Genomic DNA, 229006 nt, shown 5'->3' on the forward strand with positions numbered 1-229006 from the left:
TGCCGGTGATCTGCTCGGCGAGCTTGAAGACCTCGAGGTGCGAGGTGTTGGAGTGCCGGCCGCCGCCGAGGTTGTAGACCGCGGCCGAGCGGGGGTTGCGGAAGAACGCCTCGAAGGCGGCGACGACGTCGTGCGAGTGGATCGCGTCGCGGACCATCTTGCCCTTGTAGCCGAAGATCTTGTAGGTGCGGCGCTCCATGTTGCAGCGCATGACGTAGCCGAGGAAGCCGTGCAGCTCGGTGGCCGAGTGGGCGGGGCCGGTGAGGGTGCCGCCGCGGAAGCAGGCCGTCTTCATGTCGAAGTAGCGGCCGTACTCCTGGACCATGACGTCGGCCGCGACCTTCGACGCCCCGAAGACGGAGTGGAGGCACGCGTCGATCGACATGTCCTCCTTGATCCCGTTCTCGTAGGCGTGGCCGGCCTGGATCTCCCAGCGGGTCTCGAGCTCGTCGTAGGGCAGCGAGTTGGGCCGGTCGCCGTACACCTTGTTGGTGGAGCAGTGGATGAACGGCGCCTCGATGCAGTGCTCGCGGACGTTCTGGAGCAGGTTGAGGGTGCCGCCGGCGTTCACGTCGAAGTCGGTGAACGGGTCGCGGACCGCCCAGTCGTGGGAGGGCTGGGCCGCGGTGTGGATGACGACGGAGATGTCCTTGCCGTACCGCTTGAAGATGGAGGCGAGGGTGTCCCGGTCGCGGATGTCGACGTCGTGGTGGGTGTAGCTCTCGCCGAGGTCACTCGTCAGACGGACAACGTTCCAGGCCGTTGACGCTTCGGCGCCGAAGAACCGGGCCCGCATGTCGTTGTCGATCCCGACGACGTCCAGTCCGAGCGAGGCGAAGTGCCGAACCGCCTCGGACCCGATGAGCCCAGCTGACCCAGTTACCAGTGCAACACTCACGGAACGGCAGCATACCCGCGCCCGAGCGACGCCCGACCACAGGCGCGAGGAGTCAACAACCCGACGAAACCCAAACCCCGCAAGACCACCCAGTCAGGCACGCCAAGCCCAGCACAGCAGCAGCCCAGCGCCGACTGAGCCCAGCGCTGACAACCCCCGTTCAGGGCACGTCCTCCAGGCCCAGCGCCGACGATCCGCAACTGAGGAGTGCGATGGGGGGTGCGGGTGGCTACGCCCCCGCCGGGGAGCGAGCGCCTGCGCGAGCGCGGGAAATACCACCGCTACCGGGCGAAATGGTGACGGGGTCACCATGAGCATGGTGACCCCGTAGTGGTGGGGAAGGGGGGAGTTGAACCCCCACGCCCTTTCGGGCACACGGACCTGAACCGTGCGCGTCTGCCATTCCGCCACTTCCCCTGGCACCGTGAGAACTATAAGAGCTGTTCCCTCGGTCGGCGCGCTCAGAGCATAACCTCACTCCCACTCGGCAGAATCACCGGGTAGGCACTAGGCTTCCCTGGGCGCCACGGAAGAGTAGCACGGGCCGACCGGTCAGCTTGCATACGGGCGTGCGACGTCCGGATACCATCATGACCTCGGAACCCGAGGAGGAACCGGTGAGTGTGCTGCAGCGCTTCGAGAAGCGCCTAGAGGGCCTGGTCGAGGGGGCCTTCGCCAAGGTCTTCAAGGGGGTCGTCCACCCAGTGGAGATCCTCAACGCCATGCAACGGGAGGCGGAAGCCCACAAGGCGATTCTGGCCGGCGGGCGCACGCTCGTGCCGAATCGCTACGTGATCGACCTGTCTCCCTATGACCACAGCCGGCTGGCGCCGTATGCCGCCGCGCTCGCCCAGGAGCTGGCCCAGTCGCAGGCCGAATTCATCGGCGAGCAGGGCTGGACGGTCTACGGAGACGTCATCGTCGAGATCGAGCGCGGCGACGGGCTCGACACCGGCATGTTCCGGGTGACCGCCGAGGTCTACACGGGTGCCGACGTGGCGCCGCCGCCCGCGCCGGACCCGTATGGCGGCTACAACCAGCAGCAGGCCGGTGGCTACGGCCCGCCGCCCGGTGGGCCCGGTGGGCCGGCGCGCAACGTCCGACTGGTGTCCGGCGACGGGCGAAGCTACCCTCTGTCGATCGGCTCGACCGTGATCGGCCGAGGCGACCAGGCCAACATGCGGCTCCCCGACGTCGGGATCTCGCGCCGCCACGCGCGGCTCGACTTCGACGGGGCGCAGGTCGTGCTGACCGACCTCGGTTCCACGAACGGCACGATGGTCAACGGTCAACGCGTCTCCGCGGTCGCGTTGAACCCGGGTGACATGATCCAGCTCGGCACGACCACGCTGACCTACCGCGTGGATGGATGACCGTACTTCAAGTAGGCGGAATCTGAATGAGCGCGTCGTAGATGGAATTCGTCATCACGGTCGCCCGATACGGGCTGCTCGTGCTGCTGTGGATCTTCGTATTCACGGTGGTTGGAGTGATCCGCCGGGACCTGTTTGCAGGCTCACGTTCGAGCCGGATCGTCGCTGCACCCCGGGGGGTTGGTGCGGCGACGGCTCCTGGCCGTCCGGCGAAGGTCAAGCGGGGCAAGACGGCCAACCAGCTCTTCGTCACCGCCGGCTCGCTGGCGGGCACCCGAATCACCCTGGGTGAGGCTCCGATCACGATCGGGCGGGCCGAAGACTCGACGCTGGTGATCACGGACGACTACGCCTCGTCAAAGCACGCCCGGCTCGTTCCTCGCGCCGGCCAGTGGTACCTCGAGGACCTGGGCTCCACCAACGGGACCTACCTCGACAAGACCAAGGTCGGCGCGCCTACCCCCGTCCCCCTCGGCGTGCCGATTCGCATCGGCCGCACTTCTCTCGAGTTACGGCCATGACCCTCACCTTGCGCTATGCGGCCCGCAGCGACCGCGGTCTGATTCGGAGCGGTAACCAGGACTCCGTCTACGCCGGACCGCGGCTGCTGGCCGTGGCCGACGGCATGGGCGGTATGGCCGCCGGTGACGTCGCCAGCAACATCGTCATCGCCACCATGGCGCCGCTCGACGAGGACGTCGCAGGCAACGCCATGATCGACACCCTCCGGGGTGCTGTCGATCTGGCGAACCAGCAGATCCGCGACGCGGTCGAGGAGAACCCGGCAATGGAGGGCATGGGGACGACCCTGACCGCCATGCTGTTCTCCGGCTCGAAGATGGGCATGGTGCACATCGGCGACTCTCGCGCATACCTCGTGCGCGACGGGGAGTTCGCCCAGGTCACCAAGGACGACACATACGTCCAGATGCTCGTCGACGAGGGCCGCATCAGCCTCGAGGAAGCCAACAGCCACCCGCAGCGCTCACTGCTGACCCGGGCGCTCGACGGCCGCGACGCCGACCCCGAGTATTCGGTGCGCCAGGTGAAGCCGGGCGACCGCTACCTCCTGTGCAGCGACGGGCTCTCCGGCGTCGTGAGTGCGGAGACCATCGCGTCGACGCTGCGGGAGTACGTCGACCCCAACCAGTGCGCGGCCCGGCTCATCGAGCTGGCCCTGCGCGGCGGCGGGCCCGACAACATCACGGTGATCGTCGCCGACATCACCGACGAGGACATCGTCGAGGCGCGGCCGATCGTCGGCGGTGCCGCGGCCCAGGACCGGGGCATGGCGACGTCGGCCGACCAGTCGATGTCCTCCGCCCGCGGGGCCGCCCTGGCCGCGCCGCGCCCGCCGGTGCCCGAGGACGAGGCCCCGGCCCGCGCCGAGTCGCGCGACGACGAGGAGGGCCGGCGGCGCTCGCGCCACCCGGTGCGCACCACGATCCTCCTGGTGGTCCTGCTCGGCCTGCTCGGCGGCGCGCTCTGGTACGGCTGGTCCTACACCCAGTCGCGCTACTTCGTCGGTGTCACGGACGCCGGCCGGATCGCGATCTTCAAGGGCTCTCCCGGCAACATCGCCTGGCTGAAGCTGGGCGAGGTCTACATGGAGAGCCCGACGCTGACCATCGACGACCTGACCCCGGCCGCGCAGAGCACCGTGCGTCAGGGCATCACCGTCGACACCCTGCAGCAGGCCCAGGACAAGCTCACCCAGCTCGAGAACCCGGACAACCCGGCGCGCAAACAGGCCTGCCCGACGTCGCAACCTTCGGGCTCCCCCTCGGCGTCTCTCACCGTGTCGGCCTCGATAGACCCCACCGCCACTGCGACCACGCCACCGGTCGGGGACCCCGCCATCCCGCCTTCGCCCACCTCCGAGCCGGCGTCCACCGCGACCCCGACCCCGACCTCCGGCACCAGCTGCTGACGTGTTGAGGCGAAAAGGAAGCCGATCGTGACCGCCACCGCCATACCGGCTCCGCCCGCGGGCGGAGGGGGCGCTTCGGCGCCCGCCCGCATGCCCACGCGGCGCAACGTCGAGCTGGGCCTCCTGCTCTTCGTGATCGCCATCCTCACCATCTACGCGGCGGTCGTGGAGGGCAACGCGGTAGGCGAGGTCACCGGCGACTTCTGGGTCCAGCCGGCGATGATCGCGATCCTGTTCGGCGCGGCCCACCTGGCGATCCGGTTCCTCGCGCCGTACGCCGATCCGGTGATCCTGCCGGCGGTCGCGCTCATCAACGGCATCGGCGTCGGCTTCCTGCGCCGCCTCGACTACACGAGCCCGAAGCTGACCCCGGCCGCCCGGGCCGAGCTGAGCGTCTTCGGTGGCAACGGTTTCCAGCAGCTCGGCTGGACCGCCGTGGCGCTCGTCGGCGCGGTAGCGCTGCTGTTCATCGTGCGGGACCACCGATCGCTGTCGCGATACCCGTACGTGTTCGGCCTGGCCGGCATCGTGCTCGTGCTCATCCCGGCCGTGCTGCCGGCGCAATACTCGGCGATCCACGGTGCGAAGCTCTGGATCAAGTTCGCGGGCTTCACGATCCAGCCGGGCGAGTTCGCCAAGATCTTCCTGCTGGTCTTCTTCGCCGTCTACCTGGTCCGCAAGCGTGAGGTGCTCGGCCTGGCCGGCCCTCGCTTCCTCGGGCTGGAGTTCCCGCGCCCGCGCGACCTCGGGCCCGTCGTGGCCGTCTGGCTCATGTCGCTGATGGTCCTCGTGTTCGAGAAGGACCTCGGCACCTCGCTGATGTACTTCGGCCTCTTCGTCGTCACCCTCTACGTCGCCACCGAGCGGTCGAGCTGGCTGATCATCGGCCTCACGCTCTTCCTCGGCGGCGTGTTCCTCGCGTACTTCCTCGGCAAGGCGATCGGCGGGCCGTTCCTCAACTTCTCCGAGCGGGCGACCACCTGGCTCGACCCGTTCGGCGACGCCGACGACAAGGGCTACCAGCTGGTCCAGTCGCTGTTCGGGCTCGGCACCGGCGGCCTGACCGGCACCGGCCCGGGCGCCGGGCAGCCGACGAAGGTGCCCGAGGTCTGGACCGACTTCATCTTCTCCGGCCTCGGTGAGGAGATCGGGCTCTTCGGGCTGACCGCGCTGCTGGTGACCTACCTGCTGCTCGTTGAGCGGGGCCTGCGCAGCGCGATAAACGTCCGGGACCTCTTCGGCAAGGTGTTCGCCGGTGGCCTGTCGTTCACGCTCGGGTTGCAGGTGTTCGTCATTGTGGGTGGCATCAGCCAGCTCATCCCGCTGACCGGGCAGACCACGCCGTTCCTCTCGGCGGGTGGCTCGTCGCTGGTGGCCAACTGGCTGCTGATCGGCCTGTTGCTGCGCATCTCCGACGCCGCGCGCCGGCCGGCCGTCGGTACGCCGTCGACCGGGGGCAGCGGACCCGGCGGGGGCGGCGGCGCGCCGGTCCAGATCAAAGAGATGCCCACGGAGGTCGTGCGATGAACGCCCCGCTGCGCCGGGTCGGGGTTGCGGTCATGGTGCTGTTCGCCCTGCTGTTCCTGAACCTGAACTACCGCCAGGTGGTCAAGGCCGACGACTACCGCACCAACCCGCGCAACAACCGGGTGCAGGCCACCGAATACGAGCGGCCGCGCGGCAAGATCGTCGACAACAAGGGCAACGTGCTGGCCGACGCCCAGTCGACAGGCGACTCGCTGAAGTACCTGCGGACATACCCCGGGGGCCCGCAGTACGGCCCCGTGCTGGGCTACAAGCCGGTCAACCTGGCCTCCACCAAGCTCGAAAAACTGAACAACGACTTCCTCATCGGTACCTCCGACAAGCAGGCCGCTGACCGGATCGCCGGAATGTTCACGGGCAAGGAGCCGGCCGGCGGCAATGTGCTGCTGACGCTCTCCAAGGCCACCCAGGACGCCGCGTACAAGGAGCTCGGGAACAACAAGCTCGGCATCAAGAAGGGCGCGGCGATCGCGCTCGACCCGTCCACCGGCCAGATCCTGGCCGAGGTCTCGATGCCCAGCTACGACCCCAACCTGCTGAGCACGCACGACACCAAAGCGGCGCTGGCGAACTACAACACGCTGGACAAGGACCCCAACAAGCCGCTGCTCAACCGGGCGACCTCCGAGGTGTACCCGCCCGGCTCGACCTTCAAGATCATTACTTCGGCCGCGGCCATGACCGCCGACTCCTCCCTCACGCCGGACTCGAGCGTGCAGGGCGGCGAGTTCTACCAGCCGCCGGAGACCTCCTCGTTCCGCATCAAGAACTCGCACGAGGGCATCTGCCCGGACAGCATCACGCTGAAGCAGGCCCTGACCGTCTCCTGCAACACGGTCTTCGCCCGCATCGGCGTCGAGAAGGTGGGCGCCGACAAGCTCAAGTCGATGGCCCAGGCGTTCGGGTTCGAGCAGGAGCCCCGCCTGATCGAAGATCAGGAGCGCAACTACTGCGGCATCGTGGCCAGCCACACCGGCTCGATGACCGCCGGCACCGACAACCGCGTCGACCCGCCCGCCGTCGCTCAGTCGAGCATCGGACAGCGCGAGGTGAAGATGTCCCCGCTGCAAGGGGCCATGATTGCGGCGACGGTTGCCAACGGTGGAAAGCAGATGCGCCCCTACATTGTCGACCGTCTGCAGAACTCCGACCTGTCGATCGCCGACCACACCGAGCCCAAGCTGCTGCGCACGCCGATCAGTGACGGCGTCGCACAAGAGCTGCAGACCATGATGTTCAGCGTCGTGACGTCGAACGACGGCACCGGCCGCAGCGCTCGCATCTCGGGCTTGGACGTGGGTGGCAAGACCGGCACGGCGGAGAACGGCGAGGAGTCCGAGGACCACGGCTGGTTCATCGGCTTCGCGCTCAAGGACGGCAAGCCGATCGTCTCGGTCGCGGTCTTCCTCGAGAACGCTGGCAAGGGTGGCAGCGGCGAGGCGGCTCGGATTGCCGGCCTGATCATGAAGGCATACGCGGACGAAAAGGGCATTCGATAATGAGGTGCGCGACATGTTGAGCGCCGGCACCACCCTCGGCGGTCGCTACCGCCTGGACGAGCGCATCGCCGGCGGCGGTATGGGTGACGTGTGGCGGGGCACCGACGAGGTGCTCGGCCGCACGGTCGCGATCAAGGTGCTGCTCTCGGCCCTGATGGAGGAGCCCGGCTTCGCCGAGCGCTTCCGCGGCGAGGCCCGCACCATGGCCACCATCAACCACCCCGGTGTGGTCGACATCTACGACTACGGCAGCGAGAACGGCACCGCGTTCCTGATCATGGAGTACGTGGAGGGCGACGCGCTCTCCCGCACCCTGTCCCGGGTCGGCCGGCTCACCCCGGCCCGCGCGATGGCACTCATCGCGCAGGCCGCGGACGCGCTGCACGCCGCCCACGAGAAGGGCGTCATCCACCGCGACGTCAAGCCGGGCAACCTGCTCGTGCGCCCCAACGGCACGCTTGTGCTCACCGACTTCGGCATCGCCCGCTCCGCCGCCGTCGCCCAGCTCACCGCGGCCGGCTCGGTGCTCGGCACCGCCTCCTACATCTCCCCGGAGCAGGCGTCCGGCGCCCAGGCCACCCCGCTGTCCGACGTGTATGCGCTCGGCGTCGTGGCCTACCAGTGCCTGTCCGGCGCGCGGCCGTTCGAGGGCGACAACCCGCTCGAGATCGCGATGCGCCACGTCCGCGACATGCCGCCGCCGCTGCCGGCCGACATCCCGCCGCCGATCGCCCAGCTCGTCGAGCGGGCCATGGCCAAGGACCCGGCCGCCCGCTGGCCCAGCGCTGCGGCGATGGCCCAGGCCGCCCGGCGCGTCTCCGGCCAGATGTCCGGCGGCACGGCCACCGGCCCGGCGGTCCCGCCGATGGGTGCCCCCATGGGCCCTCCCGGCTCGCCGACCGGGCGCAACCCCGTCTCCGGCGGCCCGGTCTCGGCCTCGCCCGTCTCGCCCGGCTACGGCAACCAGCCGATGTCCGGCTCGCCGATGTCCGGCCCGCCCATCTCGGGCGCGGGCGGCACCCGGATCATGCCGGGCGCCGTGCCCGGTGCGGCCGGCGGCGCGGCCGCGGGCCTCGGCGGCCACCAGGCGCGCGGCGCGGCCGGCGTGCCCCCGCCGCCGTCCAACGACACCGCGACCTACCTGGGCCCCACCGGCGGCTATCAGCCGGAGCCCCAGATGTCCCGCTCCGGCCCGGGTGGCGGCGGCAGCGGCGGCAAGCGGAACAACAATCTGGTCCTCGTCGGGATCGCCGCCGTCGTCCTGTTGGTGCTCGTCGGCATCGGCGGCATCTACCTGGCGACGAAGGGCAAGGACGACACGCCGAGCACCGTCGGCGGCAACCCGACGTCGGCCGCGCCCTCGGTGGCCCCGACCACCGCCAAGGCCACGGGCAAGCCGGTAAACGTGCCGTGCAAGCCGGGCCTGGGCACCAACGGCGACATCTTCAAGCGCGAACTCGAGCGCAAGGGGCTGACGGTCAACCTCGTGCCGCTGCCGACCAAGGGCGCCTTCCCGAACGCGGTCGTCAAGGTCGAGCCGTGCGGTGAGACCGTCCCGCCGGGCAGCACGATCACCGTGTCGGTCAACCAGGGGCAGATCGACGACGAGCCGGCGCCGACCACCGCCGCGCCGACGACGGGTGCCCCGGCGTCCTCGGCTGCGCCGAAGCCGAGCGTGACCTGCGAGCCGCCGAAGATCATCGTCAATGGGCAGTGCCTCGGAGCGTGACGGGCGATACGCCGGAGCGAGCTGGAATGTGTTCGCGTCGCAAGACGTGGCAAGGTAGATAGTCGATGACCGAAGGACGACACGACATGACCGCCCAGCCACGCCTCCTCGGCGGCCGTTACCAGGTCGGGGAGTTGCTCGGCTATGGCGGCATGGCCGAGGTCCATCGGGGTCGTGACCTGCGGCTCGGCCGTGACGTTGCGATCAAGACGCTGCGGACCGACCTGGCTCGGGACGCCACATTCCAGCTCCGGTTCCGCCGGGAGGCGCAGAACGCCGCCTCCCTCAACCACCCCGCGATCGTCGCCGTCTACGACACCGGCGAGGAGCGGGGCCCGGCGGGCGAGGAGCTGCCGTACATCGTCATGGAGTTCGTCAACGGCCGCACCCTCAAAGAGGTGCTCGCGGCCGAGGGACGGCTCACGCCGCGCCGGGCGCTGGAGATCACCGCCGACATCTGCGCCGCACTGGAGTTCAGCCACCGGCACGGGATCATCCACCGGGACATCAAGCCGGGCAACGTGATGCTCACCCAGACCGGCCAGGTCAAGGTGATGGACTTCGGCATCGCCCGGGCCCTGGCCAGCGGGGCCACCACGATGACGCAGACCTCGGCGGTCATCGGCACGGCGCAGTACCTGTCGCCGGAGCAGGCCCGCGGCGAGCCGGTCGACGCCCGCAGCGACGTGTATGCGTCCGGCTGCGTGCTCTTCGAGCTGCTCTGCGGCCACCCGCCGTTCGTCGGTGACAACCCGGTGTCGGTGGCCTACCAGCACGTGCGGGAGGACCCGCGGCCGCCGAGCTCCAGCAACCGCGACGTCACGCCCGAGATCGACGCTGTGGTGCTCAAGGCGCTGGCCAAGAACCCGCTCAACCGCTACCAGTCGGCCGGCGAGATGCGCGCCGACGTCATGCGCGCCGCGGCCGGCCGGCCGGTCTCGGCGCCGCCGGTGATGACCGAGGACGAGATGGCCGCGGTCATGGCTCAGCAGCAGACCACCGCCTACCGCCCGCCGCCCGCCTCGCGCCAGCCGGCCCGGGCCAACCAGCGGCAGAAGAAGAGCTCCACCGGGATCATCGTGCTGATCACGGTGCTGAGCCTGTTCGCGGTGGCGGCGCTGTCCATCGGGCTGTACCTGGCCAACCAGGAGCCCCCGGTGCGGGTGCCGTCGCTGACCGGGCGCACCCAGAACGAGGCGGACAACACGCTGCGCCAGTTCGGCCTGACCGGCGACCCGCGGCAGGGCACCTCGGAAAACTGCCAGGTCGGCGTGGTCATCCAGCAGAACCCGACGCCCGGGGTCGAGGTCAAGAAGGGCTCGCAGGTCGACTACGAGCTCTGTGGCGCGCCCCAGCTCGTCGCCGTGCCGCCGCTGACCAACCTGAACAAGAACGACGCTGTCTCGCAGCTGCAGAAGCTCGGCCTCAACCCGGTGGTGCAGGAGAAGGACGGCACCGAGAACAAGGACTCCGTGCAGTCGACCGACCCGCCGGCCAACACCCAGGTCAAGCCGGCGTCGAACGTCACCGTCTACGTGTCCAAGTTCAACCAGGCCACCATGCCGGCGGTGGCCGACAAGAGCTTCGCCGAAGCCCAGGGGCTGCTCCAGGCGCTCGGCTTCACGAACATCAGCCAGCAGGCGGTGACCGTCACCGACGACGCGAAGGTCGGCCTGGTGGTCAGCTCAAAGCAGGTGGTCGGCAAGGTGTACTACAAGACCGAGAAGATCGTGCTGAACGTCGGGCAGCAGGACACGACGCCGTCGAACCAGCCCTCGGTCAACCCGAGCAAGAGCGCCGGCACCGGCGGCTGACGCTACTTTCCGTCGTCATATCCGTGCCCTGTGGATAACTCGGCAGTTATCCACAGGGTTGTGCACAAGCGTTTTAGGTAATGAAGCCGCTTTACGGGGCTTTTGGCGGTTTAGACCGTTTTTACCGCGGACGTCAAAGGGAGGCGCTCCGGCGCCGACCGGCGCTCGCGGGAGGAGCGGTCGCGCCCACCGCGGACCCGAGTCAGCCGCTTTTCGGCACTTTGCGGTTCGTTACGCAAAGGCGGCGATTCGCCGGGCCTCTACTTCGGCGACAAGCTCGGGCGCGCGCTCCAGGGCATCGCTCTGGCCACACACGGCGAGCCAGTTGGCAAGCATCTGGTGGCCGCCCTGCGTCAGCACCGACTCCGGGTGGAACTGGACACCCTCGATGGCCAGCTCGCGGTGGCGCATCGCCATCACGACGCCCGACTCCGTGGTGCGGCCGGTGACCTCGATCTCCGGCGGGAGGGTCGCCTCGATGACGGCGAGGGAGTGGTACCGCGTCGCGATGAACGGGTCCGGCAGCCCGGCGAGCACGCCCCGGCCCTCGTGGGTCACCAGCGACGTCTTGCCGTGCAGCAGCTCCGGCGCGCGCGTCACGGTCGCCCCGAAGACGGCGCCGAACGCCTGGTGGCCGAGGCACACGCCGAACATGGGCAGCTTCCCGGCGTAGCGCTCGATGACCGCCATGCAGATTCCGGCCCGCTCGGGGGTGCCCGGGCCCGGGGAGAGCAGCACGCCCGCGGGCGCGATGCGGCCGACCTCGTCGACGCTTATCTCGTCGTTGCGCCGCACGTCGCACTCCACGCCGAGCTGGCCCAGGTACTGCACGAGGTTGAAGACGAACGAGTCGTAATTGTCGATCACGAGTACGCGCACCGACACAGGCTACCCGGGGCCGCTAAAGCCGGACCAGCATCAACTCGGCAGGACCGCCGGCGGTTTGGTGCCGGTCGGGACGCTCGTGGCGGCCGGAGGCTTGGACGGAGCGGTCGACGGGCCCGGGCTCTCGACGGTGATGTCGGCACCTGGGTCGTTGGTCTCCACCTGCACGTCGTCGAACGGCAGGATCGGCTCGACGGCGGGGAAGACCTGATACCAGAGCAGGGCGCCGACGCCGAGGACGAGCACGCCGGAGACGAGGGCCTTGAGCTGCCACTGCTTGAACGGAATGCGCTGCCAGATCCACGAGTACACGCGCTCAGCCCTTCAGCTCGGCGGGGTCGCCGTCGGTGACGGGCTGCTGGCGGGTCATCTCGGCGTGCACGACGAGCCGCTGGTAGTTGTTGAACTTCGGGTTGCAGGTGGTCATGGTCAGCATGGCCTTGGTCGGCTGCTCGCCCGGCTTGTCCGGCACGGGCGCCACGACCTGCACGGCGGTGGGCAGCACGATCTCGTGACCGGTGACGCTGTAGACGTACCAGGTGTCGGCGGTCTTGATGACCACCGAGTCGCCGGCCTTGAGCTGATCGAGGTCCCACCAGATGGCGGGCGTGCGGTGCCCGGCCATCGAGAAGTTGCCGATCTGGCCCGGCAGCGCCGTGTCGGGGTAGTGGCCCGGGGCGTAGCGGATGTCGGCCGGCGTCACGCCCTGCACGACAGCCCACTTCTTGTTCAGCCGCGGGATGTGGACGGAGGCGATGACGTCGCCGTTGGCCGGCTTGACCACGGCCGGTGAGACGCCGGCGCTCGGCCCGACGGTGGGCTGGGCCCACTGCTGCTCGAGCTGGCGGTTGAGCTCGTCCTGGTGGGCGTCGACGATCGCCGACTTGCCCCAGACCTCGTAGCCCGCGAACAGCAGCACGATCAGGCCGAAGGTGATGAGCACCTCGCCCGTGCCGCGGCTGATCGCGCGCGCGACCGAGCCGAACGAGGTTCTCGTGTATTCGGAGTACACGCTCCGGTACCCTTCCTCGGTGCGGACCGGGCGCAGCGGTACCACGGTGACGCCTTTCGGCGCCCCGGGTACGGCCGGCTGGTCCTCGTCCTCGGGGGTGGGAGTCGGAGTCGGTGCTGGGGTCGTCGGCGGTGGAAGTTTCGCGGGTACTTCCGCGGTGGGGTCGGCCGCGGCGTCGCCGATTTTCGGAATATAGGCGGTCGCGTCGGAAATTTTCGGGATTACCGCCGTCGCGTCGTCCTTCGGGGGCAGCTTCGGGATGACGGTGGTCGCGATGTCGTCCTGATCGAGAGCCCGATGGCGGGGCGCGTGGTCCATCGTTCAGGACCCGGCCCGGGCGGCGCGCAGCGCGGTCGAGCCGTTGTAGGCCGGCGCGTGGATGTCGGCCTGGGTCTTGACCGCGTAGCCGAGCCCGAAGGAATCGGCGGCCTCGCTGAACAACCGGACCCCCTCGGAGGCGTTGAGTGCGCGCTGCATGGCTGCCTGGTCACCGATGGCGGCGATCTCGAACGGCGGCGAGTACACCTGACCATCGAGCAGCAGCGTGTTACCCACGCAGCGTACCGCGCTCGTCGAGATCACCCGGACACCCATCAGCGTCATCGCCTCGGCCCCGCCGGCCCACAGCGCGTTGACCACCGCCTGCACGTCCTGCTGGTGGACGACCAGGTCGTCGGGCGTGGCGCCGGCCGGGCGGGTGCCGTCGGCCCGGCGCGGGGCGTCGTTCAGCGCCACGGTCAGACCCGGCCCGTGCACGGCGGTCAGGCCGGCCGCCGCCTGCTCGGCATCGCCGCGTCGCCGTTGTTCATCGACTTTTCCATCGGTACCCGCCTGTGCCTTCTGCTGCCTGTCGATCGCGGCCCGCAGCCGCGCCGCGCGGTCCCGGGCATCGGCGATCTCCTTTTTTCTTTCCGTGAGCAGATTTGTCAGCTCGGGCCTTCGATCGTCGCGCAGATCGGTGCCTTTCGCGGTCGCGGCGCTCAGCGAGAACAGCATCCCGGCCACGACGAGGACCACCGGGGTGAGCCATGACCAGCCAAAACCCCACTTCGGGGCGCGGTGTGGCAGCATAGCGCGACCGAGTCGTCGCAGTGCGTGGGTCCACGAGGAGCCGCCGGATGTGTACTCCACCACGACCCCTCCCCGCGCACGCGTGCCGACTTGACTACGCTAGTCGGAGAACATTATTCAGGCCGACGCTGGCGGAGGTGGCGGCGTCACGTGGATAGTGTTGGCCAGACGACCCCTCCAGGAGAGCGCCGTGCCGAAGTCGACAGTTCGTAAGAAGAAGGTCTACACCGCCCCGGCGGAGCTGCGACCACAGGAGACTGTGTCCGCGAGGCGCCGCCCGAGCCCGGTGTGGGTGCCTGCGCTCGCCGTGGCGTTCGTGGTGATCGGGATCGCCTGGCTTGTCACCTACTACCTGACCCAGGGGTTCTTCGACGTCACCTGGCTCTCGACGCTGGCCGACATCAAGTACTGGAACCTGGCCATCGGCTTCGGTTTCCTGGTCGCCTCGCTGGCGGTCTTCTCCAAGTGGCGCTAATGCGTCACAACCTGCGGTGTCGCGGGAGCATTTGCTGAGCCGGTGTCCTAGCGTGGGCTGCAACGAACTTCACGTTACTCATGGGTAACATGGGGGACTAACGTCTTCCTGAAGTGGTTCCAGCACCGTTGGAGGCTCCGGCATGGGTGCAGTCCAGATCGTGACGACGTGTGTCGCCGCGGCGATCACGATCGTCGCGGCCGTCCTCGTCGTGCGTACCGTGCGGCGCATGCTGGCCGTGATCCGGCTGGGCCAGCCCGATCCGACGCGCAGCGACAACAGGGCTCTCCGCCTGCGCACGATGCTCAAGGAGACCCTCGGGCACACGCGCATGCTGCGCTGGACGGTCGTCGGCGCGGCGCACTGGTTCGTCATGATCGCGTTCATGGCGCTCTCGCTGCTGGTCCTCGAGGCGTACTTCGAGGTGGTCAAGCCGGGCCTCGGGCTGCCCCTGATCGGCGCCTGGAACATCTACGGCCTGGTCACCGAGTGGATCGGCGTGCTCGGGTTCGTCGGCATCCTCGTGCTGATGGGCATCCGGCTGCGCAACCGGCCGGGCAACGCCGAGCGGCGCTCCCGGTTCCAGGGCTCCACGATGTGGCAGGCGTACTACGTCGAGTACACCATCCTGGGCGTGCTGCTCTGCGGCTTCTTCATCCGCGGCTTCAAAGCCGCCAACGACGAGCTCGAGTGGCCCACCTGGGCCGCGCCCGTCAGCCATGCGCTCGGCTCGGTCCTGCCGGCCTGGCCGGCCGCGGTGAGCCTGGTCGCGATGGTCAAGATCATCATTTCGATGGCCTGGGTCATCGTCATCGCCAGCAACGTGACAATGGGCGTGGCCTGGCACCGCTTCCTGGCGTTCTTCAACATCTTCTTCAAGCGCACCCCGGGCCGCGCCGGCTCCGGCCTCGGCGCGCTGCGCCCGATGACCAGCCAGGGCAAGCCGCTGGACTTCGAGGAGGCCGACCCCGACAAGGACCAGTTCGGTGTCGCGACCGTCGAGCAGTTCAGCTGGAAGGGCATGCTCGACTTCACCACCTGCACCGAGTGCGGGCGGTGCCAGTCGCAGTGCCCGGCCTGGAACACCGGCAAGCCCCTGTCGCCGAAGCTGCTGATCCTCAACCTGCGCGACCACGCGTATGCGAAGGCGCCGTATCTGCTGGCTCCCACCGAGGACCTTTCCCACGTCGACGCGCTGGCGCTGGCGGAGAAGGAGCGGCCGCTCATCGGGACGGCCGAGGAGAACGGGATCATCGACCCCGACGTGCTGTGGTCGTGCACCACCTGCGGCGCGTGTGTCGAGCAGTGCCCGGTCGACATCGAGCACGTCGACCACATCGTGGACATGCGGCGTTACCAGGTCCTGATCGAGTCCAACTTCCCGACCGAGGCCGGCGTCATGCTGCGCAACCTCGAGAACAAGGGCAACCCCTGGGGCGCGGCGCAGTCGACCCGGGACGACTGGACCAAGGGGCTCGACTTCGAGGTGCCGAACGTCGCCTCCCTGGAGGAGGGCGACTTCGACTATCTGTTCTGGGTCGGCTGCGCGGGTGCCTTCGAGGACCGGGCCAAGAAGACCACCCGGGCCGTCGCCACGCTGCTCAACGAGGCCGGCGTGAAGTTCGCGATCCTCGGGCAGGGCGAGACCTGCACCGGCGACCCGGCCCGGCGCATCGGCAACGAGTTCGTGTTCCAGATGCTCGCCCAGCAGAACGTCGAGACTCTCAACGAGGCCGGCGTGAAGAAGATCGTGGCGACCTGCCCGCACTGCTTCAACACGCTGTCCAACGAATACGGCCAGCTCGGCGGGCACTACGAGGTCATACACCACACGCAGCTGCTGGCCCAGCTCGTCGCGGCCGGCAAGCTCACGCCGGTCCAGCCCCTCGACGGCGCCGTCACCTACCACGACCCCTGCTACCTCGGCCGGCACAACCGCGTGTTCGCCCCGCCCCGCGAGGTGCTCGGCGCCGTGGCCGGCCCGGCCGACGACAACAAGGGCCTGGTCGAGATGGACCGGTTCGCGGAGCGCTCCTTCTGCTGCGGCGCCGGTGGCGCGCGCATGTGGATGGAGGAGCGGATCGGCAAGCGGATCAACGTCGAGCGGGTCGAGGAGGCGCTGTCCACCGGGGCCAAGACCGTGGCCGTGGCCTGCCCGTTCTGCCTCACCATGCTCGGCGACGGGGTCACCGGGAAGAAGGCCGCCGGGGCCGCGCCCGAGGAGGTCGAGGTCGTGGACGTCGCCTCGGTGCTGCTGCGGGCGGTCCAGAAGTAGTTTCAGCGCTGGCCAATCACGTTCATGGCGAGTCCGAGCGCGATCAGGACGGCCGCGCAGGTGGCGATCACGCGCAGGCCCTTGAGGCCCTCCGCGATGGCGTTCTTGCGGGCGCCCGGGATCAGGGCCTTGGTCCGTACGTAGTCGAGCCGGGCCCGCTTCGCCTTCGCGCCGGCATTGCCCACCGCAATGCCGGCCGCGAGCGCGATGCACGCGCCGATGAGCGCCACTCCCATCAAGTCCCCCTCGATGCTTGCCGTGACCCCCGTGGCAACAGCATCGGTGTTGCTCAACTTCGGGCAAAGTCCCCGAAAGAGGGAAGGTGATCTACGAACCTCGATCTCCAGGTCGCTTCGGCGGAGTTTGGGTTCACGTGGAACAATTGGCGGACACTTGAAGGGACCGTCGCGCGAGCGTGTTGACCACACTGTTGCCCCTGCTGGCGTTCGTGCTGCTCACCGCCGCGAACGCGGGCTTCGTAGCCGCCGAGTTCTCACTCGTCACCGTCGACCGGGCGGAGATCGAGCAGAAGGCCAACGCCGGCGACAAGAAGGCCCGCACGGTCCGCCAGGCCCTCCGTGAGCTCTCCTTCCAGCTCTCCGGCGCCCAGCTCGGCATCACCCTCGCGGGTCTGCTCACCGGATACCTGGCCGAACCGGCGATCTCGAAGCTGTTCGAGCCGGTGCTGCACCCGATCTTCGGCTCGGTGACCGACACCGCGGCCCACGTCTGCGGCCTGATCGTCGCCACGCTCGTCTCGATGCTCTTCGGCGAGCTCGTGCCGAAGAACGCCGCCCTGGCCAAGCCGATGCCGCTGGCCCGCGCCACGGCCGGGCCGCAGCGCCGCTTCTCCAAGTTCTTCTCCTGGCTCATCACGCTACTCAACGGCACCGCCAACTGGGTCGTGCGCCGCCTCGGCATCGAGCCCCAGGAGGAGCTGGCCAGCGCCCGCTCGCCCGAGGAGCTGGGCCTGCTGGCCGCCATCTCGGCCCAGGCCGGCGCGCTGCCGAAGGAGACAGCGGTCCTGCTGCAGCGCACGATCCGCTTCGGCGACAAGCGGGCGGCCGAGGCGATGACCCCGCGGGTCGACGTGGTCTCACTGCGCGCCGACGCCACCGTGGCCGACCTGCTGGCGACGTCGGTGCAGACCGGCTACAGCCGGTTCCCGATCTACGAGCAGACCCTCGACCAGGTCACCGGCGTCGTGACGGTCACCGACGCGCTGGGTGTGCCGCCGGTACGCCGGCCGACCACCCGCGTCTCGGCGGTGGCCCGGGAGCCGATCTTCGTTCCGGAGAGCCTGGACCTCGACGGCGTGCTGGAGGCCCTGCGCAAGGGCAACTGCGACGTGGCGATCGTCGTGGACGAATACGGCGGCACCGACGGCGTCGTCTCGGTCGAGGACCTGGTCGAGGAGCTCGTCGGGGAGATCGCCGACGAGCACGACATCGAGGAAGAGCCGACAACCGCCCACGGCATGCCCGACCTCACAGTCCCCGGCTCCGAGCGCACCCACCTCGTCGACGGGGTGCTGCGCGAGGACGAGCTGGCCGAGGTCTCCGGGTTCCACCTGCCGGCGGGGCCGTACGAGACCCTCGCGGGCTTCCTGATGGCGCGCCTGGGGCACATCCCGGCCGTCGGCGAGACCTGGAACGAGGACGGCTGGGAGTTCACCGTGGTCGAGGTCGACCGCCGGCGCATCGAGCAGGTCCGCGTGGTCCGCCCGGAGGTGTCCGAGGATGATTGAGCTACTCGTCACCATCCTGCTGCTGCTCGGCAACGGCTTCTTCGTGGCCGGCGAGTTCTCCCTTATCGCTTCGCGCCGCACCGTCATCGAGCCGATGGCCGCGACCTCGCGGCGGGCCCGCATCGCGCTGCGGGCCATGAACGAGATCCCGCTGCTCATCGCCGGCGCCCAGCTCGGCGTCACGATCTGCACGCTGGGCCTGGGCGCCCTGGCCGAGCCGGCCCTCGCCCACGGCCTGCAGGCGCCCTTCCACGCGCTGCACCTGCCGGAAGACCTGGTCCATCCGGTCGCGTTCGCGCTGGCTCTGGCCATCGTGGTGTTCGCGCACACGGTCGCCGGTGAGATGGTCCCCAAGAACCTGACCCTGGCCAACCCGGAGCGGGCGGTGCTGTGGCTCGGCCCGCCGATGTACGCGTTCTGCATGGCCACCAAGCCGCTGCTCGTCGCCATGAAGTGGGCCTCGCGCACGATCCTGTCGCTGTGGCGGATCGAGGCCACCGGCTCGGTGAAGACCGTGTTCACCGCCGAGGAGCTGGCCGGCCTGGCCGCGCAGGCGACCACCGAGGGTCTGCTGGCCCCCGAGGAGCACGCCCGGATCACCGGCGCGCTGGCGCTGTCGCAGCGGACCGCCCGCGACGCGCTGCGGCCCTGGTCGGAGATCACCACCATCGCCGAGGACGTGTCGCCGGCGTCGCTGGAGGTCCTGGCCACCCGGACCAACCGCTCGCGCTTCCCGGTCGTGGAGCGGGCCAGCCGGCGGGTGCTGGGCTTCGTGCACGTCAAGGACGTGCTGGGCTTCGTGGGGCCGCAGCGGCGGGCACCCATTCCGGCCGACCTGATCCGGCCGCTGGGCATCGTGCCGCCGACGCGGACGCTCGCCGAGTTGCTGCTGGCCATGCGCCGGGAGCGTCAGCACATCGTGCTGGTCAGCGATGGGCGGGTGCCGCTGGGAGTCGTGACGCTCGACGACGTGCTCACCGCCGTCGTCGGTGCGCCGGTCGGGGGAATGCCACGCGAAACGGTCCCGGCCGCGCGCTAGTCCGGGGCATCATGTCCGGTTATGCGCCGGCCGTGGTGGTTGTTGCTGGTTCTCGTGCTCGCCGGTTGTTCACACGGCCGGGGAGTGCTCACCCCTGTGGTCGCCGAGCCCTCCGAGCCCGGCCCCGGCCCCGTTATGGGGGTGGCGCCCGGGTCGTCCGCCCCAGTCCACTCCGGCACATCGCCGGGCGTGCGGTTCACCTTCGACGGCGGGCTCGGCGAACCGGTGGGCGACGCGAGCGGCCGGCTCGGGCTGCGTTCGCGCAAGGCCGCCGGCGGGCAGCTCGCGGCGGTGCCGCACGAGGGCGGACTGGCGGTGCGTTTTCCCGGTCGATGTGAGCATTACGGTGCGGAGAGTTGCGAGCGCGCGATCCTGCAGAGCGGACCGGCCGAATTCCTCAATCCCCACCGTGGATCCTTTACGTTCGGGGCCAGCCTGCTGGTTCAACCAAATGAGACTTCCAAGGGCGCCAATGTCGTCCAAAAGGGGTTCTCGGTCGGTGACAGTCAGTTCAAGCTGCAGGTCGACGGCGAGGCCGGACAGCCCAGTTGTGTGATTGTCGGCACGTCTTCGGCGACCATTTATGTAGCCCTCGCATCGCGGTCCGTCGCTGACGGACGCTGGCACCGGGTGGCGTGTTCGCGCAGTAACTCCCTGCTCACGGTGTCTGTGGACGGTGCCGAGGCGGGGCGCGCGACCATTCCTTCGTCACTCTCCATATCCAACAGCGATCCGCTCTGTATCGGTGGCAAGGGAACGAGCGCCAACAACGACCAGTTCATCGGCGTAATTGATGACGTATTCGTCACTCGAACCGCGTGATGTTCGGGACAAAACGGACTTCGACTTGAACCTGTGCAGCGGTCCGCTTAACGTGAATTCTCGTCGGCTGGATGTCCGCGCCTAATCCACGGGTGCGCCAGGCGGCACCGCTGAGTCGAAATCTTTCGAGCCGGGGACCCACGTGTTCCATCGGGGTGAATCCGCGTGAACCAGCGCGGTAGGGCGACCTTCCCGCCCGAACCCGTCAGCTAACCCGGTAAGCGGCCATGGAAGAAGGAGCAACTCCTCGGTGGAGACCTCCCGTCTGGCCCGGCTCCTCGTAGCCGCCCTCGGCGGTCTGTCCCTCGCGCTCGGCGTCACCGGCTTCGCGCACGCGGACCCAACGCCGGGCGAGATCGAGAAGCAGATCGACGACAAGTGGAACACGATCGAGCCCCTGGTCGAGCAGCACAACCAGCTCAAGATCCAGCTGGCCTCCAACCAGGCCAAGGTCAAGCAGCTCAACGACCAGATCGCGCCGCTCAAGGCTCAGGTGGACGCCGCCTTCGACAAGGTCAGCGCGTTCGCCGTGATGCAGTACAAGACCGGCCGCGTCTCCAAGCTCGACGCGATGCTCACCACCGGTTCGCCCGACACGTTCGTCGACCAGATGCTGCTGCTCAACATGGTGGCCAAGGACGAGCAGTCCAAGATCAGGGACGTCATCACCGCCAAGCAGCAGTACGAGGAGCTCAAGGCGCCGATCGACAAGCTCGTCGCCGAGCAGGCCACGCAGGAGAAGGCGCTGGCGTCGCAGGAGACGCAGATCAACGCCGACATCAAGAACCTGCAGGACATGCGCATGCAGGCGTACGGCACCGGCGCCGGCACCGGGGCGCTGGCGCCTGTCGCGTGCCCGCAGCAGTACGACGGCAGCCCTGGAGCCAAGGCCGCGCAGTTCGCGTGCAAGCAGATCGGCAAGCGATACGTCTGGGCGACCGAGGGCCCCAACACCTTCGACTGCTCCGGCCTGACCATGTGGTCGTGGAAGCAGGTGGGCGTCACGTACCTGCGGCATTACACGATGTGGCAGTACGAGGACACCAAGCGCGTGTCCCGGTCCGACCTCAAGCCCGGTGACCTGGTCTTCTTCTACCCCGACAAGCACCACGTCGGCCTGTACGTCGGCAACGGCTGGATGGTGCACGCACCGAACCCCAGCAAACCGGTGCAGATGAAGAAGATCGACGAGGAGCCGATCTCGGGCTACGGCCGGGTCGCCTAGCCCCTCACTGGGTCGGCCACGTTCGCCAGTTCTGCCACGAACGGCTCGGCGTAGGTCCGCGTTGCCCCTGGTAGCGCGAGCCGTAGACCGCCGAGCCGTACGGGTGCTCCGAGGGCGACGACAGCCGGAAGATGCACAGCTGCCCGATCTTCATGCCCGGCCAGAGCCGGATCGGCAGGTTCGCCACATTGGACAGCTCCAGCGTGACGTGCCCGCTGAACCCGGGGTCGATGAAGCCGGCCGTGGAGTGCGTCAGCAGCCCCAGCCGCCCGAGGCTCGACTTGCCCTCCAGCCGCCCGGCCAGCTGATCCCCGAGCGTGATCACCTCGAGCGTCGACGCCAGCACGAACTCGCCGGGGTGCAGCACGAACGACTCCCCGTCGGCCACCTCCACCATGGACGTGAGATCGTCCTGCTGGATCGCCGGATCGATGTGGGTGTACAGGTGGTTGTTGAACACCCGGAACCACCGATCGAGCCGCACGTCGATACTCGACGGCTGCACCAGCGCCCTGTCGAACGGCTCCAGCCGCAGCTGGCCGTCGTCGAGCTCCTTGCTGAGGTCACGGTCGGAGAGCAGCACCCTCTGAGGTTACGGTGTGCGCTTCGTCGGCCGCCTTGGCGGTCGCATGGAGTGCCTTTTCCACGACGGCCGCGGCGGTCTCGAGCTCCGCGGCCGAGAAGTGCGAAAAAGCTTCCCTCATGTGTACTCCCAGAGGCACGAAAAACGCCGCCGCCAGCTCACGGGCCTTGGGCTGGATATCGAGCTGCGTACGCCGCCTGTCGTTCGGGTCCGGCCGCCGCTCGAGGTGCCCGTTCTGCTCGAGCCGCACCACCAGCGCCGTAGTGGCCGCCGGACTGAGCGACAACCGCCGCGCCAGCTCCCCCGGCGTGAGCGGCTGCTGCTCCTGAGCCGCCCGCCAGATGTGCGCAATCGCGTTCATGTCGGTCCGATGCAGCCCATGGGCCCGCGCAAACACCTCGACGAACCGGTCCGCCTCCACGTTGAAGCGCCGCAGGAGATCGATCAGGTGGTCCGTCACATGCTCAAGTCTGCACCTTTGGTGGAAACGGCGGAAAATCGTACAGGTGTACGAGTATGTTTGGGGGTATGGCGACGTGGGGCGACTTTGCGACTGCGGACGCTGCCCTGGCCGCAGCCATCCGCACCCTGCTGCACCAATACGGCCCCGGCCTGGCCTACCTGGCCACCATCCGCCCCGACGGCGGCCCCCGTCTCCACCCGATCTCCCCGGTCCTGACGTCGACGGGCCTGTACTGCTTCGTCCTGCCGTCCCCGAAGCGCCAGGACCTCGACCGAGACGGCCGCTACGCCCTGCACAGCTACCCCGCGGAGGACAACGACGACGAGGCCTACCTGGCCGGCCGCGCCCTCCCCGTCACCGACCCCTCCACCCTTACCCACCTGACCCTGCTGACCCGAGCCGCCCAGGGCGTCGACTGGAAGGCCTACGAACTGGCCATCGACGTGGCCATGCACGTCCACCACGACACCCCGACAACCTCGACGACCACCGTCTGGAAGCCCCACGCGCGCCCGGCCCCGAGGCCACGCGAGAATGGTCCGTGCACGAAGGCCGTGGATTCGGTACAGTAGGCGTCGCTCGCGGGTGTAGTTCAATGGCAGAACATCAGCTTCCCAAGCTGACAGTGAGGGTTCGATTCCCTTCACCCGCTCTCTTCCTGCCTGAGGCCCGAGCCTCAGACTCCACGATCGATGGTCGCCGTCCGCGTGGGCACTACCGCCGCCACACCGCTTCGACAGCGTTCTGGCTGGCGCGACGAACTACGGAGATCACCACATGCGCCGGGTGCGGCGTCTACTGGCTCGCGCTTGAATCGTCGAGCAGTTCTCGACGCCAGTCGGCGAAGCGTGCTCGTATGGCCGCGAGGGTTTCGGCATCGGCGCCGTAGAAAGCGAAGCGTTTGTCGGGATAGCGCTCCAGGATGCCGAACAGGTCGGCGAGGATGCGACGGTCGAAGCCGGCATCGGACCCGGCCGCAAGTTCGCACAGCCGTTGCCGGGTGTAGCGACCGGACACGATTGCGGCGTCTATGTCGAGAAAGTCCCGTGGCTCAGCTCTCGTAAAGAGGGCCGACATCTTGCCGGCGACCACGTCGTCGGCATGTAGCACTGATCCGATCTCCATCTGGACGGGTGGCTGAGCGCGCCAGTTGGCGGCCAGCTCGACCTTGTACAAATGTACGACGTCTCCGGGCACAGTGACTGCGAGACGGGCGAATGTCTCGTATCACCGGGTAATCGTGACGGTGTATCCGTGCTGCTCATAAGCAGTTGTGACAGCCGGCTACCTGAAGCCCGATTTTCGACCAGACGGAGATGGACGGGCTCCACTCAACCTGCCAGCGTCTTCGGCGGTGCTCCCAGCTCGGGGAACCGAGCCAGCCAGAGCGCCCGCAGGCGGCTCGGCAACCAAGGGCTCGACCAGATTTCCCGCAGTATGGTTTCGTTCAGCCACCGGCAGAGCTCGTCCGCGCTGGAGGCTTGGTTGAGCACCCTCTGGTAGAAAAGCTGCAGATCACCGGGATCGTCGAGGTCGTATCGGCCGTCACCGGACCAGTCGGGCTGCTGATCGAGCGTGACGAGACCAGTACGGGTCCACACAGGTCGGCGACGCGTGCAGGCACGACATAGTGTCGCTGCTCGGCATACGTCGACCCAGGCGGAGCGATCCTCCGGATCGTCATGCCTGTCCTCCTGTCGGTCTACAGGATCCTACGGCGGCCAACAGGGCATGTGCCATTAGCGTGCCATTTACTGAAGGCTCCATCAGGGCTCTCCAGGCCGCTCGGACTGCTCCCGCTGCGCGCTTGGCGTCGGTGTCGGCAGCCACGCTTGTCCAGTTCCCAAGCTGACAGTGAGGATTCGATTCCCTTCACCCGCTCCAAACGCTCAGGCCCTGGTCAGGACTGATCACGCCAGGGCTGTTCGCCGTCCGGGGAACACTCGGAATCTGTGCCGTGCCATTAACGAGCCATTGGAACACAGTCAGCTTGCCCCCGCCGTCTACGACCAGTCGGGACAACTACACCGAGGCCACGGTATAGCATCGATGCTATGGCCTGGGGTACCGTAGAGCTAGGGCCAGAAGTTCGACAGTGGTTGGAAGAGCTAGCAACGGCACAGTTCGCGCGGGTGGCCTTCTACATCGACCTTTTGGCCGAAGATGGACCACTACTGGGCGAGCCGTACACGAAGCAGCTCGATGGGAAGCTTCGTGAGCTGCGGTTTCATCTGGAGCGTGACGCTGTGCGGATCACGTACTGGATCGCCTCCGGGAGCGGATCATCCTCCTGACGGTCTTTCGGAAGACCCGTGACCGTGAGACCCGTGAGGTTGAGCGGGCTCGGCGAGCGATGGCACGGTGCATCGGCGAGATGCACACCGCCGAGGAAGGGATCGAGGCATGAGCGGTAGCAGCGATTGGAACGAACTCCGCAGCCGGCGCATGGCCGAGCCAGGTGCAGCCGAGGCCTACGAGTCGACCAGGCTCGCGTTCGAACTGGGTCGGGCGGTCCGGGAACTTCGTGAGCGGCGCGGCTGGAGCCAGACCGAACTGGCCGACGCAGCCTCGATGACACAGTCTGCCGTGGCCCGCTTTGAAGCCGGCGGCACCGTCCCGACCCTGCCGGTCCTTGAGCGCCTGGCGCGAGCACTCGACGTCGAACTGTCGGTCGGATTCCAGGCCAGGCGCGACGCGGCCTAACCTCCGACGCCTGCCATTAGCGTGCCATTACGCCAGGTGCTGTGAGGTCACTCGAGGCCGTCCGTCGTAGCCCGCGACCTAGAGAATCAGAATCCCGATGAGGGCCACCTGTCCAGTTCCCAAGCTGACAGAGAGGGTTCGATCCCTTCACCCGCTCTCTTCCTTCCTGAGGCCCGAGCCTCAGACTCCACGATCGATGGCTGGCCTTCGCGGCTGTGATCCGCCGCGAAACCGTCTCGACGATCTACGGCTGACGCGATGCTCTACCAGCACCGATTGTCGGCATTCGTTGGTGCTGGAGCGGACCGCGCATCGGCTTCGTAGCCCTTGGCGAACCTAGGCGGCGGCGTCGCGATGGGGCCTGAAGGTGATGTCGAGCTCCCGCGTCGAGTGCTGCTGCGAGCCGGGTCAGCAGGGGCACGGTGGGTGTGGCGCCACCCTACTCCAGGCGTGACAGCTGCGGCTGAGACATGCCGGCGCGCTCGGCCAGCTCACCCTGGGTAAGTCCGAGTTCGGTCCGTCGGTCGTAGACCATTTGGCCGAGTCTCAGACTTGCCGATCGTGGGGTGATCCCGCGGCTGTGCTTTGGGCTGCGCGATGTTCCGGGTGTCGCTGCGTTGGGGTTTGGGGAGGGTCAGGAGAAGCGGATTCGGATCGGGCTGGCGGTGGGGGAGGTTGGGGCGTAGGCGAAGGCGGCCAGGGCGTTCCTCACGGTGGTCAAGGTTTCGGGGCCTACCAGGTCGGTCCAGAGTTGTTCCGCGGCGGCGCCGGCGGCTCGCATTCGGGTTACTGCTTCGGCGCCTGCTGGGGTCAGAGCCAGGCGGCGGCTGCGGGCGTCGCCCTCGTTTGGCTGGCGTTCCAGGAGGCCCTCGGCGGACAGGGTGGCGCAGATCTTGCTGATGGCCTGGGTCGTCATGTTCAGGCGGTCGGCCAGCTGGGTGACCGTGTCCAGGCCGTCGCCTATGAAGAGGACCGCCAGGGACTGCGACGGCGTCAGGTGTGGGTAGCCGGCGGCGGCCAGCTCGCCCAGGATTTCGCGGACTATGCGTTCGCAGGCGGCGGCCAGGAGTACGCCCAGGTCCGGCTCGGCGGTCATGCCAGAACCCTACTCAATCCTTGACTAGGTAACTCGGTTACGTATCTAATGATGGTAACCGAGTTACCTATCTGGGGAGTGGTTGTGGACATCGACAGGTTGCGGAGAGACGGCAAGGGGCTGGTGCTGTACTTCGTGCGCGCTGCGAACTGCCCGATCTGCATGCGGCACGTCAGAACCCTCGCGGGGGAACGGTTGCGGGAGCGGGGAGTGGCGGCGGCCGTGGTGGTGCCCGGCGGGGCGGCCGAAGTCGAGCGGGTGCGGCGGGTCGCCGGCGATCTGCGCGTGGTGTCGTCCGACGGGGTGGCGGAGCATCGGGCGGCCGGGCTCGACCGGACACTCATCATGCAGCACAGCGGCACGCTGCTGTTCGATGGGCAAGGGCGGGAGGTCTACCGGCTGACCGCCACCATGCCGCAGGGCAGCTTCAACGCGGCGGCGCTGAGCAAGGCGATCGACAAGCTCTGAGCGGCGTCGGTTCTCCAGACGTCGTGAACGACCACGGATGCCAGCAGAATCGAGTCCGTGATCGTCCTTCTGCACGGATTCCCGCAGGACCGCCAGAGCTGGGCCGCCGTCGCCGACGAGCTGCGCCGGGCCGGCGAGGAGGTCCTGATCCCGGAGCTCCCCGGATACTGCGAAGGCCCGAACCCGCGTCGCCGTCGGGACTACACACTCGACGCGCTCGCGGCGGTCGTGATCGACCAGGTCGGCGACGAACGGTTCGACCTGGTCGGCCACGACTTGGGGGCGCTGCTGGCCTTCCACATCGCCGGCCTGCACCCCGAGCGGGTCCGCACCCTCACCGCGTTCTCGGTCCCGCACCGCGGCGCCTGGTCCCGCCCCGGCCTCGAGCAGCTGCGGCGCTCGGCCTACATCGGGCTCTTCCAGCTCCCGCTGCTGCCGGAGCTGCTCCTGACCCCGAGGCTCCTCGAGCGGCAGTTACGGCGCAGCGGCCTGGACCCGGACAGCGCCCGCCGTTACGCAAGAGCGAAGAACCGCAAGGCCCTGCACTGGTACCGCGCGCTCCCCCTCCAACGCCGCCAGTCCCCCCGCATCAGCGTCCCGACCCTCTTCGTCTGGAGCGACGGGGACGAGTACATCACCGAGGGCCTCGCGCGCCGCTGCGCAGCGTGGGTCGACGGGGAGTACACCTTCCGGATCCTGCGCGGCGTCAACCACTGGATCCCCGAGCTGCACCCCCGCCTAGCCGCGGAGCTGATCCTCAGCCGTTGCCGCTGATGGAGCGGACGTCCCAGAGGTACACGCCGTCGACCACCTGCGCGGGGGCGGCGTCCGGGGCGACGAGCTTGTCGATGGTCTCGCGCAGCACCTTCTCGTTGTAGTAGCCGACCGGCATGACCAGGTTCGTGGCCTTCCAGTGGCGGATGTCGGCGCGGATGGCGGCCCGGTCGGCCTCGGTCACGTTGGGCGACGTGCGCATCTGGATGACACGGTTCAGGAAGAGGACCGTGTCGCGGTAGCCGGGTCCGAAGTGGGCGAACTTGTCTTCCGGAACGGTGTCGTTGGGGCCCAGGAAGTAGCCGCCGGTCAGCTTGACCTCGAAGTTGGTCTCGGTGGACCAGCGCATCATCTTGATGTTGTCGTCCCAGCCGCCCGGAAGCGGCGCCAGGACCGGGTTGGCCGGCAGCTTCGTGCGCCAGTTGCCGTTGGTGAACAGGGCCGGGATCGGCGGGCGGCCGTCGGCCGGCTGCGGCGTCGGGAAAAGGGGGACCAGGGCCACGAGCAGAGCGACGCCCCAGATCAGGGCCGTGCGCGGGCTGCGGCGCGGCGCCGGCGGGCCGGCCGGCGGCCGAGCGTCGTCGCCGGCCCGGCGCGTGGGAGCGTCGTTCGACCCGGTCGCGGCCGCGTCGGCCGAGCCGCCGGAGGAGCCCAGGCCGGTCGCGGTGTCGGTGGAGCCGCCGACAAGCGCCGGCTCGGGCGTGCGGGCCGGGACCTCGGCCTTGACGGCGTCGACCGTGGAAGGACGCAGGCGGTCGACGATCAGCCGGTCGACCATCAGGGCCAGGCCGACGCCGATGCAGACCGTCGTGATCAGGGCGAGCCGGGTCGGGACCACCGAGTCGAACAGCGGCAGCTCGGCGATCCACTTCCACGGGCCGTGGAAGTTGGTGCGGTCGACGCCGTTGAAGCGGATGACGTCGCCGAGCGAGCAGATCGCGAAGACGACGCCGGTGATCGCCAGGGCGCGGGAGAGGCGGCTGCGCCAGAGGAAGATCGCGCCGGCCAGCATGACCAGGACGAGCGGCCAGCCGAAGAAGCTGTTCTCCTCGCTGGCGTTGCCCTTGTTGAGCAGGGACGCCTCGGCGACGTCGCCGGCGATCGAGTAACGGCCGAAGGTGACGTAGGACTTCGCGTCGAGGTTGATCGCGCGCACGCCCGCGTCGAGGCCGCTGTAGTGCTGCGGTCCGGCGAACTGGAAGTACAGCGGGTAGGCCAGCACGACCCCGGCCACCAGCAGCGTCACGCCGCACTTGGGCAGCATGACCCTGGCGTAGCCGGGCAGGTCGCGCCACGGCACGTAGGACAGGATGAACACGGCCAGGGCCATGGCCGTGAAGAACAGCATCTCCTCGTTGATGCCGGCCTGCAGTACCACCAGAACGGCCAGCCAGATGCCCTGCCGCCAGGTGTTGCCGGGCTCCTTCATCCGGAAGACCACGGCGATGATCAGCGGGATGAAGTACTGCCCCGCGATGTTCGGGTGCCCCGCGATGTGCGACATCATGGCCGGCGCGAAGCCCAGGAACGCCGCGCCGACGAACGCGGCGAGCTTCGAGCGGCCGAAGTGCCGGCTGAGCACGTAGTACCAGGCGGACGCGGTGCCGGCGAGGGCCAGCGTCGAGATGATCACGAAGGTGACGCCGGGGCCGAGCCACAGCGTCACCGGGGTCAGCGGCAGCGCCAGCGTGAGGATCGAGGTGTTGGCCATCAGGTTGACGCCCAGCGGGTAGTTGACGTCGTCCGAGAAGAACGGCGACTCACCCTTGGTGAACAGCTCGGTGGCGTGGGTCAGGATCCACTCGAAGTTGAAGCTGTCCTGGTAGTTGAGCGTCAGGTATCGCCCGTTTGGGTCCAGCCACAGGCGGCCCAGGATGTACACGGCGCCGAGGACAAAGCTCAGGTACACCAGCGCGTCGACGGTCCTGCCCCGAATCCTCACGCCGGGAAGTGTAGGCGAGCGGTGTGACAAGTCCAGAAAACCCCAGCTCAGCAGGCGGCTCGGAAGGCATCCAGGGCCATTTTCTTGCGGATGTTGCTGAACTTGAGCCCGGCCGCGGTGGGGCAGCGGGCGGCGCTGTACTCCACGTGGAAGACCGGTTTACCCGCCGTGATGAACGGTGCGAGCATGCCGCACTCCTTGTACTGCGCACACGACTCGTTCACCGCGAAGTCGAACGAGGGCTGCAGCGCCCGGACCTGCTCGAGATCGTTCTTGAGCCCGACCGCCAGGCCGAGGCCGTGCGCGAGGTCGGCCACCCGCCGGTTGAACGTCAGCTGGTCGGCCGCCGTCAGCGGGAAGCCGGAGTCGTTGGCGTACCCGTCCATGTTGTCCGGGTCGACGGCGTCGAAGCCCTTGGCCTTGCAGTCGCTGAAGCGGGCACTCAGGATCGGCTGCAGCACCGTCCAGTTGCGCACGTCCAGCCACTGCTCGCCCGGCCAGCCGTCGAGCGCCTTGCCGCGCACCGCGGCCGGGAACTTCGCGGCGTCGGCCCGCCAGTTCTCGTACGATCCGGCGTCCACGTAGCAGACGACCTTCCGTCCGGCTTTGTGCAGCGCCGCGACCTGCGTGCCGGCGGAGTCGGCGCCGTCGATGTCGTACACCTGCGCATTCACGCTCGTGTCGAGCTTCCCGGAGAACTGCATCTGCCAGCTCAGCCCGACCGCCGGCCGCCACCACCCGGCAGCGGCATCGGCCGGGGCGGCGGCGAGCAGGACGGCGGCGGTGGCGAGCACGCAGGCGAGGAGTCGGCGCATGGCCCCGACATCGGCGCGGCGGGCCGTCCGGCCGGGTGAAAGCCGGGAGCGGGATCAGTGCATTAAAAACACGGAAGACACGTTCGGTATCGTCCAACTTAACGGAAACGGCCATACGAAGGTGGACACAGATGGTCCTGAAGATGTCCTCGCTGTTCCTGCGAACACTGCGCGAGGATCCCGCGGACGCCGAGGTCACCAGCCACAAGCTGCTGGTTCGGGCCGGATACGTGCGCCGCGTCGCACCGGGCATCTTCACCATGCTGCCGATGGGTCTGCGCGTGCTGCGCAACGTCGAGCGCGTGATCCGCGAAGAGATGGACGCGATGGGCGGCCAGGAGCTCACGTTCCCGGCGCTGCTGCCGCGCGAGCCCTATGAGGCGACGGGGCGCTGGACGGAGTACGGCGCCAACCTGTTCCGCCTCAAGGACCGCCGCCAAAACGACTATCTGCTCGGCCCCACGCACGAGGAGATGTTCACCCTCACGGTGAAGGACCTGTGCTCCTCGTACAAGGACCTGCCGCTCACGCTGTACCAGATCCAGTCGAAGTTCCGGGACGAGGCCCGTCCGCGGGCCGGCATTCTGCGCGGCCGCGAGTTCGTCATGAAGGACTCGTACTCCTTCGACGTCGACGACGACGGCCTGCGCGCCGCCTACGGGCAGCACCGCGAGGCGTACATCAAGATCTTTGATCGGCTCGGCCTCGACTACGTCATCTGCTCCGCGATGAGCGGCGCGATGGGCGGCAGCGCGTCGGAGGAGTTCCTCGCCAACTGCGAGATCGGCGAGGACACGTTCGTGCGCTGCGTCAACGGCGACTACGCGGCGAACGTCGAGGCGGTCATCACCCCGCCGCCCGCGGCGATCGCGATCGAGGGGCAGCCCACGGCCCGGGTCGCCGACACGCCCGACACGCCGACCATCGACACGCTCGTCGACCTGTTCAACGGGCGGGCCGATCTCCAGCGCGCCGACCGGCAGTGGGTCGCCGCCGACACGCTCAAGAACGTCATGCTGATGCTGACCCTGCCCTCCGGCAAGCGCGAGCCCCTCGCCATCGGCGTCCCGGGCGACCGCGAGGTCGACCTGCGCCGCGTCGAGGCGGTCGTGTCGCCGGCCGAGGTGGCGCCCATGACGGAGGCGGAGTTCGCGCAGCACCCGGCGCTCGTGAAGGGGTACATCGGGCCCGGTGTCCTGGGCGAGAAGAACTCCTCGGGCATCCGGTACCTCGTCGACCCCCGCGTCGTCGCCGGCACCAGCTGGATCACCGGCGCCGACGAGCCCGGCAAGCACGTCCTGAACCTGGTCGCCGGCCGCGACTTCACGCCGGACGGCACCATTGAGGCGGTCAAGATCGTCGACGGTGACATCTGCCCGGTCGACGGCGGCCGGCTCGAGCAGGCCCGCGGCATCGAGATCGGGCACATCTTCCAGCTCGGCCGCAAGTACGCCAGCGCGCTCGGCCTCACCGTGCTCGACCAGAACGGCAAGGCGCAGGTCGTGACGATGGGCTCGTACGGCATCGGCGTGACCCGCGCGGTCGCCGTGGTCGCCGAGCAGACGGCCGACGCGCGCGGGCTGTGCTGGCCCCGCGAGCTCTCCCCGGCCGACGTGCACGTGGTCGCGGCCGGCAAGACCGACGAGATCAAGGCCGGCGCCGCGCAGCTCGCCGCCGACCTGGAGGCGGCCGGGCTGACCGTGCTGCTCGACGACCGCAAGGACGTCTCGCCGGGCGTGAAGTTCAACGACTCGGAGCTGATCGGCGTGCCCACGATCGTCGTGGTCGGCAAGCGGCTGGCCGATGGCGTCGTGGAGATCCGCGACCGCAAGTCGGGCGAAAAGTCGGAGATCGCGGCGGACGGGGCAGTTTCGCAGATCGTGGCGGCCGTTCGGGCGTAGCTTTCCAAGGGTCGGCCGAACGGCTTGATGACATATCAGCCGTTCGGCCGGAACTATGGGGGCAAATCCGTACAGGAGCCACGCTTCGGTTTGACTGACGGCCGGGAGGGGCCGCTACGTTCGGTCGCGGCCTTGCTGTCGACGAAGGGTGCAGACGTTGTCCGGCCGACATTCGATCGTCAGTCGCCGTCACCTCATCCCATTGATCGCCGGGTCCGTTGCCGTCGTGGTGCTCGTCGGCGGCGCGATTGCGACAATGAATATGGGCTCCGACGACCCCAAGACCGTCGCAGCGGTCGACGCCCCCCGCTCTCCGCAGGATCGGGCGGACCGCGGCGAGCGCCCGTCGCCCTCGGCCGAGCCGAGCTCGTCGCCGGCCCAGGTTTTGGAGTCCGTGCCGGTCACAGCCTCGCCGACGCCCTCCAGGACGCCGTCGAAGAGCCCCAGCAAGACACCCTCGAAGACGCCCACCACCAAGGCTCCGGCCGAGGTGACGAGCAGTGGCGAATGCGAGGTGTCGTACTACGCTGACGGGCAGAAGACCGCCAATGGCGAGAACTTCGACCCCAACGGGCTGACGGCGGCTCACAAGACGCTGAAGTTCAACACGATCGTCCGGGTCACGAACCTGGCCAACGGGAAATCCGTCGACGTGCGGATCAACGATCGGGGACCGTTCGTGGCCGGACGCTGTATTGATCTTGCCAAGGGCGCCTTCGTGAAGATCGCTTCGGTGAGCGCCGGAGTGATCGACGCGAAGTATGAGGTACTCAAGTAAGTCAGACCCGGCCGTTTGATGGAGCGGTCCGGCGGTCGGTTGGTGGCATGCTGTTGGCCGGACCTATGAAACGTCAGCTGCTTCCCGAAGCCCGCGCCGGAGTCGGCGCGGCCTTCGTGCTGCTCGCACTCGTCCTCACCGCAGAGCTCGCGGACGGGTTCCGGGCGGACTACGTCGGCCTGCTCGCGGCCGCGCCGTTCCTGGCCGCCGCGTTCGCCTCCTGGCCCGAGGTGCTCGCCGTGGGCGGTACCTCGACGCTGCTCGCCTTCGTGTTCACCGCGATCGAGCTGATGCACAGCCGCGACCGCCTGCTGGTCCTGATGATCAATCTGGGCGGCGTGATCGTGGCCGCCGCCATCGCCTGCGCCGTGGGGGCCATCCGGCAGCGGCAGATCGCGCGGTACGCCGAGCTCTCCCACCTGGCCCAGGTCGCCCAGGGCGCCGTGCTGCGGCCGCTGGGCCCCCAGGTCGGCCCGCTGACGGTCGCGGCCCGCTACATCTCGGCCAGCGCCGCCGCCGACATCGGAGGGGACCTCTACGAGGCTCTCGACACGCCATACGGCGTGCGCATGATCATCGGCGACGTCCGCGGCAAGGGCCTCGAGGCCGTCCGGCTGGCCAGCATCGTCCTGGGCTCCTACCGCCACGTCGCCTTCGAGCGGGCCGACCTGCGGGCGATCGTCGCCGACCTCGACCGGGCCGTGGCCCGTTCCCTCGGCGACGAGGACTTCGTGACCGCGGCGCTCATCGAGGAGCGCGGCGGCACCCTGACGATCGTCAACTGCGGCCACCCGGCCCCGCTGCTGATCCGCCGCGGCCGGGTGATCCCGCTGGAGCCGCCGTCCAACGCCCCGCCGCTCGGCTTCATGCCGGTGGTCAAGCCGCGGGTGGAGCGCCTGGAGCCGGGCGACCGCCTCCTGTTCTTCACCGACGGCCTGGCCGAGGCCCGCCGTGACGGCGAGTTCTTCCCGACCGCCGAGCGCGCCCAGCGCCTCCTGGGCCACGGCACGGTCGCCGACGGGCTTAAGTCGCTGGAGAGCGCCCTGGTCGAGTGGGTCCGCGGCCGGCTGGACGACGACATCGCGCTGGTGCTCGTCGAATACCAGGGCGTGAAGCCGCAGGCCCAGGTACCGAGCTGGGAGATCGGCGGCGCGGGCATCGCCTCGTCCTAGCCGATGGCCTGCGGTCAGGGAGCAGCCCCGCCGGCCGCCGGCGAATCGCGGCCATCCCGCGCGAGCCCCGCACTCCGTGCGCGACCGGGCGGCGCAGGATTACGCGGCGCGCTGGCGGGGAATGAGGCGGCGCATCGGGGCGCGGTGGCGGCCGGTGTAGAAGCGGGGGTACTTCGGGGCGAAGAGCGAGCCCATGAGGCGGACGATCATCGCACGGCCCTCCTTCTGACTGGGAGTAACCGGTCAACGACCGCATCACCCGGCGGTGACGGCGTGTCTGCTACTCAACTGCTCCGGAGCGGTACTCACCGGGCTCTGCTGTGGTCGGGTTCACTCGCAGGAGCGGGTTGTTCTTCGTTACTCGCGAGTAATAAGATGACTGTTACCGACTGGTAACCCTGGTCGGTCATGCTTCTCGAACTGCCGCGCTCCAACAGACGGGGGACCCTCCGCGATGACCCATTACAAGAGCAACCTGCGGGACCTCGAGTTCAACCTGTTCGAAGTGTTCGGCGTTGACCGGGTCCTCGGCCAGGGTCCCTACGGCGACATCGACACGGACACCGCCCGCAGCATCCTGGGCGAGGTCGACCGGTTGGCCCGCGAGGACCTGGCGGCCAGCTACGTCGACGGTGATCGCAACCCGCCCGTCTACGACCCGGCGACCTACTCGGTGCGGATGCCCGAGAAGTTCCGGCAGTCCTACGAGGCGTTCATGGCGGCCGAGTTCTGGCGGCTCGACCTGCCCGCCGAGCTCGACGGGACGGCGGCGCCGCGGGCCCTCTGGTGGGCGCTGGCCGAGCTCGTCCTGGGGTCGAACGCCCCGGTCTGGATGTACGCGTCCGGGCCCTCGTTCGCCAACACGCTGCGGATCGAAGGTACCGAAGAGCAGAAGAAGTGGGCGAAGCTCTTCGTCGACAAGCAGTGGGGCTCCACGATGGTGCTGACCGAGCCGGACGCCGGCTCCGACGTCGGTGCGGGGCGGACCAAGGCCATTCCGCAGCCCGACGGGTCCTGGCACATCGAGGGCGTCAAGCGGTTCATCACGAGCGCCGAGCACGACCTGAGCGAGAACATCGTGCACTACGTGCTGGCCCGGCCGGTGGACACGCCCGGCGCGGGCGGGCCCGGCACCAAGGGGCTGTCGCTGTTCGTCGTGCCGAAGTTCCACTTCGACGCCGAGACCGGCGAGCTCAAGGAGCGCAACGGCGCCTTCGTGACGAACGTCGAGCACAAGATGGGGATCAAGGTCTCCACCACGTGCGAGGTGACCTTCGGCGGGCACGGGGTGCCGGCCAAGGGTTGGCTGCTCGGCGACGTGCACGAGGGCATCCGGCAGATGTTCCTCATCATCGAATACGCCCGGATGATGGTCGGCACCAAGGCCATCGCGACGCTGTCGACGGGATACCTCAACGCGCTCGAATACGCCAAGAGCCGCGTCCAGGGCGCCGACCTGGTGTCGACGGACAAGGCGGCCCCGCGCGTCACGATCATCAACCACCCCGATGTCCGGCGCTCGCTGCTGATGCAGAAGTCGTACGCCGAGGGCCTGCGCGCGCTTGTGCTGTACACGGCGACGTGGCAGGACAGGGTGGCGCTCGCCGAGGCGGCCGGTGACGAGAAGGCGGCGAAGATCGCCAAGCGGGTCAACGACCTGCTGCTCCCGCTGGTCAAGGGCGTCGGCTCCGAGCGGGCCTACGAGATGCTGAGCCACGAGTCGCTGCAGACGTTCGGCGGGTCCGGGTTCCTGCAGGACTACCCGCTGGAGCAGTACGTCCGCGACTCCAAGATCGACACCCTGTACGAGGGCACCACCGCGATCCAGAGCCTCGACCTGGTGTTCCGCAAGATCGTGCGGGACCAGGGCAAGGCGCTGCTGACGGTGGCCGCGGAGATCCAGCAGTTCCTGGAGTCCGAGGGCGGCAACGGGCAGCTGAAGGTCGAGCGCGTCGCGCTTGGCAAGGCGCTTACCGAAGTACAGCAGATGCTGGGAATCTTCACCGGCTGGCTCGGCGAGGCGCAGGCCGGCGACCCGCAGGCCCTGTACAAGGTCGGGCTCAACACCCGGCGCTTCCTGCTCGGCCTCGGCGACGTCGTGGTCGGCTGGCTGCTGCAGCGCCAGGCCGAGGTGGCCCTGAAGGCGCTGGCCGGGGACGTGTCACCGGCCGACAAGGCGTTCTACGAGGGCAAGGTCGCGGCGGCGAAGTTCTTCGCGCACGAGGTGCTGCCGCGCATCGGCGCCGACCGCCGGGTCATCGAGTCGACGACGCTCGACGCGATGCAGGTGGGCGAGGACTCGTTCTAACGCTCCACTGAGCTAAGCGGGGAGGGCAATGGCGCCCTCCCCGCTTTCATGCCCGGGCGGTGTGTGCGGCCGCGAGCGGCGCCCGCGTCAGCGAAGCCCACGTGCCCTCGAAGCGGTGCACGGCCAGGCCCGAGGTGGACAGGCCGGTGCTGTCCAACGACGCGCTGTACAGCTCGTGGGACAGATCGGAAATCGTGGGATTGTGCCCCACCAACAACAGCGTCGCGACCGACGCGGCGGTCTGCTGGATCAGCTCGAGCGTGTCGAGGGCCGGCCCCGTGTAGATCCGGTGCTCGTACACCACCGGCGCCTCGAGCCCCAGCTCCTCAAGCGTCTGCCGGGTGCGCACGGCCGGCGAGCACAGCACCGTGTCGGGCCGCAGGTCCTGCTCCTTGAGCCAGGCCCCGGCCGCCGCGGCGTCCCGGCGGCCGCGTGGGGCGAGAGGCCGCTCGATGTCTGTCGCGTAGTCGTCCGGATCGGCCGCCTTGGCGTGCCGCAGAAGGATCAGCGTCCGCTCGGTCATCTTCCAAGCCTCCCCGATTGAAGAATGGCGCGTGTGGGTAACCCGGACCACAGACAGTTACCCACACATGCCTCGGGAGGCCATCGATGGGTATCGGCGGAAGTATCCTACTGATCGTTGTCGGCGCGATCATGACGTTCGGGCTCGACGACACGGACGTCGGACCGTTCAATCTCGACACGATCGGCTGGATTCTCCAGCTCGCCGGGCTCGTTGGCCTGGCGTTGACCCTGTACTTCTGGAACTCGCGCCGTCGCACGGTGGTCTCCGCGGCACCGCCGCCGCCTCCGGCCGCCGGCACCGTGATCCCGCCGTCCGCGGACGAGGTGATCGAGCGGCGCACGCGGCGCTACTGACGCTCACGCACCACACGCAGCAAAAGCGCGGCCCGGCGGGACTTCCCGCCGGGCCGCGCTCGTCGTGCCGGAGGCGGCTCAGCGGGCGTACAGCGCGAAGTAGATCGCGACGTGGTGGCAGATCGCCGCGACGATCGTGCAGGCGTGGAAGAACTCGTGGTGCCCGAAGACCGCCGGCCAGGGGTTGGGCTTGCGCAGGGCGTAGAACACCGCGCCCACGGTGTAGAAGGCGCCGCCCACGATCGTCAGGACGAGCGCCGTCACGCCGCCGGTGTGCAGCATGTCGGGCAGGACCGCCACCGCGACCCAGCCCAGCGCGATGTAGAGCGGCGCGGACAGCCAGCGGTGCCGGCTCATCGCGGTGATCTGCTTCATCGCCACGCCCAGGATCGCGCCGGCCCACACCGTCGTCAGGATCACGACCCGGGTGGTGCCGCTGAGGAGCAGGACGCTGAAGGGCGTGTAGGTGCCGGCGATGAACACGAAGATCATGGAGTGGTCGAGCCGCCGCATGATCTTGTAACCGCGATCGGACCAGACGCGCCGGTGATACAGGGCGCTCGTGCCGAACAGCGCGACGACCGTGAGGCTGTAGACGGCGCAGCTCACGAACGGGCCCCAGCCGGGGCGGGTCGCGGCCAGCGAGCACAGGACGATGCCGCAGATCACGGCGACGCCCGCCGCATACGCGTGCAGCCAGCCGCGCATCCGCGGCTTTCCCAGGTCGACCGGGCGGAGACGGGTTTCGGTCTTCACGGTCACCCCTCTAGGTTACGGTTCCGTAGGTTACTGGCAAGTAATCAGCGGGCGAAACGCATCACGCCCGGCCGTCACAGCCCCGTCTATCGTGGCGAGGTGCAACTTCGCCCCGTCGGCGCCGACGCGCTGCTTCTCGAGGTCGACCACCCGCTCGACTGGTTCGCCGCGCTGGCCGCCGAGCGGGCCGCGGGCCGGCTGCCGGTGACCGACATCGTGCCCGGTGCGCGCACGGTTCTGCTAGACGGGGTGTCCGACGCCACGAGCCTGGCCGCGCGGCTGGCCGACTGGTCGTTCGATCCGGCATCGGTACCCCCACAGCCGCCCCTGACCGTGCCCGTCCACTTCGACGGGGTCGACCTGCCGTTCGTGGCCGAGCTCGCCGGCGTGAGCGTCGATCGGGTCGTCGACGTGCTCATCGGCACCGACCTGCAGGTCGCGTTCTGTGGCTTCGCGCCCGGGTTCGCATACCTGCGCGGCCTGCCCTGGAGCGTGCCCCGCCTCGACACCCCGCGCACGAAGGTCCCGGCCGGCGCCGTGGCCCTGGCCGCCGAGTTCGCCGGCATCTACCCGACGGCGTCCCCGGGCGGCTGGCGCATCGTCGGCCACAGCGACGCCAAGCTCTTCGACGTCGACCGCACGCCGCCGGCCCTGATGACCCCGGGCCGTACCGTGCGCTTCGCCAAGGCATGAGCGCCGAGCTGCGGATCGAGGTCGCCGGCCCGCTGACGAGCGTGCAGGACCGCGGCCGCCCCGGGTACGCCCACCTCGGCGTCCCCCGCTCCGGCGCCCTCGACCGCCCCGCGCTCGACCTCGGCAACCGGCTCGTCGGCAACCCGCCCGACGCGGCCGGGCTGGAGATCACGCTGGGGCCGTTCACGGCCGTCGCGGAGCGGGCCGGGACGATCGCCGTGACCGGCGCCGCCGCCGCGCTGCGCGTCGGCGGCCGCCCGGCCCCGGTCAACGCCCCGGTGCCGGTGCGGGCCGGAGACCGCATCGAAGTCGGCCGGGCGGTCGCCGGTCTTCGCCTGTACCTCGCCATCAGCGGCGGCCTGACTCCTGATCCGGTCCTCGGCAGTCGCTCGACCGACATGCTGTCGCTGCTGGGACCGCCCGCGGTGCGCTCCGGCGACCGGCTCCCGGTCGGGCAACCGGCGGGCGATCCGGCGGCCGTCGACGTGGCGCCGCGCCCGGTCCTCGGCGGCCCGATCGTGCTGCGGGTCGCGTGGGGTCCGCGCGCCGACCTGTTCAGGGATGCGGGGCGGCTCGCCTCGGGGGAGTACACGATCCGCAGTGAAAGCAACCGAGTCGGTGCCCGGCTCGACGGACCGGCGCTCACCCGGGCCGACACCGCGGAGCTGCCGAGTGAGGGCATCGTGCTCGGGGCGGTCCAGGTGCCGGCGAGTGGGCAGCCACTGGTGTTTCTGGCCGACCATCCGACGACCGGCGGATATCCGGTGGTCGCGGTCGTGCACCCCGCCGATCTGCCGCTGCTCGCCCAGGCCCGGCCGGGGGATAGCGTTCGGTTCCGTGGACCTCAACAGTGACCTGGGAGAAGGGTTCGGCGTCTGGCGCCTCGGCGACGACGACGCCCTCCTGACCATCGTGACGAGCGCGAACGTCGCCTGCGGCTTCCACGCGGGCGACCCGGCGACCATGCGGCGGGTCAGCGACCTCGCGGCCGAGCGCGGGGTGCGGGTCGGCGCGCAGGTGAGCTACCGCGACCTGGCCGGCTTCGGACGGCGCCGGATCGAGGTGCCGCCGGACGAGCTGGCCGACGAGCTGCGGTACCAGATCGGCGCGCTCGCCGCGTTCGGCGCAGTCGCGTACGTCAAGCCGCACGGCGCCCTCTACAACACCGCGGCCGTCGACACCGGCCACGCGTCGGCGGTGGTGGCGGCGGCCGCGGCGGCGGGCGGGCAGCCGGTGCTGTGCCAGCCCGGATCGGTGCTCGCCAGGCTGGCCGCCGAGCGGGGGCTGCGGGTGGTGGGCGAGGGTTTCGTGGACCGCGGATACCTTCCCGACGGCCGGCTCGTGCCCCGTTCCCAGAGCGGTGCGCTCGTCACCGACGTCGCCGCGGTGGCCGCCCGCGCGGTGCGGATGGCGGTGGACGGCGTGGTGGAGGCGGTCGACGGGTCAGTCATCCCGATGCCCGTCGAGTCGCTGTGCGTGCACGGCGACAGCCCGGGCGCGGTGGACATGGCCCGGGCCGTGCGGGCGGCGCTCGTCGACGCCGGCGTTGCGGTGGCGGCGTTCACCGGTGCCGAACCGCCGCCTGGCCACGCGAACTGAGCTGGACACGGTGATCTGACCGGGGCTATTCGCCGTCGGTGGCCGCCTCGGCGTCCAGGCCGCGCAGGATCAGGGGCAGCCGGGCCGCGCCGTCGGAGGTGACGCGGATCGGGACGCCCCAGTCCTGGCGGGTCAGGTGACAGGCGGGAAACTCCGCGTCCATGTCGCAGGTCGCGGCCTGGGCCGTCACTTGCAGTACCCCCGCCGCGACGTCTTTGGAAATGACGAGTCGCCGCTGGAGGCTCTGCGTCACGCCCGCACCCTCCAGGAGCAGCTCCGGAGGGGACGCGGAGACCTCGAGGCGGGTGGCCGGGCCGAAGGACTCGTCGAGCTTCTGGCCCGGGGCCGGCGTGAAGATGAGGTCGAGCTCGACCGCGCCCGGGGCCAGCATCGTGGGCGGGCGCTCGGTGCGGTGGCGGACGCCGGTGACGTCGATGCCGGCCGCGGCCAGGGTGCCGGCGCCCAGGCGGACCAGGCGGTGGGCGCCCGACTCGACCACGACGATGTCGCCGTCGGCGGTCACCACCAGGTCGCTCGGCTCGGCCAGGCCGTCGACGACTGTCGAGACGCGCCCGTCGGCGATGCGGCGGACCGCGCCGTTGTACGTGTCGGCGACGAGCACGCTCCCGTCCGCCAGCGCCAGCACGCCCAGCGGGTGCTGCAGCAGCGCCTGGTCGGCCGGGCCGTCGACGTGGCCGAAGTCGAACAGGCCCTGCCCGGCGGCGGTGTGCATCTCGCCGTGCTCGATCCAGCGTACCGCCGACGACTCGCTGTCGGCGATCCACAGCCGCGCCCCGTCCGGCGACGCCGAGAGCCCGGACGGCTGGGCCATCCAGACCTCGGGCAGCGGGCCGTCCTTGAGCGCCTCGACGGTCGTACCCGCGTACATCCCGGCCGTGCGCTTGATCGGGTCGAACCACCACAGCTGGTGGATGCCGGCCATCGCGACCACGACCCGGCCGTCGTACCAGGCCACGTCCCACGGCGAGGACAGGTCCAGCACCAGCGAGTCGTGGGCCTCGAAGTCGACGGTGCCGCGCCACTGCCGCCCGCTGCCGGCCACGGTGCTCACCTCGCCGGTCTTCAGGTTCAGCCCGCGCAGCAGGTGGTTGACGGTGTCGGCGATGACGACGTCGTAGCCGGCGATCTCGGCCGTGTGCGGCGGCAGCAGACACAGGCCGCCCGGCTCGGAGAACTCCGGCTCGGTCCCGTCCTTGCGCCCCCGCTTGCCCGTCCCGAACCGCCGCACGGGCGTCTCGTTGTCGGCGTCGAGCTCCACAATGGACTGATGCGTCGAGTCCGACACCAGAAAATGCCCGTCGGGCAGCGCCAGCGCCTTGCCGGGAAACCGCAAAAGCGTCAGATCACTGTTTTGTACCGCGTGAAAGCCCGCGCTCGTCCGCAGCGTGCCCTTGGCCGTGTGGATCTGGACCAGCTCGTCGATGAGCCGGCCGAGCCCTTCGGCGTGGCCCTCGCCGGCCATGTTGGCCACGACGTAGCCCTCGGGGTCGACAACGGTGAGCGTCGGCCAGGCCTTCGCCGCGTACTGCTGCCACATGTTCAGCTCGGGGTCGTCGAGCACCGGATGGTCGACCCCGTAACGCTCGACCGCCTGGGCCAGCGCGACCGGGTCCTTCTCGTGCTCGAACTTCGGGCTGTGCACGCCGATCGTGACGAGCACGTCGGAGTACTTCTCCTCCAGCGGCCGCAGCTCGTCGAGGACGTGCAGGCAGTTGATGCAGCAGAACGTCCAGAAGTCGAGCAGCACGATCTTGCCGCGCAGCTCGGCCAGGCTCAGCTCCCGCCCGTCCGTGTTGAGCCAGCCGCGGCCTTTGAGCTGCGGTGCCCGGACCCTGGGGGTGCTCACTTCTCGGCGGCCGGGCGGAGGCACAGGACCTGGTCCTTCTCGCCCTTGTGCTGCAGGACGATGTACGGCTGGGCGGCGTCGGAGCAGCTCTCCGGCTTGTCCACCTTGGACACGATGCGGAACGCGTCCTTGCTGCCGCAGTCGACACCCGTCGCCGAGTCCCCGTCCTGCTTCACGCAGGAGTTGACCGCGAAGCTGGTGCCGCCGGCATTGCTGATCTTCACCACGATCGCCGTGCCGGCCACCGCCACCAGGAACACGGCGGCGACGATCAGCAGGCCGATGAGCAGCCCACGCTTGCTCTTGACCGGCGGCTCGGGGGTCGGGATCGGCTCACCCTCGACCGGCGGCATGTCCGGCTGGTGCTCACCCGGCAGGTTCACCAGGTCGCCGTACCGCGGGGTGCCCGCGGCCGGGAACTGCCCGGTCGCCGGCGGGGCCGACGTCTGATACGTCCCGCCGACGGTCGCCGGGGGCCCGCTGAACTGCTGGTTGTCACCGTACGGCGGCGCGCTCGACGGCGGCGCGCCGTACACCGAGGACGTGGCGGGCGGCGCGCTGGACGGGAACGGCGGCGCGCTGGCCGGTTGGTTGCCGTAGGGCGGGGCGCTCGCGGGCTGCGTTGCGCCGTAGGGCGGGGCGCTGGCGGGCTGGGCTGTTCCGTACGGCGAGGCGCTCGCGGGCGGGGCGGACGTGGGCGCGGCTCCACCGGCGGGTGGGACCGAGGCGCGGGCACCGTACGTGCGCGGGCCCGGGTCCGGTGGGATCTGGCCGAGGTTGACCGGGGCCGGGACCTCGGGGGCGGCGGCTGCGGGCGGGACCTGGGCGCTTCCCGAGGGGACCTGGGCCGAGCCGGAGGGGACGCGCGCGCTGCCGGTCGGGATGCGGGCCGAGCCGGAGGCGACCCCGGGCGCGCCGGCGCCGGAGGACGGGGCCGCTTGCTGGGGCGAGGACGGTGCCCACGGGTTCTGGTCCGGGTGCTCCGGCCCGCCCGGGTACTGATCGTCGCTGCCGGCTCCCTGGCTCGCGGGCCCGTGGTTCCCGGTGCCCTGGTTCCCGGGGCTCTGGTTTCCCGCGCTCTGGTTGGCCGGCGTGAAACCGGGGAAGCTGCCGACCGGGCCGCGGGTGTCGGCGGGCGGGGCGACGGCGGGCGGCGGCGGAGCGGCCTGGCCGTAGGTCGTCGGGACGCCGGCCGAGCCGTACGTGGTGCCGGGAGCGGCCGCGCCCGACGTCGGCGCCGACGTCGGGCCGGGCACGGAGGCCGAGCCGTAGGTGCCGGAGACGCTCGCCGAGCCGCTGGCACCCGGGACGCGGGCCGAGCCGGACGACGGGCCCGCGCCACCGGCCGCGCCGCCCTGGGCGCTCGGCACCACCCACTGCGGGCCGGAGCCTTCCGACGTGGCCGCACCGGGACCGCCGGGGACACTTGCCGAGCCGGACGCGCCCGGAACGCCGGCCGAGCCCGATGCGCCCGGCACGCCGGCGGACCCGGGGACGCTCGCGGAGCCGCTGGCGCCGGGGACGCCGGCCGAGCCCGAGGCGGACTGGTGGGGCGGCAGAGCCTGGGCCGGCATCGGGAACTGCGGCGGGACCGCGGCGGCCGGCGGCGGGTCATACGGTCCGGGCGGCGCCGACGTGGGCTGCCCGTAGTGGCCGGGCGGCGGGCTCGACGGCGGGTCGTATGCGTTGGGCGGCGGCGATACGGGCTGCCCGTACTGGCCGGGCGGTGCCGACGTGGGCTGTCCGTAGTGGCCGGGCGGGCTCGACTGCGGCGCGTACGGTCCGGCGGGCGGCGGGGAGCCCGGCGGCGGGTCGAAGGGGCCTGGGGGTGGAGACGTGGGCTGCCCGTACTGGCCGGAGGGCGGCGGGAACGAGCCCGCGGCCGGCGGCGGGTAGGAGGCTGCGGCGGGCGGGTAGGAGCCGGGCGGGGGCGGGTAGGCGCCGCCGGGTGGCGGACCGGCCGGGCCGGCGGGTGGGAACGGGCCGGGGCGGGCGGCGTCGTCCTGGTCGTTCGGGTGGGGCTGGGGCGGGACCTGAGGAGGCGAGGAGGGGACGGGGACCGACGCCTTCGCGCGCACGGCCGGGGCCCGGCCGGACGGCGGCGTGCTCGCCGCAGCCTCGTCCGGCTGATCGGACGGGTGCTGCTGGTCGGACGTCATGCGTGCCTCCTGTTGGTCAGACCCCGACCGTAGTCGACCGGTGAGTGACATCCCAGAGCCGGTACCGAGGTTCGTCGGTTCGGATGCCAAGCAAACCAGTACCGGACAACAGATCCATAACCACCCTGCTCCGTCCGGGTACACAGAACCGCCCCGGTCCGGGGAGGAAGCGGACCGGGGCGGTTCAGGGGGCGGCGCGCAACGTCGGCCTAGTTCCGATCGATCATGGCGTAGAGCTCGTCGCGGAGGGCGACGGACGGGTTCTTGGCGATCGCGCGCTCGATGGCGTTCACGCGGCGGGCGACGACGCGGCGGGCCTTGATGCGCTCGAACAGTGTGCTCATGACTGCTCCTCAGATGTGGTGTGTAAGGGCTGTTAATGCCTCACATCCATTACACGCCTCCAGGGAGATCAACTTCTACTGAATAAGGGGTGATGCGGCACACCCGCCGACGATTCGTAGGCAGATACCCAGCGCAAACACCCAGTTCGTCGGCCATATGACAGCTGGAGCGCTCCCAGGCCCGAGCCACTTCCCCTGGATTGGCCTGCCTCTGACCTGGCTCAGCACTCGGCGGGTGCGCTCGTCGCACCCCGGTTCTCCGGCGATAAGTCGGGCGCTCCGCACCGCGACTTATCAGATTTATACGTCGCCAGGGTATATGTCCGATATGTCGAGCGAAGCGTGGCGCGGAGCGCCCGACATATCGCGTGACGCCCCGCGTCGAGGTGGCTCGACATGGAGATGGCCCCGCGCTCACCGCGCGGGGCCATCTCTTGCAACGGGTTCGTCAGCTCCAGGCCAGCATGGCTGCCTCTGGATCTTCCAGGTATGCGCCTACGTCGCGGAGGAACTTGGAGCCCAGCTCGCCGTCGATGATGCGGTGGTCGAACGACAGGCCCAGGGTGGTCACCTGGCGGACCTTGATCTTGCCCTTGTGGACCCAGGGCTGGTCGCGCACTGCGCCGAAGACCAGGATGGCCGACTCGCCGGGAGGCAGGATCGGGGTGCCGGTGTCGACGCCGAAGACGCCCACGCTGGTGATGGTGAAGGTGCCCCCGGCCATGTCGGCCGGAGGGGTCTTGCCGTCGCGGGCCGTGTTGACCAGGGCGGTCATCGCGTCGGCCAGCTCTCGGGTGGTCAGGTCCTGGGCGTCCTTGATGTTCGGGACGATCAGGCCGCGCTGGGTGGCGGCCGCGATGCCCAGGTTGACGTAGTGCTTGACGACGATCTCGTCGCCGGCCCAGGTGGAGTTGACCATCGGGTAGCGGCGCAGGGCCAGCAGGCAGGCCTTGGCCACGATCAGCAACGGGGAGACCCGGGCGTCGGACCAGTCGCGCTTGGACTTCAGGCGGTCCAGGGCCTTCATCGACCTGGTCACGTCGACAGTCAGGAACTCGGTCACGTGCGGTGCGGTGAACGCGCTGGCCACCATGTTTTCGGCGGTCAGCTTGCGCACGCCCTTGACCGGGATGCGCTCCTCCCGCTCGCTCGGAGCGCGGGCCGGGCCGCGAGCCTGACCCTGAGACTGGGCCGGCGGTGCGGACTGGGCGCCGAGCACGTCGTCGCGGGTGATCGAGCCCTGCGGGCCGCTGCCCGTGAGCGTGGCCAGGTCGATGCCGAGGTCGCGGGCCAGTTTGCGGACCGGGGGCTTGGCCAGGACGGTGCCGTTGCGGTTGGCGACGCCTGCCGGTGCCGCGGGGACCGGCGGTGCCGGCTGGGGCTGTGGTGCCGGTGCGGGCTCTGGAGGTACAGATGCCGATGTTGCTTGTGTCGTGACCCTCGTGCGCCGCTTGGCCGCCGTCGTCCGGGGGCCGTAGCCCACCAGCACCGGCGTCCGGCCGCCCGCGACGGGGCCGCCGACCATGCCCGGCTCGACCGGAGCGTCACCGGCCACCTCGACCGCGGCCAGGGACGCGGCCGAGGGCTGGGGCAGCCCGGCCGGCAGGTCGCCGGCGCCGGGATCGGTGTCGATGGCGATGATCGGGTGACCGACCTCGACCATCGTGCCCTCGGGGTGGTGGATGCGAACGACCTTGCCGGCCCACTTCGCCGGGATCTCGACGGCGGCCTTGGCCGTCTCGACCTCGACGATCGGCTGGTTGAGCGCGATCGTGTCGCCCTCGGCCACCAGCCATTTGAGGATCTCGCCCTCGGTGAGCCCCTCGCCCAGGTCGGGCAGGTTGAACTCCTTGACCCTGCTCATGTGCGCGCGGCCCCCTAGAACCCGTACGAGCGGTCGACGGCGTCGAGCACCCGGTCGAGGTCCGGCAGGTACTCCTCTTCCACGCGCGCGGCGGGGTAGGGCGTGTCGAAGCCGGTGACGCGCAGGACGGGAGCCTCCAGGGAGTAGAAGCACTCCTCGGTGATCCGGGCCGCGACCTCGGAGCCGAGGCCGAGGTTGCCGGGTGCCTCGTGGACGACGACGGCGCGGCCGGTGCGGCGGACCGAGTCGTACACCGGGGCCATGTCCAGCGGGGACAGTGTGCGCAGGTCGATCACCTCGAGCGAGCGGCCGTCCTCCTCGGCCGCCGCGGCGGCGTCGAGGGCGGTGCGGACCATCGGGCCGTATGCGATCACGGTGGCGTCGGTGCCGGCCCGCACGACGCGGGAGGTGTGCAGCGGCAGTGCGGCCGCGTCGTAGTTGACCTCGCCCTTTTCCCAGTAGCGGCGCTTGGGCTCCATGAAGATGATCGGGTCGTCGGACTCGATCGACTGCTGGATCATCCAGTACGCGTCGTCGGGGTTGGCGCACGAGACGACCTTGAGGCCGGCGGTGTGCGCGAAGTACGCCTCGGGGGACTCCGAGTGGTGCTCGACCGCGCCGATGCCGCCGCCGAACGGGATGCGGATGACGATCGGCAGGCTCAGCTTCCCGCCCGAGCGGTAATGGATCTTCGCGACCTGGGAGACGATCTGGTCGTAGGCCGGGTAGACGAAGCCGTCGAACTGGATCTCGCAGACCGGGCGGTAGCCGCGGATGGCCAGGCCGACGGCGGTACCGATGATGCCGGACTCGGCCAGCGGCGTGTCGATGACCCGGTCCTCGCCGAAGTCCTTCTGCAGCCCGTCGGTGATCCGGAAGACGCCGCCCAGCTTGCCGACGTCCTCACCCATGATCAGGACCTTGTCGTCGTGCTCCATGGCGCGGCGCAGGCCGGTGTTGAGCGCCTTGCCCATCGTCAGCGTCTCGGCGGCGGCCATCAGTGCCCACTCCCCTCGAAGGACGCGAGGTACCTGGTGAACTGTTCCTTCTGCTGCGCGAGCTCGGGGGAGCCGTGCGGGTACACGTGGTCGAACATCGTCTTCGGGTCGGGGTCCGGCAGGGCCAGCACCCGCTCGCGCAGGTTGACGGCGGCCACCCGGGCCTCCTCGTCGACCGCGTCGAAGTAGTCGTCCTGGGCCAGGCCCTGCTTGGTCAGGAACGCCCGGAGCCGCTTGATCGGGTCCTTGGCCTGCCACGCCTCGACCTCGCTCGCGATGCGGTAGCGGGTCGGGTCGTCGGAGGTGGTGTGGGCGCCCATCCGGTACGTGTACGCCTCGATGAGCGAGGGCCCCTGCCCGTGCCGCGCGTCGTCGAGCGCTTTGCGGGTCACCGCGTAGCACGCGAGCACGTCGTTGCCGTCGACGCGCAGGCCCGGAAAGCCGAAACCGCTGGCTCGGTGGTACAGCGGGACGCGGGTCTGGCGCTCGAGAGGCTCACTGATGGCGTACTGGTTGTTCTGGCAGAAGAACACCAGCGGCGCATTGAACACCGACGCCCAGATGTAGGCCTCGTTCACGTCGCCCTGACTGGTGGCGCCGTCCCCGAAGTAGGCGATGACGGCCTCGCCGTCATCGGACCCGACCTTGCCGTCCTTGGTGATGCCCATGGCGTAGCCGGTCGCGTGGAGCGTCTGCGCACCGATGACGATCGTGTAGGTGTTGAACTTGAACTCGTTGGGGTCCCAGGCGCCCTGGTCGACCCCGCGGAACAGGCGCAACGGCATGATCGGGTCGACGCCGCGGGTGTAGAGGACGCCGTGCTCGCGGTACGTCGGGAAGGCCATGTCCTGCGCGCGCAGTGCCCGGCCCGAGCCGACCTGCGCCGCCTCCTGGCCCAGCAGGCTCGCCCAGATCCCCAGCTCACCCTGGCGCTGCAGCGCGGTGGCCTCGGCGTCGAGCTTCCGGACCACGACCAGGTCGTGGTAGAGCGAGCGGTACTCGTCATCGGTGAAGTCGACCGAGTAGTCGGGGTGTTCGACCCGGTCCCCTTCGGGGGTGAGCAGCTGCACGAACGCGGGTTCCGGCGCGGCCCGTGTCCCTGACGCCCGGGCCTTGACTTCGCCCTTCGCCATCCGTTTCTCCCTGTCGTCTCTCGCGTCGGCAGCGGGGTTGACCCTGCCGCGCGGCGGGGGGTGTCTGCCACGCGGCGACCCGGTGGGGTCGACACGTCGGCAGGGCATGACCGGGGTCATGCCCGTGACTCGGCCCCGGGCTCTGCCTCGCAGGGTATGCGGAGGCTACGGCGCCGTTGCCGGTGTGTGTCAAGCATCGCAGAAGGCGTGTGGATAGACACCATGGAGTCGCGCGTTCTCCGTGTCTTCGCCGGGTTGCGCCCAGTTAGTCCGAATGTCCCTGTGCGGCCGCTCGAGGTTTGGAGTTCAGGTGTCTTCGGACGTGCGCCATCACCGGCTGTTCTCGCCCAACCGGCGGCCGCTGCTGATCTCCGCGCTGCTGGTCCTGCTCACCTCGGTGCCGACCATGATCGTCGTGGTGGCCGGCAGTGCGACGCTGGAGACCGCCCCGCCGCCCCGCTCGCCGGTCATCGCCGACCCGCAGCCAGGACCGGTCATCGTCGGCTCGGGGCCGACGTCCGGGCTGCACGCCTCTGGGCCGGCCGGCCGCAACTCCGTCGGCGCCCCTCCGACCGCCCCGCAGCCGCCGCTGCGGCCGCGAGCGACTTCGCGACCATCGGAGGGCTCCGGAGGTACCGGCGGAGGAAGCGGTTCGATTGTCAAGAAGGCACCGACCCGCCACCCTTCGGTGGAATCCTCGCCACCGCCGGCTCCGGACCCGTCGCCGATTCAGGATCGGGCGTGGCCCGGGTGGGACGACAACATCAAAGAAAGCGGTATCCATCAGGGTCGGTCGATCGGACAATTCCGGTCGGCCGATTCGGCCGTCGGGGGACTACCGACCGGCCCGCGTGTTCGAGTTGCGCGTGACGACCGCCCATGCCGTGGAGAACGGTTTGCACGGCCACTGCGCGCACCCCGCCGTGCAGCCTTGGGCGTGCCGGCCGGTGACGGGCTGATGGCGCTCGACCCGGCGGCGGGCGTCGGTGACGGCGTGGTCGTAGATGACAGCCATTGATGCTCCTCAGACGCCCTGCGGCGTCGACGCGGCCCACAGCAGGCGCGCGTTGTAGAGCTGCTGGGCCGTGGCCAGCGCGGCCTCGGCGGAGCGGAAGACGGCGACCTCGGTCTTGCCGTTGCCGAGGCGCCACGTAAGCACCGCCTGATCGGGCAGCTCATGGCCCCAGGCAACGACTTCCGGGTGGTCGTCATCGAGTGGATCGGCGACAATGCCGAAGAGGCGTGGTGCGCCTTCGAGCAGGAGCATGTCATCCTCGAGCACCACTGATCTCCCTCCGGCAGAGGTGCGATCTGACGCGTCCAGAATGCACGTGCAGGTTTCGCGCGGCAATACGGACTTGCGAAGTTGAGTAGAGCAAGCCAATCGCTCACCCACCTCGCGCTTGCGCAGTACCCCGGTAACGGACACACTCGACCTGAGTAATGGAGGTGAGCGGTGTCCAGCGCCCACAGCCCCACGTTCCCCAGGTTCCAGTTGGGTAAGCAACTGCGTGAGCTGCGGGAGCATGCACGGCTCACCACGGAAGACGTCGGCCTGCAACTGGACTGCTCGCCGAGCACCATCAGCCGGATGGAAGGCGGCAAGGTCGGAATCCGGCGCAGCACCCTGGAGCGCCTGCTCGAGATTTACGAGGTCACCGACCAAGAGCAGATCGACACATTGGTGGTCCTCGCACGGCAGGGCAAAACTCGAGGTTGGTTCGCCCGTTACGGAGATCTGCCCGCGAGTTACTCAAGGTACATCGGCCTCGAGTCGAGTGCGGCGGAGATGCGCGACTACGAAGCGCTCGTCGTGCCCGGGATGCTCCAGACGGAGGAGTACACGCGGGCGCTGCTCGCCGCCTCCACCGGAGAGTCCGACGAGACCGTCGAGGCGCACGTGAAGGCGCGCCGCGAGCGCCAGAACCTGCTGACCCGCGAGGACCAGCCGCTGCAGCTGATCGCCGTGCTCGACGAGAGCGTCATTCGGCGCAGCATCGGCGGGGCCGACGTCATGCGGTCGCAGCTCAAGCACCTGGCCGACATGGGCCGGGCGAGAAACGTGACGGTCCAGATCCTGCCCTTCTCCGGAGGGGCATATGCCGGCATGGCTGGATCGTTCGCGATTCTCAAGTTCCAAGATGCACCAAGCGTCGTGTACGCCGAGGCCATGACCGGCGACATCTACCCGGCCGCCGATGATGTGCAGCGGTACGCCGACGTGTTCGAGAATCTGCGAGCCGCCGCGCTCAGCCCGTTGGAGTCGATCAAAATGATCGAGGATTCTTCGAACTGAGTTCGGCCCTTACCCGAAGGAGTGCGCAGAGATGGCTGCGCTGAACGAGCAGTGGCACAAGCCCACGCGGAGCGGTAACAACGGACAGTGCGTCGAAGCGCGGTTCGTCGACGGCGTCGTCGAGGTCCGCAACTCCAACTCCCCCGATGCGGGCTCGGTTCGCTTCACCCGCGCGGAATGGGACACCTTCATCGCCGCGGTCGACACGGACGGCGAGTTCCGCCTGCCGTAATCGATTCTTCCCCATCCACTTCACAAACGAAGGGACGACCCCCGACCGGGTCGTCCCTTCGTCTTCTGCGAGCCATTGTTGATGTTATCGCTCGGGTCGGGACCGGCGGTACTTCGCCGTCCTTGGCCGTACGGAGTCCGCGGAATGTAGCAAAACTGGCGAATCGGATCCGGTAGCAATCCTGCGATGTGGGTGTCGCGATCCGGTCCGGCGGAGTAACTATGAGTTATGAGCACTCAGGTGTCGCCGGCGTCGCAGGTGTCCGCGCTCACGATCCGGGCGTACCGGCCCACGGATCATCGAGAGTGCCGGCACCTCTGGGCGGAGATGACCGCGGCGGACGCGGGACTCTACGGGGTCGCGTCCGCGGATGATTCTGGTGCGGCTTTCGAGGAGTACCTGACCCGGCTGGACCTCTCCGGGATGTGGGTCGCCTCGAACGTCGGCGGCGGGGTGATCGGGATGGTCGGGCTGCTGCTCGGCGGTCAGGTGGAGCCGCTCGTCGTCACGGCGGCCAGCCGGGGCGAGGGGATCGGGCGGGCCCTGCTCGAGCATGTCGCCGATCAAGCGCGGCGGCGGGGGATCCGGCAGTTGAGCATCTCGCCGTCGGCCCGGAACCTGGACGCTATCCGGTGCTTGCATGCGGCGGGGTACGACGCCCTTGCTCGGGTGACGCTGGCTATCGATCTTTCACCGGGAGGGTCGGCGTTCGAGGACGGGATCGATCTTTACGATCTGCGATTCCGGGCCTGAGGTGGCTCGCTCCGGTTGCGGGGTGTGCGGTGACTGTGGGCGCTTTGTGCGTGGAGTCGTGCGCTCGTGCGGGCGGGGCGGGCGCTTGTGGCCGATAAGTCGGGCGCTTCGCGCCGCGACTTATCGGATTTTTCGTATTTTCACGGTGTCTGAGTTATTTGTCGGGTTTGCCGGGATAGGGCGGATGCTTTCGGCCCTCTAGTAGCGGAGTTCTGTCGCTTCCACCAGACCTGTGGACAGGGTTATCCACAGGAAAAAGTTTGTCTACCGGCGGTGTTGCGGCGGGGCGAGGCTCGACGCATGGATTCCCACTTGCGACTGCGTGGACCGGCCGAGCTCCTCTCGGCCCTGCCTTATCTGCTGGGGTTCCACCCCACCAACAGCCTCGTGGCGCTCGGCCTGCGCGGCCCCGGCCTGCACGTACAGCTGCGCGGTGACCTGCCCGGCGACGAGACCGACGCCGTGGTGCTGGCCGACCACTACGGGCAGGTGTTCGCGCGCAACGGCATGGACGGCGCCCTGCTCATAGGCTACGGACCACCCGAGCGGGCCGCCCCGTTCCTGAAGCTCGTGAACGCCGCGATGGTCGTCCGCGGGCTCCGGGTCTACGACCTGCTACGGACGCACGAGCGAAGATTCTGGTCGCTGTTCTGCTCCTCGCCCGACTGCTGCCCGCCGGAGGGCCGCCCCTTCGATCCGGAGACTTCGGTCGCCGCGGCCGAGGCGACGCTTGCCGGCCTGGTCGCGATGCCGTCGCGCGAGACGGTGGCCGAACTGTTCGAGGGCCCGGTGGGTCCGGCGCTCGCGGCCATCGAGGACGCCGGCGACCGGGCCAACCTGCGGGTGCTCCGCCTCGCCGCAGGCCGCGACCCGGCCGGCATACGCGCAGCCGTGGTCGCCGCCGGCCGGGTGGCGCTCGAGGCGGCGCTCACCCGCTACGCCGCCGACGAGGCGCTTGACGACGACGAGCTGGCCTGGCTGCAGGTCCTGCTCCACGTGCTCGACTTCCGCGACCGCGCCTGGGAACGACTCGACCGCGACACCCGCTGCACCGGCAACCCGGCCATCGAGACACACCGGCGGTTCTGGATGGACATGGTGCGCCGCTGCGAACCTTCGGCCGTCGCGCCTGCGGCAACACTTTTGTCGTACCTCTCGTGGCGCACCGGCAACGGCCTGCACGCCGCGTTGGCGCTGGACCGGGCGTTCGCGGCCGACCCCGGCTACACGGGCGCCGGCCTCATGGCCGAGATCCTGGGCCGCGGGCTGTCCCCGGCCGAGCTGCCCCCGATCGGCCGCCGTCAGCGCCGGACTTCGCGCGGACCGGCCCCGTCCGACCTGCCGAGATCGCTCCGGCTTCCCGCCTCGCCGCGAGGGAACGGGTCGTCGCGCGCGCCGGGGCCGCATTCGCGCCCTGATCCCGCTTCCGGACCTGGCTCGCGGCCTGACTCCGCTTCTGGACCTGCCTCGCGCCTCGACTCCGTTTCCGGACCTAGCTTGCGCCCTGGCTCCGTTTCTGGATCTGGCTCCGCTTCTGGACCTACCTCGCGGCGTGACACCGACGTCGGCCGGCGACCTGGGCCGGGTGCGCGACCGCGGCCTGGCGCGGCGGGGACGACGCTGTGTTCGGAGGCTGCGGTTGCTGCCGATCTGCGTGCCGCGGTCGATCCGGCTGCGGGCGGCAATGTGGGTTCCGAGGCGGCGTCGGGTGCGCACGCGGCAGCGATGCTGTGTTCCGAGGCCGCGGTTGCTGCCGAGTTGTGCGCGGTGGTCGATCCGGTTGTGGGTGGCGATGTGGGTGCCAGGGTTGCGTCGGGTGCCGAGGTGGCGTCGGGTGTCCAGGCAGCGTCGGGTGCGGCGGCGTTGGGTGTCGAAGCGGCGCCCAGTGCGGAGGTGGCGTCCCGGGTTGAGGCGGTCGTGTTGGGCGCGGTTGACGGCGAACCGCCGCAGCCCGGTCCGGTCGGGTCGCCCGGTGGGTCCGCTGAGGCTGTGGCCGACTCCGGCAGGTCTAGTGGGCCGGCTGGCGGGTCCGCGGCGGTGGGAGGGACGGGACGCCCTGCACGCGCTGCGCGGCGGCGTAGACGTTGAAGGTCGTGCCGCGCAGGAAGCCGACGAGGGTCAGTCCGGCCTCGGCGGCGAGGTCGACGGCGAGGGTGCTCGGTGCTGATACGGCGGCGAGCAGGGGGAGACCGGCCATCCAGGCCTTCTGGCACAGCTCGAAGCTGGCTCGTCCACTGACCATGAGGAGGTGTCCGGTGAGGGGGAGACGTTCTTGGCGTACCGCCCAGCCGACGACCTTGTCGACCGCGTTGTGCCGCCCCACGTCTTCCCGCAGGCAGACGAGTTCGCCATCGGGCGTGAACAGCCCCGCCGCGTGCAGGCCGCCGGTGGTGTCGAAGGCTCGCTGGCGCCGGCGAAGGGCACCGGGCAGGCCGGCCAGGACCGAGGGGGCGACGGTGACCGGATCGGCGCTCACGTCGAAGGCCGAGCGGGTGCGCACCGCGTCGATGCTTGCCTTCCCGCAGACCCCGCACGAGGAGGTGGTGTAGAAGTTGCGGGCCACCGACTGAGCGACCGGCGCCGCCACGTCGGCGCTCAGCCGGATGTCCACGACGTTGTACGAGTTCGGCTCCTCGTCCCCGGAGCACAACTTGGCCGTGAGCACGTCCGCGGCCCGCCGGATGACGCCCTCGGTCAACAAGAAACCGATGGCGAGGTCGATGTCGTCCCCCGGCGTACGCATGGTGACCGCCAAAGCCGCCCCGCCGACCCGGATCTCGAGCGGCTCCTCAGCCACCAACGTATCCGGCCCGACCCGCGCCTCGACCAGCCCAACCGACCCGTCGACCGTCCGATCCCGCTCCTCGGCCGACCTACCGCGCGCTTCGACTGTCCCGCTCGGCATCTCGACAGACTCGCTGCGCGGCTCGTTCGCCCAGTCCCGCGCCTCGGGCAGCACGCTCCGCGGCTCGTTCGTGCGGTCCCGCGCCTCGGCTGGGCCGCTGCGTGGTGCTGACGTCCGATGCGCCTCGATCGGGCCGCTGCTTGTCGCTGCCGTCCGAGTTTGGGTGTCGGTCGGGGCGGTCTGTGCTTCGGCTTGGCCGGCTTGCGGTTTGCCGGTGCTGTTTTGTGCTTTGGTTGGGGCGCCTTGCGGTTCTTGCGTCATGCCTGGTGCCGTGGCGGGTTCGGCCGGTGGTGGGGGGTGGGCGGGCAGGTGTACGCGGACTATGGTGCGGCGTTGGGTTGCGCGGCCCATGTGGGCGGCCCTTCGTAGGAGCTGTTGGTGGCGTTCGTGGTTCTTGTTTGACGGTAGGTTCTCGTTGTGGGTGATGGCCACCTGAGGGACTCGGGCGCTTCGGTTGCTGCGGTGATTTTGGCCGGGGGGCGGGCGGCTCGGCTCGGTGGGCTGGACAAGCCCATGGTGGCGGTTGGTGGGGTGCCCATGCTGCTGCGGGTGCTGGCGGCCGTTGAGGAGGTTGGGGCCTCGCCGGTTGTGGTTGTGGGGCCCCGTCGGGAGCAGGTGCCGGCCGGGGTTTTGGTCGTGCGGGAAGAGCCCCCTGGTGGAGGGCCCGTGGCTGCCGCTGCGGCTGGGCTCGGGGCGATTTTTGGGGATCGAAAAACGGGGAGTGGCCCGCAGGGAGTCTCGGCTGCTGTCGACGCTGCGGTTCCTGGTGAACAGCCCGGCGTTGATGGTCGACATGACACCGTTCGACCCGATGGTGCTGCGGCTGTTGCCAAAGGCGTGGTTCCTGGTGGACATGGCCGCGTTCGTGGTCGGTACGAGACCGTAGGACCCGATGGCGCTGCGGCTTCTCCGGCTGGATCGGGACGAAACGAAATCCTCGACGCTCGGGCGGTTGCGGGCGGCCCGGGTGGAGAGGAAGAGAGTCGGCCTGACGTGGTGTTGTTGCTGGCTGCAGATCTGCCCCATTTGTCAGGTCAGGCGCTTCGTGTACTCCTTGATGCTGTGCAAGGGCATGACGGGGCAGTGTTTGTGGATGGCAGCGGGCGGCGGCAGCTGCTCTGTGGAGCGTGGAGGAGCGGTGCGCTGCTCGGCGCCGTCCAGGGGTTCGGGGTCGTTGAAGGTGGGGCCATTCGGCGGTTGGTAAGCGGGCTCGAGGTAGCCGAAGTGCGCTGGGACGGGGAGCGGGCGCCCTACTTTGACTGTGATACCCAGGATGATCTGCGGGAGGCGGGGTCGTGAGCGAGAACGTGCTCGGGGAGTGGCTTGTCGAGGCGGCCGCGGCGCTGGGGGTTGAGGCGCCCGGGCGGGAGGTGCAGACGGCCGTGCTCGATCTCGCGCGGGACGTTGCGCACAACGTGGCTCGGCCGGGGGCGCCGCTCACCGCGTTCCTGCTCGGGATGGCGGTCGGGCAGGGGGCGGATGTGCAGGCCAGTGCGGCTGCGCTGAGTCGTCTGGCCACCCGTGCCGAGTGAGCGATCTCCTCTGGATAGGGTGAGGGCGCGGGCATAGGGAGGCGATCATGGCTGGTGAGCCTGGCGACGACAGCGCGGCGTTCGAGTCGGCGCTGTTTGACGACGAGGACCCGGTGGGCGGCAACCTGAAGGAAAAGGTGGCCGAGGCGTGGCGGGACTTTGCGCGGCAACTGGTGGACGGGCTGCGTGACCTGGAGCCCGGGACGACGCTCGATCTGACGCTCGATCCTACGGCGTCGGGCACCGGTGACGCGGTGTACTCCGTGCAGGTCACCGGCGAGGAGGACGACCAGCTCTCAGCCACCGCCGTGAGCAACGCCGACCTGCCGCCCGCGTATCGGCTCGACCGGACGGTCATCGCCGGGATCGTGGCGCTCGGCTGGTCGCCGCCCGGTGTCGTGGCGGGGTCGGGGGAGTCGTTCGGACTGCGGGTGAGCAAGGCCGAGGCGCCGCAGCTGAGCCGGCTCATCACGCGGACCATGCGGGACATCTACGGCACGCCGCACCCGGCGTTCCTGACCTACCTGGCGCATGACGCCGAGGGGCGGGTCGCCCCGGTGCCGGCACTCGGGGTGGCGCGGTCGCTCGCCTCGATCATGGACGCCGACGGTGACGGTGTCGTCGACGTCGTCCGGCCGGGGGCGGGGAGCCTGGCCGAGCTGACCGAGCAGACCGAGGACCTGCCGCTGTACGACAAGGTGACGACGGTCGTCGCGAAGCTCATGAAGACCACCCCCGAAGAGCTGCCGATCGACCCCGACGGTGACATCGGCATCCGGTCCGGGTCGGCGATGGTGTTCGTGCGCGTGCGCGACAACCCGCCGCTCGTCGACGTGTTTTCGCCGATCCTTACCGAGATCGAGCCCACCGAGCGGCTCTACGTGAAGCTGTCGGAGCTCACCAACCGGATGCCGATCGGGCGGCTGTACTGCACGAACGACACCGTGTGGGCAAGCGTCCCAGTGTTCGGGCGCGACTTCCAGGCGACCCATCTCATGCTCGCCGTCCAGGTGATGACCGGGCTCGCGGACGAGCTCGACGACCGCCTGCACGGCGAGTTCGGCGGGAAGCGCTTCTTCGGCGAGGGGGACAAGCCGAAGCAGGCGATCGCCGGGGACGGCGAGCGAACGGGCATGTACCTCTGACGGAAGCGCTCGACAGACTTACGCGAGCGACGGAAGCGCTCGACAACCTACGCGAGCTGCACCCAGGCCTGCCGGCCGAGCGTCGACAGGTCGTTGGCCTGCAGGCCCTGGGGTGACAGCGTCCACAGCGTCCCGCCGATCACGAGCGACCGGGTGATGTTCGCGTAGCGCCCCGGGTGCTCGATCGAGCCGGTCTTCGTGACCTGGTTGTCGTGGACCGACAGCACCAGGGCTCCGGAGTTCTCCCGGCCCATGACCGGAAGTACCAGCGCGCCGGATGCGGGCCAGTAGAGGAATGCGTGCGGGTCGAACTCCGCGGCCGACCCGGTCTGCGGCACCTGATACTGGGCCAGGCGGGCCGGCGCGGTCAGGTCGTGCACGTCGAACAGCGACACCTGCAGGCCCTGGACTCGGCCCTGGCTGCTGGCCTCCTGGCCGACGCCGATCAGGCGGCCGTCGCCGGCCGGGTGCAGATACGCGGAGTACCCCGTGATCTTGAGCTCGCCGACGGTGCGTGGGGCGGCCGGGCTCGACAGGTCGAGCGTGTACAGCGGGTCCGTCTGCTTGAACGTGACGACGTAGCCGACCGTGCCGATGAACCGCACCGAGTAGATCCGCTCACCCCGGCCCAGACCGCCGACGTGGCCGGCCTCGGCCAGGGTCCCGCCGCGCTGCTCGAGCACGTAGACGGTCGACGCGTCGTTCGCGGTCGTCGCGACCCGCAGCCGGCCGTCCCACTCCGACAGCGAGTACTGGTTGAGCAGCCACCCGGGCACCTCACCGGCCGCCTGATACGACGGCTTCCCCGAGCCGGCGATGACGAACTTGAAGATCTGCGTCCGCGGGTCCGGCGCCGGGCCGGACCGCTTGACCAGGGGCCCGCTCGTCCGCCAGCGCTTGTCGTTGGCGATGTACAGGCTCGGGCCGTTGGAGTAGACGACCCCGCCGTCGGCCGCGACCGCGACGGGCGCGCCGGTGCCGAGGGCGGCCGCGTTCAGGTCGAAGGTGAGGACGGTGAGCAGTGACGTGCCCGAATACGTTTCCGGCAGCTGTACCGCCCCACAGTCCACCCGCCCCGAAGTCTTCTGCCCCGCCGCATCCACCGACGTCCACCGGGGCAGCCAGTCCTCGACCGGCGCGGCGTTGACGGCCGAGCGGTTCGCGGCGATCCGGTCCTCGTCCGTCTTGAGCCCGTCGGTCTGCGGAAACTCGATGCGCGGCGCGGAGCGGATCACGACCCGGGCCACGCCGCCGACCTGGCGGGCGTCGAGCAGCGCGCCGTCGATGCGGAACGTGCTCACGACCTTCGGCGGGCCGGCCAGGTCGACGAGGGTCAGCAGCGGGCCGCCCCGCTCCGGGTCGGAGTAGTCGAAGCCGAGGATCAGCGCGCGGTCGCCGTCGAGCAGCAGCCGGTCGGCCCCGATGGCCTGCTTGTTCGCGTCGCTCGCCCCGTCCAGGGCCAGTGTGCCGCTGATCTGGCGGGAGGCGGCGTCCACGACCACGAGCCGGCCGTGCGAGAGCGTGACAATCCGCTTGCCGTCGGTCTTGATCTCGTCCGGCTCGTCGACGCCCGCCTCGTGATTGTTGGTGCCGGAGAAGGCCGCGTCGTCGGTGCCCTGGGCGGTCTTCGCCTCCGGCACCGCGCCGCCGCCGTTCAGCGTCCTGATGCCGCCGGGGTAGTTGCCGAATCCCCAGGGTCCGACGGCCTCGGCGGTGGCCTTGCGCAGGCGGCCGGCCAGGTCCTCGCAGGAGTCGTACGCGACGAGCTTGAGCGCCGCCTCCGGCTGCGGCGCGGAGGACGTCGCGGCCGGATTCGGCTTTCCGGCAGTACACCCGGAAAGGAGCAGGCCGATGGCGCTCAGCATTGCGGCGGCGCGTTTCATGGCTCTAGGACGCGGGTGAGCCCTTTGCGGTTCCCACGTCCTGGACGATTCGCGGCGCCAGCGTCTCGACCAGCCGGGACAGCACGATCATGCTGCGCGTCGAGGTGACGAACGGCTCGGCCCGCAGCTTCTCCAGCGCCTCCTCCAGGCCGGACATGTCCATCGCCCGCAGATGCACGAGCGCGTCGGCCTCGCCCGAGATCGTGTAGGCCCCCACGACCGCCGGATGCCGCAGCGCGGCCGCCTTCAGCTGGGCCGGCGAGGTGCGGCCGGTGCAGAAGAGCTCCACGAACGCCTCGGTGGTCCAGCCGACCGCGCCCGGGTCGACCAGGGCGGTATAGCCGCGTATCACTCCGCTGGATCGGAGGCGGTCGACGCGTCGCTTGACGGCCGGGGCCGACAGCGCCACCCGCTCGCCGATCTCCGCATACGATGACCTGGCATCTTCCTGCAGCAGCGCAATGATTCGCTGATCGATCGGGTCGAGACGCAATGAATGCCTCCTCGAAAGCAACTTTTCCCGCTACTTTGTGAAACATTGCGAATCTACCTTGATCTCGTGACGCGGTCTTACTTGATGTCGCCACCCGAACACTTTGTGGTGGAATACGCGATCAACCCGTGGATGGACACCAACGCCCCGGTGGACACCGAGCTGGCCGTCAAACAGTGGGAGGGCCTGCGCGAGACGCTTGTCCGCCTCGGCCACACGGTCCACGTACTACTGCCGGAGATCGGCCTGCCGGACATGGTCTACGCCGCCAACGGCGCCTTCTCCGTCGACGGCGTCGTGTACGGCGCCAAGTTCAAGTACCCGCAGCGTGCGGCCGAGGCGGCCGCGCACCGGCGGTTCTACGAGACGCTGGGCTGGCGCTATCACCTGGCCTCGGAGACGAACGAGGGCGAGGGCGACTTCACCTACCTGCCCGCCGCGCACGGCGGCCTGATCCTGGCCGGCCACGGCTTCCGCACCGAGGTGACCGCGCACGCGGAGGCCCAGGAGGTGCTCGGCCGGCCGGTGATCTCGCTGCGCCTGACCGATCCGCGCATCTACCACCTGGACGTGGCGCTGCAGCCGCTCGACGACGCGAACATCGCGTACTACCCGGGCGCGTTCTCCGAGTCGGCGCAGAAGGTGCTCGCCCAGCTGTTCCCGGACGCCGTCGTGGCGACCGAGGAGGACGCGCTCACGTTCGGCCTCAACCTCGTCTCCGACGGCCGCAACGTGGTGCTCAACAGCGAGGCGACCGGGCTGGCCGCCTCGCTGCGCTCGGCCGGGTACGTGCCGGTGCCGGTCGAGCTGAGTGAGCTCAAGAAGGGCGGCGGCAGCGTCAAGTGCTGCGTCGCCGAACTACGAGGCTGACCCGGAGCGGACCACCACGTGCTTGGCTGTCCACGACTTCTCGCCGCTCGCCGTACCGAAGACGCTGACCTCCGCGCCCGCCTGGAGCGACCCCTGCCGGCCATGCACCTTCATGTCCTTGGGCAGTTGCCAGGTGCGCGTGAAGCCGTCGGCCGAGCGGACGGTGAGCGCGGTGTCGGTGATCTTCGTGGCCTCGCCGTTCTGCACGGCCACGCGCACCGGTCCGGTCTTCGTCTTGACGATCCCTTCGCCGTGCAGGACGTCACCCATCCAATCGGAGTGGGCCGACGCCGACGGCGAAGGGGTCGGCTCGGCGAATGCCGCAGCTGGCGGGAGGGTGCCGGCCAGTGTCAGGAGCGCGGCACCGCAGAGAAGGCCGATCCGTTTCATGAGGCTCCTCCCCAACATCGAGGCGAAGGGGAGAGCTACCTCGGATCGTGCGCGGCAAACCTGACGTAGGGGGTGCCGAACGAGCGGTACCCGTCGCCGGGGCGCTCGTGGCCGTCGGTCGAGTGGCCGAGGGCGTCGGCCGGGTCCTGGCACATCAGCACGTGCGACGCCTGCCCGCCGAGCGCGGCCAAGGGCCAGAAGAGCAGGTGGACGAGCAGGCCGAGGATCTTGATGGCGACCACGTCGCCGACCGCGTGGCCGGTGTACTCCTGGCGGTACCACCGCAGCACCAGCCGCCAATAGGGCTCGTGCTCGACCTCCACGCCGTCACGGTCCCGGACGGGGCCCCGCTCATAGCGCACGCCGCGCAGGATCGTGGCGATCGCCTTCAGGTTGAGCAGCCGGCGCACCGGCATCGACAGGACGGTGACCAGGCCGCCGATCCACCAGCCGGGCTGGTCCAGCCGGGTCAGCAGCAGAAACAGCACCACGTGCAGCACCGCGAGCGGCAGGCCGACCCAGCGCAGCGCGACGCCCTGGGTGAAGATCCCGACCGGGTCGGTGCCCACCCGGCGCAGCCGCTGCCAGAACATCACCTGGACGAGCAGAATCCCCAGCGCCGCGCCGGCGCCGGCGAGCCCTAGGACCACCCACCAGGTGTGCATAGACGTACCATCATGGCACGGTGCGCAACGGTGTGGTGACCGTGAATTTCGCGCCGCCCTCGGGTGCGTGGCCGGCCTCGATCCGGGCACCCAGCCGCCGGGACAGCCGCGCGGCCAGCGCCAGGCCCAACCCGCTGCCGACCTTGCGCATCCCCTGGTAGCGCCGCGACAGTGCCCCGCGCTCGAACGCGACAGCCAGATCCTCGTCGGTGAAGCCGGGGCCGCCGTCGCGCACCTCGATGCGGGCCGACGTGGCATCGGTGAAGAGCGCCAAAACCAGAGGTGCCTGCTCTGGTACCACACGCAGCGCATTCTCCAGCAGCCCGTCGATGATCTGGCGTATCCGCCCCGGGTCGGTGAGCACCGGCACGGCGAACGGCGGCAGCTCCGTGCGCAGCAGCAGCCCGGCCTGCGCGGCCCGCCCGCCCCACGCCTCGGCCGCCGTGGCCAGCAGCTGTGTGAGGTCGACCTCGACCACCTCGATCGGCAGGTCGGCCGCCTCCAGCCGGGCCAGCACCAGCAGGTCGGCGATGAGCCGGTCCAGGCGCTCGGCCTCGTCGAGCACCGTCTGCCCGGCCCGCTGCGCGCCCTCCGCCCCGACCACTCCATCGGCGAGCGCCTCGGCGTAGCCGCGGATCGTGGTCAGCGGCGTGCGCAGCTCGTGCGAGACCGACAGCAGGAAGTCCCGCTCCCGCCCTTCGCTCGTGGCCAGCGCCGCGGTGAGCCCGTTGACGGCCTGCGCGAGCTCGGCGACCTCGGCCGGCCCGTCCGGGGACAGCGTCACCGACCGGTCGCCCGCGCTGAGCCGCTTCGCCGCCGTCGCCACGTTGCGGATCGGCCGCGCGATGCGCCGGGCCAGCAGCGGCCCCGCGATCAGCCCCGCGGCCAGCCCGGCCAGCAGCGCGATCCAGAGCTGGCTCGCGAACCGGGCGAGCGCCCCACCGGGCGGCGCCTCGGCCAGCACCACACCGTTGCCGTCCTTGCCGATCGCCCGCCCGGCCACCAGCTGCAGCTCCCCGTCGACCCGGGCCAGGCGCACCTCCACGTTCTGGCCCGCGGCGATCAGCTTCACCACCCCGGCCGGCAGTCCGGCTCGGTCCGGCTGTCCGGCGCGGATGAGGTACACCTGAATGCCCTGATCGGCTAATCGCTTGGCGACGCCGGCCTCGTCCGCCGGGTTTCGCGGCGTGTTGTTGAACCGCGGCCGCATCAGCTCGGCGGTCAGCTTCGTATCATCGGCGAGCCGCTGCCGGGCCGCCTTGTTGGTCTGCGTCGCCGTCAACGGGATGCCGACCGCGGCCGTCACGATCACCGAGAGCACCGCGACGATGCATGTGACAAGCGCGGTGCGGGCGGCCAGCGACTTAAGCATCAGCGGTGTACCCGACCCCGCGCACGGTCCGGATGACGTTCGCGGCCGTGCCGAGCTTGCCGCGGACCTGGGCCACGTGGACGTCGACGGTGCGGGTGCCGCTGTGTGCGGCGTACCCCCACACCGACCCCAGCAGCTCCTCGCGCGTGAAGACCCGCCCGGGCCGCCCCATGAGGTGGGCCAGCAGGGAGAACTCGGTGGAGGTGAGGCTGACCGGGGCGCCGTCGACCCGGCACTCCCGCCGCCCGGCGTCGATGCTGATCGGCCCGACCGACCGGATCTGCTGGGTGTCCGGGGGTCCCTGCGTGCGCCGCAGCACCGCCTTGACCCGCGACACGAGCTCGCGCGGGCTGAACGGCTTGGTGATGTAGTCGTCGCCGCCGAGCTCGAGCCCGAGAATCCGGTCGACCTCGTCGTCCCGGGCGGTCAGGAACAGCACGGGCGTCCAGTCCCCGGCCTCCCGCAGCCGCCGGCAGATCTCGGTCCCGTCCATTCCGGGCAGCGCGATGTCGAGGACACAGGCCACGGGCCGCAGCTTCCGCGCCGCCGCGAGCCCCGCGGGCCCGTCGTGCTCGACGTGCACCCCGAACCCGTCGCGCGTGAGGTACATCCGCAGCAGGTCGGCGATCGGCTTCTCGTCCTCGACGACAACCACGAGGCCCTTGCCCTGATCCACCGATTCATTCTGCCGCGTGAGCCGGACTTCGCACGCCTATCGAATGTTCGAGAGATGTTTGGGAGAGCGTGGTCACGGCAATCAGTTTTACGAGATCGGCCCACCCGAAACGGCAGCCAGCGCCCGTGACGGATGGGCCGATCACTATGAGGTCCATCGATATGTGGGGGCGCTGGGCGGTCCCGCGACATGTCGGGCGCTTCGCGCCACGCTGCGCTCGACATATCGGACTTATCGCCCGACGGGGTATTCGCCGGAGTTTGCGTCAGGCGAGACGGAGCTCGGGGCGGGCGCTGACGGCGACGGTGGTGCGGACCGCGGCGGGCTTCGAGGTCGCCGCGCGGGCCGGTTCGATCGTGCCGAGCGGAGTGCGGAACGCCTGCTTGAGGGCCTCGTCCAGGCGCCACATCTCGGCCTCGGAGCCCAGGCGGATCCAGAAGTTCTCGCGTACGCCGTCGATCGCGGTGACGCCGAGCTGAATGCCGGCCCGGCCCGGCTCCGGGGTCCAGGTGACGTCGGCCAGCTGGTGCAGGTCGGCGTTGAGGTGGAGGGAGACGCGGCGCAGTACCGCGGACTCGCTCGTCACGACCAGGCGGTTGCGGGTCAGCATCAGCACGTTGCGGCGGCCCCGGGCGGTGGTGCACCGCGCGACCACGGCGACCGCGTCGCGGTCTCCGGCGCAGCGGCGCAGCACCTGGACATGGCGGGTGACGGTGCCGCCCGGCAGCTTCGCCAGCGCCGTGGCCGGCAGGAACGTCCGTGAGAAGGTGTCCAGCGCTTCCATACCGTGCGCAACGACCCGCCACCCGCACCGACTCGCGTTGTGGGCGCCGATCTCGCGGCCCCGGCGTCCGTACACTCCCACGATGTCCGGGTTTGCCGATTTGTGGCCGCGAGACCGGCGCACAGCGGGTGCGATGCCGACGCACCCCGGAGTGAAGTTCTCGGGCGGGACCCCCTGACCCGCTCGGCTGGGCGCCGGGCGCAGTGACTCAGCGGCACAGGGGCCGCCGAGTCCGGCGTCCAACCGAGCGGGTGCTTCAGGATGCGCGCGGGCTCGGCTTGAGCGGGGCGCAGGCGGTGATCGCGGCGGCTACTTTCGCGTCTGTGGTGTCGAGCTGGTCGGTGGGGCCGGTGACAGTGACGCCGTGCTCGGTGAGGCAGTTGCGGTAGGCGGCGTCGCGACCGTTGCCGCCCTGGCCGCCGTTGCCGTTGAAGCCTCCGCCGCCGGGGAACCCGCTGGGGCGCAGGGACGCGCACGCCTTCTGCGCCTTCTCCCAGACGTCCTGGGGCACGCCGCTGGGGGCTGCGGTGCCGAAGAAGCCACCGCCGCCACCGCGGAAGCCGCCGCTGCCGGACGGGCGCGGCTCGCCGGACGGCCGGCCCTGGCCGGAGGGGCGGGGCTGGCCCGAGGGGCGCGCGGTGGGCCGGCCGGACGCGTTGAACTGCGGGAGGTCGACGCCGTTGTTGCGCAGACAGGACGCGTAGTCCGAGCCGCTCGAGGCGGCGGCGGCCGGCGTCTTGTCGTCGGAGGAGCCGCAGGCGGCGGCGAAGAGCGCCACCGCGGCGAGCGCCAGGACGGCCCCGCCGATCCGCTTGTTCATCACCCGTGTGATGGAACGTCGTGAAGCTCGATGGGAAGTCGGCCGAACCTCAAAATTCCCTCACAACTCGAAGCCGCGCAAACGCGGCGTGAGTCGTCGAATCGCGCGGATACCCCGACGGGCGATAAGTCGGATATGTCAAGGCGCGCCAGCGCCCGACATATCGGCGGCCGGCCACGTCGGCGCTCTCAGGGAACTTTGAGGTCGGGCCGAGGTAGCCGGGAGGAGAACCCGCTGAACTACCTTTTCATGAAGGTCTGGTGGCTGGCCGGAGGCATCGCCGTGCTCGCGGCGGCGGCGGTTACGGCGGTTGTGGTCACGCACGGCGATAAGCCGGCTCCGGTGGCGGTGAGCACGTCGAAGGTGGGGCGGGGTCCGGTCAGCAGCACCGTGTCGGCCTCCGGGACCATCCAGGCGCAGGCCACGCGGACCCTGGGGTTCTCCGGGAGCGGGACGCTCACCGAGCTCAACGTCAAGGCCGGCGACGTGGTGGCGCCGGGGGCGGTGCTCGCGAAGATCGACGACACCGACGCCCAGGCCGCGGTCGACCAGGCCTCGGAGAGCGTCTCCAACGCCCAGGACGCTCTGGACAAGGCCGAGGACGCGCACGACGCCGCGCTGGCCACGCCCACCGCGAATCCCACGACGGCCGCTCCCAACCCGTCGTCGTCGCGGGCGGGCGGCTCGCAAACCGGACAGAACGCCGGTCAGGGCCAGAACGTTCAGCAGAACACCCAGCAGAACTCGCAGAACACCGCCCAGAACCGGGCCAACCAGATCCAGCAGACGAGCGACAACCTCATGAGCGCCCAGCAGCGGCTCAACAACGCCAAGCTGAGCCTCACGCAGGCCAGCACCAAGCTCGCCGGAACGGTCATCACCGCCCCGGTCGGGGGCAAGATCCTCGCGGTGAGCGGATCGGTCGGCAGCCAGGCCGGGGCCGGCGTCGTGACGCTCGCCGGGACCGGGGACGCCGTGGTGAAGGCCCAGTTCACCGAGGCCGAAGTCGCGGCGCTGAAGGTCGGGCAGGCGGCGACCATCACGCTGCCGGACAACGCGGCGGACAAGTACACGGGCAAGGTCCTGCAGATCGACCCGGCCGGCACGCTGACGAACCGGCTGGTGCGATACGCGGCGCTCATCTCGTTCGACAAGGTGCCCGACACGCTGCTTTACGGTCAGAGCGCTACTGTCGCTGTAGTCACCGCGTCCGTGGATGACGTCCTGAACGTCCCGGCGACGGCCGTGCACGACGGGTACGTCACCGTGCGGATCAACGGCAAGGACGAGCGCAAGAAGGTCGAGACCGGCCTGCGCGGCGACGTCAACACCGAGATCAAGAGCGGACTTGCCCAAGGCGACGAGATCCTGACGGCGGGTCAGTGACGATGGAGCCGATGCCGATCAGCCCGATTCAGGCGGCCGAGCGCCAGCCGAAGGTCCTCGTCGTCGACGACGAGGCGAGCATCCGCGCGCTGCTGTCGGCCACGCTGCGCCTCACCGGCTTCGAGGTCCGGGTCGCCGCGGGGGGCCACGAGGCCCTGGCCGCCGCCGCCGAGTATGGGCCGGACCTGGTCGTGCTCGACGTCATGATGCCCGACCTCGACGGGTTCGAGGTGGCCCAGCGGCTGCGCAACTCCGGGCGGCCGGTGCCAGTGCTGTTCCTGACCGCGCGGGACTCCGTCGAGGACCGCATCTCCGGGCTGACGGTGGGCGCCGACGACTACGTGGCCAAGCCGTTCAGCCTCGAGGAAGTCGTCCTGCGGATCCGGGCGATCCTGCGCCGCAGCCTGGGCGAGCAGCAGCAGCTCGTCGACGGCGGGGTGCTGCGCTACGCCGACCTGGAGATGGACGAGGACGCGCACGAGGTGCGCCGCGGCGGCCGCCGGGTCGATCTCTCGCCGACCGAGTTCAACCTGCTGCGCTACCTGCTCACGAACGCCGGCCGGGTGGTCAGCAAGGCGCAGATCCTCGACCGGGTCTGGAACTACGACTTCGGCGGCGACGGGCGGATCGTGGAGAGCTACGTCTACTACCTCCGCCGCAAGATCGACAAGTGGGACCCGCCGCTCATCCACACGGTCCGCGGGGTCGGCTACGCGCTGAGACTGCCGAGAACCGAGGGGTGAAACGGCTGCGGCCCTGGCGGCACTGGACGGTCCGGACCCGGATCGTCGTCTCGGTCGTGTCAATCTCGGCGGTGGCCCTGATCGCGGCGAACTTCATCGCGGTGCTGTTCCTCAACTGGTACCTCATCCAGCGCGTCGACCAGCAGCTCGCCCCTCGGGGCCGCACGCCCTCGGAAGCGCCGTCGGGCCGGCGCCCCAACAGCGGATTCTCACCCGGCCCCGACTTCCAGGTCTTCCACTTCAACGCCGACGGCCGGCTCGACGCGAGCACCGAGACGCCGCTCGTCGACCCGAAGCTCTTCGGCGACATCAAGCGGCGCGCGGCCGCCGAGGAGTTCTTCACCGTCGACGGGCCGACCGCACAGTGGCGGGTGCGGGTGCAGCAGTTCAACAACGGCGACTACGCGGCCTTCGCGATCTCCCTCAAGGACGTCGCGGCGACCCGCGACCAGATGGTGCAGTACACCTCGGGAGTCAGCCTTCTGCTCCTGATCCTGGTCGGCGTGGCCACCTGGGCGCTCGTGCGGGTGGGCCTGGCCCCGCTCACGCGGATGGAGGAGGCGGCGGCCGAGATCGCCGCGGGGAACCTGTCCCGCCGGATCGACGATGCCGACCCCCACACCGAGTCGGGCCGGCTCGGCCGCGCGCTCAACACCATGATGACCCGCATCGAGGGCGCGGTCGACGAGAGCGCCGCGTCCGAGCGCCGGCTCCGGCAGTTCCTGGCCGACGCCGCACACGAACTGCGCACGCCGCTGACAAGCGTCCAAGGCTTTGCTGAGCTGTACCGTCGTGGCGGCGCCCCGCCCGGCCCGGCCCTCGACGAGGCCATGGAGTGCATCGAGCTCGAGGTCGGCCGGATGCGCCTGCTCGTCAACGACCTCCTCACGCTGGCCCGCCTCGATGAGGAGCGCCCGCTGCAGCAGCACCCCGTCGACCTGCTCGCCGTCGCGGCCGACACGGTCCGCGACGCGCACGTGCGGGTGCCGACCCGGTTCGTGCAGCTGGCCGCGCTCGACGAGCGCTCGGCGACCTTCGAGCCGGTGACCGTCGAGGGCGACGAGGCCCGGCTGCGGCAGGTGGTGGCCAACCTGGTCAGCAACGCGCTGCAGCACACGCCCGAGGACACCCGGATCGTGGTGAAGGTCGGCCGGGCCGGGCCGCCCACCATGCTGCCGATCGCCACGATCGGGGGCGCGCTGCCCGAGGGCGTGCCGCTCGGCTGCATCGAGGTCAGCGACACCGGCCCGGGCATGAAGCCGGAGGACGCGACGAGGGTGTTCGAGCGGCTGTACCGCGCCGAGGGATCCCGGTCGCGCCGTTACGGTGGCGCCGGTCTGGGGCTGTCGATCGTCGCGTCGATCGTCCAGGCGCACGAGGGCCGGGTGGAGCTGTGGACGGCTCCGGGGCAGGGCGCGACATTCCGGGTACTGCTGCCGGCTCTGGACCTTGATTTTCTGGAGGATCTGGAGCCCGACGAACCGGAGGAAATGCGGGCAACCGGATTCCGAGGCAACTCCGAGGTTCGCTGAGGTTTGCTCTGAGCGACAACCTCCACGATTCCCCTCATGCGTTTGTCGCTGCCTTCAATGGGCAAGCCACGGCTCAACTCCGTGACCCTCGTGAACACCGTGCTCGTGCTGGCCGCTGTGGGCGGGGCGTTCTGGGCGTACCAGATCGTGCACGGGCCGGCCGCGGCCGCCAACACCGGCGCCAGCACGTCGCGCACCCGTCTGGTGGCGGTCACGCAGGGCACGGTGGCGCAGACGGTCACGGCGACCGGCTCGGTGGCCAGCGCCGCGACGGCGAACGCGAACTTCACCACCTCCGGCACGGTCACCGAGGTCGACGTGAAGGTCGGCGACGTGGTCACCAAGGGCCAGACCCTCGCCAAGGTCGACCCGACGGCCGCGAACGCGTCGCTGTCCACGGCGAAAGCCAACCTCACCGCGGCCCAGGCGGCCCTGACCCGGGACCGGAACAACTCCGCCGACGACGCCACGATCGCCTCCGCCCAGGCCCAGGTCGCGACCGCGCAGGCCAACGTGACATCGGCCCAGACCACGGTGAACGGCACGGTGCTCGCGGCCCCGATCGCCGGCACCGTCACCGCGGTCAGCGGCGCGGTCGGGTCGTCCTCCGGCGGCTCTTCGTCTTCTGCGCAAGGGACGGGGGCGTCCTCGTCTTCTTCCTCGTCCTCCTCGTCTTCGGGCGCAAGCGGCTTCGTCCAGCTGGCCGATCTCACGAAGCTGCAGATCAACGCCAGCTTCGCCGAGGCCGACGCGACGAAGCTCAAGGCCGGGCAGACTGCCGGCATCACCTGGAGCGCGCTGTCCGGCACGCGGGCCACGGGCAAGGTGGCGACCATCTCGCCGACGGCGACCACCAGCAACAACGTGAACTCCTACGCGGTGACGATCTCCCTGGACAGCCTTCCCGAGGGGGTACGGCTGGGTCAGAGCACGACAGCGGTGGTGACGATCGCCGAGGCCGCGAACGTGCTGCGGATTCCCAGCACGGCCCTGCGCACCGCCGGTGGCCAGCGCACGGTGCAGGTGTCGGTGAACGGCGTGACCGAGGAGCGCCAGGTCGAGGTCGGCATCACCGGCGGCGGGTTCGTCGAGGTCAAGTCCGGCCTCCAGGCCGGTGAGCAGGTCGTGATCACCACGACGACCACCAACTCCACGACCGGCACCAACAACCAGTTCCCGGGCGGCGGAGGCGGCTTCACCGGCGGGGGCGGCGGCTTCACGGGCGGCGGGGGCGGGTTCAACGGCGGGGGCGGCGGCGGCCGTGGGGGGAACTGACATGAGCGTCGCTGAGCTGGTGGTCACGAAGCCCGTCCTCGACATCCAGAACGTCAAGAAGATCTACGGGCAGGGCGAGACCGAGGTGCATGCGCTGCGCGGCGTGACGCTCAACGTCGAGCGCGGCGACTACGTGGCGATCATGGGCTCGTCGGGCTCGGGCAAGTCGACGCTCATGAACATCCTGGGCTGTCTCGACATTCCGACGAGCGGGCAGTATCGGCTGGACGGCGTCGACGTCAGCCGCCTCAACGACCGCCAGCTGGCTTTGGTGCGCAACCGGCGGATCGGCTTCGTGTTCCAGTCGTTCAACCTGATCGCCCGGACCAGTGCGCTGGCGAATGTCGAGCTGCCGCTCGCCTACGCCGGGGTCAAGGCGGTCGAGCGCCGCCGCCGGGCCCGCGCCGCGCTGGCGATGGTCGGCCTGGCCGAGCGCGAGGACCACGAGCCCAACCAGCTCTCCGGCGGCCAGCAGCAGCGCGTCGCCGTCGCCCGCGCCCTGGTCACCGCGCCCGCGCTGGTGCTTGCCGACGAGCCGACAGGCAACCTCGACACCCAGTCCACAAACGACGTGCTCGCCGTGTTCGACCGGCTCAACCGGTCCGGGCGCACGATCGTGCTGATCACCCACGAGCCGGACGTCGCCGAGCACGCGAAGCGGCTGATCCGGCTGGTCGACGGACGCATCGTCCAGGATGAGCGGCTGAAGTGAACATCTTCGAGACGATCCGCTTCGCGCTGCGCGCGATCTCTGCGAACAAACTGCGCTCCAGCCTCACCGTGCTGGGAATCCTCATCGGCGTGGCCGCCGTGATCCTGCTGGTCGCCGTCGGTAACGGGTCGGCTCAGGCGGTACAGAAGCAGATTGAATCGCTTGGAACCAACACCTTGACTGTCACCGCCGGGGCCGGTGGCGGCGCCCGCGGGGCCGCGTCGACGCAGAACACGGCGCTCACCATGGACCTGGTGCCGGCGCTGTCGGACAAGGACGAAGCGCCGCACGTGAAGAGCGTTTCACCGGTGGTCACGGGTTCGCAGACGGCGACCTACGAGGGCACGGATCACAGCATCACCCAATTCGTGGGTACCTATCCAGGCTATGTGAGTGCCTCGAACTTCAAACTCGCCAAGGGCTCGCTGTTCACCGACGACGACGTGGCGGACTCCCGCAAGGTGGTGGTGATCGGCTCGACGGTCGCCGAGGAGCTGTTCGGCAGCGTCGATCCGCTCTCCAAGCAGATCACCGTCTCGGGCAAGCTGTTCACGGTCATCGGGGTGCTCGCGGTCAAGGGCGGCAGCGGCTTCAACGACCCGAACGACGTGGCGATGGCGCCGGTCTCCGCGGTGCAGGAGTCGCTCACCGGATACGGCTCGCTGAACCAGCTCCTCGTCCAGGCCACCTCGCCGGACCAGGTGAGCGCGGCGCAGTCCGAGATCACCGCGATTCTGAACGCGAAGCTGAACATCGGCGGGTCGTCGACGACTTCGGCGTACCGCATCCTCAACCAGTCGCAGCTCCTGGAGACCCGGGCCAACACCGCTGAGACGTTCACCCTGCTCCTGGGGGCGGTCGCCGGCATCAGTCTCCTGGTCGGCGGCATCGGCATCACGAACATCATGATGGTGACGGTCACCGAGCGGACCCGGGAGATCGGCATTCGCAAGGCGCTCGGCGCACCGAAGCGCACCATCCTGACCCAGTTCCTGGTCGAGGCGACGGTGCTGTCGCTCATCGGCGGCCTGCTGGGCGTGGCCGCGGCGGTCATCGGCAGCCAGTTCACCATCGTGAGCATCAAGCCGGTAATCGTGCCGAGCTCGGTCGCGCTGGCCCTGGGCTTCTCGGTGGCGATCGGGCTGTTCTTCGGCAGCTACCCGGCCTCCCGGGCGGCGGGTCTGCGTCCGATCGAAGCACTCAGATACGAGTAGCCCGGTCTCGTGCGGGCGGGTCCTGGTTGCGATGTCAAACCCCCCGCGGACATCGCAACCCGGTCCCATCCGCACGGCCTTTGATTTGCACGGCTTTCTGACGAGGAGTTTTTCCGTGAGCCACGCCGCTTCGCCCTTCCGCCGTCCGAAGGCCAACCCTTACGAGCGCCCCGACGCGGACTCTCCGGCAACTTCTGCTTCCGCCTCGGCCTCGACTGCGGACTCGGCTTCGGCTTCGGCTGATGACACCGAGGTCCTTCCGGTCATCGCTGACGAGGAGCCGGACCTCCTGGCGGAGCCGCCGCTCGACGACGATCTGAACGAGCGCATCGCCAAGGCCGCACCGCGCCGCCTGGCCAACCGCGCAACGTACGTGCTGGCCGGCCTGGCGCTGCTCGTGGTCGGCTTCGTGGGCGGCGCCCAGGTCCAGAAGAGCTACGGCACCGCTCCCGCCGCCACCGGCCCGGGCGGCGCCAACCCGGCCGCCCTGGCCAGCGCCTTCGCCGGCCGCAACGGCGGTGGCGCGGGCCAGTTCGGCGGCGGCGGCCAGGGCGGCCCCGGTACCGGCACCCGCGGCGGCGTGACGGGCACTGTCAAGCTGGTGGACGGCACCACGGTGTACGTCGAGACCGCCGACGGTCAGACGGTCATCGTGAAGACCAGCGACAAGACCACCGTCGCCCTGCCCGGCGCCCTGAAGGACCTCGCCGCCGGCTCCACCGTCACCGTCCAGGGCCAGCAGGCCGACGGCTCCGTCACCGCAACCTCGATCACCAAGACGAAGTAGCCGGACCGCGTACGCCGGCACCCGCTCAGCCGCCGCGTCGAGGCCTCAGGTTTCCGCGGCACCGCGTTGGGCGGGGGTCTCCTCGGCGCCACGCTGCTGCATCGGCCTCCGCAGTGTGTTCGCCGGTGTCGTGGCGGTGGACGGCGCCGCCGAGGGGCCGCATCGCGACCGGATCGCTGACGCGAACGGGTCGCTGACAGCCGGACCGCAATCTGCGACACAGCAGATTCCCGTGGCAGGTTCGTGCCGATTCCGCGATATGCGTTCGGCTGGTTGCGGATTCCTGCCTGGTGGAGGCCCTCGGCGACGAAATCCGGTATTGCCATACGTCAAAATGAAGTATGGCGATCTCGCGAAGCGTGGCCGATACTTTGGCTAGCGACCATTTGTCGCTTCAACGAGAGCAGCGCCCGGCGGCCACCGAGCGCTGCTGTCGGTCTCCCCACTGCGAGGAGGGAGGACCACTTACGTGACTCCCATACTGCTCCCGCCGCCCTCCTCCAGGCAATGGCTCGCCAGGAGGGGTGCGCGATGCCTACCTTCTACCGCGGACCGGGCGTCCGCATCACCGATGAGCGGTTCTGGGTGCTCGGCCCGGATCCCCGCTCCTACGCGATAGCCGACCTGCAGCACATCGGCATCGTGCACACCGAGAACGGCCGCGCGATGGCGGTGCTCCGCACCTCATGCGCCGGCACAGCGGCCGCCGTCGCCGCGATAACCTTCGCCGAGACCGACCTGAGCCAGCCCGTGGGTTGGGTATGCGTCCTGCTGGCCGTGGGCATAGGCGTCCTGCAGATCAACGCCACGGTCGAGGCACCGGCTCGGCGCTCGGAGCTGTGGGCCTTCGACAGCTCCCATGAGCAGGACGTCTGCCTCTACACAACGAGGGATCTCCGTGAGTTCGGCCGCGTCCGCCGCGCCCTGGTCCGCGCCAAGGAGTGGAACACCGCCGGCGCGAGTTGACACGGTCCGACTAGTCGGGCATGCGTCCTTGTATTGATGTCGTGGTCCTGGGACGCTGATGGCGGTACAGCAATCTGCGGTATAGCAATTTGCGAAACGCCACTTCTCGGAGGTCAGCGGCGACCATGGCAACGAGCGACTCGCCGGCGGGCGCGCAGAGGCGCCTCCGGCTCGCGCTTCGTCGAGCCCGCGACGCCGCCGGCCTCACCCAAAGCCAGGTCGGCGAGCCGCTCGGCTGGTCGCTGTCGAAGGTGCAGCGGATCGAGAGCGGCGATTCAAGAATCTCGATCACGGACCTGGACTCGCTGCTGCGCCTCCTGGGTGTCACCGAACCGGACCGGATCGCCAGCCTGACCGCCGACGCGAAACTGGCCCGCAAGCGCGGCTGGTGGGACGAGGCCAGGTACCGGACCCACTTGACGCCGGGCGTACTGAAGATTGCGCAATACGAGCAGACCGCCAACGTTATCCGGGTGTTCCAGCACGCATTCTTCCCTGGCCTGTTGCAGGATGAGAAATACGCGGAAGCCATCCTGCAGTCCATGCTCAACGATCTACCTGAGGAAACATGGAAGATCCGCTTGGAAGCCCGAATGCGGCGCCAGGAGGATGTCTGGAGCAGGACGGATCCACTCCAATACTTGCTGATCCTCGATGAGCTCCTGCTTCAGCGCGTGATCGGGAACGCGACCATCATGGTCCGCCAGTTGAAAGTGGTGCTGGATGCCTTGAAGCGGCCGGGGTTGACCATCCGGCTACTCCCGAAGGAAGAGGCGCTGTCGGTCCTGACCGGTCAGTTCAACATCTACTCGTTCGAAGACGAAGAGAATGCTGTGCTCTACCGAGAGCTCAGCATGACCGACGAGGTCGTATACGATGCGGCCGAGGTTGGTCGGTACAGGCAACGGTTTGAGCGGATGTGGGAGCTTTCCCTCACGCGGGAAGCTACCGTTAACGCAATTGAAGCACAGTACGCCAGTCTTCGGGCCTTACTGAGTCGCAACCGCGGCTAGCCCGTCAACTGGAAATGTTAACGGCGTTCACCTAAAGAGAAGAGTGTTTTAAGTGCGTGTTGGGTCGACCCCGGCGTTTGTCAAAAGTTCCAAGTGCGAAAGTGCCGGATGTGTTGAGGTGGCTGATACCGGATCGGATGTGTTGATCCGCAACTCGGTGTTTCCGGACAGCGGAACTCTTAGTGTTGGTCGGCGTGACTGGATGACGTTTCTGTCTGGCGTGGTAAGTGGTCAATTGTCGGCCTCGGAGCAGGGGTAGCCGACGCGCCGCTTTGGAACGGCCCGACCTCGGTATGTGCCACTCCTCAGGTTGATCTCCGCACTTCGATGCCGGTGTCCTACGCTTGAAGCTTGGCGCCGACACGTTGGAGGCGATCGATGGTTGGCGTGGTTCGACCGGGCGGCTGGCGACGAAGTAGCAAGTGCGATTCGGCCGGCTGCGTAGACGTATGGCTCGACGCTTCCAGCGTTCAAGTGCGCAACAGCACCGACGAGGACGGCCCAGTGCTGCGGTTTGATGTCGCAGCCTGGGCCGTTTTTGTGCGGGGCGTTGCAGCGTTGAGCGCAGAGCGTCAGACGCCGGCGTAGCTGTGCAGGCCGTTGGCCACCAGGTTGACGCCGAAGAGGTTCACGAGCATCGTGCACCAGCCGATGATGGCGATCCAGGACGTGATGCGGCGGCTCACGCTCGGGGTTGAGCGGGCGTGCAGGTAGCAGGCGTAGACGACCCAGGCGATGAAGGACCAAATCTCCTTCGGGTCCCAGTTCCAGTAGCGGCCCCACGCGGCCTCGGCCCAGATGGCGCCGGAGATGACGCCGAAGGTCCAGATCGGGAAGGCGAAGGCGTGGACCCGGAACGTCACGCGCTCCAGGACGTCGGGGTTGGGGAGGCGCTCGCCCAGGGAGTACGGGAAGCGGGTCTTGCCCGCGTCGTAGCCCAGACGGATCACGTGCATCGCCGCCGCCACGAAGCCGACCAGGAAGATGCCTGACGCGGTCGAGGCGGCGCCCACGTGGATGACAAGCCAGTACGAGTGCAGCGCGGGCACCAGGGGGCCCACGGGCACGTACAGGCTCATGCCGGCGATCGACAGCAGGATCGCGGCCACCAGCGTGACGAAGAGGCCCAGGTGGCGCAGGTGGGGCAGGCGCGAGGCGGTGATCAGCCAGGCCGTCATGCCGACCGCGGTGGCCATCATGACGAACTCGTACATGTTGCCCCACGGGGCGCGCTCGGCGGCGATGCCCCGGGTGACCAGGGCGCCCACGTGGGCCAGGTAGCCCAGCACCATCAGGATGACGGCGGCCAGACCGGCACGCCGGGCGCCCGGCGAGGGCGCGGACGCCGGAGCGGAGGAGTCGGGGATGTCCGGGATGTCGGCCGAGCCGCCGCTACCGACCAGGACGGCGGCCGGGGAGGGCACCGCCAGGCGGGCGACTGCGCCGCGGCCGCCGAATGCGTACTCGATTGCGTATGCCATCATCGCCAGCACGTAGCTGAAGATCGTGACGACCAACAGCTGATTCGACAGCGCGCCCATTACACAACCTCCTCGACATCCTCAGTCTGCGCCACCTGTTCGGGCACGGCCGCAGCGGGGGCGGCCGCGTGCGTCAGGGACCGGAACTCCTCGGCGAAGCCGGGGTAGTCGCTGCGCGGCAGGCCGCCGGCTGTGATGCCGGTCGGGGCGATGCGGAAGAAGATCCGGCGGCGCTTGCCCGACAGCGAGCCGAGCAGGCCGGCCAGCAGCGCGATCGCGCCGCCCAGCACGATCGGCTGGCCGGGGTCGTGGCGGACCGAGATGCTTATCCACTGCTGGGTGCCGACGAACTGGATCTTCGTGCCGTCCGGGAGGGTGGCCGTCTGGCCGGGCTTGAGCATGAGCGGGTCGCCGAACTTCGTCAGGCGGCCGGCCTCGATCTGGCGCGTGTCGAGCGTGTAGACGGACAGCGGTGCGCCCGCGTCGAAGCCCAGGACTCCGCGGTACGGCTGCAGCATCAATCGCGGGTCGCGCTCGGCGGGAAAGGCCGAGGAGTTCACCGACGGGTCGGCCGGAATCGTCGGCAGGTAGATGCCGGAGAAGCCGATCTGGGACTTCTGGTCGCGGGAGCCGGTCTGCGGGTTGATGTTCACGTCCGGGAACGTGGCCACGCCGGTGCTCGTCAAGAGCCCGTCGCTGGGCAGGAACGGCGAGACGTTGTCCGAGGTTTTTCCGTACTTGTCGGTGTAGCGAAGAATCGGGGCGTACCCATGACCGAGCAGTGAGACATTGGCGCCGTCGAGCCGCAGCGGGCTGTTCACCTGGAGCAGCTGCTCGGAGGAAGTGCCGTGCTCGGTGACGTCGACCGACGCCTTGTAGGTGACCGGCTGCCCGTTGTCCAGATAGGTGGCGTTGAACCGGTCCAGGCGCAGGCAGAAGCGGGGCAGGTCGTTCTCGCCGACCTGGGCGCCCAGCGCGTGCTCGTCATAGTTGAGCAGCGTGTTGCAGAACGCGAAGTCGTTGCCCTCGACCAGGACGCGGTTGCCGTGCCAGCCGTACCAGGACCCGAATGCGACGCCGAACAGCAGCGACAGCAGGGCGAAGTGGAAGACCAGGTTGCCGGTCTCCTTCAGGTAGCCCTTCTCGGCCGAGATCTCGACCACGTCGCCCTCTTCGCGCACGGCGGTGCGGAATCGGCGCTTGCGCAGCATCGCCCGGATTCGCGCGGCGTCCTCGGCCGTCCCGGACTCGGCCACGGTGGTGTGCTCGGGCAGCCGATCAAACCGCAGAGGCGCTTTCGGGGGTACCTTCACAAGCGCCGCAAAATGCAGCCGGAACCGCGGCACCAGGCAGCCGACGAGCGAGATGAACAGCAGCAGATAGATGGCCGAGAACCAGGGCGAGCCGTAGACGTCGAAGAACGACAGCCGGTCGAGCGTCGGCCCCCACTGCGTGTGCGCGTCGAGATAGGTGTCGACCTTTTCCGGCGACACGTTGCGCTGCGGCAGCACCGAGCCCGGGATCGCGGCCACGGCGAGCAGGAACAGCAGCACCAGGGCGGTGCGCATGCTCGTGAGCTGCCGCCAGGCGCGGCGGCTCACGGAGACGACTGTGTGATAGAGCCAGCGCATCAGATCGGCACCGTTCCGGCCGGGCCGATGTTCGCCTGCAGGGCGGTCATGAGGGAGCTCCAGACGCCGGTGACCAGGGCCAGTCCGATCAGCACGAGCAGGGCGCCGCCGATGCGGGTGACCCACCGGCTGTTGCGGCGGATGAACTGCACCACACCGATGAGCCGCTGGAAGCCCAGCCCCATGGCGATGAACGGGATGCCGATGCCCAGGGAGTACGCGACGGCGAGCGTCACCGCCCGGGCCTGCGAGCCGCTCGTCGAGCCGAGCGCGATCATGGCGCCGAGCGTGGGGCCGGTGCACGGGGCCCAGGAGAGTGCGAAGACGACCCCGAGGACCGGTGCGCCGATCAGGCCCGCGGACGGCAGCCGCTGGATGCGCCACTGCCGCTCCAGGCCCGGGACCAGGCCGATGAAGGCCAGGCCGAGCACGATGACGGCGACGCCGGCGATCACCTCGATCAGCCGGCGGTGCACCAGCAGCGTCATCGCCGCCCGGGTGGCCAGGATGATCAGGCCGATGAACACGGCGGAGAAGCCGGCGATGAACAGCCCGACCCCGGCCAGCACCCGGCCCCGGCGCCGGCCCGAGTCCAGGTCGGCTCCGGCGAGCCCGGTGACGTACGACAGGTAGCCCGGCACGAGCGGCAGGATGCACGGCGACAGGAAGCTGACAAGCCCCGCGAGGGCGGCCACGCCGATCGCCAGCAGGAGGGGCCCGCTCTCGGCGACCGTCCCGACGTCCATGTCAGCCCTGCTCGGCCAGCAGGTCGCGAACGATCGGCTCGAGCAGCTTCTCGTCGACCGCGGAGCGCATCACGGCGGCGATCCGCCCGGCCTTGTCAATCACCAGCGTGGCCGGGATCGAGTTCGGCGGGACGTCGAAGTTCAGGGCGAGCGAGCCGGAGGGGTCGAAGATGCTGCCGTACGTCGGCTTGATGTCGGCCAGGTAGTTCTCGGCCGGGCTCTTCTGGTCCCGGATGTTGACGCCAATGAACGTGACACCGTCGGCCTTTGTCGCCGCGAGCACCTTTTCCAGCTCGGGCGCCTCGGTCCGGCAGGGCGGGCAGTACGAGGCCCAGAAGTTCACGACGACGACCTCGCCTTTGTGCTGCGCGAGCTCGAACCGCCCTGCGCCGTTCATGAGATCACCGCTCATCGCCGGCGCCGCCACCCGCTCGTTCACCGCGATCTTCCGGCTGCCGAGCGCGTTCTTGGGAGTGCTGCTGCCACAGGCCGCCAGAGCCAGGACCAGGAGGAGGACGAGCGCGCGGCGCATGTCAGGCGCCCTTGGCATCGCGGGCCGAGGCGGAGAGCGCGACAAGGGCCGCGGCCGGCTCGGAGTAGGCGATCCCGACGATCTTCGTGTCCTCGAAGTGGAAGCTCGTGAGGCTCGCCAGCTGGCACTCCCGTTTGCGCGGGTCGTGCCACAGCCGCTTCTTCTCGACGTGCCGGCGCAGGGTCCAGATCGGCAGCTGGTGCGAGACGCAGACGGCCTCGTGGCCCTCGGCGGCCACGCGGGCGGCCATGAGGGCCTGGTACATCCGCGCCGCGATCACGTTGTACGGCTCGCCCCAGGACGGGGTGACCGGGTCGCGGAGCACCCACCAGTTGCGCGGGTCCTTCAGCGAGCCGTCGCCGACGCCTACCTGCTTGCCCTCGAAGAAGTTGGCGCTCTCGATGAGCCGCTCGTCGACTGCGATCGGCAGCCCGAGCTGCTCGGCGAAGGGCTCGGCGGTCTGCTGGGCCCGTTCGAGGGGGCTGGCCACGAGGTGGGTGATGTCGCGCCCGGCCAGCGACTCGGCGGCCGCCTTGGCCATCTGCACACCGAGCTCGGACAGGCGGTATCCGGGAAGGCGCCCGTACAGGACCTTGTTCGGGTTGTAGACCTCACCATGGCGCAGGACGTGCACGATCGTCTTCATGCTCCGCTCGCCTCCGCCGCGGCCCGGGCGGCGTGCGGCAGGGCCGCCGCGAGCAGGCTCAGGGCCTCGTCGTCGATCGCTGTCGAGACGAACCACGCCTCGTAGGCGCTCGGCGGCAGGTAGACGCCCCGGTCGAGCAGGGCGTGGAAGAAGGCCCGGAACGCGCCGACGTCCTGCGTCTGCGCGTCGGCGAACGAGAACACGGTGCGGTCGGTGAAGAAGATCGAGAACATGCTGCCCGCCGTCGACAGCACATGCGGTACACCCGCTGCGGTCAATGCGTCTGTGGCAAGCTTCGCGACGGTCGCCGCTGTGGCGTCCAGCCGCGCGTAGACCTCCGGCGTCGCCAGGCGCAGCGAGGCCAGCCCGGCGGCGCAGGCGAGCGGGTTGCCGGAGAGCGTTCCGGCCTGGTAGACCGGGCCCGCCGGAGCCAGCCGGGCCATGATCTCGGTCCGGCCGCCGAACGCCGCGGCCGGCAGGCCACCGCCCATGACCTTGCCGAACGTGTAGAGGTCGGCGTCCACCGGCTCCAGCCCGGCCCAGCCGCCGCGGCTGACCCGGAAGCCGGTCATGACCTCGTCGAGGATGAGCAGCGCACCGTGGCGGTGCGCGATCTCGGCGAGCTTCGCGTTGAACCCGTCGCGCGGCGCGACCACGCCCATGTTGCCGGCCGCGGCCTCGGTGATGATCGCCGCGATCTGGTCGCCGTGGGCCGCGAAGGCCGCCTCGAGCGCGGGCACGTCGTTGTACGGCAGCACAAGCGTGTCGCTCGCGGACGCACCGGTGACGCCCGGGGAGTCCGGCAGGGCCAGCGTGGCCACCCCGGACCCGGCCGCCACGAGCAGCGCGTCGACGTGGCCGTGGTAGCAGCCGGAAAACTTGACGACCTTGGGCCGCCCGGTGAAGCCCCGGGCCAGGCGCAGGGCGCTCATCGTCGCCTCGGTGCCGGAGTTGACCAGGCGCACCTGGTCGACGGCGGTCCGGGCGACGATCTCCGCGGCCAGGTCGACCTCGCCGGGGGTCGGGGTGCCGAAGCTGGTACCGCGAGCGGCGGCCGCGGTGATCGCGGCGACGACCTCGGGGTGGGCGTGGCCGTGGATCAGCGGCCCCCACGAGCAGACGAGGTCGAGATAGCGCCGGCCGTCGGCGTCGGTGAGCCAGCAGCCGGAGCCGCTGACCATGAAGCGCGGGGTGCCCCCGACTGCCCGGAAGGCCCGGACAGGTGAATTCACCCCACCCGGCACGATGGCCCGGGCACGGTCGAACAGGGCCTGGGAGGCCGGCGCGTCGCCCGAATACGGGACGGGACCGGCGATGTCAATATCGGTCACAGCCTGCCCATTCTGACAGCCGTTCCCGGGCCGTGCCGAGCGGCCCTGCACGCCGTGTGCCCGACACCACTGGGAGCGCTGATCAGATATACGCTGGTGCCGTGGATCGACCCGATCTTTCCGTCTCCGTGCGCCGAGCACCGAGCGAGACCGTCGTGTCGCTGACCGGGGAGATCGACATGTCGACCGTTCCGCGGCTGGCGGCAGCCGTCGACGACGTCCTCAACGAGCCGCCCGCCCGGGTGGTGCTCGACATGGCCGGCGTGACGTTCTGCGACTCGCAGGGTCTCGGCACGCTGGTGGTCCTGAGCCGCAAAGCGACGCTCGCGCAGAGCTACCTGGTGCTGGTGAACGTCGGCGCCTTCCTGATCCGCGTCCTCGACATCACAGGCCTCCGCAACGCCCTCATGATCCAGGAGGTCTAGATCTTGGACCGCGCCTTCGTGAGCGCGGTGATGGCCTTCTCGACCTGCTCGCGGCCCAGCTCGCCGTCCGCGGCCAGGGCGCCCTTGAGCAGGGCGGTCGCCTCGTCGACGGCGACGCCCGCGTGGCGCAGCTCGGCGTCGCGGGCGCGGATCAGCTCGGTGGAGGCCGCGAGCTGCTGCGTCATCGTCCACAGCTCGACGAAGACCGAGACCTTTGCGCGGAGTACCCACGGATCGAACGGCTTTGTCAGGTAGTCCACGGCTCCCGCCGCGTAACCACGCAGGGCCAGGTGCGAGTCCCGGTCAGCGGCCGTCAGGAAGATGATCGGCACGTGCCGGGTCTTCTCGCGGCGCTTGATGTGCCGGGCCGTCTCGAAGCCGTCCATCGTCGGCATCTGGGCGTCGAGCAGGATCAGCGCGAAGTCGTCGACGAGCAGCCGCTTGAGGGCGTCCTCGCCGCTGTCCGCGCTGACCGTCTGCACCGGCAGGCCCTGCAGGATCGCCTCCAGGGCCAGCAGGTTGTCCCGCCGGTCGTCGACGAGCAGCACCTTTGCGGGTCGATCCGGACCGGTCAACGGTGCCGCTCCCTTCGGTGCGCCGGGACGCAGACCCGGCGCAGACTCGAAACAACCTACACCGCGCGACCCTCCCCGTTCACCCAGGCGGCCATGACGTCGAGCAGCTCGTCCAGGTCCACCGGTTTGGTGATGTAGTCGCTCGCCCCGGCCTCCAGCGACGACTCGCGGTCGCCGGGCATCGCCTTGGCGGTCAGGAACACCACCGGCAGCTCGGCGAAGCGGCGGTTGCGGCGGATCGCCCGGGTCGTCTCGTTGCCGTCCTGGTCGGGCATCATCGCGTCCATCAGGACGATGTCCACGTCCGGGTGCTCCGAGAGGATGCGCACGCCGTCGGCGCCGTTGTCGGCGTAGAGCACTGTCATGCCGTGCAGCTCCAGCGCACTGGTCAGGGCGAAGACGTTGCGCACGTCGTCGTCGACGATCAGCACGGTGGCGCCGTCGAGCTGGCGGTCGCCGGTCGCCGCGTGGCGTTCGGCCGCCGGCAGCGAGCGCAGCATCGGCGGGGCGGCCGGCAGCGGGCGGGGGGTCACCGGCGGCAGCTCGTGGTGCGGGGCCGGCAGGGAGTGGTGCAGCTGCTGGTGCAGCGACGAGCCGACCTCGGTGGCGATGACGTCCGGGAGGTACAGCGTGAACGTCGCACCGTGCCCGACCTCGGACGTGACACCGATGCCGCCGCCGAGCAGGCGGGAGAGCTCCCGGCTGATCGACAGGCCGAGGCCGGTGCCGCCGAACTTCCGGCTGGTCGTCCCGTCCGCCTGCTGGAACGCCTCGAAGATGAGGTCCACCTTGTCGTCGGAGATGCCGATGCCGGTGTCGGAGACCGCGAACTGGATCACCCGCCGCGCCCCGGCCAGGGTCGGCGCCGAGAACTCCACGTCGGCCGGCGCCACCCCGATCGCCAGCGTCACCTGGCCGTGGTCGGTGAACTTGACCGCGTTGGAGACCAGGTTGCGCAGGATCTGCTGGAGCCGCTGCGGGTCGGTGACGATCGCCGCGGGCAGCGCATCGTCGGTCGTCACGACGAACTCGAGGCCCTTGTCCTCGGCCTGCGGGGCGAACGCCTGCTCGACGTACGCCCGGATCTCGTCGAAGGAGACCTCGCCCGGCTCGACGTCCATCCGGCCCGCCTCGATCTTGGACAGGTCGAGGATGTCGTCGATGAGTGCGAGCAGGTCGGAGCCGGCGTTGTGGATCGTCGCCGCGAACTCGATCTGCCGGGCCGTGAGGTTGCTGTCCGGGTTGTCGGCCAGCAGGCGCGACAGCAGCAGCATCGAGTTGAGCGGGGTCCGCAGCTCGTGGCTCATGTTGGCCAGGAACTCGGACTTGTACTGCGAGGCCTGGGCCAGCTGCTGCGCCTTCTCCTCCAGGCCGAGCCGGGCCATCTCGATCTCGCGGTTCTGCTTCTCGATGTTGCCCTTCTGCTCGGACAGCAGCGTCGCCTTCTCCTCCAGCTCGGCGTTGGTCCGCTGCAGCTCGGCCGACTGGTCCTGCAGCTCCTCGGTGAGCCGCTGCGACTGCGACAGCAGCTCCTCGGTGCGCCGGTTGGCCAGGATCGTCTTGAGCGCCACGCCGATGGTGACCACGAGCCGGTCGAGGAACGACAGGTGCAGGTCGCTGAACGGGGAGACGGAGCCGAACTCGATCACGCCGAGCGGCTCGCCCTCGAAGAGCACCGGCAGCACGACCAGGTCGGCCGGGGCGGTCTCGGTGACGCCGGAGCGCACCTGCAGCCGGGCCTCCGGGGCGGCCTGCACGCGGATGGCCCGGCGGGACAGCGACGCCTGGCCGATCAGGCCCTCGCCGGGCGCGAAGCTGATGTCGACGCCGGGGGCCACGTAGCCGTACGACGCCTCCAGCCGCAGGCGCAGGCCGGTCTCGGCGTCCGCGCGGGACAGGAAGAACGCGCCGATCTGGGCGTCGACGAGCGGCGTCACCTCGGCCATGATCATGCGGCAGACCTCGACGAGGTCGCGCTGGCCCTGCAGCAGGCCGCCGACCCGGGCCAGGTTGGAGTCCAGCCAGCCCTGCTCGGCGTTCTTCTTCGTCGTCTCGCGCAGGGTGACGATCATCTGGTTGATGTTGTCCTTGAGCTCGGCCACCTCGCCGAGCGCCTCGACCGCGATCCGCTGGGTCAGGTCGCCGCGGGTCACCGCCGTGGACACCTGCGAGATCGCCCGCAGCTGGGTGGTGAGCGTGGAGGCCAGCTGGTTCACGTTCTCGGTCAGGTCGCGCCAGGTGCCCGAGACGCCCTTCACCTGGGCCTGACCGCCGAGCTTGCCCTCCGAGCCGACCTCGCGGGCCACGCGGGTGACCTCGTCGGCGAACGAGGAGAGCTGGTCGACCATCGTGTTGACGGTGCTCTTGAGCTCCAGGATCTCGCCGTGCGCGTCGACGGTGATCTTCTGCGACAGGTCGCCCTTCGCCACGGCCGTGGTCACCTGGGCGATGTTGCGGACCTGGCTGGTCAGGTTGGACGCCATGGAGTTCACGTTGTCGGTCAGGTCGCGCCAGGTGCCCGAGACGCCCTTCACCTGGGCCTGGCCGCCGAGCTTGCCTTCGGTGCCGACCTCGCGGGCCACGCGGGTGACCTCGTCGGCGAACGACGACAGCTGCTCCACCATCGTGTTGACGGTGGACTTCAGGGCCAGGATCTCGCCCTGGGCGTCGACAGTGATCTTCTGCGACAGGTCACCGCGGGCCACCGCCGTCGCGACCTGGGAGATGTTGCGGACCTGGGCCGTGAGGTTCGAGGCCATGAAGTTGACGTTGTCGGTCAGGTCGCGCCAGGTGCCCGCGACCCCGCGGACCTGGGCCTGGCCGCCGAGCTTGCCCTCGGTGCCGACCTCGCGGGCCACGCGGGTGACCTCGTCGGCGAACGACGAGAGCTGGTCGACCATCGTGTTGACCGTCGACTTCAGCTCCAGGATCTCGCCGCGGGCGTCGACGGTGATCTTCTGCGACAGGTCACCGCGGGCCACGGCGGTCGCGACCGAGGCGATGTTGCGGACCTGGCTGGTGAGGTTGGAGGCCATGAAGTTGACGTTGTCGGTGAGGTCGCGCCAGGTGCCGGCGACGCCTGTGACCTGGGCCTGGCCGCCGAGCTTGCCCTCGGTGCCGACCTCGCGGGCCACGCGGGTGACCTCGTCGGCGAACGACGAGAGCTGGTCGACCATCGTGTTGACCGTCGACTTCAGCTCCAGGATCTCGCCGCGGGCGTCGACGGTGATCTTCTGCGACAGGTCGCCCTTCGCCACGGCCGTCGACACCTGGGCGATGTTGCGGACCTGGCTGGTGAGGTTGGAGGCCATGAAGTTGACGTTGTCGGTGAGGTCGCGCCAGGTGCCGGCGACGCCTGTGACCTGGGCCTGGCCGCCGAGCTTGCCCTCGGTGCCGACCTCGCGGGCCACGCGGGTGACCTCGTCGGCGAACGAGGAGAGCTGGTCGACCATCGTGTTGACGGTGTCCTTCAGCTCCAGGATTTCGCCCTGCGCGGCCACCGTGATCTTCTGCGACAGGTCGCCGCGGGCCACCGCGGTCGCCACCTGGGCGATGTTGCGCACCTGGCTGGTCAGGTTGAACGCCATCGAGTTGACGTTGTCGGTGAGGTCCTTCCAGGTGCCGGCCACGCCCGGCACGTCGGCCTGGCCGCCCAGCTTGCCCTCGGTGCCCACCTCGCGGGCCACCCGGGTCACCTGCTCAGCGAAGATCCGCAGCGTGTCGACGAGCGAGTTGATGGTCTCCGACAGCTCGGCGATCTCGCCCTTGGCGCTCACCGTGATCTTCTGCGACAGGTCGCCGCGGGCCACCGCCGTCGCCGCCGTCGAGATCGACCGCACCTGCCCGGTCAGGTTGGCCGCCATCGAGTTCACCGAGTCGGTGAGGTCACGCCAGGTGCCGGCCACCCCGGCCACCTGGGCCTGGCCGCCGAGCTTGCCCTCGGTGCCGACCTCGCGGGCCACGCGGGTGACCTCGTCGGCGAACGACGAGAGCTGGTCCACCATCGTGTTCACGGTGCGGCCGATGGTGAGGAACTCGCCCCGCAGCGGCCGCCCGTCGATCTCCAGGGCCAGCTTCTGCGACAGGTCGCCCTCGGCCACCGCCACGATCACCCGGGCGATCTCCGTGGTCGGGCGCCCGAGGTCGTCGATGAGCGAGTTCACCGCGTGGACGCGGTCGAGCCAGGCGCCCTCGAAGCCCTCCTCGTCGAGCCGCTCCGTCATCCGCCCCTCGCGGCCGACGACCCGGCTGATCCGCAGCAGCTCCCGGGTGTGGTGCAGGTTGCTCTCGGTGAGCCGGTTGAACCGCTCGACCACTTCTCCCGGCAGGCCGTCGCGGCGGCTCAACCTGGTCTTCAGGTCGCCGGCGAGCAGGCTGTCCAGCGCGTCGGAGAGCTCCTCCAGCAGCACTGTCTCCGGACTCTTCTGGGTGACTTCGTCGACTGTGGTCATGGCGTCTCCACCGGTCTCGGGGGCAGGCGGTGTCCACCCATCGTCGTCCTTCAGGTTGGATTGTTACCACCGTTCAGTGGAGACTGCGATATGTGACAACCCAGACCGTCCGGAGGATCAGGCTCCCGGCCGACCATAGCTCTCCCGGTCTGGCCCGTGATGCGATCCGGACGATCGCGCACGAACGGGACCTCGGCTCGGTCCTGGACGAGGCACTGCTCCTCGTCACCGAGCTCACCACCAACAGCGTGGTGCATGCCGGGACCGAAGTCGACCTCGAAATCACGGCGACCGACGGCTCACTCACCGTCACGGTGCTCGACTTCAGCCCGGGTGCCGTCACACCCGTCAACGCCGAGCCCAACGGTGAGCTGCCCGAGCGCGGCCGCGGCCTGCTCCTCGTCGAGCAGCTTGCCACGGCTTGGGGAACTCTGCACTTCAGCGGCGGGAAGGGCGTGTGGTTCCGGCTCGACATCTCGCCTTCCGACAAAACGGATGTTCCGCTCTTCGACCTCCCGGCGGCGGTCGACTCCCTCATCTGGTCCGGCCGCGGCACGTCCCTGGAGGAGCTGGCCGAGGAGCTGCTGCAGCGGCTGTGCCGGGCGATCGGCGCCCAGGGCGCGGCGCTCACCGTCGACGAGGGCGAGGGCCCGCACACCGTCACCACTCACGGCCGCATCGTCGCCGGCGTCGACCCCGGCAGCCGGCTGCCGCTGCGGGTCGCCCGTCCGTGGCGGGCCGAGCTGCTCGTGGCCGGCGGCGGTGCCCACCCCGGCGCCCGCTCGCTGATCTCCCTGGCCGCCGACCGGCTGACGCTGCTCGTCGAGAACCACCGCCTGCGCCGGGCCGACGCCGAGCGCCGGACCTGGCTGACGTTCCTCGCCGACGTCTCCGAGCTGCTGGCCCAGTCCCTTGACGTCGAGCTCACGCTGGCGCTGATCCCGCGGCTGGTGGTGCCGCGCCTGGGCCAGTGGTGCGCGATCCACTCCGCCGACGCCGGGGGTGAGCTCCGGCTGGCCGCCACCGCGCACGCCGACGAGTCGAAGGTCGGCGACCTCCTCGACGCGCTCGCCCAGGCCACGCCCCAGCTCAAAGAGGCGATGCGAACCGATGCGGTGGTACCGCTGGGAGCCCCCCTGGAGGGCTACATCGTCGCGCTCATCGCCCGCAACCAGCACCTCGGCACGCTGACGGTCGGCGGCAACCGCGACACGTGGCAGCGCTCCGAGGAGGTCGCGGTCGTCGAGGACGTGGCCCGCCGGGCCGCCCTGGCCATCGACAACGCCAACATCCACGCCGAGCGCCGCCGGGTCGCCCAGACCCTGCAGCGCTCGCTGCTGCCACCCCAGCTGCCGAAGGCCGAGGGCGTGGACTTCGGCGCCGAGTACGTCCCCACCGGCGAGGGTGTCGAGGTCGGCGGCGACTTCTACGACGTCGTGCCCCTCTCGGGCCGGCGCTGGCTGGTCGTGGTGGGCGACGTCTCCGGCAAGGGCGTCCAGGCCGCGACCGTCACGGGCCTGGTCCGCGACGTGACACGGGTGCTCGTGCGGGACGGTCGGCCGCTGCCCGAGGTACTGCTGCGCCTGAACGAAACGCTGCTGGAGCGCGGCGGCGGCCGGTTCTGCACGCTGTGCCTGGCCCAGGTGCTGCGGCGCCAGGACGGCCGGCTCGACGTCACACTCCACCTGGCCGGCCACGACCAGCCGGTGCTGCTGCGGGCCGACGGCTCGACCGAGCTCGTCGGCGCCTGTGGCACCGCCCTGGGCCTGCTCGACACCATCAACACCCCGCGCACCCAGATCTCCCTCGACCCCGGCGACACCCTGATCTTCTTCACCGACGGGGTGACGGAGCGGCGCCGCGGCATCGACCTGTTCGGCGTCGACCGCCTCCGCGACGAGGCGGCCAACCTCGCCGGCTTCACCGCCGACGTGGTGGTCGCCCGGCTGCGCGCCCGGACCCTGAGCTTCTCGCCGGAGGCCCCGCGCGACGACATCGCCATCTTCGCGGTGCGCAACGACTCCGCCTAGGCCACCCAGCCTCTGCGCAGGAAGTGCGCGGCCAGGATGCCCTGCGTGGTCACGAACACCGTGACGACCGCGCGATCGACCCATGGCCGCCGGCCGAGCGCACCGAGGACCATGAACGCCGGGAACGCCTCCAGCCCGATCCGTGACGCCGAGTACAGCGGGTACGGGATATCGGCGGTGTACCGGCTGGGAAAGCTCACCGCGAACGTCAGCAGGGCCAGGCCGAGCAGGTTGCTCCTCGACCTCGTCACCAGCAGCGCGCCCAGGCCGAGCACGGTGCCGAGCTCCAGGACGTTGTGGGTCCAGATCTCGGTGAACGGCGCGCCGGTCCCCGTCAGCGCGTCGAGCGGCGCCTGCCAGGGCCAGGCGAGGTGGCGCCCCCAGTGCCGAGCCTGGGCGTGCGAGAAGGCGAGCGCGTCGCCGTACGCGATGTGGTCGACGAGCATCACCACCCCCAGCCCCGCGGGAATGCCGATTAATGCCGATAATTTGGACAGCTTCACTACTTGGCGGGTGTACTCGACCACGAACGCCAGCACCAGCAGGATGCCCGCGGACCGGGTCATGACCGCCAGCCCGCCCAGCAGCCCGCCGGTCCACCAGAGCCCACGCCGCAGGCAGTACACGGTCCCGACGGCGAGCGCGATGAACAGGCTCTCGTTGTACGCGGCCCCGAGGAAGAATCCGGTCGGGAACGCCACCAGGTAGAACACCGCCCGCCCGGCCGCTTCGCGCCCCAACTCGAGCTCGGTCAGCCGGTACAGCAGGATCAGCGCGGCGGCCAGCGCGAGGTTGGCCACCAGCAGCGCCGCGACCCAGCTCCGGCCCAGGCCCAGCGGGGTCATGATCCGGATCAGCAGCGGGTACAGCGGGAAGAACGCGGCCGGAGCGTTGTCGGGCGTGCGCTGGTAACCGTGCTCGGCAATGGCGATGAACCACGGCGAATCCCACTGGCCGGCCCAGAGCCAGGCGACGTGGGTCGGCGACTTCCGCGGCCCCGGCTCTCCGACCCAGGCGAACACCGAGACGGCCACAACCCCGGCCCGGCTGACCGCGAACACCCCGAGCCCGACCTTCGCCGCCCGCCACCACGGTCGATCCGCTGCGCCGTCCCGGTCGGTCGCGGCCCGGTCAGCGAGGGCTACCACTGATGGCCTGGATTCGGGCCAGGTCGGCGGCGACGTCGGCCGGGCGGGCGTTGAGGTCGTAGGTGCTGAGCAGGTGCAGCGTGTCGCCGGTGTCGATTTCGAGGAGCTCGCTGCGCAGGCCGGCGCGGGTGCGGGACTCCAGCCGGACGCGCTCGATCTCGTCCCAGCCCAGCCGCCGGTGCCCCGCGAAGCCGGTGACGACAGTGATGCCGGCCGGGTCGGCGGCGAGGCGGACGGGGGCCAGCACGTCGCGCAGCGCGTAGCCTCCGGCGACGAGCGCGGCCACCACGAGCGCGGTCAGGGCCCGACGGTCGTCGGCGAGGAACACGGCCGCCAGCACCAGCACCGCCGTGACCCCGCACTTCAGCGCCGCGAAGCCCGTCGACACCCGCCACCGCAGCTGCGTCGGCAGCTCCGCGGGCACCTCGTCGGGCTCGCGCTCGGAGGCGGCCGAAGGCTCCTCGGAGAAGGCACCACTGCGCATCTGCACACCCCTACGATGACGCGACCCGGCCGCCCCGGACGTGGGAAGCCGCCGATATCGCCCGCAGCATGAAGGAGCGGGCTACCACTACCCGATCGACCCGCACCCGCGTTCGCGGTCGGCGGACCGGTCTCGTGGGCGCCGCGGCGGTCATGCGACCCAGCCGCCGCGGACGAAGTAGGCGGCGAGGACCGCCTGCAGCATGAAGAACAGGGCGATCACGATCCGATCGACCCACTGCCGCGCGCCGATGCGGGCCAGGATCATGAACGCGGGGAAGATCTCGAGGCCGAACCGCGACGCGGAGTACAGCGGATACGGCTGGTGGGACGACGGGAAGCTGATCATGAGCAGCGTCAGCCCGATGCCGATCAGTGGCATCACCCACTGATCGCGCCGGACCTTCCACGGCCCGACGAAGTTCAGCACCAGCAGCGCGATGCACATCAGGGCCGTCGCCAGCTCGAGCAGGTTGTGCACCCAGACGTCGCTGAACCCGTACTTCAGCCCCAGCCCGCTGTGCAGCGACTGAACCCCGCGCCAGACCGGCATCCAGGGCCAGTCCAGGTGCCGGCCCCAGTACTGCTGCGCCTTCAAGAACGCGAACGGCTCCCCGTACGCGTTGAGCGAGAACACCGCCACGCCGGCCACCCCGACCGGCACGAGCAGCACGGCCAGCGCGCTGGTGCGCAGTGTGAACCGGTGTACGCGCACGTACTCCCACACGAACGCCCCGGCCAGCAGCACCCCCGCCGACCGCGTGAACACCGCGAGCCCGCTGAACGCGCCGGCCCACCACCAGTGCTGCCGGCGCAGGCAGTAGACGGCCGCGACCATGAGCCCGATGAACAGCCCCTCGTTGTACGCGGCCGTCAGGAAGAACGCGGTGGGGAACGCCACCAGGTAGAACACCGTGCGCCCGGCCACGACCCGGCCGAACTCGCGCTCGGTGAGCCGGTAGAGCACCACCAGCGCCCCGAACGAGGCCACGTTGGCCACCAGCAGCGCGGCGACCCACGGCTTGCCGAGGCACAGCGGCGTCAGTATCCGGATGAGCATCGGATACATCGGGAAGAACGCCGCCGGCGCCTTCTCCGGCTCGGGGTAGTACCCCCGCTGCGCGATGTCGATGAACCACTTGGAGTCCCACTGCGAAGCCCACTGCGCCGCAATGTACGCCGCTGTCACGTTGGGCCGCTTCTCCCCGATCCACGAGAACGCGGTGACAGCGGCCAGCGCGACCTTGCCGGCCACAAAGATCCAAAACCCGGCGATGAGCGCCCGCCGCCAGGGCCGATCCCCGACCGCCTCGCCGTCGGGCCCCTCGTCCTCGGCCCCGACCCGCTCCGAGCCCGCGACCTTGCGGACGTCCACCGCATCGGGCGCCGCACGGTCGCGCACCCCGGCGATCTGCGTGGAGCCGCTCTCCACCGAGCCACCCGGCGCGGCCGCCGTGCGCACCTCGCCCGCCGCCCGCCCATTCGCCCGCGCCCTCGCGTCAGCGCCGGGCGCGGCGGCCTCGGTGGCGGGCGCAGCGGCGGCGGCGGTGTCGGGCGCGGCGGCGGTCGTTTGGCGGTCGGCCTGCGTGTCGAGGGGTGTGGAGGGGGTCGGCGGGCCGACGGGCGTGGATGGGGCGTCCACGGGTCGCTCGTCGAAGGGCGCGGCGGCTCCCGCCGTCCGGTCGGGCGGCGGGGGCGAGGCGGCCACGGGGGTGGTGGCGGGGCCGGAGTCGTCGGCGTCCATCTGCGGCATCGTAGATGCGGGCATCGCTACGGGCGTAGTCCGCCGCGGATCACCAGGTCGAGCAGGGCGAATACGAACAGGGCGATCCCCACGAAGCCGTTGGCGGTGAAGAAGGCGCGGTTCACGCGGGACAGGTCGGTGGGGCGGACGATCGAGTGCTCGTAGGCGAAGGCGGCGGCGGTCACGGCCAGGCCGATCCACCACAGCCAGCCCAGGTCCACCAGGTAGCCGAACCAGACGAACAGGGCGAACGTGATGACGTGGGCGACGGTCGACGCGCGCAGGGCGAACGGGACGCCGTAGCGGGCCGGGACCGAGTGGACGCCGATCTCGCGGTCGACCTCGGTGTCCTGGCAGGCGTAGATGAGGTCGAAGCCGCCGATCCACAGGCCGACGGCGAGCCCGAGGACCCAGGCCGGGCCGGAGCCGCGCAGGTCGCCGGTGACCGCGAGCCAGGCGCCGACGGGGCCGACCAGCTGGGCGATGCCCAGGATGGCGTGGGGCCAGTTGGTGAAGCGCTTGCCGTACGGGTACACGATCAGGGGCACGACGGCCAGCGGGGCCAGCGCGAGGCAGAGCGGGTTGAGCAGGGCGGCGGCACCGAGGAAGACGACGAGCGCGACAACGGCGCCGGTCCAGGCGGTGCGCACGCTCACGGCGCCGGTCACCAGCTCGCGCTTGGACGTGCGCGGGTTACGGGCGTCGATGCGGCGGTCGATGATCCGGTTGGCGGCCATGGCGAACGTCCGGGCGCCGACCATGGCGATCGTCACCAGCAGCAGGTCGAGCCAGCCGACGTGCGGGTGCTCGCCGCCGGTGGTGGTCATCACGGTCAGGGCGGCCAGGTAGGCGAACGGCAGCGCGAACACCGAGTGCTCGATCGCGACAAGCCGCAGGAACGCCTTGACCCGGCTCGGAGGTGCCTCAGCAAGCGTCATGTCGAAGTCTTCCGCGTCCGGCGGTCGCCCAGGGCGTTGTCATGGAACCCGTACTCTCTCCAGCGCTTGTCGACCCGCGCCACGACCTCGGGCGACATGACCATCTCTTCCGGCCAGCCGCGATGGTAGCCCTCGGCCGGCGTCTTGCGCGTGGCGTCGAGCCCCGCCTTGCCGCCCCAGAACTGCTGGTAGGACGAGTGGTCGAGGTGGTCGACCGGACCCTGGGTGATCAGCAGGTCGTGCGAGTAGTCGACGTTGCCGAACGCCCGGAACGCGACCTCGGCGTAGTCGTGCACGTCACAGTCCTCGTCGACGACCACGATGAGCTTGGCCAGCGAGAGCAGGTGGGCACCCCAGACGGCGCTCATCACCTTCTGCGCGTGCTTGGGGTATCGCTTGCGGATGGACACGATCACGCAGTTGTGGAAGACGCCGGCGGCCGGCAGGTCGTAGTCCACGATGTCCGGGATGAGCAGCTTGAGCAGCGGCAGGAAGATGCGCTCGGTGGCCTTGCCGAGACCGTGGTCCTCCTGGGGCGGCTTCGACGTGATGATCGAGTGGTAGATCGGCTGCTTCCGCGTGGTCATGCACTGCACGTGGAGCACGGGAAAGTCCTCGACGGGCGTGTAGAAACCCGTGTGGTCGCCGAACGGGCCCTCCGGGAGGCGCTCGCCCGGCTCCAGGTAGCCCTCCAGGACGATCTGGGCGTTGGCCGGCACCTGCAGCGGGACCGTCAGGCAGTCGACCATCTCGACGCGCTCGCCGCGCAGGAACCCGGCGAAGAGGTACTCGTCGATGTCGGACGGCAGCGGCGCGCTGGCCGTGTAGCAGACCACCGGGTCGGCCCCGATCGCCACCGCCACCGGCAGCCGCTGCCCGAGCCGCTCCGCGACCGCGTGGTGGGCCGTCGAGTCCTTGTGGATCTGCCAGTGCATGCCGATCGTGTTGTGGCTGTGCTGCTGGAGGCGGTAGAGGCCCAGGTTGCGCTTGCCGGTCTCCGGGTGCCTGGTGTGGGTCAGGCCGAAGTTGTGGTAGATCCCGCCGTCGTCGGGCCAGACCTGCAGGCCGGGGAGCTTGTTGAGGTCGACCTGGTCGTCCTTGTAGACGACCTCCTGGCAGGGCGCGGTCTTGACGTGCTTGGGCGGCACCGACTTGAGCTGCATGAGCTTGCCGATGCCGTCGCGGATGCCGGCCCAGCCGACCGGCAGCTCGGGCTTGAGCAGGCCGCCGATCCGGGCCCCGACCTCGTCGAGGTGCTCGACGCCGAGGGCAATGGCGGTGCGCCGCTCGGTGCCGAAGAGGTTGATGGCGACCGGCATGTCACCGCGGGTCGGCCGGTCGAAGACCAGCGCGGGTCCGCCGGCCCGCACGGTGCGGGTGACGATCTCGCTGATCTCCAGGTGCGGGTCGACCGGAGCGGTGACCCGATGCAGCTCCCCCGCCTTCTGCAGGGCGGCCAGGAACTCGTTGAGGTCTGCATAGGGAAATCCGCGAGCCATACCTGCATCCTGCCAACCGGGTACGACATTTTCTGCAGCGCCCTGGCCGACTGTGACCGCGACCGTCGGCGCGGGCCCCGCGCGCCGGCCTGGCGACGCGCCGCTCCGGCGCACCGATGGCGCGGTGGCGCGCTGTGACCGTGGCAGAGTTGTGGCGTGGATCAGCGCAGGCCGTGGGTCGTGGGAGTTTCCGGTGCGTCGGGCACGCCGTATGCGGCGGCGGTGATCCGGGCGCTGTTCGACGCCGGCGAGGCCGTTGACCTCGTCGTCTCCCGCGCGGCGCGGCTGACGATCCTCGACGAGACAGCAGTGTCCTTCCGCGATGCCCACTGGAAGGACGACCTCGCCGCTTGGATCGGCCGCCCACTGGACGGTGCCGACGTCGCCTACTGGCCGGCCGGTGATCTCGCGGCCGGGCCGAGCAGCGGTTCATACCCGGTGAAGGGCATGCTGGTGGTGCCGGCGAGCACGGCCGCGTGTGCCGGCATCGCCATCGGTCTGTCCAAGGACCTCCTTCAGCGCGCCGCCGAGGTGAACCTCAAGGAGCGCCGCCCGGTCGTGGTCGTGCCACGAGAAACCCCGGTGACCCGCAGTCACCTGGAGCACCTCATCGCACTACACGACGCGGGTGCGGTGATCCTGCCCGCGAGCCCCGGCTTCTATGCCTCCGGTGCCGCGGCCACGGCCGCTCAACTGGTCGATTTCGTCGCCGGCAAAGTGCTTGACGCCGCCGCCGTATCGCACAGCCTGTTCACTCGTTGGTCGGGTGAGCTCGGCCATTCCCACTAGAGGTGTCATCAAGCGCGTCATCTCCTTCGAGCAACGCCCTCACCTCGGATTCCCGGAACCGCCGGTGTCCACCCGGGGTTCGGATGCTGCTGATCCGGCCGGCCGCGGCCCAGCGTGTCACCGTCTTCGGATCGACGCGAAACAAGGCAGCAACTTCACCGGGCGTCAGCAGACGATCTCCCGTCTCCACGGCCCCTCCTTTACCCTGGGTGGCTCGCCGGGCTCGCGCACCCCCATGCGGCGAAGCTGAAAGCGCGAGTCATCCTGGGATGTACGCCCATTACAGCACCGCTCACGTGCCGTGTCCGGGAAACGAGGAAAACGCACTTCTGGGTAATTAGTTGTGTTAAAACCCGGACCGCTAGGCTTGTCTCGATGGACGCGATCGACCGCCAACTCATCGACCTTCTCCGCGACAACGCCCGGCTTCCATATGCCGAGCTCGCCCGGAAGGTCGGCCTGTCCGCCCCGGCCGTGCACGAGCGCGTCGGCAAGCTTGAATCCGCCGGGGTCATCCGCGGCTACCGGGCCGAGATCGAGCCCGAGACCCTCGGCCTTCCGCTGACCGCCGTCATCGGCATCGTGCAGGACAGCAGCGGCGACACCGACGCCGTCCTCGAGGCCCTGAAGGAGCGCCCGGAGATCGAGTCCTGCTACTTCATGGCCGGCGAGGAATCGTTTCTGTGCAAGGCCCGGGTGCGCACCATCGGTGACCTGGAACGGCTCATTGTCGACCTGAACCGGGTGCGCGGCGTGGCCCGGACCCGCACCACCATTGCGCTTTCGACGAAATGGGAAGGGCGAATACAGTCGCTCGGATAGACCGTTCACGCCAGGGTCGCCAAGCCTGAATATTCGGTCACATAACCGTCGTCGGTGATGTCGAGCTCGGCGGAGAAGTTCTCGGAGCGGTACAGAATCCGCTGCCTTGGAAGCACTTCATAACTCTGCGCATAGGGCAGCACGGCGAGGCTCGGGAACAGCACCCAGGCCGCCTCGATGTCGACTTTCGTCCCCGGCTCGGCGCGGTGCAGGCCGAGGCGGCGGATCGGCAGCGTGTTGGTCAGCGGGGAGTTGTAGAGGTCGATGTCGAGGACCGCGTGCAGCCGGTCGGGCTCCTCGATGCCGGACATCGGCGCCGTCGGCAGCACCCGCTCCAGGTCGCCCTGCTCTGCGGTGGTGACCCGCCAGCGTCCGGCGGCCCGCTCCATGCGCAGGGTCCGCCGCCACCCGGCGCCGTCGACCGCCACCTCCAGCCGGGTGCTCGTCCACGACTCGTCGGTCTGCAGTTCATAGCGGCAGGTGTACAGCGCATTGTCGGCGGCGAACGCGACGCCCTTGGCGCGCAGACCCCGCCGGTCGTCGAGTGTGACGAACTCGCCGCCGACGGTGTCGGTCCGCTGCCAGGCGAACGCCCGGGGTAGCACGGTCATCCCCGGACCGTACTCGAACCCGGGCGCTTGTGCGGGGTACGTTACCCAGCGTTATCGATGGCGGGGCGGCCGACGGTCGTTGGCCCGCTTCACGTGCTGGTCGTTGGCCTTCTTGGCGTAGGCCGCGGCCCGGACCGGCACACCGCTCGGCTGCCGGGCCCCGGTGACCTCGGCCAGCGCCGGGTCGCCCGCGCGGACGCGCAGCTCATTGGGTGTGACACCGGCCTTGGCCAGCAGCGCCGCCGCCATCCGCCGCTGCCGGGGCAGCACCAGCGAGACGACCGTGCCGGCGGCCCCGGCGCGCGCGGTGCGGCCGGCCCGGTGCAGGTAGTCCTTCTGGTCGCGCGGGAGGTCGACGTGTACGACGAGCGAGACATCGTCGATGTGGATTCCGCGGGCGGCCACGTCGGTCGCGACGAGCACGTCGACGGTGCCCTCCCGGAACTCGGCAAGCGTGCGGGTGCGCACCCGCTGCGTCTTGCCGCCGTGCAGCGCGCCCGCGCGGACGCCGACCCGCGCGAACTGATCGACGAGCTCGTCGACGGCCAGCTGCGTCTTCACGAACAGGATCGTGCGGCCCTTGCGAGCGGCGATCGACGCGGCAATGGCGAACTTGTCGTGCGGCGGCACCAGCAGCACGTGGTGGTCCATCGACGTGACCGACGCCGTGGCCGGCTCGATCGAGTGCGTGACCGGGTCGACCAGGAACTGCTTGACCAGGGCGTCGACGTCCTTGTCAAGGGTCGCGGAGAACAGCAGCCGCTGCCCCGCCGCGGGCGTCTGGCCCAGAATCTCGGTGACCTCGGGCAGGAAGCCCATGTCGGCCATCTGGTCGGCCTCGTCCAGGACGGTGATCTCGACCGCGTCGAGCCGGCACGCGCCCCGCTTGATCAGGTCACCCAGCCGGCCGGGCGTGGCCACCAGCACATCGACGCCCCGCTCCAAGGACCAGATCTGGCGGTCGTACGGCACTCCGCCCACGGCCGTCTTGGAGTAGAGCCCCAGCGACTTCGCCAGCGGGGTCAACGCGTCGTTGACCTGCATGGCCAGCTCCCGGGTCGGCACCAGGACCAGCGCCTTCGGGGCGTGCGGCTTCGACCGGCCGGAGGCGGCCAGACGGGCCAGCAGCGGCAGCCCGAAGGCCAGCGTCTTGCCTGAACCGGTACGGCCACGCCCGAGCACGTCGCGCCCGGCGAGTGCGTCCGGGACGGTCGCCGACTGGATCGGGAACGGTTCGGTGATGCCCTCGTTCGCCAGGGCCCGGACGAGCTTGCCGGGCAGGCCGAGACCGGCGAAGCCGGGCTCTACGTGTTGGGGCGTTTCGAAGACTGAGGGGTACGTGCTCGGGTCAGCGAGGAGCAAGGGAGCCGGGACCTTCCGATTGGAGAACGGTTAAGAGTATCCGATCGCAAAGGGAAGGTCCCAATCCGTTATTTCGCGCCTGGGATGTTACCGAAAACACTGTCGATGAAGCTGTGCGCGAGCGTGACGGCGAAGTAGCCGCCGACCAGCAGTACCACCACCATCACCGAGATGATGATCATCACCCGGCGAGGGCCGTTCCGGCGAGGCGCCTCGTCGTCGTCATCCGACTCCACGGCGCCCTGACTCAGGATGTGCCCGGTGAGGGACCCGGAGTTCTCGAGCGGACTGCCTCCGTCGGTGGCCGGAAGGGGCGTGGGGGGCACGCCGTCCTTCCCGCCGTACACGGTGCCGACGGAGGGCCGCTCGTTGCGGGCCCACTTTCCGTAGCTGCTCTCAGGCTCGGCCTTGTCCTCGGGTTCGGTGCTCTCCGGGGACTCGGCCGGTTCTTCCTCGGCTAGTTCGCCCTCCTCGGGCGGCGGGTTGGCCGGGGGCTGCTGGTGCTCCGGCCCGTGCTGCGGGGGGTTGCCGCTTGACGGATACACGTTGCCCGGCCCGCGATTCGCCGGCGGGGGGTAACCGGGCGGATTCGGCCAATGCTGCGGTGGTACCTCATGTTCGTCGCTCTCCGTTCCAGGAGCACCCGGCGGCGCGGGCGGCGGCTGCCACGCGGGCGGCTGCCCCCAGCCCTGCGGCGGCTGTGGCGGTGCGGGCGGTGCGGACTGCGGCGCGTTCCAGCCCTGCTGGTATCCGGGCTGCTGCGGCGGCTGCCCGTACTGGGGCGGCTGCCACCCCGGCTGCTGCGGCGCGGGCGGCCCCGACTGCGGCGGGTTCCACCCCGGCTGCTGCGACGCGGGCGGTGCGGACTGCGGTGCGTTCCAGGCCGGCGGCTGCGGCGCGGGCGGTGCGGACTGGGGTGCGTTCCAGGCCGGCGGCTGCGGCGCGGGCGGTGCGGACTGGGGCGCGTTCCAGGCCGGCGGCTGCGGCGCCGGCGGTGCGGACTGCGGTGCGTTCCAGCCCGGCTGCTGCCAGCCCTGGGGCGGCGGCTGCGGGGGACGCCAGCCCGGCTGGCCCGGCTGCGGGGGCTGGCCCGGGTAGCCCGGCTGCCCGGGCGGCGGCTGCCAGCCCTGGACGGGCGGCTGCTGCGGCTGGCCGGGCGGGTTCCAGCCGCCGGGCTGCTGCGGAGGCTGGGGTGGCTGCGGAGGCTGCCAGCCGGGCTGCCCGGGCTGGGGCGGCGGCCCACCCTGCCACGACTGCGGCTGGTTGGGCGGGGGCCCCCAGCTCTGCTGGCCCGGAGGCGGGGCGACGTAGCCGGGCCGGTTCCAGCCCTGCTGCACGTGCGGCGGCGGCCCCGACTGGTCGCCGGGGTTGTCGTTGTGGCCCCACGGGTGCTCCGCGGACGGCGTCGTGTACGACGGCGCCTGGGGCGAGTCGGACCGCGGCTCGTCGGCGGGCTTGTCATCGGCGGGGAGCGGCGGGGGCTCCTCGGCGGCCAGGAACGGCGAGCTCGAGACCGGCGGCGGCGCGGCGCGGTACTGATCACTGCCGCCGAACGGAGCGCCCGGGCTGGAGTCCGGGACACCGTACGCCGGTGCGCCGCCCGAGCCCGGCCCGAACGACGACGCCGGCTGCGAGTCGGGGATGCCGTAGGCCGGAGCCGCCGAGGCGGGCGCGTTGCTGCTGTCGCCGAACGAGGGCCCAGGCTGTGCGCTCGGCACGCCGTATGCGGGTGCTCCGGACGCCGGGGCGTCAGTGCCGCCGAACGACGGGCCGGGCTGTGCGCTCGGGACGCCGTATGCGGGTGCTCCGGACGCCGGGGCGTCGGTGGCGCCGAACGACGGGCCGGGCTGTGCACTTGGAATGCCGTACGCCGGGGGTTCCGGAAGGGGCGGCGGGCCGAAGGTCGGGGGCGCGGGCGGTTCCGGAGGAGTCGGGAGGCCCGGGGCGCCCGGGTAGCCCTGCGCGCCGGGGTAGCCCTGAGCACCCGGGTAGCCCTGGGCACCCGGATATCCCTGCGCGCCCGGGTAGCCGGGTGCGCAGGGGAAGCCGGGTGCGCTCGGAGCGCCGGGGCTGCCCGGGATCGGCGGAGGGGTCGCGTAGCTCGGCGCGCCCGGCTCGCTCGGGAGGGGCGGAGGGGTCGCGTAGCTCGGAGCGCCGGGCTCGCTCGGGAGGGGCGGAGGGGTCGCGTAGCTCGGAGCGCCGGGCTCGCCCGGGAGGGGCGGAGGGGTCGGGTAGCTCGGGGCCTGCGGCTCGTCCGGGGCGCCCGGGGCGTGGAACGGGCCGGGCTGGAACGGGGCCGGGTTCGGGAACGGGGGCTGCGGGAACGGGCCCGGCTGGGGCGTGGGCTCCGGCTGGGGGATGGGGGCCGGCTCGGGCGCGGGTGGGTACGGCGTGGGGATGGGCTCCGGGGTCGGCGCCGGCGGGAACGGGGTGGGCTCCGGCTGCGGGACCGGCTCCGGGCTCGGGAACGGCGACGGGGCCGGGCCGGGGATCGGCTCGGCCGGCTCACCCTCGTCCGGGGCGTCGTGCTGGGGGGCCTCGGTGGCGGCACCGCCGCGGTACACGGTGGGGGTCGCGGACGCGCGGGCGGCCTGGGCGGCCTCCTCCGCGCTCACCGTGTGCAGGCCGGGCACGGACGCGCTGGCCCGAGCCCCGGCCACGGCGGCGCCGGCAACAGCTGCGCCACCCATCGCCGCCCCAGCCGCCGCCGCTCCAGCCGATCCGGCACCGGCGAACGGTGAGCCGAACTCGCCACTGCCGGAACCGGCCGCTGCGGCACCCGACGCTCCAGCTCCGGCGAACGGCGAACCGAACTCGCCGCTACCGCCGCCGCTCCCGGAGTTGGCCGGGCCGGCTTCGGCGAACGGCGAACCGAACTCGCCGCTGCCACTGCCGGAGTTGGCTGCTCCAGCACCCGACGCTCCGGCTTCGGCGAACGGTGAGCCGAACTCGCCGCTGCCGCCGCCGTTGCCGGAGTTGGCCGGGCCGGCGTCGGCGAAGGGGGAGTCGGTGGACGGGCGGTCGGGAGTGCCGAGGCCGTCACTCGCCGGATCGCTGCCGTAGCCGGGGCGGTCGTCGGAGGCGCCGTCGGTGAACGGTGCACCGCCGGGCCGGTCGGCCGATGCGGCGGCCGGCTCCGGAACGGCGGGGACCTGCGGCGGGCGCTGGGCCGCGAACGGGTGGACGGCGGCCGGTGGCTCGCTCGTCGGGCCGAATGCGGGTGCCGGTGCCGGCTCGGCGGGCTGGCCCCAGGAGGAGGGCGCGGCCTGGCCGAATGCGGGGGCCGGGTCGCCGGGCGGGCTGTAGGCGGGTGGCTCGTAAGCCGCTGGTTCGAAAGCCGGCGGTTCGTACGCCGGCGGAGCGCTGCTGGGCTGGCCGGAGACCGGTGCCGGGTCGCTCGGCCGGCCGTAGGACGGCGCCGGTTCGGCGGGCCGGCCCCACGGCGGTGCGGCGTCCCGGGCCGGGGCCGGGTCGCTGAGGGGGTCGTAGGAGGGGGCCGGGTCGCTCGACGGCGGCTGGTCGGCCTGGGCGCCGAAGGGGGAGTACGGCGGGGGCTCCGGCGCGGCCGGCGGCTCCGGTGCCTTCCACGGCTTGGCGAAGGCGTCCCACGAGCTCTCCACCGGGGGCCGTGGGGCGCGCAGGCGGCTCGGCAGTGGCGGGGGCTCGTCGGCCGGCGGCGGGGTGGGGTCGGCGGCGGCGCTCGACGGCTGGTACGCCGGCGGCTCGTCCGAGGCGGCCGGCTGGCTGTAGGGCGACGACTGGAGCGGTGCCGGCGCGTCGAGCTCGGACGGCCGGTAGGGCGCCGGCTCGTCGGATGCGGGCCGGCCGTACGACTGCGGCTGGAACAAGGGCGCGGGGGCGTCCAGCTCGGACGGCCGGTACGGCGCCGGCTCGTCGGCCGCGGCCGGCTGGCCATAGGTCGACGGTGGCGAGTACGGCGCGGGGGCGTCCAGTTCGGAGGGGGTGCTCGCGGCCGGCGCGTCCGAAGTGGACGACGGCCGGTCGATCGGGCCCGAGTCCGGGTCGTCGGCGGCCGAGGAGTACGTGCCCGCCCGGTAGACGCCCGCCTGGTATGTGCCGGCCCCGTGGCTCACCTCGCCGGCGTTCGGCTCGGGGGCGGCGATGCCGGCGACGGTTGCGCGGCCCCGCACCGGAGAGGCCGCGGAGGCCGGAGAGACCGGGTCGTCCGAGTGTGCGGCCGGGGGTGCCGTGACGGGCGCGGCCGCCAGCGAGGACGACGCCGGCGGGAACGGGGACTCCGCCGCGGCCGAGGCCGGGGAGTCCGAGATGTCGGAAGAGTCGAACTCGTGCGCGGGCGGGCCGAAGCCCTCCAGCGGCGCCGGGCTGAAAGGAGCGGCCAGGCCGTCCGAAGGCTCGTCGGCGGCCCGCGGCGGCGCGGGCGGCGGCGGGGTGGGGTCGGTCGGCGGCGGGCCGTAGACGCCGGGGGAGGGGTTGAGGTTCGGGAGCTGGAACGCCGGCGACTCGTCCACCGCCGACGCGATGATCTCGGAGTCGGGCTCCCGCGCGGGCGGGGTGAAGGCCGAGGAGAAAGGCGTGGAGGGCGGGGCCGGCGGCGCCACCGAGGCGACAGGCGACGGCGACGGCGGCGGAGCGGCGTCGGACGTGTCGGCGAACGCGGCCATCATCGCGGCCAGCTCCGGGTCGTCCTCGTCCTGGGCGGAGGAGGGCGCGGCGGCGTCGAAGGGGTTGCCACCCGGCCACAGCGCCCCGTCCACCGGCGTCGGCGGCAGCTCGAACGCCTGGTCCGGCAGCTGCTCGTCGGACGGTTCCGGCGGCAGCTCGGCGCCGACCGGGGGTGGTGGGGGCAGCGGCGGCAGGTCGGCGCCGTCCGCGTCGGTGTCCGGAGCCGAGGCCGGAGCCTGGGCGGCCGACGGTGCGCCGGTGGTGCTCGGCGCGGGTGGCGGATAGCCGTACGACGGGCCGCCGCCTGGCGCCTCGCCGCGTGTGCCGTCCCGCGTGTCCCGATCGTCCATCGCTGCCTCCATGAACCGGTGCCCTCGACAGGCGTCATTGCGTGCCCGACGGGCTCCCCCGTCCGTCAGTCAACGCGTCCACGGTGCCACATCGAGTCACGCAGTGCTGGATCGGAGTCGGTCAGGTTTTGGATCACGGGGCGCAGTGAAGTGGTCACCGAACCGCGGCCCGGCCCGTCATCCGGTCAGCGCCCGATCGATCGCAGAAACCCGAACGAGCCGATCAGTTCCCCGCGGCGCTCGACGAGGTGCTGGCCTTCGTGCTGGCCCCCGACGACGAGGTCTTCACCGCGGCCGGCGCCGACGACGCCGCCTTCGACGCGCTCTTCGACGGCGACGGTGAGGTCGAGGTCACGGGCGGCGTGGAGGCCGACGGTGAGGCGCTCTTCGACGGCGACGGCGAGGTGGAGGTCGAAGGAGACGTCGAGGTCGAGGGTGAGGTCGAGGTGGACGGCGAGGTCGAGGTCGAGGCCGACGGGGAGGTGCTCGTCGGCGGCCTCGTGGTCGTGGTGGTGCCGCCCCCGCCCCCGGGGTTGACGATCGGCGGCAGCGCTGTCGCCCCGCCCGGACCCGGGATGGCGTCGAAGATCCGGGTCGCGCCGAAGAGCCGCGACCAGCGGACCTCGGCGATCTTGACCTTCTGGCCGCTCGTCGGCGCGTTGACCATCTTGCCGCCGCCGATGTAGATGCCCATGTGGTAGATCGTGCGCCAGTCGCTCATGTCGGTGGCGAAGTACACGAGGTCACCGGGCAGGAGCTGGTCGCCGGGGCTGTTGACGCTCGGGCGGATGGCGTGGGTGCCGTGGTACATGTCGGCGGCGACGCGCGGGACCCGGACGCCGACCTTGCCGTAGGCCCAGTAGGCCAGGCCGGAGCAGTCGAACGTGTCGGGGCCCTCGTCGCCCCAGACGTACCAGGAGACGTTGACCTTGCTCAGCGCGTAGTTGAGCGCCTGGATGGCCCGCGGGTCGGCCTTCATCCCGTTGATCGTCGGGTTGTCGGCCAGGTTGGGGCTCAGGGACTGCTCGGCCGCGTCCTGCTCGGCCTCCATCTGCAGGACCAGGGCGTCGTTCTCCCAGCGCAGCTTGACGTAGGCCGCGTTCTGCGTCTGGAACTCGGTGTCGACGGGGGTGTACGCGTCCTGCGCCGACTGCATCGCCTGCTGCGCGGCCTGGAGCTCCTGCCGCGCGGCCGACTCGGCCTGCTGGGCCTTGAGCAGGTCGCGGGCCGCCTCCTCGCCGTTGGGCTGGCCGCCGAAGCCGGGCGCGAGCAGGCCGAAGCCGTGCAGGTCGTTGGCGTAACCGTCGAGCGGGCCGAGGCCCGTCGCGCGCTTGTACGCCTCGGCCGCGGCGTCGTCGGCCTTCTGCTTCTGCTCCTGGACCCGCTGCGTCGCCTCGCCGAGCTTGATCTCGGCGTCGGCTAGGGCGTTGCGGGCGGTGTCGACCTCGGTCGAGGCCTTGTTGCGTTTCTCACCGAGCTGGGCGACGGTCAGCTCGAGCGCTGTCAGCTCGGCCGCCTTGGGCCCGCGCTGGGTGGTGGTCGTGGCCGGCGGGGCGGTCGTCGCGCCGGAGTTCGGCAGTGTCAGCTCGCCCGAGGCGACCGGGCGGGAGCCGGTGTCGGGGATGTCACTGCTCGGGTCGGCGTAGGCGGGCCGGGCGACGAGCGAGCACAGCAGGGTGCACACCACGAGGGCGGTGCCGACCGGCCCGCGCCGCAGACTGATCCGCGGCCGTCGCTGGACGGGAGCCGGAGCCGGCTCCACCGCTGCCACAAAACCCGAGCTCTCGCCCGGGTACGCCGCCCTCAACACCAGGCCGCTCATCGCCACCGTCCCCAGTCGGTTAGCCATGCCAATGGTCGATCGCTGCCGATCGATCAGTCGGTCTGCCGCCCGACCGTGTTTCCTGACACTTTTTCTTACCGCACGAAGGCAAGGTGCGTCGAGGGCTGATCAATGTCACGTTCCTCGTTCGCAGGTGAATGCGGAGGGAACGACGGGGCCGACGTAGGCTGGCGGCGTGGACGCAGGGTTGAAGCGGGAACTCGAGGCAAAGGTCGCCGCCGGTGAGCGGTTGAGCCGTGAGGACGGGGTCGCTCTCTACGAGAGTGACGACCTGGTCTGGCTCGGTGGGCTGGCCCACCAGGTGCGCACCGAGAAGAACGGCGACCGAGTGATGTTCAACGTCAACCGGCACCTGAACCTGACGAACGTCTGCTCGGCCAGCTGCGCGTACTGCTCGTTCCAGCGCAAACCGGGCGAGAAGGACGCATACACCATGCGCATCCACGAGGCGGTCGCCAAGGCCAAGGAGATGGAGGACGAGCAGCTCACCGAGCTGCACATCGTCAACGGCCTGCACCCGACGCTGCCGTGGAAGTACTACCCGAAGGTCCTGCGCGAGCTGAAGGGTGCTCTGCCGAACGTCAAGCTCAAGGCGTTCACGGCGACCGAGATCCAGTGGTTCGAGAAGATCTCCGGCCTCCCCGCCGACGAGATCTTCGACGAGCTGATCGACGCCGGCCTGGAGTCGCTGACCGGCGGCGGCGCGGAGATCTTCGACTGGGAGGTCCGCCAGCACATCGTCGACCACGACACCCACTGGGAGGACTGGTCGCGCATCCACCGGCTGGCCCACAGCAAGGGCCTGCGCACGCCCTCGACGATGCTCTACGGGCACATCGAGGAGCCGCGCCACCGGGTCGACCACGTCATGCGCCTGCGCGAGCTGCAGGACGAGACCGGCGGCTTCACGGTCTTCATCCCGCTGCGCTACCAGCACGACTTCGTCGACTCGGCCGACGGCAAGATCCGCAACCGGCTGCAGGCCCGCACCAAGATGGCCTCGCCGGCCGAGAGCCTCAAGGTCTTCGCCGTGTCCCGGCTGATGTTCGACAACGTGCCGCACGTGAAGTGCTTCTGGGTGATGCACGGCCTGTCGGTGGCCCAGCTCTCGCTCAACTTCGGCGTCGACGACCTGGACGGCTCGGTGGTCGAGTACAAGATCACGCACGACGCCGACAGCTACGGCACGCCCAACACCATGCACCGCGAGGACCTGCTGCACCTCATCTGGGACGCGGGCTTCCAGCCGGTCGAGCGCAACACGAGGTACGAGGTCGTCCGGGAGTACGACAAGCCGACCCCGCTGGCCGAGCGCCGCTCGGTGCCGCAGCAGGTGTGGGCCTGACCGGTGCCGGCCCGCCGCGGGTCTAGGCTGGACTCACCATGTCACCGTTTCTGAAGTACACGCTGGCCCGGCTGGGACTGTTCGGGCTGGCCGCGCTCATCATGCTCTCGCTGCCGATCGCCATCAGCGTGCTGCTCAAGCTCATGATCGCGGTCCTGATCTCCGCTGTGCTCGCGTTCTTCCTGCTCAAAGGCTTGCGGGACGAGGCGTCCGTGTCGGCTGTCGGCATGGCCGAGCGCCGTGCGGAAAAGAAGGAACGGCTGCGTGCCGCCCTCAACGGGGATGATGATGGGGGTGAGGGCGCCACCAAATCGGACTAAAGCCCATTAACACCTTGGATGGCGCTCAACCGCTCCAGGGGGAACCAATGGGACGCAAGTTCAGGCCGATGGTGGCGTTCGCGGTAGTCGGCGTGGTGGCGCTGGGCACGATGACGCAGGCCTCGGCCAGCCCGACCAGTCCGATTTATCAGCAAAAATCGGCAAACTACATCGTGGACGGCGCGTCCACGCAGGCCGATCGCAATCGCGTGGGCCAGACCGGCGCCAGCATCGACGCCGTCGAAGGGGATCGGCTCGACATCACCGCCACGCCTGTCGAGGCCCTGAAGATCGGGAGGCTCGGGTACCGGATCACGCGCACCGAGACCGAGGGCTTCCCCGCCGCCGACTCCGGCTACCACGACTACGCCGAGATGCAGGCCGAGCTGGACAAGGCGGCCAAGGCATACCCGAAGATCCTGCAGAAGCTCAGCCTCGGCAAGTCGTACGAGGGCCGGGACATGCCGCTGATCAAGATCTCGGACAACGTGGCGAAGGACGAGAACGAGCCCGAGATCCTCTACGACGCCCACCAGCACGCGCGTGAGCACCTCACCGTCGAGATGGCGCTCTACCTGGTGAAGATGTTCACGGAGGGCTACGGCAAGGACCCGCGGATCACCAGGGTCGTCGACACCCGCGAGATCTGGATCGTGCCGGACATGAACCCGGACGGCGGCGAGTACGACATCAGCGGCGGCAAGTACCGCAGCTGGCGCAAGAACCGGCAGCCCGTCGGCAACGGCGGCTACAAGGGCGTCGACCTGAACCGCAACTGGGGCTACAAGTTCGCCTGCTGCGACGGGTCCTCGCCGGTCGTGTCGTCCGAGACCTACCACGGCCCGTCGGCGTTCTTCGCGCCCGAGACCCAGCACCTGCGCGACTTCGTGCTGAGCCGGCGGGTCAACGGCGTCCAGCAGATCAAGGCCGGCATCGACTTCCACACGTACTCCGAGCTGATCCTCTGGCCGTACGGGTACACGACCCAGACCACGGCCGCGGGCCTCAACGGCGACCAGCAGAAGACGTTCGCCACGCTCGGCAAGGCGTTCGCCAAGAGCAACGGCTACACGCCGGAGCAGTCGAGCAGCCTGTACATCACCGACGGCTCGATCATCGACTGGCTCTGGGCCAACCAGGGCATCTGGGCGTTCACCTTCGAGATGTACCCGACGACCCCGGGCAAGGGCGGCTTCTACCCGCCCGCGGGCGTCATCAACCGCGAGACCGCGCGCAACCAGGACGCCAGCCTCACGCTTGCCGAGTACGCCGACTGCGCCTACCGGGCCATCAAGAAGGAGCAGCAGTACTGCACTACAGCGCCCAGTCCTCGGTGAACTCGATGACCGCGAAGTGGCCGCCGGTGGGGTCGGCCAGCCGCGCGTAATACCCGGCCGACGCCGGTTGTGGACCACGGGCCACCGAGCCGCCCAGCTCGGTGGCCCGTTCGCAGGCCGCGGTGATGTCCTCGACCATGAACGCGACGGTCCAGTGGTCGGGCACCCCGGGCGGGAAGCGCTCGTCGATCGGCACCAGCCCGCCGACGGTGTCGTGGTGGTGGTGGAACTCGAAGTACGGCTGGCCCTCGCTGTCCGCCTCGACCGTGTGCCAGCCGAAGACCTCCTTGTAGAAGGCGCCGGTGCGGTCCAGGTCGTGGGTGGCCAGCTCATACCAGCAGATGGCGCCCGGCTCGTAGGACACCTGCGCGCCCACGAACCGGCTGCGCAGCCAGATGCCGAAGAGCGCGCCTCCGGCGTCGGAGAAGACGGCGGTGGTACCGAGGTCGCGCACGCTCGCCGGCGCGACGCGCACGGCACCGCCGGAGCGCTCGACAGTCGCCGCGGCGGCCGCCGGATCATCGGTGCTGACCGAGATCAGCCAGGCTCCTGAGCTGCCGGCCCGCCCCTCGCGCAGCCCGGCCGCGGCCCGCCCGCCGAGCGTGAAGTGCCCGTCGGCGTTGCGGCCCCAGCCGAACAGGGCGCCGTAGAAGCGCTCGGCCGCGGCCACATCAGGGCTGACCAGCTCCGCCCAGCACGGCGTGCCCGGTGCGTAACCCCGCACTCGCATTTCGTGTACCTCCGGTAATCCGCGCAGACGGCGATCCTGCCACCTTCCCGGGGGCTCACGACAGTCCCTGGAGCGCGTCTGGCAGAGGGTGCGAATGCAGGACGTCGAGCCGGGAAACGGCGCGGGTCAGCACCACGAACAGCCGGTTGAGGCCGCGGGGCTCGGCGGCCACGATCTCACTCGGCTCGACCGCGATCACGTGGTCGTACTCAAGGCCCTTGGCCAGGCTCGCCGGCAGCACGACGATGCGTTCGGGGTCCTCGAGCCCGGCCTCCCGCAGCGCATCGGTGAGGCGACCGACGGCCGCGTCGGCGGCGATCACGCCGATCGAGCCCGGATGGTGCAACGCGGCGCGAGTTTTTTCGACAACTGCCGAAGCGATATCCGCGACTGTACTGACAGTGAGCGCGCCGTCGGTCCGAAGTGAACGAGCCTCGGGGACATCCACCCCCAGCGCCGGCAGCAGGCGGTTGGCCAGCGCCACGACCGCCGCGGGCACCCGGAAGCCGGTGGTCAGCGGCACCACCCGGGCACCGGGCTTGCCGAGGTGGGCCAGCAGCACCCGCCAGTCCCGGGCCGCCCACGGCGCCGTGCCCTGTGCGAGGTCGCCGAGCAGCGTGATCGATCCGTGCTCGCTGCGCCGGGCGATGACCCGGGCCTGCATCGGCGAGAGGTCCTGGGCCTCGTCGACGACCACGTGCCCGAACGACGGCACCCGGTCGATGAGCCCGGCGGCCTCGTCGATGAGCACCGCGTCGGCCGCGCTCCACTTCGCCGACTTGGCGGTCTTGGGCGGCTTGGCCCAGGCGATGGCCGCCCGCTCCGCCTCGTCGAGGAGGTCGGTCGCGGGGTCGCTGAGGACCTCGAAGACCAGCTGCTCGGGGGTCACCGCGGGCCAGACCCGGTCCAGGACCTCCAGCACCGGCGCCGCCTTGCCCATCCGCCGCTGCCAGCCCTCGCTCGGCGAGTCGCCGCGGCGAGCCTCGGACTGGAGCATGAGCATCGAGACGATCCGGGCCCGCACGCGCTCGCGGCCGATCCCGTACGGCGGCGCCTCCCGCCGCACGTCGTCGACGATCCGCCGCAGCGCCTCGACCGAGATCCTCCAGCGGTAGGAGCCGTCGGACACCTGCAGCGGCGCCTCTGGTCGCGCGATTTTCGCCAGCAGCCGCTCTTGCAGTACCACCGCCAGCTTCTCCTGATTTTTGACAGCCGCCGCGGCTTCACTGTCGACGCTGCGGATCGGGGTGCTGAGCAGCCCTTCGACCGTCGACTGGCGCACCTCGAGCTCGCCGAGGGTCGGCAGGACGCTGGCGATGTACTGCAGGAACGCCGAGTTGGGCCCGACGATCAGCACGCCGGCCCGGCGCAGCCGCTCGCGGTGCAGATACAGCAGGTAGGCGGCCCGGTGCAGGCCGACCGCGGTCTTGCCGGTCCCGGGTGCGCCCTGGACGCAGATGGACTCGTCGAGCTCGGCCCGCACGAGCGCGTCCTGCTCGGGTTGGATCGTGGCGACGATGTCGCGCATCGGCCCGACGCGCGGCCGCTCGATCTCGTCGAGCAGGATCTGGCTGGTCCCCTGCTCCTCGCCCCGGCTCAGGTGCTCGTCCTCGAAGCTGGTGAGCTCTCCCTTGACGAACCCGAACCGCCGCCGCACCTCGACGTCCTGCGGGTCCACCGCGCTGGCCTGGTAGAACTTGCGGCTGAGCGGCGCTCGCCAGTCGAGCACCATCGGCTCGCCGACCGCATCGGTGACGTGGCGGCGCCCGACGTGGTACCGGTGCTCGTCGATGTCCAGCCGCCCGAAGAACAGCGGCGTGTCGGGGTTGTCGGCCAGGTCGGCGATCCGCCGGGCGAGGTGCCGGCCGAGCGTCTCCGCCGCGAACGGGTCGCCGGCCACCTGATCGCCGCTGGCGAAGAGGTCCTCGGCGTGCTCCCGCATGCGCTTGAGCGCCAGCCGTGACGCGGTGAGGTGCGCTCGCTCGGCGGCGAGCTCGGTTTCGAGTGCGGGCACGGGTGATCCTTAGATCGCATTCGGCTCGCTCGCGTATCCAGGCCCAGCTCTCGGGCCGGCCTGGCGCGTGGGACGTCCGCTGCGGTGGCTACCTCACCGCGGCCGTCAAGCGGCCATTCACGTTACCCGCCGCTCGCCGGGTGGCTCCACCGAATATCAGCAGTCGCATGCGTGCGCCGCTACAGCTCCAGGTGCAGTCGGAGTGCCTGGTCCAGTTGGCGCATCAACGTCGGCGGGAGTGTGCCGAGCCGTTGGCTCATGCGTGCGACGTCGATCGAGCGGACCTGTTCGGCTTGGCCCTTGGACTCGACGTTCAGGCCGATCGCCGGATCCGCCGGCAGTCTTACCTGGAAGGGATACACGCGGGCGGTGTTGCTGGTAACGGGGACGATGGTGACGACACCCTGTCCTCGCGACACGGCGCTGCGGTTGGCGGCGTTGTTGCTCACGACAATCACAGGCCGGCGTTTGGCTGCCTCCGATCCGATCACGGGGTTGAGGTCGGCGAGGAATACGTCACCCCGCCTCACCGCAGGCCGTCACCGGTGACGGCGTTCCAGATCTCGGCCTCGCCGCTGGACACCCATTCGTCGTTGGCCGCCTCGTAGTCCATGGCGAGGTCGCGGCGGCGAAGCATCTGGACGGCCTCGTGCATGACGGCTGAGCGGGTCGTGCCGCGCTCGCGGGCGTAGTGGTCCACGAAGTCGATGTCATCCGCGGGGAGGCTCACACTCACCTTCATACCGCGTATCCTACCGTCTTCCTACCATGCTTGCTACCAGCCGAGGCATATGGCCAGGGGCTGTTCAAGCGCCGACGAGCTGCTCGATCCGGCTCCGGGAAGTGTGCCGATTTCCGGGGTCCGGGAAGCCCTTCCCCGGCGCCCCTTGCAGGCAGATGGACTCGTCGAGCTCGGCCCGCACGAGTGCGTCCTGCTCGGGCTGGATGGTGGCGACGATGTCACGCATCGGCCCGGACGCGAGCCTGCTCGTGAGCCCGGCACCGACCACTGCGCCTCGACGGCCAGCATTACGTCGAGCACGCGGTCGCGAAGGACGGCGAGACGCTGAGCGCCGACCGTCCTTTCTCGATCGAAGTCGACACTCGCGCCCTGCTCCGCCGCCGATAGGGCGCCGGCCCCAGTATTTCGGGAGTGTGTCAGTTCCGGGGTTGGGGGACGCGGTGAGGTGCGCTCGCTCGGCGGGAGCTCGGTTTCGAGTGCGGGGCCATCAAGCGGCAGACCACATTACGCTGCCCCGCCCGCCCTCGCGACGCACTCCGCGCTGCCGATCAGGGGCGCAGCTCGGGGATCACGTCGATGGCCATGACCGGGCCGCCGGTGGGGTCGACGATCTGGCACGCCTGGCCGATGCCGGCGTCGACCGGCCCGGCCAGGACGCGGCCGCCGAGCTCGCCGGCGCGGGCCATGAAGCCGGAGCAGTCGTCGATCGAGAAGACCGTGCGTCAGTGGTGCGGCGTGCCGGCCGGATAGCGCTCGTCCATGACGCTCAGGCCGCCGACCACGCGGTTGTGGGAGACCCACTCGTGGTATTCCATCGTCACGCCCGGCGCCGCACCCTCCTGGTCGGTCCAGCCGAAGATCTGGCCGTAGAACTCGGCCGAGGCGGGGACGTCCCGCGTCACGGTCTCGCTCCAACAGACGGCGCCCAGCTCGGGGCGCCGGCGAATCGGACCTTCTGCCAGGCGCCGAAGACCGCGCCGGCCGGGTCCGCGTAGAGGGCCGCCCGCCCGCGCGGGGTTGCGTGCCGCTGCTCAGTGCCGGGTCAGCAGCTGCTTCGTCACCTCGCGGCACGTCTTCACGCCGTAGTCCTTGCCCAGCGAGCTCGGGTAGTGGGCCATGATGCCCAGGCTCCAGCCGTCGCCCAGGGCCATGCACGCGATGTGCCACTGGCCGTCGTCGCGGGCCAGCCAGCCGTTCTTGATCGCCGTCGACTTCTGCAGGTCGGCCGGTAGGACCTCGATGGGGCCGAAGCGGCCAGGGCCGCGGACGTTGCGCATCTCGTTGAGCAGCCAGTTCGTCCACTTCGGGCCGGCCGCGCGGCCGTCGCCTATGCACTTGGCCAGGCGGGCCACGTCGCGGGCCGACATCTGGGTAAGGCTCCAGGAGTTCTGGGTGCCCTTTGTCTCGGTCAGGCCGCAGGTCGAGATCATGCGCTTGATCGAGGTCAGATTGCCGTTCTCGACGTGGTACTTGAACGTGTTCTCCGTCTCCGAATCGCGGATCATGCGGCTGAGCTCGTTGAGCGCGGTGCTGCTGGGCTGCTTGTTCGCATCGCCCTGGCGGCGCAGCCAGTCGGCCGCGACCCACGCCTTGGCCATCGAGGCCGTGTCGCTCGTGACGTTGGGCGTGGAGCCGTACAACTGATCGGCTTTCAGGTCGTAGAAGGCCCACGACCAGAAACCTTTGACGCTCATCGCCACCGGCTGGGTCGGCGTGAACAGCGGGCCGCTCGGCACCGGGCTCGGCGCCTCGCTGCTCGACGGTTGGTCCGACGGGGCGGCCGCGACGGCACCCTGGCTGCTGACCGTCTCGGGTGGGTCCTCCGAGGCGGAGCAGGCGGTCGTCGCGAGCACGGCGACGAGTGTGAGCACGGCGAGTGGGCGGCGCACCGCACGAGAGTATCCGCTGTGACAATCACCGCCCTGCCCGTGCGGCGCCGTCACTGTGGGGCACCATGGGCTGTGTGCCAGCACTGCAACGGCCCCGCGTCGGTCATATCCAGTTCCTGAACTGTCTGCCCATCTACTGGGGCCTGATGCGGTCGGGTGCGCTTATCGACGTGGATCTGTTCAAGGACTCCCCGGAGCGCCTGAACACCGCGCTCGTGGCCGGTGACCTGGACATCGGGCCGATCTCGCTCGTCGAGTACCTCCGCCACGCCGACGAGCTCCTCCTGCTCCCCGACCTCGCGGTGGGCAGCGACGGCCCGGTTCTGTCGGTCAACCTGGTGTCCACGAGCCCGCTGTCGTCGCTTGACGGCCGCCGGGTGGCTCTCGGCGCCACGTCGCGCACCGGTGTCCTGCTGGCCCAGATGTACCTCGAGTCCGCCGTCGGTGTCCGCCCGGAGTACTTCAACAGCCCGCCCGACCTGCCCCGCATGCTCGACGAGGCCGACGCCGCCGTGATCATCGGTGACGTCGCCCTGCGCGCGATGCACGACGCCCCGCAGCAGCCCTGGGACGTCACCGACCTCGGCGAGGCCTGGCGCACCTGGACCGGCCTGCCGATGGTCTTCGCCGCCTGGGCCGTGCGCCGCGACTTCGCCGCCGCCCACCCGGGCCTGGTCAAGGACGTGCACGAGGCGTTCCTGCGGTCGAAGGAGCTGTGCCTCACCGAGCTGGACGAGGTCGCGGCGGCCGCGGCCCGCTGGGAGGAGACCCTGTCGGCCGAATCCCTGGCCACGTACTTCCGCGCGCTCGACTTCTCGCTCGGCGCCCGCCAGGTCGAGGGCCTGCGCGAGTTCGCCCGCCGCGCCGCCGAGCGCGGCACCGTCCCGCCCCTCCCGCCCGGCGGGCCGGCCTTCTTCGAGGGCTGATCCCCTCGCCGTGACCGCCCGGCCGTGCTCCATCACGCCTGCAGCTGCTTCGTGACGCTGGAGCAGATGTCCTCGCCGTAGCCCTGGCCCTTCGCGGCCGGGTAGACGGTCAGGACGCTCAGGACCCAGTCGGCGCCGATGGCCAGGCAGTTGACGTGCCACTTGCCGTCGCTGCGGGCGATCCACCCGTTCTTCACCGCGGTCCCGGCCTGTTCGGCGGCGGGGAGGGCGGGGGTGATGCCGAACTTCTGGTCGGCGGCGACGTTGCGCATCTCGTTGAGCAGCCACTCCGTCCACTTCGGGCCGGCCGCGCGGCCGTCGCCTATGCACGCGCCCATCCGGGCGGCGTCGCGGGCGGAGACAAGGGTGGACGCCCAGTCGATGTACGCCTTGGAGTCCGTCAGCCCGCACGTCTGGATGAGCCGGGCAATGCTCGCCGTCTTGCCGTCCAGGCCCCAGAAGTACGATGCCCCGTCGTTGTCGCTGTTGCGAATCATCTCGCTCAGCTCGGCGAGGTTCGACCGGCTCGGGCTGGGGTTGCGGCGCAGGTAGTCGGAGGCCAGCCACGCCTTGATCATGGAGGCGGTGCGCTGGGCGGTGCCGGCGTTGTCGGAGCCCGCGGCCACGCCGGTGCGGCGGTCGATGACCGTCCAGGACCAGAAGCCCGTGGCGTCGACCGTGACCTGGGCCGGATGCACCAGGGCCGGCGGGAGGGCCGGGGCGGTCGGGGCCGCGGGGGCCGCCTTGCGCGTTGGTGCCTCGCTGGCCGCCGGGCTCTCGACCGCGGGTGCGGGCGCGGCGGGTGCGGCGGCGTCCGCGCCGGCCCCGAGCAGGTCGCTGCCCCACACGAACGGCACGCCGATCAGGAGGGCGGCGACGAGCAGGACGAACGCGCTCAGTCCGGCACGCTTACGCATCAGTCGGCGATCCCTCCCTTGCGGTCGATACGAGCGATTCCATCGACCGCCGGTCATGGACGGGTATTCCCCGTGTTAACAGCACGTAAGCGAACCGGCAGCTCACCCGGCGTGTGCGGTTACCCGATCAGTCTTTCCTTCAACCGCACCGGCCGCAGCCGGGACGCGCTCAAAGATCCCTGGTAGTTGGCTCGATGCGATGTGACACCTTCTTGCCGGACGTGTCGGCAGCTGTAACACTGAGGGGGTGTACGGCAACGACTTCGCCCCGCTTCTCGAGCAGGTCGACAGCGCTGAGCGGGACATGCAGACAAGCGCTGAGCGGCGCCTCGACCATCAGACCGAGGCGCCGGACCACTTCGACGCGATAGTGGCGGCCGACCAGAAGGTCGAGCCGCGGGACTGGATGCCGGAGGCCTACCGCAAGACGCTTATCCGGCAGATCGCCCAGCACGCGCACTCCGAGATCATCGGCATGCAGCCGGAGGGCAACTGGATCTCGCGCGCGCCGACCCTCAAGCGCAAGGCGATCCTGCTGGCCAAGGTGCAGGACGAGGCCGGGCACGGGCTCTACCTCTACGCGGCCGCCGAAACGCTCGGCGTCGACCGCGAGGAGCTCGTCGAGATGCTCGTCGACGGGCGCCAGAAGTACAGCTCGATCTTCAACTACCCGACCCTGACCTGGGCCGACATCGGCGCGATCGGCTGGCTCGTGGACGGCGCGGCGATCGTCAACCAGGTGCCGCTGTGCCGCTGCTCCTACGGGCCCTACGCGCGGGCCATGATCCGCATCTGCAAAGAGGAGTCGTTCCACCAGCGGCAGGGGTACGAGATCCTGCACACGCTGTCGCACGGCACCCCGGAGCAGAAGGCGATGGCCCAGGACGCGGTGAACCGCTGGTGGTATCCGTCGCTGGCGATGTTCGGCCCGCCCGACGGCGACTCCACCCACTCGGAGCGCTCGATGGCCTGGAAGATCAAGCGGTTCTCCAACGACGAGCTGCGGCAGCGGTTCGTGGACATGTGCGTCCAGCAGGCCGGAGTGCTCGGCCTGCGGCTGCCCGACCCGGATCTCAGGTGGAACGAGGAGCGCCGGGCGCACGACTACACCCAGCCCGACTACGACGAGCTCATGCGCGTCATCAAGGGCGAGGGTCCCTGCAACCGGCAGCGCATGGCCCACCGCCGCCGCGCCCACGAGGACGGCGCCTGGGTCAGGGAAGCGGCCCGGGCCTACGCGGAGAAGCAACATGTCTGAGCCGCTCTGGGAAGTGTTCGTGCGACCGCGCCGCGGGCTGGCCCACGCCCACGTCGGCTCCCTGCACGCGCCCGACGCCGCCATGGCGCTGCGCAACGCCCGCGACGTCTACACGCGCCGCCAGGAGGGGGTCTCGATCTGGGTCGTCCCGGCGGCCGAGATCACCGCGAGCAGCCCCGACGAGAAGGACGCATTCTTCGAGCCGGCCGCCGACAAGGTGTACCGCCACCCGACCTTCTACACGGTCCCGGAAGGCGCGGAGCACATATGAGCGACACGGCAGCGCTCGCGCTCCAGTTGGGCGACGACGCGCTCATCGCGGCCCAGCGCCTGGCCGAATGGTGCTCGCGCGCGCCGGAGATGGAGGAGGACATCGCGCTGGCCAACATCGCCCTCGACCAGCTCGGCGCGGCCCGCCTCTTCCTGACCTACGCCGGCGAAGCGGCGAACCGCACCGAGGACGACCTGGCCTACCTGCGCGACGACCGCGAGTTTCGCAACGCGCTGCTCGTCGAGCTGGACAACGGCGACTTCGCGGTGACCATCGGCAAGCTGCTCTTCCTGGCCGTCTTCCAGCGGCTGCGCTACGAGAGCCTGGCCAAGGGCCCGGACCGGCGGCTGGCCGAGATCGCGGCCAAGGCCCGCACCGAGTCCGCCTACCACGCCGAGCACGCGGCCCTGTGGACCGTCCGCCTCGGCGACGGCACTGACGAGTCGCACCGGCGGATGCAGGCGGCGGTCGACGCCCTGTGGCCCTATACGCACGAGCTTTTCGAGGGCGACGCGGCCGACCTGCGCCGGCCCTGGCTGGCCGAGATCGAGCGAACGCTCGGCGAGGCGACGCTCACCCGGCCGGCCGACGGCTGGGCGCCCTCCGGCGGGCGGGTGGGAGTACACACGGAAGAGCTCTCGAAACTGCTCGCCGAAATGCAGGTGCTGCACCGGGCCCACCCCGGAGCGACCTGGTGAGCGCCCGGGCCACGGCGGCCGCGGTGCGCGACCCGGAGCTGCCGGTCGTCACCATCGAGGAGCTCGGCATCCTCCGCGACGTCACGGAGCGGGACGGGCGGGTGACGGTGACGATCACACCGACGTACTCCGGCTGCCCGGCCATGGACGTCATCCGGGCCGACATCACCGCCGCGCTGCACGCCGACGGCTACCGCGACGTCGAGGTCGCCACCAGCCTGGCCGAGCCGTGGACCACCGACTGGATCACCCCCGCGGGCCAGGCCAAGCTGCAGCGGGCCGGGATCGCTCCACCGGCGAAGAAGACGGTGCTCACGCTCACGGTGCGCTGTCCCCGCTGCGGCTCGCCGGACACGCAGGAGCTGTCCCGCTTCGGCGCCACCGCCTGCAAGGCGCTCTGGCGCTGCCGGGCCTGCCGCGAACCCTTCGAGCGCGTGAAGGCGATATGACCGTCTCCGAGATCCGCCGCCCGGTGAAGCGGCGGCCGCAGTTCCACCGCCTCGCCGTCGTCGACGTGGAGCGGCTCACCGACGATGCCGTAGCGGTGACCCTCGACGTGCCACGGGAGCTGCGGGAACTGTTCATGTTCCAGGCCGGGCAGCACCTGACGGTCCGGCGGTTCGCCGAGACCGGCGAGGAGATCCGGCGGTCGTACTCGATCAGCTCCACCCCCAGCCGACTGCGCAACGACGGCGAGCTGCGGATCGGCATCAAGCGGGTCACCGGCGGGCTGTTCTCCACCTACGCCCTGTCCGGGCTGGCCCCGGGCGACGAGGTCGACGTGCTGCCGCCGCTCGGGCACTTCACCACCGCGTTCGACCCGGGCCGGGAGCGGCACTATGCGGCAATTGCGGCCGGGTCGGGGATCACGCCGGTGCTGTCGCTGGCCGCCACGGCGCTGGAGACCGAGCCCGGGAGCCGGGTGACGCTCGTGTACGGCAACCGCGCCGCCGCCTCCGTGATGTTCGCCGAGGAGCTGGCCGACCTCAAGGACCGCCATCGCGAGCGGCTGCACGTGGTCCACGTCCTGTCCCGGGAGGCGCAGGAGTCGGCGCTGCTGTCCGGCCGGCTCGACGAGGCCCGCATCGGCGCCGTCCTCGACGCGCTGCTGCCGGCCGGGACCGTCGACGAGTGGTTCCTCTGCGGACCGCACGGCATGGTGCTGGACGCGAAGATCGCGCTGTCCGCGCGGGACGTCCCGGACGGCGCGGTACACACGGAGCTGTTCCATGTCGATGACGCGCCCCCCGTTGCGCGGGCGGACGCGGTGGACGCCGGCCCGGAGGGGAAGGCCGAGGTCGGCATCGTGCTCGACGGGCGCGCGACGACCTTCACGATGGCCCACGACGAGCGGGTGCTCGACGCGGCGCTGCGGGCCCGGCCGGAGCTGCCCTACGCGTGCAAGGGCGGCGTCTGCTCGACCTGCCGGGCCAAGGTCGTCGAGGGCCGGGTCGAGATGGCCCGCAACTTCGCGCTGGAGCCCGACGAGCTCGCCGCCGGGTATGTCCTGACCTGTCAGGCAATGCCGATCACCGACCGTGTGGTGGTTGACTTCGACGCATGACGCGTGTCAAAGCCGAGGTCGGACCCATCCGGAGCCGGGGGCGCTCCGAATGAGCGACATGAGACCGGAACAGGAGCGGCCCACGCAGCGGCTCGTCGCGGTGCCGTCACCCCAGGTGCTGCCGCCCGACGCCAACCAGCTGCTGGCCGCGGTGGCCCGGGGCGACGAGCGGGCTTTCGCCACGCTGTACGACCAGGTGTCGGCCCGGGTGTTCGGGCTGATCCGCCGCGTCCTGCGCGACCCCGCCCAGGCGGAGGAGGTCGCCCAGGAGGTGATGGTCGAGGTCTGGCGCACGGCCGGCCGCTTCGACCCGGCCCGCGGGTCGGCCACGTCCTGGGTCTTCACGATCGCCCATCGCCGGGCCGTCGACCGGGTCCGCTCCGAGCAGGCCGGCGTCGAGCGGGTCCGCCGGGCCGCCGCGGCCGGTGTCGAGACGCCGTACGACGACGTGGTCGAGGCCGCGACCGCCCACATCGAGCAGCAGCAGGTCCGCCGCTGCCTCGGCACCCTGACCGACCTCCAGCGCGAGGCGATCAAGCTGGCCTACTACGGCGGCCACAGCTACCGGGAGGTCGCCGACCTCCTGAGTACGCCGCTGCCCACGATCAAGACCCGCATGCGCGACGGGCTCATCCGCATGCGCGACTGCCTGGGGGTGAGCATCTGATGGCCGCGACAGTGGACATTCACGCCCTCGTCGGCGCCTATGCGCTCGACGCCGTCGACGACATCGAGCGGGCCGCGTTCGAGCGGCACCTGCGCGACTGCGAGTCGTGCACCACCGAGGTGGCCGAGCTGCGGGAGACCACGGCCTGGCTGGCCCAGCCGGTGGCCGAGGCGCCGCCGCCGCGGATGCGCGACGCGGTGCTGGCCCGGGTGCACAGCACCCCGCAGGAGCGCCCGAAGGCCGCGGCCGCCTCGGGCCGGTCGGGCCGGCGCAGCCTGGTGCGGACCTGGATCGTGGGTGTCGCCGCCTCCGTCGTCTTCGCCGGTGCGGCAAGCGCCGGGACCTACGCGATCACGCAGCAGCAGTACGCCGCCCAGAGCGCCAGCATCGACGCCGTCCTCGCGGCGGCCGACGCCCGACTGGTCAGCACGCAGGTGGAGGGCGGCGTGGTCACCATGGTCGTCTCACCGTCACACGACGCCGGGGTGGCGGTGCTCAACGGCTTGAAGAAGCCCGAGGGCTCGTACCAGCTCTGGATGATCTCCACGAGCTCCTCGGGGGACAAGAGCTACCGCCCGCTCGACGTGACCGACTCCGGAAGCGGCCGCTTCTATGTCAAGGGTCTGGCGCCAGAGTTCGGCGTGAGCAAGGAGCCGAGGGGCGGGTCCAAGACCGGCCACCCGGCGGAGGTCGTCGGGGGGCTAACGCTTCGCTAGTTCGGCCAGGTCGTCCGCGGTGGGCTGCCAGGCCGCCGCGGCGACGTTGGCCGCCACCTGCTCCGGCCTCGTGGCCCCGGCGATCACGCTGGCCACCGCGGGCTGCGCGGCCAGGCCGCCGATCGCGACGGTCAGCTGATCGAGGCCGCGCTCGGAGGAGTACTCCCGCAGCCTCTCGATGCGGTCCCAGGGTGCGTCGGCGAGCACGCGCTCCATGCCCTCCCGGGCCAGCCGGGTGCCCGCGGGCGGGGCGTCGCCGCGGCGGTACTTCCCGGTCAGCAGCCCCATCTCGAGGGGGAAGAACGGCAGCAGGCCCAGCCCGTAGTGCTCCAGGGCCGGCACAAGCTCGGCCTCCACCCCGCGGTTGAGCAGCGAGTAGCGGTTCTGGGCGCTCACGAACGGGGTCAGGTGCCGGGTCTGCGCCACCCAGGCGGCGTCCGCGGCCTGCCAGCCGCTGAAGTTCGAGTGCCCGATGTACCGCACCTTGCCCGACCGCACCAGATCGTCGAGAGCGGCCAGCGTCTCGTCGATCGGGGTGGCCGGGTCCGGCTCGTGCATCTGGTAGAGGTCGATGTAGTCGGTGCCGAGCCGGCGCAGCGAGGACTCGGCGGCCCGGACGATGTACCGCCGGCTGCCGCGCGCGCCCCAGTCGGCGCCGTGCAGCCCACGGGCGTTCATGCCGAACTTGGTGGCGACCACGACCTCGTCGCGGCGCGCGCCGAGGGCCGCGCCGAGCGCCTCCTCGGACGCGCCGGGGGTGGCACCGTAGATGTCGGCGGTGTCGAAAAGCGTGACACCGTTGTCGAAGGCGGCGTCGACGACCGCCTGGGTCGCGGCGGCGTCGATCCGGCCGAACTGGTTGCAGCCGATGCCGACCACGGAGACGGTGAGGCCCGAGCGCCCGAGGCGCCGGTAGCGCATATCAGTCACCTCAGTGATCCTAGGCACGGGCGCTCGACGGCCGCGCCGGCCTGGGTAGGCTCTTGGGTGTGACTGCTCCGGTGATCAGCGAGATTCTGCAGCGTGCGGCCGACGGCGGGCGAATCACGCCCGACGAGGCGCTGCTGCTTTACACGGAAGCGCCGTTCCACGCGCTTGGCGAGGCCGCCGACACCGTGCGCCGCCGCCGCTACCCGGACAACATCGTCACCTACATCATCGACCGCAACATCAACTACACGAACGTCTGCGTCACGGCCTGCAAGTTCTGCGCCTTCTACCGGGCGCCGAAGCACGCCGAGGGCTGGACGCACGGCACCGAGGAGATCCTGCGCCGCTGCGCGGAGGCGGTCGACCTCGGCGCCACGCAGGTGATGCTGCAGGGCGGCCACCACCCCGACTACGGCGTGGAGTACTACGAGGAGCTCTTCTCGGCCGTCCGCGACAACTACCCCGGGCTGGTCATCCACTCGATCGGCCCGTCCGAGGTCCTGCACATGGCCAAGGTCTCCGGCACCTCGATCGAGGAGGCGATCACCCGCATCAAGGCCGCCGGGCTGGCCTCGATCGCCGGCGCCGGCGCGGAGATGCTGCCCGACCGGCCGCGCAAGGCGATCGCCCCGCTCAAGGAGTCAGGCGCCCGCTGGCTGGAGGTCATGACCGTCGCGCACCGGCTGGGGATCTCCTCGACCGCGACCATGATGATGGGCACCGGCGAGACGAACGCGGAGCGCATCGAGCACCTGCGGCTCATCCGCGACGTCCAGGACAAGGCGGTCGCCAACGGCTACTCGGTCGAGGCCGACCTGGCCGGCACGGTGGGCGGGTTCCGCTCCTTCATCCCGTGGACCTACCAGCCGGAGAACAACCACCTCAAGGGGCGGACGCAGGCGACGAGCCTGGAGTACCTGCGCCTGGTCGCGGTGGCCCGCCTGTTCTTCGACAACATCCCGCACCTGCAGTCGTCCTGGCTGACGACGGGCAAGGACGTGGGCCAGGTCTCACTGCACCTGGGCGTCGACGACCTGGGTTCGATCATGCTCGAGGAAAACGTCATCTCTTCCGCGGGCGCCCGCCACCGCTCCCGCCTCACGGAGCTGATCGAGATCATCCGCGGCGCCGACCGCATCCCGGCGCAGCGCGACACCCAGTACCGCCACCTGAAGGTCCACTGGACCGAGGCCGACGACCCCACCGACGACCGCGTCCAGTCCCACTTCTCCTCGATCGCCATCCCCGGCGGCGGCACGGGCCGCAGCCTGCCCCTGACCCCGGCTCCGGTGAACTCGTGACCCGCGCGAACCTCGACAAGGAGCCGCACGAGGTCGCGGCGATGTTCGACGGCGTGGCCCGGCGCTACGACCTGACGAACACCGTCATCTCGGGCGGCCGTGACCGCGTGTGGCGCAAGGAGACCCGCCTCGCCCTCGACTCGAAGCCGGGCGAGGTCGTCCTCGACCTCGGCGCCGGCACCGGAGTGTCGACGCTGGAGCTGGCCCGCTCGGGGGCTTACGCGGTGGGCGCCGACATCTCGGTCGGCATGCTCCAGGCGGGCCGGGCCAAGCGCCCCGACGTCCCGCTGCTGGCCGCCGACGCCCTGCACCTGCCGTTCGCGGACGCCACGTTCGACGCGGTGACCATCTCCTTCGCCCTGCGCAACATCGCCGACACGACGGGCGCCCTGGCCGAGATGGCGCGCGTCACAAAGCCGGGCGGCCGCCTGGTCATCTGCGAGTTCTCCACCCCGACCTGGCGCCCCTTCCGCACCGTCTACCAGGGCTACCTGGTCGGCGCGATCCCCCCGATCGCCAAGCGCGTCTCCAGCAACCCCGACGCCTACGTCTACCTGGCCGAATCCATCCGCGCGTGGCCCAACCAGGAGGGCCTGGCCGCGAAGATCGCCGAGAACGGCTGGCGCAAGGTGGCCTGGCGCAACCTCACCGGCGGCGTCGTCGCCCTCCACCGCGGCTTCCGCATCTGACCCGACCCGCTGAGCCCGCCCGACGCACGCACCGGGCGGGCTTTTCGGCGTCCGGGGTCGGTGATCCGCCCAATTGTTACTGCCAATCACCGTGCGATCACTACCTGTTGGCATACAAGCTAGGGCAGTGGGTCATGAATCGCGCGTCGGGCGGAGCGGTCGAGGGTCAGCCCGGACGGGTGAAAAATTAGGGTCGCCTTACCGACAGCGGTGCACTTCACGGTTCTAGACTGCTCAACGGACGACTTTGTGAAGACTTTCACGAACGCAGAAACGACTGCGAAGTAACACGAACCGAGCGCGAAACTGAACGGGCAGGAGGTGTGACGGCTGTGACCGACACCGGGAAAGACGCGGATGTCATCGTCGTCGGCGCCGGGCCGGGCGGATCGTCCGCGGCGTTCCACCTTGCGCGGCACGGGCTGAAGGTTCTGCTGCTGGAGAAGACCGAGTTCCCGCGCGAGAAGGTGTGCGGCGACGGGCTCACGCCGCGCGCGCTGAAGCAGCTGATCAACATGGGCATCGACACCACCGAGGAGAAGGGCTGGCTGCGCAACCGCGGCCTGCGCGTCATCGGTGGGGGTGTGCGGCTGGAGCTGGACTGGCCGGAGCTCGCGAGCTTCCCGGACTACGGCCTGACCCGCACCCGCATGGACTTCGACCACATGCTGGCCACCGCCGCGACCGACGCCGGCGCCGAGCTGCGGGTCGGGACCAACGTCACCGGCCCCGTGCTCGACCGGACCGGGCGCGTGGTCGGCGTGAGCGCCATCGGGCCCGACCGGGAGCCGCGGGAGTACCGCGCACCTTTGGTCATCGCGGCCGACGGCGTGTCCGGGCGGCTCGCGCTCGCGCTGGGCATCGCCAAGCGCGACGACCGGCCGATGGGCGTGGCCGTCCGGCAGTACTTCCGCAGTGAGTCGCGCCACGACGACGACTACCTCGAGTCCTGGCTGGAACTGCGCAGCCGCGAGTCCGGCGACAAGCTGCTGCCGGGCTACGGCTGGATCTTCGGCCTCGGCGACGGCCGCGTGAACGTCGGGCTGGGCGTGCTCAACAGCAGCTCCGCCTTCGGCAAGACGAACTACCGGACGCTGCTGTCCGACTGGCTCGACAACACGCCGGCCGAGTGGGGCCTCAACGACCCCGCCAACGCCGACGGCAAGTCGCAGGGTGCCGCCCTTCCGATGGGGTTCAACCGGGTGCCGCACTACACCCGGGGCGTGCTCCTGGTGGGCGACACCGGCGGCATGGTCAACCCCTTCAACGGCGAGGGGATCGCCTACGCCATGGAGTCCGGCGAGCTGGCGGCGGAGATCGCCGTCCACGCGCTGGCCCGCCCCTCGGGCACCGCGCGAGAGCGCGTGCTCGCCAACTACCCGACCGAGCTCAAGGCCCGCTACGGCGGGTACTACCGGCTCGGGAACGTGTTCGTGAAGCTCATCGGCAACCCGCAGGTCATGCGGATCGCCACCAAGCACGGCATGCCCCACCCGACCCTCATGCGGTTCGTGCTGAAGCTCCTCGCCAACCTCACCGACCCGCGGGGCGGCGACGCGATGGACCGCGTGATCAACGCTATGACCCGGCTGGCCCCTGCAGCCTGAGCAAAACCTGTGCAAAACGCAACGAGGCAAGTCGCCCTACCCAGAGATCCACACCCCAAACATGCTGGCCAAGGCCATATTTGGGGTGCCCCGGACGAAGCCGTCCAGCCATCACCGAATAGTGTGAAACCGCATACAGCTTGAGTGGTCCCCAGGGCTACTGCCCCGCGGGCTCGCCGAAAGGACGGAGCAGCACGATGTCGCTCGCGCCGTACGTTCCAATTCTCGGGCTCTTCGCCCTCGCGTTCCTCTTCGCGTTCTTCTCGGTTGCCGTCGCGCCCTTCGTGGGCCCGCGCCGGTTCAACCGCGCGAAGCTCGACGCATACGAGTGCGGCATCGAGCCGACCCCGCAGCCCGTCGGCGGCGGCCGCTTCCCGGTCAAGTTCTACCTGACCGCGATGCTCTTCATCGTCTTCGACATCGAGATCATCTTCCTGTACCCGTGGGCCGTGAACTTCGACGCGCTCGGCCTCTTCGGGTTCGTGGAGATGGTCCTGTTCATCGTCACCGTGTTCGTCGCCTTCGCCTACGTGTGGCGCCGCGGCGGGCTGGATTGGGACTGAGCCAATGGACAGCGAGGAATAGACGCCATGGGCATCGAGGAAAAGGTTCCGACAGGCGTCCTGCTGACGACCGTCGAGAAGCTTGTCAACTGGTCTCGTAAGGCGAGCTTCTGGCCGGCCACCTTCGGCCTGGCCTGCTGCGCCATCGAGATGATGGCCACCGGCGCGGCGCGCTACGACCTGGCCCGCTTCGGCATGGAGGTCTTCCGGGCCAGCCCCCGCCAGGCCGATCTGATGATCGTGGCCGGCCGGGTGAGCCAGAAGATGGCCCCGGTGCTGCGCCAGATCTACGACCAGATGCCCGAGCCCAAGTGGGTGCTCTCCATGGGTGTCTGCGCGTCGAGCGGCGGCATGTTCAACAACTACGCGATCGTCCAGGGCGTGGACCACATCGTGCCCGTGGACATGTACCTGCCCGGCTGCCCGCCGCGGCCGGAGATGCTCATCGACGCCATCCTGCGCCTGCACGACAAGGTCATGGCCGAGCCGCTGGGCGACCGGCGCCGCCGCATGATCGAGGCCCGGGTCGAGCGCGAGGGCGCGCCGGTGGTGGCCCCGGGCGCGATGCCGTCGAGCTACCGCTTCGACAAGGCCAAGCGCGCCGAGTGGACAAAGGCCGTGGCCCAGGGCAACGAGGAGCAGCTGCGCATCCAGAAGTGGATGGAAGAGCGGGCCAGCCTCCTGGCCGACCCCAAGGGTGGTGGCAAGTGACTGAGGCGAATGTAGAGCCGGTCGGCGCCCAACTCGGCGCCACGGCGCAGACGCCGCCGTCGACGGCGGCCGGGCGCGGCATGTTCGGCGTCCAGGGCTCCGGCGACACGTCGGGCTTCGGTGGCCTGCGCCGCCGCCGCGCGGTCGAGCTGGACTCGCCGCGGCCCTACGGCGGCGACTTCGACGAGATCGTCGACGCGCTGGAGGAGGCCTACCCCGGCTTCCACGACGCGATCGAGCGGATCGTCGTCGACCGCGGCGAGCTGACGCTGCACATCGTGCCGGAGCGCATCGCCGAGGTCGCCCAGTCGCTGCGGGACGACCCCGCGCTGCGCTTCGAGCTGCTCTCCTCGGTCTCGGGCGTCGACTACCTGGGCCAGGACGGCCGCCGCCTGCACGCGGTCTACCACCTGACGTCGATGACGTTCCGCCGGCGGATCCGCCTCGAGGCGGCCGTCACCGCGGAGGACCCGCACCTGCCGAGCGTCACCCAGGTCTACCCGACCGCCGACTGGCAGGAGCGCGAGACCTACGACATGTTCGGCATCGTCTTCGACGGCCACCCGAACCTGACCCGAATCTTGATGCCGGACGACTGGGAGGGCTTCCCGCAGCGGAAGGACTACCCGCTCGGCGGCGTGCCGGTCGAGTACAAGGGTGCGGAGATCCCGCCGCCGGACCAGCGGAGGAGTTACCTGTGAGCACCGACTACGCCGCCGCCCGCGAGACCACCGAGGGCAAGGTCTTCACCGTCACCGGCGGGGACTGGGACTCGGTCGTCAACGAGGCCGGATCCGAAGAGCGCATCGTCGTCAACATGGGCCCCCAGCACCCGTCCACGCACGGCGTGCTGCGGCTGGTGCTGGAGCTCGAGGGCGAGACCGTCACGGAGGCGCGCACCGTCATCGGGTACCTCCACACGGGCATCGAAAAGAACCTGGAGTTCCGCAACTGGACCCAGGGCACCACCTTCGTGACCCGTATGGACTACCTCGCGCCGATGTTCAACGAGGCGGGTTACTGCTTCGCGGTCGAGAAGCTCCTCGGCATCGAGGACCAGATCACCCAGCGGGCGCAGACGATCCGCATCCTGATGATGGAGCTCAACCGGATCTCCTCCCACCTGGTCTGGCTCGCCACGACCGGCATGGAGCTCGGCGCCCTGTCGATGATGATCTACGGCTTCCGCGAGCGTGAGTACATCCTCGACATCTTCGAGCTGGTCTCCGGCCTGCGGATGAACCACGCGTACATCCGCCCCGGCGGCCTGGCCCAGGACCTGAACGACGAGGCCGCGGCGAAGATCCGCGAGATGCTCGGCTGGATGCCGGACCGCATCGACATGTACGAGGACCTGCTCTCCGGCAACACGATCTGGCGCGAGCGCACCCAGGGCGTCGCCGTGCTCGACGTGACCGGCTGCGTGGCGCTCGGCATCACCGGCCCGGTGCTCCGCTCGGCCGGCCTCGGCTGGGACATCCGCAAGCAGCAGCCCTACGGCGGCTACGAGACCTACGACTTCGAGGTCCCGACCGAGTCGACGGCCGACGCCTGGGGCCGCTACAAGGTGCGGCTCAACGAGATGCGCCAGTCGCTGCGGATCGTGCAGCAGGCGATGGACCGGCTGGAGCCGGGCCCGATCATGATCGCCGACAAGAAGATCTCGTGGCCCTCCCAGCTGGCGATCGGCGGCGACGGCCTGGGCAACTCTCTCGAGCACGTCGCGAAGATCATGGGCCAGTCGATGGAGGCCCTGATCCACCACTTCAAGCTGGTGACCGAGGGCTTCCGGGTGCCGCCCGGCCAGGTGTACGTGCCGATCGAGGCGCCTCGCGGCGAGCTCGGCGTGCACGCGGTGTCCGACGGTGGCACGCGCCCGTTCCGGGTGCACTACCGCGAGCCCAGCTTCGTCAACCTGCAGGCGATCCCGGCGATGGCGGAGGGCGGCCTGCTGGCCGACGTCATCGTGGGCGGCGCCTCGCTCGACCCCGTCATGGGTGGGTGTGATCGTTAATGGTGTTCAGTGAGCTCACGCGCGAGCGCGCGCGTCAGATCATCGCGCGCTACCCCGAGGGCCGCTCGCGCTCGGCGCTGCTGCCCCTGCTGCACCTCGTGCAGTCGGAGGAGGGCTACGTCTCCCCGGACGGCGTCGCGTTCTGCGCCGAGGTCCTCGGGATCACGAAGGCCCAGGTCGGCGCGGTTGCGACGTTCTACACCATGTACAAGCGCAAGCCGACCGGCGACTGGCTGGTGAGCGTCTGCACCAACACGATGTGCGGCGTGCTCGGCGGCGACCAGGCATATCAGGCTTTGAGCGACTACCTGGGTGTCGGGCACGACGAGACCACCGCCGACGGCAAGATCACGCTGGAGCACGCCGAGTGCCTCGCGGCCTGTGACTACGCGCCGGTGATGACCGTCAACTACGAGTTCTTCGACCAGGTGAACGACGACACCGCGCTGAAGCTGGTCAAGCAGCTGCAGGCCGGCGAGCGCCCGCAGCCCTCCCGCGGGACCCGGCTCTGCACGCTCAAGGAGATGGCGGTGCAGCTGGCGGGCTTCGCCGACGACCGCGGCGACGACGTCATCGCCGACGGTCCGGCCGGGGCGCCGACGCTGGCGGGCAACCGCCTCGCCGAGCGCTTCGGCATCTCGGTGCCGGGCTTCGACCCGGAGACGCCGATCGCCTCGAAAGAAGATGCTGCAAAGCAGAACGATGCGGCCAAGAAGAGCGACGCGCCGCCCGCGTCCGCGCCGAAGCCGGCGTCGGACGGGAAGCCGGCCGGCGACGGGCCGATGCCGCAGAAGGAGGCCAAAGCCTGATGGCCATCAACACTGCCGACTACCAGCCCTCGCGGGAGTCGCTCGCGGCTCTCACGCCGGTGCTCACCAAGCGCTGGCTGTCGCCGGACGCCTGGAAGATCGACGTCTACGAGCGGCTCGACGGCTACACCGGGCTGCGCAAGGCGCTCAAGTCCCACCCGGACGACCTGATCCAGCTGGTCAAGGACTCGGGCCTGCGCGGCCGGGGCGGCGCCGGCTTCCCGACCGGCATGAAGTGGGGCTTCATCCCGCAGAACGACGGCAAGCCGCACTACCTCGTGGTCAACGCCGACGAGGGCGAGCCGGGCACCTGCAAGGACCTGCCGCTGATGATGGCCGACCCGCACGCGCTGGTCGAGGGCGTCATCATCGCCTCCTACGCGATCCGGGCCAACTTCGCCGCCATCTACATCCGCGGCGAGGCGGTCCACGCGGCCCGGCGGCTGCGCGCAGCGGTCGAGCAGGCCTACGCCAAGGGCTACCTCGGCGCGAACATCCTCGGCAGCGGCTTCTCGCTCGATGTGGTCGTGCACAGCGGTGCCGGGGCCTACATCTGCGGTGAGGAGACGGCGCTGCTGGACTCCCTGGAGGGGTACCGCGGCCAGCCCCGGCTGCGTCCGCCCTTCCCGGCGACCCACGGCCTGTACGCCTCCCCGACCGTCGTGAACAACGTCGAGACGATCGCCAGCGTGCCGTACATCGTGCTCGGCGGCGCGGCGTGGTTCCGCAGCATGGGCACCGAGAAGTCGCCCGGCCCGAAGATCTACTCGATCTCGGGGCGGGTCAACCACCCGGGCCAGTTCGAGTGCGGCCTCGGCGTCACGCTGCGCCAGCTCATCGACCTCGCCGGCGGCATGCAGCCCGGGCACTCGCTGAAGTTCTGGACGCCGGGCGGCTCCTCGACGCCGATGCTCACCGACGAGCACCTCGACACGCCGATGGACTTCGAGGGCATGATGAGCGTCGGCACGATGCTCGGCACCACCGCGGTCCAGGTGTTCTCGGACCAGGACGACATCGTCTACGCGACGTACCGCTGGATCGCCTTCTACCACCACGAGTCCTGCGGCAAGTGCACGCCCTGCCGCGAGGGCAACTACTGGATGGTCCGCATCCTGCACCGCATCCTGGCCGGCCAGGGCACCCACCAGGACCTCGACACCCTGCTGGACGCCTGCGACAACCTGCTGGGCCGCTCGTTCTGCGCGCTCGGCGACGGCGCGACGAGCCCGGTGACGTCCTCGATCAAGTACTTCAAGCAGGACTACCTGGACTACATCGAGGGCCGCAAGGCGCCGATGTTCCATGGCGAGCTGGTAGGAGCTCACTGATATGACGGACGTCGTTCCAAAGGTTGAAACAGTCAAGCTGACGATCGACGGCATCGAGGTCGAGGCGCCGAAGGGCGCGCTCGTCATCCGGGCCGCCGAGCAGATCGGCATCTCGATCCCGCGCTTCTGCGACCACCCGCTGCTCGCCCCGGCCGGCGCCTGCCGCCAGTGCCTGGTCGACATCGAGGGCCAGCGCAAGCCGGTCGCCTCGTGCACCCAGCCGGTGGCCGAGGGCATGGTCGTGAAGACCCAGATGACCTCCGAGGTGGCCAAGAAGGCCCAGGAGGGAATCATGGAGTTCCTCCTGATCAACCACCCGCTCGACTGCCCGGTCTGCGACAAGGGCGGCGAGTGCCCGCTGCAGAACCAGGCGATGAGCAACGGCCAGTCCGAGACCCGGTTCGTCGAGCACAAGCGGGAGTACCCCAAGCCCCTGCCGATCAGCACCCAGGTGCTGCTCGACCGGGAGCGGTGCGTGCTCTGCCAGCGCTGCACCCGGTTCTCCGACGAGATCGCCGGTGACAAGTTCATCGACCTGATGGAGCGCTCGTCCAACGAGCAGATCGGCGTCTTCCGCGGCAACCCGGAGTCGCCCGAGGACGACGCGCCGTTCAACAGCTACTTCTCCGGCAACACGATCCAGATCTGCCCGGTCGGCGCGCTCACCAGCTCGCAGTACCGATTCCGGGCCCGCCCCTTCGACCTGGTGTCGACGCCCAACGCGTGCGAGCACTGCGCGGCGGGCTGCGACCAGCGGGCCGACCACCGCCGCGGCAAGGTCATGCGGCGCCTGGCCGGCGACGACCCGGCGGTCAACGAGGAGTGGAACTGCGACAAGGGCCGGTTCGCGTTCCAGTACGTCACCGCGACCGACCGCCTCACCACCCCGATGGTCCGCGACAGCAAGACCGGTGAGCTGCGCACGGCCAGCTGGCCCGAGGCGCTCAGCGTCGCCGCCGCCGGTCTGGCCGCGGCGAAGGACAACGGCGGGGTCGGCGTGCTGGCCGGCGGCCGGCTGACGGTCGAGGACGCCTACGCCTACGCCAAGTTCGCCCGCGTCGCCCTCGGCACCAACGACCTGGACTTCCGGGCCCGGCCGCTGTCGGCGGAGGAGACCGAGTTCCTCGGCTCCCACGTCGTCGGCCGGGCCGACGTCACCTACGCCGACATCGAGCGGGCCCCCGCTGTCGCCTTCGTCGGGCTGGAGCCCGAGGAGGAGTGCCCGATCATCTTCCTGCGGGCGCGCAAGACCTACCTCAAGCGCGGCCTGGCCAGCTACGCGGTCGCGCCGTTCGTCAGCCGCGGCTACGCGAAGCTGGGCTCGACGGTCATCCTCACGGCCCCCGGCGCCGAGGCGGAGGTGCTCGACCAGTCCGAGCAGCTGCGCACCGCGCTGTCGGCCGAGGGCGCGATCCTGTTCGTCGGCGAGCGCCTGGCGAGTGTCCCCGGCGGCCTGTCCGCCGCGGCCCGCCTGGCCGAGTCCACCGGCGCCCGCCTCGCCTGGGTCCCGCGCCGCGCGGGCGACCGGGGCGCGGTCGAGGCCGGCGTGCTGCCGACCCTGCTGCCCGGCGGCCGTCAGGTGTTCGACCCGGCGGCCCGGGCCGAGGTGGCCACCGCATGGGGCCTCGACTCCGGTGTGCTGCCGAGTGCCTCCGGCCGCGACACCGACGGCATCATCGCCGCCGCCCGCGAAGGCCGGCTCGGTGCGCTGCTCGTCGGTGGCGTCGACCCGTCCGACCTGGCCGACCCGATCGCCGCCGAGGAGGCCCTGGACCGGGTCGGCTTCGTGGTGAGCCTCGAGCTGCGGATGAGCGCGGTGGCCAAGCGGGCCGACGTCGTCCTCCCGATCGCCCCGGCGGCCGAGAAGTCCGGCTCCTACGTCAACTGGGAGGGCCGGGTCCGCCCGTTCGGCACCGTCCTCAAGACGCAGGCCATGAGCGACGCCCGCGTGCTCGACACGCTGGGCCGCGAGTTCGGCGTGCAGCTCGGCGTCGGCGACGTCGAGTCGGTCCGCGCCCAGCTGGCCGCCCTGGCTCAGCTGCCGCTGCCGGGCACTGTCTCCGTCGGCACCGTCGGCGGGGTTGCCGGGGACGGCAACCCGAGCCTGGTCCGCGGCACCGCCCCGGACGTGGCGGCGGGCGCGCCGGCCAAGCCGAGCAGTGGCCAGGCGATCCTCGCCTCCTGGCACCACCTGATCGACAGCGGCTCGTTGCAGGACGGGGACGGCCACCTGGCCGGCACCGCCCGCCCCGCCGTGGTCCGGATCTCCAAGAGCACCGCGGCCGACCTGGCCGTGGTCGACGGGGACGCGGTGACGGTCGGCACCGACCGGGGTGCGATCACCCTGCCGGCGCTCGTCACCGACATGGTCGACGGGGTCGTGTGGATCCCGACGAACTCACCGGGCTCGACCCTGCGCCGCACGCTCGGCGTGACGGAAGGCGCGCTCGTCGAGATCAGCACTGGGGGTAGCGCAAAGTGACACTCGCTGCAGGCAACCTCGACGAGTTCGGCAAAGACACCTGGTGGCTGGTGCTCGCGAAGGTCATCGTGATCTTCGCGTTCCTGGTCGTCATGACGCTCTTCGCCATCTGGTACGAGCGCCGCGTCGTCGCCCGCATGCAGGTGCGGCCGGGCCCGAACCGCAACGGCCCGTTCGGCCTGCTCCAGTCGCTCGCCGACGGTCTGAAGCTGGCGTTCAAGGAAGACATCATGCCGCGCCTGGCGGACAAGGTGGTCTTCTTCTTCGCGCCGGTGATCTCGACCGTCTGCGCGTTCACCGCGTTCTCGGTAATCCCGTTCGGCCCGGTGGTCTCGGTCTTCGGTGAGAAGACGCCGCTGCAGCTGACCGACATTCCGGTGGCTGTACTGCTGGTCCTCGCCTGCTCCTCGATGGGGATCTACGGCATCGTGCTCGGCGGGTGGGCCTCCGGCTCCACGTACCCGCTGCTCGGCGGCCTGCGCTCGAGTGCCCAGATGATCTCGTACGAGGTCGCGATGGGCCTGTCGATCGTCTCGGTCTTCCTGGTCTCGGGCTCGATGTCGACCTCGGAGATCGTCGCGGCCCAGGCCGGCAACGGCACCGCCGACGTTTTCGGCATGACCTGGCACCTGCCGGCCTGGTACGCCATCCTGCTCATCCCGAGCTTCCTGATCTACTTCACCGCCGCGGTCGGCGAGACCAACCGGGCGCCGTTCGACCTCCCCGAGGCCGAGTCGGAGCTGGTGGGCGGCTTCCACACCGAGTACTCGTCGCTGAAGTTCGCGCTGTTCTTCCTGGCCGAGTACATCAACATGGTCACCGTCTCCGGGCTGTGCACGACGCTGTTCCTCGGCGGCTGGCGCGCACCGTGGCCGATCTCGATCTGGGACGGCGCAAACCACGGCTGGTGGCCGGTGCTGTGGTTCACCATCAAGGTGCTGCTGCTGCTGTTCGTCTTCGTGTGGCTGCGCGGCACGCTGCCCCGGCTGCGCTACGACCAGTTCATGCGGTTCGGCTGGAAGGTGCTCATCCCGGCCAACCTGGTCTGGATCCTGGCCCTGTCCGGCATCCGCGTGCTGCAGAACGGCGGCCTGAGCACCGGCGCCCGCACGGGCGTGATCATCGGCCTCGTGGCCCTGGTGGTGCTGGTCCTGGCCCTGGTGGCGCTGCAGCGCTCCCGCCGGGGCAGCGGGGTCGAGCTGCCGAAGGCCCACCCGGGCGGCCGCGTCGGCGGAGCCCAGGGCTTCCCGCTGCCGCCGCTGAACCTCGAGGTGCCGCCCAGCCCGCGGGCCAAGCGCGTGATCGTCGAGCGGGAAACCGTCCCGACCGGCAAGGAGAGCTGATCATGAGTGAGCGAAGCGATCGAATCATGTTGCAGCCTGGGGCTCGGGCCGGCGCGGAGCGAAGCGGAGTGGCGGCATGAGTATCGGTGGAACCCTCAAGGGCTTCGGGGTCACCTTCTCGCACATGTTCAAGAAGGTCGTCACCGAGGAGTACCCGGAGCAGCGCAAGCCGCCGGCGCCGCGGTACCACGGCCGGCACATCCTGAACCGCTGGCCGGACGGTCTCGAGAAGTGCATCGGCTGTGAGCTGTGCGCGTGGGCGTGCCCGGCGGACGCGATCTTCGTCGAGGGCGCGGACAACACCGAGGACGAGCGCTTCTCGCCCGGTGAGCGCTACGCCCAGACGTACCAGATCAACTACGCCCGCTGCATCTTCTGCGGGCTCTGCATCGAGGCCTGCCCGACCCGTTCGCTGACCATGAGCAACGAGTACGAGCTGGCCCGCGACAACCGCCGCGACCTGATCTTCACCAAGGAGCAGCTGCTCGCGCCGCTGCTGCCGGGGATGGAGCGCCCGCCGCACGACATGCGCCTGGGCGACACCGACAAGGACTACTACGTCGGCGCGCTGGAGAACCCGGGCACCTCCGCCGGTGCCGAGCAGTACAAGGGGGTTCACTCGTGACCGCTGATTTGGCACTGCACACGCTGGCCGCGGCCGGGGACGTGAAGGGCGGCGAGGCCGTCACCTTCTGGATCCTCGGGCCCATCGCGGTGCTCGGCGCGTTCGGCATGGTGCTGGCCCGCAACGCCGTGCACTCGGCGCTGTCGCTCGTCATCACGATGCTCTGCCTGGGTGTCTTCTACATCCTGCAGTCCGGCCCGTTCATCGGCATGGTGCAGATCATCGTCTACACCGGCGCCATCATGATGCTGTTCCTGTTCGTGCTGATGCTCGTCGGCCGCGACTCCTCGGACTCGCTCATCGAGACACTGCGCGGGCAGCGGATGGCGGCCAGCATCCTGGGTCTCGGCCTGGCGCTGCTGCTCGGCATCGGGCTGTACCGCGCGCTCGGCGACCCGAACCCGCAGGGCCTGACCGAGGCCAACTCGGCCGGCAACGTGATCGGGATCTCCCGGCTGCTCTTCACCAAGTACGTCTGGGTCTTCGAAGTCACGTCCGCGCTGCTGATCACCGCCGCGGTGGGCGCCATGATCCTGGCGCACATCGAGAAGCGCAAGGAAGACAAGATCAGCCAGCCGGAGCGCATGGCGGCCCGCTTCCGCCCGGGCAACTACCCGGCGCCGAAGCCCGGCCCCGGCGTCTTCGCCAGCTCCGACTCGGTGGCGACCCCGGCGCGGCTGCCCGACGGCACGCCTTCGGAACGCAGCATCTCCAAGATCCTCCCGACCCGGGAGTTGACGTCCGCCGACGTCGCACCTAAGGGGACCGAGAAGTGACTCCGACGTACTACATCGTCCTCGCGACGATCCTGTTCACGATCGGCGCGGTGGGCGTGCTCATCCGCCGGAACGCGATCGTGCTGTTCATGTGCATCGAGTTGATGCTGAACGCGGCAAACCTCGCGCTTGTCACGTTCAGCCGGATCAACGGCACGCTCGACGGGCAGATCATGGCGTTCTTCGTCATGGTCGTGGCGGCGGCCGAGGTCGTCGTCGGCTTGGCGATCATCATGTCGATCTTCCGGACTCGACGCTCGGCAAGCGTCGACGACGCGAACCTGCTGAAGTACTAAGGAGCGGGTGGTGGAACAAATCGCCTACTCGGCGGCGTCCGGGTGGCTGGGCTCGTTCTGGCTGCTTCCGACGATTCCGCTGGCCAGCGCGGCAGTGCTGCTGCTGCTCGGCAAGCGGGCCGACCGCTGGGGCCACTGGCTCGGCGTGTTGAGCGTCGCGGCCTCGTTCGTGCTCGGCCTGACGTACTTCTTCACCCTGCGCGGGCTGGAGAACCGATCCGGCGTCGAGATCAAGCTGTGGGACTACATCGGCGTCGGGAGCTTCCACGTCGACATGGGTCTGCTGTTCGATCCGCTGTCGGCGATGTTCGTCCTGCTCATCACCGGCGTCGGCTCCCTGATCCACCTCTACGCGGTGGGGTACATGGAGCACGACCCGGGGCGCCGGAAGTTCTTCGGCTACTTCAACCTCTTCATCGCGGCGATGCTGCTGCTGGTCCTCGGCAACAACTACGTGATGCTGTACTTCGGCTGGGAGGGCGTGGGTCTCGCCTCCTATCTGCTGATCTCCTTCTGGTACCTGCGCCCGAGCGCGGCGACCGCCGGTAAGAAGGCGTTCCTGATGAACCGCGTCGGTGACGCGGGCTTCGCGATCGCGATCTTCCTGATGTTCGCCTACTTCGGCACCGTGGACTACGACAAGGTCTTCAACAGCGCCGGCAGCCTGGGCCACAACGCGATCCTGTGGATCTGCCTGCTGCTCCTGCTCGGCGCGGCCGGCAAGTCCGGCCAGTTCCCGCTGCAGGCCTGGCTCCCCGACGCGATGGAGGGCCCGACCCCGGTCTCGGCCCTGATCCACGCGGCCACGATGGTGACCGCGGGCGTCTACCTGATCGCCCGCTCGCACCCGCTGTTCAACGCCTCGCCCGACGCCCAGACCGTGGTCGTCGCGGTCGGCGCGCTGACGCTGCTGATCGGCTGCATCATCGGCTGCGCCAAGGACGACATCAAGCGGGTCCTGGCCTGGTCGACCGTCTCGCAGATCGGCTACATGTTCCTGGGTGTCGGCCTGGGCGGGGCGGCCTACGGGCTGGCCCTGATCCACCTGCTCGCCCACGGCTTCTTCAAGGCCGGCATGTTCCTCGGGGCCGGGTCGGTCATGCACGGGATGCACGACCAGACGGACATCCGGCGCTTCGGCAACCTGCGCAAGTACATGCCGATCACCTGGATCACGTTCGGCCTCGGCTGGCTGGCGATCATCGGCTTCCCCGGCCTGTCCGGCTTCTTCTCCAAGGAGCCGATCATCGTCGCGGCCTTCGAGCGCGAAGGCTGGACGGCCTGGCTCTTCGGCGGGGCGGCGCTGCTGGGCGCGGGCCTGACCGCCTTCTACATGACCCGGCTGTTCTGGCTGACCTTCCACGGCCCGGAGCGCTGGACCGAGGACATCAAGAAGCCGCACGAGTCGCCGGCGGTCATGACGATCCCGCTGATCCTGCTGGCGGTCGGCTCGGTCTTCGCCGGTTGGCTGCTGTCGACATCGGTCCCCGACTGGCTCAACCCGACGTTCGGGACCGAGCAGGCCGAGGCCGAGCCGGTGCTCTCGCACAGCGTGATCACGATCCTGTCGCTCGTCTTCACCTTCGTCGGTGCGGGCCTGGCGATCGCGCTGTTCAACCGGGGCACGGCCCTGGCGGAGCAGCCGGCCAACCCGCTTGTCACCGCCGCCCGCCGCAACCTCTACACCGACTCGTTCAACGAGATCGTGTTCGAGGCGCCCGGTCGCTACCTGACCCGCGCCCTGGTCTACCTCGACAACCGTGGCATCGACGGGCTGGTCAACGGCCTCGCCGCGGGCGTCGGCGGTGGATCGGGCCGATTGCGCCGGGCCCAGACCGGGTTCGTGCGCTCCTACGCCCTTTCCATCCTCGGAGGTGCGGTGCTCGTGGTGGCCGCCACGCTTGCGGTGAGGTTCGGATGAGCCACTTTCCCTACCTGACCGTCCTCACGGCCGCGCCGCTCGTCGGCGCGGTGGGGGTCGCGCTGCTGCCCAAGGACAAGCCGGACCTGGCCAAGCGCGTTGCGCTCGCCTGGTCGGTCGTGGTCTTCGCGCTCGGCGTCGGCATGTGGACGAAGTTCGACAGCGGCCCCAACGCCGAGCGGTTCCAGATGAAGGACTCCTGGACCTGGATCCCGCAGTGGGGAGCCAAGTTCACCTTCGCCGTGGACGGCATCGCGCTCGTCATGATCGCGCTGATCGTCCTGATGGTGCCGCTCGTCATCCTGGCCTCCTGGCACGACGCGGAGAGCAGCAAGCGGTCGGTGCCGGCGTACTTCGCGCTGCTGCTCTCGCTCGAATGCACGATGATCGGCGTCTTCGCCGCCCAGGACGTGTTCCTGTTCTACGTGTTCTTCGAGGTCATGCTCGTGCCGATGTACTTCCTCATCGGCTCCTACGGCGGGCAGCACAAGCAGTACGCGGCGGTGAAGTTCTTCCTCTACTCGCTGCTCGGCGGTCTGTTCATGCTGGCCGCGCTTGTCGGCCTGTGGGTGCTGGGCGGCCAGACGTTCGACTGGCAGACGCTCGTCAACGCCGACTTCTCCACCAACACCGAGCGGTGGCTGTTCCTCGGGTTCTTCGTCGCCTTCGCTATCAAGGCGCCGTTCTTCCCGTTCCACACCTGGCTGCCGGACGCCGGTGGCGCCGCCCCCGCGGGATCGGCCGCCCTGCTTGTCGGCGTCCTGGACAAGGTCGGAACCTTCGGGATTCTGCGGTACTGCCTTCCGCTCTTCCCGAACGCGTCGAAGGACTTCGCCTGGCTCGGGCTCACGCTCGCGCTCGTCGGGATCATCTACGGCGCTCTGGTGGCGATCGGGCAGAAGGACCTGAAGCGCCTGGTCTCGTACACCTCGATCGCGCACTTCGGCTTCATCGGCATCGGCATCTTCGCCTTCACGACGCAGGCGGGCACCGGTGCGGTCCTCTACATGGTCAACCACGGCCTCGCGACCGGCCTGCTGTTCCTGGTCGTCGGCATGCTGGTGGCCCGCCGGGGCAGCGCCCTGGTGACCGACTTCGGCGGTGCCGGCAAGCTCATGCCGGTGCTGGCCGGAGTGTTCTTCATCGCCGGTCTCGCCTCGCTGGCGCTGCCCGGCACCTCGCCCTTCGTCTCCGAGTTCCTGGTGCTCATCGGCACGTTCACGGTGAACAAGCCGGTCGCGATCATCGCCACGGCCGGCATCATCCTGGCCGCCGGTTACGTGCTCTGGATGATCCAGCGCACCACCCAGGGCACTCCGAACCCGAAGCTGGCCGAGATCAAGGCCATGGGGAAGGACCTGTCCGTCCGTGAGGCCGTCGTCGTCGCGCCGCTTGTCGCGTTGATCCTGCTGCTGGGCTTCTACCCCAAGCCGGTGATCGACGTCATCAACCCGGCGGTGAAGGCGACGATGCAGGACGTCGGCAAGACCGACCCGAAAGCCACCGTGGGTACCGTGGAGGCCGGCAAGTGAACGACAAACTCCAACTGCCGCATCTGGATTACGCGGCGCTCTCGCCGATGCTGATCCTCTTCGGTGTCGCCTGCGTCGGGGTGCTCGTCGAGGGCTTCGTGCCCCGGCGCATCCGGCACGTGGTGCAGGTCACCCTGTCGCTGGCCGGCCTCGTCGCCGCGCTGGTGATGGTGATCCGCCAGGGCAAGACCGAGGTCATCACCGCCTCCACCGCGGTGGCCATGGACCGGCCGGGCCTGTTCCTCTCCGGCGCGATCATCGTGCTGGGCATCGTCGCGGTCCTGCTGATCGGCGAGCGGTCGCTGGAGTCGGGCGGCGCGTTCGTCGCCCAGGCCGCGGTCACCGCCAACACCGACCGTGACCGCGATCAGTCCGTGCGGATGAGCGGGGCGACCGAGGTCTTCCCGCTCACCATGTTCGCGCTGGGCGGCATGATCCTGTTCACCACCGCGAACGACCTGCTGACGATGTTCGTCGCGCTCGAGGTCTTCTCGCTGCCGCTATACCTGCTCTGCGCGCTGGCCCGTCGCCGGCGTCTGCTGTCGCAGGAGGCCGCGATGAAGTACTTCCTGCTCGGCTCGTTCGCCTCGGCGTTCTTCCTGTTCGGCATCGCCCTCGTCTACGGCTACGCGGGTCAGATCGACTTCAAGGCGATCGACGGTGCCATCCAGGCCGGCGGCAGGGACAACATCCTGCTGTACATCGGGCTGGCCATGCTCGCGATCGGCCTGCTGTTCAAGGCGGCCGCGGTGCCGTTCCACGTGTGGACGCCCGACGTCTACCAGGGCGCTCCGACGCCGATCACCGCGCTCATGGCGGCCTGCACCAAGGTCGCCGCGTTCGGCGGGCTGCTGCGCCTGGTCTACGTGGGCTTCCACCGCACCGAGTGGACGATCCAGCCGGTCCTGGGCACGATCGCCGTGCTGACCATGATCCTGGGCGCGGTCCTGGCCGTGACCCAGACCGACATCAAGCGCCTGCTCGCCTACTCGTCGATCGCCAACGCGGGCTACGTCCTCATCGGCGTGATCTCGCTCAACGACAAGGGCCTGTCGAGCTCGCTGTTCTACCTGGTGGCGTACGGCTTCACCGTGCTCGCCGCGTTCGGCGTGGTCACCCTGGTGCGCGACGCCGACGGCGAGGCCACGCACCTGTCGCGCTGGGCCGGGCTGGGGCGGCGCTCGCCGCTGTACGCCTCGCTGTTCACCTTCATCCTGCTGGCCTTCGCCGGCCTGCCGCTGACCAGCGGTTTCACCGCCAAGGTCGGTATCTTCGCGGCCGGCGTCGACGGTGACCAGACCTGGCTGGTGATCGCGGGTGTGGTGAGTTCCGCCATCCTCGCCTTCCCCTACCTGCGTGTGGTCGTCATGATGTGGCTGTCCGAGCCGGGCGAGACCACGCCGGCCGTGTCCATCCCGGGCGCCATGACGGCGGCCGCGCTGGTCATCGGGACCGTCGCCACGCTCGTCCTGGGTGTGGCGCCGGGGGCACTGCTCGAGGTCACCCAAAGCGCCGGAAAATTCCTCGGCTAGCTGGCCGGTCCATGAGCAACACCGACGGTGACGTCCCCCGTGGCCTGCCACGTGGGGACGTCCCTGTATCGGGAGTCGGGAGTTCGTATGGCATCGTTGGAGCTGTGGTGAGTACGGGAACCGTGCAGTCGAGTGCCGCGGTCGGCTTGACCCTTGCCGATCCGGAGCTGGAGCGCAACGTATCGGCGATCCTGAGGGACGTCGAGGCGGTGCTGATCGACACCGTGCACAGCGCCAACCCGCTGGTCACCGAGGCGTCCCGGCACCTGCTGGCGGCCGGCGGCAAGCGGGTGCGCCCGCTGCTCGTCGGTCTGGCCGCCCAGTTCGGCGATCCGACGTCCCGCGACGTCGTCACGGCGGGCGCGGTGGTCGAGCTGACCCACCTGGCCACGCTGTATCACGACGACGTGATGGACGAGGCCCCGGTCCGCCGGGGTGCGCCGAGCGCCAACTCGCGCTGGGGCAACGCGCTGGCCATCCTGGTCGGCGACTACCTCTTCTCGCGCGCCGCCGACCTGGCCGCCGAGCTGGGCGTCGACGCCGTGAAGATCCAGGCGAGCACGTTCTCGCGCCTGGTCCACGGTCAGATCGACGAGACCGCCGGCCCGCTCGACGGCGAGGACGCGATCCGCCACTATCTTCGGGTCCTCGAGCACAAGACGGGCTCCCTGATCTCGACGAGCGCCCGGTTCGGCGCGATGTTCGGCGGCTGCCCGCCGGAGCAGGTCGAGGCGCTGGCCCGGTTCGCCGAGACCTTCGGCATCGCCTTCCAGCTCTCCGACGACCTCCTCGACATCGCCAGCGACGCCGCCGAGTCGGGCAAGACCCCGGGCACCGACCTGCGCGAGGGCGTCCGCACGCTGCCCGTCCTCTACGCCCTGGCGTCCGCTGACGACGACGCGTCATCGGTGCGCCTGCGGACGATCCTCGCGGCCGGCCCGGTGACCGACGACGCGCTGCACGCCGAGGCGCTGGGCCTGCTGCGCGACTCCGCCGCGCTGAAGCAGGCGCGGGAGACGGTCCGGGGTTACTCGGACGCGGCCCGCGAGGCGCTGTCCGTGCTGCCGGACGTGCCCGCCCGGGCCGCCCTGGAGTCCCTCTGCGACGTCATCGCGGACCGGACCAACTAGATCAGGGCCGAGAGGCTTACGGAGCACTGTAGGCCGCGCTGACGCGTTCGCCCCGCTCTTCGTTTTTTGGCTCGCGTTCGCCTTGAGACCGATGCCGGTCAATGTGATTTTCACCGGCGTCGGTCTTTTTACTTTGCGCGTGTACTGCGAAAACGCCCGTCACGGCAGCAAGTTGCACGTTGCTCAATGCCACCTGGCGCGGTACCCCTGCCGACGACAAGTCGCAGCGGCTCGATGACACGGTGGAGTGACGCATGCGCAGTAGTGCTCCAAATACTCATCAGCACCGCCCTTACTTACTCAGGCTCGTTATGGCCCTATCAAGGTGTTACTCATGTCAACCGGCGTGTCGCAGGGTGAGTAACACGATCGCCATGTCCAAAATGGTCCGTTCATCGCTATGTGTAGCCCTACAATTTCCCCTGACCTCGCGCCATAAATGATCAGATTGTTCCCTCGACCCTCTCCGATTTCATATGGTGTGACTCCAGTTACTGCTGCGGCTGGGGAGGGCGGCGGTGCGGGATCCACAAGCCGAACCCTCGGATCTCATCCGAAGCGTTTCGAGGGCCCTACGAGTCTTGGAGGCGGTAGGTCAGTCGCCCCGTGGTCTGACCGTGAAGCAGATCGCGCGTCGATGTGACTTCACCGTCGCCACCACGTATCACCTGGTCCGGACCCTTGCCTATGAGGGCTACGTGATCCGCCGGGAGAACGGCACATATGTGGTCGGGCTGGAGATCGCCGACCGCTACCGCGAGCTGGTGCTGGCCTTCCGGGGCCCGGGCGCCGTCATCGACCGGCTGCGCCGCGCGGCCGCCGAGACCGGGTACTCGCACTACCTGGGCCGCTTCGTCGGCGGCCGGGTCGCCGTGACGGCCATGGCCGAGGGTCCGCGGACCCCGCCCATGGACGACCTGGTGCCCGGCTACGACGACGCCGCGCACGCGACAGCGCTGGGCAAGGCGCTCCTGGCGACCATGAGCGCGGACCAGCGGTGGCGGTTCCTGAAGGAGTACGGCATGAAGGCGTACACCTCGGCCACCCTCACCTCGCCCGAGGCCCTGGACTCCGACCTTTCCGCCGGCGATCGCCGCGGCATGCAGATCGAGATCGGCCAGTTCCGCCAGGGCCTCGCCTGCGCCGCCGTCATGGTCGTCAACGACCGCGACCAGGACCGCCGCGTCGTGCTGGCCTGTGCGCTGCCACCGGCCGAGCTGATGTCCTCGGCGAAGGTGGTCCGCACCCGCCTCCTGGCCACCGCGCACCACCTGGCGACGGTGCTGGCCGAGTAACGGTTGGGTCTCGCCCTCGCGCTCACCGTCCATTTTGATCCGATAAGTCGGGCACTGCGTGCCGCGACTTATCGGATTTTTCGTATATGCCGGAGTTGGACCGGGCTCTAGGGCGTGTCGTGTGCGCGACAACTGCCGGACCCGTGAACCTCTGTGCGTATTAGTGCGTAGAAGCTGGTGGAAGGAATCGGAAACATAACGAAGCGTGAGTAGAGACGATGCTGACCTGCTGAAGGCGCTCCACGCGGAGCACGGCGACGCGCTGTTCGCGCACACCCTGCGACTGACCGGTGGCGACCGCCAACGGGCCGAGGACCTCGTACAGGAAACTCTGCTGCGGGCCTGGCAACACCCGGAGGCGCTCGACCCGGCCCGTGGCTCGGTCCGTGCCTGGCTCTTCACCACTGCCCGGAACCTCGCCATCGACGCATGGCGAAGACGGTCCGCGCGGGTGGGGGAGGTGTTCACCGATCAGATGCCGGAGACTCCGGTGGTGGTCGATGAAACGGAGCGAGCCGTGGAGTCATGGGTGATCGCGGAGGCGCTGACGAGGCTCTCGCGCCCGCACCGGGAGGTGCTGGTGGAGTGCTTCTACGCCGGACGCTCGGTCGCCGAGGCGGCAGAGCGGCTCGGCGTGCCTGCGGGCACAGTCAAGTCGCGCACATACTACGCACTGCGTTCGCTGAAGGTCGTCCTAGAGGAGTTGGGGGTGACGCAATGAGGTGTGAGCACCTCCATGACTCGGCCGTCTACGTGCTGGGGGCGTTGTCGCCGCCCGAGCGCGAGGCATACGAGCGGCATCTCGCCGACTGTGCGCAGTGCCGTGCGGAGGTGGCGGAGTTCTCCGACCTGCCGGGCCTGCTGGGTCGGCTCGACCCGGAGATCGCCGCGCAGATCGCCCTGGCGTCAGATGACGAACTCGATGCGGACGGCCCGCCTTTTTTGGCCGATGTGCCGCTCGGCCGCACCTCCGGTGGCCCCACGGCCGCAACGGGCGCGCGCTGGGCCGGTCCTACCGTCACGCCCGATGACGGCCCCACCGTCAGCCCGACCGACTCCCGCTGGGCCGGCCCGACCGCCGTTCCGCCGACCCCCAGGGTCAACGGCAGCCCGGTCGACCCCCTGCTGCCCCGAGTCCTCGACCGGGCCCAGAGCGCCCGCCGCCACGCCCGCCGCCGCAGCCGTCTCCAGACCGTCGGCACCGCACTGGTAGCCGCGTTCCTGGGCGTCCTGGCGGTCATCGGCGTGCGCGCGGCCGGTGTGGGCCAGCCCGACTGGGAGTCGATGCGGGAGGTCGCCTCGACGGTACCCGTCTCCGCCTCGCTGGCCCTCTCCGACGACTCCGGCGGCACCGAGCTGCGGATGCGCTGCGGCTACAAGGCCGGCGAGAACGGCAATGAGTACTCCAAGTGGACGTACACCCTCGTCGTCGTCCCCAAGACCGGCCAGCCCCAGGAGATCAGCACCTGGAGCGCGCGCCCGGGCGACCAGATGGAGCTGTCGGCGCACAGCGACATCCCGCAGTCGAACATCGCCCGCGTCGAGATCCGCAAGGGCGACGGCACGCCTCTGCTGTCCCTCGGGACCTGACGCTTCGTCCTCTACTCACTCACACAGGCGCGGCGGACGTTCCCTTAGCCACGGAACGTCCGCCGCGCCACTTTGCCGCCCCGGCCCGTCGTGCGGCCCGTAGTAGGGCGTGTGGTCCGGGGTGCTTCTACTCGGTGGCGCCGACGGCGGCAGGCTCGTTCGCGGTGGAGGCGGCCCGGCTGCGGTCGGCCCGGTTGCGCCGGGCGGTTCGGAACGCGTCCCAGCTGAACAGGGCCAGCGCGCACCACACGATGACGAAGCCGGCCAGCCGGACCGGTGGGAGCGGCTCGCTGAAGACGGCCACGCCGATAATGAGCTGCAGGGTCGGCGTCAGATACTGCAAAATCCCGAGCCCGGAGAGCGGCACGCGGTTGGCGGCCTCCGCAAACAGCAGCAGTGGTACCGCAGTCAGCACACCGCTCCCCGCCAGCATCACCGAGTGCCAGGCGGATACCGTGCCGAACGTGGACTGGTGGTTGGTGGTCAGCCACAGCAGGTACAGCAGGGCGGGCAGCATCAAGACACCCGACTCCAGGAAGAGCCCCTCGGCCGCGGGCAGCCCGAGGCGCTTCTTGACCAGCCCGTAGCACCCGAAGGACGCGGCAAGCGTGAGTGCGATCCACGGCAGCCGGCCGTAGTCGACGCTCAGGATCACCACCGCGACAGCCCCGATGCCGAGCGCGACCCACTGCAGCGTGCGGAGGCGCTCGCGCAGGATGAGCACGCCGAGCAGGATGACGAAGAGGGGGTTGATGAAGTACCCCAGCGACGCCTCCACCACCCGGTCCGTGTTCACGGCGAAGATGTAGACGCCCCAGTTGACGGCGATGAGCACGGCGGCGGCCGCCAGCCCGGCCATACGCTTGCGCTGCCGCAGGAGGTCCCGCACGCTCCGCCAGCGCCGGATGACCATCAGCACGAGCACCATGCTCAGCAGCGACCAGACCACCCGATGCGCGAGCACCTCGACCGCGCCGGCCGGCCGCAGCGCGTGGAAGTACAGCGGGAACACGCCCCACAGCACGTTGGCGGTGAGGGCGGAGAGATAGCCACGGCGCAGGGGGTCCACGGCCTCCACCGTATGCCCTTCGCGGTAAGGAGTGGGCGCTGTCCCACTCCTCACGCGATGTCATTCGTCACCCGCCGCCACCTCGGATCGGCGCAGGTCGCCCGCCGCGGCAGACCCCCGCCCGCCGCACCGACTCCAGCCTCCGCACCCGCCGATCAGTACACCGGCCCGCGTCAACCACCATTCACCGCCGCGCCCAGCCAACGCGCCGCGCCGCGCCCAGCTACGACGGCGTGGCCGACCTGCCCCGCAAGGACGGCACCGGCTTCGTCCAGTACGGCGGCTTCGCCACGGAAAAGGGCGGCGACCCGCCACCGCGCCACGCTGCGCCCAGCCACCGCGCCACGCCGCGCCGAGCCAGTGCGCCGCGCCCAGCCACCGCGCCACGCCGCGCCGAGCCAGTGCGCCGCGCCCAGCCAACGCGCTGCGCCGAGCCAGTGCGCCGCGACTGGCCAATGCGCTGCGCCGAGCCAGTGCGCCGCGACTGGCCAGTGCGCCGCGGCCGGCCGCACGAACGCAATCGGGCATTTGGCGCGGGCGAGCCGCACGGCGCGATGCGCTGGACGGACGCGACCAGGCACTGGAGCGCGCACGAATCGCACGGCGCGATCAGCCCCGCGTATGCGCCCGGCCGCGGGTGGGTTCGACCCGGCGGTCGTTTTGAGCGGGAAGGTTCGTTTCGTCCCAGGGTTGTCAGTTCGGTCCGGATGGGCTGTCGCAGGCCGGGGCGTTGCGGCTGGCCGTCCGCAAGTGCGCAGCCAGCCGCAGCGTTATGTCGACGGCGGTTGTCTCAGCACTGACGGAGCACGGAGCACGGGAGACGCTCGCCGGTTCAGCCGCCGGTTGCCGTCAGCGGTAGTCGCCGTAGCCCTGGTCGCGGTTGCCGTAACCCTGCTGGCCGCCACCGCGGTTCCCGTAGCCCCGGTCGCCGCCGTAGCCCTGCTGCCCGCCGCCGTAGCCCTGCTGGCCGCCGCGGTCGTAGCCCTGCTGGTAGCCGCCGTACTGCTGCTGTTGCGGGCGCTGCGGAGGGCGCCGGTCGTAGTCGTCGCGGCGGCGCTTCTTGTCCTTGCCGTCGGGCACGAAGAAGTTGAGCAGCCAGCTCACGATGCCGATGAAGAGGGCCCCCAGGACGGCCGTGGGCCAGAACTTGTCGACGTGGAACGGCAGGTCGAGCGTCTCGGCAATCTTGCTCGTGAGCAGCAGCAGCGCGCCGTTGACGACGAGCGAGATCAGTCCCAGGGTGAGGACGTACGCAAAGCACCCGATCGTCTTGATGATCGGCCGCAGCACCGCGTTGACGACCCCGAAGATCGCCGCCACCGCGATGAGCGTGAGGACCTTCTTCCCGGTGTCGCCAGAAACCGTGATTCCCGAGATCACGAACGTCGCCAGCCAGACCGTGAACGCACTCACGGCGAGCCGGATCAGGATTCCCATGCCGGTGATCGTGCCACGCCCGAGCCAGCCCGGAACACCCCGCTATCACCCCATCTCCCCCTGAGATCGGCGTGGACGGCGGGTGCGGGGACGGGCGCGGGCGGGGCCGCCGATGAGTTGGTGCTCGAGCGGGGTCGTCGCGAGGTGGGTCCAGCGGACGGTCTGGCGGTTGGCGATCACGGCGACCATCGCGGTCTCGATGTGGATGAGCCACTCCCGGGACTCGCCCAGGCCCAGGGTGTCGGCGGCCAGGGTGGCCACGGGCGGGGTCAGGGGCTGCAGCACGGTGAGGTCGGCGCGGGTCAGCAGGTCGGTGTCGGTCGGCGTCAGCTCGTCGCGCAGGAACAGCAGCGTCCGCCAGGGCGACTCCGGGACCGGGGCGACGCGGCCCGGCACCGGCCCGACGTCGACCACCAGCAGCTGCGGCGACATGGCCGTGGCCGGTGGAGGCTCGGGCACTCGCCCCGCCGGGATGAGGCCGAGCGACTCCACGCTGCCGAGAGCCCGCAGCAACGGTTCCCACGCATATGGCCGCGACGACTGCACCAGAACCCGCCCACCGACGGCCAGGGCCCGCAGCACGACCATCTGTGCGCACCGCAGCCCCCCGATCACGGCGACCCGCGTCGGCTCCGGCCGGAACAGCCGGACGACGAGCGGCTGGCCGTGCCGATTGACCCCCAGCATGACGCCGTCGCCACCCACCACCGGTGTCGCCGCCGCCAACCGGTCGCCGCCGACGGACGGCCCATCGCGCCCGGCGACGAGCCCGGCCAGCACCGCGGCATCCCGGGGCGCGCCGCCACCCAGGGGCAACGTCGCCGCCAGCCCGTCGAGCCGCGGGCCCTCGAACGGCACCACCTGAGCGCCGGCCGCCTCCGCCAGCCGCTGCAGGGCCGTGACGCTCTGCGCGAGGGTCGCCTCGTCCACCGCCGCAAGCCGTACCGTCAGCTCGGCCCGGACGGGAGGCCGCTCCACCACCGCAGTCGACCCGCCGCCCGCCGAACCTGACAGATCGGACGCCACGGTCCCTCCCGCGCTCGCGGAGGCGAGCCCGAGATCGGCTTCAGCGAATGCGGGAGGTGCGGCCGAACGGACTCGATGCGCATCTTTTGTGCGGCCGGCGAACTGCGCGGTGAGCGAGACGGTGCTCGCCGCCGCCGGCAGCATCGGCAGCCACTCGAACAGCTGACCCAGCTCGGGCCCCACCTGTATTCGGAACACTGCCTGGCGCCGCCCGCCGACCTCCAGCCCGGACCCCGTCGCCCGGACCGGATGGTCGGGATCGTGCTGCGCCGCCTCGCCCAGGGCGGTCAGCGCCGGCTGCGCCGCGAGCGGCCGAGCCGCAAGCCCGGCCCCGATGACCAGCCGGCTGATCCGGCGCACGGCCAGCAGCAGCGTCTCGGCCAGGTCGGCCCGCCGAAATCCGCCGGCCCGCCGCACCCGCACGGCGATGTGCACCCGCTGGTGCGCGAAGAGCCGGCCGTTGGTGAGTTGGCGATAGGACTCGGCCGAAGGCGCCGTCGCCGGTGTCGTGGGGGCCGCGGCCGTGCTGATCAGCAGCTGGACGCAAACCTCGGGTAAGTCGGGAGCCGGTGGCGGCAGCAGCGCACGCAGTGGCGGCAGGGGCGCCGGGGCGGCGCCGAGCAGCGCCGATACGTCTCCCACGCGTATGAGTGCGACGAGGCCGTCGGCGTCCTCGAGTGTTCCCATGTCCGCCTCGTCCACGGCGATGGCCGAAACCGACACATCGGGCCGCACGAGGGCGAGCAGCTGCCCGTTTCCGGTGCCGGTCGGCAGGCTCGCTGTGGATCGTGGGCCGGGTCGCAGTACCCCCGAAATAAGCATCACCAGCGCCAACGGCAGGCCGGCGTAGGGCCACAGTCCACCGGCGGCCCAGGCTATGGCCGCAAGGGCGAGCGCCGCCTGGGCGAGCACTATTCGCATGGCCGCCGACATATCGCCCCCCGCCGATGAAGTGGACGGGCTTATCGTATGGCGCCGGTACGACATTTTTGGGGGGCCGATGGCGTCGCGGCAGGACCAACTGCAGTCGTACCAGTTCGTGGTCCAGCGGGTGATCTCCGCGCTCGTCGTAAGGGAGCCCGACCCTGTTCAGCGGCCATTTCGGCGGGTACTCGGCGCCGTGCTGGTCGGGGTGCTGCTCTCCGCGCTCGGCGTGGGCGGGGCGGCCGCGCTGGCGGTGCTGCGGCCTGGGAGTTCTGGCAAATGGCGAAATGACAAGGCTGTCATTGTCGAGGCGGAGTCGGGTGCATTGTTCGTGTACCGCGACGACGTCCTGCACCCCGTCCTCAATCAGGCATCGGCGCTGCTCATCCTCAATACGGCCGGGGCGGCGACGGTTGTCGTGCCGCGTTCGGCGCTGGCCGCGGCGCCGCGCGGGGAGAGCCTCGGCATCCCGGGCGCGCCGGCCTCACTTCCGCCGGCGGCCGCCCTGCGTAAAGATGCGTGGACGGTGTGCTCGACGCCTGACGGATCAGTGCTCTTCGTCGGCGGCGGCCCTTCAGGGGGTACCCCCGCCAAAGAAAAGGGAATTTTGGTGAACGGGCCGGACCGGCAGGCGTATCTGCTCTGGCGCGGGTTCAAGCACCTCATTCGCCAGCCTGGCGCGGTATTGCCGGCGCTGGTGTGGTCTTCCCGGCCGGTGGTCGAGGTGGCGCAGGCATTGCTGCACGCGATACCGAGCGGTACCGACCTCGCGATCCCCACCATTGTGGACCGGGGCCGGACGGTCGCAGCCGGCAAAGTCGGCCAGGTATTTGCCGTAACCACCGGAGACCGCCAGGAAGCATTCGTCGTCACCGCGGACGGCTTGGCGTCGATCACACCGCTGCAGGCCCAATTACTGCTCGCGGCGCCGGAAACGCAGAGCGTCCAGCCCGGCGGCCGATCCCTGTCGCTGACGCCGGCGGATCTGACCAAAATGGTCCCGAACGGTCAGGTCAAACCATTCGCCGTGGATCCGGGAGGCGAAGGAGCGCTACCGGCGGCACCGCCAGAACTGCTTGAAAGCCACTTCCGATTTATTTGTACCGCCAGTGCCCTCACAATCGACCCGGAGCTCCCCGACCTCACCCACGCCCTGCGGACTCCCTCGGCCACAGCCGCCGGCGCGGTGCTGGCCGATCGCGTCGTGGTGCCGGCGGGAAGCGGTGCCCTCGTGCGCACGGACACCGGCGTGCTCACCCTGGTCACCGACCTCGGAAAGCGTCACGCAATACCGTCACCCGACGTGCTGGGCGCCCTCGGATACGCCGGCGTGCAGCCGGCCACGATACCTGCCGCAATTGTCGCACTCCTGCCCTCGGGCCCCGCGCTCGACCCGGCCGCGGCCAACGCGGTTGTTCAATAGTTCGTGAGCACCAGGTCAAAGCTCGCCCGGGCGGCCGCGCGCAGATTGATGTCGCGGCGAGTCGCCATCCGGGTCGTGCGGAATCCGGCGTAAATTGCGCGGGTGGCGTCGGTGTCGCTGTTGGTCATGGTGAGCAGTACGCCGCGGGCCGAAGCCGCATGCATCTCCGCCGCCAGCCGCTCGTGATCGTCGTTTCGGAACTGGCCTGAGGTGTACCTTTTGAAATCCGCGAACCCGCCCTCCGGCAGATACGGCGGGTCCAGAAACACCCAGTCGCCGGCCTCCGCCTCGCGCAATGCATCGGCGAAGTCGCACAGGCGCACGTCGACTCCGGTGAGGGCTCGCGACGCTTCCAGAAGCGTTTCCCGCCGATAGTACGGCCGATCGTAAGCACCGTAAGGCGTGTTGAACAGGCCGCGCCGATTGACCCGCCACAGCCCCCGAAACGCCGTCTTGTTGAGATATATCACGCGGGCCGCCCGCTCGACCGCGCCCAGTTCGGCGGGGTTTTGCCGGCGCACCAGGGCGAAGTTCTCGGGCGTATTCGCCATCGCGTCGAGGCGCGCCATCACGGCCTCCGGCTGGGCGGCGACGGCCCGGAAACAGGCGACGAGTTCGGGGTTGGCGTCGGAGAGCACCGCCTTGGCCGGGTTCAGCTCGAAGAAGACGGCGGCGCTGCCCATGAACGGTTCCCAGTAGCGGCCGGTGAACGGCGGGGCGGCCGCCACCAGCTGAGCGGCATAGCGCGTCTTGCCGCCGGCCCACTTGATGAACGACCGGACGTCCCCGCGTGAAGATCGCCCCGGCGCAGCCATGCCGGACATCATAAAGGCGAAATGCCGGAAGTTATCCACAGGCTGGCATTGGGTCTGGTGGGGGGTCGTGGGGGGCGGATAGCGTCGGGGGCGTTCCGAGTTGGCCACGGGATTGTGCGGCGCCCGGTTGTTGATAACTGGTTCTTGAGATCAAGTGTGTCCGCTTCGAGAAACGGGGTGATCGCCGATGGCGCAGACGACCCAGGCGCAGCAGGCCGAACTCAACTCGGCCGCGCAGCGGTTCGAACAGGTGAATGGCGAACTGCAAAGCATGCTCAACACGCTGATGCGCGAGCTCGAGGTGACCCGCGCGGGCTGGCAGGGCGCCGGCGGCCGGACGTTCGAGCAGGTGAAGATCGCGTTCCGCAACGACCAGGACGTCCTCAACCGCAACCTCCTGGAGACCTCCGAGGGCCTGCGCACCGCCGGCCGCAACTACGACGCCACCGACACCGAGGCCGCGACCAACATCCGCCGCGCCGGCACCACCGACCTGTCCGCTCTCGGCGGCTGAACCCGGAGGCTCACATGGACGACACGCTGGTAGTCGACTTCGGCGCCCTGGAGCACGCCGGCCAATCCATCCAGGCCGCGCTGAACACCCTCCACGCCCGCCTGGACGAGGTATCCGACCTGGGCAAACGCCTCACCGCCAACTGGCACGGCGACGCCAAGGACGCGTACGCCCTGCGCCAGGCCAATTGGGAACGCGCCGGCGCTGACCTGGCCCAGATGCTCCGCGACGTGAAGGCCGGGGTCGAGGAGTCGATGCAGCGATACCAGGAGACGGAGGCCCGCAACACCCGCCTCTTCCCCGGCCAGGGCTGACCTCCGCGCGCCCGGGCGAGGGCGGGGAGCGGACCGACGCGTCTACAGGCTGGCACAGCGCCTGCAGGGCCGGTCAACGCCTGGCGTGTCGCACGAAGTGCGGGAGGGCTGGCGCACCACAGGGGACTTCAGGCTGGCGGTCCTCGGAGGCTTCAGGGCGGGCGCGGCGGCCGATCTGAGCGGCGCTCCCCTCCGGGGGCGCCGTGGTGCGTGCTGGGCGTGGTGCGTGCTGGGCGTGGTGCGTGCTGGGCGTGGTGCGTGCTGGGCGTGGTGCGTGCTGGGCGTGGTGCGTGCTGGGCGTGGTGCGTGCTGGGGTCGGGCGACGCGGGGCCGGCAGGCGGTTACGGCGGCGCGCTGTGTCAGAGATGAGCCAGAGCTGATGGTGCGCTGCCTTGCGCTGCGCTGGGGCGGGCTGCCTTGCGCTGCGCTGGCTCGGGCTGCTGAGTTGGCGAGGCCCGGCGGCGGCTGCGGGCTGGGGCTGGTCGGTGGTCCGCGGCGGCGCGTCAGGCTCGCGATGGGTGGGAGATGGTGAACGTCTGCCTGGGCCGGATCACGTAGCGCGTCTCCGAGCGCTGTGCCTCGGTGGCGGCGTTGAAGGTGGCAGGTATCTGCACTGTGGGTGCGGTTAAGGCTTTGGGTTGAGTAGGCCGGGGCGCCAGTTGCGGCGGCGGGCTCTTGGGATCACCGCGGCGAGTAGGGCGGACGCCGCGATCGCCGTCAGTCCCGTGAGTGCCCAGGTCAGGGTTCGGCGGGTTGCTGCTGACTCGGCGGTTGGGTTTGGCCTGGTGGGGGGCTGGTGCAGGGATTGGGGGGCCGGTTTGGGAGAGGCGTCTGTCCATTCGGTCAGGGCACGGTACGGGTTCAGTAGGCCCGCGCCGTAGCCGTCGCCGGACTGGCCGCCGTCGGCTGTGGCTTTCAGGTGGGCGGTTATCTGGGTGGCGGTCAGGTCGGGGCGGTACTGGCGGAGCAGGGCGGCTGTGGCTGAGACGAAGGGGGCGGCGAAGCTGGTGCCCTCCATCGTGGTCAGGCCGTCTGGCGTGGCCGTCGTCAGGATCTGGGTGCCCGGGGCCACCAGGTCGACGTACGAGCCCGTCTGGGAAGTGGCGGCCCGCTGGCCCTCCGGGGTGATCGAGCCGACGCCCAGGACGCCGTCGTACGCGGCTGGGTACGGGGTTTTGTTGCCCAGCTCCTTGTTGTTGCCAACGGCGGCTACCAGCACGACGTCGTTGTCCACGGCGTACTGCACGGCCTCGCGGATGGCTGGGTCGTCCGTGTACGAGACCAGGCTCAGGTTGATGACCTGCGCATGCCTGGTCACCGCGTCGCGGATGGCGTTGGCCAGAGCTGTGGGAGTACCACGGCGGCCGGTTGTTGTGCCGTTCTCGGCTTCGGTCTGCTCGGTCACGCGGAGGGCCAGGATGGTGGCGGCCGGGGCGAGGCCGTAGAACTTCGTGGCCGGCGTCGGGCGGGCGGCGATGATGCCGGCCACTGCCGTGCCGTGGCCTACGCAGTCGAGCGTGGAGCTGCCGCCGTCCAGCTGGTCGGGGCCGGGCTGGACGGCGTCCCTGAGCTGGGGGTTGCGGGCGTCCACGCCGGAGTCGATCACCGCCACCACAATGCCGTGGCCGTCGGCCAAGGCGTGCAGACGCGATTGGTCGTACCGCTGGGAAGCCCACGGCACCGCCGACGCCGACGGGGCCGGCTGCTTTGGCGGGCTCGGGCACGTCGCCGGGGCTCGGGCGGCCGGGGCGAAAAGCGGTGCGCTTCCGCGAGCGGGTGGGGCATTGGCCGGGGCCCATGCGGTACCGGATGCCGTCCAAACGGTTTTTGTTGCCGACGGTGATTCTGTGATTACTGTTCGGCTCATAGTGGAAAAACCCGCAATGGCCGACAAAACCGTCAAAATGGACAGCGTTCGCCGGCGGCTTCGCATGGGGTGATGGTAGGGGTTTGGGCGTCGTTGAGCGGTCCCGGGCCAGGTCGCTGTCGTCCATCCTGACTGGTTCGGGCGTCGAACGGCCCGTATGGGTGCCGCTATTGAGACAGCGCTGTGAGCGGTCGGCCTTCGATCGCTATGCTGGCCGGAGCGCTTGCCCGCGTCGCACCCCTCGAATTGCCGTGGCCATATAGGTTAGGTTTCGGCGACGCGGCGGTTTCCGAGCCCGAAGAGGGGGTGGCCGTTGAGCGAGTGGGAACCGGCCACCGAGGCCGAGGTCGCCATGCGTGACGCGCTGCGCGCAAACGACCAGGAGCAGTACTTCCGCATCCTGGCGCGCACCGACGTCCTGCTGCCGATCGCGCCTGACGGGTCGTCGGGCGGCGAGGGCGGCTGGGGCACCTGGACCACCGAGGGTCGCACGCACGTGCTGGCCTTCACTTCACCGTCCGCGCTGCAGGAGTGCCTGGCGGGACACCCGGGCACGCATCGGCGGGTGCCGTTCCGGGACCTGGCCGGGATCTGGCCGAACGTCGAGTGGTGGCTCGCGGTCAACCCCGGGCTGCCCGTCGAGGGGTACCTCCCCTCCTGGTTCGTCACCCAGATCAGCCGCGGCGACGTCAGGCTGCCCGGCCGCACCCTCGGCGCGCGGGCGCGCATGGAGCAGGCTTCCTCCCGGACCCGGGCAACCGCCCAGGTCCCGCTGCGCACCGTGCCGAACCAGCCCGCCCCCACGCCCATCGAGCGCCAGCGCATGAAGGCGGACCAGGGACTCCCCTCGGTCCCGCCGTCGTCGACGGTGCCGCCCCGGCGTGAGGTACCGCCGCCGGACGTCGCTCCTCCGGGGGCTTTCCTGCCCACGCGGGCCGACCGGCCAATCCACTTCGAGCGGTCCGCCGGCCGGCCCTTCACGCCGCCGCCCGCCGCTCCCGCTCGTCCCGCACCGCCGGCCGTACCCCCGCCGCCTCCGATCCCACCGGCCGTGCCGGCCGCGCCGCTCGACAACGGGCCCACCTCGCCCGCGCCCACGTCCGGGGCCGGGTCGATTCGCGGGCGGGCGTCGTTCCCCGGGCCCGGCCCGCGGGGGCTGTTCGACGATTCCGACCGCAAGTCGCTTGACGTACCGGGGGAGCGGGAACTCTTCACAGGCCTGGACCGGCGCTCCGAGCGGCCGCAGAACGGGGCGCCCTCCTCGGGGCTACCGGCGCGGCCCTCGAGCGTGCTGCCGTCGTCGCGGCCGGTCGGCAGTGACCCCGGCCTTCCGCCCCGGCCGATCGGAGACCCCGCCCTTCCACCTCGGCCGACCGGGCGCGACCCCGGGCTGGCACCGCGTCCGCTGAGCGACCCCGGGCTGCCGCCGCGGCCGTTGCGGGAGCCTCGGCCGTTCGGTGACGGCACCCCGCCCCTGCGGCCCGCGGGTGGCGGCGGCTCCGACCTGCCCGCGCGTCCGGGCGGCTCCGGCCTGCCTCAGCGTCCTATGGGCGGTGAGCCCGGCCTCCCTCAGCGTCCTATGGGCGGTGAGCCCGGTCTGCCCCAGCGGCCCCTGGGCGGCGAGCCGGGTCTGCCCCAGCGGCCACTCGGTGGCGAGCCGGGCCTGCCCCAGCGGCCACTTGGTGGGGAGCCCGGCCTCCCGCAGCGGCCGCCGCCCGGGGACGAGGGGCGGGATCCGCGGTACTGGCCGCGGCGCGAGCCTGCGCGCAGCATCGGTGAGGTCTACACGGAGCACGCCGCGCCCGTCATCCCGGCCGCCTGGTCGCCGCCGCCGGACCTGCCGGTGGTTTCCGGCCCGCCGCTGCCGACCCGGCAGCCGCAGGCCACGCGGCCCGAGGACATGGCGCCGACGTTCCAGCCCGGTGGCACCCTGCCGCCGCGGCCCGGTCCCGGCCGAGACCGGCCCGGACTCGGTGGCGAGCGCCCCGGCCCCGGCGGAGAACGGCCCGGGCCCGGTGGCGAGCGCTCCGGAGCCCCGGGCGAGCGCGGCGGGTTCGGTGGGCCATCGGCGTACCGGTCCGCTGAGCCGCTGCCCCAGCGTCCCCAGCCCGGCGAGTCGTCGGCGCTGCGGTCCGGTGAGCCGCTGCCGTCGCGCCCCGGAGCCGGCGAGCCCTTCGGAGCCGGTGAGCCGCTGCCGTCGCGTCCGCTGTCGGGCGAGGTGTTCCGGCCCGGCGACCCGTTGCCGACGCGGCCGGGTGCGGGAGAGCCGTACCGCGCGGGCGATGCACTGCCCTCGCGCCCCGAAGTCGGTGAGCCTTTCCGGGCCGGCGATCCGCTGCCGTCGCGGCCGGGGGCTGGGCAGCCCTCGGCGTACCGGTCGGGTGAGAGTGCACCGCCCGGGGAAGAGACGCAGCCGATTCCTCCGGGCTGGACCGGTTCGGCCGGGGCGCGCGCGTCCTCGCCGCCGGGGGACTCCCTGTTCGAGCGGCCCGGGTTCGGGCGCCGCGATGTCGAGCCGCCCGCGGCCGACGAGTCCGTGCGGCCGTTCGGTGACCTCTCGACCGGTGCGCGCAGTGCCGGGTTCGGGCGGGCCGACCTCGACGAGCACCCGTTCTTCGCCGACGATGCCGCACCCGCCGGCCCGCCGCCGCGTGGGCTGTTCGACCCGGCGCCGTCGAAGTCGGGCCGGTCCGATCAGGCCGAACCCGGGCAGCCGGGGCCGTCGGGCCAGTGGACGGAGCCGTTCGCGGAGCCGGCCGCGCCCCCCGCCTGGGCCGCCGCGTCCGCGCCTCCGTCCAGCGCCTCCGCGCCGCCGTCGAACCCGTCTGCGCCGTCGTGGGACGAGCCGCGCCCGGAGTCCGGCGCGCCCGCCGCGTGGTCGAGCGCCTCGGCGCCGCCTTCGAGCGCGCCCGCGCCGCCGTGGGACGAGCCGCGGTCGAGTGCGCCCGGCGCGGCGTGGGATGAGCAGCGGTCCGGCTCGTGGGACGGGCCGAGCGAGCCTGAGTCGCGGACCGAGGCCGGCACCGAGCAGCCGGGCGGGTTCTTCAGCGGGCGGGCGGAAGTACAGTCGCCGTTTTTCCAGGCGGAGCCGCAGCCGTCCTTGTTCGGCGAGCCGCCGGCGTCCGAGCCGAGCCAGGCTGAGCAGCGGGCCTTCTTCGACGATGAGCCGGAGCCGCGGCCGTTCAGCGCGTTCGGTGAGGCGCGGGAGGACGACCCGCCGATTCGGGACCCGTACGCCGCTCTCGCCGACCTCCGGTCCGAGCCCGACACCGATGACGAGCCGGTGCAGCTGTCGTTCGCGTCCGGGGCCCAGGACCTGGTCGAGCACCCGCCGGTCGAGCCGCTTCGCGATGAGCCGCTCCCGAAGGAGCCGATCCGCGAGGAGCCCCAGGAGCCCCCGGCCCCGGTCAGCTGGGCCGAGTCGGCCTGGTCGGCGTCGACGCCCTCGGAGTCGAGCTGGTCGACGTCGATCGAGACCGGGCCGGAGAAGGACAACACCGGGTCGTTCTTCCTTGTCGCGCCGGCCCGGGAGAGCGACGAGCGGGCACCCGAGGAGCCGTCGCCCTCGCTGCGCACGTTCTTCGAGGACGGCGCGGCCGAGCGGCCGGACTTCCAGCAGGAGACGGTGCACGACTTCCGGCCGGTGAACGAGCCCGCGCCGGCGTACGAGGCCGCGCCGGTTCCCGAGCCGGAGTCACAGGCCGAGCCGGTGGCCGCCGTCGAGCCGGAGCCGGTCATCGAGCCGGAAGCCGCGCCCACCAGCGGTGGCGGCGCGACGACGCAGGGGTTCCGGCCCACGCTCGAGGATTCGCTGCCGTCGACCGGGCCCGGGTATCAGGCCGGGCTCGAAGCAACGCCCGAATCCGGTGTCGCGTGGGGGTACCAGAGCGACGAGCCGCTCGCCATCGAGCCGGTCTACGAGCCGGAGATCGTGGAGGACGCGCCGCCGGTCCGCCTGCACGACGAGATCGTCGATGCCGAGGTCGTGACGACCGAGCAGGACGCGCCGGCCGCCGGGGAGACGGTGCCGCCGGAGGCGGAGGAGCCGCGGCCCAAGGTGATCTCGGCCGCCGATTTTCGGCCGGCCAACACGGTCGAGAAGGACCTGTTCGAGGCGGTCCAGGCCAACAGCACCGACCGGTTCCTGTCGACGCTGCTGCTGGCCAAGGTGATGATCCCGTTCTGGACCGGCGACGGGCCGATCGAGCCTGCGCGGTGGCGCACCGAGCACATGAACGGCCTGCCGCACCTCGTCGTGTTCACGTCGCAGGAGCGGATGACCGAGCGTCTCGGCGAGGACGCGCGCGGTAGCTGGATCAAGTTCACCCGGATGATCCGGCACTGGCCGCCCGGTGACCAGCTGGCGTTCGCGATCAACCCGGAGACCCCGGCCGGCGCGGTGCTGCCCGGCACCGAGGTCGTGCAGCTCGCGAGCTGGGCCACCGAGATGGGGCTCGGCGTCGACGACCCGGAGGACGAGCAGCCGGTGGCCGCCGCGGCGAAGCCGGAGCCGGTGGCCGAGAAGCGTCAGGCGTACGAGCCGCCGGGCTCCGGTCGCGAGCAGGTCATGCAGAAGCCGATCTCGCCCGAGCAGCTCTCGTACTATCTGGAGCGCAACTACGACCGCGTCTCCGGCTTCGTGCACCGGGCCGGCGAGGTCGCGCACCTGGAGACGCCCGAGCAGCTGTACAACGCGCTCGGGCTCAGCTACGCCGGGTCATCGTTCAAGCCCGACGCCGAGGAGGCGTACGTCCTGCGCTGGATCGCCTACCGCGGCGACCTGTACCGCATCCCCTACGGCGGGCAATCGCAGGAGGCCATGCGGGCCATGGAGGGCTGGGTCATCGAGCGCGGACCGTTCCGCGGCAACGGCTTCGCCCCGAGCGAGACCGGCGACGTGATCGCCGAGTTCAAGGTCGACAGCGCCCGCCTGCCGCACAACGCCGAGCTCTGGCGCCTGCGCCGGGACGGCCGCCAGGACCTGATCGCCCGCCTCGACGCCGACGGACCGGCGTGGCGGAAGGGGCCGTAGTGACCCGAGAGGCGACGCTGTGATCCGCGACGGCTACGCGGCGCGCTGGCACGGCGCCGAGTACGAGGCCAGCCCCGACGGCGACGACGTGCGCCTGTACCGCCCCGACCCGAGCGCCGGCTTCGACGAGGTGCGCCCGGGCCGCTACCGCCGCATCGTCCCGCGCGGCGAGGTCGACGAGCTGGTCTACGTCCGCACCACCTGCTTCTGGCGGGCCGAGCCGTTCATCGTGCTGGGCGAGCACGAGGGCTGGCTGCGCGTGGAGTACACGGGCGGCCGCGCCCCCGCCGCCGCCGAACTCGGCCTCGAAGAGTTTGATTACGGCGTATACCAAGGCTGGGCCCCGCGCGCCGAAGTCAGCGAGCTGCGCGAATACCGCGTATAGAAAAAAATACAGCGTAGAAAAACCATGACTCGGGTCCGCGGTGCCTGCGGTCCGCTCCTCCCGCGAGACACCGGTCGGCGCCAGGGCGCCTCCCTTCGGCGTCCGCGGTGCCTGCGGTGCGAAAAACAGGGGCGCCGGGCGGCGCCGGCCACGTGAATGTGGCAGGCGGCTCAGGCCGCCTTGGCCCAGCGGATCAGCTCGCCGTTCACCAGGTCGGGCTGCTCCAGGTGCGGGAAGTGGGCGGCGTTCGGCAGGAGGCGCCACTCGTACTCGGCCAGCACGTAGCGGCCCGAGCCCTGGGCGGTGCGCGGCAGCACGGCCGGGTCCATCGCCCCGTGCAGCTGCAAGGTCGGAGCCGTGATCGGCTGCTGGAGCAGCTTCACGAACCGGTAGCCCTGCAGCTTCAACGCCGAGCGCACGGCCCACCGGTACGTCTCCAGCGCACAGAACGCCGCCTGCGGGATCTGCATCGCGGAGCGGCACACGGCCTCGTACTCGCGGTACGACTCCCGGGCCGTCCAATCCGGCGCGCCCCAGCGCCGCAGATAGTCGCCGACGAGCGCCGCATTGCGGCGGGTCAGGACGTGTTCGAAGCGTGGCACCTGGAAGCGCAGCACCGGCCCAGCCGCGGCCAGCTGGCCCCGGGGATCGGTGACAAGCCCGGCGCGCAGCCGCAGCGGGTGGGCGGCGCCGAGGACGACCAGGCGGCGGACCATCTTCGGGTGGAAGGCGGCGGTGGCCCAGCCGATCATGCCGCCGTACCCGGCCCCGACCAGGATCGCGCTGCGCTCTCCGAGGGCGCGGATGAGCCCGGCCACGTCGCCGGCCATCGTGTAGCCGTCGTAGCCGCGCGGGGGCTTGTCGCTCGCCCCGTAGCCGCGCAGGTCGACGGCGACCGCGCGGAAGCCGGCGTCGGCCAGGGCGGTCAGCTGGTTGTGCCAGGCGTACCAGAACTCGGGGAAGCCGTGCAGGAGCAGCACCAGCGGTCCGGTGCCCGCCTCCACCACGTGGAATCGGTTGCCGTTGGCGCTGACGAATCGGTGCGACCATGGCCCGTCGATCATGACGCTGGAGTCGTCAACCGATAAGTTCATGCCGCTCAGCGTAGGGCTAAGCGGTACCGAATCACGTCAGGCGACCGACTAGGGTTACTGCATATGCAGTCGCCGTTGCCGCTTATCACCACTTCGGGTACACCCCGTAAGTGCGGCAACACGTATGGTTCTCTGGCCGCCTCGGCAATTGCCGCGAACACCGCAAACTACATGGCCCGGTTCGCCGACGCCGGGATCGGCGCCGAGCGGGTGCGCGAATACGGAGCGTTATTCCGAGCAGCCTCTCATCGGTATGCTCCACGGGTCGCGGAAATGCTCGACGGCGTCGCCGAAGGTGCCCGGATCGACGTCGACGAGATATACGCGCTCAATGGCCGCACCGAGCTGATCTACAGCGTGGACCCGGGTGTCACGCCGACCCGGGAGCCCGCCGAATGCACCGCGATCGCCGTGCTCGGCGAGCGCAGCGCCACCGGCCACACCCTGCTGGCCCAGAACTGGGACTGGCACCCCGATCAGCGCCCCTACGCCCTGCTCCTCGACACCACCGACGATCAGGGCCGCCGCGTGCTGGCGCTCACCGAGGCCGGCATGCTCGCCAAGGCCGGCCTCAACAATGCGGGCCTCGGCGTCGGGGTCAACATGCTCGGCACCGTCCGTGACCGCCGCGACGGCGGTGTCCCGTATCACGTGCTGCTCCGCGCCGCGCTCGAGGCGCCGCACCTCGGCGGTGCGATAAAGGCCGTCTGCGCGACCCCGCGCGGGGCGAGCATCAACCTGCTCCTGGCCCAGGCGTACCCCGACGGCACGCCCGGCGAGGCGATCGACGTCGAGGTGGGGCCGGACGGTGTCGGCTTCCTCCACCCCGTCGAGGGCGTGATCACGCACGCCAACCACTTCGAGAGCTCCCTGGCGGCCGGCGACACCCTGCAGTACATCGGCGGCTCATCGTTCTTTCGCGCGGCGCGGGCCCGGCGCCTCCTCGGGACCGGCCGCATCGAGGAGGACCGGATCAAGGGGGTGCTGCGCGACCATGGCGGCTTTCCGCAGTCCATCTGCCGGCACGACGAGCCGGACGCCGCCGACGCGGATCGAACCGAGTCGCTGTTCTCGCTCGTGCTCGACCTCGACGAACTGCGTATGTCGATTACCGACGGGCCGCCGTGCCGCGCTGTGGAGTATCACCACATACGCCTGGGCGAATCCGGCTGAATCGGACAACCGAAAGAGTTGCAGCGCCACCTTAAATGTATCTGTGTAAACCTGGCCCTTACAACGTTGTTGTGACGAGCGTTTCGGCAGCTCAGGGCCGCAACGGAGCCGACCGTCACATAGCCCGTGACCATCGGTCACCGCGGTTGTCTTAAGTCTTGATCAGTGCGCTTCAAGCGTGGGTTGTTTGCCATCTGACCAGCAACTACCTTCCGCTAACGACATACGCGCCCCAATTCGTCTGATCGGGACCTGTAGATGAACGAGCGTTACGACCCGTACGCGGACTCGTACTACGAGGCCGGCTACGAGGACCAGACCGGTCGCTCCGGCCGGGCAGGTTACGGCGGTGGCCCCCGCGGCGCCGGGCCGCGCGGCAACGGCTCGATGCCCGCCGATCGCGGCGGCTCCGGACCGCACTTCTACGACCCGAACGCGATGCCCCCCGGCCGGGGCGACCTGCCCGACATCGACGACGAGGACTTCGACGAGGAGCCCTCACCCTGGCGCCGGCGGGCCGCGATGCTGGCGATCGGCGGCGGCGCGGCCGCGCTGATCGGCGGCGGCGCCTATGCGGTGACGCAGTTCTTCGGCAAGGGCGCGCACCCGGCCACCGACCCGGCCGCGGCCGACGCGCCGGCGGACACCACCGGGCCCGCGTACGTCGACCAGAACCAGAGCCTCATGAACGGCGAGGCCGGCCTGGGCATCCGCAAGAACACGCCGACCACCGGCTCCTCGTTCGGCACCCCGAACGACGCCGCCAAGGCCGCCGTGGTCAAGGCCAACACCGTGCTGCCGAAGAAGGACCCGGTCCGCCACCTGGCCAGCCGGCTCACGTTCGGGCCCAACACCAAGGTCATCAGCGACATCAACAAGCTCGGCATCAACGGCTGGATCGACAAGCAGATGAAGCCGGAGACGATCGCGCTGACCCGCGGCGAGCAGAAGGCCGACACCGAGCTCGTCACCTACTCGATGTCCTACACCCAGCTCAAGGCCCAGCGCGACGACCTGGACAAGAAGGGCATCCACGCGGATGACCAGAACGTCCGGTACGCGATCGCCAAGCAGATCTTCTCCGACCGCCAGCTCTTCGAGATGATGGTCGACTTCTTCAACGACTATCTGCACGTCGCTGCATTCCACGACGGCAACGAGCTGACCCGCGCCTCGTTCGACCGCGACGTCATCCGCAAGTACGCGATGGGCGACTACGTCGACATGTTCGTCGCGGCGAACAAGCACCCGGCGCTTCTGGTGTACCTCGACCAGCAGGACTCGACGAAAGACAAAATCAACGAGAACCTGGCCCGGGAAAACCTCGAGCTCTACACCGTCGGCGCGTTCAACGGCTACAACGAAACCGACGTGCGCCAGGCCGCCATGCTGCAGACCGGCCGTGGGGTGCGCGACAACCAGTACGTGTACCGGCCGGAGCAGCACTACGTCGGGCCCGTGAAAATCATGGGCTTTTCGCACCCGAACGGTGATGCCGCCGGTGGCGAGGCCGTGCAGGAGGCCTACTTCCGGTACCTCGCGCTGCACCCCAACACCGCGAGGTATATGGCCCAGAACCTGGCCACCAGGTTCGTGTCCGACGTCCCGCCGAAGACGCTCGTCGACGCCATGGCCAAAACGTACGTCGACAAGAAGAGCAACATTCCGGCAGTACTGATGACGATGCTTTCCCGCACCGAATTCTGGGAGTCCGTCGGTCAGAAGGTGCGCCGGCCCGGTGAGTATCTGACCGCGACCTATCGCGCGCTCGACATCGGCGCGGACGCTCCCGCCACGTTCACGTCGAGCAACACGACCATGAGCCCGATGGTGCAGGGTCTCGGCGACATCATGCGCAAGCTCGAGGAGTTCGGCCACGCGCCGATGGAGCTGCCGACGCCGAACGGCTACGCGGACGTGTACGTCGCCTGGACCTCGGCCGGGACCATGGTCAACCAGTGGAACGACGCGTACACCGCGATCACCGGCGGCCGCCGCCAGTTCACCTGGGCCAAGCCGGAGACGCTCATCGCCAACCCGCCGGCCACCGCGGGCGCCTACCTGGATGCGCTCACCAAGAAGCTCATCAACGTGACGCTCGACAACGACCGCAAGACCGCGATCCTGCACATCGTCAGCCCGACGATGACGGCGGCCACGCCGGTCGACGCCACGTTCAACGGCGGCATCGCGGCGGTCGTGCGCGCGATCTTCGCCACTCCCCACCACCACCTGCGGTAGGCGGCACACGATGGAGAAGCCAGTGAACTCGCTCCACCCGCAGGTCCCGGACCTGCTGCGGCTCGGCCCCAACCGCTTCGAGGCAGCCCTGCGCGCCGAGGCCATGGTGGTCAAGGAAGAGCAGAAAGCGGTCCGCGACCGCTACCTCGAGCTCTCCCGGCAGGAAGACGAACAGGAGGAGGGCCGGGGCGTCACCCGCCGCCGCTTCTTCGTCGGCGCCGCGGCGACCACGACCGCGCTGGCCACGAGCCAGTTCATCACCACCCAGGCGTCGTTCGCGGCCACGCCGACGGGCACGCTCATCCACGTGTTCCTGTACGGCGGGGCCGACGCCCTCTCGCTGTTCGCCCCGATGGACGACGCGACACTGAACCGGGTGCGGCCCAGCTTCACCCTGGCCACCAACACCTCGATCCCGCTGGACCGGGGCTTCGGGCTCAACGAGTCGTTCGCGCCGCTGAAGAAGTACCTGGACGCGGGGCAGCTCGCGTTCATCCCGGGTGTGAGCGACCGCCGGCTCGACCGCAGCCACTTCGCCGCCCAGGACACCTGCCAGCTCGGCGGCCTGCCCGCGGAGACCGGTGGCATGGGCTGGCTCACCAACCTGGCCGACAAGCTCGGGCCCGGCACCGCGTTCCGCGCGGTCGGCATCGGCTCGACACTGCCCCGCTCGCTCGTCGGCGGGGGCGGCGCGCTGGCCCTGAACAGCGTGGCCTCCCTGAACGTGAACGGCGACGGGAAGTACAAGCAGCCGACGGTCGATGCGATCAAGACGCTCTTCACCGGCGTCGACCACCCGATCGCCACCCCGGTCAAGGCCGGCATCGACGCGCTGACGCTCGCGAGCAAGCTGGCGACGGAGGGCTACACGCCCGCGAACTCCGTGAAGTACACAGGTGTCGGCAACGCCTTCAAGGAGCTCGCCCAGCTGATCAAGGGCGGCGCCAACGTCCGCATCGCGACGATCGGCATGGGCGGCTGGGACACCCACGAGAACCAGGGCACCCGCGGCGGCTACGTCGCCCAGCACTTCGGCGAGCTCGCCGCCGGCATGGCCGCGTTCTTCGACGACCTCGGCCCCGACCTCGCCACCAACGTGACGGTCATGGTCTCCAGCGAGTTCGGCCGCCGGGTCGCCCAGAACGGCACCGGCACCGACCACGGCCACGGCGGCGGCGTCATCTGCCTGTCCGGCAAGAAGCTGGCCGGCAAGCTCCTCGGCAACTGGACCGGCTTCGACACCCTGGTCAACGGCGACGTGCCCGAGATGAACAACATGTTCTCGGTCTTCGGCTCCATCGCCCAGGGCCGCTTCGGCCTCACCGACGCCGAGGTCGGCCAGATCTTCCCGCGCCAGACCTACACCCCGGTCAAGATCTACGCGTAGCTTCCACCTGCGCGTTTCTGGGGCGGCCCCGGCCCGGGGGTCGCCCCTGTGCGGTTGTGGTGTCGCAACGGCCGGGGCCGACGCCCTCGCCAAGACCTCGGCCCCGCCGTGCGTTCGTCAGCTTCCGCTCATCCGCCTCCCCGATCTCCTTCGGCCAGGTCCACGGCTTCTCCAGGGCCGCCGCGGACGCTCCGCACCGGCCCGGCCCGGGCGCCGGCCGCCGCCTTGAGCCCGTTGCCGGCCAGCACCTCGACGGTCACGGTGACGACCGGCCCGGCGAGGCGGCACCCGGTCAGCCGCCCGCCGTTCGCGGCCGCCAGCCGGCCGGCCGCCGCACACGCGGCCGCCGACCCGCGCCAGGCCGCCATCGCCCCGGCCAGGGCCCCGGCGTCGGCCGCATTGCGCGCCCGGTGGCGGGCCACGATCAGCCCACCCGCGGTCGCGAACCCGAAGGCCAGCGCGGCCAGCGCCAGCCCGACGCCCAGGCAGAGGAGCGACGCCGACCCCCGCTCCCGCGACCTCACCGCGGCTCGGCCATCGCCACCGCCGTCTCCTCTACGTGCAGGTCGGCCCCGATCGGATTGACCACCGGCCGCCGCACCGTCACCCGGACCAGGTCACCGTCGCGCGTGACCGTCACGTCGGAGCTCGCCGACAGTGCCGGCAGCGGCTCCCCGCGCGCCGCCGCCCGGGCCGCCGCACCCGCACCGTCCGCGGCCACGATCTTCGCCCCGAGCGCGCCGAGCAGCAGGATCCCGGAGACCAGGAACAGCAGGATCACGGGCAGCGCGATCGCCACCTCGAGCGCCGCCGACCCCCGGTCGCGGCCAGTTCTCTCCCGCCGGTGCCGGGCTCCGGTCTGCCGCCGCCGGACCTTCACGGGCCGGCCGGCGGCCCCGGCCGCACCGGCGGGGCCCGCAGCCGGCCGCTCGGGCGGCACCGGCACCGGCATGGTGGTCGGCGAGTCGGGCGGGACGAACCACGGCCACCGCACGGCGGCCCTACCTCGGGCGGTCACGACAGCTCCTTCAGGATCAGGTTGTTCAGATGGGTGTGCACGGCCTCGGACCGCGCGATGAGCAGCAGTGCGCCGACGAAGACGAGACCGACGAGCACCAGCACGGAGTACTCGGACGACAGGACCCCGTCGTCCCGGCGCAGCCGCGCGAGCAGCCGGGCTTTCGTGATGGACATTGATGCCTTCCTTCTGGGTTCCTATGTGGGTTCCGACAGGCCTGTGGATTCCTACAGAGCGGTGAACACGTCCCGGACCACCGCGACGACCACCGGCACGACGCCGGCCAGGACGAAGGCGGGCAGGAAGCAGGCCGCGACGGGCACCATGGCCAGCACCCCGACCCGCCGGACGGCCGCCGTGGCCGCCGCGGCCTGAGCCGCCCGCAGGTCCGACGCCTGCCGCTGCAGCGTCCGGGTGAGCGCCAGCCCGTGCTCGGCGCTGCGCGCGGCGGCCCGGCCCAGCCGCGCCCCGCCCGGCAGGTCGTCGAGGTGCGCCCAGGCCGCCTCCGGCGCCGCCCCGCGCCGCAGCGCCCGCCCGGCCTGCAGCAGCCGCCGTCCGACCGGCCCGCCCAGCACCTCGCCGACCGCGAGCACGGCGCGATCCGGCGGAGAGCCGGCCCGCAGCGCCGCGGCCAGCAGATCGGCGGCGAAGGGCAGGTCCGACCGGGCGACGGCCCGCTCCCGCCGCACCCGGCCCGGCTCGACCCGCCCGAGCACCACGAAGAGCCCGGCGGCTACGACGGCTCCGACCGCGATCCCGGGGCGCCCGCCGACGCCGAGCCCCACCGCGGCGCCCGCGAGCAGCGCGGCCGGCCAGCGCCGCCACCCCCTCATCACCGCACCTCCGCCGTGGCCGCCCGGACCATCCGGCCCGTCCACAGGAAGCCCGCGCACTGCAACAGGACCGCAGTCACCGCACACGCCGCTCCGAGCCGCGTGTGGAGCAGCTGCTGCGCCGGGTCGGCCCCGAGCGCCGAGCCCACCCACAGCCCGGCGACGGGCAGCGGCAGCAGGACCGCCGTCGACGTCTGGGCGCCGGCCAGCTGCGCCGCCATCTCCCCGCGCAGCATCTGCCCGGCCCGCAGGTCGGCCTCGACCCGCTCCAGGAGCTCGACGAGCGGGATGCCGAGGTGCTCGCTCAGGCGGTACGCGGCGGAGAGCCGGCCCCGGGCCACCGCCAGCGCCCGGTGGTCGCCCCGGGCCAGGGCCGGCACCCCGGCCCCGTTGGGCAGGGCACCGGCGCGCAGGCCCTCGGCGGCCGCGTCCACGGCGTCGATGAGCCCGGCGACGAGCCGCTCGGACTCCCGCCGATGCAAGCGGGTGCGCACGGCGAGGAGCGCCATGAAGCAGTACACCCCGAGGATCACGGCCGCGACCGGACCCGCGGCATAGTACGAGCCGCCCACCGCCGCGGTGGTCAGAGCCGCGCCGATGAGCATCGGCCGCCGGGCGTTCATGTCCACCCCCGGCCGGGCGTGTACTTCCAGTTGGCCCGCGGTCGCGGCGGCTCGACGCCGCGCCGGGCGAGCAGCTCGTCGAGCTCGGCCGCGCCCGGACCGGGGCCGCTGCCGCGCCGCCACGCGGTGACCACGACGGCGGTGTGCCGGTCGGGGTGCGGGGTGAGCAGGCAGATCTCGGTGAGTTCGCGCCGGCCGCCCGGATCTCGCCGCAGGTGCACGACGATCCGCAGCGCCGAGACGATCATGGCGTGCAGGGCGGCCCGGGGCACGTGACCGAGCAGCCCGAGCGCCTCCAGCCGGGTCGGCACGTCGGCCGGAGAGTTGGCGTGCAGGGTGGCCGCGCCGCCCTCGTGGCCGGTGTTCAGCGCGCCCAGCAGGTCGACGATCTCGGCTCCCCGGCACTCGCCGACGATGAGCCGGTCGGGGCGCATCCGCAGGGCCTGACGCACCAGCTCGCGCAGCGACACCGCTCCCGCGCCCTCGACGTTGGCCAGGCGGGTCTGGAGCGCCACCACGTGCGGATGGGCCGGGCGCAGCTCCGCGGAGTCCTCGACGATCACGAGGCGCTCGTCCACCGGTACCGCCGACAGCAGCGTCGCCAGGACCGTGGTCTTGCCGCTGCCCGTCCCGCCGGTCACCAGGTAGGGCAGCCGGGCCGCCACCACCGCCCGCAGCAGCCCGGCCGCGCCCGGGTCGATGGTCCCGCAGGCGATCAGGTCCTGGATCGTGAACGCCTGCCGGCGGAAGGTCCGCAGGGACAGGTACGGCCCGTGCAGCGCGACCGGCGGCAGGACCGCGTGCATGCGGGTGCCGTCGGGCAGGCGCACGTCCACGAACGGGCTCGCGTCGTCGAGGCGCCGGCCGGCGTCGGAGGCCAGCCGCTGGGCGAGCTTGCGCACGCCATGTTCGTTGTTCAGCTGGTCGGCCAGCCGGCGCAGGCCGCCGGTGCCGCGGTCGACCCACACGTCGACGCCGTTGATGAGCACGTCTGTCACGTCGGGCTCGGCGAGCAGCCGGGCCAGCCCCATCTCGGCCAGCTCGTCAAGTGCGGCGCTCCTCATGCGGCCGCCCCCGCCTCGGGTCTGACCGGGCCGAGGCCGAGGCCGTCGAGGATCTGCTGGCACAGGCCGTCCAGGTGGCCGTAGCGCGTCCGCAGCCCGCCCCCGCGCTCCAGCTGGGCCGGCAGCTCCCGTTCGGAGCGCAGGAGCCCGGCGACCGGCAGGCGCAGGCCCGCGCCGACCCCCTGCGGCTGCAGCGGGCCCGGGTCGCGCACGACGACCTGCACCGCCCCGGTGTGCGGGGCGATCGTCGCCGCGACGCGGGCGGCGGCCATGCACGCGCGCTGCTCGGCGGGGACGACGAGCAGCACCCGGTCGGCCGCCCGCAGCGCCAGGGTCGCGGCGCCGTCGAGGTGCCGGGGGAGGTCGGCCACGATCAGGTCGCAGCCCTCGGCGCCGGCCTTCAGTGCACCGGCCATCGTCTCCGGCGGCAGGCCCGCCTGCGCGCCGCACGACAGCAGCGCCACGTTGTCGTTGCTGGGCAGCGTGGCGAGGTCGACGGGGCCGCGGGCGCCGCGGACCGGTGCCCAGCCGAGGGCGAGATCGGCGCCTCCGCCCAGCGGGTCGGCGTCGACGAGCAACGTCTTGCGCCCCGACCGGCCGGCGGTGAGGGCCAGACCGGCGGCGAGCAGCGTCGCGCCGGCGCCGCCACAGCCGCCGATGACGGCCAGGACGCGGCCGCGGACGGCGGTGGTGAGGCGGCGCAGCTCCTCGGCGAAGCTCTCCGCGCTCTCTGGGGCGGGCGCCACGTCGAGCTCGAGGGCGTGCAGTGCGGAATCGGCGGAGACGAGCAGAGGTCGGTGCACAGGTGGCTCCACGGTCGTGAACGGTCGGCTTGACGCGCCCACCTTGACGCCGTCTGTGGCCCGTCCGCTCGGTGCCGGAGCCGGATCTGTGGATAACCTGTCGCTTGTGGATAACCCTCGTACTTGTAGTTGATCTGCTATGAGAACTGCGACAAATCGGGCTAGGTCGGGCGCCGAGTTGTGCCAGTGCCGAATGAAAAAAGTTGGGGTCTGCGCACCGAACTTGTGAACGCTCAACAAAGCTTCGAACGTCAATGCTGGCCTAAGGCCACAAAGTTAGGCAGCCATCATCCAAAAGGCCATGTGGCCGAAATCCGGCAACCGGGTCGAACCGCCTGTGCAGCCCAAAAGGGCCGGAGAAGGGGACGACCCCCGCCGGGGGGTGACGGGGGTCGCCGGGGGTTCGGCTCCGGGGGGGTCGAGCCGAACCCGCTCAGCGGTTACGGGGGGTGCAACCGCCGAGGGTCAATAACAAGGTCTCCGCCATGCTGACGTGAAACCTCGTCGCAAACATAAGCATGCCTGAGTGGACCGCCATACGTCGAGTAGGACTGGCCCGCAACACGCGTCGGACACCAATCAATATTTCACTCTGAGGTAACTCTGGTGTGATCGCATGAGAGCCGAGCGTGATCCAGTCGGTCTTTGGACTGGCTTTCGTCAAGTCCGGACACCGCGGATCGCCCCGCGAGGCTACACTTGCCCGCCGTGGGGCGTAGCGCCGCGTTTTTCGATCTGGACAAGACGGTCATCGCCAAGTCGAGTGCCTTGGCCTTCGGTCGACCGTTCTATCGCGACGGGCTCATCAGCCGCCGCGACGTCATCAAAGGCGCCTACGCGCAGCTGATTTTCCGGGTCGGCGGCGGCTCCGACGAGCAGACGATGGCGCGCACCCGCGACTATCTGGCCGCGCTCGTCAAGGGCTGGCGGGCCGAGCAGGTGCGCCAGATCGTGCGGGAGACGCTCGAGGAGCTGATCAGCCCGTACATCTACGCCGAGGCCGTTTTGCTGATCGAGGAGCACCGGGCGGCCGGCCGTGACGTGGTGCTCGTCTCGACCTCCGGCGACGAGATGGTCCGCCCGATCGGCGAACAGCTCGGCATCACCGACATCGTCGCCACGCGGATGAACGTGGGCGAGGACGGCTGCTACACCGGCGAGATCGACTTCTACGCGGCCGGGCCCAACAAGGTGGTCGCGGTCAAGGAGCTGGCCGCCGAGCGGGAGTACGACCTGTCGGCGTGTTACGCGTACTCCGACTCCGTCACCGATGCGGGCCTGCTGAGCCTGGTCGGGCACCCGACGGCCGTCAACCCCGACCGCGGGCTGCGCAAGACCGCTGTGGATCGGGGCTGGCCGATGCTGGAGTTCAAGCACCCGATCCCGCTGAGCCGGCGCCTGCGCGAGCGGCCGGCGGTGCCAGTTGCGGCGGCGGCGATCGGCCTCGGTGCCGTGGTCGCCATCGGGCTCGCGGTCTACAGCAGGTACAGGAAAACCCGCGCTCTTCGCCTTGACGCCGCCACCACCTGAGCCTCAGCAGTCACAATCTGCGGTCCGGGGGTTCCGATCGTGGTGAGGGCGGCGTAGAAAAGGAAGTGCGAGGTCACGGCCTCGTGCACGGCCGCCGGGCACCCACGAGCGACCAGCCGCGGTAGGCGCGTTACAGCGGATCCGCGAGGACCGCTGCAAACGGACTTGAGGTGCACGCCTGGTAACCCGGTCGGACGTGTGTGACGGCGCCTCCATGCGAGGCGCCGTCCACTGTGTCCGGGCCGTAGCCGACGGGTGGCAGGCCGCCGCGCGGGCGCTACTCGGTGGCCTTCTCGCAGACGTCCACCAGCTCCTCGGCGGCGCGCTCGGTGGCCGCCGCGAAGTGCCGGAGCCAAGATCGAATGCCGTCGGGGGTACCGGTGGCGAAGGCATTGGCCGACCCGACGTACTCCGGCTCGCGGCTGCGGTGCCCGATATCCATCGCCAGCAGCCCTCGGGGGTCCAGGCCGCCGGCGATCAGCGTCAACCGGGCCGCGGCCCGCGCGACCACACCGTTGGGACCGGCAAAAGCCTTGAGAGCCAGGATTTCCGCGTGTACCACAGCCGCCTGCAGCAACACCGGGGCGCTCGTGGCCCCGGCGACGAGCGCGGCCAGGGCGTCGAGGCGCGGTACCACCGACGGATCCTGAGGCCGGCCCAGCTCGGCGGGCCCGACGACGTCCCGGGCGGCAAGCGTGTGCAGCTTGGCCAGCACCTGCCGCGGCGCCTTCGGCCAGGTGCCGGTAAGCCCGTCGAGCGCGGCGGTGACCCGCAGCGCGCCCTGCACCACGGGATCGGTGACCACGCCGGCCCGCACGCCCTCCAGGTCGAAGCCGTGGGTCTCGAGCGCGGCGCTGGCCACGGAGGTGCGCAGGGCGATCTCCGCCGCGACCGGCCCGCCCGAGCGGCGCAGCGCGCGGTGGCGCATGGCCGCGTCGGTCGCGGCCCGGGCGCCGTCCAGCGCGGCCCGGACGTCGGTGAGCTCAAGCAGCGGTGCGAGTGGGTCGGTCGGCACCCGTTGACGGTATCGTGCGCTTACTGTCAACAAAGTTAAGAGAAGCCCCCGCTGTTTTCTGTCACACCCCACGTCTAGCCTCAGTTCGAGAGCTGGGACCACGTCGAGGAGCCGTCACCGATGAGCGAAACCTTGGAAAACCTTCTCAACGAGACACGGCAGTTCCCGCCGCCTGCCGAGTTCGCGGCCGCCGCCAACCTCACCGAGAGTGCCTACGCCGAGGCCCGGGCCGACCGCCTCGCGTTCTGGGAGCGTCAGGCGCACCGGCTGAGCTGGGCCAAGGAGTGGGACCAGGTCCTTGACTGGTCCAACCCGCCGTTCGCGAAGTGGTTCGTGGGCGGGCAGCTCAACGTGGCCTACAACTGCCTCGACCGCCACATCGAGGCCGGCCGCGGCGACAAGGTCGCCATCCACTTCGAGGGCGAGCCGGGTGACACCCGCACCATCACCTACGCCGACCTGCACCGCTCGGTCTGCCAGGCCGCCAACGCCCTCACCGATCTCGGCGTCGTCGCCGGCGACCGGGTCGCGATCTACCTGCCGATGATCCCCGAGGCCGCCGTCGCCATGCTGGCCTGCGCGCGGATCGGCGCCACGCACTCGGTCGTCTTCGGCGGCTTCTCGGCCGACGCCCTGGCCGGCCGCATCGACGACGCCAGCGCGAAGATCGTCATCACGGCCGACGGCGGCTTCCGCCGCGGCAAGCCCAGCGGCCTCAAGTCGATCGTCGACGAGGCGGTCGCCCGCACGCCCAGCATCGAGAAGGTGCTCGTGGTGCGGCGGACCGGCCAGGACATCGAGTGGAACTCGACGCTCGACCTGTGGTGGCACGAGACGGTGGAGACGGCCCCGGCCGAGCACGAGGCGCAGGCGTTCGACGCCGAGCAGCCGCTGTTCATCCTCTACACCTCCGGCACCACGGCCAAGCCGAAGGGCATCCTGCACACCTCGGGCGGATACCTCACCCAGGCCAGCTTCACCCACCACGCCGTCTTCGACCTCAAGCCCGACAGCGACGTCTACTGGTGCACCGCCGACATCGGCTGGGTCACCGGGCACAGCTACATCGTCTACGGCCCGCTCTCCAACGGCGCCACCCAGGTCATGTACGAGGGCACGCCCGACACCCCGCACCGCGGCCGGTTCTGGGAGATCGTGCAGAAATACGGGGTGACGATCCTCTACACCGCCCCCACCGCCATCCGCACGTTCATGAAGTGGGGCGACGACATCCCGGCGCAGTTCGACCTGTCGTCGCTGCGGCTGCTGGGCTCGGTCGGCGAGCCGATCAACCCCGAGGCCTGGATGTGGTACCGCGAGAAGATCGGCGGCGGCACCACCCCCGTCGTCGACACCTGGTGGCAGACCGAGACCGGCGCCATCATGATCTCCCCGCTGCCCGGCGTCACGGCCGCGAAGCCCGGCAGCGCCATGCGCCCCCTGCCCGGCATCACCGCCGACGTCGTCGACGACCAGGCCAACTCGGTCCCCAACGGCGGCGGTGGCTACCTGGTCCTCCGCGAGCCGTGGCCGTCGATGCTGCGCACCATCTGGGGCGACGACAACCGCTTCAAGGAGACCTACTGGTCCCGCTTCGAAGGCATGTACTTCGCGGGCGACGGCGCCAAGAAGGACAGCGACGGCGACCTGTGGCTCCTGGGCCGCGTCGACGACGTCATGCTCGTCTCGGGCCACAACATCTCCACCACCGAGGTCGAGTCGGCCCTGGTCAGCCACCCGAAGGTGGCCGAGGCCGCGGTGGTCGGCGCTACCGACCCGACAACGGGCCAGGCGATCGTCGCCTTCACCATCCCCCGCGGCGGCGTGGAGACCGAGGGCGAGGCCGGCGAGGCCCTCATCCAGGAGCTGCGCAACCACGTGGCGAAGACCCTCGGCCCCATCGCCAAGCCCCGCCAGATCATGCTCGTCGCCGAGCTCCCGAAGACCCGCTCGGGCAAGATCATGCGCCGCCTGCTCCGCGACGTGGCCGAGAACCGCAGCCTGGGCGACGTCACCACCCTCCAGGACTCCACGGTGATGGACCTGATCTCCAGCGGCCTCAACTCCGGCAAGTCGGAGGACTGACCGCCAACGCCGACGGCCGCTGGACCTGAGCCCTCAGCCCAAGTCCAGCGGCCACCTCGCCCGTCCACCTCCTCGACCACCCTCAGGCCGCTCCTCCCTCAGCCCGTCCACGCTCGTCCCATCCACCTCGCCCAACCGTCGGGTCCACCACTCGGGCCGGCGGCCACCACTCGGGCCGGCGGCCACCACTCGGGCCGGCGGCCACCACTCGGGCCGGCGGCCACCACTCGGGCCGGCGGCCACCACTCGGGCCGGCGGCCACCACTCGGGCCGGCGGCCACCACTCGGGCCGGCGGCCACCACTCGGCCGGCGGCCACCACTCGGGCCGGCGGCCACCACTCGAGCGGGCGGCCCATCCGTGGCCGCCGCCCTGCCCGTGGGATGCCGCCCGCCACACGTAGTCGGCCGTCCGCGTCTGCCGGTTGCCGGTCGCCCGCGTCTGACGGTCTGGCGGCGTCTGTATGTGCGCCGGCGTCTGGATGCGCGCCTGCGCTTGCCTGTGCGCCACGAGCCTTCCGCGTGGCTGCCGTGCGCTTCTCCGTGCGTCTGGCGCCTGGCCTGTCATGCGCCGCCGCGTCACCCCTGCGCGCTGCTTGTTCTGCCCGCGCTGCTTGTTCTGCCCGCGCTGCTTGTCCTGCCTGCGCCGCTTGTTCTGCCCGCGCCGCTTGTCTTGCCCGCGCCGCTTGTTCTGCCCGCGCTGCTTGTCCCGCCTGCCAGCTTGTCCCGGCTGCCCGCTTGGGCCGCCTATACGGCACTGCGCCGCCCCTATACGGCCCCGTGCTGCCCTGCGCCGCCTTATGCCCCTGCGCCGCCCTGCTCATCGCTTTGTGTCCGCGCGTGCGCCGAGAAGGTCGCGTCTGTGATTTGCGCGGTGGCATGGGGCGGCCGTGTCGGGAGTCCTCTGCGTGGCATTGATAACGCTCGTTTTGAGCTGGCCGTCGGCCGTGAGCGTGGTGCTGCTCCGTCGGTCCTCGTATGGCGATGCCGGTTGGGGGGTGCGGCGCATTGTGGTTCTTTCAGGGGGCGGGGGTGATTCGGGTAGGGGTGCGGTCGGCCGGCGGGGGTTGGCTGCGCCGTGGTTGTCAACGGTGTTGATTTTTAGATGTGGCGCAGTACCAGTGACAGGAGGCGGGCGGCTTCGGGTTTGTTCAGGGGGTTGTTGCCGTTGCCGCATTTCGGGGATTGGACGCAGGATGGGCAGCCGTGTTCGCAGCGGCACGCTCGAATTGCGTCGCGCGTGGCGGTGAGCCAGGTGGCTGCGGTGTTGTAGGCGCGTTCGGCGAAACCGGCGCCGCCCGGGTGCCCGTCGTAGACGAAGATTGTCGGCAGGCCGGTGTCGGCGTGGGCGGCCGTCGACAGGCCGCCGATGTCCCAGCGGTCACAGGTGGCGATCAATGGGAGTAGGCCTATTGCCGCGTGCTCGGCGGCGTGGAGGGCGCCGGGCCATTCGAGCTCGGGAATGCCCAGGTCGTCGAGGGCGTCGGGGTCGATCGTCCACCAGACGGCCACCGTGCGCAGGACCCGCTCCGGCAGGTCGAGCTGGACCGTGTCGATGAGCTCGCCCGACATCAGCTTGCGGCGCTGGTAGCTCACCACCTGGTTGGTCACCTCGACCTCGCCCAGGGACAGGGTGATCGGGCCGGCCGGGCGGGACTCGCGGACCTTCAGGATCACCATCGACGTCACGTCGCGGGGGTGGGTGCTCCAGTCCGGGTCCTCGGCGTGGACCAGGGCGCTGTTGTCGGCCAGGTCCAGCTTGTCGACCACGTACGTCGTGCCGCGGTGGAGGTACACGGCGCCGTCGTGGACCTGCTGGTGGGCCGAGCCCGTGTCGACGGTGCCCAGCAGGCGGCCGGTCGACGACTCGACGACCGCGATCGGGCCGCCGCCGGCGCCGCGGAGGTCGACGTCGGGGCGGTTGCGCTCGGTCCAGTACCAACCCTGGGGCCTTTTGCGGAGCATCCCGGCGGACACCAGGGCGTCGAGGACCTCGCGGGTCGTGGGGCCGAAGAGCTCCAGGTCGGCCTCGGTCAGGGGGAGGTCGGCGGCGGCGCAGCACAGCTGGGGTGCCAGGACGTGCGGGTTGGCGGGGTCGAAGACCGTTGCCTCGACGGGGCGGCCGAACAGGGCCTCCGGGTGATGGACCAGGTAGGTGTCCAGGGGGTCGTCGCGGGCGATCAACGTACAACTGGCGGATCTTCCGGCTCTTCCGGCGCGGCCCGCCTGCTGCCAGAGCGACGCCAGTGTGCCGGGGTAGCCGCACATGAGGACCGCGTCGAGGCCGGTGAGGTCGACACCGAGCTCGAGGGCGTTCGTCGAGGCGAGGCCGGTGAGGCGGCCGTCGATGAGGTCGCGCTCGAGCGCTCGGCGGTCCTCGCGCAGGTAGCCCGAGCGGTAGGCCGCGACCTGGGCGCCCAGGCCCGGCACGGCCAGGTCGAGGTGGTGGCGGGCCATCGTCGCGACGAGCTCGGCGCCCTTGCGGGAGCGCACGAAGGCCAGCGTCGGCACGCCCTGCGCGACCTTGTCGGCCAGGAGGGTGGCCGTCTCACTCAACGCCGAGCGGCGCGGGCCGTCCTCGGTGAGCAGGGGCGGCTCCCACAGGCGGAAGGTGATCTCGCCGCGCGGGGAGGCGTCGTCGGTGAACACCTGCGCCGGTGCGCCGGTCAGCCGCAGGGCCGATGCGCCGGGGTCGCCGGAGGTGGCCGAGGCCAGGATGAATGTCGGGGTGGTGCGGTAGCGGGCGGTCACCCGGCGCAGGCGGCGCAGGACGTGGGCGACGTGCGAGCCGAAGATGCCGCGGTACGCGTGCGACTCGTCCACCACCACATAGGCCAGACCGCGCAGGAACCGGGACCAGGCGCCATGGGCCGGGAGGATGCCGTGATGCAGCATGTCGGGGTTGGTGAGCACCACCCGGGCGTGCTGGCGGACCCAGTCGCGCTCCTCGCGGGAGGTGTCGCCGTCGTAGGTCGCCGGATACACGTTAGGCAGGCCGAGCTCGCGCAGTGAGCGCAGCTGGTCGGCGGCCAGGGCCTTGGTCGGCGCGATGTACAGCACCGTGGCCCTCTGGTCCGTCAGGAGACGGGCGAGCGCGGGCAGCTGATAGGCCAGCGACTTGCCGGAGCCGGTGCCGGTCGCGACCACGGTGTGCGCGCCCTGCCAGGCCGCGGTGGCCGCCTCGGCCTGGTGCCGCCACGGCTCGAATCCGAAGGCCGTGCGCAGTGGCTCGGGCACCCAATCGGGCCAGGGCACGTTGGTCCCGGCGCGGCGGGGGAGCGTTTCGGTGTGGAGCAGCACCTCAGCACTCTAAAACACCTGTTCGAAACATATTTCACGGTACACGCCGGGCGGATATGGGAAAGGGGGTCAAGCGTCGCCTGACGGGGGCGTCGATGGTTAGATGCCCGTGGAGGGCTCGCACAACTTGGCCGCCAGAGGAGGAGGTTCGCATGGAGCTGTCGTTGTCGACGTACGACTCCGGCGACCACAAGGTGCTCGAAGTCGGCGGCGAGGTGGACGTGTACACCGCCCCGCGCCTGCGCGAGAAGCTCGTGGAGCTCGTGGAGCAGGGCGCCCGGCACGTCGTGGTCGACCTGAGCCGGGTGGAGTTCCTCGACTCGACCGGGCTCGGTGTGCTGGTGGGGGCGCTGAAGCGGCTGCGCGCCGTGAACGGGACGTTCGGTCTGGTGTGTGCGCACGAGCGGCTGCTCAAGATCTTCCGGATCACGGCCCTCGATCGCGTCTTCCAGCTGTACGACACCGTCGCGGACGCGATCGCCGCGACCTCCGCGGGCAACGACACACCGGCGTAGGTCCATGCCGACAGTTCGTCTCTCCTTCTCGCCTGCCCCGGCGCACGTCCGGACGGCCCGCCTGGTCGGCGTGGCTGTCGCGCGGCGCGCCGGCGTGGCCGAGGAGCTGCTCGAGGAGGTCCGGCTCGCCATCGGTGAGGCCTGCTCGCGGGCGGTCGCGCTGCACCGCTCACACGGCCTCGACGACCTGGTCGACGTCGCGATGGCCGACGGCGACCGGTTCACCGTGCGGGTCGTGGACCGGGCCGCGAACGGCGCCGTTGTCCACAAGACCCCGCAGGACGACGCCGTCGTGCTGCTCTCGGACCCCGCCCTGCCGCTGACCACCCCGCCGGACCTGCTGGCGGAGGAGGCGGTGGCCGCCCGGATGGGATTGGCGCTGCTGGCCGGGCTCGTGGACGACCTCAACGTGTCCGAATTAGGCGAAGGCGTCGGCACCGAGGTGCGTATGTCGTGGCCGCTGGAGCGGTCAAGCGACTAGGTGACGTGAGCGGTGCCGGAGCTTGCGGAGGCGCCGGCGTGAGTGGTCCGGAGCTTGCGGAGGGGCCGCTCACCATGGATTCAGCGCGGGGGCTCGCGGCGGTGCCGGAGCCTGCGGAGGCACCGACGTGAGCAAATCGACAGAATGCGATTTGTGAAAACGCGCAAGTCGGTGTGACCACGGCCACGTCATCCGGCTAGAGTACGGCTCTTGTGTATGACGGGCCTGCTCACTGGGTACCTGCGCCCGTCAGCACGGCTCTCTTTGGAGAGAATCGCCGCCGGCCTGACCGCTCGCGGCGCTGTCATGTGTCGGTACAGGAGGACAACGAATGTCCGGATCACTCTCCGCTGCCGGAGAGATTTCCCTTTCCGGGAGCAATCTGACCTACATCGTCGTCGCGCTCGTCATCGCCCTCGTAGCGCTCGGCTTCGCCGCGGCGCTGGTCAAGGCGGTACTCGCGACCGGGCGGGGCACGCCCAAGATGCAGGAGATCGCCGGGGCGGTGCAGGAGGGCGCGAGCGCGTACCTCGTGCGCCAGTTCAAGACCCTCGGCATCTTCGTCGTCATCGCGGTCGTGCTGCTGTTTCTGCTCCCGGTCAACGACGCCGGTGACAACGAGACCCTGATCAAGATCGGGCGGTCGGCGTTCTTCGTCGTCGGCGCGGTCTTCTCGGCCTTCATCGGTGGCGCCGGCATGGCGCTGGCCACCCGCGCCAACCTGCGCGTCGCGGCGGCGGCCCGGGAGGACGGCGGCCGCGAGAAGGCGATGCAGATCGCGTTCCGCACCGGTGGTGTCGTGGGCTTCCTCACCGTGGGCCTGGGCCTCTTCGGCGCGGCTCTGGTGGTGCTCATCTTCAAGGACCGGGCCCCGATCGTGCTCGAGGGCTTCGGCTTCGGTGCGGCGCTGCTCGCGATGTTCATGCGGGTCGGCGGCGGCATCTTCACCAAGGCCGCCGACGTCGGCGCCGACCTGGTCGGCAAGGTCGAGAAGGGCATCCCCGAGGACGACCCGCGCAACGCGGCGACCATCGCCGACAACGTGGGCGACAACGTGGGTGACTGCGCGGGTATGGCCGCGGACCTCTTCGAGTCCTACGCCGTCACGCTCGTCGCGGCACTGATTCTGGGCCGGGCCGCCTTCGGCGAGCAGGGCCTGGTGTTCCCGCTGATCGTCTCCACCATCGGCGTGTTCGTCGCGATCGTCGGTGTGGCGCTCACCCGCCTGCGCAAGTCCGACCGCAACGGGCTCGTCGCGATCAACCGGGCGTTCTACATCTCCGCCGTCGTCTCGGCCGTCCTGGTCAGCGCGGCCGCACTGTTCTACCTGCCGAGCAAGTGGAGCGGCCTGACCGGCAGCACCTCCGCTCTCGACGCGCTCAAGGCCCCCGCGGCCGGCGCGGACACCCCGCCGTTCGGCCCGCACATCACGGCCATCATCGCCGTCGTCATCGGCATCGTGCTGGCCGCGATCATCCAGGCCCTCACGGGGTACTTCACCGAGACCACCCGCCGCCCCGTCCGCGACATCGGCCGGAGCGCCCTGACCGGCCCCGCCACGGTCGTGCTCGCGGGCGTCAGCGTCGGCTTCGAGTCGGCCGTCTACTCGGCCCTCGTCATCGGCGCGGGCGTCTTCGGCGCCTTCCTGCTCGGTGGCGGCTCGATCACCCTGTCGCTGTTCGCGGTCGCCATGGCCGGCACCGGTCTGCTCACCACCGTGGGCGTCATCGTCGCCATGGACACCTTCGGCCCGATCAGCGACAACGCGCAGGGCATCGCCGAGATGTCCGGCGACATCGACGAGGCCGGGGCCCGCACCCTGACCGAGCTCGACGCCGTCGGCAACACCACCAAGGCGATCACCAAGGGCATCGCGATCGCCACGGCCGTCCTGGCCGCGACGGCGCTGTTCGGCTCCTACACCGACACGATGAAGACGGCCCTGGCCGACGCCGGCGAGAAGGCCGACGACGCCGCCACCGCGATCCTGCTCAACGTGGCCAACCCGGGCAACCTGGTCGGCCTGCTGATCGGCGCGGCGGTCGTGTTCCTGTTCTCCGGCCTCGCCATCAACGCCGTGGCCCGCTCCGCGGGTTCGGTGGTGTTCGAGGTCCGGCGGCAGTTCCGCGAGTTCCCGGGCATCATGGACTACACGCAGCGGCCGGAGTACGGCAAGGTCGTCGACATCTGCACCCGGGACGCCCAGCGCGAGCTGATCACCCCGGGTCTGCTCGCGGTGATGGCGCCCATCGCCGTCGGCTTCGGCCTCGGTGTCGGCCCGCTGGCCGCCTACCTGGCCGGCGCGATCGGCACGGGCACGCTCATGGCGGTCTTCCTGTCCAACTCCGGCGGCGCGTGGGACAACGCGAAGAAGCTGGTCGAGGACGGCGTGCACGGCGGCAAGGGCTCGCCCGCGCACGAGGCCACGATCATCGGCGACACGGTCGGCGACCCGTTCAAGGACACCGCCGGCCCGGCCATCAACCCGCTCATCAAGGTGATGAACCTGGTCGCCCTGCTGATCGCCCCCGGCGTGGTCACCCTGACCGTCGGTGGCGGCAACCAGGCCGCCCGCTACACCATCGCGATCGTCGCGGTGCTCGTCATCGCGGGTGCGGTGCTGCTGAGCAAGCGCAAGTCGGTAGCTGTCGACGCCGGTGACGGCAACGGTGCGGCCTCCACCGAGGCGGCACCCGAGAAGGTCACCGCCTGACTGGGCTAGTTCGATTTGCCGCAAAAGCGGTTGAACACGACGCTCCGGCCGTCCCTCGGCCGGAGCGTTGTGTTTTCTCGAACAGACGATCGGATCTACGCTGCATTCATGCGCGCCGTTCGCCTCCTCGCCGCCACGCTCCTTGCCCTCGGTGTGGCGGCGTGCGGCCCGGACGGCGTGGAGCCCAAGACGTGGGCCAAGCAGGTCTGCACCGCGCTGACGCCGTGGCGGGCCGAGATCGCCGACCTCACCAGCCGGGCCCAGCAGCAGCTGGGTGCGGCCACGACGCCGGCCCAGTCGAAGACCAACATCGTGGACCTGCTGGCCGGGGCCGAGGCGTCGAGCGAGAAGGCGCGGGCCGGGGTGAGCGGGGCCGGGGTGCCCGCGGTGGACGACGGCCCGAAGGTGGCCGAGCAGTTCACCGCGTCGCTGACCAAGGCCCGCGACGCCTACGGCAACGCCAAGCGGACAGTCTCCGGCCTGGCGACCGACAAGACCTTCTACGCCGAGGTCAAGAAGGCGTTCACGACGCTCAACACCGAGTATGGCCGCAGCGCCATCGACCCGGCCCACGTCGGCCCGGAGGACCTGCAGAAGGCGTTCGACGAGGTGCCCGAGTGCCGGTGACCCCGACCGTCCGCGCCCGGCAGCTGTCGCTGTTCGGGGTCGAGGCGCGCCCGCCGGCGCCGCTCGACCTGGAGGGGCTGCTGGCCGCGGCCGGGCAGGTGGGGCGGATGGGCGGCACCGGGCGGGTCTCGATCGTCGTGGACGACGCCTGGCGCTGCCAGGTGCTGCGGGCCGAGCTGGAGGTGCGCGGGCTGACGGTGACGTGCGAGCCGACCGGGGAGGACGGCCGGTGGCAGCTGCGGACCTCGTACTCCGCGCTCCTCGCCCCCCTCGCGGCCGCCTGGCTCGACGACAGCGGAGGGAAGGTGTCACCGCGCACGCTGGCGCTCGACGGGCGCCGGCTGCGGCTGTGGGTGGCCGCCGCGGGCAGCTACGAGGGCCCGCGCTCCTATCTTCTGCGGCTCGCCCCGCGCCCGGTGACGCCGCCGGAGATCATGGAGATCGACCAGATCGTCTTCGAGCCGCTGGAGCTGGACGAAGCGCCGGTAACCGTGCCGAACCCGCCGCGCACGCCGGAGCGCCCGAACGTCCGGCAGCGCAAGAGCGAGAGCAAAATCACAGCCTTCGATCCCGGGCCGGACGAGTACGCCGACGTCGAGGAGGTCTTCGACGCGGGCGAGTGGGTGGACGAGCTGCCCACCGTCGAGCTGGACCCGGTCACGCCCGAGGTGGAGCCCCAGGTGGCGGAGGTCGAGCCGGTCGCCCTCGATCGCCAGGTGGCCGACAACTGGATCGCCGTCGGGGACGCACTCGTTGCCGTCGGGCTGCCGGCGGTGCTCGTCGGGGCCGACTCCGGCGACCCGGCGTACCGCATCGTGGGACCGCGGCGCATCAGCCGCCTCGCGGAGCTCGTCGGGGAGGCGCCGGCCCTGGCGCCCGCCGGCGTCTGGCCGGCATAGGGCCAGGTCACCCGTAGTAGGGTGCCGAAGCCGCTCTGTAGATGTGATTTGGGGCCGCCGGGGCCGACAAAACCGTACAAACACGGCACCAAGCGCGACACGTTGGCAAGATCGGGCTGGTAGCGGTTGTGTATAGGTGTACCGTGGCGCCGATCGGCGTGTCGTGAGCCGACCGCCGGGATGCCCCATTGCGCAACTCGGCGCGAAGGTGAGCGTTACGTTTGACGTCTGTCCGTCCGCACCGGGGAGAACTGTGGCGAACTCCGCCAACACAAAGCGGCTGGTGATCGTGGAGTCGCCGGCCAAGGCCAAGACGATTTCGGGCTACCTGGGCCCGAACTACCTCGTCGAGGCCAGTTTCGGCCATGTCCGCGACCTGCCCGTGGGCAAGAAGGACATGCCCGAGGCGCTCAAGAGCAAGCCCTGGGCGTATCTCGGCGTCGACATCGAGAATGACTTCACCCCGGTCTATATCATCTCGGCCGACCGCCGTAAGCAGATCTCCCGGCTGAAGGACCTGCTGAAGCAGGCCAGCGAGGTCTTCCTGGCCACAGATGAGGACCGCGAGGGCGAGGCCATCGCCTGGCACCTGCTGGAGACGCTGAAGCCCAAGGTGCCGGTCAAGCGGATGGTCTTCCACGAGATCACCCGGCCCGCCATCCAGGCCGCCGTCGCCAACCCGCGCGAGATCAACCGCTCGCTCGTCGACGCCCAGGAGGCCCGCCGCATCCTGGACCGCCTCTACGGCTACGACGTGTCCACCGTGCTGTGGAAGAAGGTCCAGCGGGGCCTCTCGGCCGGGCGCGTGCAGTCGGTCGCGACCCGGATCGTGGTCGAGCGGGAGCGGCAGCGGATGAAGTTCCGCTCGGCCGACTACTGGGACATCATCGCCCGGCTGCTGCCGGAGAACGACACGCGCACGTTCAACGCGACGCTCATCGCGCTCGACGGCGACCGCGTGGCCACCGGCCGCGACTTCGACCCGGAGACCGGCAAGGTCAAGCCCGGTGCCGGCGTCATCCACCTCGACGAGAACGGTGCCCGAGGGCTGGCCGCCCGCCTGGAGGGGCAGCGCTTCACGGTCACCCGGGTCGAGGAGAAGCCGTACCGCCGCAAGCCCTATCCGCCGTTCATCACCTCGACGCTGCAGCAGGAGGCGGCCCGCAAGCTGCGGGTGTCCTCGGCACAGACCATGCGCATCGCGCAGCGGCTGTACGAGAACGGCTACATCACCTACATGCGTACCGACTCGGTGAACCTGTCCGAGGCGGCGATCGCGGCGGCACGCCAGCAGATCTCCGATCTTTATGGGCCGGCGGCGGTACCGTCGCAGCCCCGCCGGTACACCGGAAAGGTCAAGAACGCTCAGGAAGCGCACGAGGCCATCCGTCCCGCGGGCGACAGTTTCCGCACGCCGGGCGACGTCGCCAAGGAGCTCAGCGCCGACGAGCTGCGCCTCTACGAGCTGATCTGGCAGCGCACGATCGCCTCGCAGATGAACGACGCGGTCGGCAACTCGACATCGGTGCGGATCAACGCGGTCACCCCGGCCCAGGAGTCGGTCGACTTCGGCGCGACCGGCAAGACGATCACCGACCCCGGCTTCCTGCGGGCCTACGTCGAGTCCTCCGACGACGAGAACGCCGAGGCCGACGACGCCGAGCGCCGCCTGCCGGTGCTCGTCAAGGGCCAGCCGCTCACCGAGAAGGGGCTCACCGCGACCGGGCACACCACCCAGCCGCCGTCCCGCTACACCGAGGCTTCACTGGTCAAGGCCATGGAGGAGCTCGGCATCGGCCGCCCGTCGACCTACGCGTCGATCATGGAGACGATTAACAACCGCGGCTACGTCTTCAAGCGCGGCCAGGCCCTGATCCCCTCGTTCCTCGCGTTCGCCGTGATCGGCCTGCTCGAGCAGCACTTCCCGCGGCTCGTCGACTACGACTTCACGGCCTCGATGGAGAATGTGCTCGACGAGATCGCCAACGGCGACGAGACGGCCGTCAACTTCCTGAACCCGTTCTACTTCGGCAGCGACACCGGCGACGAGGGCTCGGTGGCCCGCCAGGGCGGCCTGCAGCGGATGGTGACCGAGCGGCTCGGCGAGATCGACGCGCGCGGCATCAACTCGATCCCGCTGTTCCGCGACGAGGCCGGCCGCGACATCGTGGTGCGGGTCGGCCGCTACGGGCCCTACCTGCAGCGCACGCTCCCGAACCCGCCCGAGGGCGAGGAGGGCGACCGCGCGCCGGTGCCCGACGGCATCGCGCCGGACGAGCTCACCCCGGAGAAGGTCGCCGAGCTGTTCGTCGGCGGCCAGGGCAACGAGCGCAAGCTGGGCGAGCACCCCGAGACCGGCGACCTGATCGTGGTCAAGGCCGGCCGCTACGGGCCCTACGTCATCAGCGGCGAGAAGACCTCGTCGCTGCTGTCGACGCAGAGCCCGGAGGAGCTGACCCTGGAGCAGGCGCTGCAGCTGCTCAAGCTGCCCCGGGTCGTCGGCAAGGACCCCGAGGGCAACGAGATCCTGGCCTCGCCGGGGCGCTACGGGCCGTACATCAAGCGCGGCACCGACACCCGGTCGCTGGAGAACGAGGACCAGCTCTTCACGCTCACGCTGGAGGAGGCCCTGGCGCTGCTGGCCGCGCCCAAGGCTCGCGGGCGGGCGGCGGCCAAGCCGCCGCTGCGCGAGATGGGCGCCGACCCGGCCACCCAGAAGCCGCTTGTCATCAAGGACGGGCGATTCGGCCCGTACGTGACCGACGGCGAGTTCAACGCCTCCCTGCGCCGCACGCAGACGGTCGACGAGCTCAGCCTGGAGGAGGCGAGCGAGATGCTCGCCGAGAAGCGCGCGAAGGGCCCGGCCCCGAAGAAGGCGCGCCCGGCGGCGAAGAAGGCCGCGCCCGAGAAGAAGGCCACGGCCGCGAAGAAGACCACGACGGCGGCCAAGAAGACGACCGCCGCGAAGAAAGCCACGCCGGCGAAGAAGGCGGCTCCGAAGAAGGCCACCTCCTCGCGGAAGAAGACCGAGGACTAGCCGAGGACCCGGTCCGTGTAGACGTTCGCGAATACACGGTTCGGGTCCAGCTTGTCGCGCATCGCGGTGAAGTCGGCGAAGCGCGGGTAGGCCTGCGCGTAGGACTCGGCGGTGCGGAAGTTCATCTTGCCCCAGTGCGGGCGCCCGCCGAGCGGAGTGGTGAGCTCCTCGAAGCGGCGGAAGTACTCCTCGTAGGGCGCGCCCTTGTACTGGTGAATGGCGATGTATGCGTTGTCGCGCCCGTAGCCGTGCGACAGCCAGATGTCGTCGGCCGCCGTGAACCGCACCTCGACCGGAAACTGGATCTTGTACGGCAGCCCGTCCACGATCCGCCGCAGCCCGTCGAACGCCTCCCGCAGCGCGGCTCGAGGCAGCCCGTACTCCATCTCGACGAACCGGACCCGGCGGGGCGTGCAGAAGACCTCGTGCGACGCCGCCGTGTAGGTGCGGGCCGAGAGCGCGCCGGCGGAGATGCGGCTGATCGGCGGCACGGACGCGGGCAGCACGCGACCGAGGCGGCAGGCGGCCCCGAAGACCGAGTTGGAGAGGAAGTCGTCGTCGAGCCAGCGTCGCCAGCCCGGCAGCGGCCGGTCGGCATCGGCGACGACGTTGTTGCGCTTGAGCTGGACGCGGTCGGTGTAGGGGAACCAGTAGAACTCGAAATGGTCGTTCGAGGCGATGTGCTCGTCGAGGCCCGACCAGACGTCGTCGAGCGTGCCCGGGCGCTCGTCGGCGCGCAGCGTGAACGCCGGCGCGCAGCGCAGCGTCACGGTGCTGAGCACGCCGAGGGCGCCGATGTTGACCCGGGCCGCGGCGAAGAGGTCCGGGTTATGCGTCGCCGAGCAGGCGAGCTCCTGGCCGTCGGCGGTGACAAGGGTCAGCGCCTCGATGAACGTCGACAGGCAGCCGTACTTCGCCCCGGTGCCGTGCGTGCCCGTCGACAGCGCGCCGGAGATGGTCTGCGCGTCGATGTCGCCCAGGTTGGGCATGGCGAGCCCGGCCGCCGCGAGGGTGGTGTTGAGGGCGGAAAGCTTCATGCCGGCCTGGACGGTGACGAGATTCCCGTCCACCCGCACGAGGGACGCCATCCGGTCGAGTTCGACCCGGACGCCGTCCGTCACGGCCGCGGCGGTGAAGCTGTGACCGCTGCCGACGGCCTTCACCCGCAGCCCTTCCGAAGCCGCCGCGCGGACGAGTTCGCCCAGCTCAGCGGCGTTGGCCGGGCGAGCGACGCGGGTGGGGTTGGCGGTCTGGTTGCCGGCCCAGTTGGCCCACGGAGAAGTCACGAAATCTGAGTACCCTTCATGTATGCCCCCCGTCAATCACAAGGGTGAAATGCCCTATCCGTCGATCGTGCCCGGTCGTTGACGTGAGTAGGTTTCAAAGGCGGGCAACTGGCCTATCGGCCAGGCCCGACGAGGTAGAGGGGGAAGACCGGGTGGCGACGCAGACAGTGAACCCTTTTCAACGTGGCGAGGGCGAGACCACCCGGCATCGGCTGGCGGAGCGGACCGATCCGGCGCGAGGCCAGGTTGAAAAGGGCTCGTCGGCCGGTGCCGGGACGAAGCCGCTGCGCCGAGTGCCGGTGCAGGGGCGCAGCGTGGCGCGGGTCGGGCGGATGCTCGACGCCTGCGCCGAGCTCGTCGACGAGGTGGGCTACGACGGCCTCACCACGACGCTGCTGGCCGAGCGGGCGGGCGTGGCAATCGGCTCCGTCTACCAGTTCTTCCCGGACAAGCGGGCCATCGTGCAGGCCCTGACCCTGCGCAGCCTGGAGGGCTACCTGGAGCGCCTCGGTGCCCGGCTGGCCGACGAGGGCATCGCGCACTGGTGGGACGCGGTGGACGCGGCCATCGACGAGTACATCGACATGCACCGCACGGTGCCGGGCTTCCGCACGCTGCACTTCGGCGACGTCGTGGACATTCACCTGCTCGACGACGAGCGGGACAACAACGACGTGATCGTCTCGCAGCTGTCCGGCCTGCTCATCGAGCGCTTCGGCATCCTCGACGCGCAGCGGCTGCAGTTCGTGCTGGCGATCGCCGTCGAGGCGGCGGACGCCCTGATCAAGCTGGCCTTCCGCAAGTCCACCGACGGCGACCCCGTCGTGCTGGGCGAGGCCAAGGCGCTCATCAAGGAATACCTGCACCACAGGCTCTGATGCTGCCCCGGTGGGCGAGGCGGGCTGTTGAGAATCCCACAACAACTGTCCGCTTTGCCCACTGCGACGCATACTCGTGATCGACCGGTACCCCACTTTCGAGGACTGGATCGAGCATGAAAGTCGGCATCATCGGTGCCGGGCGAGTTGGTGCCGTGCTGGGCGCCGCTCTGGCCCGGTCGGGTCACACGCTCGTGGCCGCCGTCGCGGTCTCGGCCGCCTCCAAGGCGCGCGCCGCCGCTCTGCTCCCCGAGGCCCGCGTGCTGCCGGCCGATCACGTGGCCGCCGCCGCCGACCTGCTCATCCTGGCCGTGCCCGACGACGCGCTGGGCGGTCTGGTGGCCGGTCTGGCCGATCTCGGGGCGATACGTCCGGGCCAGATCGTCGCCCACACCTCGGGCGCGCACGGGCTGGCCGTCCTGGCGCCCGTCGCCGCGGCCGGCGCGTTCCCGCTCGCGCTGCACCCGGCGATGACCTTCACCGGCACCGCGGCCGACCTCGACCGGCTCGCGGCCGGCATCTCCTTCGGCGTCACCGCCCCCGACGAGCTGCGCCCCTTCGCCGCGAGGCTGGTCAGCGACCTCGGCGGGGTCGTGGAATGGGTCGAGGAGCAGAAGCGGCCGCTGTACCACGCCGCGCTCGCCCACGGCGCGAACCACCTCGCCACCCTGGTCGCCGAGGCGATGGACCGGCTGCGCGACGCCGGCGTGCACCAGCCCGAGCGCGTGCTCGCCCCGCTGCTGGGTGCGGCCCTGGACAACACGCTGCGGATGGGCGACGCCGCGATCACCGGGCCGGTCTCGCGCGGGGACGCCGGGACGGTCCGCAAACACCTGCAGGCGCTCGACGCCGTCGCGCCGGGCTCGGTACCCCCCTATCTCGCCCTGGCCCGCCGGACCGCCGACCGCGTGATCGCCGCGGGTCGCCTGCGCCCGCAGGACGCCGCCCCTCTGCTCGACGTGCTGAGCGCCTCCGAGAAAGAGCCAGTCACATGAGAGTCGTTTCGGACCGCGCGGACCTGCGCTCGGCATCGCTGCCCGGCGACGTGGCGGTGGTCATGACCATGGGCGCCCTGCACGAGGGGCACGCCGCGCTCCTGCGCCGGGCCCGCGCCGAGGCCAAGTCGGTGCTGATGACGCTCTTCGTCAACCCGCTGCAGTTCGGGCCCAACGAGGACTTCGACCGATACCCGCGGACCATGGAGGCCGACCTCGAGCTGGCCCGGGCCGAGGGCGTGGACCTGGTCTTCGCGCCGACCCGCGAGGTGATGTACCCGCAGGGCGAGCCCTCGGTGCGGGTCGAGCCCGGGCCGCTGGGCACGGTGCTGGAAGGCGCCAGCCGGCCCGGCTTCTTCCACGGGGTGCTCACCGTGGTCAACAAGCTCCTCCAGCTCACCCGGCCCGACTACGCGTACTTCGGCGAGAAGGACTACCAGCAGCTCACGCTCATCCGGGCGATGGTGCGCGACTTCGACCTGCCGATCGACGTGCGCGGGGTGCCGACCGTGCGCGAGGCGGACGGGCTGGCGCTGTCGAGCCGCAACCGGTACCTCTCCCCGCCGGAGCGGCAGTCGGCCCTGGTCCTCAGCCGGGCACTGCGGGCCACCGCGGCCACCGGCTCGATCGAGGCCGGCCTGGCCGAGTTCGCCGCGGTGCCCGAGGTGAAGCTCGACTATCTCGTCCTGACCGACCCGATGCTCGGCCCGGCGCCCGACCACGGCCCGGCCCGCGCACTGACCGCCGCCCGCGTGGGCAGCACTCGCCTGATCGACAACGTTGGAGTGGAACTGCCGTGATCCGCACCATGCTCAAATCGAAGATCCACCGGGCCACTGTCACCCAGGCCGACCTGCACTATGTCGGATCCGTGACAATCGACGAGGACCTGATGGAGGCCGCGGATCTGCTGTCCGGCGAGCAGGTGGCGATCGTGGACGTCACGAACGGGGCGCGGCTGGAGACGTACGTCATCGCCGGCCCGCGCGGCACCGGCGTGATCGGCATCAACGGCGCCGCCGCCCATCTCGTGCACCCCGGCGATCTGGTCATTGTGATTTCGTACGCTCAGATGGACGACGCTGCCGTGCGACCCAGGCTGTGGAGGCGTCATCGGCCGGCGCCGGCTTCCGCCCGCACCTACCAACCGCGCATCGTGCACGTCGATGCCGACAACCGGGTGCTCGAGGTCGGCGGCGACCCCGCGGACGCCGTGCCCGGAATGGTGGGTTCTCCCGTCCGCGGCGACCTCGTCCGCTCTTAACCGGGCTTAGCAGCGTTTATCGGCTTGTTGCCAACCACGTCTATGGTTGGGCAGACTGCCGTGGCATCGAGCCGGGCCCGGGGGAGGACAGACGACGATGGGGCGCAAGCTGATCGCGGCGCTGGTGCCGGTAATGGCCCTGGCCGTCCTGGCGGGCTGCGGTACGCCCGCCGGCACCGACAAGGACATCACCGACGACTGGGCGATGCTCGCGGCGCCGAAGATCCCGCCGCCCCCGGTCGGGGGGTGCTACTCGACGACCGTCGACTACTTCGCCACCGACTCCACCACGCTGTACTCCTTCAAGGCGGTCGACTCCTGCTCGACCTCCCACGCCAGCGAGACGTTCTACGTGGGCGACCTCACGGGCGCGGCGGCGAGCGGCAGCACCCCGCCGAAGGGTGCCGCCCTCAAGGACGGCTGGGCCAAGTGCAACAGCGAGGCCGAGAAGTTCCTCGGCGGCGACTACCACGACGGCCGCCTCGAGCTGCTCGTCATCGTCCCGTCCTCGACCCAGTGGGGCGCCGGCGCCCGCTACCTGCGCTGCGACCTGGCCGAGGTGGTGAGCGACGGCGACAAGCCGGTCAGCCGCTCGGGCAGCCTGAAGGGCACGCTGAGCGGCGACAAGTCGCTGGCCCTGGGCTGCGCCATGGAGGTCTACGACACCGACGGCAAGACCTGGCTTGACTACACGCCGACGAGCTGCACGGCGACGCACAACATGGAGTACGTCGGCACCTACAGCTCGACCGACCGCCCGTTCCCGACCAACTCGGACGAGCGCAAGACCGCGATGCGCCCCGGCTGTGAGGCGCTCGGCGCGAAGTACCTCGGCATGACCGCCTCCCAGCTGACCCAGCACCAGCAGGTCGGCATCGGCTTCTGGATGGTCGACGAGGAGAACTGGAACCGCGGCAACCGCACGGCCCGCTGCTACGCGATGCTCTTCGACAAGAAGACGGTCACGAAGTCCATCAAGAACATCGGCTCCGGCGCCATCTGACGCGCCTCCGCTTCCCGCTTCTGCGCCCCGGGCCGGCCTGCGCTGCTGCCCGGGGCGTTTCCTTTGCCGCCGTACGTGCGGGGTGGACAGTTACCGGCGGGTAACGCAGACTGCTTCCTCATGAAGCGGGCTGCGCTCATCGCCGTCATCGTGGTGCTCGTCGGGGGCGGGCTGTACTGGATGTACGAGCGCGGCCAGGGCCGGGACATTCCGGACATCCCCGCGGCCGGTACTCCCACGGCCGGCACCTGCTACAAGGTCGACGCGGACGGGGCGAAGGCGGCGCTGCCCTGGCCCGGCGAGGCGATCGGCTGCGGGGACGCGCACACGGTCGAGCTGTACCACATCGGCCAGGTCCCGAAGGATCTCCTGCACCGCCTCGACGACGCCAAGGGCGAGGACGTGAAGGTCGTGCAGGCCGTGCTGTACGCCCAGGCCCGCCGGGTCTGCGTCGTCGAGGGCCCGGCCTTCCTGGGCGGCGACTGGCACGCCGCCCGCGTCCAGATCGTGGCCGCGTGGATCAAGCCGGCCACCGACGGCTTCTACGGCTGCGGCGTGGCCACGGTGACCGGCCCGGCCGGCGACCGGTTCACCCCGCGCGCCGGCTCGCTCAAGGGGGCGCTGGCCGGAGCCTCCGCCCTGGCCGCCGCCTGCATCGCCGACCTGCAGTACGTGGAGTGCACGTCACCGCACGACGGCGAGTACGCGGGTGTCTACACGATCACTCCGCCCGAGGCCCCGTTCGACGAGGCCGGCGTCAAGTCGGCGGCGACCCGCGGCTGCACCGCGGTGGGCCTGACCTACCTGGGCCTGCCCGCGAACGCCGACCGCGCCGACCTGAGCCCGGCCGCGGTGGGGCCGAAGACGGCGAACGACTGGCTGGGCAGCGACCAGGCGTTCACCTGCTACCTGATGAGCGCGAAGCCTCTGCGGTCCTCGGTGCGCAACCTCGGCACCGCGCCACTACCACTGGCCTGAGCCCGGCCGCCGGCATTTCGACAGCCCGCCACCAGCCGATGAAACGCCCGCGTTACCGCGGGGCGACGGACATCACCATCCGCGTAACCGGGCGGTGATGTTGACTGTAGTGATGACAGCAGGCTTGAACGGGCCGATCGTCCCGCGCCGACTCGCCGGGCCACCGCCCGGGTGGTCGGAGCCGACCGACGTCGTCGTCGTCGGGTCCGGGGTGGCCGGGCTCACCGCCGCGCTGCACCTGCGCGAGGCCGGTCTCCACGTGACGGTGGTGACCAAGGTGAACATCGATGACGGGTCCACGCGATGGGCGCAGGGCGGGATCGCCGCCGTGCTCGACCCGCTCGACACGCCCGAGGCGCACGCGCAGGATACGCTGGTGGCGGGGGTCGGGCTGTGCGACCCGTTCGCGGTGGACGTGCTGGTGCGGGAGGGGCCCACGCGGGTCCGGGAGCTGATCCGGTGGGGGGCCGAGTTCGACCGGAACAACGACGGGTCGCTGATGCTGACCCGCGAGGGCGGCCACCATGCGAACCGGATCATTCACGCCGGTGGGGACGCGACAGGGGCCGAGGTGCAGCGGGCGCTGCACGACGCCGTCCACCGGGACCCCTGGATCCGGCTCATCGAGCACGCGCTCGTGCTCGACCTGCTGACCGACGCGAACGGGCGGGCCTGCGGGGTCACCCTGCACGTGCTCGGGGAAGGGGCCGAGGACGGCGTCGGCGCCGTGCAGGCGCGGGCGGTCGTGCTGGCCACCGGCGGGATGGGGCAGATCTTCGCGGCCACCACCAACCCGATCGTCTCCACCGGCGACGGCGTCGCGCTCGCGCTGCGGGCCGGGGCCCGGGTCACCGATCTGGAGTTCGTGCAGTTCCACCCGACGGCGCTCGCGCTCGGCAACCACGACTCGCAGCAGCCGCTTGTCAGTGAGGCGCTGCGGGGCGAGGGGGCCTACCTGCGCGACGGCGACGGCAACCGCTTCATGGTCGGGCGCCACGAGCTGGCCGAGCTCGCCCCGCGCGATGTGGTCGCCAAGGGCATCTACCGGGTCATGCGCGCCGAAGGCACCGACAACGTCTGGCTCGACGCGCGGCACCTGGGCGGGGAGTTCCTCGAGGGGCGCTTCCCGACGATCGTCGCCTCCTGCCGCGCGGCCGGCGTCGACCCCGTCACCGACCTGATCCCGGTCTCGCCGGCCGCGCACTACGCGTCCGGTGGCGTGCGCACGGACCTGCACGGACGCACCTCGATCCCCGGCCTGTACGCCTGCGGCGAGGTTGCCTGCACCGGCGTCCACGGCGCCAACCGCCTGGCCTCCAACTCGCTGCTGGAGGGCCTCGTCTTCGCCCGCCGGATCGCCGAGGACATCGCCCGCGGGCTGCCCGAGCAGACCGAGCCGGTCCGCGTCGACCTGCCGTCCTGGTCGGCCGACCCGGCGATCCGCCCGCAGCTGCAGGCCGCGATGTCGGCCCACGCCTCCGTCCTGCGCAGCGCCGACTCGCTCGACCAGGCCGCGCAGGCACTCACCAAGCTCTCGCTCGATCGGGCCGCCGCCAACGTGGCCGCGTGGGAGGCGAGCAACCTGCTCACCGTCGCCAGTGCCCTGGTCGCGGCCGCAATGCAGCGGCAGGAGACCCGGGGCTGCCACTGGCGGGAGGACTTTCCCGACGCCAGCGACGTCTACCGGGGGCACTTCCTCGCCGCTCTCGACGACGCCGGCGCGCTCACGGAAACCTGGGAGGACGTGTGAAGCTGCAAACCGAGGCCGAGCTGCGCAAGGTGGGCCTCGATCCGGTGGCCGTGGCCGACATCGTCGAGCGCACCCTGACCGAGGACCTCGGGCCGGACCGGCTCGACGTCACGAGCGTCGCCACCATCCCCGAGGCGCAGCTCGACGACGCTGACATCGTGGCCCGCGCGGACGGGGTCGTGGCGGGGCTCTGGGTCGCCGTCGCGGTGTTCGAGGCGTGCTCCGGCGGTACCACCGCAGAAGTCAAGAAGCGCGACGGCGAACGGGTCGTGCGCGGCGACGTGCTCGCGACGATCCACGGGCCCACCCGGGCGCTGCTGACGGCCGAGCGCTCGGCGTTGAACCTGCTGTGCCGCATGTCCGGGGTCGCCACCCACACCCGCCGCTGGGCGGACCTGCTGGAGGGCACCAAGGCGCTCGTCCTGGACACCCGTAAGACCACGCCGGGGCTGCGGATCCTGGAGAAGTACGCGGTCCGGGCGGGCGGCGGCACCAACAAGCGCATGGGCCTCTACGACGTCGCCATGATCAAGGACAACCACAAGCTGGCCGCGGGCGGCATCACGGCCGCCTACCAGCGGGTGCGGGCCGCATTCCCGGAGGTCCCGGTCCAGGTCGAGGTCACCACCGTCGGCGAGGCCGTCGAGGCGGTCACCGCGGGCGCCACGTTCCTGCTGCTCGACAACATGAAGCCGGACGCGCTCCGCGAGGTCGTCAGCGCGGTCGGCGGCCGGGCCGAGCTCGAGGCCACGGGCAACCTGACCCTCGCGACGGCGGCCGAATACGCGGCGACCGGCGTCGACTACCTCTCCGTCGGCGGCCTCACGCACTCCTCGCCGATCCTGGACATCGCCATGGACCTGCGCCTGCACTAGCGGGGCGGAAAGGCCGTCGTCACGAACTGGTCGATGCGGTTGTACTGCCAGCCGGTGGGCACGATCCGCCGGCACGGCTCCTGGCCACCCACGCAGACAACCGCATCGACCGACGCGACGTCCCCGGGTGGATGGCCCGGCACATTGGACTGCAGCTCGATGAGTTGCCGGTCCCGCAGTTCGATCTGCAGGGGGTACTCCCACAGGTCCCCGTCCATCACCAGCCCGACCCGCTCGGCGCCGGCCGCGCGCACCTGCTCGATCGCGGTGCGGTATCCGGCGGCCTGGTCGGGCATCCGGGCGAAGCGCTGCTGCCACGCGTCGAGCTCGAACACCGAGCCCGGCCCGACGAGCCGGCGGGGCTGGCCGTAGTAGACGGCGACGTACCCGTGCGCGGCCCCGGCCAGCATGACGACGGCCACGAGCGCGGCCAGCGACCGTCTGAGCCACGCCCGGCCGACCCGCACCGCCCGCTCCAGCATGTATCCGGCAAGCGGCGTGGCGAGGCCGAACGCGGGCAGGATGAGGCGGTTGCCCCAGTACTGCCACTTGACGATCGCGGCCGTGGTGAGCAGCGCCCCGAGGACCAGCAGCGCATAGCCCCGGGTCCGGCGCCAGGCCAGGCCGAGCGCGGTGGCCAGCAGGACCAGGGCGGACTGGACCGGGTAGGGGGAGCGGTCCTCGTCGGGCTTCCACCGGTCGCCGGGGAAGATGCTGCGCCACTGGGTGATGCCCGGGTCGTTCGGGTTCACGCCGACCGCGTCGGCCACCCCGACGACTGTGCCGCTGATCGCCTCGTTTATCGCCTCCACCGGGCTGAGCAGCGTCGACGCGCCGAGCCGCAAGCCGTTGACGAGGATCGCCGGCGGGTCGTGGCGGGTGGTGGAGAGGGCCTCGCGATACTCCGGCGGGCCGAACGGCGAGCCGAACGCCTCCTGGACCCGCAGCAGTGACGGCCCGGCCAGCGCGATACAGGCGAGGATGACGGCGCTGGTGCCGTACACGAGCGGCAGGAGGCGTTTTGTCCGGATCTGCTGGACGGCCCAGTAGGCCAGCACGGGCAGCAGGGCCATGACGCCGGTGGACTTCGTCACCATGACGAGGCCCGAGGCGCCGGCCAGGGTCAGCGGGCCGGCCCACCTCGTCGGCCGGTCCCGGGCGTCGAGGGCGACGGTCGCGGCGCAGGCGACCCAGGCGGTGACGATCAGGTCGTTCTGGGTGCTCGTGGACTCCAGCACGATCGCGGGGGCGGTGAGGAACACGGCCGCGGCCAGCCACTGCCCGAGCCGCCCGGCGCCGAGCTGACGGGCGCACCGGGCCACGGCCAGCGCGCCGAGCAGCCCGGCGGCCCACTGCAGCAGGTTGAACGGGCCGTCGCCGCCGGTGAGCAGGCGCAGGTGGAGCAGGAGCAGTTCGGCGCCGGGCACCAGGATGATCTGCTGGGTCTGCACGGTGGCGAAGTTGTCGAGGTTGCCGTTGGCCACCCAGTGCTCGATCTTCGCGAGGTGGTAGCTGTTGGAGTCGAAGTTGTTCGGCGCACTGGCCACGGCGAGCACGAGCTCGCTGACCACGAGCAGCCCGACGACCACCGCAGCGACCGCGACGGCCCGGTCGGCCCGGTTGAGCGATGGCCACCCGCCCGCCAGCCGTTCGCGCAGGCGCGCGGCCGACAGCCCGGGCCGCGAGCGCCAGGCCAGACAGCCGGTACCGAGGGCGCTCAGGAGCCAGAAGAGCGCGAACGGTACCGGCGACACCCAGTTGAACAGCGACAACACCTCGGCGCCGACGACCGCCCCCGCGGCGACGGCGACTGACGCGCGGACGACGGCCAGGGTGCGGTCGGCCTCGGCCCGCGGGCGGAGGGCGACCGCCGCGAACACCAGCGTGGCCACCGGCAGCAGCGCGAGCAGTGCCCGGGCGTTCGGGATCATTGGCACGCGATCGTAATTGAACTGTCGTTGGTTAGGCTTCCGGGGTGCTGCTCTGCATCGACATCGGGAACACCAACACGGTGCTCGCCACGTTCGAGGGCGAGAAGATCGTCCACTCGTGGCGGATCAAGACGGACGCCCGCGACACCGCCGACGAGCTCGGCCTGCTGTACCGGGGTCTGCTGGCCACCGACGCGGTGTCGCTGACGGGGATCGCGGCCTGCTCGACGGTGCCCGCCGCCCTGCGCTCGCTGCGCACGATGCTGCAGCGCTACTACGGCAACGTGCCGACAGTGGTCGTGGAGCCCGGCGTGCGCACCGGCGTCCAGCTGGCCATCGACAACCCCAAAGAGGTCGGCACCGACCGGGTGGCCAACACGCTGGCGGCCTACACGCTCTACGGCGGGCCCTCGATCGTCGTCGACTTCGGCACCTCGACCAACTTCGACGTCGTGTCGGCCCGCGGGGAGTTCCTCGGCGGCGTGCTGGCGCCCGGCATCGAGATCTCGGTCGACGCACTCGCCGCCCGCGCGGCGCAGCTGCGCAAGATCGAGCTGGTCAAGCCGCCCCGGGTGATCGGCAAGAACACGGTGGAGTGCCTGCAGTCCGGCGTCGTCTACGGGTTCGCCGGGCAGGTCGACGGGGTCGTCCGCGGGGTGACCGCGGAGCTCGGCGGGGAGGTCAAGGCCGTCGTCGCGACCGGCGGCCTCGCCCCCATCGTGATCGGAGAGTGTCAGAGTGTCACCCATCACGAGCCGATGCTCACGCTTATCGGCCTCCGCCTGATCTTCGAGCGCAATACCTAGAGCTTCCTCGTCCTGTACGCGTACGTCACGTAAGGCAGCTCGAAGCGCTCCTGCGCGCCGAAGGTCCGCCCGGCCAGCTCCCGGACCTGCTGCTCCAGTGCCACCCGCGTGTCGGCGTCCGCCACCAGGTAGAAGGAGCGGGAGCGGATCAGCTCCACCAGCGAGTCGATGGTGTGCGGCGTGCTCCAGGAGAAGAGCTTCAGTTCGGGGGTACCGAACAGCGGCCCGAACTGTTCAGCCGGCAACGAGCGCTCGTCGATCGCCGCCCGTGCGCGGTTGCCGTCGAAGACCTCGGACAGGGCGGCCACCCACGGCACCGACTCGTCGCGCACGTTCCAGATCGGCACGAAGCAGCCGCCGCGCTCCAGCACCCGGGCGATCTCGGTGTGGGCGGGCTCACCGGCGAACCAGTGATACGCCTGGCCGGCGGTGACCACCTCCTGACTTTCCGCATCGACCGGAATGTCGGTGGCGCTGCCGGCCCGGGCGTCGCCGTCGATCTGGCGGCGCATTTCGTCGTCGGGTTCCACGGCGATGACCCGGTGGCCGAGTTCGCGCAGCTGACGGGTCAGAATGCCGGTGCCGGCACCCAGGTCGACAATGCGCCGCGAGGGCTCTCCGACGGCCCACCGCAGGGCGTCGAGTGGATAGCGCGGCCGGATTCGGTCGTAGAGGTCGGCGGCCGCCCCGAAGGAAGACGCGTGTTTGCTGAAGTCCACGCCGCCAACCGTACGCCGCGGGGCATTCTCGGGCGTCGCGATGTTGGTGATCACACATAGCAATGCGACCGACACGGATCTGTACGGGCGGCATTGCTTCAGGGCTATTTTTGAACTCGCACGTGCAGGTCGCACCGCCGTCCGGACCTCGTGCATCGCGCCCGGATCCGGCCGGTCAGGGGCACCGGCGAATCGGTTGACGTTTGCTTCAGTGAAACGAACCCTTTGGCCTTGGTGCGAGTGACCGGTTTTGGCGTACCGTTGACGCGGCGCGGCCTTACTACGTTATCTTTGCATTCGCACAACGCGGGGCGGACTTCCTCGAAGGGAATACGACAGTGGCCAAGCGGACCATCCATGTGCTGGTCGACGACCTCGACGGCGGAGAAGCCGATGAGACGGTGAAGTTCGCGCTCGACGGCGTGCAGTACGAGATCGACCTGTCCAAGAAGAACGCAACGAAGCTGCGCGATGCGTTCAAGCCCTTCCTGGCCGCCGGCACCAAGGTCGGGCGGGGTGGCGTGGTGGTCGGTGGGCGTGCGGCGAGCGCGCGCGGCCGGGGCGGCGCGGCGGCCGATCGCGAGCAGAACAAGGCGATTCGGGAATGGGCACAGAACAAGGGCATCAAGGTGTCCGACCGTGGTCGCATCAAGCAGGAAATCGTCGACCGTTTTAACGCCGAGGCGGGCCGATAGCGCGCGTTGACCGTTTCGTAGGGGAAGCGGACCGCCCGCGAAGTTTGTTCGGACACGTACGATTCCAGAGACTTCAGACACCCACCGTAGCTGTTCGGTTACGGTGGGTGTGGCGTATCCGGGGCCCAGATTTCGCTCTTGGCGTACGCGACGGGATGCAGGAACAGGCGGCCGGGTGGGACCGTTGAGCGAAACACCGGGTACACGACGTTCCCGGCGGGTAGTCAGCGACGGACCGGGGACGCCGGCGACGGTTCGCGGGGAGCGGCAACGCCGCACACCCCGCAATGAGTCGGCCCTCGGCGATAGAGTGATGGCACGGTCACGTTGGCGTCCGACAGAGCTTCGGCGTGGCGACCCTCTGAAACAGGGTTCCGCGAGAAGCGGCGGCGACGGACACGGCACGTGAGGAGCAGGGATGTTCGAGCGGTTCACCGACCGAGCACGAAGGGTTGTCGTCCTGGCGCAGGAAGAGGCCCGGATGCTCAACCACAACTACATCGGCACCGAGCACATCCTGCTCGGCCTCATCCACGAGGGTGAGGGCGTGGCGGCCAAGGCGCTCGAGAGCCTCGGCATCTCGCTGGAGGGTGTTCGCCAGCAGGTCGAGGAGATCATCGGCCAGGGCCAGCAGGCGCCGAGCGGGCACATCCCGTTCACGCCACGCGCCAAGAAGGTGCTGGAGCTGTCGTTGCGGGAAGCCCTGCAGCTCGGGCACAACTACATCGGCACCGAGCACATCCTCCTCGGCCTGATCCGAGAGGGTGAGGGCGTCGCCGCCCAGGTGCTGGTCAAGCTGGGCGCCGACCTCAACCGGGTCCGCCAGCAGGTCATTCAGCTGCTCTCCGGCTACCAGGGCAAGGAGCCGGCCGCGGCCGGCACCGGCGCCCCCGGCGAGGCGGCCCCGTCCACGAGCCTGGTGCTCGACCAGTTCGGTCGTAACCTCACCCAGGCCGCGCGCGAGGGCAAGCTCGACCCGGTCATCGGCCGGGAGAAGGAAATCGAGCGGGTCATGCAGGTGCTGTCCCGCCGCACCAAGAACAACCCCGTCCTCATCGGCGAGCCCGGCGTCGGCAAGACCGCCGTGGTCGAGGGGTTGTCCCAGCGGATCGTCAAGGGCGAGGTGCCCGAGACCCTCAAGGACAAGCAGCTCTACACCCTCGACCTGGGTGCGCTTGTCGCCGGCTCCCGCTACCGCGGTGACTTCGAGGAGCGCCTGAAGAAGGTGCTCAAGGAGATCCGCACCCGCGGCGACATCATCCTGTTCATCGACGAGATCCACACCCTCGTCGGGGCGGGCGCGGCCGAGGGCGCGATCGACGCGGCGAGCATCCTCAAGCCGATGCTGGCCCGTGGCGAGCTGCAGACGATCGGCGCGACCACGCTCGACGAATACCGCAAGCACCTCGAGAAGGACGCCGCCCTCGAGCGGCGCTTCCAGCCGATCCAGGTGGGTGAGCCGTCCCTGGCCCACACCATCGAGATCCTCAAGGGCCTGCGGGACCGCTACGAGGCGCACCACCGGGTGACGATCACCGACGCCGCCCTGGTGGCCGCGGCGACCCTCGCCGACCGCTACATCTCCGACCGCTACCTGCCGGACAAGGCGATCGACCTGATCGACGAGGCCGGGGCCCGGATGCGCATCCGCCGGATGACCGCACCGCCGGACCTGCGCGACTTCGACGAGCGCATCGCCCAGGTCCGCCGGGACAAGGAGTCCGCGATCGACGCGCAGGACTTCGAGCGGGCCGCGCAGCTGCGCGACAAGGAGAAGCAGCTGCTGGGCCAGAAGGCGCAGCGGGAGAAGGAGTGGAAGGCCGGCGACCTGGACGTCGTGTCCGAGGTCGACGACGAGCAGATCGCCGAGGTCCTGGCCAACTGGACAGGCATCCCGGTCTACAAGCTGACCGAGGAGGAGACGGCCCGCCTGCTCCGCATGGAGGACGAGCTGCACAAGCGCCTCGTCGGCCAGGAGGATGCGGTCCGCGCGGTCTCCAAGGCGATCCGGCGCACCCGGGCCGGCCTGAAGGACCCGAAGCGCCCGTCCGGCTCGTTCATCTTCGCCGGCCCGTCCGGCGTCGGGAAGACGGAGCTGTCCAAGGCGCTCGCCGAGTTCCTCTTCGGCTCCGAGGACGCGCTCATCCAGCTCGACATGTCCGAGTTCCACGACCGTTACACGGTGTCGCGCCTCGTCGGTGCGCCTCCCGGATACGTGGGCTACGACGAGGGCGGCCAGCTGACCGAGAAGGTCCGCCGGCGTCCGTTCTCGGTGGTGCTGTTCGACGAGATCGAGAAGGCCCACCCGGACGTGTTCAACACCCTCCTGCAGATCCTGGAGGACGGCCGGCTCACCGACGGTCAGGGCCGCATCGTGGACTTCAAGAACACGGTGATCATCCTGACCACCAACCTGGGCACCCGTGACGTGGCCAAGGCCGTGTCCCTGGGCTTCCAGGCGTCGGAGGACAACGAGTCGAACTACGAGCGGATGAAGCAGAAGGTCAACGACGAGCTGAAGCAGCACTTCCGTCCGGAGTTCCTCAACCGTATCGACGACACGATCGTCTTCCACCAGCTCATGCAGGACCAGATCCTCGGCATCGTCGACCTGATGATCGCCCGGATCGAGACCCAGCTGCGCAACAAGGACATGGGTCTGGAGCTGACGGACAACGCCAAGAAGTTCCTGGCCAACAAGGGCTACGACCCGGTGCTGGGCGCGCGGCCGCTGCGCCGCACGATCCAGCGCGAGATCGAGGACGCCCTGTCCGAGCGCATCCTGTTCAACGAGCTGCGCCCGGGCCAGATCGTGGTCATCGACTGCGAGGGTGACCCGGCCCAGTTCGAGAAGGCCAAGCTGGTCTTCAGCGGTGCCGAGCAGCCGGACGCGGTTCCGGACGCGGTCCCGGCCGAGCTGGCCGGCGGCGCTTCTTCGGACGACGCCTCGGCCTGACCGGAGCGTTTGAGCGGTTTCCAGGGGCCGCGTGACGGGTTTCCGTCACGCGGCCCCTGCCTTTTTGTCAGTTTTGAGAGTCGTACTCGGGACTCGGCATGCTTCACGCCCGTCCGCGCCGGGTATGTTGCGCGGCGTGAGCAAGGGGCGGGTTCCGTTCGGGTCCGGACGACTTAGGCGGCGGGCGGCCGCCCGGCCCATCGCGCGGCCCGGGCTGCTGGCCCGGCTGGACGCGGCCCCGGGGATCGTGGTGCTGGCCGGCGGGGCCGGAGCCGGCAAGAGCACCCTGCTGGACGCCTGGAGCGGCGCCACGGCCGACGACGTCACCGCCGCGGACGTTGACGACATCCTCCGCCGTCACCACGGGCAGAAGCTGGTGCTCGCCACCGTGGAAGACCTCGCCATCCCGGGCAGCGTGCAGGTCCGCGCGGATGAGCTCGCGTTCGCCGAGGACGAGACCTACCAGGTGCTGGCGGCCGCCTTCGCCGACGCGGAGGCGGCCGATGTCCTCGCGCCGGATCTGCACCTGCTGACGAACGGGTGGCCGGGCCTCGTCGCGCTGACCGCCGTCTGGCTGGCCCAGCATCCGGCGCACGAGCGGCGCGCGCGGCTGCTGACGCTGGCGCGCTGCGAGGCGGAGCTCGCCGACTATCTGGTGCCGGCCGTGGTCGCCGGCCTGTCCGGCGCCGAGCGCGAACTGGTGCGGCGGCTGGCGCATCTGCCGGGAATCGACGCGCGCCTGGCGGATCGGCTCGACATCACCGAGGACCTGCGGGCGATTCCACCTTTTGTGCAGCAACTGTTGCGGCGGCCCGGCTGGTTCGTTGTTCCAGAGGGATGGAAGGCGGCGCTCAGGGCAGAGTTGCCCTTGAGCGCCGCCGAATACTCCCGATTACATGACGCGTACTTCGCCTAGCCGGACGCCGCACCGGCCGCAGTCCGCCCGGCCGGACGCGGCACTGGTTTTCAGCCGGCCGGCAGGTAGTCCACGAGCAGGGCTGGGGTCAGGCCGGCGGCCGAGATGGCCTGGAGCGCCGCGATGAAGTCGTCGACGAAACGGTCCCGGAAGTGCATGAGGATGATGTCGCCCTTCTGTACCGTCTTGCCCTCCTGGTAGCGGACGATCCCCTTGTCGACCGTCTCCTTCCAGAAGAACCCCGCCTGCAGCCCGCAGTCGTGCGCGACCTTCAGCGTCGTCGCGTCCTTGTCGCCGAACGGCGGGCGGAACAGCTTCGGGCGCTCGCCGTACATGGTCTTGAGCTGGTCGGCCGAGCCGCAGATCTCGTGCTTCTGGAAGTCGTACGACTTGCCTTTGAGGCTCGGGTGCGTCAGCGTGTGCGCCTCGATGTCGGCGCCCGCGTCGCGCAGCTGCTTGAAGTAGCCGGGGTTGTCCTTGATGGCGTTGATGGTCAGGAACAGCGTGACCTTCACACCCGACTCGCGCAGCAGCTCCAGGGCCTCCGGGCGCTTGACCCAGCCGTCGTCGATGGTCAGGAACGCCACCGGCTGCTCGGTCGGGATGCGCGAGAAGTACGGCGCGCCCGCCCCCTCCGGCAGGCCGATCTTCACCGGCGCCGGCGGCGGCCCGAACTTCGGCAGCCGCGCGGTGTAGGCGTTCCCGGCCGGCGGCGGGGCCGTCGTGGCGGTCGCGGTCGCGCTGGGCTGGCCCGCATTCGTCGCGGTCACCACGGGCGTGGCGGTCCCGGCGTCGGCGGGGTCATCGTCCCCGGGGGCGTCCGATCCACCCGTGCCGGCCGAGGCCGACGGGGCAGCGGCGCCGTTGAACTGGGCGTGGCCGGGTCCGGCCTTGTCGTCGCAGGCGGCAACCGCGACGGCGAGCACGGTGACCGCGCCGATCATCGCGGCGAGGCGACGGACGGTAGAAAGCACGAAGCTGAGACTAGCGTCGGAATTCCCTTGAAGTACCACCCCTTTGGGGCATCCGCTCCGGTGAATAACGACACCCGGACGGCCTGCAACCTAACCCCGCAGCCTGTACGTCTCCTCCGGAGTCGTCTTCAGCGGTGCCGCCGGCCCGCGCGTCGGAATTCCGACCCGGCGCACCGCGCGCCGGAACCCGGCCGGTGCCTTCGCTCTGCGCCTCAGCCGGGCAGCGTGTAGGTGTCGTGTCGCTGGTTCACCAGGCCGTCGGTGAGCAGGCCGGCGAGGGCGCGGCGGCGCTGGTCCGCGTCGGGCCAGACCGCGTCCAGGCGCTCGGCGGGCACCGGGTCGTCGCTCGCCCGCAGGACGGCCATGAGGAGTCCGCGGACGTAGCGATCGGTGCCGTGGTACTGCTGCGTGCGCTTGGCCGAGTCGGACGGCGGGAAGCCGGCCCGGCGCCAGGCGCAGACGTCGGCGAGCGGGCACTCCGGGCAGCGCGGGGCGCGGGAGGTGCAGATGAGCGCGCCGAGCTCCATGAAAGCGATCGACGCCCGGGCCGCCTCCTCGTGGTCCTCCGGGAGCAGGACCTCGACCGCGCGCAGGTCGGCCGGGGTGGTGTTGGCGCCGCCGTCCGCGGTGCCGGCGACGGAGCGGGCCACGACCCGGCGCACGTTGGTGTCGACGACCGGGTGGCGCTGGCGGAACGCGAACGCGGCGACCGCCCGAGCCGTGTAGATGCCGATGCCGGGCAGGGCGAGCAGCGCCTCGACGTCATCGGGCACCACCCCGTCGTGGCGCTCCACGATCGCCGCCGCGCACGCGTGCAGCCGCAGGGCCCGGCGCGGATAGCCGAGCCGGTCCCAGGCCCGGATGGCCTCGCCGGGCGGGTCGGCCGCCAGGTGCGCCGGCGTCGGCCAGCGCTCCATCCACCGCTTCCAGGCCGGCTCGACCCGGGAGACCTGCGTCTGCTGGAGCATGACCTCGGAGACGAGCACGCTCCACGGCGACGCGTCGGGCCGGCGCCAGGGAAGGTCCCGGGCGTTCTCGTCGTACCACCGCATGAGTGTCCGGGCGATGTCCCCGGGCCCGCCGTCCGCGCCGGCCGTCGTGGGCCTTTCACGGGCGGTGTCGTCGGCCGCGCCGGCCCTGGTGGCACCCTTCGCCGCTCGGCGGCGGGTGACGGGCGCGGCCGAGGGGGCGGGCGCGACAGTCTGTGCGTTCTCGTATCTGGCGATACGCAAGGATATAGCCGTGAACGAGTACGCCGTCACGGTCATCGGCCACGACCGCCCGGGCATCATCGCCGACGTCGCCGAGATCCTGGCCCGCCTTGCGCTCAACCTGACCGACTCGACCATGACGCGGCTGCGCGGGCACTTCGCGATGACGCTCGTGTGCGCCGGGCCGCCCACCGCGGCCGAGGTCGAGGCGGCGCTGGAGCCGCTGACCGCCGACCGGACGCTGCTGGTGACGGTGCGCAGCGTGCTCGAGGAGTCCGCCTACGAGGTCACCGGCACGCACCACATCCTCACGGTCCACGGCGCGGACCGGCTCGGGATCGTGGCGACGCTGAGCCGGACGGTGGCCGAGGCGGGCGGCAACATCACGGACCTGACGACCCGGCTCTCCGGCCGCCTGTACGTGATCGTCGCCGAGGTCGACGTCACCGACCCCGAGCGGCTCGACGCGGCACTGCACGCCGCGGCCGAGCGGCTGGGTGTCGAGGTGTCGCTGCGGCCGGCCGACGCGGACCTGCTGTGAGCGATCCGACGGGCTCAATCCGGCCCGTGGTCCGCGCGCCCGCCCCGGTGCTCGGGACCGCGGCGGCGGCCGTGGACCCGTGCGCGCCGGAGGTCCTCCAGCTCGCCGCCGATCTGGTCGCGACGATGAAGGTCTCGCCGGGCTGCGTCGGGCTGGCCGCGCCGCAGGTCGGGGTGGGTGCGCAGGTGTTCGCGGTGGATGTCACAGGGCATCCGAAGGCGAAGACGGTGCACGGGGCGTTCGTGCTGTGCAACGCGCGTGTGGTGGAGGCGTCGCAGTGGCAGAAGGGCCGCGAGGGCTGCATGTCGGTGCCGGATCTCACCGGTGATGTCAAGCGGGCCAACCGGCTCGTCGTGGCCGGGTTTGCTCCGGGCGGTACCCAGGAGATCGAGATTGTGACCGACGCCTTCGAAGCGCGGGCGCTGCAGCATGAGATCGACCACTGCGCCGGGCTGCTGTTTCTCGACCGGGTCGCCGGTGCACACGCGGTGTACGCCCGCAAGGTCTATCTCTGAGTAGTCATTCCGGCGTGCCTTCCCGACCATGCGGCATTCCCCCGATACGGTGAGTGCATCATGAAGCTGACGGTTGGCCCACTGCCCTCCGGCGTCTACTGGCGGCGCCGGGCGATCGTCGGCGGGGTGCTCGTCGCCGCGTCGCTGATGCTGTGGGCGTCCTGCGGGGGCAGCGGGGGCGACGACCAGAAGCGCACTCCGGCGGCGGCCTCGGCCGGCGCCACGACCGCCGCGGCGCCGGACCCGACGATCACCATCCAGGTGCCCACGACCGGCGGCGCGACCGCCAACCCGGCGCCCGTGCAGACCACGACGGCCGCGTCCGCCCCGGCCGGCCCGACGGCGCCGCCCTGTGCCGACGCCGACCTGTCGCTGATCGCCACGCCCGAGCAGGCGGTGCAGTTCCGGGGCGCGCATCTGAAGATGACGCTGAAAATCAAGAACATCACCGACCACGAGTGCACCCGCGACGTCGGCGCCGACGCGCAGGAGCTGTACCTGCAGGTCGGTGCGGTCAAGATCTGGTCCTCGGACCAGTGCGACGCGGTGCACGGCAACAAGCTGCAGGTGATGAAGCCCGGCATCGAGTGGTCGTTCACCGCCACCTGGGCCGGGAAGGCCACGAACACCACGTGCGTCAACGGCGAGACCCCACCGGCCGGGAAGTACGAGCTGATGGGCCGCCTCGGCACCAAGTTCAGCGAGCCGGTCCAGGTCCAGCTCACCTGACGCCGGTCAGAGCCGATTCGCGATTTGTACCTGGTCAGGCGCGAAGGCAGCCAGGGCGGCGAGTTGGCCGTCGGGGCTGCCGTTGAAGTCGCGGAGGCGGGCGGCGACGGCGACGCCGCGGACCTGGCGCTCGCTCACCTTCGCCAGCTCGCGCAGGACGTTCTTGTCGATCCAGCCGGGGTTGCTGCCGGTGCGGTCGAGCCCCTCCAGCAGCCGCACGGCCAGGAAGCGCTCGCCGCCGGCCTCGATCGCGGCCACCTCGCCGACGCGGGACCACGGCAGGACGAGGGTGCGGACCCAGCCCGGGCGCACGGTAAGCGCGAAGTGGTTGGCGCCGACCCGCGGGCGGCGCAGGACGCCGAGGACGACAGGGACCGCGCCGACGGCGGCCAGGCCGGCCGTCCACATCGGAAGGTCGGCGAGCGGGTTGTGGGCGCCGGAGCTCTGCGTCTCCGGCTCGTCGCCGAAGAGGGCCCGGACGAGCAGGACGGCGAGGGTGGCCGACACGAGGTACCACGCCAGCGTTCCAAGCGCCCGGGACGGAAAGCTCCGCCGCCATTCGATCCGCTCAGGACCGGCCATACCTTCGCTTTCTCAGATCAACCGCTGTCCATCGACGGACGGCATCCGCCCACTCTACGGGCTGGGTCGATACCGCACCAGCACCTGGTACGGGGGCATCCGTAGACTGTGCGGGTGCCGATTGACCGCGAGCCCGGCAGGGGCGGCGCCAACACCGGCCTCATCGGGGGCTGGGCCGCCGCGCTGCCCGGCGCCGACCCCCTGCGCGCCACCCTGGCCCTGATGGCCCCGGGCACCGCGCTGCGAGACGGTCTGGAGCGCATCCTGCGGGGCCGGACCGGCGCCCTGATCGTCCTCGGCCACGACCGCGTCGTGGAGCAGCTCTGCACCGGCGGGTTCCCCCTGGACGTCGAGTTTTCCGCGACCCGCCTGCGCGAGCTGTGCAAAATGGACGGCGCGGTCGTCCTGTCGAGTGACGGCACGAAGATCGTCCGCGCGGCCGTGCACCTGATGCCGGACCCGACGATCCCGTCCGAGGAGTCCGGCACCCGCCACCGCACGGCCGAGCGCGTCGCCAAGCAGACCGGCTACCCGGTCATCTCGGTGAGCCAGTCGATGCGGATCATCGGCCTCTACGTCAACGGCCAGCGCCACGTCATCGACGACTCGGCCGCCATCCTGTCCAAGGCCAACCAGGCCCTGGCCACGCTGGAGCGCTACAAGCTGCGCCTGGACGAGGTGAGCGGCACCCTGTCCGCGCTGGAGATCGAGGACCTGGTCACCGTGCGCGACGCGGTCGCCGTGGTGCAGCGCCTGGAGATGGTCCGCCGGATCGCCGACGAGATCGCGGGCTACGTCGTCGAGCTCGGCACCGACGGCCGCCTGCTGGCCCTCCAGCTCGAGGAGCTGATGGCCGGCGTCGAGGCCGACCGCACGCTCGTCATCCGCGACTACCTGCCCTCGGGCCGGCGTACCCGCTCGCCGGAGGACGCCCTCGAGGAGCTGGACGCGCTCAGCGCCACCGAGCTGATCGACCTGGTAGCCGTGGCGAAGTCCCTGGGCTACCCCGGCGCGAGCGACGCCCTGGACGGTGCCGTCTCACCGCGCGGCTTCCGCCTGCTGGCCAAGGTCCCCCGCCTGCCGAGCGCGGTCGTGGACCGCCTGGTCGAGCACTTCGGCAGCCTGCAACGCCTGCTGGGCGCCACGGTGGAAGACCTCCAGGCCGTCGAGGGCGTAGGCGACGCCCGCGCCCGCGGCGTCCGCGAGGGCCTCTCCCGCCTCGCCGAAGCCTCGATCCTCGAGCGCTACGTCTGATCCCGCCACCTTCAGCACCCTTTGCTTACGGACCCTCCGAGCGGGACCAGCGGCCGAGCGACGCCAGCTTGGACAAGAGCTGTGTTGCGCTCGTTGTTCCGCACGACCCCCGCGACAGGCACGCCGGTGCCCCACGGCGCGCAGCCGACGGCACCGATCGACACGGCGGCGCAGGCAGGCGCGGAGGCATCACCCGCGCATCGCTTGAGCGCGCACGCGGAACCCGATCCAGGCGCCCTCCGACATGCACTTGGCGGGCACAAAGCCGGTCGCAACGTAACGGAGCGGCAAGCGCACGCGGACCGACGAGCGCACACGCGAAGCCGGCCGGCCACCTGTTCAAGCGCACAGGCCGGCGAGCGCTAACGGGGCGACGAGCACACACCGGGCGATGAGCGCGCACGGGGCGATGAGCGCGCACGGGGCGATGAGCGCGCACGGGGCGGTCGGCCAGCCACTTCTTCGAGTGCTCTGCAGGGTGGCTCCAATCGCTCCAAGCCGCGTGCTGCAGTGCCGCGCGGACCTCGTTCGCCGCGAGCACGCGTGTCCCCCGGTGCGGTGCGAAGGTTCTGTCGCGGGCAGAGCGCGTGGGTCAGCTGGTCATGCGTCCTCCGCGGTGGCTTTGCCGGCGTGGTGCCGGGCCGTGTGGATGTCGTTCGTCGCGAGCCAGGGCGTCCCCGGGGCCGGTCCGGGGGTCTGTCGCGGGCCGGCGCGTGGGTCAGCTGGTCATGCGTCCTCCGCGGTGGCTTTGCCGGCGTGGTGCCGGGCCGTGTGGACGTTGTTCGCCGCGAGCCCGCGCATGCCCCGGGTGGTGCGGAGGTTCTGTCGCGGGCAGAGCGCAGAACTTCCGTCGTGGGCGGAGCGTGAAGGTCAGCTGGTTATGCGTCGTCCGGGGTGGCGTTGACGGCGTGGTCGCGGGTCGTGTGGGCGTTGTTCGCCGCGAGCATGCGCATCCCCCTGAGCGGTGCGGAGGTTCTGCCGCGGGCGGAGTGCGGAAGTTCCGTCGCGGCGGAGCGTGGGAGTCGGCTGGTTATGCGTCGTCCGGGGTGGCGTTGACGGCGTGGTGCCGGGTCGTGTGGACGTTGTTCGCCGCGAGCCCGCGCATCTCCCGGATGGTGCGGAGGTTCTGTCGTGGGCGGTGCGCGGGGGTCAGCTCGTCATGCGTCCTCCGCTGTGGCTTTGACGGCGTAGTGCAGCGCCGTGCGGACGTCGTTCACCTCGAGCACGCGCATCCCCGGGGGCGCGGAGCCCGTGGCGGCCGGGCCGCAGCCGGGGGGTACGAGGGCGAATCGGAAGCCGAGCCGGGCGGCCTCGGCCAGGCGGCGGGGGACGGCGCCGACGCGGCGTACCTCACCCGTCAGGCCCACCTCGCCCAGGGCGACCAGGTCCGGGGGCATGGGCAGCTCGTGCGCGGCCGAGGCCGCTGCCAGGGCGAGGGCCAGGTCGGCGGCGGGCTCGGTGACGCGCAGGCCGCCGACGGTGGCGGCGTAGACCTCGCGGTCGTGGAGCTGGATGCCGGCCCGGCGCTGGAGCACGGCCAGGACCATCGCCAGGCGGGCCGAGTCGAGGCCGCTCACCGTGCGGCGGGGTGAGCCGGGCATCTGGGCGCCGATCAGGGTCTGGACCTCGGTGACCAGGGCGCGGCGGCCCTCCATGGCGACGCAGACGCAGGTGCCGGAGACGGCGTCGGCGTAGCGGGTCAGGAACAGGCCGCTCGGGTCGGGGAGGCTCGTGATGCCGCCCTCGTGCATCTCGAAGCAGCCGACCTCGTCGGCGGCGCCGAAGCGGTTCTTCAGGCCGCGGACCATGCGCAGCGAGGAGTGCTTGTCGCCCTCGAAGTTGAGGACCACGTCGACGAGGTGCTCGAGGACGCGGGGGCCGGCCACGTTGCCGTCCTTCGTGACGTGGCCGACCAGGATCGTGGCCAGGCCGCGCTCCTTGGCCACGGCGACCATCGCGGCCGTGACCGCGCGGACCTGGGTGACGCCGCCGGCGACCCCGTCGACGCCGGGGCTGGAGACGGTCTGGACCGAGTCGAGGATCAGCAGGCCGGGCTTTACCGCGTCGAGGTGGCCGAGGACCGCGGACAGGTCGGTCTCGGAGGCGAGGTAGAGCTTCTCGTGGAGGGCGCCGATCCGCTCGGCCCGCAGGCGGACCTGGCTCGTCGACTCCTCGCCGCTGACGACGAGTGACGGGCTCTCGCCCTGGACCGCCCACTGCTGGGCCACGTCGAGCAGGAGGGTGGACTTGCCGACGCCGGGCTCGCCGGCCAGGAGGACCACGCCGCCGGGGACGATGCCGCCGCCGAGGACCCGGTCGAACTCGCCGACGCCGGTCGGGCGGGCCTTGGCCGGGGCGGCGCTGATCTGGGCGATCGGGCGGGCCGGCTCCAGCGGGGCCCGGGACGACACGGCCCGCAGCGCCGGCGAGCCACCGAAGGCGGCGTCGGCGGTGCCGCCGCCCGCGAGCTCCAGGACGGCGCCCCACTCACCGCACTCCGGGCACCGGCCCATCCACTTGGCCGGCCGATGCCCGCAGACGTCGCACTGATAGATCGAACCCCGAGCCTTCGTCACGCCCCCGAACCTAGCCCAGGGGTACGACAGTTTTTACTCTTCGCCCTCGTCGCCCACGACCGAGCTCGGCTTCGGCAGCGGGGACCCGGGCGGGGTCATCGGCAGGCTGGGGACCTTGATCGTGGTGGTCGTGCCGTCGGCGTAGGTGAACGTGAATGTCACGTTCTCCAGCGAGCCGCCGGGCATCAGGGGCTCGCCGGTGAGCTTCTCGACGGCGAGGTACTTGGTGCCGCCGTTGTCGCGGGACAGCAGCGTCACCCCGGCCGGCGGCACCTCGATCGAGATGGCCGAGCTGCCGACCGACGTGGGGGTCGGCGAGGGGGCGGCCGCCGGCGAGGACGGGACGACTGTCGACGGGGAGCCCGACGGGTTGCGGGTGCCCGAGGGGAGCGCCGAGCCCGACGGAGCGGCAAGCGAGGGCGAGGCGGCGGCCGACGTCGGCGCCACCGACGGCTGCGGGCCACCGACGAGCACGATGGTGCCGTTGTCGCTCGTCGCGCCGGTCAGCTTGACGCTCTGCTGGGCGTTGTTGAAGAAGTGCACGCTGAGCGGGACCGTCGCGCCGGTCTTGTACTGGTCCGCGTAGGGAATCCCGCCGTCGCGAAGGGCGATCTTGCCGTCCGCGCTATCGACGCTGATGCCGGGCACCGCGGCCTTCTGTGTGTCGGTCTGGGTGATCTGACCTGCCGAGCAGGCGGAGAGCACGCCCAGTCCGAACGCCGCCGTGGCCATGAGCGCGGCGCTCAGCACCGTGCGGCGGCGAGCCAGCGGCGTGGCCTGAGTCGAACGCGTCACCTTGGTTCCTCCAGTCAAGGGCAGCCGCTGTACAGCCTAGATGCCGTTGATCGGCCGATTACGCCCACCCTGGCAATGGGGACTCATTCCAGATTCAGGCCGCTGATCAGGAGAAATACGACATCGATGAGCGCGACCGCGATGACGGCGAGGAACGGAGCCCGCGAAGTTGTGTCGCGGGTCATGCGGTACCAGCCGAATCCGAGGGCGAGGAGGGCGGCCGCAACAGCGGGCCAGATGAGGGCGGGTGGGCGTCCCGGAGGGCCGAAGGCCAGGGCCGCCGTGGCGGCCAGTAGCAGCAGTGCGGCGGTGGCCAGGGAGCCGCGGCGGCCTAAGCGCTGGGGCAGGCCACGCACGCCGGTGCGGATGTCGGCGTCGAGGTCGGGCAGCGTGTTGACGAAGTGCGCACCCGCGCCGAGCAGCCCGCCGGCGGCCAGCAGCCACAGCGGTGGGGTCTTGCCGGCCCCGAGCACCACGAACGCGGGCAGGCAGGTGAACGACACCGCGTAGGGCAGGGGGGAGATCACTGTGGACTTCAGCGGCCAGTCGTAGAGCAGCGCCGAGGCCAGGGCCAGCGCCGACACCAGCCCGGCCGCCCACCCGGACAGGAAGCCGAGCGGCACGCACACCACGGCCGCGGCCACGCCGAGGGCCGCGACCAGGCGCCGGGAGAGCTTCTCGGCGGCGACGGGCTTGTCGGTGCGCCCGGCCGCGGCGTCGCGCGGCGCGTCGAGGGCGTCGTTCACCCAACCGATCGACAGCTGGCTGGCCAGCACCGTCGCGCCGGCGCCGACGACCCCCCACACCGGTCGATGCAGTCCGACGGAGAGCAGCACCGACACCGCCGTGACCCCGGCGGCGGGCTCCGGGTGGCTGGCGCGCAGCAGCGAGATCGCAACCGACATCCGGCAAGTGTGGCCGCCCGAGTGGTTCTCTGTCAGGCTCGTCTCATGCCATTGCCGCGGCGCACGCGGAACGACCCTGGTCAGTACGACGACCTGGCCGGCGAATGGTGGCGCCCCGGCAGCCCGTTCTCGATGCTCTACTGGCTGGCGCGAGCCCGGGCCCGGCTGATCCCGCCGGCCGAGCGCGCGGGGGCGATCCTGGTGGATCTCGGCTGTGGTGGCGGGCTCCTCGCGCCGCACGTCGCCGACAAGGGGTACACCCACATAGGCGTTGATCTGGTCGTCTCCGGCCTGGAGCAGGCGGCCGCGCACGGCATCGCGCCGGTGCTGGCCGACGTGCGGCGGCTGCCGTTCGCCGATGCCAGCGCCGACGTCGTGAGCGCCGGGGAGATCCTCGAGCACGTGCCCGACGTGCCCGGAGTCGTCGCCGAGGCGTGCCGGATCCTGCGCCCGGGCGGGTGGCTGGTGCTCGACACCATCGCCGACACCGCGCTGGCCCGGCTGGTGGCCGTGCGGCTGGCCGAGACCGTCATGCCGGCCGTGCGCGGCCTGCACGACCCGGCGCTGTTAGTCGACCCACAGCGGTTGAAGGTGGAGTGCGCGCGCCACGGGGTACCGCTGAAGGTGCGCGGCGTCCGCCCGGCGCTGCCCGCCTTGGCTCGCTGGCTGGTGACCCGGCGCGGCGCCGTGCCGATCGTGCCGACGTTTTCCACCGCGATCCTCTACCAGGGGCGCGGCCGGAAGGAGAGCCAGTGACAGTTGCCGCCATAGCGGGGATGCACGTGACGTTTCCCGGCGACATGCGCCAGGACGAGGTGTGGGACGGCTACTTCAGGCGGCACTACGACGGGCCCCGGCGGGGGCTGGCGAAACGGATCTTCGCCAACTCCGGCGTCGTGAACCGCCACGGAGCGGTCAATCCCCTCATCGAGGACGCGTCGTCGTGGTCGACCGCCAAACGCATGAGTCGGTACCTCACGGAGGCGCTCCCCCTCGGCAAGGACGCCGTGAGCGGGGCACTGCACGCGGCTGGGCTGCGCCCGGACGAGATCGGGCTGTTCGTGGTGTGCTCGTGCACCGGATACGCCACGCCGGGCCTCGACATCCTGCTCGCCCGCGACCTGGGCATGGCGGCCGACACGCAGCGCCTGTTCATCGGCCACATGGGCTGCTACGCGGCGCTGCCCGGGCTCGGCGCGGCGTCGGACTACGTGGCCGCGCGGGGGCGCCCGGCGGTGCTGCTCTGCCTGGAGCTGACAAGTCTGCACGTGCAGCCGCCGACCGCCGACCCGCAGCAGATGGTGGCGCACGCGCTGTTCTCGGACGCGGCGGCGGCGGTGGTGCTCGTCCCGGACGGTCCCGGCGTCGGCGTCACCGACATCGCGGCCGCCACCGACACGGCGACCGCCGACCACATGACCTGGGACGTGACCGACCTCGGGTTTCGGATGGGCCTGTCGCCGCGGGTGCCCGACGTGCTCTCGATCCACGTCGCCGCTCTCGTGGAGCGGCTGCTCGGGCCGCGGGGGCTGACTCTCGGTGATGTCGACGGCTGGGCGGTACACCCGGGAGGCCCTCGGATTCTGGACGTCGTCCGCGACGAGCTGGCGTTGCCGGAATCGGCGCTGGCGGAGTCGCGCGGCACCCTCGCCGCCCACGGCAACTGCTCGTCACCGACGGTCCTGCTGATCATCGACGCGCTGCGGCGGCGGGTCGAGGGGCCGCCGCGCACGACCGTCGCGCTGGCGTTCGGCCCCGGCCTGACCCTGTACGGGGTGCTGCTACAGGCTTGAGATCTCGGTGCGGAAATCGTCGGGGCCGGTCACCGAGCGGACCGCCTTGACCAGCCGGCCGCGGTCGTTGACGAGCACCGCGGCGGTGGTCCGGTCGCCGGCCAGCGTCGGCACCGACGCGCGCAGTGAGCCGTTGGGGTCGCCCAGCGAGCGCACGACCGCGTCCGCGTTGAGCCCGCTCGGCAGCGTGGGTGGACGGGCCGCGACGACGACCACCCTGGCCCGGCTCTTCAAAGCCACAACGGCGTCGGCTGTACTGCGAATCAGCTCCTCGCAGGAGCAGCCGTCCACGAGCAGCACGACGGCCGGGGTCACCTCGACGATCCCGACCGGTTTGCCGTCGCCGTCCTGCAGGCTCACGGCGGTCAGGGAGATCGCGGCCGCCGCGGACGGGTTGGAGCCCACCCGTGGGCTGGTCTTGGGTGCGCGCCCGGGCCAGGCCACGGCGAGCAGGCTGACGAGTGTCGCGATGACCGCGATCGACATGATCAGGAGCGGGACCGCGAGCCCGGGTGAGTCGTCGGTGGCGCGCCGGGCCGGCTCCGGCGGCAGGTGGAACCGGCGCCGCCAGCGGCGCCGGATTGTGGCCCGGCGGAATTGCCGGCGGATGGTCGCGCCTTCGCCATCGAGTGCGGCGGCATCGTCGGGAATGATGATCGTTCCCCACTCAGGCGGGAGATCGGGGAGGCCACCACCCTCTTGTGGTAGCTCACCACCGCCGTTGTCATCCCGCAGCGTGCCCATCGCTGTTCTCCTCGCAGCTGCCTCAACTTTCCCTCACCGACGGGTCCGGCGCCAGTGGTGACTCCATCGAGATCTATGCGTACCATCTACGCTCCGCCGCTGGTCACGTTACACAGAGTGTCGGTTCTGGACTCACGGCGTACTCCGGGGGACACTTGCCGTAATCAATCGGATATGTCCGACTGCCAGGCTATTTGTGTGTGCTCCGGGTTGTTGATCCGCTACACAGCAGGTCCCACGATTCCTGTCAAGCGGGAGAAAGGGGACTCACATGTGTTCTGAGCTGCGCGAATGCTGCGCTCTGGGGTGGGCCGACAGCGCGTGACCGTGTTACCCTAGACACAGCGAAAGGGGTTTCGAACCTATGGTTTTCAGTGTCGGCGAGACCGTTGTCTACCCCCACCACGGGGCCGCACTCATCGAGGCAATCGAGACTCGCGTCATCAGGGGCGAGGAGAAGAAGTATCTCGTCCTCAGGGTCGCTCAGGGTGACCTGACGGTGCGGGTGCCCGCTGAGAACGCCGAGATCGTCGGCGTGCGCGAGGTGGTTGGCGAAGAAGGTCTGACGAAGGTCTTCGACGTCCTCCGTGCTCCGCACACCGAAGAGCCGACCAACTGGTCGCGGCGTTACAAGGCGAATCTGGAGAAGCTGGCCTCCGGCAATCCGCTCAAGGTCGCGGAGGTCGTTCGCGACCTGTGGCGTCGTGACCGTGAGCGTGGTCTGTCGGCCGGCGAGAAGCGCATGCTCGCCAAGGCGCGGGACATCCTTGTCGGCGAGGTGGCGCTCGCCGAGAAGAGCACCAAGGACGAAGCGGAGTCGCTGCTCGACAAGGTGCTGACCGAGGCCTGACGATCCAGCCCGGCTATCCCTTCGATCGAGGACCGCGACGTGACGGCGCACGTGTCTGTGCGTGGTGACGTCGCGGTCCTCGTGCCTGCTGCGGGCCTGGGGCTCCGACTCGGACCCGGTGGCCCCAAGGCACTCCGCCTCCTCGGCGGTGAACCACTCCTCGTGCACGCCGTGCGCCGCCTGGCCCTCGCGCCGAGCGTCGGCTGCATCGTCGTCGCCGCTCCGGTTGACGGCGTTTCGTCCGTTCAGGACCTGTTGGCGCCCGTAGCGCCGGTCGTCGTCGTGCCCGGCGGGGCGACGCGGCAGGCTTCCGTCGCCTTCGCGCTGGCCGCGGTCCCGGCCGAGTTCGACATCGTGCTCGTCCACGACGCCGCCCGCGCGCTTACCCCACCGGAGCTGGTGGAGGACGTCGCGGCGGCCGTTCGAGGGGGGCACGCCGCGGTCATACCCGTTCTACCAGTGGTCGACACCATCAAGCAGGTCTCGGATTCCGGGATCGTCGTCGCCACTGTCGACAGGTCTTCGCTGCGTGCGGTACAGACACCACAGGGTTTTCGGCGATCGGTCCTCGAAAAGGCCCACGCGTCCGCCACCGACGAGCACACGGACGATGCCGGTATGGCCGAGCGCATCGGCGAGACGGTGCACACGGTCACGGGCTCGGAAATGGCGCTGAAAATCACCCGGCCGCTCGACCTCGAGATCGCGGCGCTATTGCTCAGGCAGTGACGGGAGTCTGACTTTTCCGCGGGCGCTTGCGCCAGATCAGCAGGCTGCCGACCGAGCCGCCGATACCGAGCGTCGCGATGACGACACCCGCAATGGACATGCCCACCGCGTCGCCGCGGGCCGTCGCCGAGCCGAGCGCCGAATACGCGAGCGTGGCCGGCAGGGCCCCGACGAACGTGCCGGCGATGAATGCGCCCATCCGTACGCTCGTGGTGCCGAAGATGTAGTTCGCGATGCCGAACGGCACCAGCGGGATCATTCGCGAGATCACGATCGCGACGATGCCCCGCTTGGCCACGGCCTGCTCCATCTGCAGCAGCCGGCCCGAGAGGTGTCGGGCCATGAAGTCGCGGCCCAGGAGCCGGCCCACCGTGTGCGCGATCAGGGCGCCGAGGGTGATGCCGAGCATGATGTACAGGACACCGCCCGCGAAGCCGAAGACCAGCCCGCCGACGCCGGCCAGCAGCGTCCGCGGCGCGAGCGCGGTGGTCAGCACGGCCGAGCCACCGATCGCGATCAGCGGGGCCAGCGGATGGTCCTGGCCGACCGCGTTGGCCAGGGCGGCCTTTGTCGGGTGCTCAATGATGATCACTACGGTGAGCGTCACCACCAGCAGGGCCAGCAGACCGAAGCGAATTGCGGCTCCGGTGCGCCACCACTGCTTGTGGCTCGTCGGTGTCGTCAGATCGCTGCGCACTCGACCCAGCCTAAGCCCCATTCGCCAGCCTGCCGACCCGTGCGCCGGATCGGCAACCGAAGGTTCACGGCCCGGCACCGAACGTCGTAGCCTGCCGTAGTGATGCTGATCGGGAACGGCACCGACGTCCATGCCTTCGAAGCCGGCCGGCCCTGCTGGGTCGCCGGGCTCAAGTGGGAGGGCGTCGACGGCCTGGCCGGTCACTCCGACGGCGACGTCGCCGCCCACGCGATCTGCGACGCGCTGCTCTCCGCGGCCGGGCTGGGTGATCTCGGGGCGAACTTCGGCACGTCGCGCCCCGAGTGGGCCGGCGCTTCGGGCGTCACTCTCCTGCGGGAGACCGCTCGCATGGTCCACGCTGCTGGATACGAGATCGGCAACGTGTCGGTTCAAGTCATCGGGGTCAAGCCGAAGATCTCCAAGCGCCGGGCCGAGGCCGAGCGCGTCCTGCACGACGCGATCGGGGCAATCGTCAGACTTTCCGGGACCACCACCGACGGGCTCGGGTTCACCGGCCGCGGCGAGGGGCTGGCCGCCACGGCCGTCGCGTTGATCTATCCCGTCTCTCACTAGGCGTCGCGGTTCCACGTCCACGCGTAGCCGGTGTCCTCGATGGCCAGGGCCGGCTCGCACAGGTCGAGCGGGCGGAATGTATCGACCATGACCGCCAGCTCGTCGAACGCCTCGACGCCGATCGCCCGCTCGACCGCGCCCGGCTGCGGTCCGTGGGTGAAGCCGCTCGGGTGCAGCGAGATTGAGCCCTGCTCGATGCCGGAGCCGCGGCGCGCCTCGTAGTTGCCGCCGGTGTAGAACAGCATCTCGTCGGAGTCGACGTTGTGGTGGTTGTACGGCACCGGGATCGCCAGCGGGTGGTAGTCGACCTTGCGGGGCACGAACGAGCAGATCACGAAGTTCGGGCCCTCGAACGTCTGGTGGACCGGCGGCGGCTGGTGCACGCGCCCGGTGATGGGCTCGAAGTCGTGGATCGAGAACGCCCACGGGTAGAGGCAGCCGTCCCAGCCCACGACGTCGAACGGGTGGTTGGCGTACACGTGCTCGGTCCAACCGCGTCTGGCCTGCACCAACACGGAAATGTCGTACCCCTCGGCCAGAATGGGCTGCGTTGGGCCGCGCAGATCCCGTTCGCAGTAGGGGGCGTGTTCCAGGAACTGTCCACGCACCGAGAGATAGCGCCGCGGGGGTCCGATGTGTCCGGTCGCTTCGATCGTCAGCAGCTTCACCGCGCCGTCCTTCGGCACCAGCCGGTGGATCACCGAGGTCGGAATCACCGCGTAGTCGCCCTCACGAAGCTCCAGCGCGCCGAACGTCGACTCCAGCGTCACCGCGCCCGCCGACACATACAGGCACTCGTCACCGATCGCGTTGCGGTAGAGCGGGGACGGCTCGGTCGCCTCGACGTAGGAGATCCGCACGTCGTCGTTGGCCAGCAGGTGCTGCCGCCCGAGCACCGGGTCGACGGTGCCGGTCGGGCCCCCGCCGAGCTTGCCGGTCTGCAGGTGCCTGGGCTTCAGGGGCAGGTTGGGGACCCGCGACCAGGCCGGCGCCTCGAACGGCACCGCCGAGGTGATCGCCGTCGGTCGATGCCGGTGGTAGAGCAGCGAGGAGTCGCTCGAAAATCCCTCCTGCCCCATCAGCTCTTCCGCGAACAGCGAGCCGTCCGGCTGGCGAAACTGGGTATGGCGCTTCGGCGGCACCTCGCCGACGCGGCGGTAGTACGGCATCACGGTCCTCCACTGTCAGGCGACACATGCCTTGTCGTTGGGCGCTGCAGTCGGCCGGCGCCGCCGGCTGCTGTCAGGCGACACGTGCCTGTCGTCGGGCGCGGCGGTCGGCCGGCTGATTGGAGTGTCCGGATAACGGACGAAGTTGTCCGCCCTGTAAAGCGTCCACTAGATTCGGAAGCCGTGTCAAACGCAGTGCCACCCCTGCTGACCACACTCGTCGACGACGCCGCCGTGTTCCCGCCCGGCAGCGCCACCCTGGCCGACGCGATTCCCGCCCACGAGGCGCATCGGCAGAGCTGGTATGCCCAGCTCATCGGCCCGCTGCTCGTTCCCGTCGCGGACCGGGAGGCGGTTCCCCCGGGGACCGCCATCGGGCTGATCGGCGAGCCGCCCCCAGACCTCGCGCCCTCCGTCCGCCAGGTGGAGTGCCCGGTGGCCAAGCGGGGCGAGGACCCGCTGCCCGGCATCGAGCGGATGGCGCCGCTCATACGCAAGAACGGGATGCTGCAGTGGTACCTCGAGGTGCCGCTCGCCTGGGGCCTGATGACCGGGCTCGACGCCATCGCGGCGCTGCGCGGTGACGGACTGCCCGTGGCGGCCAAGTTCCGCACCGGAGGCCTGGCCGCGGAGCTGTTCCCGACCCCGGTCGAGCTGGCCGCCGTCATCTGCGCCTGCCGCGACCGCGACCTGCCGTTCAAGCTGACGGCCGGCCTGCACCACGCGGTCCGCCACACCGACGCCGAGACGGGCCTGGTCCACCACGGCTTCCTCAACATCCTGGCCGCGGTGCTGGCCGCCGTCGACAGCGCCGAGCCGGGCGACCTCGCGCTGCTCCTGGCCTCGACCGAGGGCCACCCCCTCGCCGACCTGGTCCGGCCGCAGCTTCACCGGGAGCGGCCGCTCTGGGTCGGCTTCGGCAGCTGCAGCGTCCAGGACCCCGTCGGCGACCTCGTCACCCTGGGGCTGCTCGATCGGCCGGTGGCGGCATGAGCGCGGCTGTCTGGCTGGGGCTGGCCGATGACGATCCGTTCGGGGTGGAGAACCTGCCGTACTGCGCGTTCGGGCAGGACCGGTTCCGGTGGACGGGCGTGCGCATCGGCGACCGGATCCTCAACCTGGCCGCGGCCGAGGGGCGCGGGCTGATCGAGGCGGGCGGGGCGTTCCTCGGGCAGCCGACGCTCAGCCGGTTCATGGCCGCCGGGCGCCCGGTCTGGACCCGGGTGCGGGAGCGGCTGACCGAGCTGCTGAGCGCGGCGCGCTACCGCGAGTCGGTGGAGCCGCTGCTGGTGCCGGTGGCCGACGTGCGGCTCGCGCTGCCGTTCGAGGTGGCCGACTACGTCGACTTCTACTCGTCGCTGGAGCACGCGACGAACCTCGGGAAGCTGTTCCGGCCGGACGGGGAGCCGCTGCTGCCGAACTGGCGGCACCTGCCGGTCGGCTACCACGGGCGGGCCGGGACCGTCGTCGTCTCCGGGACCGAGGTGCCGCGCCCTTGCGGGCAGCGCCGGGCCGGGGACTTCGGGCCGTCGGCGCGGCTGGACATCGAGGCCGAGGTCGGGTTCGTGGTCGGGGTGCCGTCGCAGGGCGCCGTGGCCGTCGACGACTTCCGCGAGCACGTGTTCGGGGCCGTCCTGGTCAACGACTGGTCGGCGCGGGATCTGCAGGCGTGGGAGTACCAGCCGCTGGGGCCGTTCCTCGGCAAGTCGTTCCGGACCTCGATCTCGCCGTGGGTCGTGCCGCTCGACGCGCTCGACGCGGCCCGGGTGCCGGGGCCGCCCCAGGAGCCGGGGGTGTTGCCGTATCTGGCGGCGGGGGAGCACTACGGGTACGACATCGGCCTGGAGGTTTCCTGGAACGGCACGCTCGTCTCGCGGCCGCCGTTCGGGGGAATGTACTGGACGCCGGCGCAGCAGCTCGCGCACATGACCGTCAACGGGGCGTGGACCCGGACCGGGGATCTCTACGCGTCCGGGACGGTGTCGGGGCCGCAGATCGAGCAGACCGGGTCGTTCATCGAGCGGACCTGGAACGGGGCGCGGCCGGTGCTGCTCGACGACGGCACGACCCGCTCGTTCCTGCTCGACGGCGACACGGTGGCGATAAGCGCGACGGCTCCCGGGCCGGGCGGGTCGCGGATCGGGTTCGGTGAGGTCATCGGCACCATCGGGTGTGAGTCTGCTGGGGATCGACGGTCGCCGTGAGCAGCGGCCGCGGTGAGGCAGGTATCGTGCGCGGCGGAGGTGGTTATGGGGACACAAGCAGCGGGGCTGCGCCGGCTTTTTTCGCCGCGTAGCTGGTCGCGGCCGGTGCGCTTCGTGCTCACCGGGCTGCTCGTCCTCGTGGTGATCACCGCGATGGGGATCACCGCCTACCGCACGCTCAAGCCCGCCGAGACGGTGAGCCGCGCCGACAAGCCCGTCCCGTCCGCCGAGCCCATTAAGGCGATCCAATACTCGGAGCTGGCCGAGGCCCCGCTGATCGTCGAGGGCCGCCTGCGCGTCTACGCCGAGCAGTGGCGCGTCTTCGCCGACACCCCGGTCACCGCGCAGCGGATGATGACCCCGCACTGGTCGTACCGCCGCTGGCCGGCCGAGGTCGTCTCCATCGTCGAGGTCGAGAAGCCGGCGAGCGGCGTCGGCATGTCAGTCGTCGTCACCAAGTGGTCCGACGGCGACATCGTCGCCCTGGACGCCGAGAAGGGCGACATCGTCTGGCAGGCGAAGATCGACCCGGCGCCGGGCGAGTCGTACAAGGGCCGCCGCACGGGCTCGAAGACGATGTGGTCGCCCGAGGACCTGTTCGTGAGCACCTCCGTCGTCGACAAGCAGCCGATCGTGATCGCCACCGGCAAGGACGTCGTCGAGGCCATCGACCCGGCCAACGGCACCGTCAAGTGGACCAAGTCGTTCGTCGCCGAGCCGGGCTGCCGCACCACCGATTGGACCGGCCCCGACACGTACTACACGAAGAACACCTGCACCAAGCCGGCCACGCTGGAGATCTACGACGCCGCCACGGGCCTGCCGGTCGGCACCTGGCGCCCGCCGGGCGCGTCGATCGGCACGGACGCGGTGTCGAACTGGTTCATCGAGCCGTCATCGTGCGACCTGGGCCATTCGGGCTGCCTGATGTTCAAGGCCGCCCCGACCGGCGAGGGCGTGGTGACGTACACCGACGCCGTCTCCGGCCTGGGCACGATCACCGCCACGTACTACTCGCTGGCCCCCGACCGCACCGTGAAGCCGGAGCCGGTGGCCGACAAGGACACGGTCATCGCCGTGGGCGACGTGGTGGCCCAGCAGGTGACGGGCGGCTACATCTGGGCCTACAGCCGCACCACGGGCCAGCGCCTGTGGATGTCCGAGGTGAACGGCCGCCTGATCGGCGGCGACCCTCGCAACTTCTACCTGGTCAACAACGAGTACCAGCTGCTCGTCCTCAATCGCGAGACGGGCGCCGTCACCTCCAGCACCGAGCTGCGCATCCGCCCGGCCGACCGGTTCGTGTTCAGCATGTACTACCTGCACGCGGGCTACCTGGTCATCGAACGCCTCCAGACCACGAAGGAGTCCGAGATCGACGACAAGTACTACTTCAGCCAGGACACGGTGGTCCTCGTCGGCATCGGCTGACCCCGAGCGCCCAGCCGCCGCGAGCACCCGGCCCCGGGTCGGGGCTCGAAGGCGGTGCGCGCGTCGGCGACGCCACTCACGGGGCGGTGGGTTGAGTACCTGAACTCATGTGCGTCATGCGGGCCGGTCGTAGCGTTCCGGGTATGACGACGCAGGCTGTTGGCCGCCCCCGCTCGCTGCCGTTGACGCAGCTGCTCGGGGGCATTGCGGTGGCGCTGCTGTCGGCGGCGGCGTGGTTTGCGTGGATGGGGTGGGACGGCGAGTATCAGGTCGACCCGCTGACGCAGGAGGCCAGCGGGCCCTACGAGGTCTGGCAGGTGGCCGGGTGTGTGGCGTCGCTGCTTGTCGTGCTCGTCGGTGCGCTGCTGCTGCGGGTGCGCTGGTTCGTTGCGGCGCCGGCGATGACCGTGGCGTTCACTGCGGCCTGGACCGTCACCGCGGCCGCGTCGGACGGGTCCGGGCTGTTCCTGGTCGGGGCCGTGCTGGTGTTCATGGGGCTCGCCGTGGGCACGACTGTCGTGTCACTGCTGGTCCTCGCGCTGCGCCGCCGCGCTCGGCCCGGCCGATCTACCCGCCCGTGAGCTGCCCGCCCGGGGTCTGCGTGGCCGCGGTCTGCCCGCCAGTGAGCTGCGCTGCCGGGTTCTGCCCGACCGCGGTCTGCGTGGCCGCGGTCTGCCCGCCAGTGAGCTGCGCTGCCGGGTTCTGCCCGACCGCGGTCTGCGTGGCCGCGGTCCGCCCGCCCGTGAGCTGCGCTGCCGGGGCCTGCGCCGCCGCGGTCGGCCCGGCCTTGATCTGCGCCGCCGCGGTCGGCCCGGCCTTGATCTGCGCCGCCGTGATCTGCCCGGCCGCGGTCGGTGGTGGGCGGCTGGAGCATCGGCGGATGAGGAGGCGGTCGGCGGTGTGGTCGCGGCGCGGGCGGTGCATGGTGAAGGCGGTGCGGCCGGCGTGACGCGGGTCCTGATCACGGGCATGTCCGGTGCCGGGAAGACGACGCTCCTGGACGAGCTGGGGCGGCGCGGGCACCGGACCGTCGACACCGACTACGACGGCTGGGTGCTTGCCGACGGGCAGTGGGACGAGCCGCGCATGACCGCGCTCCTCGCCCGGCACGACGACGTCGTCGTGTCCGGCACTGTCGAGAACCAGGGGCGCTTCTACGGCCGCTTCCACCACGTGGTGCTGCTCAGCGCCCCGTTGGACGTGCTGCTGCGGCGGGTCGCCGCGCGGGCCGACAATCCATACGGTCGGACGGGCGAGCAGCGGGCGCAGATTGCGGAGTACCACCGAACCGTCGAACCCCTGCTCAGACGGGGGGCGACCCTGGAGCTCGACGGGCGTCAGCCGGTTGCCGCACTGGCCGACGCCGTCGAGCGGCTCTTATAGCGCGCCGAGGAACGCGTCGTTCTCCTCCGGCGTGCCGAGGGTGACCCGGACGCCGTCGCCCTGGAAGGCGCGGACGATCACGCCGGCGCGCTCGCACTGGGCGGCGAAGTCCAGGGCCTGGTCGCCAATCGGCAGCCAGAAGAAGTTGGCCTGCGTGTCGGGTACGTCCGGGAACACCTTGCGCACCGCCTCCACCACCCGGGCGCGCTCGGCGACGACCAGGTCGACCCGGCGCCGCATCTCGGCCTCCGCGTCCAGTGCGGCCAGCGCCGCGGCCTGCGCCACCAGCGAGGTCGAGAACGGGGTCACGACCTTGCGCACGGCCCCGGCGACCTCGGGCGAGCCGATCAGGTATCCGATCCGCAGCCCGGCCAGCCCCCACGCCTTCGACAGGGTCCGCAGCACCACGACATTGGGCCGGTCGCCGTACTCCACCAGCCCGTCCGGCACCGCCGGGTCGGTCACGAACTCGCGGTACGCCTCGTCCAGCGCCACGATCACGTCCGCCGGCACCCGGTCGATGAACGCGTCCAGCTCCGCCTTGCGCACGGCCGTGCCCGTCGGGTTGTTCGGGTTGCACACGATCACGAGCCGCGTCCGGTCGGTGATCGCGGCGGCCATCGCGTCCAGGTCGTGCCCGTGCACGGTGGTGTTCGGGACGCGCACGCTCGTCGCGGCGGTGGTGGCGGCGATGATCGGGTACGCCTCGAAGGACCGCCACGCGTAGATCGCCTCGTCGCCGGGCAGGCACGTCACCCGGAAGAGGTGCTCGAACAGCGCCACGGAGCCGCAGCCCGTCGCCACCCGCTCGGGGTCGATGCCCAAGCGTGCGGCCAGCCGGCCCCGCAGCTCCACCGCGGCCAGGTCGGGGTACCGGTGCACGCCCGAAATGGCGGACGTGACCGCCTCGACGACGCCGGGCAGCGGGCCGTACGGCACCTCGTTGCTGGCCAGCTTGATCGCGCCGGGAACTGACCGGCCGGGCACATACGCGGGCAGGGCGTCGAGGTCGGGGCGGGTGAGGCTCATGGTTGATCTCCGTCGTTGGCGGGCGGTTCGTAGGAGGGGTCGCGGTCGGCCATCACGACGACGGTGCCGGCGGCGCGGTCGTGGATGGCGCGGTGCAGCGGCCAGTCGACGACCGGCGAGAGCGCGTCGATGAACTGCAGCACGAAGCCGATGCCGCAGGTCCACAGCAGCACCCACAGGCCGAGCGGGTTCCAGCGGCGGATCGCCCGGCCGACACCGAGCGGCTTCTCGGCGTCGAGCCCGACCACCTTGATCTTGAGCAGGCGCTTGCCGAGGGTCTGCCCGCTGCCGGCGATCGACGGCACCTCGTAGGCGAACCAGACCGCCGCGATCAAAATCAAGATCACGATTTGGAGGTACTGGGCCCGATCCGACGCCGCCAGGTCGCCGACCGACTCGCCGGCGATGTACCGGCGCTGGAACTCCGCGACGACGGGGCCGATCTCGCGGACGTACTGGTAGATCAGCCAGCCCGTCGCCGCGGCGATGATCACGCCGACCACGAGGATGTCGACGAGCCGGGCGAGCAGCCGCTTGCCGAGGGGCGCCAGGGCGTAACCGTGCGGCTTGATCGCCCCCGTCGTCACGGCCGCGAACCCGGCCTGCGGCGGGAGCAGCACCTGGACGGCGCCCGCCGGGAGCTGGCCCTGCGGCAGGAGACCCGGGGGCAGCGGGGTGCCGGGCGGCAGGACGATCGCGCCCGGCGGGAGCTGACCCGGGGGGAATCCGCCGGGCGGGATCGGGGTGCCGGGTGGGAGTACCACCGCGCCCTGGGGCAGGGGAGCGCCCGGCGTCGTGACGACCGGTCCTCCCGGGTGCGACGGCACCGGCGGCGGCCCGGCGGCCGGAGCGACTGGCGGTGGCGGAGCGATCACCGGCGGCTCGGCCGGGGGCGGCTCCGAGGCGGGCACCGGCTCGCCGATCCAGCCCTCACCGTCCCAGTACCGCTGGACCTCCTGGTCGACAGGGTCCTTGTACCACCCAGGCGCTGTCACGACGCCTCTACCTCCGCCACCGCGTTGCTCATCCGGCCTTCACCACGATTGTCCCCGCTGCCTTGTCGTGCAGGCACTGCTGGTACGGCTTGTCCCACAGCTGCCACAGCCCGTCGATCCAGGAGAAGAACGGGATGAAGATCCCGACGACGCTCTGGGTGGCCCAGCGCTTCGCCAGCACGCCCCGGGTGAGCGGCACGGACGGGTTGTCGGTACGGATGATCCGCAGCTTCATGGCCCGCTTGCCCCACGTGATGCCGGTCTTGCCGAACATCTCGACGTGGTACACGTACTGCGCGGCGAGGACCAGCAGGAGGTACGCCCCCTCCAGCGCCAGCGGCACGCCGATCAGCAGGCCGGCGTCGGGCTCGGCGCCGCTCTCGGACGTGGGCACCGACGCCGCGATCACCGCGAAGATGCCGATGAACAGCGGGATGGCCAGGACGATCGCGACACCGAAGAGCACTGCGGTGTCGATGAGCAGCGCGAGCAGCCGGTCACCGAAGCCCGCCAGCGGCATCCCGTTGGGCGCCACCGGGACCGGCAGCGGCGGCACGGCGTAGGCGCCCTGTGGATAACCCGGCCCCTGTGGATAACCGGGTGCCTGTGGATAACCCGCCTGTGGATAGCCCGCGGGAGCGCCGCTGACCTGTGGATAACCACCCTGCGGGTACCCATTCTGTGGATAACCCTGTTGATAACCCTGAGGATTACCGGGTGGCGGACCGTAGTTCGGTGCGCCACCCGACTGCGGCTGGCCCGGATATGTCACCCGGACAGTGTTACAGGTTTCCGCGAAGTTCCTGCTCCCGCTCGATCGCTTCGAAGAGGGCCTTGAAGTTGCCCTTCCCGAAGCCCAGCGACCCGTGCCGCTCGATCAGCTCGAAGAACACCGTGGGCCGGTCCTGCACCGGCTTGGTGAAGATCTGCAGCAGGTACCCGTCCTCGTCGCGGTCGACCAGGATGCCGCGCGCCTTCAGCTCCTCGATCGGCGCCCGGACCTCACCGATGCGCGCCCGCAGCTCGGGGTCCTCGTAGTACGAGTCGGGCGTCGTCAGGAACTCCACACCCGCGGCCGTCATCTCGTCGACGGTGCGCAGGATGTCGTTCGTCGCGAGCGCGATGTGCTGCGCGCCGGGCCCGCCGTAGAACTCGAGGTACTCGTCGATCTGCGACTTCTTCCGCGACACGGCCGGCTCGTTGAGCGGGAACTTGACCTTGCGGGTACCGCTGGCCACGACCTTGCTCATCAGCGCGGAGTATTCGGTGGCGATGTCGTCCCCGACGAACTCAGCCATGTTCGTGAAGCCCATGACGCGCCGGTAGAACTCGACCCACTCGTCCATCCGCCCGAGCTCGACGTTGCCCACGACGTGGTCGACGGCCTGGAAGTAACGCTTCGCCGGCCCCCGCACGATCGGCGAGCGCGCCACGAACCCCGGCAGGAACGGCCCGGAGTACCGCGACCTGTCGATGAGCGTGTGCCGCGTCTCGCCGTAGGTCGCGATGGCCGCCTGCCGCACGACCCCGTGCTCGTCCTCGACGTCATGCGGCGCCTCGACGACCTGGGCCCCCTGCCGCACCGCGAACGCGAACGCCGTGTCGACGTCGGGCACCTCGAGCGCGATGTCGACGATCCCGTCACCGTGGCGCTCGTAGTGCTGCGTCGCTTCGGCGTTGCGGTGTACCCCGCCCGCGAACACGAACACCGCCGAGCCGGACTTGAGCACATACTCGGCGTGGTCGCGGAACCCCTGCTCCGGCCCCCGGTACGCGAGCAGCGTCATCCCGAACGCCGTCGAGTAGAAGTGCGCCGCCTGCTTCGCGTTACCTACGTAGAACCGGACATGATCGAGCCCGGTGAGCGGAAACGGATCGTGGGACACGTCATGCTCGACGGCCCCGATGAGCTCATTGACGTCTTCGATCGCGCGGGTCATAGGCCAAGCGTGGCCCGATTTTCCGGACCTGGGCAAGGAACGCTATTCTGCGTGGTCAAGTTG

213 protein-coding genes, 2 tRNA genes, 5 pseudogenes and 1 riboswitch (1 of these 221 cut by a window edge) are annotated in these 229006 nt (G+C 70.6%); of the genes and pseudogenes, 125 read left to right on the plus strand and 95 right to left on the minus strand.

The annotated features are described in order from the left end of the window. Both Dvina_RS00265 and Dvina_RS00270 read right to left on the minus strand, forming a co-directional pair. Positions 1 to 898 carry the 5' portion of an NAD-dependent epimerase/dehydratase family protein gene (locus Dvina_RS00265; RefSeq protein ID WP_223100372.1) on the minus strand. It extends 176 nt beyond the left edge of the window, so only the first 898 of its 1074 coding nucleotides appear in the window; the start codon lies at positions 896 to 898; the stop codon falls past the left edge of the window. A gap of 331 nt (positions 899 to 1229) precedes the next feature. Beyond that, positions 1230 to 1315 (minus strand) — tRNA-Leu (locus Dvina_RS00270). A gap of 173 nt (positions 1316 to 1488) precedes the next feature. Here Dvina_RS00270 and Dvina_RS00275 point away from each other — a divergent pair. The 7 genes from Dvina_RS00275 (at position 1489) to pknB (ending at position 10788) form a co-directional block, all read left to right on the plus strand. Further along, on the plus strand, positions 1489 to 2271 hold the full coding sequence (locus Dvina_RS00275) for an FHA domain-containing protein (RefSeq protein WP_223100373.1): 783 nt from the start codon (positions 1489 to 1491) through the stop codon (positions 2269 to 2271). Between the two features lie 41 nt (positions 2272 to 2312). Continuing rightward, positions 2313 to 2792, plus strand: coding sequence for an FHA domain-containing protein FhaB/FipA (locus Dvina_RS00280; RefSeq protein WP_223100374.1), 480 nt, complete (start codon positions 2313 to 2315; stop codon positions 2790 to 2792). Beyond that, positions 2789 to 4201, plus strand: coding sequence for a protein phosphatase 2C domain-containing protein (locus Dvina_RS00285; protein ID WP_223100375.1), 1413 nt, complete (start codon positions 2789 to 2791; stop codon positions 4199 to 4201). The genes Dvina_RS00280 and Dvina_RS00285 overlap by 4 nt, the downstream gene beginning before the upstream one ends. Before the next feature lie 24 nt (positions 4202 to 4225). Beyond that, entirely contained in the window at positions 4226 to 5728 is a 1503-nt protein-coding gene (locus Dvina_RS00290) for an FtsW/RodA/SpoVE family cell cycle protein (RefSeq protein WP_379993030.1), read from the plus strand. Next, a complete protein-coding gene (locus tag Dvina_RS00295) occupies positions 5725 to 7245 on the plus strand; it encodes a peptidoglycan D,D-transpeptidase FtsI family protein (RefSeq protein WP_223100376.1) in 1521 nt (506 codons plus the stop codon). Before Dvina_RS00290 ends, Dvina_RS00295 begins: the two co-directional genes overlap by 4 nt. Positions 7246 to 7258: 13 nt before the next feature. After that, positions 7259 to 8974, plus strand: coding sequence for a serine/threonine-protein kinase (locus tag Dvina_RS53940; RefSeq protein WP_246656716.1), 1716 nt, complete (start codon positions 7259 to 7261; stop codon positions 8972 to 8974). Between the two features lie 86 nt (positions 8975 to 9060). Continuing rightward, positions 9061 to 10788: a Stk1 family PASTA domain-containing Ser/Thr kinase gene (gene pknB / locus Dvina_RS00305; RefSeq protein ID WP_223105224.1), complete on the plus strand. Its 1728-nt coding sequence runs from the start codon at positions 9061 to 9063 to the stop codon at positions 10786 to 10788. A 231-nt stretch (positions 10789 to 11019) separates the two neighbouring features. Here pknB and Dvina_RS00310 read toward each other — a convergent pair whose 3' ends face one another. The 4 genes from Dvina_RS00310 to Dvina_RS00325 are packed head-to-tail and all read right to left on the minus strand — an operon-like array spanning position 11020 to position 13816. Continuing rightward, complete coding sequence (locus tag Dvina_RS00310; protein ID WP_223100377.1) at positions 11020 to 11667, minus strand: aminodeoxychorismate/anthranilate synthase component II; 648 nt, start codon at positions 11665 to 11667, stop codon at positions 11020 to 11022. A 39-nt stretch (positions 11668 to 11706) separates the two neighbouring features. Then, positions 11707 to 11985 (minus strand): hypothetical protein, encoded by a 279-nt coding sequence (locus tag Dvina_RS00315; protein WP_223100378.1) that lies wholly within the window; start codon positions 11983 to 11985, stop codon positions 11707 to 11709. Positions 11986 to 11989: 4 nt separating this feature from the next. After that, complete coding sequence (locus tag Dvina_RS00320) at positions 11990 to 13003, minus strand: class E sortase (protein ID WP_223100379.1); 1014 nt, start codon at positions 13001 to 13003, stop codon at positions 11990 to 11992. Between the two features lie 3 nt (positions 13004 to 13006). Further along, a complete protein-coding gene (locus Dvina_RS00325; RefSeq protein WP_223105225.1) occupies positions 13007 to 13816 on the minus strand; it encodes a DUF881 domain-containing protein in 810 nt (269 codons plus the stop codon). A 130-nt stretch (positions 13817 to 13946) separates the two neighbouring features. Between Dvina_RS00325 and Dvina_RS00330 the strand changes: the two genes are divergently transcribed. Continuing rightward, on the plus strand, positions 13947 to 14231 hold the full coding sequence (locus Dvina_RS00330) for a cell division protein CrgA (protein ID WP_223100380.1): 285 nt from the start codon (positions 13947 to 13949) through the stop codon (positions 14229 to 14231). Positions 14232 to 14373: 142 nt separating this feature from the next. Next, the gene (locus Dvina_RS00335; protein ID WP_223100381.1) at positions 14374 to 16506 is read left to right on the plus strand and encodes a (Fe-S)-binding protein; all 2133 of its coding nucleotides are present in this window, start codon (positions 14374 to 14376) and stop codon (positions 16504 to 16506) included. A gap of 2 nt (positions 16507 to 16508) precedes the next feature. On the opposite strand, the gene Dvina_RS00340 is transcribed toward Dvina_RS00335, so the two are convergent. Then, a complete protein-coding gene (locus Dvina_RS00340) occupies positions 16509 to 16799 on the minus strand; it encodes a hypothetical protein (protein ID WP_223100382.1) in 291 nt (96 codons plus the stop codon). Between the two features lie 125 nt (positions 16800 to 16924). Between Dvina_RS00340 and Dvina_RS00345 the strand changes: the two genes are divergently transcribed. From Dvina_RS00345 to Dvina_RS00360, 4 genes are all read left to right on the plus strand, one after another. Continuing rightward, positions 16925 to 18253, plus strand: a complete 1329-nt coding sequence (locus tag Dvina_RS00345; RefSeq protein ID WP_246656717.1) for a hemolysin family protein — start codon at positions 16925 to 16927, stop codon at positions 18251 to 18253. After that, on the plus strand, positions 18246 to 19292 hold the full coding sequence (locus Dvina_RS00350) for a hemolysin family protein (protein ID WP_223100383.1): 1047 nt from the start codon (positions 18246 to 18248) through the stop codon (positions 19290 to 19292). Before Dvina_RS00345 ends, Dvina_RS00350 begins: the two co-directional genes overlap by 8 nt. Positions 19293 to 19481: 189 nt before the next feature. After that, positions 19482 to 20114 (plus strand): LamG domain-containing protein, encoded by a 633-nt coding sequence (locus tag Dvina_RS00355; protein WP_223100384.1) that lies wholly within the window; start codon positions 19482 to 19484, stop codon positions 20112 to 20114. A gap of 98 nt (positions 20115 to 20212) precedes the next feature. Next, positions 20213 to 20353, plus strand: a riboswitch (cyclic di-AMP (ydaO/yuaA leader). 11 nt (positions 20354 to 20364) lie between these two features. Next, on the plus strand, positions 20365 to 21339 hold the full coding sequence (locus Dvina_RS00360; protein ID WP_223100385.1) for a C40 family peptidase: 975 nt from the start codon (positions 20365 to 20367) through the stop codon (positions 21337 to 21339). A 4-nt stretch (positions 21340 to 21343) separates the two neighbouring features. Here Dvina_RS00360 and dcd read toward each other — a convergent pair whose 3' ends face one another. Both dcd and Dvina_RS00370 read right to left on the minus strand, forming a co-directional pair. Then, positions 21344 to 21922 (minus strand): dCTP deaminase, encoded by a 579-nt coding sequence (gene dcd, locus Dvina_RS00365; protein WP_223100386.1) that lies wholly within the window; start codon positions 21920 to 21922, stop codon positions 21344 to 21346. After that, on the minus strand, positions 21903 to 22382 hold the full coding sequence (locus tag Dvina_RS00370; RefSeq protein ID WP_246655934.1) for a MarR family winged helix-turn-helix transcriptional regulator: 480 nt from the start codon (positions 22380 to 22382) through the stop codon (positions 21903 to 21905). The genes dcd and Dvina_RS00370 overlap by 20 nt, the downstream gene beginning before the upstream one ends. 68 nt (positions 22383 to 22450) lie before the next feature. On the opposite strand from Dvina_RS00370, the gene Dvina_RS00375 reads away from it, so the two are divergent. Both Dvina_RS00375 and Dvina_RS00380 read left to right on the plus strand, forming a co-directional pair. Beyond that, a complete protein-coding gene (locus Dvina_RS00375; RefSeq protein ID WP_223100387.1) occupies positions 22451 to 22957 on the plus strand; it encodes a pyridoxamine 5'-phosphate oxidase family protein in 507 nt (168 codons plus the stop codon). 9 nt (positions 22958 to 22966) lie between these two features. After that, positions 22967 to 23037: transfer RNA gene (locus tag Dvina_RS00380), tRNA-Gly, on the plus strand. Positions 23038 to 23180: 143 nt separating this feature from the next. On the opposite strand, the gene Dvina_RS00385 is transcribed toward Dvina_RS00380, so the two are convergent. Beyond that, positions 23181 to 23561, minus strand: coding sequence for a hypothetical protein (locus Dvina_RS00385; protein WP_246655935.1), 381 nt, complete (start codon positions 23559 to 23561; stop codon positions 23181 to 23183). A 155-nt stretch (positions 23562 to 23716) separates the two neighbouring features. Beyond that, entirely contained in the window at positions 23717 to 23986 is a 270-nt protein-coding gene (locus tag Dvina_RS00390; protein WP_223100388.1) for a hypothetical protein, read from the minus strand. Positions 23987 to 24517: 531 nt separating this feature from the next. Between Dvina_RS00390 and Dvina_RS00395 the strand changes: the two genes are divergently transcribed. Further along, on the plus strand, positions 24518 to 24679 hold the full coding sequence (locus Dvina_RS00395) for a type II toxin-antitoxin system RelE/ParE family toxin (protein WP_223100389.1): 162 nt from the start codon (positions 24518 to 24520) through the stop codon (positions 24677 to 24679). A 109-nt stretch (positions 24680 to 24788) separates the two neighbouring features. Next, on the plus strand, positions 24789 to 25088 hold the full coding sequence (locus Dvina_RS00400; RefSeq protein WP_223100390.1) for a helix-turn-helix domain-containing protein: 300 nt from the start codon (positions 24789 to 24791) through the stop codon (positions 25086 to 25088). 439 nt (positions 25089 to 25527) lie between these two features. On the opposite strand, the gene Dvina_RS55620 is transcribed toward Dvina_RS00400, so the two are convergent. Continuing rightward, positions 25528 to 25623: a helix-turn-helix domain-containing protein gene (locus Dvina_RS55620; RefSeq protein WP_223100391.1), complete on the minus strand. Its 96-nt coding sequence runs from the start codon at positions 25621 to 25623 to the stop codon at positions 25528 to 25530. 99 nt (positions 25624 to 25722) lie between these two features. Next, positions 25723 to 26184: a MarR family winged helix-turn-helix transcriptional regulator gene (locus tag Dvina_RS00410; protein WP_223100392.1), complete on the minus strand. Its 462-nt coding sequence runs from the start codon at positions 26182 to 26184 to the stop codon at positions 25723 to 25725. Positions 26185 to 26268: 84 nt separating this feature from the next. On the opposite strand from Dvina_RS00410, the gene Dvina_RS00415 reads away from it, so the two are divergent. Both Dvina_RS00415 and Dvina_RS00420 read left to right on the plus strand, forming a co-directional pair. Then, a complete protein-coding gene (locus tag Dvina_RS00415) occupies positions 26269 to 26652 on the plus strand; it encodes a thioredoxin domain-containing protein (protein ID WP_223100393.1) in 384 nt (127 codons plus the stop codon). A 57-nt stretch (positions 26653 to 26709) separates the two neighbouring features. Further along, positions 26710 to 27426, plus strand: coding sequence for an alpha/beta fold hydrolase (locus Dvina_RS00420; RefSeq protein WP_223100394.1), 717 nt, complete (start codon positions 26710 to 26712; stop codon positions 27424 to 27426). On the opposite strand, the gene Dvina_RS00425 is transcribed toward Dvina_RS00420, so the two are convergent. Next, on the minus strand, positions 27410 to 29368 hold the full coding sequence (locus Dvina_RS00425) for a DUF6541 family protein (protein WP_223100395.1): 1959 nt from the start codon (positions 29366 to 29368) through the stop codon (positions 27410 to 27412). The genes Dvina_RS00420 and Dvina_RS00425 overlap by 17 nt on opposite strands. Positions 29369 to 29415: 47 nt before the next feature. Next, entirely contained in the window at positions 29416 to 30183 is a 768-nt protein-coding gene (locus tag Dvina_RS00430; protein ID WP_223100396.1) for an endo alpha-1,4 polygalactosaminidase, read from the minus strand. A 131-nt stretch (positions 30184 to 30314) separates the two neighbouring features. On the opposite strand from Dvina_RS00430, the gene Dvina_RS00435 reads away from it, so the two are divergent. From Dvina_RS00435 to Dvina_RS00450, 5 genes and pseudogenes are all read left to right on the plus strand, one after another. Further along, positions 30315 to 32084 (plus strand): proline--tRNA ligase, encoded by a 1770-nt coding sequence (locus tag Dvina_RS00435; RefSeq protein ID WP_223100397.1) that lies wholly within the window; start codon positions 30315 to 30317, stop codon positions 32082 to 32084. Between the two features lie 148 nt (positions 32085 to 32232). Then, a complete protein-coding gene (locus Dvina_RS00440; protein WP_246655936.1) occupies positions 32233 to 32862 on the plus strand; it encodes a septal ring lytic transglycosylase RlpA family protein in 630 nt (209 codons plus the stop codon). 47 nt (positions 32863 to 32909) lie between these two features. After that, a pseudogene (locus tag Dvina_RS55625) lies at positions 32910 to 33108 on the plus strand (serine/threonine-protein phosphatase); the annotation flags it as partial. Positions 33109 to 33236: 128 nt separating this feature from the next. After that, a pseudogene (locus Dvina_RS00445) lies at positions 33237 to 34034 on the plus strand (PP2C family protein-serine/threonine phosphatase); the annotation flags it as partial. Between the two features lie 454 nt (positions 34035 to 34488). After that, positions 34489 to 36342 carry an acyl-CoA dehydrogenase gene (locus Dvina_RS00450; RefSeq protein ID WP_223100399.1) on the plus strand — a complete coding sequence of 618 codons (1854 nt, stop codon included), beginning with the start codon at positions 34489 to 34491 and terminating at the stop codon, positions 36340 to 36342. A 46-nt stretch (positions 36343 to 36388) separates the two neighbouring features. Here Dvina_RS00450 and Dvina_RS00455 read toward each other — a convergent pair whose 3' ends face one another. Continuing rightward, complete coding sequence (locus Dvina_RS00455) at positions 36389 to 36865, minus strand: SixA phosphatase family protein (protein ID WP_223100400.1); 477 nt, start codon at positions 36863 to 36865, stop codon at positions 36389 to 36391. An 86-nt stretch (positions 36866 to 36951) separates the two neighbouring features. On the opposite strand from Dvina_RS00455, the gene Dvina_RS00460 reads away from it, so the two are divergent. Then, positions 36952 to 37221: a DUF6458 family protein gene (locus Dvina_RS00460; RefSeq protein ID WP_223100401.1), complete on the plus strand. Its 270-nt coding sequence runs from the start codon at positions 36952 to 36954 to the stop codon at positions 37219 to 37221. A 78-nt stretch (positions 37222 to 37299) separates the two neighbouring features. Here the strand turns inward: Dvina_RS00460 and trhA are convergent, their stop codons facing one another. Beyond that, the gene (gene trhA / locus Dvina_RS00465) at positions 37300 to 37929 is read right to left on the minus strand and encodes a PAQR family membrane homeostasis protein TrhA (RefSeq protein ID WP_223105230.1); all 630 of its coding nucleotides are present in this window, start codon (positions 37927 to 37929) and stop codon (positions 37300 to 37302) included. A 147-nt stretch (positions 37930 to 38076) separates the two neighbouring features. Between trhA and Dvina_RS00470 the strand changes: the two genes are divergently transcribed. From Dvina_RS00470 to Dvina_RS00480, 3 genes are read left to right on the plus strand one after another with little or no spacing between them, the layout of a single operon-like run. Beyond that, a complete protein-coding gene (locus Dvina_RS00470) occupies positions 38077 to 38670 on the plus strand; it encodes a 5-oxoprolinase subunit B family protein (RefSeq protein ID WP_223100402.1) in 594 nt (197 codons plus the stop codon). Beyond that, the gene (locus Dvina_RS00475; RefSeq protein WP_223100403.1) at positions 38667 to 39524 is read left to right on the plus strand and encodes a 5-oxoprolinase subunit C family protein; all 858 of its coding nucleotides are present in this window, start codon (positions 38667 to 38669) and stop codon (positions 39522 to 39524) included. The genes Dvina_RS00470 and Dvina_RS00475 overlap by 4 nt, the downstream gene beginning before the upstream one ends. Continuing rightward, complete coding sequence (locus tag Dvina_RS00480) at positions 39508 to 40269, plus strand: LamB/YcsF family protein (RefSeq protein ID WP_223100404.1); 762 nt, start codon at positions 39508 to 39510, stop codon at positions 40267 to 40269. The genes Dvina_RS00475 and Dvina_RS00480 overlap by 17 nt, the downstream gene beginning before the upstream one ends. A 25-nt stretch (positions 40270 to 40294) precedes the next feature. Here Dvina_RS00480 and Dvina_RS00485 read toward each other — a convergent pair whose 3' ends face one another. The 9 genes from Dvina_RS00485 to Dvina_RS00520 all read right to left on the minus strand — a co-directional run bounded on the left by Dvina_RS00485 (position 40295) and on the right by Dvina_RS00520 (position 49916). Further along, entirely contained in the window at positions 40295 to 42136 is a 1842-nt protein-coding gene (locus tag Dvina_RS00485; RefSeq protein WP_223100405.1) for an NHL domain-containing thioredoxin family protein, read from the minus strand. Next, positions 42133 to 44295, minus strand: a complete 2163-nt coding sequence (locus tag Dvina_RS00490) for an LppU/SCO3897 family protein (RefSeq protein WP_223100406.1) — start codon at positions 44293 to 44295, stop codon at positions 42133 to 42135. The genes Dvina_RS00485 and Dvina_RS00490 overlap by 4 nt, the downstream gene beginning before the upstream one ends. Positions 44296 to 44504: 209 nt before the next feature. Beyond that, entirely contained in the window at positions 44505 to 44639 is a 135-nt protein-coding gene (locus Dvina_RS55055) for a hypothetical protein (protein ID WP_261962210.1), read from the minus strand. Positions 44640 to 45087: 448 nt separating this feature from the next. Beyond that, positions 45088 to 46503, minus strand: coding sequence for a dihydrolipoamide acetyltransferase family protein (locus tag Dvina_RS00495; protein ID WP_223100407.1), 1416 nt, complete (start codon positions 46501 to 46503; stop codon positions 45088 to 45090). Positions 46504 to 46517: 14 nt separating this feature from the next. Continuing rightward, complete coding sequence (locus Dvina_RS00500) at positions 46518 to 47501, minus strand: alpha-ketoacid dehydrogenase subunit beta (RefSeq protein ID WP_223100408.1); 984 nt, start codon at positions 47499 to 47501, stop codon at positions 46518 to 46520. Then, entirely contained in the window at positions 47501 to 48634 is a 1134-nt protein-coding gene (pdhA, locus tag Dvina_RS00505) for a pyruvate dehydrogenase (acetyl-transferring) E1 component subunit alpha (protein ID WP_223100409.1), read from the minus strand. Before pdhA ends, Dvina_RS00500 begins: the two co-directional genes overlap by 1 nt. Positions 48635 to 48964: 330 nt before the next feature. Then, positions 48965 to 49132, minus strand: a complete 168-nt coding sequence (locus tag Dvina_RS00510) for a hypothetical protein (protein ID WP_223100410.1) — start codon at positions 49130 to 49132, stop codon at positions 48965 to 48967. A gap of 337 nt (positions 49133 to 49469) precedes the next feature. Next, complete coding sequence (locus Dvina_RS00515; protein WP_223100411.1) at positions 49470 to 49649, minus strand: hypothetical protein; 180 nt, start codon at positions 49647 to 49649, stop codon at positions 49470 to 49472. Between the two features lie 9 nt (positions 49650 to 49658). Next, positions 49659 to 49916: a hypothetical protein gene (locus Dvina_RS00520; protein WP_223100412.1), complete on the minus strand. Its 258-nt coding sequence runs from the start codon at positions 49914 to 49916 to the stop codon at positions 49659 to 49661. A gap of 174 nt (positions 49917 to 50090) precedes the next feature. Between Dvina_RS00520 and Dvina_RS00525 the strand changes: the two genes are divergently transcribed. The 4 genes from Dvina_RS00525 (at position 50091) to Dvina_RS00540 (ending at position 54003) form a co-directional block, all read left to right on the plus strand. Then, the gene (locus Dvina_RS00525; protein ID WP_223100413.1) at positions 50091 to 50930 is read left to right on the plus strand and encodes a helix-turn-helix domain-containing protein; all 840 of its coding nucleotides are present in this window, start codon (positions 50091 to 50093) and stop codon (positions 50928 to 50930) included. A gap of 31 nt (positions 50931 to 50961) precedes the next feature. Continuing rightward, on the plus strand, positions 50962 to 51162 hold the full coding sequence (locus Dvina_RS00530; protein WP_223100414.1) for a DUF397 domain-containing protein: 201 nt from the start codon (positions 50962 to 50964) through the stop codon (positions 51160 to 51162). Positions 51163 to 51402: 240 nt separating this feature from the next. Continuing rightward, a complete protein-coding gene (locus Dvina_RS00535) occupies positions 51403 to 51915 on the plus strand; it encodes a GNAT family N-acetyltransferase (protein WP_246655938.1) in 513 nt (170 codons plus the stop codon). Between the two features lie 300 nt (positions 51916 to 52215). Beyond that, complete coding sequence (locus Dvina_RS00540) at positions 52216 to 54003, plus strand: DUF4192 domain-containing protein (RefSeq protein WP_223100415.1); 1788 nt, start codon at positions 52216 to 52218, stop codon at positions 54001 to 54003. On the opposite strand, the gene fdhD is transcribed toward Dvina_RS00540, so the two are convergent. Further along, a complete protein-coding gene (gene fdhD, locus Dvina_RS00545) occupies positions 53924 to 54820 on the minus strand; it encodes a formate dehydrogenase accessory sulfurtransferase FdhD (RefSeq protein ID WP_223105232.1) in 897 nt (298 codons plus the stop codon). The two genes, Dvina_RS00540 and fdhD, sit on opposite strands and share 80 nt — an antisense overlap. Before the next feature lie 513 nt (positions 54821 to 55333). Between fdhD and mobA the strand changes: the two genes are divergently transcribed. Genes mobA through Dvina_RS00560 form a run of 3 tightly spaced genes read left to right on the plus strand, consistent with a single transcriptional unit; the run spans position 55334 to position 57497 of the window. Next, the gene (gene mobA / locus Dvina_RS00550; protein ID WP_380031298.1) at positions 55334 to 56119 is read left to right on the plus strand and encodes a molybdenum cofactor guanylyltransferase; all 786 of its coding nucleotides are present in this window, start codon (positions 55334 to 55336) and stop codon (positions 56117 to 56119) included. After that, the gene (locus tag Dvina_RS00555) at positions 56116 to 56352 is read left to right on the plus strand and encodes a DUF6457 domain-containing protein (RefSeq protein WP_223100417.1); all 237 of its coding nucleotides are present in this window, start codon (positions 56116 to 56118) and stop codon (positions 56350 to 56352) included. Before mobA ends, Dvina_RS00555 begins: the two co-directional genes overlap by 4 nt. Before the next feature lie 47 nt (positions 56353 to 56399). Continuing rightward, positions 56400 to 57497 carry a T3SS (YopN, CesT) and YbjN peptide-binding chaperone 1 gene (locus Dvina_RS00560; RefSeq protein ID WP_246655939.1) on the plus strand — a complete coding sequence of 366 codons (1098 nt, stop codon included), beginning with the start codon at positions 56400 to 56402 and terminating at the stop codon, positions 57495 to 57497. 47 nt (positions 57498 to 57544) lie between these two features. Here the strand turns inward: Dvina_RS00560 and Dvina_RS00565 are convergent, their stop codons facing one another. Together Dvina_RS00565 and Dvina_RS00570 are read right to left on the minus strand one after the other, a co-directional pair. After that, a complete protein-coding gene (locus Dvina_RS00565) occupies positions 57545 to 59380 on the minus strand; it encodes a beta-propeller domain-containing protein (RefSeq protein ID WP_223100418.1) in 1836 nt (611 codons plus the stop codon). 4 nt (positions 59381 to 59384) lie between these two features. Further along, positions 59385 to 59873, minus strand: a complete 489-nt coding sequence (locus Dvina_RS00570; protein WP_223100419.1) for an Lrp/AsnC family transcriptional regulator — start codon at positions 59871 to 59873, stop codon at positions 59385 to 59387. Positions 59874 to 59957: 84 nt separating this feature from the next. Here Dvina_RS00570 and ddaH point away from each other — a divergent pair, with 84 nt between their 5' ends. Then, positions 59958 to 60743, plus strand: coding sequence for a dimethylargininase (gene ddaH, locus Dvina_RS00575; RefSeq protein ID WP_223105234.1), 786 nt, complete (start codon positions 59958 to 59960; stop codon positions 60741 to 60743). Here ddaH and Dvina_RS00580 read toward each other — a convergent pair. The 6 genes from Dvina_RS00580 to Dvina_RS00605 form a co-directional block, all read right to left on the minus strand. Then, on the minus strand, positions 60732 to 61133 hold the full coding sequence (locus Dvina_RS00580) for a hypothetical protein (RefSeq protein WP_223100420.1): 402 nt from the start codon (positions 61131 to 61133) through the stop codon (positions 60732 to 60734). The two genes, ddaH and Dvina_RS00580, sit on opposite strands and share 12 nt — an antisense overlap. Positions 61134 to 61168: 35 nt before the next feature. Next, complete coding sequence (locus Dvina_RS00585) at positions 61169 to 61798, minus strand: hypothetical protein (protein WP_223100421.1); 630 nt, start codon at positions 61796 to 61798, stop codon at positions 61169 to 61171. A gap of 10 nt (positions 61799 to 61808) precedes the next feature. After that, complete coding sequence (locus tag Dvina_RS00590; protein ID WP_223100422.1) at positions 61809 to 63170, minus strand: sensor histidine kinase; 1362 nt, start codon at positions 63168 to 63170, stop codon at positions 61809 to 61811. Continuing rightward, the gene (locus tag Dvina_RS00595) at positions 63163 to 63780 is read right to left on the minus strand and encodes a response regulator transcription factor (RefSeq protein ID WP_223105235.1); all 618 of its coding nucleotides are present in this window, start codon (positions 63778 to 63780) and stop codon (positions 63163 to 63165) included. The genes Dvina_RS00590 and Dvina_RS00595 overlap by 8 nt, the downstream gene beginning before the upstream one ends. 331 nt (positions 63781 to 64111) lie before the next feature. Next, a complete protein-coding gene (locus Dvina_RS00600; RefSeq protein WP_223100423.1) occupies positions 64112 to 64630 on the minus strand; it encodes a hypothetical protein in 519 nt (172 codons plus the stop codon). 256 nt (positions 64631 to 64886) lie between these two features. Continuing rightward, a complete protein-coding gene (locus tag Dvina_RS00605; RefSeq protein WP_246655940.1) occupies positions 64887 to 65450 on the minus strand; it encodes a hypothetical protein in 564 nt (187 codons plus the stop codon). A gap of 249 nt (positions 65451 to 65699) precedes the next feature. On the opposite strand from Dvina_RS00605, the gene Dvina_RS00610 reads away from it, so the two are divergent. The 11 genes from Dvina_RS00610 (at position 65700) to Dvina_RS00660 (ending at position 75666) form a co-directional block, all read left to right on the plus strand. Next, the gene (locus tag Dvina_RS00610) at positions 65700 to 66836 is read left to right on the plus strand and encodes an efflux RND transporter periplasmic adaptor subunit (RefSeq protein WP_223100424.1); all 1137 of its coding nucleotides are present in this window, start codon (positions 65700 to 65702) and stop codon (positions 66834 to 66836) included. Between the two features lie 11 nt (positions 66837 to 66847). Further along, complete coding sequence (locus tag Dvina_RS00615) at positions 66848 to 67579, plus strand: response regulator transcription factor (RefSeq protein ID WP_223100425.1); 732 nt, start codon at positions 66848 to 66850, stop codon at positions 67577 to 67579. Next, positions 67576 to 69111 (plus strand): sensor histidine kinase, encoded by a 1536-nt coding sequence (locus tag Dvina_RS00620; RefSeq protein WP_223100426.1) that lies wholly within the window; start codon positions 67576 to 67578, stop codon positions 69109 to 69111. Before Dvina_RS00615 ends, Dvina_RS00620 begins: the two co-directional genes overlap by 4 nt. Before the next feature lie 57 nt (positions 69112 to 69168). Continuing rightward, positions 69169 to 70386 (plus strand): efflux RND transporter periplasmic adaptor subunit, encoded by a 1218-nt coding sequence (locus Dvina_RS00625; protein WP_223100427.1) that lies wholly within the window; start codon positions 69169 to 69171, stop codon positions 70384 to 70386. Between the two features lies 1 nt (position 70387). Further along, positions 70388 to 71098, plus strand: coding sequence for an ABC transporter ATP-binding protein (locus Dvina_RS00630; RefSeq protein WP_223100428.1), 711 nt, complete (start codon positions 70388 to 70390; stop codon positions 71096 to 71098). Beyond that, on the plus strand, positions 71095 to 72312 hold the full coding sequence (locus Dvina_RS00635) for an ABC transporter permease (protein WP_223100429.1): 1218 nt from the start codon (positions 71095 to 71097) through the stop codon (positions 72310 to 72312). Before Dvina_RS00630 ends, Dvina_RS00635 begins: the two co-directional genes overlap by 4 nt. A 115-nt stretch (positions 72313 to 72427) precedes the next feature. After that, on the plus strand, positions 72428 to 73099 hold the full coding sequence (locus Dvina_RS00640) for a hypothetical protein (protein WP_246655941.1): 672 nt from the start codon (positions 72428 to 72430) through the stop codon (positions 73097 to 73099). 531 nt (positions 73100 to 73630) lie between these two features. Then, entirely contained in the window at positions 73631 to 74065 is a 435-nt protein-coding gene (locus tag Dvina_RS00645) for a DUF6232 family protein (protein WP_223100430.1), read from the plus strand. Between the two features lie 125 nt (positions 74066 to 74190). Further along, positions 74191 to 75078, plus strand: a complete 888-nt coding sequence (locus Dvina_RS00650) for a helix-turn-helix domain-containing protein (protein WP_223100431.1) — start codon at positions 74191 to 74193, stop codon at positions 75076 to 75078. Positions 75079 to 75196: 118 nt separating this feature from the next. Beyond that, complete coding sequence (locus Dvina_RS00655) at positions 75197 to 75337, plus strand: DUF397 domain-containing protein (protein WP_246655942.1); 141 nt, start codon at positions 75197 to 75199, stop codon at positions 75335 to 75337. A gap of 119 nt (positions 75338 to 75456) precedes the next feature. Beyond that, the gene (locus tag Dvina_RS00660) at positions 75457 to 75666 is read left to right on the plus strand and encodes a DUF397 domain-containing protein (RefSeq protein ID WP_223100433.1); all 210 of its coding nucleotides are present in this window, start codon (positions 75457 to 75459) and stop codon (positions 75664 to 75666) included. On the opposite strand, the gene ccsB is transcribed toward Dvina_RS00660, so the two are convergent. The 6 genes from ccsB to hemL are packed head-to-tail and all read right to left on the minus strand — an operon-like array spanning position 75651 to position 81445. Continuing rightward, positions 75651 to 76619 (minus strand): c-type cytochrome biogenesis protein CcsB, encoded by a 969-nt coding sequence (ccsB, locus tag Dvina_RS00665; protein ID WP_223100434.1) that lies wholly within the window; start codon positions 76617 to 76619, stop codon positions 75651 to 75653. The genes Dvina_RS00660 and ccsB overlap by 16 nt on opposite strands. Further along, positions 76619 to 78253 carry a cytochrome c biogenesis protein ResB gene (resB, locus tag Dvina_RS00670; RefSeq protein ID WP_380031520.1) on the minus strand — a complete coding sequence of 545 codons (1635 nt, stop codon included), beginning with the start codon at positions 78251 to 78253 and terminating at the stop codon, positions 76619 to 76621. The genes ccsB and resB overlap by 1 nt, the downstream gene beginning before the upstream one ends. Then, positions 78190 to 78936, minus strand: coding sequence for a cytochrome c biogenesis CcdA family protein (locus Dvina_RS00675; RefSeq protein ID WP_223100436.1), 747 nt, complete (start codon positions 78934 to 78936; stop codon positions 78190 to 78192). Before Dvina_RS00675 ends, resB begins: the two co-directional genes overlap by 64 nt. Before the next feature lies 1 nt (position 78937). Continuing rightward, entirely contained in the window at positions 78938 to 79468 is a 531-nt protein-coding gene (locus Dvina_RS00680) for a TlpA family protein disulfide reductase (RefSeq protein WP_223100437.1), read from the minus strand. Position 79469: 1 nt separating this feature from the next. Next, the gene (locus Dvina_RS00685; RefSeq protein ID WP_223100438.1) at positions 79470 to 80114 is read right to left on the minus strand and encodes a histidine phosphatase family protein; all 645 of its coding nucleotides are present in this window, start codon (positions 80112 to 80114) and stop codon (positions 79470 to 79472) included. Beyond that, entirely contained in the window at positions 80111 to 81445 is a 1335-nt protein-coding gene (gene hemL / locus Dvina_RS00690; protein WP_223100439.1) for a glutamate-1-semialdehyde 2,1-aminomutase, read from the minus strand. The genes Dvina_RS00685 and hemL overlap by 4 nt, the downstream gene beginning before the upstream one ends. Before the next feature lie 101 nt (positions 81446 to 81546). Here hemL and Dvina_RS00695 point away from each other — a divergent pair, with 101 nt between their 5' ends. Next, complete coding sequence (locus Dvina_RS00695; protein ID WP_223100440.1) at positions 81547 to 81870, plus strand: STAS domain-containing protein; 324 nt, start codon at positions 81547 to 81549, stop codon at positions 81868 to 81870. Here the strand turns inward: Dvina_RS00695 and Dvina_RS00700 are convergent. Both Dvina_RS00700 and Dvina_RS00705 read right to left on the minus strand, forming a co-directional pair. Next, positions 81867 to 82445 (minus strand): response regulator, encoded by a 579-nt coding sequence (locus Dvina_RS00700; RefSeq protein ID WP_223100441.1) that lies wholly within the window; start codon positions 82443 to 82445, stop codon positions 81867 to 81869. The genes Dvina_RS00695 and Dvina_RS00700 overlap by 4 nt on opposite strands. 56 nt (positions 82446 to 82501) lie before the next feature. Continuing rightward, entirely contained in the window at positions 82502 to 86896 is a 4395-nt protein-coding gene (locus Dvina_RS00705; RefSeq protein WP_223100442.1) for a HAMP domain-containing protein, read from the minus strand. Positions 86897 to 86988: 92 nt separating this feature from the next. Here Dvina_RS00705 and Dvina_RS00710 point away from each other — a divergent pair, with 92 nt between their 5' ends. Further along, entirely contained in the window at positions 86989 to 88926 is a 1938-nt protein-coding gene (locus tag Dvina_RS00710; protein ID WP_246655943.1) for a SpoIIE family protein phosphatase, read from the plus strand. On the opposite strand, the gene Dvina_RS00715 is transcribed toward Dvina_RS00710, so the two are convergent. The 5 genes from Dvina_RS00715 to Dvina_RS00735 form a co-directional block, all read right to left on the minus strand. Then, positions 88923 to 89987: a mannosyltransferase family protein gene (locus Dvina_RS00715; RefSeq protein WP_223100443.1), complete on the minus strand. Its 1065-nt coding sequence runs from the start codon at positions 89985 to 89987 to the stop codon at positions 88923 to 88925. The two genes, Dvina_RS00710 and Dvina_RS00715, sit on opposite strands and share 4 nt — an antisense overlap. A 70-nt stretch (positions 89988 to 90057) precedes the next feature. Further along, a complete protein-coding gene (locus tag Dvina_RS00720; RefSeq protein WP_223100444.1) occupies positions 90058 to 90558 on the minus strand; it encodes a PH domain-containing protein in 501 nt (166 codons plus the stop codon). 150 nt (positions 90559 to 90708) lie between these two features. Beyond that, positions 90709 to 92301 carry a mannosyltransferase family protein gene (locus Dvina_RS00725; protein ID WP_223100445.1) on the minus strand — a complete coding sequence of 531 codons (1593 nt, stop codon included), beginning with the start codon at positions 92299 to 92301 and terminating at the stop codon, positions 90709 to 90711. Positions 92302 to 92327: 26 nt separating this feature from the next. Further along, positions 92328 to 93239 carry a menaquinone biosynthesis prenyltransferase MqnP gene (mqnP, locus tag Dvina_RS00730; protein WP_223100446.1) on the minus strand — a complete coding sequence of 304 codons (912 nt, stop codon included), beginning with the start codon at positions 93237 to 93239 and terminating at the stop codon, positions 92328 to 92330. Beyond that, the gene (locus Dvina_RS00735) at positions 93236 to 94738 is read right to left on the minus strand and encodes a menaquinone biosynthesis decarboxylase (protein ID WP_223100447.1); all 1503 of its coding nucleotides are present in this window, start codon (positions 94736 to 94738) and stop codon (positions 93236 to 93238) included. Before Dvina_RS00735 ends, mqnP begins: the two co-directional genes overlap by 4 nt. 156 nt (positions 94739 to 94894) lie before the next feature. Between Dvina_RS00735 and Dvina_RS00740 the strand changes: the two genes are divergently transcribed. Next, complete coding sequence (locus tag Dvina_RS00740; protein ID WP_223100448.1) at positions 94895 to 95527, plus strand: UbiX family flavin prenyltransferase; 633 nt, start codon at positions 94895 to 94897, stop codon at positions 95525 to 95527. Here Dvina_RS00740 and Dvina_RS00745 read toward each other — a convergent pair. Then, on the minus strand, positions 95490 to 95717 hold the full coding sequence (locus Dvina_RS00745; RefSeq protein WP_223100449.1) for a BldC family transcriptional regulator: 228 nt from the start codon (positions 95715 to 95717) through the stop codon (positions 95490 to 95492). The two genes, Dvina_RS00740 and Dvina_RS00745, sit on opposite strands and share 38 nt — an antisense overlap. A gap of 185 nt (positions 95718 to 95902) precedes the next feature. Here Dvina_RS00745 and Dvina_RS00750 point away from each other — a divergent pair, with 185 nt between their 5' ends. Further along, the gene (locus tag Dvina_RS00750) at positions 95903 to 96349 is read left to right on the plus strand and encodes an Lrp/AsnC family transcriptional regulator (protein ID WP_223100450.1); all 447 of its coding nucleotides are present in this window, start codon (positions 95903 to 95905) and stop codon (positions 96347 to 96349) included. A 5-nt stretch (positions 96350 to 96354) separates the two neighbouring features. Here the strand turns inward: Dvina_RS00750 and Dvina_RS00755 are convergent, their stop codons facing one another. From Dvina_RS00755 to Dvina_RS00770, 4 genes and pseudogenes are all read right to left on the minus strand, one after another. After that, positions 96355 to 96960 carry a putative glycolipid-binding domain-containing protein gene (locus Dvina_RS00755; protein ID WP_223100451.1) on the minus strand — a complete coding sequence of 202 codons (606 nt, stop codon included), beginning with the start codon at positions 96958 to 96960 and terminating at the stop codon, positions 96355 to 96357. Positions 96961 to 97014: 54 nt separating this feature from the next. Beyond that, a pseudogene (locus Dvina_RS00760) lies at positions 97015 to 98241 on the minus strand (DEAD/DEAH box helicase); the annotation flags it as partial. A 149-nt stretch (positions 98242 to 98390) separates the two neighbouring features. Further along, entirely contained in the window at positions 98391 to 103316 is a 4926-nt protein-coding gene (locus tag Dvina_RS00765; RefSeq protein ID WP_223100453.1) for a hypothetical protein, read from the minus strand. A 223-nt stretch (positions 103317 to 103539) separates the two neighbouring features. Next, on the minus strand, positions 103540 to 105165 hold the full coding sequence (locus tag Dvina_RS00770; RefSeq protein ID WP_223100454.1) for a C40 family peptidase: 1626 nt from the start codon (positions 105163 to 105165) through the stop codon (positions 103540 to 103542). A 169-nt stretch (positions 105166 to 105334) separates the two neighbouring features. On the opposite strand from Dvina_RS00770, the gene mqnE reads away from it, so the two are divergent. From mqnE to Dvina_RS00785, 3 genes are read left to right on the plus strand one after another with little or no spacing between them, the layout of a single operon-like run. Then, positions 105335 to 106504: an aminofutalosine synthase MqnE gene (gene mqnE / locus Dvina_RS00775; protein WP_223100455.1), complete on the plus strand. Its 1170-nt coding sequence runs from the start codon at positions 105335 to 105337 to the stop codon at positions 106502 to 106504. A 38-nt stretch (positions 106505 to 106542) separates the two neighbouring features. After that, the gene (locus tag Dvina_RS00780; RefSeq protein ID WP_223100456.1) at positions 106543 to 106824 is read left to right on the plus strand and encodes a DUF4229 domain-containing protein; all 282 of its coding nucleotides are present in this window, start codon (positions 106543 to 106545) and stop codon (positions 106822 to 106824) included. 47 nt (positions 106825 to 106871) lie between these two features. After that, a complete protein-coding gene (locus Dvina_RS00785; protein WP_223100457.1) occupies positions 106872 to 108161 on the plus strand; it encodes a M14 family metallopeptidase in 1290 nt (429 codons plus the stop codon). On the opposite strand, the gene Dvina_RS00790 is transcribed toward Dvina_RS00785, so the two are convergent. From Dvina_RS00790 to Dvina_RS00825, 8 genes are all read right to left on the minus strand, one after another. After that, entirely contained in the window at positions 108139 to 108891 is a 753-nt protein-coding gene (locus Dvina_RS00790; RefSeq protein WP_223100458.1) for a VOC family protein, read from the minus strand. The two genes, Dvina_RS00785 and Dvina_RS00790, sit on opposite strands and share 23 nt — an antisense overlap. Positions 108892 to 108946: 55 nt before the next feature. Further along, the gene (locus Dvina_RS00795; RefSeq protein ID WP_246655944.1) at positions 108947 to 110905 is read right to left on the minus strand and encodes a HelD family protein; all 1959 of its coding nucleotides are present in this window, start codon (positions 110903 to 110905) and stop codon (positions 108947 to 108949) included. A 179-nt stretch (positions 110906 to 111084) separates the two neighbouring features. Beyond that, a complete protein-coding gene (locus tag Dvina_RS00800; RefSeq protein WP_223100459.1) occupies positions 111085 to 111435 on the minus strand; it encodes a type II toxin-antitoxin system PemK/MazF family toxin in 351 nt (116 codons plus the stop codon). After that, complete coding sequence (locus Dvina_RS00805) at positions 111432 to 111647, minus strand: ribbon-helix-helix protein, CopG family (RefSeq protein ID WP_223100460.1); 216 nt, start codon at positions 111645 to 111647, stop codon at positions 111432 to 111434. The genes Dvina_RS00800 and Dvina_RS00805 overlap by 4 nt, the downstream gene beginning before the upstream one ends. A 64-nt stretch (positions 111648 to 111711) precedes the next feature. After that, positions 111712 to 111873: a hypothetical protein gene (locus Dvina_RS00810; RefSeq protein ID WP_223106263.1), complete on the minus strand. Its 162-nt coding sequence runs from the start codon at positions 111871 to 111873 to the stop codon at positions 111712 to 111714. Positions 111874 to 112195: 322 nt separating this feature from the next. Further along, the gene (locus tag Dvina_RS00815) at positions 112196 to 112333 is read right to left on the minus strand and encodes a hypothetical protein (protein WP_223100461.1); all 138 of its coding nucleotides are present in this window, start codon (positions 112331 to 112333) and stop codon (positions 112196 to 112198) included. Positions 112334 to 112369: 36 nt separating this feature from the next. Next, positions 112370 to 112549 carry a VOC family protein gene (locus Dvina_RS00820; protein ID WP_223100462.1) on the minus strand — a complete coding sequence of 60 codons (180 nt, stop codon included), beginning with the start codon at positions 112547 to 112549 and terminating at the stop codon, positions 112370 to 112372. A 129-nt stretch (positions 112550 to 112678) separates the two neighbouring features. Beyond that, on the minus strand, positions 112679 to 113536 hold the full coding sequence (locus Dvina_RS00825) for a hypothetical protein (RefSeq protein WP_223100463.1): 858 nt from the start codon (positions 113534 to 113536) through the stop codon (positions 112679 to 112681). Between the two features lie 65 nt (positions 113537 to 113601). Here Dvina_RS00825 and Dvina_RS00830 point away from each other — a divergent pair, with 65 nt between their 5' ends. After that, positions 113602 to 114462: a menaquinone biosynthetic enzyme MqnA/MqnD family protein gene (locus tag Dvina_RS00830; RefSeq protein ID WP_223100464.1), complete on the plus strand. Its 861-nt coding sequence runs from the start codon at positions 113602 to 113604 to the stop codon at positions 114460 to 114462. Positions 114463 to 114494: 32 nt separating this feature from the next. Here Dvina_RS00830 and Dvina_RS00835 read toward each other — a convergent pair whose 3' ends face one another. After that, a complete protein-coding gene (locus Dvina_RS00835) occupies positions 114495 to 115379 on the minus strand; it encodes a serine hydrolase (RefSeq protein ID WP_223100465.1) in 885 nt (294 codons plus the stop codon). Positions 115380 to 115683: 304 nt separating this feature from the next. Here Dvina_RS00835 and paaA point away from each other — a divergent pair, with 304 nt between their 5' ends. From paaA to Dvina_RS00870, 7 genes are read left to right on the plus strand one after another with little or no spacing between them, the layout of a single operon-like run. Continuing rightward, a complete protein-coding gene (gene paaA / locus Dvina_RS00840) occupies positions 115684 to 116637 on the plus strand; it encodes a 1,2-phenylacetyl-CoA epoxidase subunit PaaA (RefSeq protein ID WP_343217187.1) in 954 nt (317 codons plus the stop codon). After that, positions 116630 to 116908, plus strand: coding sequence for a 1,2-phenylacetyl-CoA epoxidase subunit PaaB (gene paaB, locus Dvina_RS00845; RefSeq protein WP_223100467.1), 279 nt, complete (start codon positions 116630 to 116632; stop codon positions 116906 to 116908). Before paaA ends, paaB begins: the two co-directional genes overlap by 8 nt. Beyond that, entirely contained in the window at positions 116905 to 117606 is a 702-nt protein-coding gene (paaC, locus tag Dvina_RS00850; protein WP_223100468.1) for a 1,2-phenylacetyl-CoA epoxidase subunit PaaC, read from the plus strand. The genes paaB and paaC overlap by 4 nt, the downstream gene beginning before the upstream one ends. Next, positions 117600 to 118055: a 1,2-phenylacetyl-CoA epoxidase subunit PaaD gene (gene paaD, locus Dvina_RS00855; protein ID WP_223105240.1), complete on the plus strand. Its 456-nt coding sequence runs from the start codon at positions 117600 to 117602 to the stop codon at positions 118053 to 118055. The genes paaC and paaD overlap by 7 nt, the downstream gene beginning before the upstream one ends. Then, positions 118052 to 119170: a 1,2-phenylacetyl-CoA epoxidase subunit PaaE gene (gene paaE, locus Dvina_RS00860; protein ID WP_223100469.1), complete on the plus strand. Its 1119-nt coding sequence runs from the start codon at positions 118052 to 118054 to the stop codon at positions 119168 to 119170. The genes paaD and paaE overlap by 4 nt, the downstream gene beginning before the upstream one ends. A 58-nt stretch (positions 119171 to 119228) precedes the next feature. Beyond that, entirely contained in the window at positions 119229 to 119837 is a 609-nt protein-coding gene (locus Dvina_RS00865; RefSeq protein WP_343217128.1) for a sigma-70 family RNA polymerase sigma factor, read from the plus strand. Continuing rightward, on the plus strand, positions 119837 to 120553 hold the full coding sequence (locus tag Dvina_RS00870; RefSeq protein ID WP_223100471.1) for an anti-sigma factor: 717 nt from the start codon (positions 119837 to 119839) through the stop codon (positions 120551 to 120553). Before Dvina_RS00865 ends, Dvina_RS00870 begins: the two co-directional genes overlap by 1 nt. Here Dvina_RS00870 and Dvina_RS00875 read toward each other — a convergent pair. Beyond that, positions 120539 to 121474 carry an aldo/keto reductase gene (locus Dvina_RS00875; protein ID WP_223105241.1) on the minus strand — a complete coding sequence of 312 codons (936 nt, stop codon included), beginning with the start codon at positions 121472 to 121474 and terminating at the stop codon, positions 120539 to 120541. The two genes, Dvina_RS00870 and Dvina_RS00875, sit on opposite strands and share 15 nt — an antisense overlap. Positions 121475 to 121542: 68 nt before the next feature. Between Dvina_RS00875 and mqnC the strand changes: the two genes are divergently transcribed. From mqnC to Dvina_RS53945, 21 genes are all read left to right on the plus strand, one after another. Then, a complete protein-coding gene (mqnC, locus tag Dvina_RS00880; RefSeq protein ID WP_223100472.1) occupies positions 121543 to 122784 on the plus strand; it encodes a cyclic dehypoxanthinyl futalosine synthase in 1242 nt (413 codons plus the stop codon). 41 nt (positions 122785 to 122825) lie between these two features. Further along, a complete protein-coding gene (locus tag Dvina_RS00885; protein WP_246656471.1) occupies positions 122826 to 123473 on the plus strand; it encodes a demethylmenaquinone methyltransferase in 648 nt (215 codons plus the stop codon). A gap of 332 nt (positions 123474 to 123805) precedes the next feature. Further along, entirely contained in the window at positions 123806 to 125080 is a 1275-nt protein-coding gene (locus tag Dvina_RS00890; RefSeq protein ID WP_223100474.1) for a geranylgeranyl reductase family protein, read from the plus strand. Between the two features lie 197 nt (positions 125081 to 125277). Beyond that, on the plus strand, positions 125278 to 125643 hold the full coding sequence (locus Dvina_RS00895) for an NADH-quinone oxidoreductase subunit A (protein WP_223100475.1): 366 nt from the start codon (positions 125278 to 125280) through the stop codon (positions 125641 to 125643). Between the two features lie 27 nt (positions 125644 to 125670). After that, on the plus strand, positions 125671 to 126354 hold the full coding sequence (locus Dvina_RS00900) for a NuoB/complex I 20 kDa subunit family protein (protein WP_223100476.1): 684 nt from the start codon (positions 125671 to 125673) through the stop codon (positions 126352 to 126354). Next, positions 126351 to 127055, plus strand: a complete 705-nt coding sequence (locus Dvina_RS00905; RefSeq protein ID WP_223100477.1) for an NADH-quinone oxidoreductase subunit C — start codon at positions 126351 to 126353, stop codon at positions 127053 to 127055. Before Dvina_RS00900 ends, Dvina_RS00905 begins: the two co-directional genes overlap by 4 nt. Next, entirely contained in the window at positions 127052 to 128368 is a 1317-nt protein-coding gene (locus tag Dvina_RS00910) for an NADH-quinone oxidoreductase subunit D (RefSeq protein ID WP_223100478.1), read from the plus strand. The genes Dvina_RS00905 and Dvina_RS00910 overlap by 4 nt, the downstream gene beginning before the upstream one ends. Continuing rightward, on the plus strand, positions 128368 to 129177 hold the full coding sequence (gene nuoE, locus Dvina_RS00915) for an NADH-quinone oxidoreductase subunit NuoE (RefSeq protein ID WP_223100479.1): 810 nt from the start codon (positions 128368 to 128370) through the stop codon (positions 129175 to 129177). The genes Dvina_RS00910 and nuoE overlap by 1 nt, the downstream gene beginning before the upstream one ends. Then, positions 129177 to 130508, plus strand: a complete 1332-nt coding sequence (gene nuoF, locus Dvina_RS00920) for an NADH-quinone oxidoreductase subunit NuoF (protein ID WP_223100480.1) — start codon at positions 129177 to 129179, stop codon at positions 130506 to 130508. Before nuoE ends, nuoF begins: the two co-directional genes overlap by 1 nt. 1 nt (position 130509) lies before the next feature. Next, a complete protein-coding gene (locus Dvina_RS00925) occupies positions 130510 to 132990 on the plus strand; it encodes an NADH-quinone oxidoreductase subunit G (RefSeq protein WP_223100481.1) in 2481 nt (826 codons plus the stop codon). Continuing rightward, positions 132987 to 134333, plus strand: coding sequence for an NADH-quinone oxidoreductase subunit NuoH (gene nuoH, locus Dvina_RS00930; RefSeq protein ID WP_223100482.1), 1347 nt, complete (start codon positions 132987 to 132989; stop codon positions 134331 to 134333). Before Dvina_RS00925 ends, nuoH begins: the two co-directional genes overlap by 4 nt. Positions 134334 to 134409: 76 nt before the next feature. Further along, on the plus strand, positions 134410 to 134958 hold the full coding sequence (nuoI, locus tag Dvina_RS00935; RefSeq protein WP_223100483.1) for an NADH-quinone oxidoreductase subunit NuoI: 549 nt from the start codon (positions 134410 to 134412) through the stop codon (positions 134956 to 134958). A gap of 8 nt (positions 134959 to 134966) precedes the next feature. Then, complete coding sequence (locus Dvina_RS00940; protein ID WP_223105242.1) at positions 134967 to 135734, plus strand: NADH-quinone oxidoreductase subunit J; 768 nt, start codon at positions 134967 to 134969, stop codon at positions 135732 to 135734. Next, positions 135731 to 136030 (plus strand): NADH-quinone oxidoreductase subunit NuoK, encoded by a 300-nt coding sequence (nuoK, locus tag Dvina_RS00945; RefSeq protein ID WP_223100484.1) that lies wholly within the window; start codon positions 135731 to 135733, stop codon positions 136028 to 136030. Before Dvina_RS00940 ends, nuoK begins: the two co-directional genes overlap by 4 nt. Before the next feature lie 10 nt (positions 136031 to 136040). Next, positions 136041 to 137951 carry an NADH-quinone oxidoreductase subunit L gene (gene nuoL, locus Dvina_RS00950; RefSeq protein ID WP_380030830.1) on the plus strand — a complete coding sequence of 637 codons (1911 nt, stop codon included), beginning with the start codon at positions 136041 to 136043 and terminating at the stop codon, positions 137949 to 137951. After that, positions 137948 to 139483, plus strand: coding sequence for an NADH-quinone oxidoreductase subunit M (locus Dvina_RS00955; RefSeq protein ID WP_223100486.1), 1536 nt, complete (start codon positions 137948 to 137950; stop codon positions 139481 to 139483). Before nuoL ends, Dvina_RS00955 begins: the two co-directional genes overlap by 4 nt. A gap of 47 nt (positions 139484 to 139530) precedes the next feature. After that, positions 139531 to 141015 (plus strand): NADH-quinone oxidoreductase subunit NuoN, encoded by a 1485-nt coding sequence (nuoN, locus tag Dvina_RS00960; protein ID WP_246656473.1) that lies wholly within the window; start codon positions 139531 to 139533, stop codon positions 141013 to 141015. An 11-nt stretch (positions 141016 to 141026) separates the two neighbouring features. Continuing rightward, positions 141027 to 142145 (plus strand): polyprenyl synthetase family protein, encoded by a 1119-nt coding sequence (locus Dvina_RS00965; protein ID WP_223100488.1) that lies wholly within the window; start codon positions 141027 to 141029, stop codon positions 142143 to 142145. A 518-nt stretch (positions 142146 to 142663) separates the two neighbouring features. After that, positions 142664 to 143440, plus strand: coding sequence for an IclR family transcriptional regulator (locus Dvina_RS00970; protein ID WP_223100489.1), 777 nt, complete (start codon positions 142664 to 142666; stop codon positions 143438 to 143440). Between the two features lie 226 nt (positions 143441 to 143666). Beyond that, the gene (locus tag Dvina_RS00975) at positions 143667 to 144161 is read left to right on the plus strand and encodes a sigma-70 family RNA polymerase sigma factor (protein ID WP_223105243.1); all 495 of its coding nucleotides are present in this window, start codon (positions 143667 to 143669) and stop codon (positions 144159 to 144161) included. Continuing rightward, on the plus strand, positions 144158 to 145030 hold the full coding sequence (locus tag Dvina_RS53945) for an anti-sigma factor family protein (RefSeq protein WP_246655947.1): 873 nt from the start codon (positions 144158 to 144160) through the stop codon (positions 145028 to 145030). Before Dvina_RS00975 ends, Dvina_RS53945 begins: the two co-directional genes overlap by 4 nt. A gap of 127 nt (positions 145031 to 145157) precedes the next feature. Here the strand turns inward: Dvina_RS53945 and rarD are convergent, their stop codons facing one another. From rarD to Dvina_RS00995, 3 genes and pseudogenes are all read right to left on the minus strand, one after another. After that, on the minus strand, positions 145158 to 146099 hold the full coding sequence (gene rarD / locus Dvina_RS00985) for an EamA family transporter RarD (RefSeq protein ID WP_223100490.1): 942 nt from the start codon (positions 146097 to 146099) through the stop codon (positions 145158 to 145160). Positions 146100 to 147188: 1089 nt separating this feature from the next. Then, positions 147189 to 147536, minus strand: a pseudogene (locus Dvina_RS53950) (phage holin family protein); the annotation flags it as partial. Between the two features lie 45 nt (positions 147537 to 147581). Then, on the minus strand, positions 147582 to 149483 hold the full coding sequence (locus tag Dvina_RS00995) for a hypothetical protein (RefSeq protein WP_223100492.1): 1902 nt from the start codon (positions 149481 to 149483) through the stop codon (positions 147582 to 147584). On the opposite strand from Dvina_RS00995, the gene eccB reads away from it, so the two are divergent. Then, positions 149482 to 150909: a type VII secretion protein EccB gene (gene eccB, locus Dvina_RS01000; RefSeq protein WP_223100493.1), complete on the plus strand. Its 1428-nt coding sequence runs from the start codon at positions 149482 to 149484 to the stop codon at positions 150907 to 150909. The genes Dvina_RS00995 and eccB overlap by 2 nt on opposite strands. Here the strand turns inward: eccB and Dvina_RS01005 are convergent. Next, the gene (locus Dvina_RS01005; protein WP_223100494.1) at positions 150903 to 151724 is read right to left on the minus strand and encodes a DNA adenine methylase; all 822 of its coding nucleotides are present in this window, start codon (positions 151722 to 151724) and stop codon (positions 150903 to 150905) included. The genes eccB and Dvina_RS01005 overlap by 7 nt on opposite strands. Positions 151725 to 151911: 187 nt before the next feature. Here Dvina_RS01005 and Dvina_RS01010 point away from each other — a divergent pair, with 187 nt between their 5' ends. Both Dvina_RS01010 and Dvina_RS01015 read left to right on the plus strand, forming a co-directional pair. Beyond that, on the plus strand, positions 151912 to 152238 hold the full coding sequence (locus tag Dvina_RS01010) for a WXG100 family type VII secretion target (RefSeq protein WP_223100495.1): 327 nt from the start codon (positions 151912 to 151914) through the stop codon (positions 152236 to 152238). A gap of 14 nt (positions 152239 to 152252) precedes the next feature. Beyond that, positions 152253 to 152552 carry a WXG100 family type VII secretion target gene (locus Dvina_RS01015; RefSeq protein WP_223100496.1) on the plus strand — a complete coding sequence of 100 codons (300 nt, stop codon included), beginning with the start codon at positions 152253 to 152255 and terminating at the stop codon, positions 152550 to 152552. Positions 152553 to 153177: 625 nt separating this feature from the next. On the opposite strand, the gene mycP is transcribed toward Dvina_RS01015, so the two are convergent. Then, positions 153178 to 154158: a type VII secretion-associated serine protease mycosin gene (mycP, locus tag Dvina_RS01020; protein ID WP_246655948.1), complete on the minus strand. Its 981-nt coding sequence runs from the start codon at positions 154156 to 154158 to the stop codon at positions 153178 to 153180. A gap of 574 nt (positions 154159 to 154732) precedes the next feature. Here mycP and Dvina_RS53955 point away from each other — a divergent pair. Next, complete coding sequence (locus Dvina_RS53955) at positions 154733 to 159451, plus strand: SseB family protein (protein ID WP_246655949.1); 4719 nt, start codon at positions 154733 to 154735, stop codon at positions 159449 to 159451. Between the two features lie 19 nt (positions 159452 to 159470). Further along, the gene (locus Dvina_RS01030) at positions 159471 to 159836 is read left to right on the plus strand and encodes a hypothetical protein (protein ID WP_223100497.1); all 366 of its coding nucleotides are present in this window, start codon (positions 159471 to 159473) and stop codon (positions 159834 to 159836) included. Between the two features lie 170 nt (positions 159837 to 160006). Here the strand turns inward: Dvina_RS01030 and Dvina_RS01035 are convergent, their stop codons facing one another. After that, on the minus strand, positions 160007 to 160930 hold the full coding sequence (locus Dvina_RS01035; protein WP_223100498.1) for an alpha/beta fold hydrolase: 924 nt from the start codon (positions 160928 to 160930) through the stop codon (positions 160007 to 160009). A 63-nt stretch (positions 160931 to 160993) separates the two neighbouring features. Here Dvina_RS01035 and Dvina_RS01040 point away from each other — a divergent pair, with 63 nt between their 5' ends. From Dvina_RS01040 to Dvina_RS01050, 3 genes are all read left to right on the plus strand, one after another. Further along, positions 160994 to 162103 carry a C45 family autoproteolytic acyltransferase/hydrolase gene (locus Dvina_RS01040; protein WP_223100499.1) on the plus strand — a complete coding sequence of 370 codons (1110 nt, stop codon included), beginning with the start codon at positions 160994 to 160996 and terminating at the stop codon, positions 162101 to 162103. Positions 162104 to 162361: 258 nt separating this feature from the next. Next, entirely contained in the window at positions 162362 to 164344 is a 1983-nt protein-coding gene (locus Dvina_RS01045; protein ID WP_223100500.1) for a DUF1800 domain-containing protein, read from the plus strand. A 22-nt stretch (positions 164345 to 164366) separates the two neighbouring features. Further along, a complete protein-coding gene (locus Dvina_RS01050; protein WP_246655950.1) occupies positions 164367 to 165731 on the plus strand; it encodes a DUF1501 domain-containing protein in 1365 nt (454 codons plus the stop codon). 128 nt (positions 165732 to 165859) lie between these two features. Here Dvina_RS01050 and Dvina_RS01055 read toward each other — a convergent pair whose 3' ends face one another. From Dvina_RS01055 to ssd, 7 genes and pseudogenes are all read right to left on the minus strand, one after another. Next, on the minus strand, positions 165860 to 166255 hold the full coding sequence (locus tag Dvina_RS01055; protein ID WP_223100502.1) for an Rv3654c family TadE-like protein: 396 nt from the start codon (positions 166253 to 166255) through the stop codon (positions 165860 to 165862). After that, on the minus strand, positions 166252 to 166749 hold the full coding sequence (locus tag Dvina_RS01060) for a TadE family type IV pilus minor pilin (RefSeq protein WP_223100503.1): 498 nt from the start codon (positions 166747 to 166749) through the stop codon (positions 166252 to 166254). Before Dvina_RS01060 ends, Dvina_RS01055 begins: the two co-directional genes overlap by 4 nt. Next, positions 166746 to 166925, minus strand: coding sequence for a DUF4244 domain-containing protein (locus Dvina_RS01065; protein ID WP_223100504.1), 180 nt, complete (start codon positions 166923 to 166925; stop codon positions 166746 to 166748). The genes Dvina_RS01060 and Dvina_RS01065 overlap by 4 nt, the downstream gene beginning before the upstream one ends. 51 nt (positions 166926 to 166976) lie before the next feature. Continuing rightward, positions 166977 to 167582: a type II secretion system F family protein gene (locus Dvina_RS01070; RefSeq protein WP_223100505.1), complete on the minus strand. Its 606-nt coding sequence runs from the start codon at positions 167580 to 167582 to the stop codon at positions 166977 to 166979. Beyond that, the gene (locus Dvina_RS01075; RefSeq protein ID WP_223100506.1) at positions 167582 to 168205 is read right to left on the minus strand and encodes a type II secretion system F family protein; all 624 of its coding nucleotides are present in this window, start codon (positions 168203 to 168205) and stop codon (positions 167582 to 167584) included. The genes Dvina_RS01070 and Dvina_RS01075 overlap by 1 nt, the downstream gene beginning before the upstream one ends. Continuing rightward, positions 168202 to 169272 (minus strand): annotated as a pseudogene (locus Dvina_RS01080) (TadA family conjugal transfer-associated ATPase); the annotation flags it as partial. The gene Dvina_RS01075 and the pseudogene Dvina_RS01080, both read right to left, overlap by 4 nt. Beyond that, positions 169266 to 170114, minus strand: a complete 849-nt coding sequence (ssd, locus tag Dvina_RS01085; RefSeq protein WP_425516517.1) for a septum site-determining protein Ssd — start codon at positions 170112 to 170114, stop codon at positions 169266 to 169268. The gene ssd and the pseudogene Dvina_RS01080, both read right to left, overlap by 7 nt. 666 nt (positions 170115 to 170780) lie before the next feature. Between ssd and Dvina_RS01090 the strand changes: the two genes are divergently transcribed. Beyond that, positions 170781 to 171602 (plus strand): HAD family hydrolase, encoded by an 822-nt coding sequence (locus Dvina_RS01090; protein WP_223100509.1) that lies wholly within the window; start codon positions 170781 to 170783, stop codon positions 171600 to 171602. 277 nt (positions 171603 to 171879) lie between these two features. Here the strand turns inward: Dvina_RS01090 and Dvina_RS01095 are convergent, their stop codons facing one another. Next, positions 171880 to 172617, minus strand: a complete 738-nt coding sequence (locus Dvina_RS01095) for a Fic family protein (protein WP_223100510.1) — start codon at positions 172615 to 172617, stop codon at positions 171880 to 171882. A gap of 120 nt (positions 172618 to 172737) precedes the next feature. Here Dvina_RS01095 and acs point away from each other — a divergent pair, with 120 nt between their 5' ends. Beyond that, complete coding sequence (gene acs / locus Dvina_RS01100; protein ID WP_223100511.1) at positions 172738 to 174702, plus strand: acetate--CoA ligase; 1965 nt, start codon at positions 172738 to 172740, stop codon at positions 174700 to 174702. A gap of 1099 nt (positions 174703 to 175801) precedes the next feature. Here the strand turns inward: acs and Dvina_RS01105 are convergent. Further along, a complete protein-coding gene (locus Dvina_RS01105) occupies positions 175802 to 178000 on the minus strand; it encodes a DEAD/DEAH box helicase (RefSeq protein ID WP_223100512.1) in 2199 nt (732 codons plus the stop codon). A gap of 152 nt (positions 178001 to 178152) precedes the next feature. Here Dvina_RS01105 and Dvina_RS01110 point away from each other — a divergent pair, with 152 nt between their 5' ends. The 6 genes from Dvina_RS01110 to topA all read left to right on the plus strand — a co-directional run bounded on the left by Dvina_RS01110 (position 178153) and on the right by topA (position 186272). Continuing rightward, positions 178153 to 178515 carry an STAS domain-containing protein gene (locus Dvina_RS01110; RefSeq protein WP_223100513.1) on the plus strand — a complete coding sequence of 121 codons (363 nt, stop codon included), beginning with the start codon at positions 178153 to 178155 and terminating at the stop codon, positions 178513 to 178515. Between the two features lie 4 nt (positions 178516 to 178519). Further along, complete coding sequence (locus Dvina_RS01115) at positions 178520 to 178996, plus strand: ATP-binding protein (RefSeq protein WP_223100514.1); 477 nt, start codon at positions 178520 to 178522, stop codon at positions 178994 to 178996. Between the two features lie 331 nt (positions 178997 to 179327). After that, positions 179328 to 181709, plus strand: coding sequence for a sodium-translocating pyrophosphatase (locus tag Dvina_RS01120; RefSeq protein WP_223100515.1), 2382 nt, complete (start codon positions 179328 to 179330; stop codon positions 181707 to 181709). Positions 181710 to 181817: 108 nt separating this feature from the next. Next, positions 181818 to 182336 carry a hypothetical protein gene (locus Dvina_RS01125; protein WP_223100516.1) on the plus strand — a complete coding sequence of 173 codons (519 nt, stop codon included), beginning with the start codon at positions 181818 to 181820 and terminating at the stop codon, positions 182334 to 182336. After that, positions 182327 to 183235, plus strand: a complete 909-nt coding sequence (locus Dvina_RS01130) for a hypothetical protein (protein WP_223106264.1) — start codon at positions 182327 to 182329, stop codon at positions 183233 to 183235. The genes Dvina_RS01125 and Dvina_RS01130 overlap by 10 nt, the downstream gene beginning before the upstream one ends. A 283-nt stretch (positions 183236 to 183518) precedes the next feature. After that, positions 183519 to 186272, plus strand: a complete 2754-nt coding sequence (gene topA / locus Dvina_RS01135) for a type I DNA topoisomerase (protein WP_380030821.1) — start codon at positions 183519 to 183521, stop codon at positions 186270 to 186272. Here the strand turns inward: topA and Dvina_RS01140 are convergent. Then, entirely contained in the window at positions 186269 to 187558 is a 1290-nt protein-coding gene (locus Dvina_RS01140) for a D-arabinono-1,4-lactone oxidase (RefSeq protein ID WP_223100518.1), read from the minus strand. The two genes, topA and Dvina_RS01140, sit on opposite strands and share 4 nt — an antisense overlap. A gap of 332 nt (positions 187559 to 187890) precedes the next feature. On the opposite strand from Dvina_RS01140, the gene Dvina_RS01145 reads away from it, so the two are divergent. The 8 genes from Dvina_RS01145 (at position 187891) to nadC (ending at position 195301) form a co-directional block, all read left to right on the plus strand. Continuing rightward, on the plus strand, positions 187891 to 188436 hold the full coding sequence (locus tag Dvina_RS01145; protein WP_223105245.1) for a TetR/AcrR family transcriptional regulator: 546 nt from the start codon (positions 187891 to 187893) through the stop codon (positions 188434 to 188436). 116 nt (positions 188437 to 188552) lie between these two features. Then, a complete protein-coding gene (locus Dvina_RS01150; protein WP_223100519.1) occupies positions 188553 to 189431 on the plus strand; it encodes a Rossmann-like and DUF2520 domain-containing protein in 879 nt (292 codons plus the stop codon). Beyond that, complete coding sequence (gene panC / locus Dvina_RS01155; RefSeq protein ID WP_223100520.1) at positions 189428 to 190231, plus strand: pantoate--beta-alanine ligase; 804 nt, start codon at positions 189428 to 189430, stop codon at positions 190229 to 190231. Before Dvina_RS01150 ends, panC begins: the two co-directional genes overlap by 4 nt. After that, positions 190228 to 190695 (plus strand): aspartate 1-decarboxylase, encoded by a 468-nt coding sequence (gene panD / locus Dvina_RS01160; RefSeq protein ID WP_223100521.1) that lies wholly within the window; start codon positions 190228 to 190230, stop codon positions 190693 to 190695. Before panC ends, panD begins: the two co-directional genes overlap by 4 nt. Positions 190696 to 190792: 97 nt before the next feature. Beyond that, a complete protein-coding gene (locus Dvina_RS01165; protein ID WP_223100522.1) occupies positions 190793 to 191698 on the plus strand; it encodes a septum formation family protein in 906 nt (301 codons plus the stop codon). 120 nt (positions 191699 to 191818) lie between these two features. After that, positions 191819 to 192676 (plus strand): septum formation family protein, encoded by an 858-nt coding sequence (locus Dvina_RS01170; RefSeq protein ID WP_223100523.1) that lies wholly within the window; start codon positions 191819 to 191821, stop codon positions 192674 to 192676. A gap of 112 nt (positions 192677 to 192788) precedes the next feature. Continuing rightward, complete coding sequence (locus tag Dvina_RS01175; RefSeq protein ID WP_223100524.1) at positions 192789 to 194426, plus strand: L-aspartate oxidase; 1638 nt, start codon at positions 192789 to 192791, stop codon at positions 194424 to 194426. Next, a complete protein-coding gene (nadC, locus tag Dvina_RS01180) occupies positions 194423 to 195301 on the plus strand; it encodes a carboxylating nicotinate-nucleotide diphosphorylase (RefSeq protein WP_223100525.1) in 879 nt (292 codons plus the stop codon). The genes Dvina_RS01175 and nadC overlap by 4 nt, the downstream gene beginning before the upstream one ends. Here nadC and Dvina_RS01185 read toward each other — a convergent pair. Beyond that, on the minus strand, positions 195298 to 197232 hold the full coding sequence (locus Dvina_RS01185) for a hypothetical protein (protein ID WP_223100526.1): 1935 nt from the start codon (positions 197230 to 197232) through the stop codon (positions 195298 to 195300). The two genes, nadC and Dvina_RS01185, sit on opposite strands and share 4 nt — an antisense overlap. A gap of 44 nt (positions 197233 to 197276) precedes the next feature. Between Dvina_RS01185 and Dvina_RS01190 the strand changes: the two genes are divergently transcribed. Continuing rightward, positions 197277 to 198038 (plus strand): type III pantothenate kinase, encoded by a 762-nt coding sequence (locus Dvina_RS01190; RefSeq protein ID WP_223100527.1) that lies wholly within the window; start codon positions 197277 to 197279, stop codon positions 198036 to 198038. Here Dvina_RS01190 and Dvina_RS01195 read toward each other — a convergent pair. Continuing rightward, the gene (locus Dvina_RS01195; protein WP_223100528.1) at positions 198035 to 198757 is read right to left on the minus strand and encodes a class I SAM-dependent methyltransferase; all 723 of its coding nucleotides are present in this window, start codon (positions 198755 to 198757) and stop codon (positions 198035 to 198037) included. The genes Dvina_RS01190 and Dvina_RS01195 overlap by 4 nt on opposite strands. Positions 198758 to 199095: 338 nt before the next feature. Between Dvina_RS01195 and Dvina_RS01200 the strand changes: the two genes are divergently transcribed. The 3 genes from Dvina_RS01200 to Dvina_RS01210 all read left to right on the plus strand — a co-directional run bounded on the left by Dvina_RS01200 (position 199096) and on the right by Dvina_RS01210 (position 203324). Next, positions 199096 to 199452 carry a histone-like nucleoid-structuring protein Lsr2 gene (locus Dvina_RS01200; RefSeq protein WP_223100529.1) on the plus strand — a complete coding sequence of 119 codons (357 nt, stop codon included), beginning with the start codon at positions 199096 to 199098 and terminating at the stop codon, positions 199450 to 199452. 418 nt (positions 199453 to 199870) lie between these two features. Then, a complete protein-coding gene (locus Dvina_RS01205; RefSeq protein ID WP_223100530.1) occupies positions 199871 to 202408 on the plus strand; it encodes an ATP-dependent Clp protease ATP-binding subunit in 2538 nt (845 codons plus the stop codon). A 136-nt stretch (positions 202409 to 202544) separates the two neighbouring features. Next, positions 202545 to 203324: a hypothetical protein gene (locus Dvina_RS01210; protein WP_223100531.1), complete on the plus strand. Its 780-nt coding sequence runs from the start codon at positions 202545 to 202547 to the stop codon at positions 203322 to 203324. A gap of 50 nt (positions 203325 to 203374) precedes the next feature. Here Dvina_RS01210 and Dvina_RS01215 read toward each other — a convergent pair whose 3' ends face one another. Then, entirely contained in the window at positions 203375 to 204298 is a 924-nt protein-coding gene (locus Dvina_RS01215) for a polysaccharide deacetylase family protein (RefSeq protein ID WP_246655951.1), read from the minus strand. 212 nt (positions 204299 to 204510) lie between these two features. Further along, positions 204511 to 205350 carry an HhH-GPD family protein gene (locus tag Dvina_RS01220; RefSeq protein ID WP_223105247.1) on the minus strand — a complete coding sequence of 280 codons (840 nt, stop codon included), beginning with the start codon at positions 205348 to 205350 and terminating at the stop codon, positions 204511 to 204513. A gap of 190 nt (positions 205351 to 205540) precedes the next feature. On the opposite strand from Dvina_RS01220, the gene Dvina_RS01225 reads away from it, so the two are divergent. Genes Dvina_RS01225 through Dvina_RS01235 form a run of 3 tightly spaced genes read left to right on the plus strand, consistent with a single transcriptional unit; the run spans position 205541 to position 207294 of the window. Next, positions 205541 to 206050, plus strand: a complete 510-nt coding sequence (locus tag Dvina_RS01225) for a glycine cleavage system transcriptional repressor (protein WP_223100532.1) — start codon at positions 205541 to 205543, stop codon at positions 206048 to 206050. Continuing rightward, positions 206047 to 206565 carry a peptide deformylase gene (locus tag Dvina_RS01230; protein ID WP_223100533.1) on the plus strand — a complete coding sequence of 173 codons (519 nt, stop codon included), beginning with the start codon at positions 206047 to 206049 and terminating at the stop codon, positions 206563 to 206565. Before Dvina_RS01225 ends, Dvina_RS01230 begins: the two co-directional genes overlap by 4 nt. Positions 206566 to 206625: 60 nt before the next feature. Next, positions 206626 to 207294: a hypothetical protein gene (locus Dvina_RS01235; protein WP_223100534.1), complete on the plus strand. Its 669-nt coding sequence runs from the start codon at positions 206626 to 206628 to the stop codon at positions 207292 to 207294. A gap of 6 nt (positions 207295 to 207300) precedes the next feature. Here the strand turns inward: Dvina_RS01235 and Dvina_RS01240 are convergent, their stop codons facing one another. Then, entirely contained in the window at positions 207301 to 207876 is a 576-nt protein-coding gene (locus Dvina_RS01240) for a hypothetical protein (protein ID WP_223100535.1), read from the minus strand. A 114-nt stretch (positions 207877 to 207990) separates the two neighbouring features. Between Dvina_RS01240 and disA the strand changes: the two genes are divergently transcribed. Next, positions 207991 to 209130, plus strand: a complete 1140-nt coding sequence (gene disA, locus Dvina_RS01245) for a DNA integrity scanning diadenylate cyclase DisA (protein WP_379993013.1) — start codon at positions 207991 to 207993, stop codon at positions 209128 to 209130. A 1157-nt stretch (positions 209131 to 210287) separates the two neighbouring features. On the opposite strand, the gene radA is transcribed toward disA, so the two are convergent. The 3 genes from radA to Dvina_RS01260 all read right to left on the minus strand — a co-directional run bounded on the left by radA (position 210288) and on the right by Dvina_RS01260 (position 213406). Beyond that, complete coding sequence (gene radA / locus Dvina_RS01250) at positions 210288 to 211736, minus strand: DNA repair protein RadA (RefSeq protein ID WP_223105249.1); 1449 nt, start codon at positions 211734 to 211736, stop codon at positions 210288 to 210290. Positions 211737 to 211739: 3 nt separating this feature from the next. Beyond that, the gene (locus Dvina_RS01255) at positions 211740 to 212501 is read right to left on the minus strand and encodes a hypothetical protein (protein WP_223100536.1); all 762 of its coding nucleotides are present in this window, start codon (positions 212499 to 212501) and stop codon (positions 211740 to 211742) included. Between the two features lie 83 nt (positions 212502 to 212584). Then, entirely contained in the window at positions 212585 to 213406 is an 822-nt protein-coding gene (locus tag Dvina_RS01260; RefSeq protein WP_223100537.1) for a UbiA family prenyltransferase, read from the minus strand. A gap of 45 nt (positions 213407 to 213451) precedes the next feature. Here Dvina_RS01260 and Dvina_RS01265 point away from each other — a divergent pair, with 45 nt between their 5' ends. Together Dvina_RS01265 and Dvina_RS01270 are read left to right on the plus strand one after the other, a co-directional pair. Beyond that, entirely contained in the window at positions 213452 to 214162 is a 711-nt protein-coding gene (locus Dvina_RS01265; protein ID WP_223100538.1) for a methyltransferase domain-containing protein, read from the plus strand. Then, the gene (locus Dvina_RS01270) at positions 214159 to 215199 is read left to right on the plus strand and encodes a type III polyketide synthase (RefSeq protein ID WP_380030813.1); all 1041 of its coding nucleotides are present in this window, start codon (positions 214159 to 214161) and stop codon (positions 215197 to 215199) included. The genes Dvina_RS01265 and Dvina_RS01270 overlap by 4 nt, the downstream gene beginning before the upstream one ends. Here Dvina_RS01270 and Dvina_RS01275 read toward each other — a convergent pair. Next, a complete protein-coding gene (locus Dvina_RS01275; protein WP_223100539.1) occupies positions 215188 to 215943 on the minus strand; it encodes a hypothetical protein in 756 nt (251 codons plus the stop codon). The genes Dvina_RS01270 and Dvina_RS01275 overlap by 12 nt on opposite strands. A 364-nt stretch (positions 215944 to 216307) precedes the next feature. On the opposite strand from Dvina_RS01275, the gene Dvina_RS01280 reads away from it, so the two are divergent. Both Dvina_RS01280 and ispD read left to right on the plus strand, forming a co-directional pair. Continuing rightward, positions 216308 to 216793, plus strand: a complete 486-nt coding sequence (locus Dvina_RS01280; RefSeq protein WP_223100540.1) for a CarD family transcriptional regulator — start codon at positions 216308 to 216310, stop codon at positions 216791 to 216793. Between the two features lie 39 nt (positions 216794 to 216832). Then, positions 216833 to 217522, plus strand: a complete 690-nt coding sequence (gene ispD, locus Dvina_RS01285) for a 2-C-methyl-D-erythritol 4-phosphate cytidylyltransferase (RefSeq protein WP_223100541.1) — start codon at positions 216833 to 216835, stop codon at positions 217520 to 217522. On the opposite strand, the gene Dvina_RS01290 is transcribed toward ispD, so the two are convergent. Further along, positions 217512 to 218351, minus strand: a complete 840-nt coding sequence (locus Dvina_RS01290; RefSeq protein ID WP_223100542.1) for a TVP38/TMEM64 family protein — start codon at positions 218349 to 218351, stop codon at positions 217512 to 217514. The two genes, ispD and Dvina_RS01290, sit on opposite strands and share 11 nt — an antisense overlap. Here Dvina_RS01290 and ispF point away from each other — a divergent pair. Continuing rightward, positions 218322 to 218792 carry a 2-C-methyl-D-erythritol 2,4-cyclodiphosphate synthase gene (gene ispF, locus Dvina_RS01295; protein WP_223105251.1) on the plus strand — a complete coding sequence of 157 codons (471 nt, stop codon included), beginning with the start codon at positions 218322 to 218324 and terminating at the stop codon, positions 218790 to 218792. The genes Dvina_RS01290 and ispF overlap by 30 nt on opposite strands. Here ispF and Dvina_RS01300 read toward each other — a convergent pair. Beyond that, positions 218789 to 219961, minus strand: a complete 1173-nt coding sequence (locus Dvina_RS01300) for a homogentisate 1,2-dioxygenase (RefSeq protein ID WP_223100543.1) — start codon at positions 219959 to 219961, stop codon at positions 218789 to 218791. The two genes, ispF and Dvina_RS01300, sit on opposite strands and share 4 nt — an antisense overlap. 183 nt (positions 219962 to 220144) lie before the next feature. Here Dvina_RS01300 and Dvina_RS01305 point away from each other — a divergent pair, with 183 nt between their 5' ends. From Dvina_RS01305 to Dvina_RS01320, 4 genes are all read left to right on the plus strand, one after another. Continuing rightward, the gene (locus tag Dvina_RS01305; protein WP_223100544.1) at positions 220145 to 220954 is read left to right on the plus strand and encodes a hypothetical protein; all 810 of its coding nucleotides are present in this window, start codon (positions 220145 to 220147) and stop codon (positions 220952 to 220954) included. Continuing rightward, positions 220951 to 222165 (plus strand): fumarylacetoacetase, encoded by a 1215-nt coding sequence (fahA, locus tag Dvina_RS01310; RefSeq protein ID WP_223100545.1) that lies wholly within the window; start codon positions 220951 to 220953, stop codon positions 222163 to 222165. Before Dvina_RS01305 ends, fahA begins: the two co-directional genes overlap by 4 nt. 105 nt (positions 222166 to 222270) lie before the next feature. Further along, positions 222271 to 223596 carry an outer membrane protein assembly factor BamB family protein gene (locus tag Dvina_RS01315; protein WP_223100546.1) on the plus strand — a complete coding sequence of 442 codons (1326 nt, stop codon included), beginning with the start codon at positions 222271 to 222273 and terminating at the stop codon, positions 223594 to 223596. 143 nt (positions 223597 to 223739) lie between these two features. Beyond that, the gene (locus Dvina_RS01320) at positions 223740 to 224177 is read left to right on the plus strand and encodes a hypothetical protein (RefSeq protein ID WP_223100547.1); all 438 of its coding nucleotides are present in this window, start codon (positions 223740 to 223742) and stop codon (positions 224175 to 224177) included. Here Dvina_RS01320 and Dvina_RS01325 read toward each other — a convergent pair. Next, positions 224164 to 224520: a hypothetical protein gene (locus tag Dvina_RS01325; RefSeq protein WP_223100548.1), complete on the minus strand. Its 357-nt coding sequence runs from the start codon at positions 224518 to 224520 to the stop codon at positions 224164 to 224166. The two genes, Dvina_RS01320 and Dvina_RS01325, sit on opposite strands and share 14 nt — an antisense overlap. A gap of 21 nt (positions 224521 to 224541) precedes the next feature. Between Dvina_RS01325 and Dvina_RS01330 the strand changes: the two genes are divergently transcribed. Then, the gene (locus Dvina_RS01330; protein WP_246655952.1) at positions 224542 to 224979 is read left to right on the plus strand and encodes an AAA family ATPase; all 438 of its coding nucleotides are present in this window, start codon (positions 224542 to 224544) and stop codon (positions 224977 to 224979) included. On the opposite strand, the gene hisC is transcribed toward Dvina_RS01330, so the two are convergent. The 4 genes from hisC to hppD form a co-directional block, all read right to left on the minus strand. Next, positions 224974 to 226008 carry a histidinol-phosphate transaminase gene (gene hisC, locus Dvina_RS01335; RefSeq protein ID WP_223100549.1) on the minus strand — a complete coding sequence of 345 codons (1035 nt, stop codon included), beginning with the start codon at positions 226006 to 226008 and terminating at the stop codon, positions 224974 to 224976. The genes Dvina_RS01330 and hisC overlap by 6 nt on opposite strands. Further along, entirely contained in the window at positions 226005 to 227003 is a 999-nt protein-coding gene (locus tag Dvina_RS01340) for an RDD family protein (RefSeq protein WP_223100550.1), read from the minus strand. Before Dvina_RS01340 ends, hisC begins: the two co-directional genes overlap by 4 nt. Positions 227004 to 227031: 28 nt before the next feature. Next, complete coding sequence (locus Dvina_RS01345; RefSeq protein WP_223100551.1) at positions 227032 to 227559, minus strand: RDD family protein; 528 nt, start codon at positions 227557 to 227559, stop codon at positions 227032 to 227034. 226 nt (positions 227560 to 227785) lie between these two features. Further along, positions 227786 to 228943, minus strand: a complete 1158-nt coding sequence (gene hppD / locus Dvina_RS01350; protein ID WP_223100552.1) for a 4-hydroxyphenylpyruvate dioxygenase — start codon at positions 228941 to 228943, stop codon at positions 227786 to 227788. Positions 228944 to 229006 lie beyond the last annotated feature (63 nt).

The organism is Dactylosporangium vinaceum (genome assembly GCF_019904175.1).
GTDB lineage: Bacteria > Actinomycetota > Actinomycetes > Mycobacteriales > Micromonosporaceae > Dactylosporangium > Dactylosporangium vinaceum.

Coding starts and splice junctions, on each gene's coding strand:
- Dvina_RS00280 (WP_223100374.1), top strand. CDS start 2,313: ATGGAATTCGTCATCACGGTCGCCCGATACGGGCTGCTCGTGCTGCTG.
- Dvina_RS01010 (WP_223100495.1), top strand. CDS start 151,912: ATGGCGCAGACGACCCAGGCGCAGCAGGCCGAACTCAACTCGGCCGCG.
- Dvina_RS00895 (WP_223100475.1), top strand. CDS start 125,278: ATGTCGCTCGCGCCGTACGTTCCAATTCTCGGGCTCTTCGCCCTCGCG.
- fdhD (WP_223105232.1), bottom strand. CDS start 54,820: ATGCCGAGCGGGACAGTCGAAGCGCGCGGTAGGTCGGCCGAGGAGCGG.
- Dvina_RS01045 (WP_223100500.1), top strand. CDS start 162,362: ATGAACGAGCGTTACGACCCGTACGCGGACTCGTACTACGAGGCCGGC.
- Dvina_RS00810 (WP_223106263.1), bottom strand. CDS start 111,873: ATGCGTGACATCGTCGCCACCATCCAGCCCGAGCAGGACGCACTCGTG.
- Dvina_RS00455 (WP_223100400.1), bottom strand. CDS start 36,865: ATGACCGAGCGGACGCTGATCCTTCTGCGGCACGCCAAGGCGGCCGAT.
- paaC (WP_223100468.1), top strand. CDS start 116,905: ATGAGCGACACGGCAGCGCTCGCGCTCCAGTTGGGCGACGACGCGCTC.
- Dvina_RS00605 (WP_246655940.1), bottom strand. CDS start 65,450: ATGAACAAGCGGATCGGCGGGGCCGTCCTGGCGCTCGCCGCGGTGGCG.
- Dvina_RS00515 (WP_223100411.1), bottom strand. CDS start 49,649: ATGGCTGTCATCTACGACCACGCCGTCACCGACGCCCGCCGCCGGGTC.
- Dvina_RS00285 (WP_223100375.1), top strand. CDS start 2,789: ATGACCCTCACCTTGCGCTATGCGGCCCGCAGCGACCGCGGTCTGATT.
- Dvina_RS01240 (WP_223100535.1), bottom strand. CDS start 207,876: ATGGCCGGTCCTGAGCGGATCGAATGGCGGCGGAGCTTTCCGTCCCGG.
- Dvina_RS00805 (WP_223100460.1), bottom strand. CDS start 111,647: ATGAAGGTGAGTGTGAGCCTCCCCGCGGATGACATCGACTTCGTGGAC.
- Dvina_RS01325 (WP_223100548.1), bottom strand. CDS start 224,520: ATGCACCGCCCGCGCCGCGACCACACCGCCGACCGCCTCCTCATCCGC.
- Dvina_RS00785 (WP_223100457.1), top strand. CDS start 106,872: ATGGGACGCAAGTTCAGGCCGATGGTGGCGTTCGCGGTAGTCGGCGTG.
- Dvina_RS00885 (WP_246656471.1), top strand. CDS start 122,826: ATGTTCGACGGCGTGGCCCGGCGCTACGACCTGACGAACACCGTCATC.
- acs (WP_223100511.1), top strand. CDS start 172,738: ATGAGCGAAACCTTGGAAAACCTTCTCAACGAGACACGGCAGTTCCCG.
- Dvina_RS53945 (WP_246655947.1), top strand. CDS start 144,158: ATGAGGTGTGAGCACCTCCATGACTCGGCCGTCTACGTGCTGGGGGCG.
- Dvina_RS00630 (WP_223100428.1), top strand. CDS start 70,388: ATGAGCGTCGCTGAGCTGGTGGTCACGAAGCCCGTCCTCGACATCCAG.
- Dvina_RS01175 (WP_223100524.1), top strand. CDS start 192,789: ATGACAGCAGGCTTGAACGGGCCGATCGTCCCGCGCCGACTCGCCGGG.
- Dvina_RS00830 (WP_223100464.1), top strand. CDS start 113,602: ATGGGCTGTGTGCCAGCACTGCAACGGCCCCGCGTCGGTCATATCCAG.
- Dvina_RS00610 (WP_223100424.1), top strand. CDS start 65,700: ATGAAGGTCTGGTGGCTGGCCGGAGGCATCGCCGTGCTCGCGGCGGCG.
- Dvina_RS00510 (WP_223100410.1), bottom strand. CDS start 49,132: ATGACCGGTCCTGGCTGCGGGTCGGCGATGACCGGCGAGCGGGGCGGC.
- Dvina_RS01125 (WP_223100516.1), top strand. CDS start 181,818: ATGCGCGCCGTTCGCCTCCTCGCCGCCACGCTCCTTGCCCTCGGTGTG.
- nuoI (WP_223100483.1), top strand. CDS start 134,410: ATGAGTATCGGTGGAACCCTCAAGGGCTTCGGGGTCACCTTCTCGCAC.
- Dvina_RS00725 (WP_223100445.1), bottom strand. CDS start 92,301: ATGGACGCCGACGACTCCGGCCCCGCCACCACCCCCGTGGCCGCCTCG.
- Dvina_RS00335 (WP_223100381.1), top strand. CDS start 14,374: ATGGGTGCAGTCCAGATCGTGACGACGTGTGTCGCCGCGGCGATCACG.
- Dvina_RS01150 (WP_223100519.1), top strand. CDS start 188,553: ATGAAAGTCGGCATCATCGGTGCCGGGCGAGTTGGTGCCGTGCTGGGC.
- hisC (WP_223100549.1), bottom strand. CDS start 226,008: ATGAGCCTCACCCGCCCCGACCTCGACGCCCTGCCCGCGTATGTGCCC.
- Dvina_RS00685 (WP_223100438.1), bottom strand. CDS start 80,114: ATGAAGACGATCGTGCACGTCCTGCGCCATGGTGAGGTCTACAACCCG.
- Dvina_RS00925 (WP_223100481.1), top strand. CDS start 130,510: ATGACGGACGTCGTTCCAAAGGTTGAAACAGTCAAGCTGACGATCGAC.
- Dvina_RS00590 (WP_223100422.1), bottom strand. CDS start 63,170: ATGCTTAAGTCGCTGGCCGCCCGCACCGCGCTTGTCACATGCATCGTC.
- Dvina_RS00410 (WP_223100392.1), bottom strand. CDS start 26,184: ATGACCGCCGAGCCGGACCTGGGCGTACTCCTGGCCGCCGCCTGCGAA.
- Dvina_RS00625 (WP_223100427.1), top strand. CDS start 69,169: ATGGGCAAGCCACGGCTCAACTCCGTGACCCTCGTGAACACCGTGCTC.
- Dvina_RS00755 (WP_223100451.1), bottom strand. CDS start 96,960: ATGACCGTGCTACCCCGGGCGTTCGCCTGGCAGCGGACCGACACCGTC.
- Dvina_RS00645 (WP_223100430.1), top strand. CDS start 73,631: ATGCCTACCTTCTACCGCGGACCGGGCGTCCGCATCACCGATGAGCGG.
- Dvina_RS00770 (WP_223100454.1), bottom strand. CDS start 105,165: ATGGCTAACCGACTGGGGACGGTGGCGATGAGCGGCCTGGTGTTGAGG.
- Dvina_RS01320 (WP_223100547.1), top strand. CDS start 223,740: ATGACGACGCAGGCTGTTGGCCGCCCCCGCTCGCTGCCGTTGACGCAG.
- Dvina_RS00955 (WP_223100486.1), top strand. CDS start 137,948: ATGAGCCACTTTCCCTACCTGACCGTCCTCACGGCCGCGCCGCTCGTC.
- hppD (WP_223100552.1), bottom strand. CDS start 228,943: ATGACCCGCGCGATCGAAGACGTCAATGAGCTCATCGGGGCCGTCGAG.
- Dvina_RS00615 (WP_223100425.1), top strand. CDS start 66,848: ATGCCGATCAGCCCGATTCAGGCGGCCGAGCGCCAGCCGAAGGTCCTC.
- eccB (WP_223100493.1), top strand. CDS start 149,482: ATGGCCGCCGACATATCGCCCCCCGCCGATGAAGTGGACGGGCTTATC.
- Dvina_RS00650 (WP_223100431.1), top strand. CDS start 74,191: ATGGCAACGAGCGACTCGCCGGCGGGCGCGCAGAGGCGCCTCCGGCTC.
- Dvina_RS01205 (WP_223100530.1), top strand. CDS start 199,871: ATGTTCGAGCGGTTCACCGACCGAGCACGAAGGGTTGTCGTCCTGGCG.
- Dvina_RS00600 (WP_223100423.1), bottom strand. CDS start 64,630: ATGGAAGCGCTGGACACCTTCTCACGGACGTTCCTGCCGGCCACGGCG.
- pdhA (WP_223100409.1), bottom strand. CDS start 48,634: ATGGCGAAGGGCGAAGTCAAGGCCCGGGCGTCAGGGACACGGGCCGCG.
- nuoF (WP_223100480.1), top strand. CDS start 129,177: ATGGCCATCAACACTGCCGACTACCAGCCCTCGCGGGAGTCGCTCGCG.
- Dvina_RS01170 (WP_223100523.1), top strand. CDS start 191,819: ATGAAGCGGGCTGCGCTCATCGCCGTCATCGTGGTGCTCGTCGGGGGC.
- Dvina_RS00460 (WP_223100401.1), top strand. CDS start 36,952: ATGGGTATCGGCGGAAGTATCCTACTGATCGTTGTCGGCGCGATCATG.
- Dvina_RS00660 (WP_223100433.1), top strand. CDS start 75,457: ATGGTTGGCGTGGTTCGACCGGGCGGCTGGCGACGAAGTAGCAAGTGC.
- Dvina_RS00435 (WP_223100397.1), top strand. CDS start 30,315: ATGGTCCTGAAGATGTCCTCGCTGTTCCTGCGAACACTGCGCGAGGAT.
- Dvina_RS53940 (WP_246656716.1), top strand. CDS start 7,259: ATGTTGAGCGCCGGCACCACCCTCGGCGGTCGCTACCGCCTGGACGAG.
- Dvina_RS00500 (WP_223100408.1), bottom strand. CDS start 47,501: ATGGCCGCCGCCGAGACGCTGACGATGGGCAAGGCGCTCAACACCGGC.
- Dvina_RS00450 (WP_223100399.1), top strand. CDS start 34,489: ATGACCCATTACAAGAGCAACCTGCGGGACCTCGAGTTCAACCTGTTC.
- Dvina_RS01110 (WP_223100513.1), top strand. CDS start 178,153: ATGGAGCTGTCGTTGTCGACGTACGACTCCGGCGACCACAAGGTGCTC.
- mqnP (WP_223100446.1), bottom strand. CDS start 93,239: ATGACGCTTGCTGAGGCACCTCCGAGCCGGGTCAAGGCGTTCCTGCGG.
- ccsB (WP_223100434.1), bottom strand. CDS start 76,619: ATGGGCGCGCTGTCGAATCAGCTGTTGGTCGTCACGATCTTCAGCTAC.
- Dvina_RS55055 (WP_261962210.1), bottom strand. CDS start 44,639: ATGAGCACACTGTTCGAGCGCATCAAGGCCCGCCGCGTCGTCGCCCGC.
- ddaH (WP_223105234.1), top strand. CDS start 59,958: ATGTCGCCACCCGAACACTTTGTGGTGGAATACGCGATCAACCCGTGG.
- Dvina_RS00865 (WP_343217128.1), top strand. CDS start 119,229: ATGAGACCGGAACAGGAGCGGCCCACGCAGCGGCTCGTCGCGGTGCCG.
- Dvina_RS01040 (WP_223100499.1), top strand. CDS start 160,994: ATGCAGTCGCCGTTGCCGCTTATCACCACTTCGGGTACACCCCGTAAG.
- Dvina_RS00585 (WP_223100421.1), bottom strand. CDS start 61,798: ATGCACACCTGGTGGGTGGTCCTAGGGCTCGCCGGCGCCGGCGCGGCG.
- panC (WP_223100520.1), top strand. CDS start 189,428: ATGAGAGTCGTTTCGGACCGCGCGGACCTGCGCTCGGCATCGCTGCCC.
- Dvina_RS00540 (WP_223100415.1), top strand. CDS start 52,216: ATGGATTCCCACTTGCGACTGCGTGGACCGGCCGAGCTCCTCTCGGCC.
- Dvina_RS00430 (WP_223100396.1), bottom strand. CDS start 30,183: ATGCGCCGACTCCTCGCCTGCGTGCTCGCCACCGCCGCCGTCCTGCTC.
- trhA (WP_223105230.1), bottom strand. CDS start 37,929: ATGCGCGGCTGGCTGCACGCGTATGCGGCGGGCGTCGCCGTGATCTGC.
- Dvina_RS00705 (WP_223100442.1), bottom strand. CDS start 86,896: ATGACCACAGTCGACGAAGTCACCCAGAAGAGTCCGGAGACAGTGCTG.
- paaE (WP_223100469.1), top strand. CDS start 118,052: ATGACCGTCTCCGAGATCCGCCGCCCGGTGAAGCGGCGGCCGCAGTTC.
- nuoN (WP_246656473.1), top strand. CDS start 139,531: ATGCTGATCCTCTTCGGTGTCGCCTGCGTCGGGGTGCTCGTCGAGGGC.
- nuoE (WP_223100479.1), top strand. CDS start 128,368: ATGGTGTTCAGTGAGCTCACGCGCGAGCGCGCGCGTCAGATCATCGCG.
- mobA (WP_380031298.1), top strand. CDS start 55,334: ATGGTGGCGGTTGGTGGGGTGCCCATGCTGCTGCGGGTGCTGGCGGCC.
- Dvina_RS00875 (WP_223105241.1), bottom strand. CDS start 121,474: ATGCGCTACCGGCGCCTCGGGCGCTCGGGCCTCACCGTCTCCGTGGTC.
- Dvina_RS01005 (WP_223100494.1), bottom strand. CDS start 151,724: ATGGCTGCGCCGGGGCGATCTTCACGCGGGGACGTCCGGTCGTTCATC.
- Dvina_RS01070 (WP_223100505.1), bottom strand. CDS start 167,582: ATGAGGGGGTGGCGGCGCTGGCCGGCCGCGCTGCTCGCGGGCGCCGCG.
- Dvina_RS01260 (WP_223100537.1), bottom strand. CDS start 213,406: ATGTCGGTTGCGATCTCGCTGCTGCGCGCCAGCCACCCGGAGCCCGCC.
- ispF (WP_223105251.1), top strand. CDS start 218,322: ATGCTGATCGGGAACGGCACCGACGTCCATGCCTTCGAAGCCGGCCGG.
- Dvina_RS00780 (WP_223100456.1), top strand. CDS start 106,543: ATGTCACCGTTTCTGAAGTACACGCTGGCCCGGCTGGGACTGTTCGGG.
- Dvina_RS00490 (WP_223100406.1), bottom strand. CDS start 44,295: ATGACGTCCGACCAGCAGCACCCGTCCGATCAGCCGGACGAGGCTGCG.
- Dvina_RS00750 (WP_223100450.1), top strand. CDS start 95,903: ATGGACGCGATCGACCGCCAACTCATCGACCTTCTCCGCGACAACGCC.
- Dvina_RS00595 (WP_223105235.1), bottom strand. CDS start 63,780: ATGTACCTCACGCGCGACGGGTTCGGGGTGCACGTCGAGCACGACGGG.
- Dvina_RS01235 (WP_223100534.1), top strand. CDS start 206,626: ATGAAGCTGACGGTTGGCCCACTGCCCTCCGGCGTCTACTGGCGGCGC.
- Dvina_RS01265 (WP_223100538.1), top strand. CDS start 213,452: ATGCCATTGCCGCGGCGCACGCGGAACGACCCTGGTCAGTACGACGAC.
- Dvina_RS00530 (WP_223100414.1), top strand. CDS start 50,962: ATGGCTGCGCTGAACGAGCAGTGGCACAAGCCCACGCGGAGCGGTAAC.
- Dvina_RS00735 (WP_223100447.1), bottom strand. CDS start 94,738: ATGGCTCGCGGATTTCCCTATGCAGACCTCAACGAGTTCCTGGCCGCC.
- fahA (WP_223100545.1), top strand. CDS start 220,951: ATGAGCGCGGCTGTCTGGCTGGGGCTGGCCGATGACGATCCGTTCGGG.
- Dvina_RS01035 (WP_223100498.1), bottom strand. CDS start 160,930: ATGAACTTATCGGTTGACGACTCCAGCGTCATGATCGACGGGCCATGG.
- pknB (WP_223105224.1), top strand. CDS start 9,061: ATGACCGCCCAGCCACGCCTCCTCGGCGGCCGTTACCAGGTCGGGGAG.
- Dvina_RS00495 (WP_223100407.1), bottom strand. CDS start 46,503: ATGAGCAGGGTCAAGGAGTTCAACCTGCCCGACCTGGGCGAGGGGCTC.
- Dvina_RS01290 (WP_223100542.1), bottom strand. CDS start 218,351: ATGGACGTCGGTGCCGTTCCCGATCAGCATCACTACGGCAGGCTACGA.
- Dvina_RS00870 (WP_223100471.1), top strand. CDS start 119,837: ATGGCCGCGACAGTGGACATTCACGCCCTCGTCGGCGCCTATGCGCTC.
- Dvina_RS00580 (WP_223100420.1), bottom strand. CDS start 61,133: ATGAAACGGATCGGCCTTCTCTGCGGTGCCGCGCTCCTGACACTGGCC.
- Dvina_RS00835 (WP_223100465.1), bottom strand. CDS start 115,379: ATGCGTAAGCGTGCCGGACTGAGCGCGTTCGTCCTGCTCGTCGCCGCC.
- Dvina_RS01300 (WP_223100543.1), bottom strand. CDS start 219,961: ATGCCGTACTACCGCCGCGTCGGCGAGGTGCCGCCGAAGCGCCATACC.
- paaA (WP_343217187.1), top strand. CDS start 115,684: ATGCAGACAAGCGCTGAGCGGCGCCTCGACCATCAGACCGAGGCGCCG.
- Dvina_RS00900 (WP_223100476.1), top strand. CDS start 125,671: ATGGGCATCGAGGAAAAGGTTCCGACAGGCGTCCTGCTGACGACCGTC.
- Dvina_RS01115 (WP_223100514.1), top strand. CDS start 178,520: ATGCCGACAGTTCGTCTCTCCTTCTCGCCTGCCCCGGCGCACGTCCGG.
- Dvina_RS00320 (WP_223100379.1), bottom strand. CDS start 13,003: ATGGACCACGCGCCCCGCCATCGGGCTCTCGATCAGGACGACATCGCG.
- Dvina_RS00680 (WP_223100437.1), bottom strand. CDS start 79,468: ATGCGCCGCGCGCTCGTCCTCCTCCTGGTCCTGGCTCTGGCGGCCTGT.
- Dvina_RS01075 (WP_223100506.1), bottom strand. CDS start 168,205: ATGAACGCCCGGCGGCCGATGCTCATCGGCGCGGCTCTGACCACCGCG.
- Dvina_RS00675 (WP_223100436.1), bottom strand. CDS start 78,936: ATGGACGTCGGGACGGTCGCCGAGAGCGGGCCCCTCCTGCTGGCGATC.
- Dvina_RS00350 (WP_223100383.1), top strand. CDS start 18,246: ATGATTGAGCTACTCGTCACCATCCTGCTGCTGCTCGGCAACGGCTTC.
- Dvina_RS00275 (WP_223100373.1), top strand. CDS start 1,489: ATGACCTCGGAACCCGAGGAGGAACCGGTGAGTGTGCTGCAGCGCTTC.
- Dvina_RS01280 (WP_223100540.1), top strand. CDS start 216,308: ATGGTTTTCAGTGTCGGCGAGACCGTTGTCTACCCCCACCACGGGGCC.
- Dvina_RS00790 (WP_223100458.1), bottom strand. CDS start 108,891: ATGCGAGTGCGGGGTTACGCACCGGGCACGCCGTGCTGGGCGGAGCTG.
- Dvina_RS01065 (WP_223100504.1), bottom strand. CDS start 166,925: ATGTCCATCACGAAAGCCCGGCTGCTCGCGCGGCTGCGCCGGGACGAC.
- Dvina_RS01120 (WP_223100515.1), top strand. CDS start 179,328: ATGTCCGGATCACTCTCCGCTGCCGGAGAGATTTCCCTTTCCGGGAGC.
- Dvina_RS00400 (WP_223100390.1), top strand. CDS start 24,789: ATGAGCGGTAGCAGCGATTGGAACGAACTCCGCAGCCGGCGCATGGCC.
- Dvina_RS00375 (WP_223100387.1), top strand. CDS start 22,451: ATGGCGACGTGGGGCGACTTTGCGACTGCGGACGCTGCCCTGGCCGCA.
- Dvina_RS01165 (WP_223100522.1), top strand. CDS start 190,793: ATGGGGCGCAAGCTGATCGCGGCGCTGGTGCCGGTAATGGCCCTGGCC.
- Dvina_RS01145 (WP_223105245.1), top strand. CDS start 187,891: ATGCTCGACGCCTGCGCCGAGCTCGTCGACGAGGTGGGCTACGACGGC.
- Dvina_RS00965 (WP_223100488.1), top strand. CDS start 141,027: ATGAGCAACACCGACGGTGACGTCCCCCGTGGCCTGCCACGTGGGGAC.
- Dvina_RS01015 (WP_223100496.1), top strand. CDS start 152,253: ATGGACGACACGCTGGTAGTCGACTTCGGCGCCCTGGAGCACGCCGGC.
- Dvina_RS00560 (WP_246655939.1), top strand. CDS start 56,400: ATGGCTGGTGAGCCTGGCGACGACAGCGCGGCGTTCGAGTCGGCGCTG.
- Dvina_RS00815 (WP_223100461.1), bottom strand. CDS start 112,333: ATGGCCCGCGCCGGCGAGCTCGGCGGCCGCGTCCTGGCCGGGCCGGTC.
- Dvina_RS00995 (WP_223100492.1), bottom strand. CDS start 149,483: ATGCGAATAGTGCTCGCCCAGGCGGCGCTCGCCCTTGCGGCCATAGCC.
- Dvina_RS00720 (WP_223100444.1), bottom strand. CDS start 90,558: ATGCGCAGTGGTGCCTTCTCCGAGGAGCCTTCGGCCGCCTCCGAGCGC.
- Dvina_RS00475 (WP_223100403.1), top strand. CDS start 38,667: ATGAGCGCCGAGCTGCGGATCGAGGTCGCCGGCCCGCTGACGAGCGTG.
- Dvina_RS01220 (WP_223105247.1), bottom strand. CDS start 205,350: ATGCGGTGGTACGACGAGAACGCCCGGGACCTTCCCTGGCGCCGGCCC.
- Dvina_RS00565 (WP_223100418.1), bottom strand. CDS start 59,380: ATGAAACGCGCCGCCGCAATGCTGAGCGCCATCGGCCTGCTCCTTTCC.
- Dvina_RS01185 (WP_223100526.1), bottom strand. CDS start 197,232: ATGATCCCGAACGCCCGGGCACTGCTCGCGCTGCTGCCGGTGGCCACG.
- paaB (WP_223100467.1), top strand. CDS start 116,630: ATGTCTGAGCCGCTCTGGGAAGTGTTCGTGCGACCGCGCCGCGGGCTG.
- Dvina_RS00295 (WP_223100376.1), top strand. CDS start 5,725: ATGAACGCCCCGCTGCGCCGGGTCGGGGTTGCGGTCATGGTGCTGTTC.
- Dvina_RS01275 (WP_223100539.1), bottom strand. CDS start 215,943: ATGGGCACGCTGCGGGATGACAACGGCGGTGGTGAGCTACCACAAGAG.
- Dvina_RS00765 (WP_223100453.1), bottom strand. CDS start 103,316: ATGGACGATCGGGACACGCGGGACGGCACACGCGGCGAGGCGCCAGGC.
- Dvina_RS55620 (WP_223100391.1), bottom strand. CDS start 25,623: ATGGTCTACGACCGACGGACCGAACTCGGACTTACCCAGGGTGAGCTG.